We start from the raw sequence: 227,533 nt of genomic DNA on the forward strand, positions 1-227,533 counted from the left end.
GGCTCGAGGAACTTCGTGAGCAGGTTGAAGCAGGTCGTCTTGCCTGCGCCGTTGGGTCCGATGAGCGCGTGGATCGAACCGCGCACGACCGAGAGGTTGACCTTGCTGACCGCGGTGAAACCCTTGAATTCCTTGGTGAGCTGGCGTGTTTCGAGAATGACGTCGCTCATCTCGCGAAGCCGCCCGGGTAGTGACCGAAAAAGTCTGTCATGCGTTTGTTCTCACAGCGCCACCATCGAGCGCGGACCGATTGTTGGGGGGCGCCTCTCGCTTGCATACTGGGGCAAATGCCTATGCTGCAGTGCAACCTTCTCGAACGGTGACGCATGTCCGGCATGCATGCCATCGGCACACTGTCGCCGCAACGACAAAGCATGTGCACCGCAGCATGGCGCGCGCACGCGATCGCTGCTTTTTCGCGCGCACTTCCGAACTACATCGCGGCTGCATCGCCCGCGGTCCATCGGCGACAGGCAGGTGGCTTCGGCCCGCGCGCGCCGACCTTCGCGATTCGCACAAGTCTTGTGCGGCGGCACATCTACACCGGCACGCCCGCGCTTCGTACGCTTCGGTCTTCTTCAGTCACACAGAGAAGTCCATGCAGCATCCCAGCATCCGCGCGCTCACCGGCGCGCAACCGACCACCCGCCTCGATCCCGCCACCACGGCGCTGATCGCGATCGATTTCCAGAACGAGTACTTCGACGGCCGCATGCCGATCCCCGATGGCCTGCCGGCATTGCGCCAGGCCCGGCGGCTGATCGAGGCGGCGGACCGGCATGCGATGCCGGTGTTCCATGTACAGCACCTCGCGCCCGCGGACAGCCCGATCTTCGCGCAGGGCAGCGCGGCCTTCGACATCCACTCCGAGCTGCGCCCCACCGCGCGGCACGCGGTGCTGACGAAGGCGACGCCGAGCGCCTTCGCGGGCACCTCGCTCGATGCCGAGCTGCAGGCACGCGGCATCCGCACCTTGATCCTCACCGGCCTCATGACCCACATGTGCGTGTCGGCCACCGCCTTCGATGCCGCGCCGCGCGGCTACCAGAACCTGATCGCGGGCGATGCCTGCGCGACGCGCGACCTCGACCTGGAGGACGGCGGCGTGCTCGGCCATCGCGAACTGCATCGCGCGGCGCTGCGCGGCGTGTCGGACGTGGTGGCCGAGGTGCGCTCGACCGATGAGCTGCTGCGGCTGCTCGATCAGCCGGCGCTGTAACGCGCCGCCGCGAAATCGACGAAGGCGCGCACCTTGGGCGACAGGTGCCGGTTCTGCGGATAGAGCGCGTAGAGGTTCAACGCCGGCTGGCTGAAGTCCGGCAGCACGCGCACCAGCTCGCCGCGCGCGAGGTGGTCGCGCAGCAGGAAGGCCGGCGAGAGCGCGAGCCCGGTGCCGGCCAGCGCGGCCGTGCGCAGCACGATGCCGCTGTTGGCCTGCAGCCGGCCGCCGACCTCGACCGTGTGCACGCTGCCGTCGCGCGCGGTGAAGCTCGGCTGCCCGGCCTTGCCCGCGAGCGAGTAGTTGAGGCACTCGTGCGCCGCGAGGTCGGCGGGCACGACCGGCGTGCCGCGCCGCCGCAGGTAGTCGGGCGAGGCCACCCACCACTCCTCGAAGCTGGCGAGCCGCTTGACGATCAGCGTCGAGTCCGACAACGCATAGGCCAGCCGCAGGCCCACGTCGAAGCCCTCCTCGATCAGGTCGACGAAGCGGTCGTTGCACACCAGGTCGACCTTGAGCTGCGGATGCGCTTCGAGGAAAGCCGGCAGCCATTGCGCGAGCGCCTCGAGCCCGAAGGACATCGGCGCATTGATGCGCAGCAGGCCCGTGGGCTCGACCTGGTGCCGTGCAACGGCCAGCGCCGCGGCCTCGAGCTGGTCGAGGATCTGGCGGCTGTGCTGGTAGTAGGTCTGGCCGGCCTCGGTGAGCGCGAAGCGGCGCGTGGTGCGGTTGAGCAGCTGCACGCCGAGCGCGGCCTCGAGCTGCTTGACCTGGCGCGAGACGACGGTGTGCGAGACGTCCATGGCCTCGGCCGCGGCCGTGAAGCCGCCGGCCTCGACCACGGCGCGAAATGCCTTCAAGGCGGCGAACTGATCCATGCGCGCGACTGTATGCGAACGAAACCCCCAGGCCTCTTGCGAAACCTGGGGGTCCTTGGGTGATGCGGTGAAAGCGGGCTCAGTGCGCGCCGGCCGCCGCGTCGCTGCCCGCGCCGCCCGATTGCGGCCGTGCGAACCACACCAGCGGAATCAGCAGCAGGAACAGCACGGCCGACGCATAGAAGATGTCGTTCGAAGCCAGCATGAAGGACTGCTGGTCGACCAGGCGGTTGATCTGGCCCATTACCTGCTCGGTGCTGAAGCCGTTGCTCGCGAGGCCGGACATCGCGCTGGTGGCCGCGATGTTGCCCTGGTTGATCGACTCGGCGAGCTGCGCGTGGTGCAGCGTCGCGCGGTTCTCCCACAGCGTGGTGGCGATCGAGGTGCCCATGGCGCCGGCCGTGATGCGCAGGAAGTTCGACAGGCCCGAGGCGGCCGGGATGCGGTCGGGCGTGAGGCCCGAGAGCGTGACCGTCACCAGCGGGATGAAGAAGAACGCCATCGCGATGCCCTGGATGAAGGTCGGGATCATGATGGTCCCGAAATCGGCCTGGGTGTTGAAGTTCGACCGCATCCACAGCACCAGCGCGAACACCAGGAACGAGAAGGTGGCGTAGCGGCGCGGGTCGACCTTGGCGATGGTCAGGCCCACCACCGGCGACAGGAAGATCGCCAGCAGCCCCACCGGCGCCATCACCATGCCGGCCTGGGTCGCGGTGTAGCCCATCCATTGCTGCAGCCACAGCGGCAGCAGCACCACGTTGCCGAAGAACAGGCCGTAGGCCACCGCGGTGGCGACCGCGCCCGACCAGAAGTTGCGGCGCTTGAACAGCGACAGGTCGACCACCGGATGCTTCTCGGTCAGTTCCCAGATCAGGAAGAAGGCGAAGCCGACGACGGCCACCACCGCGAGCGTGACGATCTGCGCCGAGTGGAACCAGTCGAGCTCCTTGCCCTTGTCGAGCATGAGCTGCAGCGCGCCGACCCAGATCACCAGCAGCGCGAGGCCGATGGCGTCGATCGGCACCTTGTGGGTCAGGCTCTCGCGCTTGCGGTACAGCACCCAGGTGATGGCCGCGGCGACGATGCCCACCGGAATGTTGATGTAGAAGATCCAGGGCCAGGAGATGTTGTCGGTGATCCAGCCGCCGAGCAGCGGCCCCATCACGGGCGCGACCAGCGTGGTCATCGACCACATGGCCATCGCGAGGCCGGCCTTGGCGCGCGGATAGCTCGACAGCAGCAGCGTCTGCGACAGCGGGATCATCGGCCCCGCGACGAAGCCCTGCAGCGCGCGGAACGCGATCAGCGTGGTCATGTTCGGCGCCAGGCCGCACAGCAGCGAGCTGATCATGAACAGGATCACGCTCGCCACGAACAGGCGGACCTGGCCGAAGCGCTGCGTCATGAAGCCGGTGAGCGGCACCGCGATGGCATTGGCCACCGCGAAGCTGGTGATGACCCAGGTGCCTTGCGTGGTGCTCACGCCAAGGTCGCCCGAGATGGCCGGCAGCGACACGTTCGCGATCGACGAGTCGAGCACGTTCATGAAGGTGGCGGCCGAAAGCGCGATCGTCCCCCACACGCGGGCGGAGCCCTCGAGCGGAGGCGGTGCGACGTAGGCGGGTGCGGCGGCGGTGGCCATGGTTCAGCGCGACAGCGGTCGGAACGAAAGCGCCGTGGCGATCAACCGGGCTGGCCTTGTGCGGGGATCTGCGCGGCCGAGGCCGGCGAGATCGCGGGCGCGGCGCGGTTGGCGGGCACCGAGGGCACGTGCACCGCCTTGGCGGTCGCGCTGTTGCCGAGGTTGGCGGCCACGATGCGGTCGACCTCGGCGTCGGCGCCGCGGTCGAGCTGGCTGTAGACCTGCGTCTGCGTGAGCGCGGCGGCGCGCGGCGCGTCGGCCAGCATCTTGCCGGCCTTCTGCGTGATGTCGACCTCGACGTCCATCGACAGGCCGATGCGCAGCGGGTTGGCCTTGAGCTGCTCGGCGTCGAGCGCGATGCGCACCGGCACGCGCTGCACCACCTTGATCCAGTTGCCGGTGGCGTTCTGCGCGGGCAGCAGCGCGAAGGCGCTGCCGGTGCCCACGCCGAGGCCGGCGACCTTGCCCGTGTACTCGACCTTCTTGCCGTAGACGTCGGCGGTGAGCTTCACCGGCTGGTCGATGCGGATGTTGCGCAGCTGCACTTCCTTGAAGTTGGCGTCGACCCACAGCTGGTTGAGCGGCACGATCGACATCATCGGCGTGCCGGCCGCGACGCGCTGGCCGAGCTGCACGGTGCGCTTGGCGACGTAGCCGTCGACCGGCGCGGGCATGGCGACGCGCTGCGTGGCGAGGTAGGCCTCGCGCACCTTGGCGGCGGCGGCCAGCACGCTCGGGTGCTCGGCCACGCTGGTGCCTTCGGTCAGCGACTGGTTGCTGGCGAGCTGCTCGCGCGCGGCGATCACGCCGGCCTGCGCCGCGGCCAGCGCGCTCTTCGCGTTGGCGAGCGTGGTCTCGGCGTGGTTGAGTTCTTCCTTCGACACCGCGCCGTTGCCCGACAGCGCGCGGCGGCGCTGCAGGTCGTCCTGGGCCTTGGCGATGTCGCTCTGCGCCTTGACGATGTCGCTCTGGCGCAGCGTGACCTGCGCGGCCAGCGAGCCGTTGTTGGCGTACAGCGTGCGGGTCTGGCGCACGGTCTGCGCGAGCGCGGCCTCGGCCTGTTCGAGCGCGACCTTGGCATCGGCCGGGTCGAGCTGCACCAGCGGCTGGCCGGCCTTCACGTAGTCGGTGTCGTCGGCGTTGATCGCCATCACGGTGCCGCCGATCTGCGGCGTGATCTGGATCACGTTGCCCTGCACGTAGGCGTTGTCGGTGTCCTCGTAGTGGCTGGCCACCAGCCATTCGTAGAGGCCCCAGCCGCCGCCGACCACGACCACCGCGGCGGTGAGCGCGGTGAGTGCGCGGCGGCGCTTGCCGTTGCCTGCTTCGGGGACCGCGGCGGAGGAAGGAGCAGCGGTGGTCTGTGTGTTGTTGTCGCTCATGATGGTCTTTCCGGATTCGAAAGAGAGATTCAGTGGGTCGCGGCCGACGGGGTCGCGGATGCCGTGGTGGTGGCGCCGGAAGCGGCGCTCGCGGTGTTCGACGGGGGCTGCCAGCCGCCGCCGAGCGCACGCGCCAGCGCGACCTGGGTGTCGAGCGCGCGCGCGGCGAGGTCGACGGCGAGCCGGCGCTGCGCCAGCACCGAGGTCTCGGCGGTCAGCACGTTGAGGTAGTTGCCGAGGCCCGCGCGGTAGCGCTGCACGGCGATGTCGTAGGCACCCTCGGCGGCCGTCTGCGCGGCGCGCTGTTCGGCCTGCTGGCGCGCGATCGACTGGATGCTGGTGACCTGGTCGGCCGCGTCGCGCACGGCATCGATCACGGTGGCGTTGTAGCTCTCGACCGCGGCATCGAGGTCGGCCGACTTGCCGCGCAGGTTGGCGCGCAGCTGGCCGCCCTCGAAGATCGGCAGGTGGATCGCCGGACCCACGCCCCACTGCTCGCTGCCCGACTTCAGCAGCTTGCCGAAGCCCAGGCTCTGGAAGCCGACGAAGGCCGTGAGGTTGACGTTGGGATAGAACAGCGTCTTGGCATTGGCCACGTCGCTGGTGGCCGCCTCGACGCGCCAGCGCGCGGCCGCGATGTCGGCGCGACGGCCCAGCAGGTCGGCCGGGATGGAGGCCTGCAGGCCGATCGGCTTGACGCCGTCGATCAGCGGCGGCTTGAGCGCATCGCTCGCGCCGGGCTGGCCCACGAGCGCGTCGAGCGCATGCTTCGCGATCGCGACCTGCTCGTTGAGCGCCTCGATCTGCTGGCGTGCCTCGGGCAGGCCGCCTTCGCTCTGGCGCAGTTCGAGCCGGGTGTCGAGGCCGGCCGACACGCGGTCGCGCACCAGCTTCAGGGTTTCGTCGCGCTGCGCCAGGGTGCGCTGCGCCACCGCGAGCTGGTCGTTGAGGCGCGCCCACTGGAAGTAGCTGCGCGCCACGTTGCTCGCGAGCAGCACGCGGGCCGCGTCGGCATCGGCCGCGGCCGCATTGGCGGCGCCGATCGCGGCGTCGAGCGCGGTGCGGTTCTTGCCGAAGAAGTCGAGTTCCCAGCTCGCGCCGAGCTGCAGCAGGCCGACGTTCTGGATCGAGCCGCCCAGCGGCTCGGGATAGATGTAGTTGGTGTTGAACTTCTGGCGCGTGGCGTCGAAATCGAGCCCGACCTGGGGCTTGAGCGCCGCGCCCGCGACGCCGGCGTTGGCCTGCGCGCGCGCGAGGCGGGCCTGCGCGACCTGCAGGTTGGGGTTGCCGGCCACGGCCTGGTCGACCAGGCCATTGAGCTGCGCGTCGCCGAAGGCCAGCCACCATTGGCTGTCGAGGGCAGGAGCGGCCGCCTTGTCGGCCGAGGCGATGCCCAGCGAGCCGGCATCGCGCAGCTTGGCATGGCCGCCGATGCCGGCCATGTCGGCACAGCCGGCCAGCGCGACCACGAGCAGCGCGGCGGCGACGACGGGGGTGCGGCGCAGGGCACGCACGGCGAATGAATCAGTCATTTTTTCCTCCACGGGCCGCGAGGGCCTGTGCGTTGTCGAGGATGCGGCGCAAGTAGGACTTGAGCTGCCCCCATTCATCGGCGGTGAAGTCCGCCAGCAATTCGTTCTGCACGCGGCTCAGGACGTGGGGCACTTCCTTGGCGGCCGCGCGGCCTTCGTCGGTGAGCTCGATGTTGACCACGCGCCGGTCTTCGAGCGAACGCACGCGCCGGCACAGGCCCTTGGCCTCGAGCCGGTCGAGCAGGCGCGTCATGGCGCCGGTGTCGAGCTCGCAGGCGCGCGCCAGTTCGGCCACCGTGGTGGCCGCGCCGATGTGCAGCTTGTAGAGCGGCACCCACTGCGGATAGGTCGGGCTGCCGGGCTCGCACATGCGGGTTTCGACCGACTGCGCCACCGTCGTGACGATCCGGCGCATCAGGTAGCCGATGCTTTCCTCGGTCGAATACGACTCCGCCCGGTAGAAATCGGGCGCACGACGCACCTCGTCCGGTGCAACCGGAGCGTCATCGGGAGCAGTGGCATCGTTCATGGCCCGAATATTAGCTGCCATGGCAATTATTGTCAAGGCGACCTTTGTGAAGGCAAAGGTTCTCTCGCTAGAATCGCGGCCCATGGCATCCTCCCCCTCGCCGGCCTCCACGGCCAAGGGCTCGCCCCGATCGCTGTCGGGACTGGGCCCTTTTCTTCGTCCCTACCGTGTGCAGATCACGCTGGCCGCCGTCTTCCTGGTCATGGCGGCGGTCACGACGCTGGTGTTCCCCCTGGCCCTGCGCAGCCTGATCGACGGCGGCCTGGTCAACCCCGACAAGGGTGCCCAGACGATGGCGCTGCGCGAGCATTTCGGCGCCCTGTTCGCGGTCGCGGTCGCGCTCGGGCTGTTCTCGGCGGCGCGCTTCTACACGGTGAGCTGGCTCGGCGAGCGCGTCACGGCCGACCTGCGCAACGCGGTCTACAGCCGGGTGCTGCGCCAGAGCCCGGTGTTCTTCGAGACCACCCAGACCGGCGAGGTGCTGTCGCGCCTGACGGCCGACACGACGCTGGTGCAGACGGTGGTCGGTTCCTCGCTGAGCATGGGCCTGCGCAACGCGGTGATGGGCGTGGGCGCGCTCGCGATGCTGATCTGGACCAATCCCTACGTCATGGTGCAGGTGCTCGGCCTGCTGGTGGTGGTGGTGCTGCCGAGCATGTGGTTCGGCCGCCGCGTGCGCCGGCTGTCGCGCGCCAGCCAGGACCGCGTGGCCGACTCGAGCGCGATCGCGGCCGAGGTGCTGAACGCGATCCCCGTGGTGCAGAGCTACACGGCCGAGGACCGCGAGGCCGGCCGCTTCGAGGGCTCGACCGAGAGCGCGTTCCGCACCGCCGTGCGCCGCACCAAGGCGCGCTCGGTGCTGGTCGCCTTCATCATCATCGCGACCTCGGCGGCGCTGCTGTGGGGCCTGTACCAGGGCACGCAGGCGGTGCTGCGCGGCGACATCACGGCCGGACACCTGGGCCAGACCGTGGTCTACGTGGCGATCCTCGCGAGCGCCACCGCGGTGCTCGGCGAGGTCTACGGCGACCTGCTGCGCGCCGCCGGCGCCACCGAGCGGCTGATGGAGCTGCTGCATGCGCCCGCGGCCATCGTCTCGCCCGCCGCGCCGGTGCGCTCGCCCGTGCCCGCCGCGGGCAGCGCGATCGTGTTCGACAGGATCACCTTCCACTACCCCTCGCGGCCCGGCACGCCGGCGCTGCGCGACTTCTCGCTGGCCGTGACGCCCGGCGAGACGGTGGCGCTGGTCGGCTCGAGCGGCGCGGGCAAGAGCACCGTGTTCCAGCTGCTGCTGCGCTATTACGACCCGCAGTCGGGCCAGCTGCTGCTCGACGACGCGCCGCTGGCCTCGCTGGCGCTGCACGACCTGCGCACGCGCATCGGCCTGGTGCCGCAGGACGCGGTGATCTTCTCGGCCAGCGCGCTCGAGAACATCCGCTACGGCCGGCCCGAGGCCAGCGTCGAGGAGGTGCACGCGGCCGCCCGCGCCGCCTTCGCGCACGACTTCCTGCAGGCGCTGCCGCAGGGCTACGACACCTTCCTCGGCGAACGCGGCGTGCGGCTGTCGGGCGGCCAGCGCCAGCGCATCGCGATCGCGCGCGCGATGCTCAAGAACCCGCCGCTGCTGCTGCTCGACGAGGCCACGAGCGCGCTCGACGCCGAGAGCGAACGCATGGTGCAGGCCGCGCTCGAATCGGCGATGGAAGGCCGCACGACGGTGGTGATCGCGCACCGGCTGGCCACCGTGCAGAAGGCCGACCGCATCGTGGTGCTCGACCATGGCGGCATCGTCGAACAGGGCACGCATGCGGCGCTGGTGGCGCAGGGCGGGGTCTATGCGCGGCTGGCGGCGCTGCAGTTCACGAGCTGATGGGCACTGACGGGACCCGGGTCCCGGAAAGCAAAAAGGAGAGCCGGGGCTCTCCTTTTTTATTGCAGGGTTTCCTTGAGCCCCGCCGGGATCGGCAGCGGCATCACCGCGATCCCCTCGTCGAGCAACGCCTCGGTCTGCTCGGGCGTGGCCTGGCCGCGGATGCCGCGTTCCTTGGTCTCGCCATAGTGCATGCGGCGGGCCTCGTCGGCGAAGCGGTCGCCGACGTCCTCGGTCTTGGCCAGCACCTCGCGCACGGCACGCATCCAGCGCGCCTCGGGCGACATCTCGGCCGGCAGGTGGGCGGGCGCCGATGCGGCCGCCGGGTTCGAGCGCTCGGCCTCGGGCGCCTTCGCGTTGCCGAGGTTCAGGCGCGGCGCGCTCAGCAGCTTGACGATCGCGGTGTCGGCACAGACCGGGCACTCGACCAGTCCGCGCGCGAGCTGGCTCTCGAAGTCCTCATTGGACCCGAACCAGCCTTCGAAACCGTGGCCGTGCGCGCATTGGAGATCGAGGACCTTCATGCGCGCGATTATCCCCGGGCCGAGTCGCCCTGCCAGTCGAGGGCCCATGCACCCGAGCCCGTGTTCTGCAGCCACAGCGCGCAGGCCAGGGTCTTGGCGTCGGTGACCGAGCCGTCGCGGCACCAGCCCAGAAGCTCTTCGGGCGTGGCGGTGAACACGTCGAGGAACTCGCCGTGGTCGAGCTGGCGCTCGCCGAGCGAGAGGCCGCGCGCGAAGTAGATGTGGATGATCTCGGTCGAATAGCCCACCGCCAGATGCATCACGCCGGCACGCGCCCATTCGCGCGCACGGTAGCCGGTTTCCTCGAGCAGCTCGCGCTGGCCGCAGACCAGCGGATCCTCGCCCGCATCGAGCTTGCCCGCGGGAAACTCGATCATCACCTGGCCCACCGGGTAGCGGAACTGGCGCTCGAGCACCACGCGGCCATCGTCGAGCAGCGGAATCACCACCACCGCGCCCGGATGCACGACGTACTCGCGCGTGGCGCTGTGGCCGTCGGGCAGCTTCACAGTGTCGCGGCGGACTTCGAGGAAGTTGCCCTTGGCGAGCGACTCGCGCGAGGTGAGCTCTTCGCGCAGGTGCGCGTCTGCGGGGATGCTGGATGTCATGGTCCGCTCCGTGGTCGGGTGGGTGGCGCGCTCAGTGCCGGTGCTTCATCAGGTAGCGCCAGGTGAAGCCCGGGAAGGCCAGCACGATGAACAGCGCGCCGGTCACCGCATAGAACTCCCAGCCCTGCGTGGCGATCTGCCCTGCCCTGCGTTCGAACAGCAGGCCGATGCCGCCGGCCAGGAAGTACAGCACCACCAGCTCGCCGAAGCGCATGGCCAGCGTCTTGCGCACGCCGATCGCCACGGCGCCGAACAGCCGGTCGTTGAGGAACGGCAGGTTGGCCGCCAGCAGGGCCAGCAGCAACACCACCCAGACCGAAGCCGTCTGCGACACCTTGTGCGGGCCCTGGCGCGCGGCGCGTCAGTTCGCCAGCGTGGCGACGATGGCCTTGGCGCACAGCGTCATCAGGCCGCCCGGCACGATGCCGAGGATCAGGATCAGCGCGCCGTTGATCGTCAGCACGGTGCGCACGTCGCGCGGCGCCGACACGGTACTGGCCGTGACCGGTGCGTCGAAGTACATGACCTTGACCACGCGCAGGTAGTAGAAGGCGCCCACCAGCGACATCAGCACCGCGAACACGGCCAGGCCGATGTAGAGGGCCTGGCCCGAGGCGATCAGCGCCTGCAGCACCGCCAGCTTGGCGTAGAAGCCGACCAGCGGCGGAATGCCCGCGAGCGAGAACATGGTGATCGCCATCACGCCGGCATACAGCGGGCTGCGCTGGTTGAGGCCGGCCAGGTCGGTGATCTCCTCGCTCTCGAAGCCTTCGCGCGCCAGCAGCAGGATGGTGCCGAAGCTCGCCAGCGTCGTGAGCACGTAGGTCACGATGTAGAACATCGAGGCGCTGTAGGCGAACTGGGCGTTGTAGGTGTTGCCGTTGACCACGCCTGCCACCAGGCCGAGCAGCACGAAGCCCATCTGCGAGATGGTCGAGTAGGCCAGCATGCGCTTGAGGTTGGTCTGCGCGATGGCGGCCAGGTTGCCGACCAGCAGCGAGGCGATGGCCAGCAGCGCGAGCATCTGCTGCCAGTCGATCGCCAGCGGCAGCAGGCCTTCGACCAGCAGGCGGATGATGATCGCGAAGGCCGCGAGTTCGGGCGCGGCACCGATCATCAGCGTGATCGCCGTGGGCGCGCCCTGGTAGACGTCGGGCACCCACATGTGGAAGGGAGCGGCACCGACCTTGAACGCCAGGCCGGCCACGATGAACACCAGGCCGAACACCAGCACCTGGTGGTTGACCTTGCCGCTCGCGATGGCCTTGAACACCTCGTTCACATCGAGCGAACCGGTGGCGCCGTACATCATCGACAGGCCGTAGAGCAGGAAGCCGCTGGCCATGGCGCCGAGCACGAAGTACTTCATGGCGGCTTCGCTGGCGACCGCGTTGTCGCGGCGCAGCGCCACCAGCGCGTAGCTCGAGAGCGTCAGCAGTTCGAGGCCCAGGTAGATCAGCAGGAAGTTGCTGCCCGACATCATCACGAACATGCCCAGCAGCGCGAACATGCCCAGTGTGAACATCTCGCCGCCGCGCAGCATGTCGCGGTCGGCCGCGTAGGGACGGCCGTAGACCAGCGTGACCATCAGCGCCAGCGAGGCGAAGCACTTGAGCCAGTTGCCCATCGGGTCGCTCACGACCATGTTGCCGAAGCCGTAGATGGTCTTGCCGCCGCTCGCGGCCATGCCGGTCATCGCGGCCACCACGGCCAGCGTGATCAGGGTCAGGACGTAGGTGCGGGTGCGGCGCGCGCTGGTGTCCGACAGGTCGACCAGCGCGATGATGCAGGCCATGACCAGCAACACGATTTCAGGGTAGATCGTGACCCAGCTGAGTTTGTCAATCATCTCGTTCTCTTCTTCAGCCAGCCATCAGGAGGGGATCTTCGACACCGCGACATGACGCAGCAGCTGGGTCACGGAGGCGTCCATCACGTCGGTGAAGGGCTTGGGGAACAGGCCCATCCACAGCACCGCGATCGCCAGCAGCGCCAGCATCACGAACTCGCGCGCATTGATGTCGCTGAGTTCCTTCACGTGGTCGTTGCCGACCGGGCCGAGGTAGACGCGCTTGTACATCCACAGCGTGTAGGCGGCGCCGAAGATCAGCGCGGTGGCCGAGGCCAGGCCGATCCAGAAGTTGGCCTTGACCGCGCCCAGGATCACCATCCACTCGCCGACGAAACCGGCGGTGCCCGGCAGGCCGCAGTTGGCCATCGCGAACAGCAGCATGAAGGCGGCGAACTTGGGCATGGTGTTGACCACGCCGCCGTAGTCGGCGATCTGGCGCGAATGCACGCGGTCGTAGAGCACGCCGATGCCGAGGAACATGGCGCCCGACACGAAACCGTGGGCGATCATCTGCACGATGCCGCCGGACACGCCGAGCTCGTTGAAGATGAAGAAGCCGAGCGTCACGAAGCCCATGTGGGCGACCGACGAATAGGCCACGAGCTTCTTCATGTCCTGCTGCACCATCGCGACCAGGCCGACGTAGATCACGGCGATCAGCGACAGCGCGATCATGAGCCAGGCCCATTCGTGCGCGGCATCGGGCGCGATCGGCATCGAGAAGCGCAGGAAGCCGTAGGCGCCGAGCTTCAGCATGATCGCGGCCAGCACGGCGGAACCGCCGGTCGGGGCCTCGACGTGCACGTCGGGCAGCCAAGTGTGGACCGGCCACATCGGCACCTTCACCGCGAAGGCCGCGAAGAAGGCGAAGAACAGCAGCGTCTGGGCATGGCCGCTCAGCGGCAGCTTGTGCCAGGTGAGGATGTCGAAGCTGCCGCCCGAGGTGTTGTACAGGTAGATCAGCGCCACCAGCATCAAGAGCGAGCCGAGCAGCGTGTAGAGGAAGAACTTGAAGGCCGCGTAGATCTTGTTCGGGCCGCCCCAGATGCCGATGATCAGGTACATCGGGATCAGCGTGGCTTCGAAGAAGACGTAGAACAGCAGGCCGTCGATGGCCGAGAACACGCCGATCATCAGGCCCGACAGGATCAGGAACGCGCCCATGTACTGGTTGACGCGCTCGGTGATCACTTCCCAGGCCGAGATCACCACGATGATGGTGATGAAGGCGGTCAGCAGCACGAACCACACCGACAGGCCGTCGACGCCCAGGTTGTAGTTGATGTTGAAGCGCTCGATCCAGGGCGCCTTCTCCACGAACTGCATCGCGGCGCTGCCGTTCTGGAACCGCGAGATCAGCGGCAGCGTGACCAGGAAGCTCACGATCGACCCGACGAGCGCCACCCAGCGCACGCCCTTGGCGTGCTCGTCGCGACCGAACGCCAGCAGCACGGCACCGAATGCGATCGGCACCCAGATGGCAAGGCTCAACAAACCCATTTTTCTTTTACTCCAGCGCTTTGCGGCTTAGCGTTTGAACCAGACGAAGTACGTCATCAGGACGAAGATCCCGAGCAGCATCGCGAAGGCGTAGTGGTAGATGTAGCCCGACTGCAGCCAGCGGACCACGCCAGAGATGCGGCCCACCAGCTTCCACGAGCCATTGACGACCGCGCCGTCGATCAGTGCCTGATCGCCGCCCTTCCACAGGCCCATGCCCAGGGCGCGAGCGCCGCGCGCGATGATGTTCTCGTTGATCCAGTCGAGGTAGTACTTGTTCTCGAGCAGGCGGTACACGGGGCCGAAGGCGCGCTTGATCGCGGCCGGCAGCGCCGGGTTGACCATGTACATGTAGTAGGACAGCGCCACGCCCGCAAGCGCGAGCCAGAACGGCATGGTCTGCAGGCCGTGGATGGCCATCGCGCCGGCACCGTGGAAGGCCTCTTCGAGCTCCTTCATGGCGTGGTGCTTCGTGGCGTCGACGAAGATCGCGTCCTTGAAGAATTCGCCGTAGAGCATCGGATGGATCGTCAGGTAGCCGATGACCACCGAGGGAATCGCGAGCAGCACCAGCGGCAGCCACACCACCCAGGGCGATTCGTGCGGCTTGTGGTCGTCGTGACCGTGGCCATGGCCGTGGTCGTCGTGCGCGTGATGGTCGTCGTGGTGCGCATCGGGGTTCTGGTCGTAGCGTTCCTTGCCGTGGAAGACCAGGAAGTACATGCGGAACGAATAGAAGGCCGTGACGAACACGCCGATCAGCACCGCGTAGTAGGCGAAGTTCGCGCCCCACAGGTGGCTTTCCTTCACCGCCTCGATGATGCTGTCCTTCGAGTAGAAGCCCGAGAACAGCGGCGTGCCGATCAGCGCCAGCGAGCCCAGCAGCGAGGTGATCCAGGTGATCGGCATGTACTTGCGCACGCCGCCCATCCAGCGGATGTCCTGGTTGTGGTGCATGCCGATGATCACCGAGCCGGCACCGAGGAACAGCAGCGCCTTGAAGAAGGCGTGGGTCATCAGGTGGAACACCGCGACCGAGTAGGCCGAGGCACCGAGCGCCACGGTCATGTAGCCCAGCTGCGACAGCGTGGAGTATGCCACCACGCGCTTGATGTCGTTCTGGATGATGCCGAGGAAGCCCATGAACAGCGCGGTGATGGCGCCGATCACGAGGATGAAGCTCAGGGCCGTGTCGCTCAGTTCGAACAGCGGCGACATGCGCGCCACCATGAAGATGCCGGCCGTCACCATGGTCGCCGCGTGGATCAGCGCCGAGATCGGGGTCGGGCCTTCCATCGAGTCGGGCAGCCACACGTGCAGCGGGAACTGCGCGCTCTTGCCCATCGCGCCGATGAACAGGCAGATGCAGATCACGGTGATCAGCATCCAGTCGGTGCCCGGGAAGGTGATGCCGCCGAGCGTGCCGGCCTTGGCGAAGGCTTCGGTGTAGTTGAGCGTGCCAGCGTAGGCCGCGATCAGGCCGATGCCGAGGATGAAGCCGAAGTCGCCCACGCGGTTGACCAGGAAGGCCTTCATGTTGGCGAAGATCGCGGTCGGCTTGTTGAACCAGAAGCCGATCAGCAGGTACGACACCAGGCCCACCGCTTCCCAGCCGAAGAACAGCTGCAGCATGTTGTTGCTCATGACGAGCATCAGCATGGAGAAGGTGAACAGCGAGATGTACGAGAAGAAGCGGTTGTAGCCCTCGTCCTCTTCCATGTAGCCGATGGTGTAGATGTGGACCATCAGCGACACGAAGGTCACGACGCACATCATCATCGCGGTGAGGCCGTCGACCATGAAGCCGACTTCCATCTTGAGGCCGCCGACGACCATCCATTCGTAGAGGGTCTGGTTGAAGCGGGCGCCGTCGACGATGACCGACTTGAGCGTCAGCGCCGAGATGACGAAGGCCACGAACACGCCGAGGATGGTCAGCGAGTGCGTGATCTTGCGGCCGATGTGGTTGCCGCCGAACTTGGTGCCGAAGATGCCGGCCAGGACCGCCCCGACCAGGGGGGCCATCGGAACGGCCAGCAGCGTGGATGCAGAAAGGGTTGCGCTCATTCTGGTGTCAGCCTTGGATCAGCCCTTGAGCGAGTTGAGTTCGTCGACGTTGATGCTCGACTTGTTGCGGAACAGCAGCACCAGCAGCGCGAGGCCGATGGCCGACTCGGCCGCGGCCACCGTCAGGATGAAGAACACGAAGATCTGTCCGTGCATGTCGCCCAGGAAGTGCGAGAAGGCGACGAAGTTCATGTTGACCGCGAGCAGCATCAGCTCGATGGCCATCAGCAGCACGATCAGGTTCTTGCGGTTCAGGAAGATGCCGATCACCGACAGCGCGAACAGCATCGCGCCCAGCGAGAGGAAGTGTCCGAGGGTGAGCGTCATGCCTTGTTCTCCTTTGCTGCCGTCGCGGCCGCTTCGGCCGGTGCTTCCACCACGGGCTCCGCCGCGCGGGTGACCGGCATCTGCACCACGCGCACGCGGTCGCGCGCCTTCACGCGCACCTGGTCGGCCGGGTCGACGTACTTGCTGTCCTTGCGGGTGCGCAGGGTCAGGGCGATGGCGGCGATGATGGCCACCAGCAGGATGACGGCCGCGATTTCCAGCGGATAGAGGTATTCGGAATACAGCAGCTTGCCCAGCTCGAGCGTGTTGGAGCTGTTGGCCGCGGCCACGGCGCGCGGTGCCTCGCCGAGGCGGAAGCCGCCCATCAGCACGGCCGCCATCTCGAGCGCGATCAGCGCGCCGACGGCCGCCGCCAGCGGGAAGTGCTTCCAGAAGCCCTGGCGCAGGCTGTCGACGTTGATGTCCAGCATCATCACGACGAACAGGAACAGCACCATCACCGCGCCCACGTAGACCAGCACGAGCGAGATCGCGAGGAATTCGGCGCGCAGCAGCAGCCAGATGGCCGAAGCCTGGAAGAAGGCCAGCACGAGGTACAGCGCCGCGTACACGGGGTTGCGGGCGGTGATGACGCGGAACGATGCGAACAGCAGCACCGCGGCAAACAGATAGAACAGACCGGTCTTGACGTCCATGAGTTCGAATTCGTAGGGGTTCAGGCCAGGCCGGATCAGCGGTACTTGGCGTCAGCCGCCTTGTTCGCCGCAATTTCTGTTTCGTAGCGGTCGCCAACGGCCAGCAGCATGTCCTTGGTGAAGTACAGGTCGCCGCGCTTTTCGCCGTGGTATTCGAAGATGTGGGTTTCCACGATCGAGTCGACCGGGCAGCTCTCTTCGCAGAAGCCGCAGAAGATGCACTTCGTCAGGTCGATGTCGTAGCGCGTGGTACGGCGCGAGCCGTCGTCGCGCACATCGGATTCGATGGTGATCGCGAGCGCGGGGCACACGGCCTCGCAGAGCTTGCAGGCGATGCAGCGTTCCTCGCCGTTCTCGTAGCGGCGCAGCGCGTGCAGGCCGCGGAAGCGCGGCGACAGCGGCGTCTTCTCTTCGGGGAACTGCACCGTGATCTTGCGGCTGAAGGCGTACTTGCCCGTGATGGCCAGGCCCTTGAACAGCTCGAACAGCATGAAGCTGCCGAGGAAGTCCTTGAGCGAGAACGGCGCGGACGGGGTTGCGGTGTGCGCAGACATGGTGTTGGCGCTTCCAGTTATTTCCAGATGTTGAACGGCGTCTGCATCCAGCCACCGACCACGACCAGCCACACGAGGGTGACGGGAATGAAGATCTTCCAGCCCAGACGCATGATCTGGTCATAGCGGAAGCGCGGGAACGTCGAGCGCACCCACAGGAACATGGTGACCACGCAGAAGGTCTTGGCGCCGAGCCAGATCCAGCCCGGGATGAAGCTCAGGAACTCGAACGGGGGCAGCCAGCCGCCGAGGAACAGGATGACGGTCAGGATCGAGACCAGCCACATGTTCGCGTACTCGGCCAGGAAGAACATCGCGAAGCTCATGCCCGAGTACTCGATCATGTGACCCGCGACGATTTCCGATTCGCCTTCCACCACGTCGAAGGGGTGGCGGTTGGTCTCGGCCAGGCCCGAGATGAAGTAGACGACGAAGATCGGCAGCAGCGGCAGCCAGTTCCACGACAGGAAGCCGACGCCGAGGTTGGCGAACATGCCCTTGCCCTGGACGTTGACGATCTCGCTCATGTTCAGGCTGCCGGTGACCATCAGCACCACGACGAAGCAGAAGCCCATCGCGATTTCGTAGCTCACCATCTGGGCCGAGGCGCGCAGCGCGCCCAGGAAGGCGTACTTCGAGTTCGAGGCCCAGCCCGCGATGATCACGCCATAGACCTCGAGCGAGGTGATGGCCATCACGAACAGCAGGCCGGCGTTGATGTTGGCGAGCGCGACGTCGGGACCGAAGGGAATCACGGCCCAGGCGGCGAGCGCCGGCATGATGGTCATGATCGGGCCGAGCAGGAACAGGCCCTTGTTGGCGACCGTCGGAACGATGATTTCCTTGGTCATCAGCTTGAGCGCGTCGGCGATCGGCTGCAGCAGGCCCAGCGGCCCGATGCGGTTCGGGCCCACGCGGATCTGCGTGAAGCCGATGGCCTTGCGTTCCCACAGCGTGAGGTAGGCCACCGCCAGCATCAGCGGGATGACCACGACGATGATCTTGATCAGCGTCCAGATGACGGGCCAGACCACGCCGGTCCACCAGCCGGCGGCGACGAGACCCTGGCCGAAGCCGTGAATGGCGTCGATCATGCCGACACCTCCTCGGCCTGCACGCTGGCGGGCGCGGCACCGATGCCGTGGCCCGCGTTGCGTGCGTCGGCGGTCAGTTGCAGCGACGGCGCGCGGCGCACGATCGAATCGAGCTGGTAGATGCTCGCGACCACGGGCGCGGGCGCACCGTTGGCGGCCACGGCGGCAGCGCTCGTGGCGTTGCGCAGCGCATCGGCCGGCAGCGCGCCGCTGTCGCCCACCGTGCGCAGCACGTCGGCGGTGGACTCGAACGAGAAGCCTTGCAGGCCCAGCAGGTTGGCGAGCACGCGCAACACCTTCCAGGCCGGACGGGCTTCGCCCTGCGGCTTCACCACGGCGTGGAAGCTCTGCAGGCGGCCTTCGGCATTGACGAAGCTGCCGGGCGTTTCGGTGAACGGCGCGATCGGCAGCAGCACGTCGCTGAATTCGAGGTTGGCCTTGAACGGGCTCAGCGTGACCACCATCTGCGCATTGCCGATGGTGTCGGCCGCGGCGGCGCCGGCGGCCGAGTCGAACACCGGCTCGGTGTTCAGCAGCAGCACGGCCTTGAGGCCGGAGCCGGCGGCGAGCATCTGGCCGGCGTGGAGGCCGCCGTTCCTGGGGAACGCGCCCACGAGCTGCGCGCCCACGGTGTTGGCGGCTTCGGTCAGGTAGCCGACGCTGGCGCCGGTCTGCGCGCCGATCCAGTTGGCCAGCGCGAGCAGGCTGCCGGCCTGCGCATGGTGCGCGGCGGCATTGCCCAGCAGGATGGCCTTGCGCTCGCCGCTCAGCAGCGACGCGGCGATGGCCTGCGCGGTGGCGTCGGGCTCGTTGACGGGTGCCAGCGGCGCGGCGGCACCGGTGGACTGGCCCACCACGGTCGCGATGGCGGCCAGCACTTCGATCCATTGGCCGGCATCGACGATGGCGGCCTGCGCGGGCTGGATGGCCCAGGCTTCGGCGTCGGCCATCAGCTTCTTCGAGGTCAGCACGCTGAGCGCGGCGCCCTTGCGCACGGCCTGGCGGATGCGCTGCGCGAACAGCGGATGGTCCTTGCGCAGGTTCGAACCGACGACGAAGGCGCGCTGCAGCTGCGTCAGCGAGGCGATCGAGGTGCCGAGCCAGCGGATGCCTTCGAAGGCCGTGAATTCGGCGTTGCGCAGGCGGTAGTCGATGTTGTCGCTGCCGAGCTCACGCGTGAGCAGTGCGGCGAGCTGCAGCTCCTCGAGCGTGCTGTGCGGGCTGACCAGCGTGCCGATGCTCTGCGCGCCATGGTCGGCCTTGATCTGCTTGAGGCCGTTGGCCACGTACTCGAGCGCGGTCTGCCAGTCGACCTGCTGCCATTGGCCGCCCTGCTTGAGCATGGGCTGCGTCAGGCGCTCGGTCCCGTTGAGCGCTTCGTACGAGAAGCGGTCGCGGTCGGCGATCCAGCATTCGTTGACGTCTTCGTTCTCGAGCGGCACCACGCGCATCACGCGGTTGTTCTTGACCTGGACGATCAGGTTGGCGCCGGTGGAGTCGTGCGGGCTCACCGACTTGCGGCGCGACAGTTCCCAGGTGCGGGCGCTGTAGCGGAACGGCTTGCTCGTGAGCGCGCCGACCGGGCAGATGTCGATCATGTTGCCCGAGAGTTCGGAGTCGACCGAGTCGCCGAGGAAGGTCTCGATCTCGGAGTGCTCGCCGCGGTGCGACATGCCGAGCTCCATCACGCCGGCCACTTCCTGGCCGAAGCGGACGCAGCGCGTGCAGTGGATGCAGCGGCTCATCTCTTCCATGCTGATCAGCGGGCCCACGTCCTTGTGGAACACGACGCGCTTTTCTTCCTCGTAGCGCGAGGAGGAGCCGCCGTAGCCCACGGCCAGGTCCTGCAGCTGGCACTCGCCGCCCTGGTCGCAGATCGGGCAGTCCAGCGGGTGGTTGATCAGCAGGAACTCCATGACCGACTGCTGGGCCTTGATCGCCTTCTCGCTCTTGGTGCGGACGATCATGCCCTGCGTGACGGGCGTGGCGCAGGCCGGCATCGGCTTGGGCGCCTTTTCGACGTCGACCAGGCACATGCGGCAGTTGGCCGCGATGCTGAGCTTCTTGTGATAGCAGAAGTGCGGGATGTAGGTGCCGGCCTTGTCGGCAGCATGCATGACCATGCTGCCTTCGGCCACTTCGACCTTCTTGCCGTCGAGTTCGATTTCAACCATATGTCTTTCTCGCGCTCAGGCCTGGACCGTTGCCTTCGGGACGTAGCCCGGGATCAAGGCTTCGAACTCGTGGCGGAAGTGCTTGATCATGGCGCGCACCGGCATGGCCGCCGCGTCGCCGAGGGCGCAGATGGTGCGGCCCATGATGTCGCCGGCGACGGAGTCCAGCAACTGCAGGTCGCTGGGCTTGCCCTGGCCGTTGTGGATGCGGTCGACCACGCGGTAGAGCCAGCCCGTGCCTTCGCGACACGGCGTGCACTGGCCGCAGGATTCGTGCATGTAGAAGTACGAGAGGCGCTTGAGCGACTCGACCATCGAGCGGCTGTCGTCCATCACGATCACCGCGCCCGAACCCAGCATGGAGCCGGCCTTCGAGATGGAGTCGTAGTCCATCGTGCACTGCATCATGATGTCGGCCGGCAGCACCGGTGCCGACGAGCCGCCGGGGATCACGGCCTTGAGCGTGCGACCCTTGCGCACGCCGCCGGCCAGTTCGAGCAGCTTGGAGAACGGCGTGCCCATCGGCACCTCGTAGTTGCCCGGCAGTTCGACGTCGCCGCTGACCGAGTAGATCTTGGTGCCGCCGTTGTTCGGCTTGCCGCACTCGAGGTAGGCCTGGCCGCCGTTGCGGATGATCCAGGGCACCGCCGCGAAGGTCTCGGTGTTGTTGATGGTGGTCGGCTTCCCGTACAGGCCGAAGCTGGCCGGGAACGGCGGCTTGAAGCGCGGCTGGCCCTTCTTGCCTTCGAGCGATTCGAGCAGCGCGGTTTCCTCGCCGCAGATGTAGGCGCCGAAGCCGTGGGCGGCGTGCAACTGGAAGTTGTACGTGCTGCCCATGATCTTGTCGCCGAGATAACCGGCGGCGCGCGCCTCCTCGAGGGCTTCCTCGAAGCGGTCGTAGCTCTGGAAGATCTCGCCGTGGATGTAGTTGTAGCCCACGCTGATGCCCATCGCGTAAGCGGCGATGGCCATGCCTTCGATCACGATGTGCGGGTTGAACTGCAGGATGTCGCGGTCCTTGCAGGTGCCCGGCTCGCCTTCGTCCGAGTTGCAGACCAGGTACTTCTGGCCCGGGAACTGGCGTGGCATGAAGCTCCACTTCAGGCCGGTCGGGAAACCGGCGCCGCCGCGGCCGCGCAGGCCCGAGGCCTTCACTTCGGCGATCACCTGGTCGGGCGTCAGGCCCTCGGTGAGGATCTTGCGCAGCGCCTGGTAGCCGCCGCGCGCCTCGTAGTCGGCCAGATGCCAGTTGGTGCCGTCGAGGCCGGCATAGATCTGGGCGCCGATGTGGCGGTCATGGAAGCAGGTCTGCACGCCGGTGGCGCGGAACTGCGAAAGAACCTGATCGGGCGTCATCACGCAGCCTCCCCGGGGGTTGCACCGCGCAGGCCATCGACGAGCTGGTCGAGCTTGTCGTTGCTCATGAAGCTGCACATCGTGCGGTCGTTGACCAGCATCACCGGCGAATCGGCGCAGGCGCCCAGGCATTCGCTCTGCTGCAGCGTGAACAGGCCGTCGGCCGTGGTCTCGCCCATCTTGATGCCGAGCTTCTTCTCGAGATGCACGAGGGCGGTGACGCCATCGCGCAGCTGGCACGGCAGGTTGGTGCAGACGTTGAGCTTGTACTTGCCCACCGGATGCTGGTTGTACATGTTGTAGAAGGTCGTGACCTCGTGCACCGCGATCGGCGCCATGCCGAGGTACTCGGCAATCTCGCGCTCGCGCTGGGTGCTCACGAAGCCCTCGTCCTGCTGCACGATCGCCAGGCAGGCCATCACGGCCGACTGCTTGCCGGCCTCGGGGTACTTGGCCACCTCGCGCGCGAAGCGTTCGAGGGTCGCAGGCTTCAGCGGCGCCGAAGGCGCCGCGTGAGTGTCATGGGTAGAGGAAGTCATTCGCTCTTTCTCACCTGTCGATTTCGCCGAACACGATGTCCATCGTGCCGATCACCGCGACAGCGTCGGCGATCATGTGACCGCGCGACATTTCGTCGAGGGCGGCGAGGTGCGGGAAGCCAGGGGCGCGGATCTTCAGGCGGTACGGCTTGTTGGCGCCGTCGCTCACGAGATAGATGCCGAACTCGCCCTTCGGATGCTCGACGGCGGCATAGGCCTCGCCTTCGGGCACGTGGAAGCCTTCGGTGAAGAGCTTGAAATGGTGGATCAGCTCCTCCATGTTCGCCTTCATCGATTCGCGCGCGGGCGCGGCGACCTTGTGGTTGTCGGTGATCACCGGGCCGGGGTTGGCGCGCAGCCAGGCCGAGCACTGCTGGATGATCTTGTTGGCCTGGCGCATCTCCTCGACGCGAACCAGGTAGCGGTCGTAGCAGTCGCCCGTCTTGCCGAGCGGAATGTCGAACTGCATCCGGTCGTAGACGTCGTAGGGCTGCTTCTTGCGCAGGTCCCATTCGACGCCCGAGCCACGCAGCATCGGGCCGGTGAAGCCGAGGTTCAGCGCGCGCTCCGGCGTGACCACGCCGATGCCCACGGTGCGCTGCTTCCAGATGCGGTTGTCGGTGAGCAGCGTCTCGTACTCGTCGACCATCTTCGGGAAGCGCTTGCAGAAGTCGTCGACGAAGTCGAGCAGCGAGCCCTGGCGGTTCTCGTTGAGCTTCTCGATCGCCTTCGCGTTCTTGATCTTGCTGACCTTGTACTGCGGCATCACGTCCGGCAGGTCGCGGTACACGCCGCCCGGACGGAAGTAGGCCGCGTGCATGCGCGCGCCCGACACCGCTTCGTACATGTCGAACAGGTCCTCGCGTTCGCGGAAGCAGTAGATGAGCATGTTCATCGCACCGCAATCGAGGCCGTGCGCGCCGAGCCACAGCAGGTGGTTCAGCAGCCGGGTGATCTCGGCGAACATGACGCGGATGTACTGCGCGCGGATCGGCACCTCGAGGCCCATCATCTTCTCGATGGCGAGGCAGTAGGCGTGCTCATTGGACATCATCGACACGTAGTCGAGGCGGTCCATGTAGGGCAGCGACTGGATGAAGGTGCGCGATTCGGCGAGCTTCTCGGTCGCGCGGTGCAGCAGGCCGATGTGCGGATCGGCGCGCTGGATCACTTCGCCGTCGAGCTCGAGCACCAGGCGCAGCACGCCGTGCGCGGCCGGATGCTGGGGACCGAAGTTGAGGGTGTAGTTCTTGATTTCGGCCATGTCAGTGGAGTCCGCCGCCGTAGTTGTCTTCGCGGATCACGCGCGGCGTGATCTCGCGCGGCTCGATCGATACCGGCTGGTAGACCACGCGCTTCTGCTCTTCGTCGTAGCGCATCTCGACGTGACCCGACACCGGGAAGTCCTTGCGGAACGGATGGCCGATGAAGCCGTAGTCGGTCAGGATGCGGCGCAGGTCGTCGTGACCCTCGAACACGATGCCGTAGAGGTCGAAGGCTTCGCGCTCGAACCAGGTCGCCGCGTTCCACACGGGCTGCAGCGAATCGACCACGGGCAGGTCCTCGCTGGGCGCGAACACCCGCAGGCGCACGCGCTGGTTGAGGCTCACCGACAACAGGTGCGAGACGACGCCGTAGCGTTCGCCTTCCCACTCGCCTTCGCGGTAGTCGGAATAGTCCATGCCGCAGAGGTCGATCAGCTGTTCGAAGCGGCAACCCGGCGCATCGCGCAGCAGCAGCGCCGCATCGATGTAGTTCGCGGCACTCACCACCACGGTCACTTCGCCGAGCGCGACGGTCACGCTCCTGGCCTTGTCGCCCAGGGTCTGCACCAGAGTCGCCTGCAGCGCCTCCGGAGAAATTGCAAAGTCGGTCATCTCGGCAATTCCTCAGGCACGCGCGATGGTGTTGGTGCGGCGGATCTTCTGCTGCAGCTGGATGATCCCGTAGAGCAGCGCTTCGGCGGTGGGCGGGCAGCCGGGCACGTAGACGTCGACCGGAACGATCCGGTCGCAGCCGCGCACCACCGAGTAGCTGTAGTGGTAGTAGCCGCCGCCGTTGGCGCACGAACCCATCGAGAGCACCCAGCGCGGCTCGGGCATCTGGTCGTAGACCTTGCGCAGCGCCGGCGCCATCTTGTTGCACAGCGTGCCGGCCACGATCATCAGATCGGACTGACGCGGGCTCGGGCGGAACAGCATGCCGAAACGGTCGATGTCGTAGCGGGCTGCGCCGGCGTGCATCATTTCGACCGCACAGCAGGCCAGACCGAACGTCATCGGCCACAGAGATCCGGTCTTCGCCCAGTTCACCACCGAGTCGTAGGTGGTCGTGACGAAGCCTTCCTTGAGAACGCCTTCAATGGCCATCGTGTAGCTTCCTTATTCCCAGTCGAGCGCGCCTTTTTTCCACTCGTAGGCGAAGCCCACGACGAGGATGGCGAGAAAGATCATCATGGCCCAGAAGCCGACAGCACCGATCTCCTTGAGCGCAATGGCCCACGGGAAGAGAAAGGCAATCTCCAGATCGAACAGGATGAAGAGAATGGCAACCAGGTAATAGCGCACGTCGAACTTCATGCGCGCATCCTCGAAGGCCTCGAAGCCGCACTCGTAAGGTGCGTTCTTGGCTGCGTCAGGCCGATTGGGGCCGAGGATGTATCCGATGACCTGTGGAGCGACGCCTACGCCGACCCCGACCAGAATGAACAAAAGGACGGGAAGGTAGGAATCGAGGTTCATCGGGAGCTTTCACCGCTTGCCACCGACAGAAGCACCTTCATGAGGCGTCCTGTCGGTGAGATTTGGTGCGGTCGGCGAGACTCGAACTCGCACAGCTTTCGCCACTACCCCCTCAAGATAGCGTGTCTACCAATTTCACCACGACCGCGGTTTTTTCTGTTCGGATGGCATGAGGTTCCTACGAAGAGGTTTGGCTTTCCGAACAGCTTTAGAGTTTACCCTGAAATGAAGCCATTTCTTACGGGTCACTCTGAAAACATCAGAGTTACTTGCTGGGAATCTGTCCCGCACCAGCCGCAGGCGCGCTCGCGGGTGCCGCAGCAGGTGCCGCGCCCGACTGACCCGAGGGAATCTGGCCTGCCGCGCCCGAAGCCGGCGTGGCCGGCACGCCGATGGCGGCGCGCTCCAGCAGGCTGCCGCCGCCCGTGGGACGTGCATGGCTGAAGTAGGCCAGCAGCAGCGTGCAGGCGAAGAACACCGCGGCCAGCACGGCCGTGGTGCGCGAGAGGAAGTTCGCGCTGCCGCTGGCGCCGAACAGGCTGCCGGCGCTGCCGCTGCCGAAGGCCGCGCCCATGTCGGCGCCCTTGCCGTGCTGGATCAGGATCAGCCCGATCATCACCAGCGCCGACAGCATCTGCACGCCGACCAGAAGGTTGAGGACCACGTTCATTCGTTCTTACTCCTAATTGATGCCTGCCCTGCCCGCTTCAGCGGACGGCGGCGGAAATGATCTGCAAAAAGTCGGGGGCCTTCAGGGAAGCGCCGCCGATCAGGCCGCCGTCGATGTCGGCTTGCGCCAACAGTTCGGCCGCATTGACGGCATTCATGCTGCCGCCGTAGAGGATCTTGATGCCGGCCGCGTGCTCGCTCGCGGCATGGTGCAGTTGCGCACGCAGCACCGCGTGCACCGCCTGCGCCTGCTCGGGCGTGGCGGTCTTGCCGGTGCCGATGGCCCACACGGGCTCGTAGGCGACCACGATCTCGCTGATGCAGTGGCCGTTCACGTGGATGACCGCTGCCAGCTGGCGCTTCACCACTTCCTCGGTCTGGCCCGCTTCGCGCTGCGCCAGCGTCTCGCCGACGCAGACGATCGGCGTGATGCCGTTGGCCAGCGCGGCCGCGGTCTTCGCGGCCACGGCGTCGTCGGTCTCGCCGTGGTACTGGCGGCGCTCCGAATGGCCGACGATGGCATAGCGCACACCGAAGTCCTTCAGCATCGCCGCCGACTGCTCGCCCGTGAAGGCGCCCTGCGCCTGCGCGGAAATGTCCTGCGCGCCCAGCGCCATCGGCGAACCCGCCAGCAGCGACTGCAGTTGCGCGAAATACGGTGCGGGGGCGCACAGCGCGATGTCGCACGCGGGCGCATTCGCCGCGAGCCCCTGCCCCAGCGCCGTCACCAGCGCCTCGTTGGCAGCCAGGCTGCCGTTCATCTTCCAGTTCCCTGCGATCAGCTTCTTGTGGGTCGTCATCGTGCTCGTCTCGTCACCAGGTCAGCACGATCTTGCCGATGTGCTGGTTCGATTCCATCAACGCATGCGCCTGCGCCGCGCCGCTGGGCTCGCCGACCGCCGCGAAGGTGCTGTGGATCACTGGCTTGACCGCGCCGCTCTCGAGCAGCGGCCAGACCTTCTCGCGCAGCGCCCGGGCGATCGCACCCTTGAAGGCCACCGGCCGCGGACGCAGCGTCGAACCCGTGATCGTGAGCCGCTTGCGCAGCACCAGACCCGCGTTGATCTGGCTCTTGACGCCGCCTTGCACCGCGATGATCACCAGCCGGCCGTCCTCGGCCAGGCACTCGACCTCGCGCGCCACGTAGTCGCCCGCGACCATGTCGAGGATGACGTCCACGCCCTTGCCGCCGGTCAGCGATTTCGCCACTTCGACGAAATCGGCCGTGCGGTAGTTGATCGCGTGATCGGCGCCGAGTTTCAGGCAGGCCTCGCACTTGTCGTCGCTGCCGGCCGTGACGATCACGGTCGCGCCCAGCGCCTTGGCGATCTGGATCGCCGTGACGCCGATGCCGCTCGAACCGCCCTGGATCAGCAGGGTTTCGCCCTGCTGCAGGCGGCCGCGCTCGAACACGTTGCTCCAGACGGTGAAGAAGGTCTCGGGCAGCGAAGCCGCCTCGATGTCGCTCCAGCCCTTGGGCACCGGCAGGCACTGCGCCACGGGCGCCACGCACAGCTGCGCATAGCCGCCGCCGGCGATCAGCGCGCAGACGCGGTCGCCGATCGCGAAGCCCGCCTCGGCCAATGCCGCGGCATCGCCCGACACGATCTCGCCGGCCACTTCGAGGCCCGGCAGGTCGGAAGCGCCGGGCGGCACCGGATAGTGGCCCATGCGCTGCAGCACGTCGGGGCGGTTGACACCGCTGGCCGACACGCGGATCAGCAACTCGCCCGCGCCGGCGACGGGATCGGGACGATCCGTGACGCGCAGCACCTCGGGGGCGCCGTACGAAGCGATTTCAATGGCTTTCATGGTCTCCTGGCCTCCAGCCGCCCGTGCGACGGGCGCATTCAGCAATCGGAAAGGCAAAGGCGGCGCGCGACGCATGCCGCGGCCGCCATGGCCTTCTTACTCCTGCGACTCGCGCGGAGCCTGCGGCTGCTGCGATTCGCCGGCCGGAGCCTGGTCGTTGCGCGGCTGCTGCTGCTGGTCGTTGTTGAAGCGCGGAGCGCGCTCGCCACGGTCGCCGCCGCGGTCACCGCGATCGCCGCGATCACCACCACGGTCACCGCGGTCGCCACGGTCACGGCGCTCGCCACCACGGTCACCGCGGTCGCCACGGTCTTCGCGCGGCGGGCGCTCGCTGTATTCCATGCCGGCCGGACGCTCGGTCAGCGCCTTCATCGACAGCTTGACGCGACCCTTGTCGTCGGTCTCGAGGACCTTGACCTTCACGATCTGGCCTTCGCTCAGGTAGTCGGTCACCTTCTCGACGCGTTCGTGCGCGATCTGGCTGATGTGCAGCAGGCCGTCCTTGCCGGGCAGCAGGTTGATGAGCGCGCCGAAGTCCAGGATTTTGGTGACCGGGCCTTCGTAGATCTTGCCGATCTCGACCTCGGCCGTGATCTGCTCGATGCGCTTCTTGGCCTCTTCGGCCTTGGCCGGATCGGTCGACGCGATGGTGATGGTGCCGTCTTCGTCGATGTTGATCTGCGTGCCGGTTTCTTCCTGCAGGCCGCGGATGACCGCGCCGCCCTTGCCGATCACGTCGCGGATCTTCTCGGGGTTGATCTTCAGCGTGGTCAGGCGCGGCGCGAACTGCGACACGTCGGCCTTGGCCTCGCCCATCGCTTCCTGCATCTTGCCCAGGATGTGCATGCGCGCTTCCTTGGCCTGTGCCAGCGCGACCTGCATGATTTCCTTGGTGATGCCCTGGATCTTGATGTCCATCTGCAGGGCGGTGATGCCGTTGGTCGTGCCGGCCACCTTGAAGTCCATGTCGCCGAGGTGGTCCTCGTCGCCCAGGATGTCGGTCAGCACCGCGAAGCGGTTGTCTTCCTTGATCAGGCCCATGGCGATGCCGGCCACGTGGGCCTTCATCGGCACGCCGGCGTCCATCATCGAGAGGCAGCCGCCGCAGACCGAAGCCATCGACGAGGAGCCGTTCGACTCGGTGATTTCCGACACCACGCGCACGGTGTAGGGGAACTCTTCCTTGTTCGGCAGCACGGCGACGAGCGCGCGCTTGGCGAGGCGGCCATGGCCGACTTCGCGACGCTTGGTCGAGCCCATGCGGCCGACTTCACCGGTGGCGAAGGGAGGCATGTTGTAGTGGAACAGGAAGCGGTCCTCGAACTCACCGGCCAGCGCGTCGATGCGCTGCGCGTCGCGTTCGGTGCCCAGCGTGGTCACGACCAGCGCCTGGGTCTCGCCGCGCGTGAACAGCGCCGAGCCGTGGGTGCGCGGCAGCACCGAGTTGCGGATCTCGATCGGGCGCACGGTGCGCGTGTCGCGGCCGTCGATGCGCGGCTCGCCTTGCAGGATCTGGCTGCGCACGATGCGCGCCTCGATCGCGAACAGCAGGTCGCTGACCTTGCCCGCGTCGAATACGGCGCCTTCGGCCTTCAGGGCCTCGTAGACGCTGGCATTGGCTTCGCGCAGGGCCTGGGTGCGGGCCTGCTTGCTGCGGATCTGGTAGACGGCGCGCAGCTTCTCTTCGGCCAGGCCGTTGACCTTGGCGATGAAGTCCTCGTCCTTGGCTTCGGGCGCCCAGGTGCCTTCCTTGAGCCACAGCGGCTTGCCGGCTTCGCGCACCAGTTCGTGGATGGCGTTGATCGCCAGCTTGCCCTGCTCGTGGCCGAAGACCACGGCGCCGAGCATGATGTCTTCGGCCAGTTGCTGGGCTTCGGACTCGACCATCAGCACGGCGGCTTCGGTGCCGGCGACGACGAGGTCCATCTGCGAATCCTTGCGCGCGGTCTGGCCCGGGTTCAGCACGTACTGGCCGTTGATGTAGCCCACGCGCGCGGCGCCGATCGGGCCGTCGAACGGAATGCCCGAGACCGACAGGGCGGCGCTCACGGCGATCATCGCGGCGATGTCGGCGTCGACTTCGGGGTTCAACGACACGGTGTGGATCACCACGTGCACTTCGTTGAGGAAGCCCTCAGGGAACAGCGGACGGATCGGGCGGTCGATCAGGCGGCTGGTCAGGGTTTCGTGTTCGCTGGGCTTGGCTTCGCGCTTGAAGAAGCTGCCGGGGATCTTGCCGGCGGCATAGGTCTTCTCGATGTAGTCGACGGTCAGCGGGAAGAAGTCCTGGCCCGGCTTGGCGGTCTTGGAAGCGACCACGGTGGCCAGCACGACGGTGCCGTCGATGTCGACCAGCACGGCGCCCGTGGCCTGGCGGGCGATTTCGCCCGTTTCCATGACGACGGTCTTGTCGCCCCATTGGAAGGACTTGGTGACTTTGTTGAAGAGGCTCATGTTTGCTCCTGTTTTGGTAGCAGATCATCGAAGATCCGCACGGCTCGGAGGGCTTTTTCAGAACACGATGCCATTCCAGCGAAGCTCGATTCGAACTTCCCTGGAATGACACAGCTTCGCTCTGTAGGGCACCCCGAAAGTGGTTCGCGAAGTAAAAAACGCCTGAGCTAGCGGACTAACCCAGGCGTTTTTTCATGCGATTCGGCTTACTTGCGCAGGCCCAGCTTGGCGATCAGCGCGGTGTAACGGTCGGCGTCCTTGGACTTCAGGTAGTCGAGCAGCTTGCGACGGCGGCTCACCATGCGCAGCAGGCCGCGACGGCCGTGGTGGTCCTTGGCGTGCGTCTTGAAGTGGGGGGTGAGCTCGTTGATGCGGGCGGTCAGCAGTGCAACTTGCACTTCGGGGCTGCCGGTGTCGTTGGCGGCGCGGGCGTTGTCCTTGACGACTTCGGCCTTGATGGAGGCTGCGATCATTGGTTTTTCCTTTGTTCCGGTGGTGTTTGACTTGCGGTGGGTGCTGGAACTGCGCTCACCGTGCGCCTTGCGGCATGCAAAGCCTTGGGATTATACATCGGCCGTCCTGGACGCCCCTTCCCGGTGCCGCCCGTCGAGCGAGACCAGCGCCACCGCCCCCAGCACGCAGGCCGCGCCGGCGATCTGGGGCCAGCCCACCGGTTCGCCGAGCCACCAGGCCGCGAGGGCCAGTGCCGACACCGGCATCAGCGCCGTGAACAGCGCCGCCTCGGCACCGCTGAGCCGGGCCGCGCCCGCGTACCAGAGCAGGAAGCCCGCCACCGTCGGCACCAGCGCGTAGTAGGCCACACCGGCCAGCGCCGCGGCCGGCACGGGCTGCAGCCAGGCACGCTCCAGCAGCGCAGGCAACAGCGACAGCAGCAGCCCCAGCGCGGTCATCGCGCTCGACTGCGCGAGTGGCGGCAGCGGCACGCGCAGCCGCTTGTTGAGCAGGATGAACAGCGATTCGAAGGCCACCGCGCCCAGCACCAGCAGGTTGCCGAGCAGCGCGGCCGGCGTGCGGGCGCCGCCCTCCCCGCCCGGTCGCAGCGTGATCGCCAGCACGCCCAGGCTCGCGAGCACGATCCCGCCCAGCAGGTAGCGCCCGGGCCGCTCGCGCAGCGCGAGCACCGCCACCAGCGCGGCGATGGCCGGCAGGGTGCCGGCCACCACGCCCGCGTCGGCCGCCGGCGCCCAGCGCAGGCCCAGGATCAGCAGCACCGTGTAGCCCACGCTGCCCGCGGCCGCCTGACACAGCAGCAGCCAGGCATCGTGCCGGTCCGGGCGCGGCCAGCGCACGCGCATCCACCGCATCAGCACCAGGAACACCGGCAGCGCCAGCGCGAAGCGCAGCGCGGTCGCCGTGAACGGCGGCAGGCCGCTCGCGATCAGCTTGCTCGCGACCACCGTGCTGCCGACCGTGACCATCGCGAGCGCGCACAGCCACATCCCCTTGCTGCGTTCCGACATACCTATCGCCTTTCATTTGCAGAAAGCGCGAGCGTCTCCCGCCGGAGGCGCGGCGGTCTTGAACGAAATTGCAGGACCGGGTCAGGCGCCGTGCGCGGCCGCGTATGCGCCAGGCGTGAAGCCCAGGAAACGGACGAAAGCCCGCGTCATGTGGCTCTGGTCGGCGAAACCCGCACCGGCCGCGGCATCGGCCAGCGCCCGGCCCTGCGCGATCAGCCGGCGCGCGCGCGACAGCCGGCACTGCTGCAGCCAGGCATGCGGCGGCAGCCCGAAGGCGGCCGCGAAGCCGCGCAGCAGCTGCCAGCGGCTCAGGCCGGCCTCGTGCGCCAGCTCGGCCAGCGTGGGCGCGGTCACGCAGTCGTCGGCGATGCGTGCCCGCGCGCGCTCCAGCGCCACGGAAGCGATGCGAGGCACGGGCTCCGGCGCCAGCGCGCCCGGTGCATCGCGCAGCAGCTCGAGCACGCCCTGCTCGAGCGCCAGCGCATCGGCGCCCTCGGCCACGCCCGCGAACAGCCGTTCGACCCCGCGCCGCAGCGCCGGATCGTTGAGCACCGGCCGCGTCAGCTCGAGCCCGGGCGCGGCATCGGCCAGCAACGCGGGCGCCAGGTGCAGCATGCGCCAGGCGCGCGCCTCGCCGCGCAGCGCGACGCCGTCGTGCACCTCGCCGGGGTTGACCGTGATGACGTCCCCGCGCACCGCCTCGACCGCGCCGCGGCCGCTGGCCGAGCGCTGGCCGCCGCGGTCGATCACGCCGATGCCGTAGACGTCGTGCATATGGCGCGGAAAGCTGCGCGCCGATTCGGCCGCGATCGTCTGCAGGCCCGGCAGCGCCGAGCCGCGGATGCGCACGGCGTCGATGGGCGCGGGCCTCGGCGTCATTCAGCCCCGCTGCTTCGCGAGCCAGCCGCGCAGCCGCTCCACGCCCTGCACCAGCCGCTGCGGATCCTTCGAGGCGAAGCACCAGCGCAGCCAGCCCTGCCCCTCGGGCGCGAAGGCATTGCCGGGCGCGAGCCCGAGCCCGGCCTCGACCACCAGCCGCTTGGCCACCTCGAAGGAATCGTCGAAGCCATCGAGCCGGAAGAAGGCATACATGCCGCCCCTGGCCGGCGCCACCTGCACGCCCGGCACGGCCGCCAGCAGCGGCACCAGCGTGTCGCGGCAATGCTTGAGGTGCGCCACCACGCGCGGCGTGATCTCGGCCGTGTGCTCGATCGCCACCACCCCGGCGCGCTGGGTGAACACGCTCGCGCACGAGGTGTTGAACTCGATCAGCTTGCCGATGCCATCGACCAGCGCGGGCGGCAGCACCAGCCAGCCCAGGCGCCAGCCGGTCATCAGGAAGCTCTTCGAGAAGCTGTGCGTGACCACCAGCCGGTCGTCGGGCCGCGCGATGTCGAGGAAGCTCGGCGCGCAACCGTTGGCCGTGGGTTCGAAGTACAGGCGCTCGTAGACCTCGTCCGCGAGGATCCAGGTGCCGGTCTCGCGGCAATGGTCGAGCACGGCCTGCTGCTCCTCGCGCGTCATGGTCCAGCCGGTCGGGTTGTTCGGCGCGTTGACGATCAGCAGCTTGGTGGTCGACGTGACCGCCGCGCGCAGCGCCTGCAGGTCCAGCGTCCATTCGCCCTGCACCGGCACCAGCGGCACCGTGCGCACCGTCGCGCCGAGGATCGCGGGCTGTGCCGTGAGGTTGGGCCACACGGGCGTCACCGCGACCACCTCGTCGCCGGCATCGACCAGCGCCTGCACCGCGAGCATCAGCGCGCTCACGCCGCCCGAGGTGACGGCGATGCGCGAGGCATCGACCGCGGGATGCAGGCTGCTGGTGTAGCGCGCGATCGCCGCGCGCAGCTCGGGCAGGCCGAGGTTGTGGGCGTAGAAGGTCTCGCCGCGCTGCAGCGAATCGATCGCCGCCTGGCGGATGACTTCGGGCGTGACCTCGTCGCTCTCGCCGAACCAGAAGGCGAGCACGTCGCTGCGGCCGAGGCCGGCATTGGCGACTTCGCGGATCTTGGAGGCTTCGAGGTTGTGGATGGCTTGGCGCATGTCGTGTTCTTCTTTCGTTGTCGTCGTGTCTTCGCTTCGTGCCTTCAGGGCCGCTTCATCTTGCACGAAGTCGGCAGCTCCGCGCGCTCGGGGGCGATGGTCTTGATCACGCGAAAGCCGTAGCCCGATCCCTCGACGTCGAACTGCACGCCCGGTCGGCCCTGCTTGTCCATCACGCCGACCACGAGCTGCTGCTGGAACTGGTGGTCGGCCGCGCGCATGCGCCCGCGCTGGCCGTACAGCGTGACGTCGGCCTGCTCGAGCGCGCGCGCCACGGCCACCGTGTCGGTGCCGCCCGCGCGCTCGAGCGCCTGCGCCAGCGACTCGATCAGGAGCTGCATGCGCATATGCACGTAGTCATCGGCGGGCTTCGGAAAGCGCGTGCGGAAGGCGCGGTAGAAGGCCTCCGACTGCGACGTCTGCACGTTCGGCAGCCAGTCGGCCACCGCGATCACGCGGCCGATGCCGGCATCGCCGATGGCCGCGGGCGCGCCCAGCGCATTGCCGTAGAAGGTGTAGAAGGTGCCGTTGAAGCCGGCCTCGCGCGCGGCCTTCACGAGCAGCGTGAGGTCGTTGCCCCAGTTGCCAGTGACCACCGCCTGCGCGCTGCTCGCGATGATCTTGCTGGCGTAGGGCGCGAAGTCCTTCACCTTGCCCAGCGGATGCAGCTCGTCGCCGACGATCTCCACGTCGGGCCGCAGCACACCGAGCTGGCGCCGCGATTCGCGCAGCACCGCCTGGCCGAAGCTGTAGTCCTGCCCCAGCAGGTAGATGCGCTTGAGCGCCGCGTCGTCCTTCACCACGTCCATCAGCGCGGCCACGCGCATGTCGGCATGGGCGTCGAAGCGGAAGTGCCAGAAGCTGCAGCGCTCGTTGGTCAGCGAAGGCTCGACCGCCGCGTAGTTGAGGAACAGCATGCGCCGCTGCGGGTCGCGCTCGTTGTTCTTGTCGATCGCATCGATCAGCGCCGCCGCGGTGGCCGAGGAGTTGCCCTGCAGCACGATGCGCGCGCCGTCGTCGATCGCGGCGCGCAGCGCCGACAGCGCTTCCTCGTTCTGTCCCTTGCTGTCGTAGCGGTCGAGCTGCAGCGGCCGCGCGCCGCCCGGCAGCTTGATGCCGCCGCGCGCATTCACGCGCTCCACGGCCCACAGCAGGTTGCGGAACACCGCCTCGCCGGTGTTGGCGAACGGGCCGCTCATGCTCTCGATCAGCGCGAGGCGGATGGGTGCGGGCGGGGTCTGCGCGAGCGCCGCGAAGGGCCTCGCGCATAGCGACAGTGCCGCGAATTTCAAGGCCTGGCGGCGCTCGAAAAAGCTGGAATTCATTGACTTGAAACGCGCGCCGCTGGGCCTAGATGAGGTTTCAAGCGGCACTCAGGATTGAACGGCCGCGCAGTGTAAGGGACACACATTCCATGTCCCCATTGTGTTCATTCAGGAGTACTTCCATGTTTTTCGCACCCGCCCTCCGCGCCACCCGCTTCACCCCCCGCGCCCATGACCGCGCCTTCGAACGCTTCGTGAACGATGCCTTCGCCGGCACCGCGCGCCGCTCGCCGCTGGTCGAGCAGGACGACAAGAGCTGGACCCTGTCGCTCGACGTGCCCGGCTTCGCCCGCGAGGACCTGAGCATCGGCATCGAAGGCGCCGTGGTCCGCATCGAGAGCAAGGCCGACGCCAAGCGCCAGTTCAAGGCCGCCTACGAGCTGCCGCTGGACATCGACGCCGCTGCGAGCGAAGCCAAGCTCGAGAACGGCGTGCTGACCCTGAAGCTCGCCAAGGTGGTGCCGGTCAGCCAGGTCTCGCAACTGCAGATCAACTGATCCAGGCAACCGGGCCAAACGCAACCGGCCTGCGAAAAAGCCCGCGCGGCGACGAGCCGCGCGGGCTTTTTCATGGGCGCTCTCAGGCGGTGGCGGGCAGGTCCGCCGACAGCGAGGCCATCGGCCAGCGCGGCTTCACGTCGAAGGCATAGCGCTCGGTGGGCTGCGACAGCCCCGACTGCAGCCGCATCGCCGCGGCCATCGCGATCATCGCGCCGTTGTCGGTGCACAGGTGCAGCTCGGGGTAGTGCACGCGCACGCCGCGCTTGGCGCAGGCCGCATTCAACTGCTCGCGCAGCATGCGGTTCGCGCCCACGCCGCCGGCCACCACCAGCCGCTTGAGACCGGCCTGGTCGAGCGCGGCCAGCGATTTCTTCAGCAGCACCTCGACGATCGCTGCCTGCGTGGAGGCCGCGAGGTCGGGCTTGCGCGCCTCGAGCGCGTCGCCGAGCTTCCTGGCCTGTGTGAGCACGGCCGTCTTGAGGCCGGCGAAGGAGAAGTCGAGGTCGCCGCTGTGCAGCAGCGGGCGCGGCAGCTTGAAGGCCGCCGGGTCGCCGCCCTCGGCCAATTTGGCGAGCCAGGGGCCGCCGGGGTACGGCAGGCCCATGAGCTTGGCGCTCTTGTCGAAGGCCTCGCCGGCCGCGTCGTCGATGGTTTCGCCGAGCAGCTCGTAGCGGCCCACGCCGTCCACGCGCATGAGCTGGGTGTGGCCGCCCGAGACCAGCAGCGCCACGAAAGGGAACTCGGGCGGGTCGGCGCTCAGGAACGGCGACAGCAGGTGGCCCTCGAGGTGGTGCACGCCCAGCACCGGCTTGCCGAGTGCCGCGCCCAGCGCGCAGGCCACGCCCGCGCCCACGAGCAGCGCGCCCGCGAGGCCGGGGCCGCGCGTGTAGGCGACCACGTCGACCTCGGCCAGCGTGCGCCCGGCCTCGGCCATCACGGCATCGGTCAGCGGCAGCACGCGGCGGATGTGGTCGCGGCTCGCGAGCTCGGGCACCACGCCGCCATAGGCCTGGTGCATCGCGATCTGGCTGTGCAGCGCATGCGAGCGCAGCACCGGCAGCGCGTCGCCATGCGACTCGACCAGCGCCACGCCGGTCTCGTCGCAGGAGGATTCGATTCCTAGAAGCAGCATGGCCGCGAGTGTAGGCGGCGGGCGATAGGGGCTGCTGGCGCGGGGGTACGGCACGGATGTTGCTGCTCGTCCGGCACCCCATGAAATCCGGACTGCACTTCCTGATCGCCGCGCGGCGCAGCGAGATCGACGCGCTCGAGCAGCTCGCGCGCACCAGCGAGCTGGTCGGCGCCGTGGGCCGGCTCGTGCATGCGCTGCAGCGCGAGCGCGGCCTGTCGAACGTCTTCCTGGCCTCGCGCGGCACGCGCTTCGGCGACCAGCGCGATCCGCAGATCGCCGAGTGCGTGGCGCTCGAGCAGGCGGTGCGGCTGGGCTTCGACCGGCTCGAGGCCGAGGCGCAAGGCCGCGCGGGCGACGGCAACCACACGCGGCTGTTCAGCCGCATCGCCTGGGTGCTGCCGGGCCTCGATGGCCTGCCGGCCCTGCGCCGGCGCATCGCCGCGCTCGAACTGCAGCCCGCGCAGGCCACCGCGGCCTTCGCCAAGCTGGTCGCGGGGCTGCTGTCGGTGGTGTTCGAGGCCGCCGACGGCGCCACCGACCCCGAGATCTCGCGCCTGCTGGTGGCGCTGTTCAACTTCATGCAGGGCAAGGAGTTCGCGGGCCAGGAGCGCGCCCTCGGCGCCGCCGCCCTCGCCACGGGCCGCGTCGACGACGCCCAGCGGGCCCAGTGGCTGCACCTGGTCGAGTCGCAGGAGCGCTGCTTCCAGGTCTTCACCGAGTTCTCCAATCCCGCGCTGCTCGCGCTGTGGCGCCAGAGCCAGAGCGACAGCACGCTGGCCGGGCTCGAGCGCATGCGCCGCATCGGCACCGTGCATCCGGGCGCGGCGCCCGCGGGCGGCCTGCCCGACCCGCGGCTGAGCCAGGCCTGGTTCGACTGCTGCAGCGCGCGCATCGACGCCATGCGCACCGTCGAAGACCAGTTGGCCGATGACCTGCGGCTGCAGTGCGGCCACAAGACCGAACAGGCGCGGCGCGAGCTCGAGGACTACCGGCGCCTGCTCGACACCCTGGCGCCGCGCGACGACGGCGAGCGCTTCTTCGACGACGTGCTGGCGCCGGTGCCGGCCGCCGCGCGTACGGCCGCGCCCGAGGCCGCCACGCTCTATGGCCGCACGCTCGAGCGCTCGGTGCTCGACATGGTGCAGGCCCAGTCGCGCCGGCTGCAGGCCATGGGCGACGAACTCGAGACCGTGCGCGCTTCGCTCAACGAGCGCAAGCTGGTCGAGCGCGCCAAGGGCCTGTTGATGGCGCACCGCCGGATGAGCGAGGAAGAGGCGCACAAGATGCTGCGCCAGACCGCGATGAACCAGAACCGCCGGCTGGTCGACGTGGCCGAGTCGGTGCTCGCGATGGCCGACTACCTGCCACGCTGATCGGTCCGCTCTGGTGCAGCGCACAACAACCGTGCCTGCCGACGCGCTGGCCGCCCTTCCCCACCGAATCGAAGGCCCGGGCGCACCCATACGGCGCATCGAGCTAGCAAAGCCATAGCAAAACCAGGCGCGGCGAGGCTGGCACGCGCTTTGCTCAAGACAGTGCATGAGGCCTTCGGGCCTCCAGGCAGAGGGCCCCCAATGGCGGGGGCCGTCCACCGACCCGGACAAAGGCGTCCTTATCCCGCGGGGCTGGCTCGTTTGCGAGCAGCCCCCTGCGGTGGTGAGGACGCCTTTTCGTTTTTGTCTTCCGCCTTTCTCTTCGCAGGAGTCCGCCCCATGTCCGATCCGCTGCAAACCAAACTGAGCCGGCGCCGCGTGCTGCAGGCCGCCGCCATCGGCGCCGTCGGGATCGATCCCGCGCTGCGCGCCGCCGTCTGGGCCCAGGGCTCCGACAAGCCCGAGAAGGAGGAGGTCAAGATCGGCTTCATCCCGCTGACCGACTGCGCCAGCGTGGTGATGGCCTCGGTGCTGGGCATCGACAAGAAGTACGGCGTGAAGATCGTGCCGAGCAAGGAGGCGAGCTGGGCCGGCGTGCGCGACAAGCTGGCCAACGGCGACCTCGACATGGCCCACGTGCTCTACGGCCTGGTCTACGGCATGCACCTGGGCCTGAGCGGCCCGAAGAAGGACATGGCCGTGCTCATGACCCTCAACAACAACGGCCAGGCGATCACGCTGTCGAAGAAGCTGGCCGACAAGGGCGCGGTCGACGCGGCCTCGCTCGCCAAGCTGATCGCCAGCGAGAAGCGCGAATACACCTTCGCCCAGACCTTCCCGACCGGCACCCACGCGATGTGGCTCTACTACTGGCTCGCCTCGGCCGGCATCGACCCGTTCAAGGACGTCAAAAACATCACCGTGCCGCCGCCGCAGATGGTGGCCAACATGCGCGTGGGCAACATGGACGGCTACTGCGTGGGCGAGCCCTGGGGCCAGCGCGCGATCATGGACGGCATCGGCATCACGGCCATCACCACGCAGGACATCTGGAAGGACCATCCCGAGAAGGTGCTCGGCACCACGGCCGAGTTCGCGAAGAAGTATCCGAACACCGCGCGCGCCGTGACCGCCGCCGTGCTCGAGGCCGGCAAGTGGATCGACACCGGCCTGCAGAACAAGAACAAGATGGCCGAGACCATCGCCGACAAGAGCTACGTCAACACCAGCGTGGACGCGATCAACCAGCGCATCCTGGGCCGCTACGTCAACGGCCTGGGCAAGAGCTGGGACGACCCCAACCACATGAAGTTCTACAACGGCGGCGCGGTCAGCTTCCCCTACCTGTCGGACGGCATGTGGTTCCTCACGCAGCACAAGCGCTGGGGCCTGCTCAAGGAGCATCCCGACTACCTCAAGGTGGCGACCGAGATCAACCGCATCGACATCTACAAGCAGGCCGCCGCCGCCACGCAGACGCCGGTGCCCAAGGACCCGATGCGCAGCAGCAAGCTGTTCGACGGTTCGGTCTGGGACGGCAAGGACCCGAAGAAGTACGCCGAGTCCTTCAAGCTTCATGCATAGGGAGAACACCATGGTCAGCGCAGTCTTCCATTCGCCGCTCGAGGCGGTCGCCGCGCCGTCGGCCCCGGCCAGTGCGGCCAAGCCGGTCGCCGCCGCCGCGGCACCCGTTCGCCCCGTGCGCGAGACGCGGGCGCGCACCCCGCTCGACCTGCGCGCCTTCTGGATGCGCGTGCTGCCGCCGCTCGCGGGCTTCGGCCTGCTGCTGCTGGTGTGGGAGATCGTGGCCATGCGCAGCACCACCGGCTTTCCCTCGCCGCTGGCGGTCTGGCAGCAGGCGCTCACGGTGTTCAGCGATCCCTTCTACAGCAAGGGCCCCAACGACCAGGGCGTGGGCTGGAACGTGCTGTCCTCGCTGCAGCGCGTGGCGCTGGGCTTCGGCCTCGCGGCGCTGGTCGGCATTCCGGCCGGCTTCGCGATCGGGCGCTTCGAGTTCCTTGCGCGCATGTTCAATCCGCTGATCAGCCTGCTGCGCCCGGTCTCGCCGCTGGCCTGGCTGCCGATCGGCCTCTTGGTGTTCAAGGGCGCCAACCCGGCCGCGATCTGGACCATCTTCATCTGCTCGATCTGGCCGATGGTGATCAACACCGCCGTGGGCGTGCAGCGCGTGCCGAGCGACTACATGAACGTGGCCAAGGTGCTGAACCTCAGCGAATGGAAGATCCTCACCAAGATCCTGTTCCCGGCCGTGCTGCCCTACATGCTGACCGGCGTGCGGCTGGCCGTGGGCACCGCCTGGCTGGTGATCGTGGCGGCCGAGATGCTGACCGGCGGCGTGGGCATCGGCTTCTGGGTCTGGGACGAGTGGAACAACCTCAACGTCGCCAACATCATCATCGCGATCTTCGTGATCGGCATCGTCGGCCTGGTGCTCGAGTTCGCGCTGATCAAGCTCGCGACGGCCTTCACGTTCGAAGAGGTGAAATCATGATCGATGAATCGAAGTACATCGAGATCCACGGCGTCGAGCAAGCCTTCAAGACGCCCAAGGGCCGCTTCGTCGCACTGCGCGACGTCCACCTCGGTGTCGCCAAGGGCGAGTTCATCACGCTGATCGGCCACTCGGGCTGCGGCAAGTCCACGCTGCTGAACCTGATCGCCGGCCTCACCACGCCCACCGCGGGCGCGCTGCTGTGCGCCAACAAGGAGATCAAGGGCCCGGGACCCGAGCGCGCCGTGGTGTTCCAGAACCATTCGCTGCTGCCCTGGCTCACCTGCTTCGAGAACGTCTACCTCGCAGTCGAGCGCGTGTTCGCCGCCACCGAGAACAAGGCGCAGCTGCGCGCGCGCACCGACGCGGCGCTGGCGCTGGTCGGCCTCACGCCCGCGGCGCAGAAGCGTCCCGGCGAGATCTCGGGCGGCATGAAGCAGCGCGTGGGCATCGCGCGCGCGCTGTCGATGGAACCCAAGGTGCTGCTGATGGACGAGCCCTTCGGCGCGCTCGACGCCCTCACGCGCGCCAAGCTGCAGGACGAGCTGCTGGCGATCGTGCAGAAGACCCGCAGCACGGTCGTGATGGTCACGCACGACGTGGACGAGGCCGTGCTGCTGAGCGACCGCATCGTGATGCTGACCAACGGCCCGGCCGCCACCATCGGCGAGGTGCTCACGGTCGACATCCCGCGCCCGCGCAACCGCGTCGAGCTCGCGGAGGACCCGGCCTACGTGCATGCGCGCAAGGCCGTGATCGACTTTCTCTACACGCGACAAGGGCACGTGGAGAAGGCCGCGGCATGACTCGGGCGCGCGCCGGGCCGCCCGGCGCATGGGTGCGCACCAGCGCCTCGCCCGCTCGATATCCGCTCGGTCGCAGAAAGGCAGGGCCCCATGAAGAAGATGAAACTCGTGCTGATCGGCAACGGCATGGCCGGCGTGCGCACGCTCGAGGAGCTGCTGAAGATCGCGCCCGGCCTCTACGACATCACGGTGTTCGGCGCCGAGCCGCATCCCAACTACAACCGCATCATGCTGTCGCCGGTGCTCGCGGGCGAGCAGACGCTCGACGAGATCGTGCTCAACGGCTGGGACTGGTACCGCGACCACGGCATCGCGGTGCATGCCGGGAAGAAGGTGGTCGAGGTCGACCGCGTGAAGCGCATCGTGCGCGCCGACGACGGCACCGAGGCCGCCTACGACCGCCTGCTGGTCTGCACCGGCTCCACCCCCTTCATGCTGCCGGTGCCCGGCAAGGAGCTCGAGGGCGTGATCGCCTACCGCGACATCGCCGACACCGACTGCATGATCGAGACCGCGCGCACGCACCGCCATGCGGTGGTGATCGGCGGCGGCCTGCTGGGCCTCGAGGCCGCCAACGGCCTGATGCGGCGCGGCATGGAGGTGACCGTGGTGCACGTCATGCCCTGGCTCATGGAACGCCAGCTCGACGAGGCCGCGGCCCGGCTGCTGCAGCAGTCGCTCGAGGAACGCGGCCTCAAGTTCAGGATGGGCGCGCAGACGCAGGAACTGGTCGGCGGCGAGCAGGGCCGCGTCACCGCGATCCGCTTCAAGGACGGCAGCGAGGTCCGGGCCGACCTGGTCGTGATGGCCGTGGGCATCCGCCCCAACGTCGAGCTGGCCGAGCGCATGCGGCTGCACTGCCACCGCGGCATCGTGGTCACCGACACCCTGCAGACCGTGACCGACGCGCGCATCTACGCGGTCGGCGAATGCGCGGCGCACCGCGGCATCGCCTACGGCCTGGTGGCGCCGCTGTTCGAGCAGGCCAAGGTGGCGGCCAACCACCTCGCGCAGTTCGGCATCGGCCGCTACCAGGGCTCGCTGACCTCGACCAAGCTCAAGGTCACGGGCATCGACCTGTTCAGCGCGGGCGAGTTCATGGGCGGCGAAGGCACCGAGGAGATCGTGCTGAGCGATCCCTTCGGCGGCGTCTACAAGAAGCTGGTGCTCAAGGACGACAAGCTGGTGGGCGCCTGCCTCTACGGCGACACGGTGGACGGCAGCTGGTACTACGCGCTGGTGCGCGAGGGGCGCAGCGTGCAGGAGATCCGCGATCGGCTGATGTTCGGTGAAGCCCTGGCCGGCGATGCCGGTGGCGAGGGCGAACCCAAGGCGGCCGCATGACCGACACCCGCTCCACCTGCCCCTACTGCGGCGTCGGCTGCGGCGTGATCATCGAGTCCGAAGGCGCGCAGATCACGGGCGTGCGCGGCGACCCGGACCATCCGGCCAACTTCGGCCGCCTCTGCACCAAGGGCTCGACCCTGCACCTGACGGCCAGCGCGCCGATCACGCGCCAGACGCGGCTGCTGCGCCCGATGCAGCGCGCGCGCCGCGGCGAGGCACCGCAGCCGCTGGACTGGGACGCGGCGCTCGACCAGGCGGCCGGCCGCTTCGCCGGCATCGTGCAGGCGCACGGCCCCGATGCGGTCGGCTTCTACGTCTCGGGCCAGTTGCTCACCGAGGACTACTACGTCTTCAACAAGCTCGCCAAGGGCCTGGTCGGCACCAACAACATCGACACCAACTCGCGCCTGTGCATGAGCAGCGCGGTGGCCGGCTACAAGCAGACGCTGGGCGCCGACGCGCCGCCGGCCTGCTACGACGACCTGCGGCATGCGCAGTGCCTGTTCATCGTCGGCAGCAACACGGCCTGGGCCCATCCGATCCTGTTCAGGCGCATCGAGGACGCGAAGGCCGCCAACCCGGCGCTGAAGATCGTGGTGGCCGACCCGCGCCGCACCGACACGGTGGAGATCTCCGACCTGTTCCTGCCGCTGCAGCCGGGCACCGACGTGATGCTGTTCAACGGCATGCTGCACCTGATGCTGCGCGAAGGCTGGATCGACGCCGACTACATCGCGGCCCACACCAGCGGCTTCGAGGCGCTGAAGGCCACGGTGGGCGACTGCACGCCCGAGACGGTGGCACGGGTCTGCGGCCTCTCCACCGAGCAGTTGTTCGAGACGGCCCGGCTGTTCGCCACCTCGCCGGCCACGCTGAGCCTGTACTGCCAGGGCCTCAACCAGTCCTCGAGCGGCACCGCGAAGAACGCCGCGCTGATCAACCTGCACCTGGCCACGGGCCAGATCGGGCGCGCGGGCGCGGGGCCGTTCTCGCTCACCGGCCAGCCCAATGCGATGGGCGGGCGCGAGGTCGGCGGCCTCGCGAACCTGCTGAGCGCGCACCGCGACCTCGCGAACCCCGCGCACCGCGCCGAAGTGGCGGCGCTCTGGGGCGTGCCCTCGGTGCCCGCGCGGCCCGGCAAGACCGCGGTCGAGATGTTCCAGGCCGCGGCCGACGGCGAGATCCGCGCGCTGTGGATCGCCTGCACCAACCCGGCCCAGTCGATGCCCGACCAGGCCACGGTGCGCCGCGCGCTCGAGCGCGCCGAGTTCGTGGTGGTGCAGGAAGCCTTCGCCACCACCGCCACCTGCGCCTACGCCGACCTGCTGCTGCCGGCCACCACCTGGGGCGAGAAGGAAGGCACGGTCACCAACAGCGAACGCCGCATCTCGCGCGTGCGCCCCGCCGTGCCGCCGGCCGGCGAGGCGCGGCACGACTGGACGATCGCGGCCGAATTCGCGCGCCGGCTCGAGGCCCGGCTGGGCCGCGCGGCCACGCTGTTCCCCTACGGGAACGCCGAATCGGTCTGGAACGAGCACCGCGAATCGACGCGCGGGCGCGACCTCGACATCACCGGCCTGAGCTGGGCGCTGCTCGAGCACGCCGGTCCGCAGCAATGGCCGCTGCGCGAGGGCGAGACGGCCGGCCGCGCGCGGCTCTACGAGGACGGCGTGTTCCCCACGCCCGACGGCCGCGCGCGCTTCGCCGACACCGTCTACCGCCCGCTGGCCGAGCCGCGCGAGCCGCGCTGGCCGTTCTCGCTCAACACCGGCCGGCTGCGCGACCAGTGGCACGGCATGAGCCGCACCGGCAACGTCGGCCGGCTGTTCGGCCACGTGGCCGAGCCCGCGGTGCAGATGAACCCGCAGGACATGGCGCGGCGCGCGCTGCGCGAGGGCGACCTGGTGCAGCTGAGCGCCAGGCGTGGCTCGATCCTGCTGCCCGCGCGCGCCAGCGAGGAGATCCCGCCCGACCAGGCCTTCGTCGCGATGCACTGGGGCGGCGAGTATCTGGGCGGCTCGTCCTCCACCGGCACGCCGCTCGCGGGCATCAATGCCGTCACCACGCCGGCGTACTGCCCCGTCTCGAAGCAGCCCGAGCTCAAGCACGTGCCGGTCCAGATCCTCAAGGCCGAGCTGCCCTGGTCGCTGCTGGCCATGGCCTGGCTGCCCGACGACGACGCGCTGGCCGCGCGCCGCGCGCTGCAGGCGCTGATGGCGGCCTTCCCGTTCGCGGCCTGCGTGCCCTTCTCGGGCGCCGACGGCAGCCGCGGCGGCCTGCTGTTCCGCGCCGCCGCCCACGAGGCGCCCGACGACGCCCTGCTCTCGCGCATCGAGGGCCTGCTGGGCCTGCAGGCGCCCGACACCCTGCGCTATGCCGACCGCCGCCGCGGCCAGCGCCGCGCGGCGCGGCTGGCGCGCCGGGCCGACGGCGCGCGGCTCGAGGCCTTCCTGCTGGGCGGCGACACCAGCGCCGAGGCCTGGATCGCCACCGTGCTGCGCGAGGAGCTGCCGGCACAGGACTACGGCCGGCTGCTGCTGTCGCCCGGCGCGCGCGCGCCGGTGGCGGTGCAGTCGCGCGGCAAGCCGGTCTGCACCTGCTTCAACGTGACCGACCTCGCGATCGAGCGCCAGCTGCGGCGCTGCGACGGCTCGCCCGCGGAACGGCTGGCAGCCCTGCAGGGGGCGCTGAAATGCGGCACCAACTGCGGTTCGTGCATTCCCGAACTCAAGCGGCGGGTGCGCTCGACGCCGGTGGAGGCGCTGGCGTGAGCCGTTGCGGCCCATTTCCCTCCAGCCAGACCAGGCATAAGCGAACTCTCATTCCGGCATAAGCCTTGCGGGACAATCCGCCTACCCATGGGAATCAGCCACTACATCAAGGAAATCGGCCGGGGCGCGCGCGGCGCCCGGCCGCTGTCGCGCGAACAGGCCTGCGACCTGTTCGGTCAGGTGCTCGACGGCACCGTCACCGACCTCGAGATCGGCGGCTTCTGCCTCGCGATGCGCATCAAGGGCGAAACGCCCGAGGAGATGGCCGGCTTCCTCGATGCCACGCATGCGCGGCTGGCGCGCTTTCCCGCCACTGAACGCCCGCTGGTCGTGCTGCCCAGCTACAACGGCGCGCGCAAGCTGCCGGTGCTCACGCCGCTGCTGGCGCTGCTGCTGGCGCGCGAGGGCCTGCCGGTGCTGGTGCACGGCAGCGCCACCGAGACCGCGCGCGTGCTGGCCTCCAACGTGCTCGAGGCGCTGGGCATCGCGCCGCTGACCGCGGTGCGCGAAATCGCCGCCGGCGAGGCCGTCTTCGCCGCCACCGAGCTGATGAGCCCGGGCCTCAAGCGGCTGCTCGACGTGCGCCGCGTGGTTGGCCTGCGCAACCCGGGCCACAGCGTGGTCAAGCTGATGCAGCCGGGCGCCGGCGCCTGCGTGGTGGTCGGCAGCTATACCCATCCCGAGTACGCGCGCGTCATGGCCGACACCTTCGAGCTCACCGGCATGACGGCGCTGCTGTCGCGCGGCCTCGAGGGCGAGGTGGTGTCGGACCCGCGCCGCACCGCCCAGATCGACGGCTTCGTGCGCGGCGTGCGCACCGAGCTGCAGGCCCAGCAGCCCGGCACCGACCCCGAGGTGCCCGGCCTGCCGAAGGACATCGACGTCGCGACCACGGCCGACTACACGCGCCGCGTGCTGGCGGGCGAGCTCCCCGTGCCCGCAGCGATCACTACGCAGGTCCGGTACATCACGCAACTGGCATCCCACGCATGACAACCAACGCCCCCACCCCCTCCCTCATCGCCGGCCGCTGCACGCTGGTGGGCGCCGGCCCGGGCGACCCCGAGCTGCTGACCATCAAGGCCGTGAAGGCGATCCAGGCCGCCACGGTGCTGCTGGTCGACGACCTCGTGAACGACGCCATCGTGCAGGCCCATGCCCGGCCCGACGCGCGCATCGTGCACGTGGGCAAGCGCGGCGGCTGCAAGAGCACGCCGCAGGCCTTCATCGAGCGACTGATGATCACCGCGGTGCGCGAGGGCGAGACGGTGGTGCGGCTCAAGGGCGGCGATCCCTTCATCTTCGGCCGCGGCGGCGAGGAGGTCGAGCACCTGCGCGAGGCCGGCATCGACTGCGCGGTGGTCAACGGCATCACGGCCGGCCTCGCGGCCGTCACCGCGCTGGGCGTGCCGCTCACGCACCGCGACCATGCGCAGGGCGTGGTGTTCGTCACCGGCCATGCAAAGACGGGCGCCGGCGCCGCCGACGACCCGACCGACTGGCGCACGCTGGCCGCGACCGCGCATGCAGCGCGGCTCACGCTGGTGATCTACATGGGCGTGTCGGGCGCGGCCCGTATCGAGCGCGAGCTGCTGCACGGCCTGCCGGCCGGCACGCCGGTGGCCGTGATCCAGCATGCGAGCCTGCCGCAGCAGCGCCACATCGCGACCACGCTGGGCCGGCTGCAGCGCGGCATCGCCGAGGCCGGCCTCGCGAGCCCGGCCGTGATCGTGGTGGGCGACGTGCTGCGCGGCCTGGCCGCCGCCGGCCTGCCCGCGGACGCGGACCGCTTCGGCACCTGATCGCGGCACGCGCCGTACGCCCTAAGGCGTAGCGGCGAACCAGGCGGCACGCGCGCCCGAGCGCGTGGCATGGATCGTGCTCGGCCACGGGCAATGAATGCCGTCGCCACGCCCGTCCCCGCCGCCATCGAGATCGTCGCGCTGAGCAAGCGCTACGCCCCTGGCACCCCGGCCGCCGTCGACCGGATCGACCTGCGCATCGCCAGCGGCAGCTACTGCTGCCTGCTCGGCCCCTCGGGCTGCGGCAAGAGCACCACGCTGCGCATGATCGCGGGCCACGAGTCGGTGACCAGCGGCGACATCCTGCTCGACAACCGCAACATCACCGACCTGCCGGCCGCCGCGCGCGGCACGGCGATGATGTTCCAGAGCTTCGCGCTGTTCCCGCACCTGTCGGCCACCGACAATGTGGCCTTCAGCCTCAAGATGAAGGGCGTAGGCAAGGCCGAGCGCCAGCAGCGCGCCAATGCGCTGCTCGAGCGCGTCGCGATGGGCCACCTGGCCGCGCGCAAGCCCGGCGAGCTCTCGGGCGGCCAGCAGCAGCGCGTGGCGCTGGCGCGCGCGCTGATCACCGAGCCGCGCGTGCTGCTGCTCGACGAGCCGCTGTCGGCGCTCGACCCCTTCCTGCGCATCCAGATGCGCGCCGAGCTGCGGCGCTGGCAGAAGGAGCTGGGCCTGACCTTCGTGCACGTCACGCACTCGCAGGAAGAGGCGATGGCGCTGGCCGACACCATGGTGGTGATGAACCACGGCGTGATCGAGCAGGTCGGTTCGCCGCACGCGGTCTACAACCATCCGGCCAGCGAATTCGTGGCGCGCTTCATGGGCGGCCACAACGTGCTCGACACGCCCGCCGGCCCGATCGCGGTGCGCAACGACCGCATGCGGATCGCGCCGGCCGCCGAGACGGCGGAGGGCCTCGCCGCCACCGTCACCGACGTCGAATACCAGGGCACCTACGTGCTGCTGGGCCTCGCGCTCGACGCGGCCGCGCCCGGGCGCGCAAACGTCTCGGTGCAGCTCGGCGAGGCCGCGTTCCTCGCGCAGCCCCATGCGCTCGGCGAGGCCGTGCGGCTGTCGTGGGCCGAAGCCGATGCGCGCGCGCTCGGGCCGGGCGCCAAGCCGCCGGGCGAGCGCGCGCCACAGCCCGCCGCCGCGCTGCGCGACGACACGGCCGCGCTCGCGATGACGCTCTGAGCCCTCTTTCCTTTCCTCCCTTCCGCGTTCCTCCCCTTTCTTTCAGGAGACTCAGCATGACCGACATCATCGACCCGACCCTCGGACTCAAGCGCCGCACGCTGCTGCAAGGCACGGCCGGCATCCTGGCCACGGGCATCGCGCCCTTCGTGCATGCGCAGGACAAGGTGGTGCTGCGCTACCTCGGCACGGCCGTGAACCAGGACAAGGCGATCGCCGAGAAGTTCAAGGCCGACACCGGCATCGAGATCCAGTACGTGGCCGTGACCACCGACGACGTGACCAAGCGCGCGGTGACGGCGCCCAACAGCTTCGACCTGATCGACACCGAGTTCTTCTCGCTCAAGAAGATCGTGCCGACCGGCAACCTCAAGGGCATCGACAGCAAGCGCGTGAAGAACGCCGACAAGATCACCTCGCTGTTCACCAAGGGCGAGGTCGCGGGCAAGAAGGTCGGCGACCAGGGCACGGCACCCGTGAAGGTGATCTATCTCGAGGGCGAGAAGAGCAAGGCCTTCGCCAAGTCGGCCACGCAGTTCATGTCGCTGATCCCGACCACCTACAACGCCGACACGCTGGGCATCCGCCCCGACCTCATCAAGCGCCCGATCGGCTCCTGGGCCGAGCTGCTGAACCCCGAGTTCAAGGGCAAGACCGCGATCCTCAACATCCCCTCGATCGGCATCATGGACGCGGCGATGGTGGTGGAGGCCAAGGGCATCCACAAGTACGCCGACAAGGGCAACATGACCAAGGCCGAGATCGACCTCACGATCAAGACCTTGATCGAGGCCAAGAAGGCCGGCCAGTTCCGCGCGCTGTGGAAGGACTTCAACGAGTCGGTGAACCTGATGGCCTCGGGCGAGGTCGTGATCCAGTCGATGTGGTCGCCGGCCGTGACGGCCGTGCGCAGCAAGGGCATCGACTGCACCTTCCAGCCGCTCAAGGAAGGCTATCGCGCCTGGGCCTCGGGCTTCGGCCTGCCGGCCACTCTGTCGGGCAAGAAGCTCGACGCGGCCTACGAGTTCATCAACTGGTTCCTCGACGGCTGGGCCGGCGCCTACCTCAACCGCCAGGGCTACTACAGCGCGGTGCTCGACACGGCCAAGGCCAAGATGGAGGCCTACGAGTGGGCCTACTGGATGGAGGGCAAGCCCGCGGCGCAGGACATCAAGAGCCCGCAGGGCGACGTGATCGCCAAGGCCGGCGCGGTGCGCGACGGCGGCAGCTACGAGCAGCGCATGGGCGGCATCGCCTGCTGGAACGCGGTGATGGACGAGAACGAGTACATGGTCCGCAAGTGGAACGAGTTCGTCGCGGCCTGATCCCGTGAGTGCGCCCACCGCCCGCGCGAACGCCGCCACCGAGCCCCTGCATGCCGTGAAGGCGTGGTGGCAGGCGGCGCCGTTTGCGCTGGTGTTCCTGCTGTTCTTCCTGGTTCCGCTGGCGCTGGTGGCGATGGTGAGCCTGTGGAACTTCAACGAGTACGAGCTGATCCCGGCGTTCACGCTGCGCAACTACCTGAGCCTGTTCGAGGGCTGTTCGCGGCTGACCGACAACGGTGACCTCTGCGTGACGCTCAATACCTACCTGAGCACCTTCAAGTTCTGCCTGCTGGTCTGGGGCATCACGCTGCTGATCGGCTTCTCGGTGGCCTACTTCCTGGCCTTCCACGTGCGCTCGTCGACGATGCAGACAGTGCTGTTCGTGCTGTGCACGGTCCCGTTCTGGACCTCGAACGTGATCCGCATGATCTCGTGGGTGCCGCTGCTGGGCCGTAACGGGCTGGTGAACCAGGCGCTGATGGGCCTGGGGCTGGTGCAGCAGCCGGTGGAGTGGCTGCTGTTCTCCGACTTCTCGGTGGTGCTGGCCTTCGTGCACCTCTACACGATGTTCATGATCGTGCCGATCTTCAACAGCATGATGCGCATCGACCGCTCGCTGCTCGAGGCCGCGAACGACGCGGGCGCCTCGGGCTGGCAGACGCTGTGGAACGTGGTGGTGCCGCTGTCGCGCACGGGCATCCTGATCGGCTCGATCTTCGTCATCACGATCGTGATGGGCGACTTCGTGACCATCGGGGTGATGGGCGGCCAGCAGATCGCCTCGATCGGCAAGATCATCCAGGTGCAGACCTCGTACCTGCAGTTCCCGCTGGCGGCGGCCAACGCGATGATCCTGCTGGCCGTGGTGCTGATGATCATCTGGGGGCTGACGCGGCTGGTGGACATACGCAAGGAGCTCTAGTGCTTTTGCGTTGCCTGCCTCGATTCGAAGTTCGACCTGCGGGGCGCGCTCGCGCCGACGGGGTGCTCTGCTCCGCGAATGTCCCCCGGCCTTCGGCCTCCTCCTTGATTTCGCTGCGCAGAGCACCCCATCGACGCGAGCGAGGCGCAGCGGTGATGACGGGCCGGGCACCACCGGCCTGCCCAGATGCACGGGGTACCGGGTACTCCCCGCAGCGAAATCAAGGAGGAGCCCGAAGGGCGGGGGACATTCGCGGAGGGGAGTACCCGGTGCCCCGTGCATCCGCCCCGAAAAAGGACATGCCATGACCGACCACATCCGAGAGAAACGCAACAAGGGCTTCTGGCCCCTGGCCACCGTCTTCGCCCTCTTCGTGCTGTTCCTCTACGGCCCGATGATCACGATCTTCGTGCTGAGCTTCCAGGGCCCCGAAGGCGGCCTGACCTTCCCGCTGCGGGGCGTCTCGCTGCACTGGTTCCACAAGCTCGCCGAGGGCCTGGGCACGGTCGACATCGGCGCCGCGTTCCGGCGTTCGCTCGCGCTGGGCGCCGTGGTCATGGGCTTCACCGTCGTGCTCTCGGTGCTCGCGGGCCTCGCGTTCCGCAAGAAGCTCGCGGGCGGCAACACCCTGTTCTTCGTCACGGTCGCGAGCCTGATCATGCCGTCGATCATCATCTCGCTGGGCATCGGCCTGCAGTTCCGGCTGCTCGACACCGGCATCAAGGCCCTCCTGACCGCCATCGACGCCACCACCCTGCTCGAGGGCTACGGCACCGCGCTCGGCCTGTTCAGTTCCGCCCTCGGCGCCCACCTGACCTGGACCCTGCCCTTCGGGCTGCTCATCATGTTCGCGGTCTTCAACCGCTTCAACCCGGCCTACGAGGAGGCCGCGCGCGACCTCGGCGCCACGCCCTGGCAGACCTTCCGCTTCGTCGTGCTGCCGCTGATCGGCCCCTCGATCGTGGGCATCGGCATGTTCGGCTTCACCCTCTCGTGGGACGAGATCGCGCGCACCTCGCAGGCCATCGGCGACGTCAACACCCTGCCGCTCGAGCTGCAGGGCCTGACCTCGACCGTGACCACCCCTTCGATCTATGCCCTCGGCACGGTGACGACCGTGGTGTCGCTGCTGGTCATGGCGGCGGCGCTGGGGGCGGCCGCATTGCTGCGGCGGCGCTCCACCCGAAGGGGGTGACCGCTTTGGCGCCGCCCGACCTAAAATCGCGCCCCTACAAAAAAGCAAGACAGAGGCGGGCATGCTGGAAATCGACAAACTCAACGAACTCGCCGAGAGCCACGGTGAGCTGCGCCGCGGCAAGGGCATGGTCACGGGCACCATCGCCATCAGCCTCGCGGTGCTGTGCTTCCTCGGCGTGCTGGTGTTCCACTTCCCGCAGTACCTGAGCACGCCCGAGCTGCGCAAGAGCTACAACGTCGACCTCATGCGCTGGGTGCTGCTCGTCGCCATGGTGGTCTCGGGCGGCCTCTCGCTGGTCAACATCATCTTCAACCGCACGCGCTGGCTCTCGTCCTTCGCCTTCCTGCTGATCGTGCTGTCGGCCCTGCTCGGCGGCCACAAGGTCCCGGTCAACGACTTCGCCGACAACACCCCCTACATCGGCCTCGACTGGTTCATCCTCGACCTGCTCGGCTCCTCGCTGATCTTCATCTTCATCGAGAAGCTGTTCGCGCTGCGCAAGGACCAGCCCGTGTTCCGCGCCGAATGGCAGACCGACTTCCACCACTTCGTGGTCAACCACATGATCGTGGGCTTCGTGCTGCTGGCCACCAACCTCATGGTGCACAAGCTGTTCGGCTGGGCCGCCAACGACGGCATCCGCGGCTGGGTCGGCAACCTGCCGTTCTGGGCCGGGCTGCTGCTGATCATCCTGGTGGCCGACCTGGTGCAGTACTGGACCCATCGCGCCTACCACGAGGTGCCCGTGCTGTGGCGGCTGCACGCGGTGCACCACAGCGTGAAGAGCATGGACTGGATGGCCGGCTCGCGCCAGCACATCCTCGAGCTGCTGATCACGCGCACGCTGGTGCTGGCGCCGATCTACGTGCTGGGCTTCAGCAAGGAAGTGATCGACGCCTACATCGTGGTGGTGGGCTTCCAGGCGGTGTTCAACCACTGCAACGTGAGCGTGCGGCTCGGCCCGCTGCGCTACGTGATCGTGACGCCCAACTTCCACCACTGGCACCACAGCCAGGACCAGGAAGCGCTCGACAAGAACTACGCGGCGCACTACGCCTTCCTCGACTACCTGTTCGGCACGGCCGTGAAGACCACCAAGCTCTGGCCCGAGAAGTACGGCGTGCTGGGCGACTACGTGCCCAACGGCTTCTTCAAGCAGTTGAAGTTCCCGTTCCTCTGGAAGGGCTGATGCGCTCGCTCCGCCAGACCTTCGCGGCCCTCGCTGCCGCGGGCGCCGCCCTGCTGCTCGGGGCCTGCGCCACCCGGCTCGACCTGCCCTCGCAAGACAGCGGCCTGCGCCTGCGGGTGCAGAGCTCGGTGATCGCGCCGGGCAACGGCGGCGAGCTGATCGCGGCCGATGCGCTGGAGCCCGGCGACATCCTGCTGACCTCGATCGCCACGGTGAACTCCTTCGGCATCCGGCTGGGCACCTTCTCGCCCGTGAGCCATGCGGTGCTCTACCTCGGCGACGGCCGGATCGCCGAAGCCGTGGGCACCGGCGTGCGCGCTCGGGCGCTGGCCGAGGTGGTCGACGAGGAACAGATGGTGGTGGCCTTCCGCGTGCCCGGCGTGGACGCGGCCGGCGCCGAGCGCATGCGTGCCTGGGCGCTGTCGCAGGTCGGCGTGCGCTACAACACCGTGGGCGTGCTGCTCAATGCGCCCTTCGTGCTGAACCGCCGGCTGTGCGAGCTGCCGCTGATGCCGGGCGCGGTCAGCCACTACTGCATGAGCGGCATGGCCATGGTACAGCTCGGCGCGAGCCGCGACGACCAGTTCTTCTGCTCGCAGTTCGTGCTCGAGGCCTACAACCAGGCCGGCCTGCCGATCACCAGTGCCGACCCGCGCTGGGTCAGCCCCGCCGACCTGCTGCACATGCGCGAGGGCGACGTGCCCTCGATCGCCGCCACCCAGCCGCTGCGCTACGTGGGCCACCTCAAGTACAACCCGCCGCCGGTACTGGCGGCCGACGGGCCATGAGCGCCGCGCCGGGCCGCCCCAAGCAAGCTCGCACCGCAGTGCGAAGCACGGAGGTACTTCAGTGAGCGAAGTCTCGCGTTTCGACGCCGTGGTGATCGGCGCCGGCGCCGCCGGCCTGTTCTGCGCGGGCGTGGCGGGCCAGCGCGGGCTCAAGGTGCTGCTGCTCGACCACAGCGAGAAGGTGGGCGAGAAGATCCGCATCTCGGGCGGCGGCCGCGCCAACTTCACCAACCGCGACCTCGACGTGCGCGCGCCGCAGCGCCACTTCATCGGCGAGAACCCGAATTTCTGCCGCTCGGCGCTGTCGCGCTATGCGCCCCAACAGTTCATCGAGCTGGTGCAGAAGCACGGCATCGCCTTCCACGAGAAGCACAAGGGGCAGCTGTTCTGCGACGGCTCCTCGCAACAGATCGTCGACATGCTGCTGGCCGAATGCACGGCCGGCGGGGTCGAGCGCTGGCAGCCCTGCCGCATCGGGCAGATCACGTTCTCGGCCGGAAACACCGACGGGACGAGCGTCGGCAGCTATCGAATCGAGAGCAGCCGCGGGCCCATCGAAACGCCGAAGATCGTGGTCGCCACCGGCGGCCTGTCGATCCCGCAGATCGGCGCCAGCGACTTCGGCTACCGCATCGCCGAGCAGTTCGGCCTGCGCCTGGTCGCGCCGCGCCCGGCGCTGGTGCCGCTGACCTTCGGCGGCGAGGCTTGGGCACCCTATGCCGAACTGGCCGGGCTGGCGCTGCCGGTGCGCATCGAGACCGGGGCCAAGAAGGAGAAGATGGCCTTCCTCGAAGACCTGCTGTTCACCCACCGCGGCCTCTCGGGCCCGGCCGTGTTGCAGATCTCGAGCTACTGGAAGCCCGGCGCGCCGCTCACGCTGGATTTCGCGCCCGGCGTGGACGTGGCCGCGGCCTTCGCCGAGGCCAAGCTGCGCTCGAAGAAACGCATCGCCAACGAGCTCGCCGCTCTGGTGCCCTCGCGGCTGGCCGATGCCTGGGTCGGCCAGGACGGCGCGCTGCAGCGGCCGATCAACGAGGCGGCCGACCGCGCGCTGGCCGCGCTGGCCGAGCGCATCGCGCGCTGGCAGATCGTGCCCTCGGGCACCGAGGGCTACAAGAAGGCCGAGGTCACGGCCGGCGGCGTCGACACGCGCGACCTGTCGTCCCAGACGATGGAATCGAAGCAGCCGGGCCTGTATTTCATCGGCGAAGTGGTCGACGTGACCGGCTGGCTGGGCGGCTACAACTTCCAATGGGCCTGGGCGAGTGCCCACGCCTGCGCAAACGCGCTATAATCGCCGGCTAACTTTGGCCTTCCCTCAACGGCCACACACTTTTTCTTGTTGAGGAACCCCGGCCTGGGGCTCTCGATCCTCCCCCGGCCAAATTTCAAATCAACGATTCCTGATGACCACCATCCGCGTTAAAGAAAACGAGCCCTTCGACGTCGCCCTGCGCCGCTTCAAGCGCACCATCGAAAAGCTCGGCCTGCTGACCGACCTGCGCGCCCGCGAGTTCTACGAAAAGCCGACCGCCGAGCGCAAGCGCAAGAAGGCAGCCGCCGTGAAGCGCCACTACAAGCGCGTTCGCAGCATGCAGCTGCCCAAGAAGCTGTACTGACGCACCCTGGCACCGGAGACAGCGGCCGATTCGACAACCCGAACCCGCCGCCCTCCGCCCCGCCAACTGCCTTCCAGCCGCGCCAGGGAAACCTGCCGCGGCTTTGTTTTTTCCCGCAGGAGACCCCATGAGCCTCAAAGAACAGATCACCGAAGACATGAAGACCGCGATGCGCGCCAAGGACTCCGAGCGCCTGGGCACGATCCGGCTGCTGCTGGCCGCGCTCAAGCAGAAGGAAGTCGACGAGCGCGTCGAGCTCGACGACGCCATGGTCGTGGCCATCGTCGACAAGCTGGTGAAGCAGCGCAAGGACTCGGTCACCGCCTTCACCCAGGGCGGCCGCACCGACCTGGCCGACAAGGAAGCGGCCGAGATCAAGGTGCTCGAGGTCTACCTGCCGCAGCGCCTGGGCGCCGACGAGATCGCCGCCGAGGTCAAGGCCATCGTGGCCGAGCTCGGCGCCGCGGGCCCGGGCGACATGGGCAAGGTGATGGGCGCGGTCAAGACGCGCCTGGCCGGCAAGGCCGACATGGGCCTGGTGAGCGCCGCGGTCAAGGCCGCGCTGACCGGCGCCTGATCGCCATGACCGCCGGCACCGAGACCGCCGCGATCCCGAAGGCCTGCGCCTGCCTGGTCGACGCGCGCGGCCGGCTGCTGGTGTTCCGCCATCCCGAGGACGGCAACATGCAGCTGCCCAAGGGCACCATCGAACCGGGCGAGTCACCCGAGTTCGCGGTGCGGCGCGAGCTGCTCGAGGAATCGGGCATCGACCATGCCGGCGCGCTGGTGTCGCTGGGCACCCTGCAGCGCGACTGCGAGGCCGGCGTCGAGGGCAACACCCACCGCCATCCGCAGCTGTGGCACCTGTTCCTGATCCACGCCGAAGGGCCGCTGCCCGAGCACTTCGACCACGTGGCCATGGGCAGCCCCGAGGAGGACGGCCTGGTGTTCTCGTTCAGCTGGCTGGCGCCCGAGGATCCGATCGACGGCTACGCCCTGCCCTACCGCCAGGCCATCGAGCGCGTGCGCGCCGCGCAGGCCCTGGCGGCGGCCCAGCCCGTGGCCGCGGGCTGAACGAACCCCAGCGCGCTCATCCTATGGCCCGCACGGCCATGTAGGCGCCCAGCAGCCCCAGCCCGATCAGGAAGCAGCGCCTGAACACCGGCACCGGCAGCCGTTGGCGCAGCCAGGTGCCCAGCACCATCCCCACGATCGCCGGCACCAGCATCAGCGCCGAGCCGCCGAGCACCGCCAGCGGGTAGCCGCCGTTGCCCGCGAGCCCGATCGCCAGCACCACGGTCGAGGTGGTGAACGAGATGCCCATCGCCTGGATCAGCGCATCGCGCTGGAAGCCCAGCGCCTGCAGGTAGGGCACGGCCGGCACCACGAACACCCCGGTCACGGCCGTCACCAGCCCGGTCGCGATGCCGACCAGCGGCCCGAGCCAGCGCTCGTGCGCGGGCGCCACCTTCAGTTGCCGCCCGGTCAGCCCCCACAGCGCATAGGCCACCAGCGCCACGCCGAGCGCCACCGAGGCCCAGGCACCGGCCGGCACGCCCAGCCACCAGGCGCCGCCCAGCGTGCCCGCCACGATGCCGGCCTGCATGCCGCCGATGCGCCGCAGCACCGGCAGGAAGCTCGCGCGCGGCCCGGTCTGCCAGACGTTGGTGACCAGCGAGGGCACGATCAGCAGCGCCGCCGCCTGCACCGGCCGCATCCACAGCGCGAGCAGGCCCATCGACACCGTGGGCAGCCCGAGGCCGATCACGCCCTTGATCACGCCGGCCAGCAGGAAGACCGCCGCGGCGGCGAAGCCGTGCCCCGCGAGGCCGGCCAGTTCGTTCGAGAAGGAGGAAGACGTCATCGGCGCGCAGTCTGCCGACCGCGGCACCGGCCGGGAATCCGGCATTCGCGCAGCGAGCCTCAGGCACAGACTGAGGCCGGCGTGCTACCTTGCGGGCTCACCATGCGATTCGATCTCACCGACCTGCGGCTCTTCCTCCACGTCGTCGAGGCCGGCAGCCTGACCGCCGGCGCGCAGCGCTCGCACATGACGCTGGCCTCGGCCAGCCAGCGCGTGCGCGGCATGGAGGACGCGCTCGGCACCCCGCTGCTCACGCGCCATGCCCAGGGCGTGCGCCCCACCGAGGCCGGCCGCACCCTGCTGCACCATGCGCGCGTGGTGTTGCAGCAGATGGAGCGGCTGCGGGGCGAGCTCGGCGAATACGGCCAGGGCCTCAAGGGCCATGTGCGCTTCCTCTGCGGCACCTCGGCGCTGACCGAGCACCTGCCCGAGGTGCTGGCGCGCTTCCTGGCGCAGCATCCGCGGGTGTCGATCGACCTCGAGGAACGGCCCAGCCCCGACACCGTGGAGGCGCTGCGCGCCGGCCTGTGCGACATCGGCATCGTCTCCGACGCCATCGACACCGAGGGCCTCGAATGCCATCCGTTCCGGCGCGACGACCTGGTGCTGGTGATGCCGCGCGGCCATGCGCTGGCCGGGCGCCGGCGCGTGAAGCTGGCCGAGGTGGTCGACAGCGAGTTCGTCGGCCTGCCCGCCGACAGCGCGCTGCAGCAGCTCGTGACCATGCATGCGCGCGCGCTCGGGCGCCACCTGTCCTACCGGGTGCGGGTGCGCAACTTCGAGGCCGTGTGCCGCATGGTCGAGCAGGGCATCGGCGTGGGCATCCTGCCGCAGACCGCGGCCGCGCGCTGCGCGCGTTCGATGAAGATCGCGCGCGCCTCGCTGGCCGATGCCTGGGCCGAGCGCACGCTGATGGCCTGCGTGCGCAATTCGCAGGAGCTGCCGCTGAACGCGCGGCGCATGCTCGCCTACCTGCTGGAGCCAGTGGAGAAGCCTTAAGCCCCGCGCGTGACCGGCCGCCCCTGCGCCGCGCGCGCCGCCACGAAGGCCTCGAAAGCCTCGGCGCTGGTCTTGCGCGGGCGGTAGCCGAAGCGCTCCTTCAGCGCGGTGTTCGAGAGCACCGGCCGGTAGCGCAGGAAATCGAGCTGCTCGGGCCCGTAGCGGCTCACGCCGAGCGCCGAGCCCACCGCCAGCGCCGTCTTCAGCACGCCCGCGGGAAAGTCGATGGTGCGCTTGCCCAGGCGCGCCGCGATCTCGTGGATCGGCAGCGCGCCATCGCCCGCGAGGTTGTAGCAGCCGGCCGGCGCGCCGCCTTCGAGCGCATGGGCGATGGCGCCGGTCACGTCCTCGTCCCAGACGAAGACGAAGGGACTCGCGCTGCCGCGGATCGCGATCAGCCGCCGCTTCTCGAACAGCGCCGTGATCTGGTTGTCGACGCGCTCGCCGAGGATGGTGCCGATGCGCAGCACCGTCTGCGCCAGCGAGGGATGGCGCGCGCGCCAGTCGGCCAGCAGTTCCTCGACCTGGCGCTTGTGGTCGGCATAGGCGAACACCGCGTTGCCGCGCAGCGGCTGGTGCTCGTCGATCCAGGCCGGGTTGTCGGCGTGGTAGCCGTAGGCCGCGCCGCTCGACGACACCACGATGTGCGCGACCCGGTACATGGTGCAGGCCTTGAGCACGTTGCGCGTGCCGCCCACGTCGACCGAATGCTCGAAGTCGCGGTTCGAGTCCCTGCCCGGCGTGACGATCGAGGCCAGGTGCACCACGGTGTCGATGGCATGGTCGGCGAAGGCCTTGCCGATGCCGGCTTCGCGCACGTCCTGCGCCAGGTAGGCCACGCCCGGCAGCCGGCGCGCGGGCGGCACCTCGCGCACGTCGAGCGCCACCAGGCCCTCGAGCTGCCCATGGCCGAGCCGCGGCGCGAGCGCGGCCAGCACGCCGCGGCCCAGGAAGCCGTCGGCCCCGGTCACCAGCACGCGGCGCGCGGCGGCGGTCATGGCACGGCGGGCCGGCGGCCCCACCAGCTCGCGAGCGCGAGGCCCGCGATGATGTCCCAGAAGCCCCAGACCCCGGCCACCACCGCCATGCCGCCGAGCCCGCCGAAGAAGCTGAAGATCAGCACCAGCCCGAGCCCCGCGTTGCGGATGCCGACCTCGATCGCCACCGCGCGCCGGTCGTAGTCGGCCAGCCCCGACAGCCGCGCGCAGAGGTAGCCGGTGCCGAAGGCCAGCGCGTCGTGCAGCACCACGGCCAGCAGCACCAGCCCCACGTAGTCGAGGAAGTAGCGCCAGTTGCCCGCGATCGCGCCGACGATGAAGGCGATCAGCGCGAGGAAGCTCAGGATCCGCGCCGGCTTCTTGATGCGCGCCGTGAGCCCCGGCAGCCGGTGCGCGCAGGCCACGCCGAGCACGAAGGGAATGCCGATGATCATCACGATGTGGCCCAGCATGTCGAGCGGATCGAGCGCGATGGTCTGGAGCAGCGGCGCGGCGGTCGGATGCAGCCCGCCCCAGAAGGCGAAGTTCAGCGGCATCAGCACGATCGACAGCGCGTTCGAGATCGCGGTCATCGACACCGACAGCGCCACGTTGCCGCCCGCGCGGTGCGTGAGGATCTGCGAGATGTTGCCCGGCGGGCAGCAGGCCACCAGGATCATGCCGAGCGCGATGCTCGGGGCCGGCTTCAGGACCAGCGTGAGCGCGAAGGTCACGGCCGGCAGCACGACGAACTGCGCGCCGATGCCCACCGCCATCGCGCCGGGCATGCGCGCCACGCGCTTGAAGTCCTCGATGCGCGTATCGAGCGCGATGCCGAACATGAGGAAGCCCAGCACCACGTTGAGCAGCACCAGCGAGGCCGGATTGAAGTGCAGGCGGATCTCGTCGACGGGCAGCATGGGCGCGTGTCCTTTTCTTCGTCAGCTCAACCCGGATCGGCCAGCGCCGCCGAGGCGGCGCGCACCGCGGCGCGGTAGGTGTCCTTGTGCACGTAGTAGGCCATGCGCTCGAGCTGCAGGTACTTGTAGCCGCCCGACAGGTCGGGCGGCGGCCCCTTGGCGGCCGCGCGCAGCGCCGCGGCCTTGGGCGAGCCCGCCGCCTGCGCGCGCAGGTAGCGCGCCACCAGCTCGGCCTGCTCGTAGCGTCCCTGCCAGCCGATGCCGCTGGCCTCGATCATGCCGAGCACCGCGAGGTTCTCGAAGCGCGGCGAGAAGATGTTGAGGTGCAGCCGCGGCGCCATGCCCTGCCAGTCGAGCAGCGCGCGGTCGATGAACGGATAGTGCAGCGCATAGCCGGTGGCGGTGAGGATCAGGTCGTAGTCGTGCGTGCCGCCGTCCTTGAAGTACACGGTGTGGCCGGCCAGCCGCTCGACGTCGGCGCGCACCGCGATGTCGCCATGGCCGATGTGGTGCAGGATCAGCGAATTGACGATCGGATGCGACTCGTACATGCGGTAGTCGGGCTTCGGAAAGCCGAAGCGCGTGGGGTCGCCGGTGAACCACTGCAGCACCATGGCGTCCAGCCGCTGCTTGAGCCATGGCGGCAGCGGCTTGCTGCCGCCGAGCGTGTCGGCCGGCTTGCCGAACACGTACTTGGGCACGAAGTAGTAGCCGCGCCGCACCGAGATGTCCACGCACTTCGCGTAGTGCACCGCGTCGACCGCGATGTCGCAGCCCGAGTTGCCCGCGCCCACGATCAGCACCCGCTTGCCCTTGAAGATCTCGGCATGCTTGTAGTCGCTGGTGTGCAGCAGCTCGCCCTCGAAGTGGCCGTCGAAGCGCGGATGCTTGGGCTCCGACAGCGTGCCGTTGGCGATCACCACGCCCTTGAATTCGAAGGTCTCCACGCCCTCCTCGCCATCGCCGTCGGCCGGGCCCACGCTGACCTGCCAGGTGGTGTCGGGCGCGTCCGAGGTCGGCTCCACGCGCAGCACGCGCGTGCCGAAGCGGTAGTGCTCGCGCAGCCCGAAACGCGTGGCGAAGTCGCTGAAGTAGCGGCGCAGCTCGCGGTGGCTCGGGTAGTCGGCCACCGTGTCGGGCATCGGGAATTCGCTGAACTCGGTGGTCCTCTTGCTCGAGATCAGGTGCGCCGAGTGGTAGACCGTGGAGCGCGGGTTCGCGATGTCCCACAGCCCGCCCACGTCGCTGTGCGCCTCGAAGCCCTGGAAGGGAATGCCGTGCTTCTGCAGGTTGCGGGCACCGGCGAGGCCCGAGGGGCCGGCGCCGATCAGCGCGATCTGTTCGTGGGTGGGCACTGTCACTGTCACGTTGGCGGCGAGCCTTCCTTCGGCGAGGGCGGTGATGAAAAGGGGGGCAGCCCGGGGATCGGCGTGGCGCCGGCCTCGCCCGCGCGCGGCTTGCGCGGCTGGCCGCGCAAGAGCCGGTCGTGCAGCGCCTCGGGCAGGCAAGCCAGCGCCTTCGAGAGCCAGCCGATGCGCCGCGGCAGCACGATGCGCTCGCGGCCCGCGGCCACCGCCGCGAGCGTGCGGCGCGCGGCCTCCTCGGGCTCGAGCAGCCCCGGCATCGCGAAGCGGTTGCCGGCGGTCAGCGCGGTGCGGATGTAGCCCGGGCTCACCGTGTGCACCCCGACGCCGCTGCCGCGCAGCTCCGCGCGCAGGCTCTCGAGGTAGCGGATCAGCCCGGCCTTGCTCGCGCAGTAGGCGCCGTTGCCCGGCATGCCGCGCCAGCCCGCGATGCTGGCCATGCCGACCAGCGCGCCGCGCGCCTCGCCGCGCATCGCGGCCACGAAGGGCTGGAAGGTGGTCGCGGCGCCCAGCAGGTTGATCTCGAGCATGCGGCGCAGCACCGCGAGGTCCTCGGCCTGCGCGGTGTCGAAGCCGCCGGCCACGCCCGCGTTGGCGATCACCAGGTCGGGCGTGCCGGCCCGGGCCATCCAGTCGGCGGCCATGGCCTGCATCGCCACCGTGTCGGCCACGTCGGGCGTGTAGACCGCGCAGCGCCCGGGCGCCAGCGCCTCGAGCGCACGCAGGCGTTCGCGGTCGAGCCCCACCAGCGCCACCTGCGTGCCGTCGGCGATCAGCCCGCGCGCCAAGGCCTGGCCCAGGCCGCCACAGGCGCCCGTCAGCACGGCATTGCGAAAGCGAGGGGGCATCGGGGAAGCGCGGCTCGAAAAAAGATGCGCCCCAATGTAGCGGCGCGTTTTGCCGCGCCGCCCCGGCGTTTTCCCTTGCACGCCGGGCCGCGGGCCCGGCGCCGCTCAAGCCTCGGCGGGAAACTCGATCTGGATCTTCACGTCCGTCGCCCGCCCCGCCGCGGCCTCCTCGAAGGCGCGGATGCCGTCCTCGAACGCGAAGGTGCGCGAGATGAAGGGCTTGACGTCGACCTGGCCCGAGGCGATCAACGCGAGCGCGCGCGGGAAGATGTTGGCGTAGCGGAACACCGACTCGATGCGCAGCTCCTTGGCCTGGATCGCGACGATGTCGAAGGCCACCGGCGCCGGTGGAATCCCGACCAGCACCACGCAGCCGCCGGGGCAGGCGAGCTCGAAGATGCCCTCGAAGGCGCGCACGCTGCCGCTGGCCTCGAACACCGCGTTGGCGCCCCAGCCGTCGGTCAGCTCGCGCACCGCGTCGGCCAGCTTGCGCTCGCGGATGTTCACCGTGCTCACGGCCGGGTTGTCGGCGAACAGCGCGAGCTTCTCGGGCACCAGGTCGGCCAGGATCACGCGCGCCGCGCCGCCCGCGAGCGCGGCCAGCACGGTCATCGCGCCGATGGTGCCGGCGCCCACCACCACCGCCACGTCGCCGGGCTTGAGCGCGGCCTTCTTCGCGGCCTGCAGGCCGATCGCCAGCGGCTCGACGATCGCGCCCTCGGCGAAGCTCACGTTGTCGGGCAGGCGGAAGGTGAAGGCCGCCGGATGCACCACGTAGGGCGTGAGGCAGCCGTGGATCGGCGGCGTGGCCCAGAAGCGCACGGCCGGGTCGAGGTTGTAGATGCCCTCGCGCACGGCACGCGAGTCGAGCTGCGGAATGCCGGGCTCCATGCAGACCCGGTCGCCGGGCCGCAGGTGCGTGACCTCGCAGCCGACCTCGGCCACCGTGCCCGAGGCCTCGTGGCCGAGGATCATCGGCGCGTCGACCACGTAGGGCCCGATGCCGCCGTGCTGGTAATAGTGGACGTCGCTGCCGCAGACGCCGACCGTGTGCATGCGGATCTTCACGTCGCGCGGACCGAAGGGCTGCGGCGGCAGCTCGATCTCTCGCAGCGCGAGTTCGTGGGCTTTCTCGAGGACAAGGGCTTTCATGGAGGACGGGTGTTTCTGAGAGGAAGTCGATGAAGGGGTTCAGTGCAGCGGCGCCACCGCGTCGCGCCGCAGCGAGGCGCCGGTCTGCGCGTCGAACAGGTGGAGCTGGGCCGCGTCGATGCCGAAGCGCACGCGCTCGCCGAGCCGCGGCGCGCGCGCCGAATGCACCAGCGCGGCGATCTCGCTGCCGGGGGCGTCGCCGATGCTCACGAGCACCTCGTTGCCGAGGTACTCCACCAGCTGCACCTCGCCCACGAAGGCGCCCGCGTCGTCGGGCAGCGCCAGCAGGTGGGCCGGCCGGATGCCGAGCGTGACGCGCTCGCGCCCCTCGAGCGCGAAGCGGCGCGCATCCACGCGCACCGTGCCGCCGTGCCCGCGCAGCACAGCACCGCCGTCGCCGTGCGCCACCGTCATCTCGAGCAGGTTCATCGGCGGCGTGCCGATGAAGCCGGCCACGAAGGCCGAGCGCGGGTTCTCGTAGATCTCGCGTGGCGAGCCCACCTGCTCGATGCGGCCGTCGCGCAGCAGCACGATGCGGTCGGCCAGGGTCATGGCCTCGTGCTGGTCGTGCGTGACGTAGACCGTGGTGGTGCGCAGCGTCTGGTGCAGCCGCGCGATCTCCACGCGCATGTGGTTGCGCAGCTTGGCGTCGAGGTTCGACAGCGGCTCGTCGAACAGGAACACCCTGGGCGTCTTGATCATGGCGCGCGCGATCGCCACGCGCTGCTGCTGGCCGCCCGAGAGCTCGGTCGGCCGGCGCTCGAGGTAGCGCTCCAGGCCCAGCGTGTCCGACACCTCCTTCACGCGGCGCGCGATCTCGCTCTTCGGCACCTTGAGGCGCTTGAGCCCGAAGGCGATGTTGTCGCGCACGCTCATGTGCGGATAGAGCGCGTAGTTCTGGAACACCATCGCGATGCCGCGCTCCTGCGGCGGCAGGTCGTTGACGCGCGTGCCGCCGATCAGCAGTTCGCCGCCGCTGATGTCCTCCAGGCCCGCGAGCATGCGCAGGATGGTCGACTTGCCGCAGCCCGAGGGGCCGAGGAAGACGACGAACTCGTTGTCGCAGACGTCGAGGTCGAACTGGTGCACCACTTGCGTGTCGCCGTAGCGCTTGATGATCTTGTGACAGCTGATTGCGGACATGTTGTTGCTTCTCTCGGAAAGGGGGCGCGCGGTCTTCATGCGGCGTCGCGCTTGCGCTTGAAGGCCGCGTTGAGGAAGCCGCTGAGCACGCCGATCATCAGCAGCGGCGGCAGCGACAGCAGGATCACGGACGCATTCAGGATGCCCCAGGGCACGTCGCGCCCGAGCTGGCTCAGCTCCGAGGCCACGATGGGCAGCGTCTTGGCGTCCGAGGTGGTCAGCATCAGCGCGATCAGGAACTCGTTCCACACCAGCACGAAGCCGAAGGCGATGGCGCCGACCAGCGAGCGCGCGGCGATCGGCAGCGCCACCTTGAAGAAGATGGCGTAAGGGCCGTAGCCGTCGACGCGGCCGGCCTCCTCCACCTCCCGGGGCACCGCCTTGAAGGCCGGGATCGCGAGCCAGATCACGGTCGACAGCGTGAGCAGCGTGTAGGTCACGATCAGCGCGATGCGCGTGTCGTAGAGCTCGAGCTGCAGCCAGATCACCATCAGCGGGATCGCCACCGCCACCGGCGGCAGGAAACGCATCGACAGCACGAAGAACTGGATGTCGTCGGCGCGCCGCACCGGGTAGCGCGCCAGCGCATAGGCCGCGGGCAGGCCCAGCAGCGCGCCGATGAGCACCGCCGAGCCCACCACCACGAGCGAGTTGACGAGCCCCTGCGCGACCGCCTCGCGGCCCAGCACGTAGGCGTAGTTCTCGAGCGTGGGCGTGAAGAGGAACTTCGGCGTCGCCGAGACGATGTCGACCCGGTTCTTGAACGAGTTGAGGAAGGTCCAGAGCACCGGCACCAGCGCCGAGAGCGCCGCGGCGGCGAGCACCAGCCGCGCCACCAGGGTGCCGAGGCCCGGGCGCCGGCGCGCGGCCGGACGGATGGCGGGCGCATCGCCGGCGCGCAGCACGGGCGCGGCGGAAGTCGTGGCGGGGGTCATGCGGGCCGGGTCCATTTCCAGAGGTAGGTGAAGGCCACGGTCGAGGCCACCATCATCAGCACGGCCATGCTCGAGGCGTAGGAGATGCGGCCCGACTCGATGAAGCCCTGCGAGAAGGCGTACATGTCGAGGGTCTCGGTCGAGATGCCGGGGCCGCCGCGCGTCATCACGTAGATCAGGTCGAAGGCGCGCAGCGACTCGATCATCTTCACGAAGCTCAGGCTGATCAGCGGCGCGCGCAGCATCGGCAGCGCGACGAAGGCGTAGACCTCCCAGGGCTTCGCATGGTCCATGCGCGCCGCCTCGAAGGGCTGCGGCGGCAGGGTCTCGAGCAGCTTGAGCACGATCACCGCGAAGAACAGGCCCCACTGCCAGACATCGACGAAGGCCACCGTGAGCAGCGCCGTGAGCGGCTGCGCGAGCAGGTCCAGCGGCTCGCCGGTGATCGCCTTGTAGGGCCAGGTCAGCAGGCCGAACAGCGGATGGAAGGCGAACTTCCAGACGAAGGCGGCCGACACGCGCGGCAGCAGCACCGGCACGATGAACAGCATGCACAGCAGGTTGCGCCAACGCGGCGTGGCGCTCTGGAACAGCAGCACGCCGAGCAGCACCGCGAGCCCCATGGTGGCGCTCACGGTCAGCAGCTCCCAGGTCAGCGAGACGCCGACCGAGTTGAGGAAGCGCCGGTCCGAGAACAGCTGCAGGTAGTTGGAGAACCACACCCAGCCGATGTCGGACTGGCCGAGCTCGCGGTCCTGCAGCGACACGGCGATGGCGAACACGGTGGGCACCAGCGCCAGCACCGCGAGCACGAGCAGGCCGGGGCCGATGAAGACGAGCGGCAGTCGGGTCTTGTGAAGGGTCATCGCGGGACTCGCAAGGAACGCGGGGCCGGGCGGCTCACTTGCGGCGCCGCGCGATCAGCTGCTTCGCATAGCCGTCGAGTTCGTCGAGGCCGGCCTGGATGTCGGTGCGCGAGCCGGTGATCAGCTCCTCGAGGATGATCCCCCAGCGGTCGCCGAGGTCGGGCCAGGCCGGGTCCTGCCAGAAGTTGACCGCGGTGAGCTTGCCGGTGTCGGCCAGCGCCTTGCCGAGGTCGGCGCCATAGCGCTTGGAGAACTCGGGACTGCCCAGCACGCTGGTGCGGTTCAGTTCGCCGAACTGGCCCTCGGCGAGACGGCGCTGCTCGTTCTTCTTCGAGGTGGCCCAGGCGACGAAGAGGCCGGCGCACTTCTTCGCCTCCTCGCTCTTGTTGGCCTTGGCGCCGATCGCCAGGCCGTGGCCGTAGCCGCCGCCGGTCAGCGGCGCGGGCGGCGTGGCATAGGCGATCTTGCCGATCACGGTCGACATCTTGGGATCGAGCGCGTTGCCCGCGAGTGGGGTCGACTCGACCAGCATCGCGACCTTGCCCGCGAGGAAGGCGCCGGTGGCCTCGTCCCAGCCGCCGGTCTTGGTGCCGGGCGCCGAGTACTTGAAGAGCTCGAGGTAGGTCTGCGTGGCCTTGAGCGCGGCGGGCGAGTCGAACACCGGCTTGTCGCCGTCGAACCACTGGCCGCCATAGCCGCGGAAGTAGGGCATCCAGCGCCACACGTTGGCGCCCGAGCCGCGCTGGCCGCGCAGCGCCACGCCGTAGACGCCGTTGGCCGGGTCGTTGAGCTTCTTCGCGGCGGCCACGAATTCCTCGAGCGTGGCCGGCGGCTTGATGCCGGCCTTCTCGAGCAGGTCCTTGCGGTAGACCATCAGGTCGCCGCCGCCGGTCAGCGGCGCGAACCAGGCCTCGCCCGCGTAGGTGGCGACCTTCTGGCGGCCGGGATCGAAGTCGGCGTAGTCGTAGTCGGCCGGGTAGTACTTCGCGAGCGGCACGATCCACTTCGACTGCGCGAACAGCGGCACGTTGGCCTCGTCGACGTAGTAGACGTGGTACTTGCCCACGGTCGAGGCATCGGCGCGCGTCTTGGTGCGGCGGTCGTTCTCGTTGAGGTTGTCGATGCTGAACGAGGCGCCGGCCAGGGTCTTGAACTCGTCCTTGTACTTTTCGAGCAGGGTCAGGCCGTCACGCGGCTGCGCCAGCACCCGCACGTCCTCCTTGCACGACGCGGCCTGCGCGAGCGCTCCACCGGCGGCACCGGCCGCCAGCAGCGCCACGAGCAGCGTGCGGACCCGGACGCGCCTCCCTGCGGATTCTTTGAACATCGCTTGTCTCCGTTGAACTTGTTGCGGATCGCCGGCCGAAGCCGGGGAACAAGCCCGCCGTGCCGGGCGCCCTTTTCGGGGGGCGGCGCGACAGCGACGGGACGGAGTGAAGCGTATGCAGCGGCTCAGCGGTGCCGCGTACCCCCCAACCGGGGTACTGGTACTTTCATGACCAGGCCGACTGGGGTTTTACCGGGGTCGTGGGCGGATAGTGGACGGTGCGCAGCCCGAAGCGCTCCTGTGCCTGCTGGCGGTAGGCGCTGGGCGTCATGCCCTTGTGCTGCAGGAAGCGGCGGTTGAAGTTGGCGATGTTGAAGAAGCCGACCTCGTAGCAGATGTCGCTGACCAGGCGGTCCGAAGTCTGCAGCATCTGGCAGGCCTTGGCGATGCGCAGCCGGGTCACGAACTCGGTGAAGGTGCTGCCCATCTGGCGGTGGAAGTAGCGCGAGAAGCTGCTCTCGGCCATGTTCGCGATGGCGCTGACCGAGGCCAGCGAGATCTCCTCGGCCAGGTGCTCGTCGAGGTGGTCGAGCACGCGGCGCATGCGCGTGCTGGTGGCCGGATCGCCGTCGGAGGGCTCGTCCTCGCTCGAGATCAGGCGCCAGTCCTCCCAGCGCGCGAGCTCGTGCAGCAGGCCGATGAACTCCGCCAGCCGCGCCATGCCCTCGTGCGCCTGCACGCGCTGGAAGCGCTCGCGCGCCAGTTCGCCGATGCCGAAGAACTCGATGCCGCGGCGCGCGCGGTCGAGCATCGGCAGCACCGCGTCGATCTCGGGGAACAGCGCCGAGCCCTTGCGCAGCGGCTCCTCGCGGAAGTGGATCACCATGCTGCGGTCGGCGATGCCGTCGGCCGGCACGTCGTCGGAGATCCAGGTGTGCGGCAGCCGCGCCCCCACCAGCGCCACGTAGCCGGGCTCGAAGCGGCCGATGTGGTTGCCCACGAAGGCCTGGCCGGTGGTGCGGTTGATGATCTGCAGCTCGTACTCGTCGTGGTAGTGCCAGCAGTCGAAGGGCCAGGGCACGCCGTGCTGCAGGCAGCGCACGGTGCCGCCGCCCGCGGGCTCGAAGCCCAGGCGCGGGTCGCGCAGCAGTTCGTGTTCGAGTTCGGGTTTGCGGGCGGCGCGCTGTGTTCTGGTCATTGTTGTCTCCCCGGGGATCGGCAAGGCTCGAACCCCGGTGCCGCCGCCGCGGCGCCTGTGCGGCGTGGGCTCAGGCGCCAGCGACCTTCATGCGGTTGACCAGCAGCGAGCCCGTCGTCTTGGCGCCGAAAGTGTAAGCATCGGCCCCGATGGCTTCAATCCCCATCAGCATGTCCTTGAGGTTGCCGGCGATGGTGATCTCCTCCACCGGGAACGCGATGCGGCCCTTCTCGACCCAGAAGCCGCTGGCGCCGCGCGAGTAGTCGCCGGTCACGTAGTTCACGCCCTGCCCCATCAGCTCGATGACGAACAGGCCGGTGCCCAGCTTCTGCAGCATGGCGTCGAGGTCGTCGCCGGCCTGCGTGAGGCGCGAGCTCAGCACCAGGTTGTGCGAGCCGCCGGCGTTGCCGGTGGTCTTCATGCCGAGCTTGCGCGCCGAGTAGGTCGAGAGGAAGTAGCCCTCGAGCCGGCCCGCGTCGACCACCTTGCGCGCCCGCGTGACCACGCCCTCGTCGTCGAAGGGCGAGCTGCCCTTGCCGCGCAGCACGTGCGGGTCTTCGCTGACGTCGACGTGCGAAGGCAGCACCGGCTTGCCGAGCGAGTCGAGCAGGAAGGTGCTCTTGCGGTAGAGCGCGCCGCCGCTGGTGGCCTGCACCAGCCCGCCGAGCAGGCCCGCGGCCAGCGGCGACTCGAACAGCACCGGGCATTCCACCGTCTTGATCTTGCGCGACTTCAGGCGGCTCAGCGCGCGCTCGGCGGCATAGCGGCCCACGGCCTGCGGGCTCGCGAGCTCGTCGGCCGAGCGCATCGAGCTGTACCAGGCGTCGCGCTGCATGTTGTCGCCCTTGCCGGCGATCGGCGCCACCGAGATCGAGTGGCGCGAACTCGCGTAGCCGCCGCGGAAACCGTGGGTGTGGGCGCTGAAGAAGTGGCTCTGCTGGGCCGAGACGCCCGCGCCTTCGCTGTTGGTGATGCGCTTGTCGGTCGACAGCGCGGCCGCCTCGCACTCGAGCGCCAGCTTGGCGGCCTGCTCGCTCGTGACCTCCCAGGGGTGGAACAGGTCGAGGTCGGGATGCTCCTTGGCGATGTCGGCCTCGTCGGGCAGGCCGCTGACCGGGTCCTCGGCCGTGAAGCGCGCGATGTCGTAGGCCGCCTGCACGGTCTGCGCGATGGCCGCCTCGGAGAAGTCGGAGGTGCTGGCATTGCCGCGCCGGTGGCCGACGTAGACGGTGACGCCCAGCGACTTGTCGCGGTTGCGCTCGACGTTCTCGAGTTCGCCCTTGCGCACCGAGACGCTGAGGCCGCAGCCCTCGGAAGCTTCGGCCCCCGCGTTGGTGGCCCCCAGCTTCTTGGCATGCGCCAGGGCCGAATCGACCAGGTTTTCGAAGAAGGAGCGGCTGTAGGCGAAGCCGGAGTCGGCGCGCGAGGAAGAGGTCGTCATGTGGGTGGCTATGATACTTGCGCCCCCCGTTTCCCGTTTGGCACCGTTTTCCCCTCGGTCCCGCCGCGTTGCACCGCCGCGCGGCGCGGCACAGAATCCATCCCCATGTCCCGCAAACCCAAAAAAGGCTACTTCGTCCGCGGCCAGTTCGTCGCCGAAGGCAGCGAACTCGACCTGGAGCTCAAGCGCGAGCTCAAGGGCACCGACGACGCCAGCCGCACCGACCTCAAGCGCGAGAGCGCCGAACTGCAGAAGCTCGGCGAAGAGCTCATGACCCTGCGCGCCGCGCTGTTCGACGCGCTGCCGCTCGGCGAGAAGCTGGTCGAGGCGATCCACGAGGCCAGGCGCATCACCAATTTCGAGGGCAAGCGCCGCCAGATGCAGTTCATCGGCAAGCTGATGCGCAAGCTCGACGAGCCCACCATCGAGGCGATCCGCGCCGCGCTGGCCGAGCAGTCCAGCGGCCCGGCCGCCGAGACCGCGCTGCTGCACGAGGCCGAACGCTGGCGCGACCGCCTGATCGCCGACGACGATGCGCTCGGCGGCTGGATCGAGACCCACCCGGCCACCGATGCCCAGCAGCTGCGCGCCCTCGTGCGCCAGGCGCGCAAGGACATCAAGGCCGGCCCGGCCGGCGAGGCGCCGCGCCAGGGCAAGGCCTACCGCGAGGTGTTCCAGCTCGTGCGCGAGCAGCTCGCGGTGCATGGCGGCGACGACCATGCGGCGGCCGCGGCGGAACAGGGTCGGGAGGAGGATGCATGAGCGGTTTCGATCCGGTACGCATCGGCATCGTCTCGATCAGCGACCGCGCCTCGAGCGGCGCCTATGAAGACAAGGGCCTGCCCGCGCTGCAGGACTGGCTGCGCCGCGCGCTCAGGAATCCGATCACCTTCGAGCCCCGGCTCATCCCCGACGAAGCACCCGGCATCAGCGCCGCGCTGATCGAGCTGGTCGACGCCGGCTGCTCGCTGGTGCTGACCACCGGCGGCACCGGCCCCGCGCTGCGTGACGTGACGCCCGAGGCCACGCTGGCCGTGGCCCACAAGGAGATGCCGGGCTTCGGCGAGCAGATGCGCCAGATCAGCCTGCGCTTCGTGCCGACCGCGATCCTCTCGCGCCAGGTCGCGGTGATCCGCGACAAGAGCCTGATCATCAACCTGCCGGGCCAGCCCAAGTCGATCGCGGAAACGCTCGAAGGCCTGAAGGACGCCGAGGGCACGCAGCTCGTGCCCGGCATCTTCGCGGCCGTGCCCTACTGCATCGACCTGATCGGCGGGCCCTACCTCGAGACCGACGATTCGGTCTGCAAGGCCTTCCGGCCGAAATCGGCGATCCGGCCGGCGCGCTAGGGCTGGACCGCCACACCCCTGGCCTCGACCTCCTTGAGGCAGGCCTGCACCGCGGCATTCGAAACCTGCTCGTAGCAGCGCGAGGCGGCCGCACGCAGCTGCTTCTGCTGCTCGCGGCGCTGCTGCGCGTTGTCGATCTGCCAGGTCATGAGCCATTGCATGGCCAGCGCCAGCACGATGCCGAAGCCGATGGCGGCGCCGACCACCGTCGAGCGCCAGGTCCTCGTGGGGGGCGCGGAGGTCGCGGGCGCCGATGCCGCGTCGAAGGCCATCGGCGCATGCGAGGGTGCGTCGCCCTTGCGGCGCCGCGGCTCGCGGGCGGCGGCGGCCTCGATGGCGGGCGAATAAGACTGGCGGTGGCTGCGGCTCATCGGTCCTGTGTGCTGTGATTCGCGGCGGATTGTGCGCCATCCGCGAGTCACGAACCGCTCAGGCGCCGAAGCCGTGCGTCTCCCCCGCCTGCTCGCAAGGCACGCGCTCGGCCTGCACGGTCGAATGGTGGATGTCGAAGCGCTCGGCCAGCAGCGCGCGCAGCCGCTGCACCAGCGGCGCGAGGTCATCGACCCCGGACGCGCTCACCACGTGCACGCTGAGGCTCACCTTGCCGCTGGACAGCGCCCACACGTGCAGGTCGTGCAGGCTGGCCACGCCCTCGCTCGCGAGCAGCGCGCGCTCGACCTCGGGCAGGTCGACCTCGTCGGGCACGCCCTCGAGCAGCACGTTGAGGCTCTCGCGCAGCAGGCGCCAGGTGCGCGGCAGCACCCACAGGCCGATGGCCACCGCGATCAGCGAATCGACCCAGGCCCAGCCGGTGTAGCGGATCACCAGGGCGCCGACGATCACGCCCACCGAGCCCAGCATGTCGGCCCAGACCTCGAGGTAGGCGCCCTTGACGTTGAGGCTCTTGTCCTTGCCGCCGGCCAGCAGGCGCATGCCGATCAGGTTGACGACCAGCCCGCCCGCGGCCACCAGCAGCATCATGGTCGACTGGATCTCGGCCGGCGCCGCGATGCGCCGCCAGGCCTCGTAGAGCACGTAGATCGCCACCAGGAACAGCAGCACCGCGTTGAGCACCGCCGCGAGGATCTCGAAGCGGTGGTAGCCGAAGGTGCGGCGCCGGTCGGCCGGCCGCTGGCCGATGCGGATGGCGGCCAGCGAGATCGCCAGCGCCACCGTGTCGGTGAACATGTGGGCGGCATCGGACAGCAGCGCGAGGCTGCCCGAGACCAGCCCGCCGACCACCTCCGCCACGAGGTAGGCCGAGGTCAGCAGCAGCGCCCAGCGCAGTGCCTTCTCGTTCGCGCCGGCGCCGTGCGAATGCTCATGGGCCATGGGATGCGGCTCGCGGTTCGGGGTCGATCGGCGCGCCCTGCTGCCGTTCGCGGGCTTCCTCCTCGGTCTCTTCCTCGTCGCGCCGGTGCGCGATGCGGTAGAGCAGCGGAAGCACCAGCAGCGTGAGCGCGGTCGAGGACAGGATACCGCCGATCACCACCGTGGCCAACGGCCGCTGCACCTCGGCGCCGGTGCCGGTGGCGATGGCCATCGGCACGAAGCCCAGCGAGGCCACCAGCGCCGTCATCAGCACCGGCCGCAGCCGGGTCAGCGCGCCCTCGCGGATCGCGGCATCGAGCGGCAGGCCGCCCTCGCGCAGGTTGCGGATGAACGACAGCATCACCAGCCCGTTGAGCACCGCCACGCCCGACAGCGCGATGAAGCCCACCGCGGCCGAGATCGACAACGGGATGTCGCGCAGCCACAACGCCACGATGCCGCCGGTGAGCGCGAACGGGATGCCGGTGAAGACCAGCAGGCCGTCCTTGAGGTTGCCGAACATAGCGAACAGCAGCACGAACACCAGCAGCAGCGACACCGGCACCACGATCTGCAGCCGCTGGGTGGCCGACTCGAGGTTCTCGTACTGGCCGCCCCAGTCGGTCCAATAGCCCACGGGAATGCGCACCGACTGCATCGCCTGCTCGGCCTCGGCCACGAAGGAGCCGAGGTCGCGCCCGCGCACGTTGGCGCTGACCACGATGCGGCGCTTGCCGTCCTCGCGACTGATCTGGTTGGGACCGGGCGCGACCGACAGCGTGGCGACCTCGCCGAGCGGAATGAAGCTCAGGCGCTGGCCCTCGGGCGCGGCGCCGGTGGCGCCCTGCACCGTGCTGCCGGCGATGCCCGCGGGCGCCGCCGTGCCGCGCGGCAGCGCGATCGGCAGCCGCTGGATCGCCTCCAGGTCGGTGCGCAGGTTCTCGGGCAGGCGCACCACGATGCCGAAGCGCCGGTCGCCGTCGAACAGGATGCCCGCTTCGCGGCCGCCGACCGCGGTCGAGACCGCGTCCTGCACGTCGCCCACGTTGAGGCCGTAGCGCGCGGTCTTGCCGCGATCGATCTCCACCGTGAGCATCGGCAGGCCCGTGGTCTGCTCGACCTTGACCTCGGCCGCGCCGCCGATGCCGTTGAGCACGCCGGCCACCTGCGCGGCGGTCTTCTCGAGCACCGCCATGTCGTCGCCGAAGATCTTCACCGCCACGTCGCTGCGCACGCCCGAGATCAGCTCGTTGAAGCGCAGCTGGATCGGCTGCGAGAACTCGTAGTTGTTGCCCGGCAGCTTCTCGACCTCCTCCTGCACCGCCACCAGCAGCTCGGCGCGGCTGCGCCGCGGCGTGGGCCATTCGCTCTCGGGCTTGAGCATGATGTAGCCGTCGGAGATGTTCGGCGGCATCGGGTCGGAAGCGATCTCGGCCGTGCCGGTGCGCGCGAACACGCGCTCGATCTCGGGGAATTTCGCCTTCAGCGTGCGCTCGAGCTGCTGCTGCATCTCGACCGACTGCGTGAGGCTGGTGCCCGGGATGCGCAGCGCCTGAATCGCGAAGTCGCCCTCGCTGAGACTGGGCACGAACTCGGTGCCCAGGCGCGTGGCCAGCAGGCCCGAGAGCACCACCGCCACCGAGGCCAGCGTGATCACCAGCGGCTTGGCGTTCATCACGCGTGCCAGCAGCGGCGCATAGGCGCGGCGCGCCCACGACATCAGCCGGTTCTCCTTCTCGCCGACCTTGCTGCCGATGAACAGCGCCACGGCCGCGGGAATGAAGGTGATCGACAGGATCATCGCGCCCAGCAGCGCGATCACCACCGTGAAGGCCATCGGGTGGAACAGCTTTCCCTCGACGCCGGTGAGCGCGAAGATCGGCAGGTACACGATCATGATGATCAGCTGGCCGAACAGCAGCGGCCGGCGCGCCTCCTGCGAGGCCGCGAAGACCTCGTGGAAGCGCTCGCTGCGCGTGAGCGGCCGGCCCTTGTGGGCCTGCGCATGGGCCAGGCGCCGCACGCAGTTCTCCACGATCACCACCGCGCCGTCGATGATGATGCCGAAGTCGAGCGCGCCCAGGCTCATGAGGTTGGCGCTGATGCGCTGGTTCACCATGCCGGTGAAGGTGAACAGCATCGACAGCGGGATCACCAGCGCGGTGATGATGGCCGCGCGGATGTTGCCGAGGAACAGGAACAGGATCGCGATCACCAGCACCGCGCCCTCGAGCAGGTTCTTCTTCACCGTGGCGATGGCCTTGTCGACCAGCACCGTGCGGTCGTACACCGTCACCGCCTTCACGCCCTCGGGCAGGGTGCGGTTGATCTCCTGCATCTTGCGGTCGACCGCCTGCGAGACGCTGCGGCTGTTCTCGCCGATCAGCATGAACACCGTGCCGAGCACCACCTCGCGGCCGTTGTCGGTGGCCGCGCCCGTGCGCAGCTCCTGGCCGATGCCGACTTGCGCCACGTCGGACACGCGCAGCGGCACGCCCTGCGCGTTGCCGAGGATCACGTTGCCGATGTCCTCGGCCGACTTCACCTGGCCCGGCGCGCGGATCAGGTACTGCTCGCCGCGCTTCTCGATGTAGCCCGCGCCCACGTTGGCGTTGTTGCGCTCGAGCGCGGTCACGATGTCGGTCATCGTGAGGCCGTGCGCGAGCAGCTTGGCGGGATCGGGCGCGATCTGGAACTCCTTGGCATAGCCGCCGATGGAGTTGATCTCGGTCACGCCCGGCACGTTGCGCAGCTGCGGCTTGATGATCCAGTCCTGGATCTCGCGCAGGTCGGTGGAGGTGTAGGGCTGGCCGTCGGGCCGCTTCGCGCCCTCCTCCGTCTCCACGGTCCAGAGGTAGATCTCGCCCAGCCCGGTGGAGATCGGCCCCACCACCGGCGAGATCCCCTCGGGCATCTTCTCGCGCGCCGACTGGATGCGCTCGTTGACGAGCTGGCGCGCGAAGTAGATGTCGGTGCCGTCCTTGAAGATCACCGTCACCTGCGACAGGCCGTAGCGCGACAGCGAACGCGTCTGCTGCAGGCCCGGCAGGCCGGCCATCACGGTCTCGATCGGGTAGGTCACGCGCTGCTCGGTCTCGAGCGGCGAGTAGCCGGGCGCGGCGGTGTTGATCTGCACCTGCACGTTGGTGATGTCGGGCACCGCGTCGATGGGCAGCTTCTGGTAGCTGAACACGCCGAGCGCGGCCATGCCCAGCACCGCGAGCAGCACCAGCCAGCGCTGCTCGATGGCGAATCGGATCACACGTTCGAACATCGTGCGTCCTCAGTGGGTGTGGGTCGCAGAGGCCTTGCCCTGCTGCGACTTGACGACGAAGCTGCCCGCGGCGGCATAGGCCTGGCCCGGCTTCAGCCCGCCGGTGATCTCGATGCGCTGTCCGTCGCTGCGCCCGGTCTGCACCGCCTGGGGCAGGAAGCCGCCCGGCACGCGCAGGAACACGGTGGGCTTGTCCTCCACGCTCTGCACCGCCTCGGCCGACACCGTGACCGGCGCCTGCAGCTCGGAGGCCACCAGCTCGACATTGACGAACAGCCCCGGGCGCCACACGCGCTGCGGGTTGGTCAGCGTCACGCGCGCGGTCGCGGTGCGCGTCTGCGCGCCGAGCAGCGCGCCCACGTACGAGACCTTGCCCTGCGCCACCTGGTCGAAGGCGGTGGAACGGATGCGGACCGTCTCGCCGGTGCGCACCAGCGGCAGGTGCTGCGCCGGCACGCTGATCTCGGCCCAGACGGTGGACAGGTCGGACACGGTGAAGACGTTGGCGTCCTCCTTGACCGATTCGCCGAGCGAGATGTGCTTCTCGACCACCAGCCCGTCGAAGGGCGCGCGCAGCTCGTAGCGGCCCAGCGAGCCGCCGCCCGAACCCGGCACGGCGCCGAGCGCCAGCAGCTTCTGGTTCGCGTTGGCGACCGCGATCTGCGCCTCCTGCATCAGCTGCTGCGCCTGCAGGTAGTCCTGCTGCGGCGAGATCTTCTCCTCCCACAGCTTCTTCTCGCGCTCGTAGGTGCTGCGCGCCAGCTCGAGCCGGCGCTGCGCCGACTGCAGCTCGCTGCGCTGCTCCGACAGCGCCGGGCTCGAGATCACCGCCAGCACCTGGCCGCGCTTGACCTCCTGCCCGAGGTTCGCGGGCACGCTGTCGACCACGCCCGGCACGCGCGGCACCACGTGCGCCGTGCGGTCCTCGTTGAAGCGGATCTCGCCCGGCAGCTGCAGCGCGGTGCGGATGTTCGCGGGGCCGGTGGTCTCGATCGCCACGCCGGCGGCCTTGATCTGGGCCTCGGTGAAGGCGATCCTGCGGTCCTCTCCCTCGTGCCCGCCGGCGGCGGCCTTGGGCTCGGCCTTGGCGTCGCCCTTCGCTTCGCCCTTTGCCTGCTCCTTGGCCCCGTGCCCGTGGCCGTCGTCGCCGGCCTCGGCCTTCTTCTCGCCCTTGCCCTCCTCCTCGTGGTGCTCGCCATCGGCATGGCCCTTCGCCTCCTCGTGGTCATGGCCATGGCCGGCGGCCTCCTTGCCGCTCTCGTGGTGCTCCTCGTCGGCATGCGCGGCCGACTCGGCGTGGCCGCCGGCGGGCTTCGACGGTCCTCCGGTGCGCAGGATCAGCGCGCCGACGGCCAGCCCGACGGCCAGCACGATGGCGATCGCGATCCATTGCTTGCGGCCCACGGCGGGCGCGGCATTCTTGCGTTCTTGTTCGATGCTCATGGGAAACCTCAGCGGGTGACAGCGGAATGGGGGGTGGCGGCGGGAATGGCGACCATGGGGGCCGGGGTGGCGAGGTCGTCGGACAGGCCCTCGGTGCCGAGCAGCCGGTCGAGTTCTCCCGCGGCGCGGTGCGCCTCGGCCAGCGCCAGCAGGTACTGCGCGCGCACCTGGAACAGCGTGCGCTGCGCATCGAGCGCCTCGAGGAAGCTGAACTTGCCGAGCTCGAAGCCCTTGGTGGCCGCGCGCCAGGCCTCGGCCGCGCCGGGCAGCGCGTCGCGCTGCAGGGTCTCGGCGGTGGCACGCGCCGAGCGCAGCCGTTCGCTCGCCTGCGCCAGGTCGGCGCCCAGCTGCAGTTCGGCCGCGGCGAGCTCGTCGCGCGCCTTCTCCTCGCGGCTCAGGGCCTCGGCGAGGTTGCCGCGGTTGGTATCGAAGATCGGCAGCGGCACCGACAGCCCCAGCACCACCTGGTCACGGCGCGAACTGCCGGCACCGCCCTCACCCTCGGAGGCCGGCACGCGCTTGGCGCCCAGCGACACGGTCACGTCGGGAATGCGCTTGGCGCGCTCGAGCTCGGACAGCGCGCGCCGGCGCTCGACCTCGAGCCGCGCCTGGCGCAGCGCCGGTGCCTCGGCACGGCGCAGCGCCACCTCCTGCTCGCCCAGGGGCTGCGGCAGGCTGTCGACCGCGCCGTCGACCTGCGTGAAGCGCGGCACCGGATTGCCCCACAGCGCCGCGAGCTGCTGGCGCGCCGTGCGCAGGGTGCCCTCGGCCTGCATCAGCTCGACGCGGATGCCGGCTTCGGCCACGCGCGAGCGGGTTTCCTCGAGCGGCGAGACCTTGCCGGCCGCCACGCGGTTGGCCGCGGCGCGCGTGGCCGCCTGCGCGAGGCCGACCGAGTCCTGCGCCAGCCGCAGCCGCTCCTGCGCCGAGAGCACCTCGAAGAACAGCGTGATCGCGGTGGCGCGCAGCTCGGCGCGCTTGGCCGCGAGCGCGGATTCGGCCTGGTCGCGTGCGCGCTCGGCCGCGCTCACGCGTGCCGCGCGCTTGCCGCCGAGCTCGATCGGCTGGCTCAGCTGGACCGTGGTGGTGCGGTTGTCGCGCCGCGTGTCCTCGAGCGTCACGTCGAGCGTCGGATTGGGCCAGGCGCCGGCCTGCACCAGCGCGCCATCGGTGGCCTCGCGCTCGCGCCGGGCCGCGAACAGGCCCGGGTTGGCCTGGAACGCCAGCGCGAGCGCGCTGCGCAGGGTCAAGGGGCCCGCGGGCTCGAGGCTGGCGGAGGCCTGCGATGAGGCAGCAGAAGTGGAAGTGCCGGTCGCGGCCTGCTGCGTGGGCAGCGAAGGCTGGGCGAAGACCGGGGGTACCGCCAAGGCCAACACGGCCAGCGGCACGAAGAGCGTGCGCATCGGATTCTCCTGAGTTGCGAAACAACGAACGGGAAAATCCGGCGAGAGCTCAGTGCATGAACGGTGTCAGTGCGAAAAGGGAATGAAGGCGTGCTCTCGCCGGATCAGGCGGCGAGAATCCATGCGGGGCGCACGGGCACTTCGGGGATGTGGGAGTCGAAGGACTCGGCGAGCACGGCGCGCGGGCCCTGCGGAACGAAGGCAATGCCGGGCACCTCGGCGGGCGCCGCCACCGCATGCTGCGCATGACCGAAGTGGCACAGGGCACAGTCGCCGATCGCGGGATTCGGCACGTTGCCGGCGTCCTTCGACGTACCCGCGTCGGCGTGGCTGCGGTCTTCGGCCGCGTTGCCCGGATGCTCGTGGTGGCCCCAGTGCTGTGTCTGCGCGTCCTGCTCGTGCGCGCAATAGGCGGCCGACATCGCCCAGCTGTACTGGAGCGGAAGCAGGAACACCAGGAAGATCAACAGCCAGCGGCGCATGGGAGCGGGAGTATATCGACGGCACCTGCGGCACCGAGGCTTTCAAGACCCCACGGAACGCGGGTGCAGCGCACTGTACGACGCCTCGACACGGCTTTGTCCGTCAAGCGGATTACGAATTTGTAACCCCCTGCGAGGCCCCTGTTTCATTACCATCCGGCGATGCGAATTCTTGTCATCGAGGACGAGCCCAAACTGGGCGACTACCTCAAGAAAGGCCTGGAGGAGAACGGTTACGTCGTCGACATCGCGCGCGACGGCATCGAGGGCCGCTACCTGGCCACCGAGGGCGACTACGGCCTGATCCTGCTCGACGTGATGCTCCCGGGCATCGACGGATTCGCGGTGCTCAAGGCGATACGCCGCACCAAGAACGTCCCGGTGCTGGTGCTGACCGCGCGCGACAAGGTCGAGGACCGCGTCAACGGCCTGCAGCAGGGCGCCGACGATTACCTGGTCAAGCCCTTCTCGTTCTCGGAGCTGCTCGCGCGCATCCAGGCCCTGCTGCGCCGCGGCCAGGCCCAAGACGCCACCGTGTTGCGTCTGGCCGATCTGGAGCTCGACCTCGCGAGCCGCAAGTGCCAGCGCGCGCGCAAGCGCGTCGACCTGACCTCGAAAGAATTCATGCTGCTGACGGTGCTGCTGCGCCGGCGCGGCCAGATCCTCTCGCGCACCACGCTGGCCGAGCAGGTGTGGGACATGAACTTCGACAGCGACACCAACGTGGTCGAGGTGGCGATCCGCCGGCTGCGCGGCAAGATCGACGATCCCTTCGAGGTGAAGCTGCTGCACACGGTGCGCGGCATGGGCTACGTGCTCGAAGACCGCTCCTGGGCCTGAGGGCCCGGCCCCCCTTCCTTCCGGCGAGCATGCGCGCCCCTTCGATACGCCGCCGGCTGTCGCTCTGGTTCGCGGCCCAGACCTTCTTCGGCCTCAGCGTGGTGTGCCTCGCGGTCTACCTGGTCACGGCCTGGAACTTCGGCGCCAAGCAGGACACCGAGATCGCGCACAAGGCCGAGCTGGTGCAGCACCTGCTGGCCGAGGGCGAGAAGGCCGGCGATCTCTCGACCCTGCGGCACAAGCTCGAGGACTTCTTCTCGATGGAGGACGAGTTCAGCCTCTCCATCGTCACGGCCACGGGCGACACCATCTTCCGCTCCACGCCGCCCACGGGCGGGCGCTGGGTGCGCAGCGACCGGCAGATGCCGTGGCGCGCGCCGGGCGCGCAGACCGCGCCGCTCACGGTCTCCATCGGCATCAGCGTGACCAACGACGCGCGCCTGCTCGAGCGCCTGGCCTGGACCCTGCTGGGCGCGGTGCTGCTGGGCACGGCGCTGGTCTCGCTGACCGGCTTCTGGCTGGTGCGGCGCGGTCTGCGGCCGCTGAAGGCGCTGGCCGAGCGCACCGCGGCGATGGCGCCCGACCGGCCCAACGAGCCGATCGACGCGCTGGCCTTCGCCGAGGAGCTGCGGCCCTGGATCACGCAGTTCAACGCACTGCTGTTGCGTGTGCAGCGCGCCTACGTGCAGCTCGAATCCTTCAATGCCGACGTGGCGCACGAGCTGCGCACGCCGCTGGCCAATCTGATCGGCTCGACCGAACTCGCGCTGACCCGGCCGCGCGGCAACGAGGAGCTGCAGGCCGTGCTGGCCTCCAACCTCGAGGAGATCGGCCGCCTCTCGGGCATCGTGACCGACATGCTGTTCCTCTCGCAGGCCGAGCGCGGTGGCGCGACGCGCTCGCGCGCGACCGTAAGCCTGGCGGCGCAGGCGGTGGACGTGATCGACTTCCACGACGCCATGCTCGAGGAGGCCGGGCTGCAGGCGCGCGTCGAAGGCGATGCCAGGGTCGACGTCGATGCGGCGCTGGTGCGCCGCGCGCTGTCGAACCTGCTGGGCAATGCCATCCGCTTCGCGGCGCCGGGCTCGGCCATCGCGATCGAGATCGGGCCCGACGCCGGCCCGGGAAGCCAGCGCGACGCAATCGCACTGGTGCTCGTCAACCGCGGCGCCGCCATCGCGCCCGAGGTGCTGCCGCGGCTGTTCGAGCGCTTCTACCGCGCGGCTCCGGCGCGCGACGGCTCGGCCCGCCACCATGGGCTGGGCCTGGCTATCGTCGAGGCCATCGCGCGCATGCATGGCGGCCGCGTGTTCGCCTCCAGCCAGGACGGCACGACGCGCATCGGCTTCACGGTGCCAACGCAGCCGTGATGCACGGGCGTCCGGCCGCCGCGAGCCGCTGACGCCTTTCTTCTTCATCGCGCACGCAACGCCCGAGAACTTTGGGCTTCCTTCGCGGAACTGCGCGTACCTTTCTTCGGCCAAGCCGGGTTTATCCCGATACGGCGCAGGCGCCGCGCCCCCAAGAATCCGCCCTCAATAAAAAGCACGGACGTTCGTTTTATTAACCGGCACTCAAGGAGATGAGCATGAATGGATTTTTCGGTGGTCTGCTGCGCCGCTTGGCGCTTTCCACGGTCTTCGCCCTGCTGGGCCCCCTGAGCCTTCTCGGCCTCGCGGCCCCCGCGCAGGCGCAGGACAACGCCACGCAGACCAAGTACCCGATCGTGCTCGTGCACGGCCTGTTCGGTTTCGATTCGCTGTTCGGCGTCGACTACTGGTACGGCATTCCCTCGGCGCTGCAGCGCAGCGGCGCGCGCGTGTTCGTGGCGCAGGTGTCGGCCGCCAACAGCACCGAGGTGCGCGGCGAGCAGCTGCTCGCGCAGGTGAAGAACATCATGGCGATCACCGGGGCCGCCAAGGTCAACCTGGTGGGCCATTCGCATGGCGGCCCGACCATCCGCTACGTGGCCGGCGTGGCGCCGCAGCTCGTGGCCTCGGTCACCTCGGTGGCCGGCCCGCACAAGGGCTCGCGCGTGGCCGACATCCTGCGCGGCACCGTGCCGGCCGGCTCGCTCAGCGAGACCGTGCTCAACGGCGCGGTGAATGCCTTCGTGGCGCTCATCAACCTCGGCTCCGGCGGCACCGGCCTGCCGCAGATGCCGGTGGCCGCGCTGAACTCGCTGACCGCGGCCGGCTCGGCCGACTTCACGCGCCGCTTCCCGCAGGCCGTGCCCACGGGCTGCGGCGACGGCGCCGAGGTGGTCGGTGGCGTGCGCTACTACTCGTGGACCGGCAAGCAGCCCGTGACCAACCTGCTCGACCCCAGCGACGCTTCGCTCGGCCTGCTGAGCCTGAGCTTCGGCGAGACCAACGACGGCCTGGTGGCCGTGTGCTCCTCGCGCCTGGGCAAGCACCTGGGCGACTACCGCCAGAACCATCTCGACGAGGTGAACCAGCTGCTCGGCGTGCGCGACTGGCTCGCGCCCGATCCGGTCGCGCTGTACCGCCAGCACGCCACCCGCCTCAAGCAGATCGGCCTGTGACGCGCCGCTGGCCCCTGGTTCTGGCCGCGGCCGCGGTGGTGGCGCTCGGCGGCTGGTGGTTCGGCGCGTCGGGCCCGGCGGAAAGCGAGGCGCGCACGGGCGAGGCCGCGTCGGCCGGCCCCGCGCCCTTGCCGCAGGCACCCGCGGCCACCGCGCCTGCAGCCATCGCCGACAGCTTCCTCACGCCGAACCTTCGCGACCGCATCGAGGCACTGCTGCTCGAGGCCGGCGAGGCCGCGAGCCCCGAGGACCTCAAGCGCCGCGTCGAGGCGCTGGTGCCCGCGCACTTCGCGCCGCACGAGGCGGCGCGTGCCCGCGCGCTGCTGGGCCGCTACGTCGACTACCGCGTGGCGCTCGGCGCGCTGCAGCTGCCGGCCGACCTCGGCGACCCGCGCGCGCTGCGCGACACGGTCGAGGCGCGCCGCCGGGTGCGCGAACAGCACTTCATGCCCGACGAGTACCAGGCGCTGTTCGGTGCCGACGACGACTTCGACCGCTACAGCCTCGCGCGGCTCGAGATCGAGCGCAACACCGCCCTCACGCCCGCGCAGCGCCAGGCCGCGCTCGAGGACAACGAGCGCAGCCTCGGCGAGACGCAGCGCGCCCAGCGCGCCGGAACCGTGGCCCAGCTCCAGGTGGCCTCGCAGACCGCGGCGCTCGAGGCGCGCGGCGCCAGCGACCAGGAGCGCTTCGCCGAACGCAGCGCGCAGTACGGCGCGCCGGCCGCGCAGCAGCTCGCCCAGCTCGACCGCGAGGAGCGCGACTGGCAGGGGCGACTCGCGCAGTACGCGGCGCTGCAATCGGCCAAGGCCGATGCGCAGTCGCTCGAGCAGATGAAGCAGCAGCTCTTCACGCCCGAGGAACGGATGCGGCTGGAAGCGGCGCTGCAGTTGCGCGCGCAGGCGGCGGCCGCGGCACCGTCGATGACGCCGCGCTAGGACCCGCTAGGAGGCTTCGCGCGCGACCACGAACTCGGCCCCCGGCGCCGCGCTGCGCACCGTCAGCTGCCAGCCATGCGCGAGCGCGATCTCCTGGCAGATCGCGAGCCCCAGGCCCGAGCCTTCGTCGCGCCGTCCGGCGCCGCGCCAGAAGCGCTCGAAGACTTTGGGCAACTCGGTGGCGTTCAGCCCAGGCCCCTGGTCGCGCACCGAGATTCGCTGCTCATCGGCCACCAGCCGCACCGTCGCGTTCGGCGGCGAATGCTGGATCGCGTTCTCGAGCAGGTTCTTCAGCAGCGTGAACAGTGCCCCGCGGTCGGCGCGCCAGCCGAGCGACTCGGAGGCCACGCGCAGGTCGAGCCGCACCCGGCGCCGCTCGGCCAGCCGCGCCAGGTAGTCGCCCACCTCGTCGACCAGCGCGGCCAGGTGCACGAGGCCGATCTCGTAGTTGCGCAGCTCGGTGGCCTCGGCCAAATGCAGCAGCTGGTTCACGTGCCGGGCCATCTGGTCGACGTCGCGCAGCAGGGCCTCGCGATCGAAGCCGGCATCGCCCGCGCCATGCAGCTCGATCTGGGCGCGGATTAGCGCCAGCGGAGTCTTGAGCTCGTGCGCCACCGTGCCGAGGAAATCCTGCTGCGCGACATAGCCGCGCTCGAGCCGGTCGAGCGCGCGGTTGAAGGCCTCGATCAGCGGCAGCATCTCGGACGGCAGCCCGCGCACCTCGAGCCGCGCATCGAGCGTGCGCGGCGTGATGCAGGCGGCGCTGTCGGATGCCGCGCGCAGCGGCCGCAGCATGCGGCCCAGCGTGAAGTACATGGCGACGGCGAACACCAGCACCGAGGCCAGGCTCGCGAACAGCATGCCCTGCCCCAGCGCCGGCAGGCCGACGGCGCGCTCCATGACCTCGATGAAGCGCCGGCTGATCGCCACCTGCACGTACCAGCGCCGGCCGCCATGCTCGATGGCCTCGGTCGCGACCCGCATCGGCAGGCCGTCCGTCACCGCGTCGAAGGAGCGGCCTTCCGGCTCGAAGCTGCCGTTGTCCGCGCGCAGCGCCGCCAGGCCCTGCCCCGCGGGCAGCACGACCCGGCCCGCCGCGTCGAGCACGCGCACCGAGGTCTCGCGGCCCAGGCCCGCATAGAGCCACATCGTGAGGCGGGATTCGTCCAGGCCCGCCGGCTGTCCGGCCGCGTCGAAGCGCAGCGCGCGAGCGATCAGGCGCGCATGGTTGGCGATGCTCTCGTTGAACACCTGGCCGCGCAGCGCGAACGCCACGGCACCGCCCGCGGCGATCAGCACGATGCACACGAGCACACCCGCCACGTAGGTGACCAGCAGGCGCGTGCCGAGGCTACGCGGCATCGCGAAGCGCATAGCCGTGGCCTCTCACGTTGGCGATCTGCAAGCGCGAGTCCACGGCCTGCAGCTTCCTGCGCAGCCGGTGCAGGGCCACGTCGAGCGCATTGGGCGTGACCGCTTCCGACAGGCCCCAGGCGGCCGACTCGAGCGCGCCGCGCCGCACGGTCTGCCCGCCGGCGCGCACCAGGCACAGCATGATCTGCAGCTCGGCCGGCGCCAGCGTGACCGCCTCGGGGCCGCAGGCCAGCGTGCCGCTGTCGGGCTGGATCCGGATGTCGCCATGGGCCGGCGACAGGCTCTGCAGCTGCACCGGCCGGCGCAGCAGCGCGCGCACGCGCGCCACCAGTTCCTCCATCGAGAAGGGCTTGGCCAGGTAGTCGTCGGCGCCGGACTCGAGTCCATCAACGCGGTCGTGCAGCGCATCGCGCGAGGTCAGCATCAGGCACGGCGTGCGTGTGCCGGCCGCGCGCAGCCGGCGCACCAGCTCCAGCCCGTCGCCATCGGGCAGGCCGCGGTCGACCACCAGCGCCGCATAGGCGGTGTCGCGCAGCGCATGCGCGGCGCTGTCGATGCGGCCGAAGACATCGGCCTCGATGCCCGCGCCCGACAGCGCCTTGCAGACCAGCGCGGCCATGCGTTCGTGGTCTTCGATCAGCGCGATCCGGTTCATGCGCCCGAGGATGCCTCAGAAACGGTAGAGATAGCCGACCGAGGCCGAACCCAGGCTCGAGCGGTTCACCAGCGGGCTGTTCTTGATCTGCTTGCCCAGCTGGGTGGAGCCGACGTCGAGGAACACCGACTGGTGGCGGTCGATCGCATAGCCCACGCGCAGGCCGATCTCGGTGTTGACGCTCGAGCGGCCCAGGTAGAGCGGGCGCCCGATGCGGACCTCCTGCGCGCGCACGCCGTAGTAGTAGTCGACGTACTTGTCGTCGACCCACACGGCCTCGAGGCGCGGCGTGAAGGTGAAGCGGCCGGCGCGGAAATCGCGCTGCACGCCCAGGCGCAGGTGCTGGCCCTTGCTCTTGCCCGAGGCATCGCCTAGCCATTCGAGCGAGACGTCGGCCAGCTCGTTGCGCCAGACGAGGCCGGCGCCGAGCCAGATGCTGCCCTTGCGCTCCTCCATGCCCGAGAGCACGGGCGCATCGTCGGGCTTGTAGCCGCCCAGGCCGTAGCGGGCGCGCAGGCCGAAGGACAGCGAGGAACGGCCGCCCAGCTCGAGCGCCGGCAGCTTGAGTTCCGCGCCGGTGCCGAACACGCGCACATGGCGGTTCTCGAAATAGACCAGCGGCAGGCCCTGCGACTTGTTGCCGGCGTCGGTGTAGGGCTGCTGCCTGACGCCGGCGGCGAGGCCCAGGCCCCAGCGGGCGCGGTCGTCGGACGGGGCGGCGGAAGGCTCCGCGAGCGGCTGTTCGAGGGCCGTGTCCTGTGCCCAGGCGGGCACGGCCCACGGGGTCAGCGACAGGCCCGCGAGCACGGGCAGGCAACGGGAGAAGGAAGAGAGCGAGGAAGCACGCGGCATGGCGGAGCCAATCGGGTTGTCAGGGAAGCCCGGATGCTCGATGCGGCTGTCTTACCGCGGTCTTACCGGCCCGCCTGCGCGCGGTAAGCCCGCGGAAAGACGGCCGGGCCGAGGATGCGCGCCTCTTCGAACCGGAGCCGCCGATGCCCATGCCTTTCTCGACCCGACTTCCCGCTGCGCGATGCAGCACGCCGCGCTGATGCCCGCGCCCTGGGTGCCCTCGCCCTGGTCCGCGCGCAAGGCACCGGCGCGCGTGCCGCCGGCCGCACCGGCGCCCTCGCCCGCGCCTAGGACTCCACGCGCGCCGCCTCGGCCGCGCGCGCCTTGCGCCCCATCACGAGGTTGATCAGCGGCCCCGTCATCGCCGTGGTCGCCAGCGCCATCACCAGCAGCATGGTGAAGAGCTCGGGACCGATCAGGCCGACGTCGAGGCCGATCTTGATGACGATCAGCTCCATCAGCCCGCGCGCGTTCATCAGCGCGCCGGTCGCGAGGCTGTCGCGCCAGCCGTAGCCGGCCAGGCGCGCGCCGATCGCGCCGCCGGCCAGCTTGCCGATGCTGGCGACCGCGACGATCAGCAGCAGCGCGCCGATGCCCGCGCCCGAGAAGGCGCTGGCCGTGGTGCCCAGCCCCGCGAGCGCGAAGAACAGCGGCATCAGCAGCACGATCGACAGCGGCTCGATGCGCTCCTGCAGCGAACGCAGCAGGCGATCGTCGCGCGGCAGGCAGGCGCCGAACAGGAAGGCGCCGAACACCGCGTGCAGGTGCAGCCATTCGGTGAGCAGGGCCGAGACCAGCAGGCCGATCATCAGCGAGGCCAGCACCGTGGTCGACGGTTCGCCGTCGGGCGCGCGGGTGCGCAGCAGCCAGGCATAGGCCGGCTTCAGGCCGAGGAACAGGAAGGCGAACAGCGCCACCGCGCCGCCGCCGGTGCGCAGCAGCCCGAGGTAGCCCTCGCCCGCGCCGGCCAGCGCCACCACGAAGGCCAGCAGCACCCAGGCGAAGACGTCGACCACCGCGGCCGCGCCCAGCGAGAGCTGGCCGAAGGGGGTGCGCGTCAGGCCGCGGTCCTTGAGGATGCGCGCCATCACGGGGAACGCGGTGATCGACAGCGCCGCCGCGATGAACAGCGCGAAGGGCCAGAAGCCCACGCCGGCCGGTGCCAGCGAAGGATGCAGCGCGGGCGCGATCGCCAGCCCCAGGCCCAGTGGCGCGATCACGCTGGCGACGCCGACCCAGCCGACCGACTGGAGCTGCGCCTTCACGCCCTGCGAGGCGCGCAGCTCGAGGCCGACCACGAACATGAACAGCACCAGGCCCACGGTGGCGAGCGCCGACAGGCCGCCCAGCGACTCCTTCGCGAAGATCTGGCCATGCAGCGAGGGGCACAGCGCGCCCATGACGGCCGGCCCCAGCATCAGGCCGGCGGCCATCTCGCCGACCACGCCCGGTTGGCCGAGGTGGCGCAGCACCCATCCGCAGACGCGGGCCGTGCCGAGGATGACGATCAGTTGCAGCAGCAGCGTCGTGGCGGACATGGCCGGATGTTAAGTCCCGCCGCGCTCGGCCTCGGTCCACAGCGCGGCCATGGCGCGCAGCAGCGACTCCTCGACCACCGGCTTGAACAGCACCGGCACGCCCGACTCGCGCACGCGCTGCAGCCGCGGCGGCGCGGTCTCGCCGGTCACCAGCAGCAGCGGCAGCCGGCCGCCCTGGCTCCGGCGCAGGCGCAGCCCGGCATCGAGGCCGTCGGAGCCGTCGGCCAGCCGGTAGTCGCACAGCAGCAGGTCGTAGGGCCGGCCCTCGGCGCCGGCCCGCGCCAGCGCCTGCGCCGCGGCGGCCTCGTCGGCCACCGCGTGCAGGTCGATCGCGTGCTGGCGCAGCAGGCCGGTCATGGCATCGCGGATGTCGGCCTCGTCGTCGACCAGCAGCACGCGGCGCGGCATCGGTTCCATGCGCGGCATCGGCGCGCGCGGCCCGAACGAAGGCGCGGGCGTGAAGGACTGGCGCCATGGCGGCGCGGCCGCGGCGGCGGGCGCGCAGGCCTCGTCGCGCGCCGGCGCGGCAGGCACCACCACGCGCACGTGCGTGCCGCGGCCCAGGCGCGAATGCACCTGCACCGGATGGCCGAGCAGGCGCGACAGACGCTGCACGATCGCCAGCCCGATGCCGAGCCCGCGCGAGCGGTCGCGGCCCGGGTTGTCGATCTGGTAGAACTCCTCGAAGATCCGGCCCGACTGCTCGGGCGCGATGCCGATGCCGGTGTCGCGCACCTCGATCCAGACCACCTCGCCGCGGTCGCGCGCGATCACCGTCACCCCGCCGCGCCAGGTGTACTTGAGCGCGTTGTCCATCAGGTTCGACAGCATGCGGTGCAGCAGTTGCGGATCGCTGCGCACCCACAGCCCGCTGGCGCGCACGCGCAGCTGCAGCTGGCGCTGCTCGGCCTGGGCCGAGAAGGTGTGGTTGAGCGGCAGGAACAGCGCATCGAGCGGCACCGCGTCGAGCGCCGGCGCGACCACGCCGGCATCGAGCCGCGAGACGTCGAGCATGGTGTCGAGCGAATGGCCCAGCGCATGCACCGCGCGCATCAGCCGCTCGGCGTTGCGGCCCTCGGGGCGATTGCGCAGCTCGTTCTCGAGCGCGGCGCCGAACAGCGCGATGGCATGCAGCGGCTGGCGCAGGTCATGGCTGGCGGTGCCGAGGAAGCGGCTCTTCTCCTGGCTCGCGCGCTCGGTGGCCACCACCTGCTCGCCCAGGCGCGCGGCCAGCACCTCGTTGCGAAAGCGCAGCCGCAGCGCCTCGTCGAGCACGCGGTGCTGGCGCGTCGCGATGCGCAAGGTCAGCACCAGGTGCACCGCGCCGAAGACCGCGAGGAACAGGTGCACCCCGTCGCCCTGCCAGGCCAGCGCGAGCACCAGCCCCGCCATCATCGGGATGCCGTAGCCGAACAGCGCGGGCTTGAGCGAGCACAGCGACTGCATCGAGCGGGTCCAGCCGCTCATGATCACCACCACCAGCAGCGTGGTCGTCACCAGGTCGTCGCGCGCCATGAAGAAGGCCGGCACGGGCGCGGCAACGACGCTCAGCAGCGTGACCTGCGCGGCATAGCGGCGCGCCCAGGCCGCGCTCATGGCATCGGGGATGCCGGCATGCCAGCGCGGCGCCAGCAGCACCGCGAGATCGGTGGCGACCACCAGCCCCAGCCACAGCAGCGCGAGGATCGAGCTGCGCTCGAAGGTCGCGACGCCGAGCGTGATCGCGAAGCCGATGTGGGTGGCGACCGAGACGTTGCGCGAGGCATAGAACGACGCCAGGTGCTCGCGCAGCACACGCTGCGCGAGGGCACGGTCGAGGGGCTCGCCGTTCGGGTCGCGGGCTGCGGCGCTGGTCATCGGGACGATTCTGGGGACCACCCCCGGCGCTCGGAAGTGCCCTAAGTCATGGGACGAACCAGCGGTCGGCCCATTGGTTGAGCGGCTTCAGCCGCCGCACCAGCTCGGCGCCCGACTCGGTCAGCGCATAGCCCGCGTCGCCCAGCGCCACGATCCCGGTGGCGCGCAGCTCCTTGAGCCGGTCGTTGAGCACCGAGGGCGACATCTCGCCGCAGCTGGTGCGCAGCGCGCGAAAGCTCTGCGGCTGGCCGTCGCGCAGTTCCCACAGCACGCGCAGGGTGCCCTTGCGGCCGAGCTGCTCGAGCAGCCGCATGACGGGACGGCGGTGCACCGTGGGGGCTTCGGCGGGATCGTTCTCTTGCATGGTTCGGCGGGCGAGTCGCGTGCGTTACTGCGCTACGCATTTCGTAGCGATAGACTGGATCATCGCTACGGATTTCGTAGCGATTTCAAGCCATTCTATGCAAGGAGTCCCCATGACTGCAGAGACCGCGCCCCGCATCCCGCCGCTCGAGGCGCCCTACCCCGAAGGCATCGCCGAACTGCTCACGCGCATGACGCCACCGCAGGCCCCCGAGGTGCTGGGCCTGTTCCGGGTGATGGCGGTAAATCCCCGGCTCGCCGAGCGCACGCTCGAGCTGGGCCGCCACTTCCTGGGCCGCAAGGCCTCGATCTCGCTGCGCGAGCGCGAGCTCGTGATCCTGCGCGTGTGCGCGCGCTGCGGCGCCGAGTACGAATGGGGCGTGCACTGGAGCGGTTTCGCCGACGCGGCCGGCCTCGGCGAGGCCGAGCGGCGCGCGACCGCCGCGCGCGACGCGGACCTGGGCGCGCTGCAGCCGCGCGACGCCCTGCTGCTGCGCATGGTCGACCAGTTGCACGACACGGGCGACATCGACGATGCGCTGTGGCGCGCTCTCGGCGAGCACTGGAGTCATGCGCAGCTGCTCGAACTGATGATGCTCGCGGGCTGGTACCACGCGGTGAGCTACGTCTGCAACGCGGCGCGCGTGCCGCTCGAGCGCTGGGGCGCGCGCTGGTAGCTCAGGCGTTGTTCTTCTCGGCGCGCATCAGGCGCAGCCCGTTCGCCACCACCAGCAGGCTCGCGCCCATGTCGGCGAACACGGCCATCCACATGGTCGCGCTGCCGAACACCGCGAGCACGAAGAACACGCCCTTGATGCCGAGCGCCAGCGTGATGTTCTGCCACAGCACCGCATGCGCGCGGCGCGACAGCCGGATGGTCTCGGGGATGCGGCGCAGGTCGTCGTTCATGATGACCACGTCGGCCGCTTCCATCGCGGTGTCGGTGCCGGCGCCGCCCATCGCGAAGCCGATGTCGGCCTGCGCGAGCGCGGGCGCGTCGTTGATGCCGTCGCCGGTCATGGCGGCCATGCCGTAGCGCTGCTGCATCGCCTTCACGGCATCGAGCTTCTCCTCGGGCAGCAGGTTGCCGCGCACGTCCTCGATGCCGGCATGCGCGCCGATGGTCCGGGCGGTGGCGGCGTTGTCGCCGGTCAGCATCACCGGCACCACGCCGAGCGCGCGCAGCTCGGCCACGGCCGCCTGCGACGAGGGCTTGATGGTGTCGGCCACCGCGAACAGCGCAAGCACCGCCTGCTGCGAGGCCAGCAGGGTGACGGTACGGCCGGCTTCCTCGTGGCGCTTCAGCGCGGCCTCGATCGCGGGCGTGCACAGGCCGCGCTCCTCGATCAGGCGGTGGTTGGCCAGTGCGTAGCGTTGGCCGCCGTGCACGGCTTCCACGCCGCGGCCGGGCAGCGCCGCGAAGTCATGCACCTCCTCGAGCGCATGGTCGACCGACTTCAGCCCCTCGGCGATGGCCCTGGACACCGGGTGGTCGGAACGCCCGGCGATGCTGGCCGCGATGGCGAGCACGGCCGCGTCGTCGCCGGCCGTGGCGCCGAGCACCTCGGACTCGACCAGCCTGGGCTTGCCCTCGGTGATGGTGCCGGTCTTGTCGAGCGCCACCGCCTTGAGCTTGCGCGCCTCCTCGAGGTAGGTGCCGCCCTTGATCAGGATGCCGCGCCGCGCGGCCGAGGCCAGCGCGCTCACCACCGTCACCGGCGTGGAGATCACCAGCGCGCAGGGGCAGGCGATGACCAGCAGCACCAGTGCCTTGTAGATCGCCTCGAGCCAGGTCCAGCCCATGGCCCAGGGCGTGAACAGCGCGATGGCCAGCGCGAGCGCGAACACGGCCGGCGTGTAGATCGCGGCGAAGCGGTCGACGAAGCGCTGCGTGGGCGCGCGCGTGCCCTGCGCCTCCTCCACCGCGTGGATGATGCGCGCCAGCGTGGTGTTGGCGGCCACCGCGGTGACGCGGAACTCGAGCCCCGCGGTCTGGTTGATGGTGCCGGCGAAGACGGTGTCGCCCACGGTCTTGTCGACCGGGATGCTCTCGCCCGTGACCGGCGCCTGGTCGATCGCGCTGCTGCCGGCCGTGACCACGCCGTCGAGCGCCACGCGCTCGCCGGGGCGGATGCGCACCACCGCGCCCAGCGGCACCTCGCTCGCGGCCACGGTCCGCCAGCCGCCATCGGGCTGGCGCACCTCGGCCTGCTCGGGCGCCAGCGCCAGCAGGCTCTGGATTGCGTTGCGCGCGCGGTCCACGGCGCGCGCCTCGATCAGCTCGGCGATCGCATAGAGCGCCATCACCATCGCGGCCTCGGGCCACTGGCCGATGAAGAAGGCGCCGGTCACGGCCACGGCCATCAGCGCATTGATGTTGAGCCGGCCGCGCACCAGCGCCGCGAAGCCCTTCTTGTAGGTGTCGAGGCCCGCGAGCGCGATGGCCGCGAGCGCGAGCCCCATCTCGAAGACCATGAAGCCCCGGCCCTCGAGCGCGAGGAAGGAGACGGACTCGGCGCCGACGGCGAGCACCAGCGCCGCGACCAGGCGCGCGAGGCCGGCGCTTTTCCAGCCCGCGGGCTCGATGCTGCGCGCCGCGCCCGGCGCGGGCGCGGTCACCGGCTCGGGCTTGAAGCCGGCCTTGCGGATCGCCGCCAGGGCCTCGGCCAGCGCCGCTGCGTCGGCGGTGATCGCCATCGTGCGTTCGCCGAGCCGGAAGCGCAGCGCGCCGATGCCGGCCACGGGCTCGAGCGCGCGGCGGATCTCGGACTCCTCGACCGCGCAGTCCATGGTGGGAATGCGGAACAGCGTCGCGCCCCTGGGCAGGTCGGCCGGTTCCGGCGCCGACACGAAGGCCGACACCGAGGCCGAGCCGCAGCCCGAGTGGCTGCAGCAGGCGTCGTGCGCGGGCGGCGCGGCCGCCGGCGCATGGCCGTGATCGTGATCGTGCGCATGGCCATGGCCATGGCCATGGCCATGGTCGTGGCCGTGCGCGTCGGCGGGCGCCGTGCCCCCCCGAATATCCCTGTCGAGCGTGTTCTGGTTCGTCATGGGCTCGATTGAAAACCCTGAAGCAGGTGTAGAGTCAAACGCAGTTCCCCCACCCGCTGGCGGGGCTTCGCCGGCCACCACGGCCCGGCCCGCCCGCCAGCCTTCCATCTGCCGCATCATGAAAATCGGTGATCTGGCCAAGGCCGCGAACACGCCCGTCGAGACCATCCGCTACTACGAGCGCGAAGGCCTGCTGCCCGCGCCCGCGCGCACCGAGGGCAACTACCGCATCTACGGCGAGGACCACGCGCAGCGCCTGGGCTTCGTGCGCCGCTGCCGCTCGCTCGACATGACGCTCGACGAGATTCGCAGCCTGCTGAAATTCCGCGATGCGCCGCAGGAGGACTGTGGCGAGGTCAACCAGTTGCTCGACGACCACATCGGCCACGTGGCGGCGCGCATCGCCGAGCTGCGCACGCTCGAGAAGCAATTGAAGGCGCTGCGCCAGCAATGCGGCGGCGCCGATTCGGCCCAGCCCTGCGGGATCATCCAGGAGCTCGACGCGGTCGCGCTCGAGCCCGAGGGCTTCGGCCAGCACGCGGGCCACGTGCACGGCGCGCTGCACGCACCCGCGCGGCGCTAGCGCTCGCGCGCGAAGCCCCCGAAAAACGCGGCCGCGTTCCGTTCGAGGCTGTCGAGGTGGTAGCCGCCTTCCTGCACGATCAGGGTCGGCAGTTTCAACCCGCCGATCGCCTCGCCCAGGCGGGCGAAGCCCGGCGTGGTCACCGCGACGCGCGACTGCGGATCCTCGTGGTAGATGTCGAAGCCCAGCGCCAGCACCAGCGCATCGGGCTGGTAGCGCCGCAGCGCGCGGGCCGCCGCGTCGAGCCGGTCGAAGAACAGCGCCTCGCTGGCGCCATGGGGCATCGGCAGGTTGAGGTTGAAGCCCAGGCCGGCACCGGCGCCACACTCGTCCTCGTGGCCCGCGACCACCGGGTAGAAGTTGGTCGGGTCGCCATGGATCGAGACGTAGAGCACGTCGGCGCGCTCGTAGAAGATCTCCTGCACGCCCTGGCCGTGGTGCATGTCGGTGTCGAGCACCGCCACGCGCGCATGCTGCGCGCGCAGCGCCTGCGCCGCGATGGCCGCGTTGTTCAGGTAGCAGAAGCCGCCGGCGCCCTCGGCGCGCGCATGGTGGCCGGGCGGGCGGCACAGCGCATAGACCTCGCGTTCGCCCGCCAGCAGCGCCTGCGCGCCGGCCAGCGCCGACTGCGCGGACCCGTAGGCCGAGCGCCAGGTCTGCGCGCCCACCGGGCAGCTGCCGTCGGTCAGGTAGCGCGCGGCCTGTGCGAGCACGCCGCGCAGCGCGTTGCCTTCGCGCACGTAGATGTTCGACATCACCTCGTCGCCCCAGTCGGGGCCCGCGACCCGCCACTCGGCATGGGCCTCCTCGAGGAAGCGCAGGTAGTTCATGCCATGCACGGCCGCGAGCGGCGCGGCGCCGTGGTCGGCGGGCTCGCGCACCTCGAAGCCCAGCGCGCGCGCGGCGCGCAGCAGCCGCAGCGCGCGCTCGGGCACCTCCTGCGGCGTGCGCATGCGGCCGCGCGAGAGGTAGCTCTGCGGGTGGTGCTTCAGTTGCTCGGGATGGAAGTAGGTCAGCATCGGAATCGGATCGGTGTCGTTGCGGGTCAGTGCTCGGGGGCGCCGGCATCGGCGCGGCGGTGCTTGAGCGCATCGAGCGCCATCACGCAGAGCAGCGACACGCCGGCCAGGCCCGTGAAGAAGACGGCCAACGGCCACCACTGGCCGACGAAGCGATGCGCCAGGTAGGTGCCCACCAGCGGCGTCAGGCCGCCCGCGATCGCGCCGCAGACGTGGTAGCCGATCGAGATCGCCGAGTAGCGCACGCGCGTCGGGAACACGCCGCTCACGAAGCCCGCGATCACCGAATAGAAGCTCGACAGGCAGACCACCGCGAGCGCGATGCCCAGCACCATCGACGGCACGCTGGCGCCCTGCACCAGCAGGAACATCGGGTAGGGCGAGAGCATCGCGAGGAAGGCGCTGAGCTTGAGGAAGCGCGCGCCGCCGATCTTCTCGGCCAGCAGCGCGGCCAGCGGCTGCGCCACGAACTGGATGATCGCGACCAGGAACAGGCAGTCGAGGATCACCGACTTCGTCACGCCCAGGTAGGTGGTCGTGTAGGCGATCATGAAGGTGTTGGTGAAGTACACGCCGGCCACGCCGAGCGTGTTGGCACCGATGCACAGCGCCACCAGCAGTCCCGAGGAACGGAACACCTCGGCAATGGGCAGCTTCACCGTGAGCCGCGAGCGCTTCTCCTGCTCGAACTCGGGCGACTCGTGCACGCCGAGGCGGATGCAGGCGCCCACCAGCAGCAGCACGGCGCTGGCCAGGAACGGCAGGCGCCAGCCCCACGAGAGGAAGTCGGCCGGGTCCATGGTCGAGACCAGGCGGAACGCGACCAGCGACAGGATCAGCCCGGCCGGGCTGCCGAGTTGCGCGAACGAGGCGAAGAAGGTGCGGCGGCCCTTGGGCGCGTGTTCGCCGGCCATCAGCACCGCCCCGCCCCATTCGCCGCCGACCGCGATGCCCTGCACGACGCGCAGCACGATCAGCAGCACCGGCGCCAGCACGCCGATCTGGCCGTAGGTGGGCAGCAGGCCGATGCAGACGGTGGCGATGCCCATCATCACGATGGTGGCCATCAGCGCCTTCTTGCGGCCGATCCGGTCGCCGATGTGGCCGAACACCACCGCGCCCAGCGGCCGCGCGAAGAAGCCGACGGCGAAGGTGCCGAACGAGGCCATCGTGCTCAGGAACGGGTCCTGCGAGGGGAAGTACAGCGCGCCGAACACCAGCGCGGCGGCCGTGGCGTAGATGTAGAAGTCGTACCACTCGATCATGGTTCCGACGAAGGCCGCGGCCGCCGCGCGGGCGGGTTGGCGGACCGGGGCGGCGGACGGCATCGAGGCCGCCGGGTTGGCTGTGTTCAAGGTGTCTCCTCCGGGTGCCGCGGCGAAGGCCGCAGGCGAGCCCGGACTATCGTCAGCGCCCAAATATCAGTCAAATTTCTGTTTTTTATTTTTCACATAAGTTGAGCTAATCTTGAAGGCGGAGAACCACCGCCCATGACCTCGCCCACCCTCGACAAGGCCCGCTTCCTGAACGACCGGCTCGACTGGAACCTGCTGCGCACCTTCCTCGTGATCGTGCAGGAGCGCGGCGTGAGCCGGGCCGCCGCGCGCCTGCACGTCACGCAGCCCGCGGTGAGCCAGGCGCTCAAGCGGCTCGAGGAGTCGCTGGACTGCCGCCTGATCCAGCGCCACGGCGCGCGCTTCGAGCCCACGCGCGCGGGCGAGGAGGTGTTCCGCATCGCGAGCGACATCTACGGCCACGTGTCGCGGCTGGAGAGCGAGCTCGACGAGCGGCGCGACGAGGTCGCGGGCTCGGTGCGGCTGCTGTCGCTCAGCCGCATGCAGTCGGCCGTCTACGACCAGTTCCTGGCCGACTTCCATCAGACCTATCCGCGCATCGAGCTGCAGATCGAGGTCATGCGCTCCTCGGACATCATCTCCTCGCTGCTGCAGAAGACCGCGACCGTCGGCCTGGGGCTGTGCCGCGCGCCCGACGAGCGGCTGGACCTGCGCTGCTTCATGCGCCAGCGCTATGCGATCTTCTGCGGCCGCCACCATCGGCTGTTCGGCCGCCACGGGCTGAGCATGAACGACCTGCTGGCCGAGAACTTCGTCTCCTTCACCAGCGACCAGCTCGGCGACAGCCTCTCGCCGCTCACGGTGTTCCGCGACACGCGCGGCTTCACGGGCCGCATCGTGGCCGCCTCGTCGAGCCTGGACGAGGTGCGGCGCATGATCTTCGCGGGCTTCGGCATCGGCTGCCTGCCCGAGCACATCGTGCGCGAGGACCTCGCGCAGCAGCGCCTGTGGCGCCTGCCGCCCGACGAGGGCGTGACCGACGTCGACATCCAGCTGATGTGGCTGCGCGCACGCAAGATGAACGCCGCGGAGCAGGCCTTCCTCGAGGCCATGGAGCGCACGATGCAGCGCTACTCGCTGACCGAGCGGCTGAGCATGGTGCCGGGCTGAAGGCCCGGCCCGGCGCTCATTCGCAGAGCTCGATCCAGCGCTGGAGCCGGCCCGCCACGCGCGCGGTGTTGAGCCGGGCGACCGAGCCTTCCATGTCCTCGCCGCCCTCGACCTGGCACAGCAGCACCACCTCTTCGCGTGCGGCGCCGGTGCCGAAGAATCCCTCGCCATCGAGCTGTGCCATCGCGGCGATGCAGGCCTCGAAGAGGCCGTCGTGCAGCACGTCGAAATCGACGCCGCAGGGCAGGTCCTCGCGATGGCAGGCCAGGATCATGCGGTAGGCGATGTCGAGGAACTCGCCGCCCTCGTCGTGGGACCACTCGCCGGAGCTCCAGATCTCGCTCTCGTCCTCCATCTCGCCCGGTTCGCCCAGGGCGAGGTCGCTGGCGGCGTGGACGATGGTCATCGCGCTCTCGTCGCTGCCCAGCGCGAAAAGCCGGAAGGTCCGGTCGGGCTCGGCCGCGCGAATGGCCCCGAAGGCGCGGCGGGCGCCCTCGCGAATCTCGTCCGTGAGCAGCGCAAAGTCGACGCGGGCCGGGTCGTGGATGCCTTGGCGCACCCGCACGTAGCCCTGGGCCTCGATCTCGCGGCTGCGCTGCGCCAGTGCCTCCTCGGCGGCCTGGGGACTGGCGAACTCGGCGACGCTGGAACGCCCCCAGGTCTGCACCTTGCCGCTCGCGGCCCACAGCGAATTGCCGAATTGCCGCAGCTCGTGGAAGTCGGTGGGCCGCTCGTCCTCGAAACGATGGAACAGCGCCCAACTCACGTCACTTCCCCACCAGCTGCGTGAGCTTCTCGGCCTCGAAGCACTCGTCGCGCGCCGCGTCGCCGGGCACGCAGTCCTTGGTGCCGGGATGGGCCGAGAGCTTCTCGATCGCCTGCCACAGCAGCGCGATCTGGTGCTCCTGGCTCGAGGCGTTGTCGATCAGGCCGCGCATCGCCTGGCTCAGCGGGTCGTCGTCCTGCGTGATGCCGTAGGCGCTGAATTTCTGCGGCACGGTCACGTCGGCGCTCTCGCCGGCCTTCGACGGGATGATGCGCGCCGGGATGCCGACCGCGGTCGCGCCGGCCGGCACCGGCTTGATGACCACCGCATTGCTGCCGATCTTGGCGCCGTCGCCCACCACGAAGCCGCCCAGCACCTTGGCGCCGGCGCTCACCACCACGTTGCGGCCCAGGGTCGGATGGCGCTTGGTGCCCTTGTAGAGCGAGGTGCCGCCCAGGGTCACTCCCTGGTAGATGGTGCAGCCGTCGCCGACCTCGGCGGTCTCGCCGATCACCACGCCCATGGCGTGGTCGAAGAACACCTCGCGGCCGATCTTGGCGGCCGGATGGATCTCGATGCCGGTGAGCCAGCGCGCCATGTGCGCGATGAAGCGCGCGGGCCACTTGAAGCCATGGTTCCAACAGGCATGCGCCCAGCGATGCAGCACCACGGCATGCAGGCCCGGATAGACCGTGAGCACCTCCCAGGCGCTGCGCGCGGCCGGGTCGCGTTCGAGGATGCACCGGATGTCGGCGCGCAGGCGAGAGAACATCGCTGCCTTCGGATATTTTGGTTATGACGATGGGGGCCGCGCAGTCTATAGCCGGCCCTCATCGCGTACGGGCGATGGGGTTTTAGGCCCGCTCAGCGCCGGATCTTGCCGGCCGCGGCCTCGCTCATCGCCTTGGCGATGCCGCGCAGGATGTGGATCTCCTCGGCCGTGGGCTGGGCGCGGTTGAACAGCTGCTGCAACCGCGGCATCAGCTTCTTGGGCGCCTCGGGGTCGAGGAAGCCCACCTCCACCAGCGAGCGCTCCCAGTGCTCGAGCATGCCGGCCACGGCCTGGGCATCGGCCGCCGGCGGCGGCGCGACCGCGTCGCGCACCTCGAAGCCGCCGAGCGCGAGCCGCCATTCGTAGGCGATCACCTGGATCGCGGCGCCGAGGTTGAGCGAGCCGAAGTTCGGGTCGGTGGGAATGCTCAGGGCGACGTGGCAGCGGTAGACGTCCTCGTTGCGCATGCCGAAGCGCTCGGAGCCGAACAGGAAGGCCACGTGCGCCTCGCCCTGCGCGGCCAGCGGCCCGAGGTGCTCGCGCGGGGTGCGCGTGGGCGGGCCGAAGTCGCGCGGCACCATCGCGGTGGCGCACAGGTGGGTCACGCCGTCGAGGGCCTCGTCGAGGGTCTCGACGATGCGCGCATTGGCCAGCACGTCGAGCGCGCCGCTCGCGCGCTGGATGGTTTCCTCGCGCCGCAGCACGTTGGCCCAGCGCGGCGCCACCAGCACGAGTTCGCCGAAACCCATGGTCTTCATGGCGCGGGCGGCGGCGCCCACGTTGCCGGCGTGGCTGGTCTGGATCAGGATGAAACGGGTGCGCATGAAAAGGGGTGGGGAGACAGGGACCGGCCGAGCCGTTAAAATCCCCCGATTCTCGCCGCCCGCATCGCCGGGCCGGTTTCCGGGTCCTTCAGGGTCCCACCCCCAGTTCTTCCAGTCAGTCAGGAACGACAGCCGTGGCCACCCGGGCCTTTGCCGGGTCCGCGCAGGCGTTCCGCTCACGCTCACAATTCAGAATGTCGTCCCCCAACCTGCATCCCATGCTCAACGTGGCCGTGAAGGCCGCTCGCGCCGCCGGCGCCATCATCAACCGCGCCGCGCTCGACGTCGAGGCCGTGCGCATCTCCCAGAAGCATGTGAACGATTTCGTCACCGAGATCGACCACGCGAGCGAGCAGGCCATCATCGAAACGCTTCTCACGGCGTACCCGGGGCACGGCATCCTGGCCGAGGAATCGGGCTCCGAGCACGGCGCCAAGGATTCCGACTACGTCTGGATCATCGATCCGCTCGACGGCACCACCAACTTCATCCACGGCTTCCCGTTCTACTGCGTGTCGATCGCGCTGTCGGTGCGCGGCAAGATCGAGCAGGCCGTGGTCTACGACCCCACGCGCAACGACCTGTTCACCGCCACCAAGGGCCGCGGCGCCTACGTCAACGACCGCCGCATCCGCGTGTCCAAGCGCACCCGGCTGTCCGAATCGCTGGTGGCCACCGGCTTCCCGTTCCGCACCGGCGACAACTTCAAGCAGTACCTGGCCATCATGGCCGACCTGATGCCGCGCATGGCCGGCCTGCGCCGCCCCGGCGCCGCCGCGCTCGACCTCGCCTACGTGGCGGCCGGCTTCACCGATGCCTTCTTCGAGACCGGCCTCAACCCCTGGGACGTGGCGGCCGGCTCGCTGCTGGTGACCGAGGCCGGCGGCCTGATCGGCAACTTCACGGGCGAGCCCGACTTCATCGACCAGCGCGAATGCCTGGCCGGCGCGCCGCGCATCTACGGCCAGCTCGTGCCGCTCTTGGCCAAGTACTCGAAGTTCGCGAGCGTCGACGACAAGCTGCGCGCCAGCGACCGCGTGCGCGCGATCACCGCCGCGAGCAAGCCCCAGACCGAGGGCTCGGCCGACATCTACGCGCGCAGCACCGTGACCGAGATGGGCCCGGCCGAGGACGACCAGAACGCGGAGGCACCCGCCGCCACCGCCGCTCCGGCCAAGCGCAAGCTCACCCGCATCCGCCGCGACGCCCCCGCCGCCACCGGCCCGTTCGAGGGCGACGCTTCCGCCAAGTGATGGCAGGGGCCCGCGCCATCGGCGGCGAGACCCAGGCCTCGGTGCTGCAGCAGCGCCTGCGCGCCGCGCTGCGCATCGCGCTGAGCCACTACGTCGCCAGCGGCCTCACAGTCGCGCTCGGCCTGCTGTTCATCTCGGGCGGCGTGCATTTCTGGATCAACACCATCGCGGCCTCCTCGGCCGCGGTCGGCGTGATCGTCACCGCGCCGCCCGACCTGCCGGGCCCGCGCCGCGGCAAGTTCTGGCAGATGCTGCCGGCGCCGCTGATCGGGCTGCCGCTGTTTTTCGCCGTGCAGCTGCTGCACGCCGCGCCGATCCGGCTCGGCCTGCTGCTGGTGCCGGCCACCTTCTTCGCCTTCCTGGCCATGGCCTGGGGCAAGCGCGGCATCCCGATCGCGATCGCCGTGATGTTCTCGATGATCTTCTCGATGGCCACGCCCACGCCGCACGGCATGGCCGAAGCCATCGAGCGCACCTGGCACTTCGGCCTCGGCGCCGGGCTGTACGTGGTGTGGTCGGTGCTCGCCAACCTGATCCTCAACACGCGCTTTCGCGTGCAGTCGGTGGCCGACGTGCTGTATTCGCTGGCCGCGCTGATGCGCACCGAGGCCAGCCAGTTCACGCCCAAGGACGAGACCGGCGACGTGCGCGAGACCCCCGCGCCGATGCTGGGCCGCCTGCTGCGCGAGCAGGCCGCGCTGGCCGACCAGCTGCAGGCCACGCGCGACATCGTGCTCGAGTCGCCGCGCACGCCGCGCCGCCAGCGGCTGGCCGCGATGCTGGTGATCGTGCTCGAGATGCGCGACCAGCTGCTCGCGAGCGAGCTCGACCTCGATGCCCTCAAGACCCACCCCGCCCATGCCGATGCGCTGGTCGAGATGCGCTGCGTGCTCGAGGAACTGGCCGAGGACACCATCGCGCTGGCCGACGCGCTGCTCATGGGCCGCCACCCGCACCTCGTGGCCGACCGCCGGCCGCGCCTCGCGGCGATCCACGTCGACGGCGAGGATTCGGCCGGCCACCCGCATCCCATGCTGCCCGGCCCCAACGCCGCCATGCTCGCGCGTGGCCTCGCGAGCCGCATCGGCCACATCAACGACGAGGTGCTGCGCCTGTCGGCCATGGCGCGCGGCGACGCCGAGCCCAACCTCGCCGTGGTGCGCGCCAACTGGCAGATGTTCGTGAGCCCCACCGACTGGTCGTGGCGCCCCTTCTTCACCCTGTGGCGCTGGGACGCGCCGCCGCTGCGCCACGCGATCCGCGCCGCGCTCGCGATCGCGGCCGGCTACGCGGTCGCGGTCTCGATGCCCTGGGGCTCGCACGATTACTGGATCCTGCTGACCATCGTGGTGGTGCTGCGCGGCAGCCTCTCGCAGACGCTGGAGCGGCGCAACCACCGCGTGGCCGGCACCCTGCTGGGCTGCGTGCTCGCGGTCGGCCTGCTGTCGGCGCATCTCTCGGCGCTCGGGCTGCTGGCCGTGCTCACGGTGGCGCAGGCCATCGCCCACAGCTTCGCGGTGCGGCGCTACCTGATCACCGCGGTGGCCGCCACCGTGCTGGGCCTGCTGCAGGCCCACATGCTCAACACCGGCGCGGCGCCGCTGTTCGCGCTGTTCGAGCGCATTGCCGACACGCTGATCGGCGCCGCGCTCGCCTGGGCCTTCTGCTACGTGCTGCCCTCGTGGGAACGCGGCCAGATCCCGGCGCTGGTGGCGCGCGTGCTGACCGCGCAGGCACGCCATGCGCGGCTCGCGCTGGGCCTGGGCCAATTGCAGACCGTCGACAGCAGCCCCGAGCTCGAATGGCGGCTCGCGCGCCGAGAGGCCTTCGACAGCCTCTCGGCGCTGGTGCAGGCCACGCAGCGTTCGCTGTCCGAACCGCGCGCGGTGCAGCCGCCGGTCGAGCCGCTCGAGCACCTGCAGGCCCACAGCTACCAGCTGCTGGCGCAGCTCAGCGCGGTCAAGTCGATGCTGGTGCTGCGGCGCGACCGCCTCACGCCCGGCGAGGTCGAAGGGCCGCTCGCGCGCACCACGCAGCGCATCGAGGCCGCGATCGGCGCGGTGCCCACCTCGGGGCCCTCGCAGCCCGAGAGCACGGCCTCCACCGCCGTCGGCGGCCCGATCCCGCTGCCCGATCCCTTCGACAACGACATCAGTCCCTGGCTGCTGCGCCGGCTCGACCTGGCGACTGCGCTGTCGACCCAATTGCGCGACGATGCGGCCCGGATCCTCCAGGCATTGAACGAACAGGAAGCTTCGGGACTCGCATCGGCATGACCCTGTTGCAATCCATCCTCTCCCATCCCTGGTTCGGCACCTGGCTGGCCGCAGTCATCGCCGTTCCCGTCGCCCTCGCCGTGCACCGCATCGGCGGCATGGTGCTCAAGCGCATCACGCGCCCCGCGCCCGCCATCCATGCCATGGTGGTCGCCTGCCATGCGCCCGCGCGCGTGGTGCTGCCGCTGATCGCGCTGCAGATGGTGTGGCAGGCCACGCCCGAGGACCTGCGCTACATCGCGAGCGTGCGGCATCTCAACGGCCTGCTGCTGATCGCGGCCACCACCTGGCTCGCGCTCAAGGCCATCGGCGGCTTCGCCGACGGCGTGCTCGCGCAGCATCCGTCGGACGTGGCCGACAACCTGCAGGCGCGCCGCGTGCTCACGCAGACCCGCGTGCTCGCGCGCACCGCCATGACCGTGGTGGTGGTGGCCGGCGGCGCGATGATGCTCATGACCTTCCCGGGCGCGCGCCAGGTCGGCGCCAGCCTGCTGGCCTCGGCCGGCGTCATCGGCATCGTGGCCGGCCTCGCGGCCAAGCCGGTGTTCAGCAACCTCATCGCCGGCCTGCAGCTCGCGCTCGCGCAGCCGATCCGCATCGACGACGTGCTCGTGGTCGAGGGCGAATGGGGCCGCGTCGAGGAGATCACCGGCACCTTCGTCGTGCTCAAGATCTGGGACGAGCGCCGGCTGATCCTGCCGCTGACCTACTTCATCGAGAAGCCGTTCCAGAACTGGACCCGCCATTCGTCGCAGATCCTCGGCTCGGTGTTCGTCTATGCCGACTACGGCATGCCGCTGGCGCCGCTGCGCGCCGAGGTCGAGCGCATCGTGAAGGCCTCGCCCGAATGGGACGGCCGCTTCTTCAACCTGCGCGTGACCGACGCCACCGAACGCACCATGCAGATCCGCGTGCTGTGCACCGCCGCCACCTCGGGCCTGGCCTTCGACCTGCGCTGCAACGTGCGCGAGGGGCTGATCGACTTCATGCAGCGCGAGTACCCGCAGCACCTGCCGAAGGTGCGCGTGGGCAACGACCACCCGGTCGAGCGCGAGCCCGGGCCGCTGCAGCCGCAGGCCGTGGCCTGAGCGGCCTCCTTCGTCCCGAGCGTGCCGCGTTGAAGCCCGATCCCGAACCCAGAGGTCCGCTGGTACGCGCCCTGCTCTATGCCTTCGCCGTGCTGTGCCTGGTGCTCGGCCTCATCGGCGTGGTGGTGCCGGGCATGCCGACCACCGTCTTCATCCTGCTGGCCGCCTGGGCCGCGGCGCGCAGCTCGCCGCGGCTGCATGCCTGGCTGCTCGGGCACCGCATCTTCGGGCCGCTGCTGCACAACTGGGCCCACGGCCGTACCGTGAGCCGGCGCGCCAAGTGGAGCGCCACCGTCACCATGGCGCTGTGCGCCGTGATCATCTCGTACACCGCGCACCGGGCCTGGACCGCGGTGCTCGCGATCGGCTGCATGGCGGTGGTGCTGGCCTGGCTGTGGTCGCGGCCGCTGCCGCCGCCCTGATCGGCGTACGCGGCGTACGCCGCGGGCTCAGGGCCGCAGCGGTGGCCATGCGAGGTTCGTGAACGCCCGCAGCAGCCACTCGACGGGCCCGTAGGCGAAGCGCCCCATCCACCAGCGACTCAGCGGCAGCTGGCAACCGAAGATCGCGAAGGCGATCCCCATCGCCGCGAGCGGCGGCGTCGCGCCGATCCAGCGCAGCCCGTAGGCCAGGAACAGCCAGGCGCACACGGCCGACTGCAGCAGGTAGTTCGACAGCGCCATGCGCCCCGCGGGCGCGAGCCAGCCTTCGAGCACGCGGCCGCGCGGCGTGCGGAACAGCAGCACCAGCGCGCAGGCATAGGCGGCGCTCAGAAACGGTGCCGTGAGCAGCGTGGCCGAGAGCCCGAGGAAGTCGCGCACCGAGCCATCGACGCGCAGCGCCGACTGGGCATAGAAGGCCGCGCCCGGCAGCCCCACCACCAGCCCCCAGGCCAGCAGGCGCCGGAACAGCGGCAGGTGCGTGCCGGTATCGGCCAGCAGCGCATGCCGCCCCGCGACGAAGCCCGCGAAGAACATCGCGAGCGCCGTCGGTGCCTGCACCAGCGCCGTGAGCCACCAGATCTGCGACAGCTCGCGCAGGTGCTGCACGATGACCGTCATCGGCGTGCCGCGGTAGGCCGCCAACGCGGAGACGGCTTCCGCATAGGCGCTGCGCAGGTCCATCGGTTCGCCGCCCAGCGCGCGCGACAGCAGCAGGCTGAAGGCGGCCCACAGCAGCGCGGTGCCCAGCACCAGTGCGATGCCCGCGCCCAGCAGGAAGCGGTCGCCGCGCCGGTGCAACATCAGCAGCACCACGCCGATCACGCCATAGGTCGTGAGGATGTCGCCCTGGTAGAGCAGCACCCCATGCGCCACGCCCAGCAGCCACAGCCCCAGCAGCCGGCGCGCCATGCGCGGCGCGAACGCGCGGCCCGCGCGCTGCGCGGCCTCCTTCTGCAGCAGGAAGCTGTAGCCGAACAGGAAGGAGAACAGCAGGTAGAACTTGGTCTCGAAGACGAAGGTGCGCACGAACACCGCGAGCCGCTCGGGCAGCGAGTTCGCGAGCGGATCGGGCAGCCCCATGCCGTAGTAGGTCGAGGCGAAGGTCGCGATGTTGACCACCAGGATGCCCAGCAGCGCGAAGCCGCGCAGCGCATCGACCGTGGTCTGGCGCTGCGGCGCATGAGGCGCGGCTGGCGCGGGCGGTGAGGAAGGCGCTTCGGCCTCGTCCATTCCCTGCATGCGGCGCTCAGGCCACCGGCGCGCGCTTCGGGTCGGTCACCGGGCAGTGGCCATGCACCTCGAGCAGCCGCACCAGGTCCTCGGAACTGCGCGCCTTGGCCCAGTCGCGCTCGGTGTCCGAGATGCCCACCACGTGCAGGAAATCGAACTTGCCCGAGTCGAGCTGCGCCGTTGCCGGATAGTGCTTCGGCTGTGCCAGCAGCACGTGGCGCAGCGCCGACGCGGCCTTCTGCCTGATCGGCCCGCCCAGCGGGATGCGGTCGCCGTAGTCCAGCGGCGGCTTGTCCTCGCCGAAGCGGCCATGCGCGAGCAGCACGTTGTAGGCCAGCAGCTTCTGCAGCAGCTTGATCGGCCAGGTCTCGCCGGCCTGCGACGGCACCTCGAGCACCAGCTCGGAGCCGATCCACGAGTAGTCCTCGGGGTCGTAGTCGGCGGGCTCGCCCTCCCAGGGCGTCGATCCGCCCGAGGTCACGTAGAGCCAGGAGTTGCGCACGGGCGTCGGCTCGAACTCGAACACGCCCAGGTGCAGCCAGCGCGGATCGATGTCCTGCGCGCCCAGCGCCGAGAAGTCATCGGGGCCCAGCACGAAGATGCCCTTGCGCTTCTCGCCGAAGAGCTGGGGGTAGAGGACTTCCTCGCGGTACTTCCAGACTTCTTCCATCGAGCTCATTGCGTCTTCTCCTGGTTCGGTACGGGCCGGCCCTGCGTGGACACGGGCCGTCAGAGAATGGCCAGCAGCATCGCGTCGCCGCGCCCGGCAGCCGCGGCATAGAAAAGCTGAAGCTGCGCATACCAGTGGGCCAGGTACTCGAAGGCTTCGTCTCCCTCGTCTTCCCAGATGCCCGTGGGATAGATGTAGGCCTCCTCGAGCTCGGCCGGCTTGAAGCGCTGGCGCAGTTCGTCGACAGGCAGGGCCGCCAAGGCCTCCGCGGCCTCCTTGACCTGCGGCGCGCCGAGATAGCGCGGCGCGCCATAGCCCATGTCGTCGCCGATCGCGGTGCCGCCCAGGATCGGCAGCGAGAGCGGTCCGCCGCCCCCATAGGCTTCGTGGGTCATCAGGAAGTGCAGGCCATGCCAGGCCTTGTCGATGTCGAGCACGCGGTCCTCGGCATCGCCACCGATCTGCGCCATGAAATGGTCGGCAGCGGTTTCCGGGGCGGCCTTCAATGCCTCGAGCGTTTCCTGCGTCAGTGCGACGAACGATGCGGTCATTCCCATGGCGACTCTCTTTCTTTTTGCGATGCGCCGATTAGATACCGAACGGGCGGCCCGAATCGGGGGCATGGCACGGCTCGGGCGGCAACGCGACGCCGATCCGTCCTCAAGGCGCGGCCTCATGGCGCCGGCCCACGATCCGCCGGATCGCCTCCACCAGCAGCCGCGCGCCCTCCCCGAGTTCGGCGCCGCGCCGCACCGTCATGCCCACCGGTCCCTCAGTGCTCGCGGTGTCGATCGCCACGCGCCGCAGTTCGCCGCGCGCGATGAAGCCTTCCACCGCCCCCTGCGGCGCGAACCACACGGCATCGGAGCGCTGCAGCAGCCCGACGATGAAACTGGTGTCGGTCGCTTCCACGAGCCGGTGCGGCAGCTCCAGGCCGCGCGCGATCAGGAAGGCATCGGCCGTGTGGCGGATCAGCGTGCCCGACACCGGCAGCACCAGCGGATGGGCGGCCAAGGCATCGAGCGGCGGCCGGCGCCGCGCGGCCAGCGGATGGTCGGGGCGCACCACCAGCAGCAGCGGCTCGCTGTAGAACTGCTCGAAGGCGAGATCGGCCATCGCCGAGGCCTGGGCGAGCCGTCCCAGCACGAGGTCGATCTCGCCCTGGCGCAGCTGCGTCATCAATTGCGCGTTGGTGCCGCTCATGACCCGCACGCGCAGCGCGGGATGCGCGGCATTGAGCAACGCGACCGCCTCGGGCAGCAGGTTGGGCACCATGTTCGGCAGCGCGCCGACGGCCACCAGCAACTGGTCGGCATCGGGCTGGTCCATGGCCAGGCCCATGCCCTCCCGCAGTCCGCGCAGGGCCGACACCGCGTGCCGCACCAACACCTCGGCCGCGGGCGTGAGCTCGACGCCGCGGCGGCGGCGCAGCAGCAACTGGCGCCCCACGATCTCCTCGAGCTCGGCGATGGTCTTGGACACCGCGGGTTGCGTCAGCGACAGGGCCTCGGCCGAGCGCACCAGGTTGCGCTCCTGCGCCACGGTCACCAGGCACTGCAGGTGGCGCAGCTTCAAGCGAGAAAAGTTCATGGCTGACATGGCGGCTGGCTATGAAGCGGCGGGCACCAAATATAACGAGACGGAATACCTGGCGGAACAGCTTTCAGTTGTGCGCGCGGCACCGCGCTCCTAGAGTGCGCCGACACGGAGACAAGGAAACACCCGCATGACCCCCCGCATCCCGAAGGGCCGGCGCCTGGCGCTCGCCAGCGCCTGCATGGCCGCATCGCTCGTCCTGGGCCTCGGCGCCCCGGCCGCCGCCCTGGCGCAAACCGAAGCCGCGTACCCGGCCAAGCCCGTGCGCTTCCTCACCAACTTCCCGGCCGGCGGGCCGCTCGACATCCTCGGGCGCGCGCTCGGCGAGGTGCTGCAGAAGGAACTGAAGCAGCCCTTCATCGTCGACAACCGGCCCGGCGCGGGCGGCAACATCGGCGCCGACCTCGTGGCCAAGAGCCCGGCCGACGGCTACACAGTGCTGCTGAGCATCGACAGCACCTTCACCATCAACCCGCAGCTCTACGCCACGATGCCGTTCGCGGCGAAGGACCTGAAGCCGCTGATGATCTTCAGCTCCTCGGGCCTGGCCTTCGGCACCGGCGCCGCGGTCAAGGCGAAGACGCTGCCCGAGTTCGTCGCGCAGGCCAAGGGCGAGTCGGTCACCTTCGGCTCGGCCGGCAACGGCAGTCCCGGCCACATCGCCGCGGAGATCTTCGCCAACGCCACCGGCGCGAAGATCACGCACGTGCCCTACAAGGGCAACGCGCCCGCCGTGCTGGCGCTGCTCTCGGGCGAGGTGCAGGCCGGCATCCTGGCCACGCCGGGCCTGCTGCCGCACCTGCAGGCCGGCAAGCTGCATGCGCTCGCGGTCACCGGCCGTCAGCGTTCGCCGCTGCTGCCGCAGGTGCCCACGGTGGGCGAGCTCGGATTGAAGGACCTCGAGTTCGAGGTTCTCTATCTCGCGATGGTGCCGGCCGCCACGCCCGAGCCCGTGATGCAGACCTTGCGCACGGCGCTGCAGTCGGCACTGGGCCGGCCCGAGGTGAAGGCGCGGCTCGCTTCGCTCGACATGGTGGCGCTCGGCGAGACCGGTGCCGCGGCCGCGTCGCACCTCGACGGCAACCGCGAACGCTACGGCCGCATCGTCAAGGCCACGGGCATGAAGGTGGATTGAGATGCACCGCTCAGCGCGCGGCCGCCGACTGGCGCCTGCCCCGGTCCGCCTTCGGCAGCACCGCCTGCGCCACCATGCGCTCGGCCCGCTCCTGCAAGCGATGCAGCGCCGCATCGAAGCGCTCGGCCTCGCCGGCATCGAGCGCGCCCATCAGCTCGCCGTTGATCGCCGTCACGAGCGGAAAGAGCGCGTCGTACAGCGCCTGCCCGCTGTCGGTGAGGCGCAGCTGCACATGGCGCCGGTCGCCTGCGCGCGCCACGCGCGAGAGCAGTTTCTTTTCCACCAGCGAGCCCACGGCCTTCGAGGTGCGCGCGCGGTCGAGCTGCGCATGCTCGGCCAGTTGCGAGGAGCCGAGCTCGCCGCGGCTCGCGAGCGTGGCGATCAGCCGCCACTCGCGGCGCGTGATGCCGAAGCGGCCCTCGCACAGGCGGATCACCATGCTGCCGGCCACCGCGAGCAGGCGCGAGAGGCGGTAGAGCAGCAGGTCGTCGAGCGGGCGGCGCGGCGGCGCGAGACTGGCGTCCTCGGCCGCCTTGATGGTGGCCTTGGCCGTCTTGCGAGCGGTCGCTTTCACGGGCACATCGATGGGCTGGGGCATCGCGCTCGGGTTAATCCGGGGAATGGTTGATTTGATCAATCGACTGTAGCGTCTCCAGAATCGTCCGCAGCCGCGGGACCACGCCCCGCCGACCCGGCGCCTTTCGGAGACTTCGCCCCATGCCTTCCCGCCCCTCGCACGCTTCCCACCTGCCCGCCCCCGACCGCCGCCGGCTGGTCGCCGCGCTCGGCGGCCTCGCGCTCGCGCCCGCGCTGTCGCGCGCCCAGGGCTTCGCGCCGGGCCAGCCGATCAAGGTGCTGATCGGCGTGCCCGCAGGCGGCACGCAGGACGTGCTCACGCGCGCCATCGCGCAGGAGGTGCGCGACAGCCTCGGCCCGCTGATCATCGACAACCGCTCGGGCGCGGCCGGCCGCATCGCGGTCGAGACGGTCAAGACCGCGGCGCCCGACGGCCACACGCTGCTGCTGGGCACGGCCGGCATGATGACCATGTTCCCGAGCGCCTACCGCAACCTCTCGTACGACCCGATCAAGGACTTCGCGCCGATCCTCAACGCGGCGCGCTTCGAGCTCGCGCTGGTGCTCAACAAGGACGTGCCCGCGAACACGCTGCCCGAGTTCATCGCCTGGGCCAGGGCGCAGGGCGACAAGGTCAGCTTCGCCTCGTACGGCGCCGGCACGCCCTCGCACTTCCTCGGCGAGATGCTCAACCGCGCGGCCGGGCTGAAGATGGTGCACGTGCCCTACCGCGGCTCCACGCCCGCGCGCCAGGACGTGATGGGCGGCACCGTGCCGGTCTACTTCGACACCGTGGGCGGCGCGCAGCAGATGCTGCCCTCGGGCCGCGTCAAGGTGCTGGCCACCAGCGGCGAGAAGCGCTCGCCGCTGATGCCCAACCTGCCGAGCTTCGTCGAGGCCGGCTACAAGGACGTGGTCGCCACGGCCTGGTTCGCCTACTACGCGCCGCTCAAGACGCCGCAACCCGTGGTCGAGAAGCTGCGCGCCGAGTTCGCGCGCGCCGTCAACAAGCGCGAGGTGCGCCAGATGCTGCTGCAGAACGGCATGTACCCGGTGGCCGACACGGGCGACGCCCTCGTGAAGACCATGCGCGAGGACACGGCACGCTGGGCCGGCATCATGAAGGCCGTGAATTTCCAGGCCAACGACTGAACCCCATTACATGAAACGCAAGGAGGAACCCATGCAACCCACGCACCCGATCACCCGCCGCCTCGCCGGCCTGATGGCCATCGCCGGTCTCGCGACGGCTCTGACGGCCACCGGCGCCGCCGCGCAGGCGCTCGACGGCCCGCTGCACATCGTCGTCGGCTATGCGCCCGGCGGCGCCACCGACCGCGTCGCGCGCATCGTCGGCGACAAGCTCTCGCCCAAGCTCGGCGTGCCGGTCATCGTCGACAACAAGCCCGGCGCGGGCGGCCGCCTCGCGGCGCAGCAGGCCAGGGCCACGCCCGCGAACCAGAACGTGCTGATGCTCGCCAACCCCGCCGTGATGGTGGTGGCGCCGCTGGTGTTCAAGGACAACGGCTACGACCCCGAGCGCGACTTCGTGCCGGTCTCGCACGTCAACGACTACGACTTCGCGCTCGCCGTGTCGCCCACGCTGCCGGTGCGCGAACTCAACCACCTGCTGGCCTGGATGCGCGCCAATCCCAAGCAGGCCAACGTCGGCGTGCCGGCCACCGGCAGCCTGCCGCACTTCTTCGGCCTCATGGTCGGCGAGAAGGCCAAGGTCCAGACCCAGGTCATCGGCTACCGCGGCTCGGCGCCGCTGCTCAACGACCTGATCGGCGGCCAGGTGCCGATCGCGGTCGACACCGAGGACGTGGTGATCCCGCAGCACGAGGGCGGCAAGCTGCGCATCCTCGCGATCTCGGGCGCCAAGCGCTCGCCCTTCGCGCCCTCGGTGCCCACCTTCAAGGAAGCCGGCCTCGACCTTTCGGCCAGCGGCTGGAACACCTTCTTCGCGCCCGCCACCATGCCGCGCGAGAAGGTCGAGCGCCTCGCCACCGCGATCCGCGAGGTGATGCAGGACCCCGACACGGTGCGCAAGTTCACCGACTCGAAGATGACGCCGGTGGTCAGCACCCCGGCGCAGACCGCCGCGATGCTCAAGGCCTACCGGCTGCAATGGGGTCCGGTGGTGCAGAAATCGGGCTACCAGCCCTGACCTTTTTCCCGGCCCTGCAGGCCCTCGACACCATGACAAGACCCAACATCATCTTCATCGTCGCCGACGACCTCGGCTATGCCGACCTCGGCTGCTACGGCGGCCGCGACGCCGCCTTCGGCCCGGTCTCGCCGGTGCTCGACGGCCTGGCCGCCAAGGGCCTCAAGCTCACGCAGGGCTACGCGAACTCGCCCGTGTGCTCGCCCACGCGCTTCGCGATGATCACTGCGCGCTACCAGTACCGGCTGCGCGGCGCGGCCGAGGAGCCGATCAACAGCAAGAGCCGCGGCAGCAGCACGCTGGGCCTGCCGGTCGACCATCCCACCCTGCCCTCGCTGCTCAAGGCCAGCGGCTACCGCACCGCGCTGATCGGCAAGTGGCACCTCGGCTATCCGCCGAGCTTCGGCCCGCTGCGCTCGGGCTACGAGGAGTTCTTCGGCCCGATGTCGGGCGGCGTCGACTACTTCACCCACTGCGACTCGAGCGGCCGCCACGACCTCTGGTACGGCGAGGAGGACAAGCAGGAAGAGGGCTACCTCACCGACATCCTCTCGAAGCGCGCCGTCGACTTCGTCGAGCGCATGGCGCAGCAGCCTGCGGAGGAGGCCAAGCCCTTCTTCCTGAGCCTGCACTACACCGCGCCGCACTGGCCGTGGGAAACGCGCGACGATGCCGACAAGGCGCCGCTGGTGAAGGACAACCTGTTCGACCTCGCGGGCGGCAACATCCACGTCTACCGCCGCATGATCCATCACATGGACGAGGGCATCGGCTGGATCATGGCCGCGCTCGAGAAGCACGGCATGGCCGAGAACACGCTGGTGGTCTTCACCAGCGACAACGGCGGCGAACGCTTCTCCGACAACTGGCCGCTGGTCGGCGGCAAGATGGACCTGACCGAAGGCGGCATCCGCGTGCCATGGATCGCCCACTGGCCCGCCGTCATCGCGCCCGGCGGCGAGAGCGCCCAGCACTGCCTGACCATGGACTGGTCGGCCACCATGCTCGACGCGGCCGGCGTGCAGGCCGACCCGGCCTACCCGCTCGACGGCGTCTCGCTGATGCCCGTGCTCAAGGACGCGAAGCACGGCTTCCGCCGCCCGCTGCACTGGCGCATGAACCACCGCGGCCAGCAGGCGCTGCGCGACGGTGACTGGAAGTACCTGAAGGTCGACGGCAACGAGTACCTGTTCAACATCCCGTCCGACGAGCGCGAGCGCGCCAACCGCGCGAAGCAGGAGCCCGAACGGCTCGCGGCGATGCGCGAGGACTGGCTCGCCTGGAACGCGACCATGCCGCCGATTCCGGAGGATGCGACGGTGAGCCTGGGGTATTCGGTGAAGGACATGCCGCAGCGCTGAGCGCTGCGCGCTTCGATTTGTCCCGGTTGTCGTAGTCCCGCTACGGCAACTCGGACAAATTCAAATGCGGGCCCGAGGACACGCCCGCTACTCGCTCCCGGCGTCGCCCCGCGCGCTGGACATCCCCAGGCTCCACAACCGCAGCGCCACATGGATCTCCAGCGCCCGGCTCGCGCTGCCCCAGTGCCCCAGCAGTTCCTCGACGCTCGCGAGCCGCTGGCGCACGGTGTTCACATGGATGCCCATGCGCGCCGCGGTGGTCTTCGCGTTCTGGTTGCAGTCGAAGTAGGCCAGCAGGGTCGACGTGAGTTCCGCGCCGCGCTTGCGATCATGGCTCGTGAGCGCGCCGATGGTGGCGTCGAGGAAGGTGTTGAGGCTGCCCTGGTCGTGGGTCTCGAACAGCACCGAATAGAGCGCCATCTCGTTCTGCCCGACGATGGCACCGCGCATGCCCAACCGACCCAGCACGGGCAGCGCGCGGCGCAGCGCGGCATACAGCGCGGGCATCTCGGCCGGCGACTGCACCGGCCGCGACAGCACGCCGCGGTAGGCATCGCCGAGCTCGCGCCGCGCGAAGGCGGTGACGGCCTCGAGCACGTCCTGCGCGCGGGTCGCGGCGCAGACGATGGCAAGGGCGCCGTCGACCTCGTCGAACACCTGCTCGGACATCGGCGTGCCGGCACGCAAACGCCGGGCCCAGAAGCCGGGCCGGGGCTCGGCCATCTCGACCACCATCAGCGAGATCGGCTGCGAGAGGTCGAGCCCGAAGCGCTCGGCGCGGTCGCGCGTGAGCGCGGGCTCGTCCTGGCGCGGCGAGATCAGGGTGCGCAGCAGCGCCGCCACCTCGCGGCTCTTGCCGGCCTCCACGCGCTCCTGTGACAGCAGCACGATGCCGATGATGCTGGAGCTGCGCTCGAAGGTGCGCAGCGAGGTCTCGCGCAGGTCCTGGTGCCGGAACAGCAGCACTGCACCGAGCACCTCGTTGCCCCCGAGCACCGCGATGGCGCGGCACAGCTCGCCGTCGCGCTCGTAGGCCACCACCGAGCGGCCGGCCTGCCGGCTCTCGCGCAGCGCCTTCGCGAGCGCGGCGCTGTGCTCGTCGTTCGGCGCATAAGCGTCAGCGGCCGTGCCCTCATAGCCCGGCGCCAGCGCGCGGCCGATGACCTGGTGGGCCTCGTCGAGCACCAGCACGCCGCCGTTGAGCAGCTGCGCGATCGACTCGCACAGCGCGCCCAGCGACGCGCCCTTGGCCAGCAGCGAGGTCAGCTGCTCGTGCGCCTCGGCCGCGCCCTGCACGTCGCGCACGTGTCGCTCGAGTTCGCCACGCGCCTCGTCGGCATGCGCGAGCGCGTCCTTCGCTTCCGCGAAGGCCTTGGCGTTCTCGATCGCCACCGCCGCATGCGCGGCCAGCGTGCAGAGGATCGACACGTTGAGCGCGGTGTGCGTGCGGTGGTAGCGGTCGGCCACGAACAGCAGGCCGATCACCTCGTCGTCGCGCATCAGCGGCGCGCCCACCAGCGCGGCCACGCCCTCGTCGCGGAAGATGTCGTCGAGCGTGGGGTCGTGCACGAAGCGGTTGTCGTGCAGGTAGTCGGGCGTGAAGAAGGGCAGCCGCGTGCTCATCACGATGCCCGCGATGCCGAGGTTGCGGCCCACGGTCATGCGGCCGGTGCGGTCGGAGATCGCGCCGTCGGCCACCACCACCTGGAACGCGCCGGTCGCGGTGTCGTAGACCGTGAGCCAGCACAGGTGCGAGCCCATCAGGTGGCGCGCGCGCTTCACGATGGTCTTGAGCAGGCCCGTGAGGTCGAGCCGGCCCGAGAGGTCCTGCGCCGATTCGATCACCGCGAGCATGCCGCGCTCGCGCTGCTCGTGCAGCTCGAGCCGGTTGCGCAGCGCCATCGCCATGCGCACCAGCTCGACCAGGCTGGACTTGCGCCGCAATGCATCGGGCAGTGCTTCCACGGCCGCGAGCCGGCCGGCGAATTCTTCCGCGGGCGCATTCCGGTGCAGCAGGCCGATCAGTTCGGCGGCGATCTCGTCGGCCGCCTGCTCGCTCGCATCGCGCGAGGAGCCCGCCGCGCGCGGTCGTTCGGTGGACAGGGATGACATAGGGCCGCGAAGGCTAGCAGAACGATGCGGCCATGCCCATGGGTCCGATCCCTCTCCCCTGGTGCCGCGATGGCGATCGCGAACACCGCATCACATCGGCAGGGGGTTGCCAGTGTGCGCGACGCACATAGTTTTGACGCGGTGCTTTCAAGACACTGCCGATGAAGCGAGAGCGCCATGGCGCCCGCATGGACACAACGAGACACCACAGGAACCCATGAGCATCATCGATTCACTGCGGCCCGCGCCGGGCCTGCGGGTGCTGATCAGCGCGGGCGCGTCCGGCATCGGCGCGGCCATCGCGCTGGCCTTTCGCGAGACCGGCGCGCGCGTGCATGTCTGCGACATCGACCGCCTCGCGCTCGACCGCATGGCGCGCGAGGCGCCCGAGATCACCTCGAGCATGGCCGACGCCTCGGTGCCCGAGGACGTGGCGCGCGTGTTCGACGACGTGGAAGGTGCGCTCGGCGGGCTCGACGTGCTGATCAACAACGTCGGCATCGCGGGCCCCACCGGCGCGCTGCAGGACCTGCAGCGCGGCGACTGGGAGCGCACGGTGGCGGTCAACCTGCACAGCCAGTTCTATTTCGCGCAGCGCGCGATCCCGCTGCTCAAGCGCTCGCAGGCCAACCCTAGCCTGATCGCGATGAGCTCGGTCGCGGGCCGGCTCGGCTATCCGTTCCGCACGCCTTATGCATCGACCAAGTGGGCCATCGTCGGCCTGATGAAGTCGCTGGCCATCGAGCTCGGCCCGCATGGCGTGCGCGTCAACGCGATCCTGCCGGGCACGGTCGAGGGCGAGCGCATGAACAGCGTGATCGGCGCGCGCGCCGCCACCGCAGGCGTGTCGGTCGAGGCCATGCGCGCCGAGTACCTGCAGAAGATCTCGCTGCGCCGCATGGTCACGCTCGACGACGTGGCGGCGATGGCGCTGTTCCTCTGTTCGAGCGCGGCCCGCAACCTCACGGGCCAGGCGATCAGCGTCGACGGGAACATGGAATACCTCTGAACGCCGACGAGCGGCCCACCCCTTTTTTTCAAGAAGCATGGAGACATCAATGCGCAGATCCGCCCCCTTCCCCCTCTCGTTCAACGCCGCCGCGTCGGCCCTGGCCTGTTCGCTGGCCCTGCTGTCGGCCGGTGCTTCGGCCGCGCCCGTGAAGATCGGCGTGCTCGAGACGCTGTCGGGCCCGCAGGCCTCGTCCGGCCAGGCCTACCGCACGGCCGTGCGCTTCGCGATCGACCAGATCAACGCGGCCGGCGGCTGGAACGGCGAGCCGGTGCAGCTGCTCGAGTACGACAACCAGGGCGGTCCCGCGGGCGCGGCCGACAAGCTCAAGGCGGCCGCGGCCGACGGCGTGCACCTGATCGTGCAGGGTGCCTCCTCGGCCATCGGCGGCCAGATCACCGAGGACGTGCGCAAGTACAACCTGCGCAATCCCGGCAAGGAGATGATCTACATCAACGTGGGCGCCGAGGCGCTGGAGCTCACGGGCGAGAAGTGCAACTTCCACCACTTCCGCTTCAGCGGCGACGCGCAGATCCGCACCAAGGCCCTGGTCAGCGCGATGAAGCAGGCCAACGCGCTCGGCACCCGCGTCTATTCGATCAACCAGAACTACTCCTGGGGCCAGGACATGGAGCGCGCCATCGTCGACAACGCATCGGCCGGCGGCTACCAGGTGGTGGAGAAGACCCTGCACGACGTCAACAAGGTGCAGGACTTCGCGCCCTACGTAGCGAAGATCAGCGCCGCCAAGGCCGACTCGGTGCTCACCGGCAACTGGTCGAACGACCTGCTGCTGCTGATGAAGGCCTCGAAGTCGGCCGGCCTCAAGGTGCGCTTCGGCACGGTCTTCCTCGATCAGCCCGGCAACATCGCGAACGCGGGCGATCTCGCGGTCGGCCATTTCGTGGCCCACACCTTCAACGCCGAGGCCGCCGGTGCCGAGGGCGAGCGCTTCGTGGCCGACTACAAGGCCAAGACCGGCCACGCGCCGGCCTTCATCGAGCCGCAGACCGTGTTCGGCATGGCGATGGTGGCCGATGCGCTCAAGCGCACCAAGCCAGAGAACGGCGCGCTCAACGTCAATGCGCTGGCACGCGCGATCGAGACCGCGAAGATCAAGACTCCGATGGGCGAGATGAGCATGCGCGCGGCCGACCACCAGGCGCTGCTGCCGATGGTGGTGTCGACCGTGACCAAGGACGCGCGCTACAAGGCCGACGACACCGACATGGGCTTTAAGCCGGTGAAGCGCTTCACGGCCGAGGAAGCCTCGACGCCCGCGCAGTCGAGCTGCGCGATGAAGCGCCCAGGCTGAGCGCCCGCGCGCTCCTCTCTCCGGGGCCGCGCCACGCGGCCCCGTTCCCCGAATCCCCTCACCGGCGGGACGCGCGCGTCCCGCCGGCGCAGCCTCGGCTGCTCGCAAGGACAACCATGGACCAGCTCATCGTCTCGCTCATGAACGGCATCGTCTACGGACTGCTGCTGTTCATGGTGTCGGCCGGCCTCACGCTCATCTTCGGAATGATGGGCGTGCTCAATTTCGCGCATGCCTCGTTCTACATGCTGGGCGCCTACCTCGCCTACACGCTGCAGGGCACCATCGGCTTCTGGGCCGCGGTCATCGCCGCGCCGATCCTGGTCGGCCTGATCGGCGTGGTGGTCGAGCGCTTCTTCCTGCGCCGCGTGCACCACCACGGCCATGCGCACGAGCTGCTGCTGACCTTCGGCCTGTCGTTCATCATCGCCGAGACCATCAAACTGTTCTTCGGCAACTTCCCGGTCGACTACCGCATCCCGCCCACGCTCGACGTGCCGGCCTTCGCCATCGGCGGCGCCCAGTACCCGGCCTACCGCCTGCTGATGGGCGGCATCGCGATCGCGATGTTCGTGGCCATCTACCTGCTGCTCACGCGCACCCGCGTCGGCATCGTGGTGCGCTCGGCGATCTACAAGCCGCGCATGGCCGAGGCGCTGGGCCACAACGTGCCGCTGGTGTTCATGGGCGTGTTCGGCGTCGGCGCCGGCCTCGCGGGCCTGGCGGGCGCGGTGGCCGGTGCCTTCTACACCACCAACCCCAACATGGCGCTCGAGCTCGGCGTGATGGTGTTCGTGGTGGTGGTGGTCGGCGGCCTCGGCTCGCTGGGCGGCGCGATGCTGGCCTCGCTGCTGATCGGCGTCATCACCTCGTTGGCCGTGGGGATCGACCGCAGCCTGGCCGACCTGTTCGCGCTGGTCGGCGCGGGCGACTGGGCGCGCGGCGTCGGCGGGCTGATGACGCTCAAGCTCTCGAGCCTGTCGGCCACCATTCCGTTCGCGCTGATGCTGCTGATCCTGCTGGTGCGGCCGAGCGGGCTGATGGGCGAGAAGAACTGAGCGGGAGGGCCGAAACGATGAAGACCTCCCTCTCCCTGCTCGCCGCCGGCGTCGCGCTGCTGCTGGCCCTGCCCTTCCTGCTGTCGCAGGGGCTGCTCAACGCGGCCATCCAGATGCTGATCGCCGCGCTGTTCGCGAGCGCCTACAACCTGCTGTGCGGCCAGGCCGGCATGCTGTCCTTCGGCCATGCGGCCTACTTCGGCGTCGGCGCCTTCGGCACCGTGCATGCGATGAACGCGCTCGGCGGCGCCGGCCTGCTGCCCACGCCGCTGATGCCGCTGGCGGGCGCGGTCTGCGGCCTGGCCATCGGCGGCATCGCGGGCTGGTTCGCCACCCAGCGCAGCGGCACCTACTTCGCGATGATCACGCTGGCCATCGCCGAGCTGATCCATTCGCTGGCGCCGCACCTCAAGGGCCTGTTCGGCGGCGAGGCCGGCGTGTCGACCATGCGCATGCCGGCCTGGGGCTTCGGCTTCGGCACGACCACCGAGGTCTACTACCTCACGCTGGGCTGGGTGCTGCTGTCGCTCGCGCTGCTCTACCTCTACACCCGCACGCCGCTGGGCCGGCTGACCTGCGGCCTGCGCGAGAACAGCCACCGGCTGCGCTTCCTGGGCTACAACGTGCACGGCCTCGGCGTGCTGGTGTTCGCGGTCTCGGCCATGTTCTCGGGCATCGCGGGCGGGCTGCAGGTGGTGTCGAACGAATCGGCGAACTACGTGGTGTTCGATCCCGCGCTGTCGGCCGCGGTGGTGCTCAACACCTACATCGGCGGCGTGCAGGTGTTCCTGGGCCCGGCGCTGGGCGCCGCGCTCATGACCTTCTTCGGCTACGCCGTGTCGGACCTCACGCGCTCGTGGCTGCTCTACCAGGGCATCCTCTTCGTGCTGGTGATGATGTTCATGCCCGCCGGCCTCGCGGGCCTGGTGGGCACCACCGCGCGGCTGCGCCAGCGCTTCGGCCTGGCCCGGCTGCTGCCGGTGGTGGCGCTGTCGGTGGGCGCGGCGCTGCTGCTGAGCTTCGGCGGCGCCTTCGCGATCGAGATGCTGCAGCGCGCCTTCTCGCAGGACTACCGCTCGCTCGCCAACCTGCAACCGGGTGGCGGCTGGCCGCCGATCCAGTTCCTGGGCCGCGCCTGGCTGCCGCTGTCGTTCGCGACCTGGGCCGTGCCGATCGCGCTGCTCGCCGTCGGCGGGCTGCTCGCGCGCTTCGCGCGGCAACGGCTGCGAACCCTGGCCCAGCGCGAAGCCGACGCTCCCCTCGCGGCGCAGGCCGCGTCCCTCACCGAGCGCACCGGAGGCGCCTCATGAACGACCCGATTTTGAGCATCCGCGGCCTGCGCAAGTCCTTCGGCCCCACCGAGATCATGCGCGGCGTCGACCTCGACCTGCTGGACGCCGAGCGCCATGCGCTGATCGGCCCCAACGGCGCGGGCAAGTCCACGCTGTTCCACCTGATCTCGGGCCAGCTCGCGCCCACGGCCGGCAGCATCCACTTCGACGGCCAGTCGATCGCCGGGCGCACGCCGCAGGCCATCAACCGGCTCGGGCTCGCGCGCTCGTTCCAGATCACCAACATCTTTCCCAAGCTCACCGTGTTCGAGAACATCCGCCTCGCGGTCATGCGCCGCCATGGGCTGCAGTACGTCTTCTGGCGCTTCATCGACCGCGACCGCGCCATCCGCGAGGAGACCGAGCGGCTGCTCGAGCTGGTGCGATTGAACGCGCGTGCCGCGACGATCGCAGGCGAGATGGCCTATTCGGAACAGCGCTCGCTCGAGATCGCGATGACGCTGGCCTCGGACCCCAAGGTGATCCTGCTCGACGAGCCGATGGCCGGCATGTCGACCGAGGAGACGCACTACACGGCCGAGCTGATCCGCGAGGTCACGAAGGGCCGCGCGCTGATGATCGTGGAGCACGACATGGACGTGGTGTTCTCGCTGAGCGACCGCATCAGCGTGCTGGTCTACGGCCAGGTGATCGCCACCGGCACGCCGCAGGAGATCCGCGCCAATGCCAGCGTGAAAGAGGCCTATCTCGGCGAGGAGGTGGCGGCATGAGCACGACCGACACGCTGCTGAGCGTCGAGGACCTCCACGTCCACTACGGCAAGAGCCACGTGCTGCACGGCGTCGACCTGCGCGTCGGGCGCAACGAGGTCATCAGCCTGCTCGGGCGCAACGGCTCGGGCCGCTCCACCACCATGAAGGCCATCATGGGCCTGGTGCCGCCATCCGCGGGCAGCATCCGGCTGCGCGAACGCGAGCTGGCCGGCGCGCGGCCCTATGCCGTGTGCCGCGCCGGCATCGGCTACGTGCCCGAGGAGCGCGAGGTGTTCGCCAACCTCACGGTCGACGAGAACCTGCGCATGGGCGAGCAGCGCGCCGTGCCCGGCGCGCACCGCTGGACCGTCGAGCAGATGTTCGACTACTTCCCGCGCCTCAAGGAGCGCCGCAACACCAAGGCCGGCAGCATGTCGGGCGGCGAGCAGCAGATGCTGACCATGTGCCGCTCGCTGCTGGGCAATCCGCTCCTGATGCTGATCGACGAGCCCACCGAGGGCCTGGCGCCCAAGATCGTGGCCCAGGTCGGCGAATGCATCGTCGACATGCACCGCAAGGGGCTGTCGGTGGTGCTGGTCGAGCAGAAGCTCGCGATCGCGCTCAAGGTCTCGACCCGGGTCTGCGTGATGGGCCACGGCCGCATCGTGTTCGAGGGCACGCCGCAGGCGCTCAAGGCCGACCAGCAACTCGTCTCGGAGTGGCTCGCGGTCTGACGCGGCCCCCCCCATCCTTCATCCCTTCCACACATCCCATGGCAAGCACCCAAGACAAGGTCATCATTTCCTGCGCGGTCACCGGCTCGGTCCATACGCCGAGCATGTCCGAGCACCTGCCGCTCACGCCCGACCAGATCGCCGAGCAGGCGATAGCAGCGGCCGAGGCCGGCGCGGCGATCCTCCACCTGCACGCGCGCGATCCCGTCGACGGCCGCCCTTCGGCCGATCCCAAGGTCTTCGACCAGTTCGTGCCGCGCATCAAGGCCGCGACCGACGCGGTGATCAACATCACCACCGGCGGCAGCACGCGCATGACGCTGGCCGAGCGGCTGGCCTACCCGCTGCAGGCCAAGCCCGAGATGTGCTCGCTCAACATGGGCTCGATGAACTTCTCGATCCACACGGCGGCGCGGCGCATCCCGGAGTGGAAGCACGACTGGGAGCAGCCCTATGTCGAGGGCATGGAGGACCTGATCTTCCGCAACACCTTCCGCGACATCAAGCACATCCTGCAGGTGCTCGGCGAGGACTGCGGCACGCGCTTCGAATTCGAGTGCTACGACGTCGGCCATCTCTACAACCTCGCGCACTTCGTCGACGAGGGCCTCGTCAAGGGCCCGCTGTTCATCCAGAGCATCTACGGCATCCTCGGCGGCCTCGGGCCCGATCCCGAGAACCTCGTGACCATGCGCGCCACCGCCGACCGGCTGTTCGGCCGCGACGGCTACCGCTTCTCGATCCTCGGCGCGGGCCGCCACCAGATGCCGCTCTTGACCATGGGCGCGGTGATGGGCGGCAACGTGCGCGTGGGCCTCGAGGACAGCCTCTACCTCGCCCGCGGCCAGCTCGCGAAGTCCTGCGCCGAGCAGGTGCGCAAGATCCGCCGGATCCTCGAGGAGCTCTCGCTCGAGATCGCGAGCCCCGACGAGGCGCGCGCGATGCTGGGCCTCAAGGGCAGGGACGCGGTCGCGTTCTGAGCCCCGCTCCTCTTTTTTTCTTCATTCATCGGGAACAGCAATGAACAAGACACTGGACGGCCGCGTGGCCATCGTCACCGGCGCGGGCAGCGGCCTCGGCCGCGCCCATGCGCTGGCGCTCGCACGCCACGGTGCGCGCGTGGTGGTCAACGACGTGGCCGGCGCGCATGAAGGATCGCCGGGCCGCGCCGTGGCCGACGAGATCGTGCGCGCGGGCGGCAGCGCCATCGCGGACGGCGGCGACGTCACCGACTTCGCGGCCATGGAGACGATGGCCGCGCGCGCCGTGGCCGAATGGGGCCGCGTCGACATCCTCGTCAACAACGCCGGCGTGCTGCGCGACAGGAGCTTCTCGAAGATGACGCTCGAGGACTTCCGCCGCGTGATGGACGTGCATCTGATGGGCAGCGTACATGCCGTGAAGGCCGTGTGGGAGACGATGCGCGCGCAGCGCTATGGCCGCATCGTGATGACCACCTCTTCCTCGGGCCTGTACGGCAACTTCGGCCAGTCGAACTACAGCGCGGCCAAGATGGCGCTGGTCGGGCTGATGCAAACGCTCGCGCTCGAGGGCGTGCGGCAGGACATCCGCGTGAACTGCCTCGCGCCCACCGCCGCCACCGCCATGACCGAGGGCGTGCTGCCGCCCGAGGCGCTGGCGCGGCTGCAGCCCGACTACGTGAGCCCCGGCCTGGTCGCGCTGGTGGGCGAGGACGCGCCCACGCGCACCATCCTGCTCGCGGGCGCGGGCAGCTTCGAGAGCGCCCACCTCACGATGACGCGCGGCATCTTCATCGACGGCAGCGCCGATACCGCGGCCGAGGTCGCCGCGCGCATGGACGAGATCCGCGACCGCCGCGACGAGCGCGTGCCGGGCACGGGCTTCGAGCAGTACCAGTGGGAGCTTTCGAAGGCCGGCTTCGAGGTGCCGCTGCCGCACTGAGGGCGCCTGCTCAGGGTTTACGCGGCATGGGCCGCACACACAGGAACGCGGCCTGCTGTGTCCGGCCCGCACATTGGATTCGGGACCCGTGCGCGAGAGACTGTGCCGCGTCCCAAAACCAACGACATCGGAGACCCATGACATCCAGCCATCGCGACATCGTCCTGGCCGTCGCCGCCTGCATCGCCGTCAGCGCCACGCTCGTGGGCTGCGGCGGAGGCGGTGGCGGCAACGGCTTCCTGCTGCCCATCTCGGGCAACCCGCCGCCCGCGCCCCCACCACCGCCGCCCCCGCCACCCGCTCCACCGCCATCGAGCGCCGCGCTGAGCTGCGAGCAGCTGCCGGGCCTCAGCGTACCGGCCGCGGCCATCGGCCTGCCGACCTCGGGCGCCACCGTCACGGCCACCAAGACCGTGCCGGCCGCCGGCACCGGCGTGGCCGCGCTGCCCGAGTACTGCGAGGTGTCGGGCAAGATCTCGCCGGTCGACGCCAGCGCGCCCGACATCCGCTTCACCGTGGCCCTGCCCACGAGCTGGAACCGCAAGGTCGTGATGTTCGGCGGCGGCGGCTTCAACGGCAGCATTCCCAGCGTCAAGGGCAACGTGCCCAACGGCCCGGTCGACCAGCCCGTGCCGCTGGCCCGCGGCTATGCCACCTTCGCGAGCGACTCGGGCCACCAGGCCAATGCGCTCGGCTCGCAGGACGGCCGCTTCGGCCTCAACGACGAGGCCGTGCGCAACTTCGGCGGCGATGCGCTCAAGAAAACGCACGACGCGGCGCTCGCGATCGTCCAGGCACGCTACGCGGCCAGCCCCTCGAAGTCGTACTTCGCGGGTGGCTCCACCGGCGGGCGCGAGGCCGTCACCGCCATCCAGCGCTGGCCCGCCGACTGGGACGGCGCCATCGCTTGGTACCCGGCCTGGAACGACGCCGCCGCGCTGCTCGGCGGCCACCGCATGAGCCGCGCGCTGGCGCAGCCCGGTGCCTATCCCAATGCCGCCAAGCGCGAGCTGCTCTACAACGCCGCCATGGAGGCCTGCGACGCGCTCGACGGCGTGGCCGACGGCCTGATCAGCAACCAGACCCTGTGCAACGCGCGCTTCGATCCGGCCACCGCCATGCTCAAGGGCGCGCCCGTGCGCTGCGCGGGCGGCGCCGACACCGGCAACAGCTGCCTGTCGGATGCGCAGATCGCGGCCATGAAGAGCATCAACACCGCGACCAACTTCCGCTTCGCGCTCGCCAGCGGCGAGACCCAGTACCCGGGCTACAACATCTGGGGCGCCGATCCCGGCATCAGCACCTGGACCTCGCCGCTCGAGCCCACCGTGACCTTCCTGGCCTTCGGCAGCGCGCAGCCCACGCGCCCGATGCCGGCCAACGCGCCCTACATCAGCGTGCTGACCGACCAGTGGATCAAGTACTCGGTGACGCGCGACGCGAGTTTCGATTCGCTCTCGCTCGACCCCGAGGACCCAGGCCCCTGGGCCAGCCGCATCAGCGCGCTGAGCACCCAGCTCGACGCCAGCACCGACATCTCGGCCTTCAAGGCACGCGGCGGCAAGCTGCTGCTCGCCCACGGCCTGGCCGACGTGCTCGTGAGCACGCGCGCCACCGAGCAGTACTACCAGCGCCTGCAGTCGCGCTGGGGCCCGTCGGAGGTCGACGGCTTCGTGCGCTACTACGAGGTCGCGGGCCTGGGCCATGCGGTCAGCAGCGTGTTCAACGCCACCTGGGACTCGCTGACCGCGCTCGAGGGCTGGGTCGAGAAGGGCACCGCGCCGAGCAACCAGGTCACGACCGACACCGCCGGCGTGCCGGGGCGCACGCGGCCGCTGTGCGACTACCCGAAGTGGCCGCAGTACAAGGGGTCGGGGGACGTCAATCTGGCGGGGTCGTTCCAGTGCGTGAACTGAGGCGCTGACAGGCGGCGGCTCAGCGCGGGCGCACGAAGCGCTCGCGCGCCGCCTCCACCGCCGCGCGGCAGGCGCAACCCTCGATATGGTCGTTGACCAGCCCCATCGCCTGCATGAGCGCATAGAGCGTAGTCGGGCCGACATAGCTCCAGCCGCGCTGCTTCAATTCCTTCGACATGCGTTGCGACGCCGGCGTGGTCGGGTTGGCGCGGTAGTAAGCGATGTCGACCACGGCCGGCCGATCCTTCGGGGCGGGCTCGAAGCGCCAGAACCAGGCGCCCAGCGAGCCGGCCTCGGCGATCAGTTCCTGCGCGCGCTTCGCGTTGTTGATCGCCGAGACGATCTTCGCGCGGTTGCGCACGATGCCGGCATCGGCCATCAACCGCTCGATGTCCTTCTCGCCGAAGGCCGCCACCTCGTCGATCTCGAAGTTGGCGAAGGCCGCGCGGAAGGCCTCGCGCTTGCGCAGGATGGTGATCCAGGCCATGCCCGACTGGAAGCCCTCGAGGCAGATCTTCTCGAACAGCGCGCGGTCGTCGCCGACCGGGCGGCCCCATTCGTGGGCGTGGTAGTCGGGCATCTGCGGGTGCCAGGCGCAATGGCGCTGGCCGTCGGCGGACTGGATCAGGCCGTCGTCGGCGGCGGGAGAGGCATCGGGTGCGAGGTCCATGGGGGTGGCATTCTCGCGAAGTGCGCTCGCGCGTGCCTCGCCGGTTCCGGTCTTTCTATTCACGCCGGCTCGCGTGCAACCGCCCGGCCACGTCGCGCATCGCCCACGCCCCCACCGAGGCCATGAAGCCATCGGCCGCGCGCAACTGGTCCGCCGCGATCCATTCGTCGGGCTGATGCGCCTGCGCGATGAAGCCCGGCCCGCACACCACCGTCGGAATGCCGGCCTGCTGGAAGAAGCCCGCCTCGGTGGCGAAGGGCAATTCGGCTTCGGGCCACAGCGCGCCGAGCGTGCGCGCGATCGAGACCGCTGGCTCGTTGCCCCGCGCCGACAACGCGGGCACGCCCGCGACCTGCTCGGCCTCGACCTTCACGCCCGCGGGCAGGGCCGCGAGGATGCGGTGCACCGCAGTGCGCACGCGCTCGGCCGCGGCTTCGTCCTCGGGGCGGAATTCCCACAGCACCTCGCAGCAACCGGGCACGATGTTGATCGCGCTGCCGCCATCGATGCGCCCGACATTGAGCGTGGCCCGCTGCCCTTGCCGATCGAGGCTGCGGCGCAGCCGCGCCAGACGCGTGACCAGATGCGCCGCGGGTTCGATCGCGCTGGCGCCGAGCGAGGGATCGCTCGAATGCGCGGCCAGCCCGCTGAACAGCGCGCGATGGCCGAAGAAGCCGCGGTGCCGCACGCCGATGCGCATGCCGGTGGGCTCGCCGACGATCGCGAGCGCGGGCGCCTGCACGCGCGCCTTGAGGCTGTCGACGAGGCGCGGCACGCCGAGGCAGCCGATCTCCTCGTCGTACGAGAACGCGAGATGGATCGGGCGCTTCAACCTGTCGCGCTGCCATGCGGGCACGGCCGACAGGCAGGCCGCGATGAAGCCCTTCATGTCCGCCGCACCACGGCCATGGAAGCGGCCCTCGCGCTCGACCAGCGCGAAGGGCTCGGAGCGCCACGACTGTCCCGCCACCGGCACCACGTCGCTGTGCCCCGACAACACCATGCCGCCCGCCGCATCGGGACCGATGCGCGCGAGCAGGTTGGCCTTGCGGCCATCGTCGCTGCGCACGAGGTGCACATCCGCGCCGTGGGCCGCGAGGTAGTCGGCCACCCAGTCGATCAGGTCGAGGTTGGAGCGCTGCGAGGTGGTGTCGAAGGCGACCAGCGCGCGCAGGATCTCGACCGTGGTCATGCCGGCCCTATCCGGCCAGGCCGATGCGGATGCGCCGGTTGTGCTGCCCCTTGTTCTCGATCTTCAGGATGCGCAGCGGCGCCGACTGCGAGGTCTTCGTCAGGTGGGTGCCGCCGCAGGCCTGCCGGTCGAGGCCCGCGATCTCGATGATACGCGTCATGCCGTCGTCCTGGCGCGGCGGCGCGACCGAGCGGCTGCGCAGCAGGCCGGGCTCGCGCGCGAGTGCGGCCGCATCGAGGTACAGCACGTTGACCGGCAGGCCGTCGCCGATCAGCGTGTTGAGTTCGGGTTCGAGCGCGCGCAGCGCGTTGTTGTCGGCCGCGGGCAGGTCGAAGTCGATGCGCGCCGTGCCGTCGGCCGCCATCTGCACGCCGGTCACCAGCGAGCCCTCGAAGCGCTGGTAGACCAGCGCATTGAGGATGTGCAGGCCCGTGTGCAGCTGGCTCATCAGGAAGCGGAACGCGGAGTCGACGTTCGCAACGACACGCTCGCCGGACTCGGGCGCGGCCTCGCCTTCGGCCAGGTAGTGCCAGGCGTTGGCGCCTTCCGTCTCGATGCGCTCCACGCGCAATTCGCGGCCCTTCCATTGCAGCGTGCCGCGGTCGCTCAGTTGGCCGCCACCGCCCGGGTAGAAATACGAGCGGTCGAGCAACACGGCGTTGGGGCGGCGCGCGATCACGCCCGCTTCGAAGCGCAGGCAATCGGGGTCTAGATGGCAGAGATAGGGTGACATCGGATCTTCGGTCTGACGGAGGGACTAGGAAAACCGCCGCGCGGTCACGATGCCGATCAGGATGATCGCGCCGCCGGCGAACTCGGTGAGGCTCAGGTACTCGTGGAACAGCCAGCCACCGAGCACCGTCGCGATCACGGGCTGCACCAGCAGCGTGATCGAGGACAGCGCCGCGGGCAGCTTGGCCAGCGCATAGGCGATCAGGCCTTGCCCGCCCACGTGCGACACCAGCGCCAGCGCGAGCAGCATCAGCACGCCATGCAGCGTGTGCGGCAGCAGCGATTCGCCGCGCAGCAACGCGACCGGCAGCAGCACGACCAGCGTGCCGAGACTGCTCCAGGCCATCACGCTCATGGTGCGGTGGTTGGAGCGCACGAGGCTGACCGCGAGCAGGTAGCTGCCATAGAACACCGCCGACAACAGGCCCAGCAGGTTGCCGGCCATGCGGCCCGAGCCGAAGTCGAGCCGGTGGCCGATCAGGAGGAAGGCGCCGGCCAGCGCGCACAGCATGCCGGCGAGAAAGCCGCGCCTGAATTTCTTGCCGAGGAAGAGCCGCGCCCCGAGCACCACGAAGATCGGCGCAAGGTTCGCGAGCAGGTTCGCATTGGCCAGCGTGGTCAGGGTCATCGACCAGTGGTAGAGCGCGAGGTTGCCCGAGAAGATGAAGCCGACCAGCACCAGCTTGACCGGAAACGCCGCCACGGCCCGGGGCGCGGGTTCGGCGCGCGCCGCCAGTGCATCGAGCAGGAAGAAGACCGGGATCGCGAGCGCCACGCGGTAGACCGCGCTGGCCGTGGGCTGCAGCTCGCTGTGGCGTAGGAACACGCCGCCCAGCGCCAGCGCGGCCGCGCCGAACAGCAGCGCGGCAAAGGAGAGGAACTGGCCGCGCGTGGCGGCGGGAAGCGCGAGGGTCGTGGTCATGGAGCGTGCCGTGGCGGAAAGGCCGAAGCCGTGGCACGCATCCTGGCCGGCGTTCGCGCCGGCGTATTGGCGAAAATTGCGAGGAGCGCTCAGCCCTTGCGCGCGCGCACGTACTGCAACGGCGTCATGCCGAAGGTGCGCTTGAAGTGCCGCGTCAGCGCGCTCTGGTCGTAGAAGCCGCTCGCGATCGCCGCATCGGTCAGCGGCCGGCCCGCCGCGAGATGGCCGATGGCGGCCCGGATCCGCAACTGCGTGAGGTACGCATGGGGCGTGAGGCCGATCGTGCGGTTGAAGGCACCGATCAGCTGGAACGGCGTGAGGTCGGCAACGGCCGCCATCCGCTCGAGGTTCAGGTTCTCGGCGTAGGCGTCGTGCAGCAGTTCGAGCACCGGCGCGAGAACGCCTGCGCCTCCGGGCATCGGCAGCGCGCGCTGCCCGGCAAGGGCATGGCGCTCGAACAGCGTGCCGAAGCCCTGCACGAACAACTCCTGCCGGCGCAGCGAATCACCGGGCAGGCCGTCGCCGTCGAAGGCCTGGTGCAGCGCGAGGAAGCTGTCGGCGAGCTGCCGATCGTCGATGGTGTTCGATGCGAAGTAGCGAGTCTGGTCCAGACCCAGCGAGTTCATCAGGTGCCTGATGCCCGCATCGGCCAGATAGAAGGAGCGATAGCGCCAGCGCTCGCTGCCCGCCATGCGCCCCGAATGCGGCTCGGCCGGATTGAAGACCAGCAGCGAGCGCGGCTGCGCGACGCCGGTGCGGCCCCGGCTCGTGAACTCCGAACCGCCGGCCTCGGTGACCGCGATCACGAAGGAGTAGTGCACATGCGGTGCGTACTCGTGGGTCCTGAAGTCCGCGTGCAGCAGGTCCATGCCCGGCAGGTCGGGGGCATGCCAGTAGCGCGAGGTGTTCAGCGGATCGAGCTTGGCCATCTGCGCGAGATTCGATCACCTCCGGCGAAGAAAGTCGAGACGCGAGCCCACGGCCCGGCATCAGAAGCTGGCGTTGAGATTGAACCCCAGCGCCACCTTGGCGGTGCGATAGCCCTGCGGCTTGCGGATGGGCGCGCCGGCGAAGAAGTCGTAGCTCAGCCGGGCCCACTGGCCGCGCACGCCGACGACCGCGCCCGCCAGGCTGCGGCCCAGGAGATCGACGGTCGAGCGTCCGCCCACATGACCGTAGTCCATGCCCGCGTAGAGTTCAACGCCGCTCGGGCCGCCGCCCCAGGGGATGGCCCAGCCGATGTCATTGCGGATGAGCCAGCCGCGCTCGCCCATCAGGCTGGTCTCTCCGTCGAAACCGCGCACCGTGTAGCGCCCGCCGATCGCGAAGCGATCCTGCGGCGTCAGCGGCGTGCGATTCCATTGGGCGCGCACCAGGCCCGAATAGCGCAGCCTCTGTTCGCCGAGCTTGAACGGAGCGCCGAGGCCGATCTCGGCCGTGTAGAGCTTCAGCCGCGAGGTGCCTTCGCCGAACTCCTCCTCCGGCGCGGTGCGCGAGCCGAAGCCGCCGGTGCCGCGCTTGTAGGCCAGCGTACCGTCGAGTGTCGCCTCGCCGATGAACTCCTTGTGGTTCAGGCTGGCCTCCCAGCCGCCCACCACGCGGTGCTGCACCTCGACCTCGGTGTCGTCGACGAAGTTGCGCGACTCGCGGCGCCAGCCCTTGATCGCCAGCGTGGTCTTGCGCTGCTGGTCGCGGTAGATCAGGCGCGAGAGCTTGATCTCGGCGTTGTTGGTCTTGCCGGCGTAGATGTAGTCCTGGCTCAGGCCGGCCACGGTCTGGTGGTACTGGCTGTTGGAGGCCGTGAAGGCCAGCATCCAATAGCCATGGGGCAGCGAGTAGTGCACCGTCTGGCCTTCGGTGCCGTAGCGCGGCTCCGAAAGGAAGTGGCCGTTGATGCTGTGGTTGGCGTTGAGGTAGAAGAGATCGTTGAGTCCCAGGGGGTTGTCCAGCGACAAGGTGACACCGGCCTGGTTGCGGCCCGTGGCCTCGGTGCCGCTGTCGTCGAGGTTGAAGCTCAGGCGCCATATCCTCGACTGGACGTACTTGACGACGAGGTCGCTGTCGCCGGGCCTGGCATCGGAAGCGGCGGAAGGCTCAATCTGGATGTCGGCCTCGGCGGTGGGCGCGCGCTTGAGGTTCTCGAGCCCCTGCTCGATGTCGCGCAGGTTCAGCAGCTCGCCAACGCGCACAGGGATCGCGGTGGCCAGCAGGGCGCCCCCGCCGAGCAGAGTCGGCGAGGAATCCGGTGCGAGGCGGATGGCGGCGATGCGGCCGGGCACGAGCGACAGCGTCAGGGTGCCGGTGGAGAGGTCTTGCGGCGCGGCCAGCACACGGCTGGTGACGAAGCCGCGCGCGATGACGGCCCGCTGCGCGCGCGCGAGCACGACGTTGACGCCGGCCGTGCCGAGGCAGCGGCCCAGCGGCGAGTCGTTGTCCTCGGGGCCGGACAGGTCGGCGATGGCCCACTGGAAGCGTTCGGACTGCTCGCCCGCCAGCAGCACACGATCGATGCGAAAACACGGAGCCTCGGCCTCGGGGATGCGTTGCGTGGGCGCTGGAGGAGCCGCCTGCGAACGCTGGTCAACGCTGCGTTCGTTCTGCTCGCGCAGGGCGCGTTCACGCTCCTGCTGACGCTGCTGCTCGACGAAGGGTTGCGGCGTGGCAGCGAGCTGCGCGGAAGCGAGCAAGGGCAAGGTGGCGGCCACCGCCGCCGACAGATGCTTCTTCATGGCGACGGCGCTCAGCGCGCGGGTGCCGGGCAACCGGGGACGGGCCTGGACGCCACCGGTTGAGGCGCATCGGGGTCCGTCGCGTCCATCACCGCGAGGCGGCAGGACATGCCCTTGCCCCAGATGAACTCCACCGCGTAGGCGCGGTCCGCCTGAGGCGTGAAGCGCACGACCTCCGGTCCGCAACTGCCGTGCTGAAAGGCGATGTTCGCGCCGCCCGTGCTCCATTTACCGATGCCGCGAACCTGGATCGGCTGCCCTGGCGTCGCCTCGTGAACCAGGAAGGGCTCGGCTCCCGAGCCCACGCGCGTGGCCCGCGCGATCCACGGATAGACGACGCCGTGGCCCGCACTCGCCGCGGCGCCCAAGTGCTGGAAGCCCTCGCAAGGCGCCTCGGCGGTGCTGACTGCGTACTGGGCCGCGGCCGATGCGGCAGCGACACCGGGTGTGCGCAAGACAAGCTTCGTGCTGCCGGGCTCGACGCTTTTCAGTTCGTAGTAACCGTCGTTGGCGCGGATATCTTCCAGCGCGGCTTGCGGGTTGATCTGCGAATAGGTGCAGGAAGCCAGCAGGAAGGCTGCGGGCATCGTGACGAAGAGAAAGCTCCCTGAATAGCTCATTGTTTTACTCCCGAATTTCCAAGATTTCCGGTGTCACGTAGCCTTAGGCCGTCATGACGCCGGGATGGGCCGTGGTGCCTTTGACTGCCTTTCGTGGCATCGGGCACCGTCGCAGAATCGCTCAGACAGTGGGCAAGTCGGCGTCGTACGCGCGCATGAAGGCGTACGGTTCCTCGTACTTCGCCAACGGCTGGATCGGCAACCACTCCTTCGGGATGTAAGGCGTGTCGACTTCGACCTCGTACCCGGCTCTCCAGGCGATCTTGGCGTACATCGTTGCGTGCGTACCGATGAAAAAATGGGTATAGCCAAATTCCAATTGCTTGTTGCGCACCTTTGCCATTTTGGGCGAAGTCAGGTCGGCCAAGGCTTCTTCAATGCCAGCTTTATCACCCCGAGCCAGTGCTAGATAAAACCGCTGATCGACCATGAATCGTTTGAGTCCGGCTGGCTGTGCATCGAGCTGTTCCTGCGCACGACGACCCAACTCCTCCCACTCACCTCGCAATGCCAATGTCATCTGGTAGTGGCGAAAGAAGTGCTTTCGGAGATCGCTTACCTCTTTGATTGCTTGCTGGCTCCTTACCTTAAAGCTCGCCCAGAAATTTATCAGAGGAGCATGATCGCTCATCAAAACAGTAAAAAAATCTTGCTCCCACAATACTCCGAACTCATTGGCCTCTTTTTTTCGAATGTATTGAAGTCTGCTGGCGACGTAGCAGTCTTGCTTGAATGAAAAAATATCGTGCCCACCAAACCAATCAACCATCGCCCGAGCCGTATGAATGCTTTCCAAATGTCTCATACAGCCATCACGATTTCCCCGTCCTTCTTCAATAAGAAAAAGAGGATGAAATTTTTTGTCAAAATTAAAAAAATCTGCAGCATGCCCACGCGCATGCTCCAATCCATCACTCACGGCCTGTTGGTAATTTTCACTCATTGAATAGAATCCTCAATTCCACGGCTGCTTGTTTGGCACAGTAACGGGGGCGACAATCAATTGTCCGGTCGTCCGGTTAACCCCACCAACAGCTACCGTCAAGGCATTGTTATTAATTGCTTGTTGAATTGCATGTCGGGTTGGCGAGTTTTGAGGAAGTGCGTTCAACACACTTCGTATCCAATCTGGTGACAGCTGGTTTGTACCCTTGGCTCCATCTGTCGAGAGCTTGATCGACCCTGCCTGGGTAATCTGCTTAGCGTCCATGATGACCGTCACGTTGCCCGCCGCATCCTGCAACACCAGATCAAAGCCGTTGTTACTGCCATATTTTCCGCCGGCCAGGACAGTCATCCCCGTGCGCTGAGAAACCGATGTCAGCAACTGCTCCGTCAAGTTCCCGCCAGCGGAGTCTTCTCCATTGCGGATGCGCGTAACCAGTTGCTGCTCCGGCTGGGTCAGCCCTCCAATGGCGCAGCCACTGACACAGATATCGGCCCCCTTGACGGTACCGGCCTGCGTGGCGGCAATGGGGTTGCCAGACACGGCCTCACCCATGGTCGATACCGTGCGCCCGGCGGCGCTCGGTGCCGTGATGGTCCGCTGTGCGCCGATGGCATTCGCGACCGTCTCGACATTTCCGGCGGTGGCCCTTGCGGCGTTGGCGGCGGCAGCGGCTTCGGACTCCGCCACGCGCGTCAATGTTCGCGCGATGCTCCCGGCATTGGGAAGAGGCGCCCCCGTTACGGGAACGCCAGAGACCGTGGCGGCCACGATGTCGGCGCCGACAATGCAGGCCGCCGGGTTGAGCGTGCAGTACGCCACCGGGTTCTGCGCGAATGCATATCCCTCGGCGGCAACGCCACTCAAGCCAGGCGCCAGGGCGAGCCCACCCGCTAGCGCCGCGGCCTGGATCGTCAGCTGTGCGATTTGGCTCCGAGCGCCTTGGTCCTTGCTCGCGGCCGCTGCGATCTGGGCAATGGTGGGCTGCTGGATGTTGTTGTCGCGATAGAACTGCAGCGCTTGAGGACTCCGAATTACCTCATTCAGATAGATCGCGGCATTGGCCTTCTGCGCAGGGGTGGCCTGGAAGTAGTACCCCGGGCCGGCCTGCGGGAATGCCGGGTCTAGCGGGAGGTTCTGCCCCTGGCCGTATCTTGCGAGTTCCTGCAGGAATGCATTGGCGTCCTTGTCCCAGGCGCCGGGCGCACCGAACTGAACCTGTCTGAACGCCTGGGCAGCCAGTTCCTTCTCGGCGTCGGCCACGCTGATGCCCTTCCTGGCCGCGTACTCCTTTGCATGGTCTTTGATCAGCTTGGTTTCCGCAGGATGCAACTGACGATTGTTGATATCCACGCCATAGGCGCTGGCCGCACCTGTCGTTCCTCCGACGATCCCCCCGATCGCCGCCGCGCTGATGGCACCCAGAGCCTGCGCGACGGGTCCAGGCAAGTTCATGTCCTCGATCGCCTGCGCAATACGGGGCATCAGGGTCACACTGACACCCGCGCCCAGCGCGCCGCCGATCCCGCCTCCCAATGCCCCTGCGGCGGTATGCAACGCCACTCGATAAGCGCCCCCCTCGTCCCACTGCCTCGCTTCGCTCAGAAGCAACTGTCGCCGTCCAGGATCAGTCTCGGCTTGCGCGCGATCTCGAAGCTGGATAGCCCGGTTGCCCGCATAGGTTCCGATTTCCCGCGCGGCGTTCTGATTGAACTGCTGCGTGAGCTGCGCCTGCGCCTGAACGTTCTTGACGATGTCCTGGGTATTCCAGTCCTTGACCAAGGTGCCGACGCCGCTGCTGTCGCCGGTGCGCACGCCCTGGTCACCCGCGATGCCGGAGATGCCCGACTTCGTGACGCTGCTCTGGCTGCTTCCGTAGCTTCCCCCGCCCGCGCTGCCAGAAGGCATGGAGTTGCTGGCCGCGGCGACCTGGCTCTCGCTCATGTTGCGGTCCATGCGCATGGCCGCCTGCTGCTCGCTCGCACCGCCAGCCATGAAGCCCACGCCGCCGCTCACGCTGTAGCTGCTGCCGCTGGACTGGCTCAGGTTTTGCAGGTCGCGCGTGGTGAGCGCGCCGCCGGTGTCGAAGCGATTCTTCTTGTCGTCGACGGCAGCCTGTGTGCTCTCGATCACGGCACCCACGAGGTTCGTGTCGCCCTTGACCTTCACATCGAAGCCACCATCGCCGGCCTTGATGCCCGCCTGCGCATTCGGACTGACAAAGACACCGTCGGCCTTGGCTCCGGCCGCGCTGCCGCCCACCGTGGAAACTCCGCCGCAGATCGGAGGAATGCACAGGCTGACGTTCAAGCCCGAACTGCTTTGACGGGACTGGCCGATGCTCACATCCTGCAGCGATTCGATGTTCAGATTCCGCCCCACATCGGCCGCGATGCGATTGGCTTCGATGATGCCGCCGCGCATGTTCAAATCGCCGCCGCTGCTGACGTTCACGGCCCTGCCGCCGCTGACGCTGGTGGCGCTGTAGCCGACGTCGCTCTGGTTGTTCTTGCCCTTGCCGCTATTCACGCCCAACTGGAAGCTGACGCCGTTTTGCGCGCCGACACCCACGGTCACGCCGACGTTGGCGCCGCGGCTGGAGTTCTGACCCGCCGCCACGCTCTCGCTCTTGCTGGCCTCCAGGGTGATGTCGTTGTCTGCCGTCAGGTTGACTGTCTTGCCGGCGGCGATGGTGGAGCCCGCGACACGGATGTTGGAGTCCTTGCCCCTACCGGTCGAAACGATGTTGACGTTGTTCGCTCCCACGATGCCCGAGCCCACCGCCTGAGCGTTGTTGGTAAAGCTCGTGCTCTGGGTACTGTTGCGGCTGACGTTCACGCTCACGCCGTAACTCAGTTGGCCGCCGTTGGCCAGCGCGCTGACGTTGTCGTAGGCCTGCTTGCCGCTCATGGCCAGGTTGATGGTCCCCAGCGCCTGCAGGCGGCCATCCCCGCCACCGATGTCGCCCATCGCCCTGATGGTGCTGGAGCCGCCCTTGAGCGTGTCGGTGCCAACTCCCATAACACTGGCGCTCCCGCCCACGACGGTGCTCGAGCGCCGATCCAGCGTGACGGACTGCGTGGTGTCGTACGCCTCGTTGATGACGACGTTCTTCGCGAGGATGTTGACGTCGCCGCCCGACAGCGCACCGGCTTGCCCGGCGGCCAACACGCTGCTCGCGGTTTGCCGGTATTCGTTGCCGGCCACCAGCGTCACGTTGCCTTGCAGGCTGGCCACCTGGCTGGCTTGCTGCGTCGTGCCCGTGGTCGCGTTGGCCTGCGAGCCCTTGACGTTGCCGATGGCCGGGTTGTACCACTGGCCGATCATCCCGGAACTGCTGCTGGCGTCGTAGCGGTTCTCCACACGGGTGCCTTGCGCACTCTCGATGCGCAGGTCGCGCCCGGCCATCAGGGTGACGTCCTTGTCCGCGACGATCGTGGCGCCCTTCAGGCCGATGTCGCGTCCGCTCACGGCCTGCAGGCTGCCGGCCGAGATTTGGGTGCCGACGGTCTGAGTATCGATGCTGGCGCCGGCGCTGTTGCTGGACTTCTTGTTGCCGGCAATGGCCACGGCTGTCGGATCGCCGGCGAAGGTCGCGGCAGCGAGTGCCTGCCCGAAGACGGTGCCACTGCTGCGGCTTTGCGCCGCATGCAGTTCCACGGTGCTGCGGCTTGCCGTGCTCAGGTTGATGTCCCGCCCCGCCGACAGGCTGGTGGCATCTTCGGAGCGAAGCTGCGCGGCCTGCAGGTTGACGTCGTTACCAGCCACCAACACCACGCTCTTTCCGCTCAGGCTGCTGGAAAGCACTTCGGTGGTGGTGGTGCTGTCGAAGGTGCTAGAGCTGCTCTTCCTGAACAGGCTCTTCGAAGACCTCTGCGTGGCGGTCGACACGCTGCTCGTGGCCTGGCCCGCCGAGACGTCGATGTCGTTGGTGGCGGTGGCCACCAGAGCACCGTCGGTGCTGGCCACCGCGCCCGCGCGAATACGAAGGTCGTTGCCGGCGGCGAGCCGCACATTGCCCTGCCCCTGCACGACCGAACCCACCTCCCGGCTCTCGGACGCGATGCCCCCGCCGTTGCGGCCCAAGATCGCGATGCCATGGCTTTCGGTCACGGTGCCCAGGTCGATGTTGCGCCGGGCGTCCACGGACACATCGCCGGCGCTGACCAGGGCCGCCGCGACGAGGTTCGCGTCGCGGCCTGCGGAGGCGACGAGCGTACCGCCTGGGTTGGTCACATAGACGCCGGCCACGCGGTCGATGGCCGTGTTGCCAGCGGATGTCGACGTCGTCGTCCGGATGTCGATGTCGCGCCCGGCCGTGAGCACCGCGGCGTCCCGTGCGGTGATGCTGCCGCCGATGTTGTTCAGGTCGTTGCGGGCGTTGATGCCGATGGCGCCGCCGTCGATCCGGCCACCCAGGTTGCCGACGTTCCCGGCGTCGATCCTGACCAGGCTGCGACCGGCGATGGTGCCGGTGTTCACCAGGTCGCCCTGGCCCTCGATGACGGTGGTGTCGGCGCTCAGCAGCGCCCCCGAGCCATCGATGTCCCCGGGCCGCACCCGCACATAGACCTGCGGCACCAGTACGCGCTGGGTGCTGCCGTCGGGCAGCGTCACGGTCTGTTCGACCAGCCAGACGATGTCGCTGGTCAGTTGCGCCATCTGCGCCGCGCTCAGCGCGACACCAGGCCGCAACCCGTACTGCCTGGCGAAGGTCGCACCGGCATTCATCAGCGCGGTGTACTGGTCGTCGTCGTTGCTGAAGCCCTCCAGGTAGCGATAGCCCGTGAGCTTGGCCACCTGTTCGCGAATGAGCTTCTGCTCGTAGAAACCGTCGCCCAGGCGCTTGAGCGTGTTGTTCGGATCGAGGCCCAGGTTGTTCAGAAGGTAATCGCTGCCGAGCCAGTTGCGGTAGTTCGCGAAGCGCGGGTCGGTCTCGATCAGGTAGCCGCCGCTCGTGCGCAGGCTGAACAAGCTGGCGTTGGGAATGCCCGTGCTCGGCGCGCTGGTGCGCACGACCATCGGAACGGTCCGGCTTGCGCCGGCCTGGGCGGAGGACGCTGTGCCCTGTGCCGATCCATTCGCGGCAACGGTCGTGGTGCCCACGCCGGCCTCCATCGGCGCGGTGCCTCCAGGTCCACTCGAGCCCGCCGAACTGCCCACGCTCCGACCATCGGTCTTCATCACCTCGCCCACGCTGGCCGCCACCTCGACGATGGCGCCAGGGCCGTTGCCACCGCTCACACCGCCCGTGCCGGCCGCGCCGCCCGTGGCGCCACCGACCGGTGCTGTCCCAGCGTCGTAGCCCGTGGTCGCGTTGAGGTTCGACTGGTACTTGTAGCCACCCAGCGAGATCGTCTGCGGTGGTATGACGATCGGTATGGGGACCGGCGTCTGCAACTGCCCTGTGTTGTCGATCACAGTGGCCGAGCCGACGACAGAGCGCGTGCCCGACAACTGGGAAGACTGGTAGCTGGTGGCGGTGATCGTTCCGCCGGCCAGCACCTGGCTGTTCTCGTTGTAGAGACGGCCGTCGACGTTCATGTTGCCGCCCGCGACGAGCCGCGCGGGATCGGCGTCGACCGCCGTGTCTTCCGTGATGGTGATGACGTTCTGCCAGATGCCATAGCCGCCGATGCCCACGAGTTCACCGGTGTCCTTGCGGAAGACAAGGCCGTTGACGGCGTCGATGTTGACCTCGTCCAGGGGATAGACCGCGGTCCTGCCGATGCCGCTGCCCACGGGCGTCGTCGGCGCAATGCCTATGGCGCCGCCGGGCGTCACTGTGGGCGAGCCCTTGCGGATGTGCACATCGCGGTTGTTGACCTGCGCCATCGCGATGCGCATGTTGCCGATGGACTCGATGTCGGCACTGAGGTTGTCGAGCACGGCACCTTGCCCGGTGGCCTTGCGCTCGGCATCGAGCGCTCCACCGATGGACATGTTGCCCTGGCTGAAGATCAGTGCATGCTCGCGGTTGCGGATGTTCGCCGCGCCGATGTTCAGGTCGCCACGCGCCGCGATGGTCCCCGCCTTGGTCACGCCTGCGACCGTTTCAGCCGCGTTGTCGAGCGTGCCGGCGCCGATGGAGACAGCATCGCCGTAGATGCGTCCGGTGCCGGTGTTGGTCAGCACGCCCGCATCGATCCGGGTCGTTCCCCGGCTATCGATCAAGCCTCGGTTGGTGAGCGTTCCACTGGCCTGGACGACGGTATGCTGCCCCGACATCTCCGCATTGGCGGTGTTGTCGATGGTGTTGCCGCCCACCGTGAGGGTCTGGCCCGCCAGCAGCTTGCCGTTGTTCGTGAGATGGCCGGTGGTGGTATAGCTGAGGTCTCCGTTGGCAGCCACCTCGCCGTTGTTGACGATGTCCTGTGTGAGCGCGAGGCGCAGGTCCTTGCCCGAGACGACCTTGCCGTCTCCGCTGAACGCGGCGGCATCGATCTTCAGGCCCTTGTCGGCCACCAGCGTGCCGTCGGTGTTGATGAGATTGAGTGTCTTCGCGCCGGGATTCGCTGCATGAGGGTCGACGATGGCGAGCGTGTCGCCAGCCGAGATCAGGCCATTCCTGTTGCTGACCGTGCCGCTGCTGCCAATGGTGACGTCGACGTCGGCACGGATCGCTCCCCCGTCGTTGTCCAGGTTGATGGCATCGACGACGACGTTCCTGCCCTCGATGCCCTGATCCTGGCCCTGCGTGGTGGTGTTGATGACGGTGCCGGCTCTCAGCGTCGTCGTTGCGGCGGAGCGCACGAGGCCGCCCGAGTTCCGGACATCCGCGGCCTCGATTCTGAGATCGCCCACCGCCTGCGTCTTGCCGCCGCTGTTGTCGTAGGTGGCGCCATGGGTGACGACCGCGACGCTGGACTGGCCGAGAACGATGCCGCCCTGCGTGTTGTAAAAGTCCCGCGTGCTGGCCGCCAGCGCGTTCTTCGCGCCGATGAACCCGGCCGCATTGTCGAGCGCGCCGGTGTCGAGCGTGAGCGTGCCGGCGCTGACGATGCCACCCTGCTTGCTGCCATGGCCCGCGGCGTTGGTATTGCTCAGACTTCGGCCATTTGTGTCGAGGGTCATCGCGCCGCCGCTTTGCACCAGGCCGGCATCGTTCAGAAGCAGGCCAGAGCGGATGGCCACCGTGGCGGTCGCGGCCATGGTGCCGTTCGCGCTGTTGTCGAGCGTGTTGTCGTGCGTATCGACGGACAAGGTCTTTCCGAAGACCTTGCCGCCCCGGTTGACGAGGCCGCCAGTGCTCAGCGTGGTGCCGCCGCCCGCCTGCAACATGCCGCCGACGTTGAGCGTCGGCCCGGTGGTCATCACGCTCAGGTTGCCGTTGACGGCCGCAGCCGTCCCCGCGCTGTTGTCCAGGCTGTCGGCCGTGAGCGTTGTGTTGCCATTGGCCGCGAGCGTGCCGCCGACGTTGGTGGCCACGCCCGACACCGTGGCATCGAGGTTGCCGACGGCCATCAGGCTGCCCGCGTCGTTCCTGAGACTGCCGGCCCGGATGGCAACGTCGCCGCCAGCGCCGATCGAGCCCTTGTCGCTGTTGTCGACCAGACCGCTCACATTCACGGCGAGGCCGGCAGCCTGTGCCGCACGAATCGAGCCGCCCCGGTTGGACAGGCTGCCGGCCAAGATGGTCGTGTCGCCATTGCTGGCGATGACGCCCGCATTGCCGTTGTCGAGCGTACCGGCCACGGCGATGCGCGTGGCATCGGTGCCGGTCTGGAGAATCTGGCCGCCGCGATTGTCCAGCGAGCCGGCGTCGATCGTGATCCGCTTGGCGCTGGTCGTGCCGCCGCCTTGGTCGAAGGCTCCCGACATTTCGACCGTCAGCGCGTTGTTCGTCGTGATCCGCCCGTTCGTTCCATCGAAGCTGCCGCCAGCGATGTCCAACGCGCCGCTGCCTGCGTGCTCGATGGTGCCCGCCTTGTTCGTGATCGCGCCGGCGCGCAGGCTGAGGTCGCGTCCGCTGCTGGCAAGGCGCCCGCCATCGTTGTTCAGCGTGCCACCCATGGCGATGGTGGTCGCCTCTAAGCCGGTCTGCACGATCTCGCCACCGTTGGTGTTGGCGAGGTTCGAAACATCGATCAGCAATCGGCTGGCGCTGAGCAGGCCCGCATCGTTCACGAGCGCTTGCCCGGCGTTGCCGTTGGCGCGGATCGCCAGCGTGCCCGCGGTGAGTACCTTGGCCCTGCTGGTGGTGACGTCGCCTTGCGTTGCAACGAGCGCGATGCTCGCGGCACTGGCCTGGCTGTTCGAGAGGTCGACGCTCGCCCCTTGCAAGGTGGCGTTGCCGGCCGCGAGATGGGTTCCCGTTGCCACGAGCGCCCCGCTAACGCTCACCACGAGGCCTCCCGCCGCGCCGAGCTTGCCGTCGCTCTGGATGCCGGCGCCGACCACCCCCGAGCTGCCGCCTTGCACGCTGCCAGCCGCGATGGTGGTGTTGTGTCCCGCGGTGATGTTGCCATCGTTGGCCAACAGCCCCGCCACCGCGACGGCGAGATTGTTGCCAGCGCGCAGGCTGCCTGCATTGGACAGGCTGCCCGCCTCGATGCGCAGGTCGGTCGCGCCCCCCGCGAAGCCCGAGCCATTGGCCAGCGCACCGCTCACGTTCAAGCGGGTCGAGGCCTGCGTCGACTGGATGGCACCCTTGTCGTTGGCCAGCGAGCCCGCATCGAGCACGAGTGCCCGATCGGCGACCAACGTGCCTAAGGCGTTGTTCACCGCGCCCTGGACACTGGCCGTCAAGGAGTCCAGCGCGGACACCTTGCCACCCGTGTTGTCCAGGCTCGCGGCGTTCAGCGTGACACGCCCGTTCGCGGCCATCGTGCCGCTGCGGTTGGTGGTCTCTTCGCTCGTGGTACTCGATACATCGCCAGCGGCCGCGATGCGTCCGTTCTCGTTGTCGAGACCGCCCGCTCGAAGCGCGGCGTTGCCGCCCGCGCTCATCTCGCCCTGGCGGTTGTCCACGAGGCCCGCCACCGTGACCACCAGGTCCGACGCCTGAGCCGCCCGCAGGATGCCGCTCCTGTTGCTCAGGCTCGCCGCGACGAGATCGAAGCCACCGTTGCTCGCCAACGTCCCACCGCTGTTGTCGATGGCGCCGGAGGCCACGATCCGGGTGACTCCGTTGCCGGTCTGCACGATCTCGCCCTTGCTCGTGTTGGCGATGTTCGAGACCTCGATCCTCAATCGGGCTGCACCGAGCTTGCCGGCGTCGTTGACGAGGGTTTGCGTGGCATTGCCGTTGGCGCCGATCGCCAGCGTGCCGGGAGTGGTCACCGCGGCGTTGGTAGTGACGACATTGCCCCGCGTGGCCGTGATCGTGATGTCGGCTGCATGGGTCTGGCTGCCGGAGAGATCGACGCTCGCCCCCTGGAGCACTGCATCGCCAGCCGCCAGGCTGGTGCCATTGGCGACCAGCGCGCCGGCGGCGGTCACGTGCAGATCGCCGGCTCCGCCGAACTTGCCGTCATCGCGGATGCCGGCGCCGAGCACAGCGGTGCTACTGCTCCGTACGCTGCCAGCCGCGATGGTGGCGTGCCGTCCCGCGGTCACGCTGCCGTCGTTGGTCATCGCGCCGACGACCACGATATCGGCATCGTTGCCGCCGCGCAGGCTCCCTCCGTTGGCCAGCAAGCCCGAGCGGATGCCGAGGTCGCTGGCTGCCTGAATGCTGCCACCACCGCCGTTGTCCAGCGCGTGAATCACGCCGAGCCGCACGCCGGCCTGGGCAGACTGGATGCGGCCCTGCGTGTTGTCCAGCGAACCAGCATCGAGCGTCAGCGCCTCGTTGGAGGTCAGGGTGCCACTGCTGTTGTTCATGGCGCCCGCCACGGTCGCACCCAAGGCCCCTGCCGCGGAGATGCTTCCGCGCAGGTTGTCTGCCTTGCCACCGACCGTGAGGCTGGCATGCGTGGCGCTCGCCAATACGCCGTCGTTGTTGAGCAGGTCGTTGCTGGTCGCAATGTTCAACGCGCCTGCGTTCAGCTTGCCGCCCGTGTTGTCGAACCGACCGACGTTGGCGCTGAAGCTGTCGCTGACATGGAGTGTGCCGCCCGCGTTGCTGAAGTCCGGGCCGATAACCGCCATGCTGGCCACCGAAAGCGCGCCACCCGCATTGCTGATCCGCGGGGTCTGCAACGCGATCGGTCCACCTGCGTAGATCTTCCCGCCGTCGTTCAGGATGGCGCCCGTGGCCGTGAGGGCACCGGGCGAGGTGGGTATGAAGGGCGCTGGTGCTGGTGCTGACACGGGTGCAGCCGCAGCGCCACCAGAGCCGGAGCCATTGGCCGGCGCACCCGGTCCGGAGGTGCCGCCTGTGGTGGCGCCCGCGCCGCCATCCGCGCCACCGGTCGTCGAGGCCGGCAACCGTTCGACACCGATCACGCCCCCGTTCGTGTTGGACAGCGTCGGCGAAGCGATCACAAGCCCTGTGCCGCTGGTTTGCCGGATCGTCCCGCCGCGGTTGTCGATATCACCAGCCCCCGCGATCTCCACGCGCGTGCCTTCGAGTGTGCCGGTGTTCTCGAGTCGGCCCGTCGCGGTGACGATCAACTGGCCGGCGCTCGCGCCGATGTTGCCGGCATTGCGCACGCCCAAGCCGGCCTCCGTGCCCTTCAGGAAGATGTGATGGGCGAACATCCCGCCTAGCCGGGAGACGTCCAGAGCAAAAGCGGGTGTCGCGCCTGCTCCAGTCGTGGGCGCGATCTGCGCATGATCGGCACCGATCTGATTGGCGCCCGTCACAACCTTGAGCTCGCTGGCCCAGATGCCGGCATTGACCTGCACGGCGCGCGCGAGAATGGCCGCATAGTCGGTTCTTCTTGCATCGAGGCCCGCGCCATCGATGCTCACGGTGCCACCACGTACGACGAAGCTGTCGAGCCCACCGATCGCGTTGAACTGTGGCGTCCCTGTCGTCAACGTCGCCTTCGATGCGTTGATGAAGCCGCCGCCATCGACACTGATGCCCGCCGGGTTGGCGATGATGATCTCGGCGCGCTGGCCCGCGACTTCCAGATAGCCGCGAAGCAGGCTCGGATTGCCGCCGTTCACTTCGTTGACGATGATGCGCGCGGGCCCCGTGGCCAGGTTGGGATTTCCCTGCACGAAGCCGCCGAGCTGGGTCTGCACGTTCCCCCGGCTGTTGTTGAGGATGGCGCCGTTGGCACCGACGTTGAAGGCGTTGTAGACGTTGCGCGAGACGCCGGCGGCGCTCGGGGTCCGTATATTGACGAGCGGAACGCCATTGGGTGCAACCAGCACGGTGGGGCGCAGGCTCCCGGGAACGTTGGGCGCTCCGACGATCTGGGCCTGCGCCGATAGCGTCGCCAACATGCCGGCCAGCGCGATGGCAGCCAGCCTGGCGCCCCAGGTGCTCGCGCCCTCCGGTGCGCCGCAGGCCATGGTCGATGTGGCCCTGCTGGAGCCCTTGCCGGTGCTCCTGGCCGTCTCCTGCGTCGCCATCCGCATGCCCCTGGCGGCATTGAAGACGACGCGATGCAACTGGCGATTCATCCCTTGTGTCCTCCCCTGAATCAAACCCCCAGCGCTCTTTTGTCGGCGCATTCGTCGGGGATGTCGATTATCAGGATCGGAGAACTATGGTAAAGCCACCAAGTTGCAAAAATGGCACTGATTGCTCAGAGAGATCGACTGCTTTTCTAATGAATGTGAATGAACTTTTATCGACTGACAGCAAAGATGTCGCGAACGCACGCGATCGCAAGCACGCAGCCCGGGCAGAGGTAGCTTTCAGTCGTTCCCGAACACCGGCTTGCGCTTCTCGATGAACGCCCGCACCGCCTCCCGGTGATCGCTCGTCATGTGCGCAATGGCCTGGTAGCCCGCCGACATCTCCAGCAGCGATTCGAGCGTGCTGCGCTCGCCCTCGCGCAGCAGCCGCTTGGTCATGCGCAGCACGCCGCCGGGGTTGGCGGCCACGCGCGCGGCGAGCTTGAGGCTCTCCTCCATCAACCGCTCGTGCGGCACCACGCGCGAGACCAGGCCGCAGGCCAGCGCTTCCTGCGCGTCGAGGGCATCGCCGGTGAAGGCCATCTCCGAGGCCTTCGACATGCCGACCACGCGCGGCAGCAGCCAGGCGCCGCCGTCGCCCGGCACGATGCCGACCTTGACGAAGCTCTCGGCGAAGGTGGCCTTCTCGGAGGCGATGCGCATGTCGCACATGCACGCGAGGTCGAGGCCGGCGCCGACCGCGGGGCCGTTGACGGCGGCGATCACGGGCACGTCGAGGTTGTAGAGCGCCTTGGGCAGGCGCTGGATGCCGTTGCGGTACTCCTCGCGGATGACCTCGGGCGAGAGGCCCTCCTTCTCGTAGCGCTGCATGTCCTTGACATTGCCGCCCGAGCTGAAGACGGGGTCGGCGCCGGTCAGCACGACGACGCGGATGCCGCGGTCACGCGTGACCTGCGCGCAAGCCTGCACGATCTCCTCGACCGCGCTGTTGCCGGTGAGCGCGTTGCGCGTCTGCGGCTGGCTCATGGTGAGCACGAGGATGGCGCCATCGCGCCGGGATTGGAGGAAGCTGTCCATGGGGTGATGTCTCCGGATAAGGGCGGTCAGGCCGCGACGGGATCGGTGGCGGCGCGCAGCAGGTCGAGCGAGCGCTCGAAGTGGCCGTCGACGAGCAAGGTGCCGATGAGATCGTGCCAGTGCGATTCGGCACCGGCCGCCTGGCGCCAGGCATGCAGGCGGCGCGTGTAGACCTGCAGGTCGAACTCGGCCGTGAAGCCGATGGCGCCGTGGATGGAATGGCTCAGCGCGGCGACCTCGAGCGCGGCCTCGCTGGTGCGCGCCTTGGCGACGGCCACGCGCAACGCATCGGGCGCGAGCGGCTGCGCGCCGCCGGCGGTGCAGCCCATCTGCGCGGCCATGCGCGCGGCGAACACATGCTCGGCCATCACGCTGAGCTGGTGCTGGATCGCCTGGAACTTGCCGATGGCGCGGCCGAACTGCTGGCGCTCGTTGGCGTACTGCAGGGTGCGTTCGAACACGGCCGACAGCGCGCCCGCGAGCTGGGCCGCAATCAGCCGTGCCTGGTGCAGGCGCAGGGCCTCGCCGCTCTCGAAGGAGGGCGCGGCCGCCAGCGCCTCGGCCGACCAGCGCAGGCTGGCATCGAGCGGCGCGACGGCCGGCGTGGCCTCGGCCGCATCGACGGGCAGCAGCAGGCAGCGCGACGGCGAACCCTCTACCTGCACCAGCACCCAGTCGGCGACGCGGCCGAAGACCACGCGCTCGCAGTGCAGCGCCCCATCGGCGCCGAGCCGACCCGTGGCCAGCGCGATGCTGCCGCCGGGGCGCCGCACGCCGGCCTGCGCGAGCAGGGCGCGCGCGGTCATGGTCTCGGCCAGCGGCACGGGCACGGCGAAGCGGCCGCAGAGTTCGAGCAGCGCGAAGGCGTCGGCCGGCGTGAGGCCCGCGCCGTCGTCCACCGATTCGGGCAGCAGCGCATTGGCGAAGCCCGAGCCTTCGATCGCTTCCCACAGCGCGCCCGCCGGGCCGCCAGCCTCGATCTCGCGCACATGGCGCAGGGTGCAGCAGTCCTCGAGCAACCCGCGCAGGGCGTCGGCGTAGATGTCTTCCATGTTCTGGTTCCTTGTGGGCGCCGCGGGCTCAGCGCAGGCCGAGGCCGCGCGCGATCATTCCGCGCAGGATGTCGCGCGTGCCGCCACGCAGCGAGAACGAGGGCGCGACCTGGGTCACGTATTCGAGGGTGAGCAGCAGCTCGAGCGGCACGGGCGTGCCGTCGGCGCGGCCGTAGAGGTCGTCGGCGATGGCGGCCGGAATCAGTTGCTCGACGCCGGTGCCCAGGTCCTTGACCAGCGCGGCCTCGACCACCGGGCTGCCGCCCTCGGCCACCTTCTGGGTGACGGCGAGCGACATGGCGCGCAGCGGCGCGAGCTGGCCCATGATGCGGCCCGCGAGCCGCACCGCCGCGGGCGTGCGGCCGGCCTTGGTGCGCACGAAGGCCAGCCACTCGTCGAACAGCACGATGCTCGAGAACAGCCGCTCGGGGCCGCTGCGCTCGAAGGCCAGCTCGGCCGTGACCTGCTCCCAGCCGTGGCCCTCCGCGCCGATGAGCGCATCGGCGGGCAGTTGCACGTTGTCGAAGAAGACCTCGCAGAAATGCGAGTCGCCCGAGAGGTCCTCGATCGGCCGCACGGTGACGCCGGGCAGCGAGAGGTCGACGATGAGCTGCGACAGCCCCTTGTGCCGGTCCTCGGGCTCGCCCGAGGTGCGCACCAGCGCGATCATGTACTGGCAGTGGTGGGCGTTGGTGGTCCAGATCTTCTGGCCGTTGAGCGTCCAGCCGTCGGCGCCCTTCACGGCGCGCGTGCGAACGCTCGCGAGGTCGGAGCCGGCGTTGGGCTCGCTCATGCCGATGCAGAAGAAGGATTCGCCGCGGCAGATGCGCGGCAGGTGGAAGCGCTTCTGCGCCTCGGTGCCGTACTTGAGGATCAGCGGGCCGCTCTGGCGGTCGGCGATCCAGTGCGAGCCGACGGGCGCGCCGGCGTCGAGGAACTCCTCCACCAGCACGTAGCGCGCGAAGGCGCTGCGGCCACCGCCGCCGTATTCGGTCGGCAAGGTGATGCCGAGCCAGCCCCTGGCGCCGAGCGCGCGGCTGAAGGCGCCGTCGTAGCCCGACCAGGAGCGCGCGCGCACGGGCGCCGGCACGTCCTTCAACGCCTCGGCCAGGAAGGCCCGCACGGGCGCGCGCAGCGCCTCGTCCTCGGGCGGAATCGCCGTCATCGACAGCGAGCTCAGGGCTCCACTCATGCAATCACTCCTTGGTTCGTCAGGTCGCCGATCTGCTGCGCCGACAGGCCCATCAGATCGCCCAGCACCTCGCGCGTGTCCTGCCCGAGCGTGGGCGGCGCGCGCCGGTACTGCACGGGGGTCTGCGACAGCCGCAGCGGACTGGCCACCAGCGGGATCTCGCCCGCCACCGGATGCGCCATGCGGATCTGCGTGCCGCGCGCCTTCACCTGCGGGTCCTCGAACACGTCGGCGATGGTGTTGATGGGACCGCAGGGTACGCCCACGCGCTCGAACAGCGCCACCCATTCGGCGGTGCCGCGCGTGGCCGTGACCTCGCGCATCAGCGCGATCAGCGCGATGCGGTTCGCGATGCGGTCGGCATTGGTGGCGAAGCGCGCATCGCTCGCCCACTCGGCATGGCCGACGGCGCGGCAGAAGCTCGCAAACTGGCCGTCGTTGCCGATGGCCAGGATCATGTGGCCGTCGGCCGTGGGAAAGTCCTGGTAGGGCACGGTGTTGGGATGCGCGTTGCCCATGCGCTTCGGCTGGCCGCCGTACAGGTGGTTCATGCCCTGGTTGGCGAGGCAGGCCACCTGCACGTCGAGCAGCGCGAGGTCGATGTGCTGGCCCACGCCGCTGAGGTCGCGCGACTGCAGCGCGGCCAGGATGGCGGTGCTCGCGTACAGGCCGGTGAGGATGTCGGTCAGCGCCACGCCCACCTTGACCGGACCGGCGCCCTCCTCGCCGTCGGCGCGGCCGGTGATGCTCATGAGGCCGCCCATGCCCTGCATCAGGAAGTCGTAGCCGGCGCGCTCGGCATAGGGGCCGGTCTGGCCGAAGCCGGTGATCGAGCAATACACCAGCCGCGGATTGAGCGCGAGCAGCGAGGCATGGTCGAGGCCGTACTGCGCGAGGCTGCCGACCTTGAAGTTCTCGATCAGCACGTCGCAGCGCTTGGCGAGATCGCGCACCAGCGCCTGGCCGGCGGCGGTGGTGAAGTCGATCGCCACCGACTTCTTGTTGCGGTTGGCGCACAGGTAGTAGGCCGAGTCGCGCGTGTCCGCGCCCTCGCGGTCCTTGAGGAAGGGCGGGCCCCACAGGCGGGTGTCGTCGCCACGGCCGGGGCGCTCGACCTTGATGACTTCCGCGCCCAGGTCGCCCAGCGTCTGGCTGGCCCAGGGGCCGGCCAGCACGCGCGAGAGATCGAGCACGCGGATGTGCGAGAGCGCGCCGGGCACGGGCGCATCGGCAGCGGGCTTCTTCATCTCACTGCTGCTCGACACGGGCCGTCACCGCGATGCGCTTCCAGAGCTGGATCTCGGCGCTCTGGAAGTTGCGCATCTCCTCGGGGCCGCCCTGCATCACCTCGGCGCCGATGCGCTCGTAGAACTCGCGCGTCTCGGGCATCTTCTCGATCTTCGTGAGCAGCGCTGCGAGCTTCTCGGTCTCGGCCTTGGGTGTCTTGGCCGACACCATGCCGGCGACCCAGGTGTAGGCCGTGAAGCCCGGCAGGCCGGCCTCGGCCGCCGTGGGCACCTCGGGCAGCGCGGGCACGCGCCGGTCGGAGGCCACGGCCAGCGCATGCACCTTGCCCGAGCGCGCGAGCTCCTGCACGCTGGTGATCTCGGCGAAGGCGAAGTTCACCGTGCCCGAGACCACCGCGATCACGGCCTCCGCCGCGCCCTTGAAGGGCACGTGCGCGGTCTGCACCCTGGCGGCGTCGTTGAACAGTTCCGACATCAGCTGGTAGCCGGCCGAGCCCGCGCCGTAGTTGAGCACGCCGGGCCTGGCCTTGGCGCCCGCGACCAGCGCCGGCAATGTCTTGTATTCGGAGTTGCCGGGCACCACGACCAGCGCGGGCGAACGCATCATCATCGTGAGCGGTGCGAGGTCGGCCACGGGGTCGTAGGGCAGTTGCTTGAACAGCGCGACGTTGACCGCGAGCGTGGAGTTGCTGCCCACGAACACGGTATAGCCGTCGGCCGGCGCCGCGAGCACGGCCTTCACGGCGATGAAGCCGTTGGCGCCGGGCTTGTTCTCGACCACCACGGGCTGGCCCGTGAGTTCGTTGAGCTTGCGCGCGAAGTAACGCGCCGAGGTGTCGGTGCCGCTGCCCGGCGGGAAGGGCACGACGAACTTGATCGGCTTCGACGGAAAGTCCTGCGCGGCGGCCGGGGCGGCGCTGCCCAGCAGGCCCCATCCGAGCAGCAGCGCGGGCGCGATGCCGAAGGCGCGGCGGCGCGTGCCGCGGGTCTTTCGTGGTGTGGTGGTCATGGGGTGTCTCCGGTCAATCGAGCGTCACGCCCGTGGCCTTGACCACGCCGGCCCAGCGCGCGAGTTCCTTGCGCACGTAGGCGCCGTACTCGGCGGGGGTCGAGCCCAGCGGCTCGGCGCCCTGCAGCGCGAGCCGTTCGCGCACGTCGGGTGCCTTCAACGCCTTGACGATCTCGGCATTGAGCCGCTCGACCACCGGCGCCGGCGTGCCCGCGGGCACCATCACGCCCTGCCAGGCGCCGACCTCGAAGCCCGGCATGCCCGACTCGGCCAGCGTGGGCACATCGGGGAACAGCGACATGCGCCTGGCCGTGGTCACGGCGAGCATCTTCATGCGCTTGTCGCGCACGAAGGCCATCACCGAGTTGACGGTGTCGGTCATGAACTGGATCTGGCCGCCGACCAGGTCGACGTCGGCCGGCGCACTGCCCTTGTAGGGCACGTGCGCGGCATCGATGCCGTTGGCCTGCACGAACTGGAAGGCGCCCAGGTGGGTGACGTTGCCGTTGCCCGCCGAGCCGTACGAGAGCTTGCCGGGATGGGCTTTCGCATAGGCCACGAATTCCTTGACGTTGCTGGCCGGCACCGAGGGATGGGTGACCAGCGCGAGCGGCACCACGGCCACCAGCGCGACCGGTGCGAAGTCCTTCTGCACGTCGTACGACACGCTCTTGTAGAGCGCCGGGCTCAGCGCGATCGAGGAGGTGTTGTAGAGCAGCGTGTAGCCGTCGGCCGGTGCCTTCGCCACCAGCTGCGCGCCGATGTTGCCGTTGGCGCCGCCGCGGTTGTCGACCAGCACGTTCTGGCCCAGTTGCTCGGAAAGCTTCTGCGCCAGCACGCGCGCCACCAGGTCGGTGGGGCCGCCCGGCGGAAAGGGCACGACCATGGTGATCGGCTTGCTCGGGTAGCTGCCGCCCTGCGCGAAGGCGGGAGCCGCCGACGCGGCGAGGATGGCGGCCGCGGTGGCGAGCAACAGCGATCGCCGCTGGGGCGGGCGCGCGGCGCCAGGGGTTCTGGAATGCATGGGCTTGTCTCCGATTTGTCGTTGGAACTGGGAACGGGTGGTGCCGCGGGATCGCGCTCTGCGGGCGCTCGCCCCGCCAGGGCTCAGGACGGGTCGCGCCCCGCGAGCAGCCGGCGCGCGTCGTAGTGCATGACGCACTGGCCGTGCTGGTTGAAGACGGTGATGCGCGAGTCGACGATGGCGCGGCCGCCCTTCGAGGTCGGCCGGATGCCGGTGACCTCGACCACCGCCTCGATGCGGTCGCCCACGCGCACCGGCGCATGGATCTTCTGCACCAGCTCGAGCATCGCGAGGCCGGTGCCCTGGATCATGGTCTGCAGGATGAAGCCCTCGATCAGCGTGTAGGTCAGCGCGGCCGGCACCGGACGGCCGGCGATCGCGCCGGCCTCGTAGTCGGCATCGATGAAGATCGCCTCGACCATGCCGGTCACGCCGATGAAGGCAACGAGGTCGGCCTCGGTGATGGTCCGGCGGAAGGTGCGCAGGCGCTGGCCCAGCGCCAGGTCCTGCCAGACGAAGCCCTGGCCGAGGCGCGGCAGCGCGGCGTCCTCGGCGGTGAGGCGGGGCAAGGTGTCGGTCTTGTCGTTCATGCGGTTCTCGCTGCGTTGTTCAGGCGGAAGGGACGATCGCGGCGCCGTCGGCGATCAGCGCATCGACATGCGCGCCCGGCACGCCGGCCGCCACCAGGCTTTCGCGCGTGTGCTCGCCCAGGCGCGGCGGCATGCGCACGGGCGCGCGCTCGCCGTCGAAGCGCACCGGCACGCCCGGAAAGCGCAGCCGGCCCATGCGCGGGTCGTCGAGCTCGGCGAAGAAACCGGTGGCCGCCAGGTGCGGGTCTCGCGGCAGGTCCTCGAGCCGGTTGACCGGCGCGGCCGGGATCTCGAGCCGCTCGCAGGTGGCGAGCCAGTGCGCGGTGCTGCCGCGCGCGACGAAGCCGCCGGCCAGCGCGAGCAGTTCGCCGATGTGCTGCGTGCGCGCGGCGATGTCGACGAAGCGCGGGTCCTCGGCCAGCGCGGGCTCGCCCACCTCGGCGAAAAAGCGGCGCCAGTGCAGCGAGGTGTACGGCATCATGCAGATGTGGCCGTCGGCGGTGCGCCACGGGCGGCGCCAGGGCGTGAGCACGCGCGGATAGCCGGCCTCGGTCAGCGGCGGCTCGAAGTGGTTGCCGTAGAGGTGCTCCACGAGATTGAAGGACACCATGGTCTCGAACATCGGGATCTCGACGAAGCCGCCCTGCCCCGTGCGCTCGCGCCGGAACAGCGCGGCCAGGATGGCCTGGGCCGCGACCAGCGCGCAGGTCTTGTCGGCCGCGATGGTGGGCAGGTAGCGCGCCTCGCCCGACTGCATCTGCATCAGCGAGGCCAGGCCCGACATGCCCTGGATCACGTCGTCGTAGGCCGGCCGGCCCGCGTAGGGACCGTGCTGCGAGAAGCCGTGCAGGCCCGCGTAGACCAGGCGCGGAAAGCGCTCGAGCAGCGTGTGCGGATCGATGCCCAGGCCGCCGAGCTTCTGCGGCCGCATGCTGTGCATGAACACGTCGGCCTGCGCCACCAGCGCCATCAGCGCCTCGCGCGCGGCGCTCTGCTTGAGGTCGAGCGCCACGCTCTTCTTGCTGCGGTTGCTGCCGAGAAACACGGCCGCCATGCCGGGCTCGGCCGCGGGACCGGTGTGGCGCGTGGAATCGCCCTCGGGCGGCTCGACCTTGATCACCTCGGCGCCGTAGTCGGCCAGCGTCTGGCTGGCCAAGGGTCCGAACACCACGCTCGAGAGGTCGAGCACCTTCACGCCCTGCAGGGGAAGCATCGTCTGTTTGTCTCCTGCGCCGATTCTGCGAAGGGGACTGGATGCCGTCCAATATCAAATACCTGCTCTGTGATACCGTTTGCAGATCATGGACATCCGCCAGCTGCGCCACTTCGTGGCCCTTGCCGAGACCCTCAACTTCCACCGCGCGGCCGAGCGGCTGCACATGGCGCAGCCGCCGCTGTCGGCCTCGATCCGCCGGCTCGAGGAGCAGGTGGGCGTGCCGCTGTTCGTGCGCAACCGGCGCGGCACCGAGCTCACGCCCGCGGGCGCGGCGGCGCTCGAGGAGGCGCGGCGCGCGGTCTTCCATGCCGAGCAGTTCGCGCGCGCGGCGCAGGCCGCGTCGCGCGGCGAGGCCGGCATCCTGCGCGTGGGCTTCGTGGGCTCGGCCACCTATGCGCTGATGCCGCGCGTGCTGCCGCGCTTTCGCGCGCGCTATCCGGGCGTGCAGCTGCAGCTCGGCGAATCGACCACCGCGCGCATCGTCGAGATGGTCGAGGCCGGCGACGTCGACGTGGGCCTGGTGCGCTTTCCGATCGGACGCGCCTGCCATGCGCGCATCTTCCCGGCCGAGCGCGACGTGTTCGTGGCCGCGGTCGCGGCCGACCATCCGCTGGCGCGGCGGCGTCGCCTGGCGCTGGCCGACCTGGCCGACGAGCCCTTCGTGATGTACGGCGCGATGGAGGTGCCGGGCCTGCATGCCGCGGCGCTGCTGGCCTGCCAGCAGGCGGGCTTCATCCCCAATGTGCAGCAGGAAGCGGTGCAGGTGCAGACGCTGATCAGCCTGGTCGAGAGCGGCCTGGGCGTGGCGCTGGTGCCCTCGGTCGCCACGCGCCATGTGGCGCGCAACGTCGTGTTCAAGCCGCTCTCGGGCGCGGGCGCGCAGGTCGCGATCGGCATCGCGCTCGCGCTGCCGCCGGGCGCGCAGACCTCGGCGGCGCAGCGCTTCCTCGAGAGCGTGCTGGAGCAGCCCGGCGCGTAGGGGCGCCGGGCCGCTCAGGCGTTCATCAGGACTTCTTCGAGAAGTCCAGCGCGCTCGTCAGGTCGCCCATTGCCGGCAGACCATTCTTCACCAGCGCCTTGTCGCGCTCCACCAGCCCCGGCAGCACCGGCAGCGACCAGCGGTGCGTGATGAAGCGCAGGGTCGAGGCGGTGTCGTACTGCGTCTTGTCGACGAAGCCCTTCTTCGCGAAGTCCGACACGATGAGCGCGGGGATGCGGGTGCCCGGGCCCCAGCGGTCGGCCTTGGGCACGCGCGCATGGTCGTAGAAGCCGCCGTTCTCGTCGTAGGTCACGACCACCAGCATGTGCTTCCACTGCGGGCTGGCCTTGAGCTTCGCGATCACGTCGGCGATGTGGGCGTCGCCGTCGGCCACGCTGGCGTAACCGGCGTGCTGGTTCAGGTTGCCCTGCGGCTTGTAGAAGCTCACGGCCGGCAGCGTGCCGTTGGCGGCGTCCTTCAGGAAGTCGGCGTCGAAGTCCTTGAGGTGGGCGGCGCGTGCCTCGGGGTGCTGCACCGGATCGAAGGCGGCGTAGTAGTTGAAGGGCTGGTGGTGGAACTGGAAGTTCGGCGTCTGCGCGGCCGGCGGCACGGCGGCCGGGAACTTGCGGTCGCCCTCGGCGATGGCGGTGGTGCTGTTCCATGCGCCGCCGTACCAGGCCCAGCTCAGGCCCTTGGCCGTGAGCAGGTCGCCGATGGTGGCCTGGGTCTGCGGCGGGAGGGTGTTGGACTTGGTGGTGTCGGCGTAGTGATGGGTCGCGTCGTTCGCCGCCGGTGCGTTGTTGCTCGGCTGGTACGGCGGCTGCATGGTGTTGACCGCGTAGAAGTTGCCGGCGGCATCCTTCGGCGTCAGCGTGTTGTCGTTCTTGTAGGTGGGTGCACCGACGAGCACCGAACTCGGCGCGTTGTCGGCCGGGGTGAGGCGCACGAAATTGCCGTTGGCATCGGTATCGATGGCCGAGATGGTGGCCTTGGCCGGCGAGCTGTCGGCATCGGCATTCGGATACAGCGGAGCGCAGGCGCACACCAGGTACTGGTGGTTCAGGAACGAGCCGCCGAAAGCGCCCATGAAGAAGTTGTCGGCCAGCGTGTACTGCTTCGCCACCTGCCAGAGCTGCATCTTGCTGCCGTCGTAGTAACCCATGCTGAGGCCACCGGCGTCCGAATAGGCGGTGAACTTGTCGTTCTTGCCGCCATTGATCTGCATCTGGTTGTTGTAGAAGCGATGCACCAGGTCGCGCGTGATGATGCTCTGCGACACCACCGTGCCGGTGTTGTAGAAGCCCTTCGGGTCGTCGATCTGGAACATGCGGTTCGGCATGCCCACGGTCTTCCCCTGCTCGATCACCGTGGTCTGCCCGCTCGCTGTCACGCCAGTCCACACCGGCGGCAGGTTCGGCAGCGTCGCGCCATCGAAGTCCTTCTGCGGCTCGGCCGTGCTGGTCGACGAGCTCGGGTTCACGCCCGGAATGCCGTTGGCGCCCGGGTAAAGACCATAGAGGTTGTCGAAGCCGCGGTTCTCGGCATAGATCACGACCACGTTGGTGATGTCGTCGAGCGCGAAGCGGTTGCGCAGTGCCGCGACGATGTCGCCGCCGCTGCCGGCCTCGGCCACGGCTTCGGCGATGCGTTCGATCGACTGGTCGATCTCGGTCTGCAGCGCGGTCTTGACCTTGGCGTCGCCGACCTTGTTGTGGTCGGCCAGCAGCTGGCTTTCGCTCACGCCAAGGCGGGCAGCGAGCGCGGTGCGCGCGGCGGCGAGGTTGCCGCCGTTGGCATCCATCAGCGCGGCGAGCTCGGTGCTGATCGCATTGACCACGCCGTTCGCGCCGGCCGGTGCGCGGAACACCAGCGCCCGGGTCACGGCGCTCTCGACGCCGGTGTCGGGATCGAAGCGCTTGCTGCCGGTGCCGATCTCGGCCACCACGGCGCCCTGGCCCGCGAGCGTGAAGGCACCGTTGGCATCGGTGGTGGTGCTGGCTTCGCCGGCATCGCAACGGCCGTTGTTGTTGGCGTCGATGCAGACCTTGGCATTGCGGTAGTAGCTGCCCGTGACCACGCCCGCGGTGGTGGTGCCACCGAGGAAGGGGAAGAAGCCGCCGCCGTCCGAACCGCCGCCGCAAGCGACGACCAGCGCCGCCGCCGCGATGGCCGTGGGCCAGGGTTTGAAGTGGCTGACGAAGGTGCGCGCCGAGGCGAGCGCACCGCTGCTGCGAGTGGAGGCGGTCATCATGTGTGCTGTTATGAGGTGTGGATGAACCAGGGCGGAAGCCCGGCCGGGCGATGCTCCCGGGGGCAGATGACAGCGACGTTGCAGCGAAAGCTTTCAATTGCCTTCCTAATTCAGGGCTAAGAAATCTCCGGCCTGCATGTCACGGTTCTGACATGCGTCACTTCTAGCCTCGCCTGCGGCCCTGCCCTGCAGCGCCTCCTGCCCCGTTGCACGTGTTCCCGATGCCCCGTCTTCCTCGCCGTGCGGCCCTGCTGGCCGCGGCCGCCCTGCTCGTCGCGCTGCTCGGCGGCTGCGAGCGCGCGCCCACGGCGAGCGCACCGGCGCCAGCGCCCGCCGAAGCCGCGCCGGTGCCCACGGCCTCCACCGAGCCCGCGCACCCGGCCTACCTCGACGCGCCCTATGCCGTGCTGCCGGGCCGCAAGCAGCCCACGCCGGCGCAGCTCGGCGAACTGGGCCGGCGCATCTTCTTCGACGGCAGCCTCTCCGCCTCGGGCCAGGCCTCGTGCGCGAGCTGCCACGACCCGAAGCACGCCTGGGGACCACCGAATGCCCTGTCGGTGCAGCTGGCCGGCCCCGATGGCCGCACCGAGGGCCCGCGTGCCGTGCCTTCGCTGCGCTACCTGCAGACCTTGACCGCCTTCACCGAGCACCACCACGACAACGACGGCGACGACAGCGTCGATGCCGGTCCCACGGGCGGGCGCATGTGGGATGGCCGCGCAGGCTCGGCCCACGAGCAGGCCGCGCTGCCGCTGCTGTCGCCGGCCGAGATGGCCAATGCCTCGGTCGAGGAGGTGGTGGGCAAGCTCGAACACGCGGCCTATGCGGGCGACATGCGCGCGGCTTTCGGCGACGAGGTGTTCGCAGATCCGAAGATGGCATTTCGCGCGGCCGGCCTCGCGCTCGAAGCGTTCCAGCAGTCGCCGACGGACTTCTACCCGTTCAGCAGCAAGTACGACGCCGCGCTGCGCGGCAAGGCGGCGCTCAGCCCCGCCGAGATGCGTGGCCTCGCCCTCTTCAACGCCGAGGACAAGGGCAACTGCGCCTCCTGCCACATCAGCGAGCGCACGCCCGATGGCGCCTTCCCGCTGTTCAGCGACTTCGGCCAGATCGCGCTCGGCGTGCCGCGCAACCGCAAGCTCGCGGCCAATGCCGACCCCGAGTACCACGACATGGGCGTGTGCGGCCCGATCCGCACCGACATGAAGGACCACCCCGAGTACTGCGGCCTGTTCCGCACGCCCTCGCTGCGCAACGTGGCGGTGCGCCAGAGCTTCTTCCACAACGGCGTGTTCCATTCGCTCGAGGAAGTGATCCGCTTCTATGCGCAGCGCGACACGGCGCCGCAGCGCTGGTATGCGCGCGGCAAGGACGGCAAGGTGCACCCGTACGACGACCTGCCCGCGCAGTACCACGCCAACGTCAACACCGACCCGCCCTTCGGCCAGAAGCCCGGCGGCAAGCCGGCGCTCAGCGAGGCCGAGATCCGCGATGTGGCGGCCTTCCTGCGCACGCTGACCGATGCCGACCAGCATGACGCGCCCGATCCCGGCGCGCTGCGCACGGCCGCGCGCAGGCCCTGAACGTCGGCATCCGCCTACACGCGCTGCCGCTTCGCCCGACAGCGGGCCGTCATGCGGCAGCGCATCATTCCTGGGTCGGATCGCCCGCCGCATGCGCGCCGACATCGCGAGCGCGCCAAGTCGGCCGCCCGGATTCCTCCCGACGGCGCCCTTGCGTGACGACATGCCCGACCTTCTTCCGAACGGCGATGCGCAGCCGCCATCGCCCCGTGCCCGGCCCGCTTCCCCGCCTGCTGTCCCCGCAGCCTCCACCGGCAGCCGGCGCCCCTTTGCCGTGAACTGGGCGCTGTCCACCTGGAGCGCCACCACCCTGGGCCCCAGCGGCCGACCGTCGGCCCCATCGATGGACAGCCTCATGGACGCCGCAATGCACGGCGTGCGCAACTCGCTGTCCGCGATCCGCCTCGGCGTGGACCTGCTCGCGCGGCGCGGCGACCTGAGCGAGGCCGACGCGGTGCTCGAGCACATCGACAGCGCGGCCGTGCGCGCCCACGAGCAGGCCGAGGAGCTCGCGGACTTCTGCCGGCTCGCGGCCGGGCGGCCCATCGCCATGGTCGCGAAGCGCTTCCCGCTGCATCAGGTGGTCGGTGAGGCGATCGAGGCACGGCGTTCCTCGCACGAGGCGATCGCGATCGAGCACGACCGGCTCGGCCAGGGCGAGGGCCTCGGCGATCCGGCACGCATCGCGCAGTTCGTGCGGCTCGCGCTCGAGGAGCTCGCGCCGCGGACCGCGTCGCGCTGCATCGTGGTCAGCGAGATCGACGGCGCGCGCTTCCGCATCGCCGTGCATGCGGGCGATGCGCCAGCGCGGGACGCCATCGAAACGCCGGGCCAGCATCTGGCCCGCGCGCACCGCCAGGCGCTGTTGCGTGCCATCGCGAACGCGCACCGCGGCGAGCTGCGCCTCGTGGCCGGCGCGTCGATCGAGGGACGCTTCGGCGGGGACCGCTGACTATCATCGGTCTCCTTTCCGCCAAGGAGCACGCCGCGTGCCCCCTGCCAGCATCTGGATCGTCACGCCGCCCGGCTATGCCCACAGCGGCGCCTTCGAGGAATTCGCGCTCGCGCTGAGCGAAGGCCTGCGCGAACTCGGCGTGGCCGCGCCGATCGTGCACCGCCGCCCCGAGGGCGAGACGATCGTGCTCGGCGCCAACCTGCTGCCCTCGATCGCCGACCGGCCACCGCGCCGCGCGATCCTGTTCAACCTCGAGCAGCTGTCGCCCGGCTCGCCCTGGTGGTCCGAGCGCTACCTCGACCTGCTGCGCCGCCGACCGGTGTGGGACTACAGCGCGCGCAACGTGGCGCTGCTGCGTTCGATGGGCATCGCGGCCACGCTGTGCGAGGTGGGCCATGCCGACGCGCTGCGGCGCATCGTGCCGCGCGAGACGCGGGACATCGACGTGCTGTTCTACGGCTCGGTCAACGACCGCCGGCGCGAGGCACTGAGGGCCCTCGAGGACGCGGGCCTGCGCGTGGTCGCGCTGTTCGGCGTCTACGGCGCCGCACGCGACGACTACATCGCGCGCAGCCGGATCGTGCTGAACCTGCACCACTACGAGGGCCGGCTGTTCGAGGTGGTGCGCGTGTCCTACCTGCTGGCCAACGGTTGCTGCGTGGTGTCCGAGAGCGGCGACGACCCCGAGGCCGAGCGCGCATACGAGGCCGCCGTGGCCTTCACCTCGTACGAGGGCATCGTGCCGACCTGCCTCGCACTGCTGCGCGACGATGCGCGGCGGCGCGCACTCGGCGCCAACGGGCTGGCGCTGATGCAGTCGCGGCGCCAGGCCGATGCCCTGCGGGCCGCGATCGGCCAGATGCCGGGCGGCTTCGCGGGCCTGGGCTAGAAGTCGAAGCGCGCCGACACCTCGAAACTGCGCCCCGGCGCCAGCAGCACCTGGCTCACCGCGCGTCCGCCCCAGGTGGCGTAGAGCCGATCGGTGAGGTTGCGCACGCGGAAGGTCAGCAGCGCGGGCTTCAGGCGATAGCTGACGGCCGCGTCGACGGTGGTGTAGCCCTCGATGCGGATCTGGTTCGCGGTGTCGGTGAAGACGTGGCCGGCGCGGTTGAGCGAGAGGAACCACTCGAAGTTCGAGTCGTCGGGCCGCCAGGTGGCGAACAGGTTGGCCACGTGGCGCGGCACGTTGGGCGGGGTGTTGCCCACGCGCGAGACGCCGCCGGCCTCCACCAGCGTGTCGAAGCGCGCATCGAGCGCCGCGAGGTTGCCCGCCAGCGTGAGCTGGTGCGTGGGCCGCCACACGGCCGAGAGCTCGACGCCGCGCGAGGACTGGCGACCGTTGTTGACGGTGTCGCCGGGCTTGTTGGGATCGCGCGAGAGCACGTTGTCGAGCTCGATCTTGTAGAGCGCGGCGGTCCACTCGAGCCGCGCCTCGGGCAGGCTCTGCTTGAAGCCGACCTCGGCCTGCTTGCCGCGCGACATCGGGAAGTTGGCATTCGACTGCGACAGCAGGAAGAACGAGCCCACGGGCACGGTGGCGTTGGTGTACTGCGCGTAGATGCTGGATTGCGGCGACAGGTCGTAAACCGCGCCGAGCCGGCCCGAGTCGGTGCGGTAGCTGGTGTCGAAGCGGCTGTAGCCGCCGGTGTTGAGGTCGGCGATGCCGCGCTGCACCTTGGTGCGGTCGTGGCGCCAGCCGCCCACCAGCGTGAGGCCGGGCAGCGGCTTGAGCGCATCCTCGACGAACACCGAACTCACGTCGACGCGCGAGGTGGTGTCGGTGCGGTTGCCGGCGCCGGTGGCGCTCAGGCGCGGATCGTCGCTGTAGAAGCCGGTGAACGGCGCGAGCGCCGGCACGCGCAATGCGGCAGCGGTCGAGGCCTGGCCGTCGGAGAAGCGGCGCTGGCTGTCGAAGCGGGTGCCGCTGAGTTCGCCGCCGATCACGAAGCGGTTGTCCATGCCGCCGAGGGTGCCGCGATGGGTGGCGTCGAAGCGCTCGAGCCAGAAGTCCTGGTCGTGCGTGATCCGGGTCTGGTCGCGCGCGATGCTCGCGGGCGCGACGAACACGGCGCTCTCGGAATTGCGGAACAGGCGCTGCGACTTGTTGGCCGCCACCGTGTTGCGCCACGACCAGTTGTCGCCGAGGCGGCCGCTCAGGCGCGCGCTGAGCCAGTAGGTCTCGGACGTGTTCTCGTTGTCGAGCACGTTGTAGTTGATGCGCGCGATGCGCCGGTCGATCACGCGGCCGTCGGGCGTGCGCACCACGCCCGTGGGCTCGCTCGCGAACCAGGCCGGCACCAGCGGCGTGCCCCAGTAGGCCTTGTTGTCGTCCTTCAGGTAGTCGAAGCTCAGGTCGAGCTTGACCGAGCCGCCGAGGTCGAAGGCCAGGCCGCTGGTGAAGTGGTCCATGCGCTCGCCGCTGCCCGGCACGTTGCCGGCGCGGCTGTCGTTGTGGCTGTAGTCGAGGCGGTAGGCGCCCGACTCGCCGACCGGCCCGCCGAAGCCCACGCCCAGCCGCGTGGCGCCGAAGCTGCCGTAGCCGACCGAGAGCTCGCGGTTCGGGTTGTTGCGGTCGGGCCGCTTGGTCACGAAGTTGACGACGCCGCCGATCGCGCCCTCGCCGTCGAGCACCGAGGCCGGGCCCTTGAGCACCTCGATGCGGTCGTAGTTCCAGGTGTCCTGCACGCGGTTGGTGACGCCCGCGCCCGAGGTGCGCACGCCGTCGTAGAGATAGAGCAGGCTGGTGAAGCCGCGCGTCGACAGCGTGGTGGGCGAGGACGGCGGCCCGCCGCCCGCGAGGCCGGTGACGCCGCGCAGCGCCTCGCTGAAGGTGCGCGCCCCGCGCTGCTGGATCAGGTCCTGCGACAGCACCTCGACCGAGGCCGGCGTCTCGCGCACCGTGAGGCCCAGGCGCGAGGCGCTGCCGCTGCTGCCCTCGAGGTGCAGGCCCTCGGCGTCGCGGTTGCCCTCGACCGTGATCGCGCCCAATGCCTGTTGCACCTGCTGCGCCTGCGGCGCCGGTTGTTCCTGTGCCTGCGCGCCCGCCATGGACAGCGCGGCGATGGCCGCGGCCAAGCCCGACATCGTGTGTTTCATCTGAAATTCCCTCCGGAGATTGATCGTTCTTCTGTGCGCGTGCTCAGGCCACCGAGAAGCGGCGCAGCCGCCAGCCCGCGAGGCCGAACAGCAGCAGGCTCGGCAGCAGCAGTTGCAGCACGGCCGCCAGCGCACGGTCGCGCAGCTCGCGCGGCGATTCCTCGCGCCATGCAAAGCGGGGGATGCGGTCGAAGTCGGCCGGCATCAGCGCGCTGCGTTCCTCGATGCGCGGAAAGAAGAAGTGCTTCCACGCCATATGAAAGCCCACCGTCTGCGCCACGAACTGCGCATGGCGCCGCGCGCCGGTGCCGGCCAGCCCGGTCATGCCCTCGTAGGCCACGGCCGCGGGCGACAGCGCGCCGAAGCGCTCGAGCAGCCGCTGCTGGCCCGCGTGCTGGCGCTCGAAGCGCTCGAGCTCGGGCGCGATCGCCTCGTCGATCTCGCGCTCGATGCGGTAGTTGGCGAGGCCGCGCGCGCTGATCTCGATCTTGCCGTCGCGCGGCAGCAGCAGCGCGCCCTGGCCGACGTGCTTGTAGTCGGTGCTCAGCAGCTCGGCATGGCGCTTCATGGCCGCAGCCGTGAGCGTGCGCGTCTGGGTCGCGAGCTCGGTGCGCGAGGGCGCGGGGCTGGCCTGCGTGACCGCGAGGTTGAGCAGCACCGGCGCCACCAGCACCAGCAGCACCCACGCGATCATCAGCACCATGGCATTGGTGGCCGAGGGCGCGCCGAAGGCATTGACCGCCACCACCAGCGCGAACCAGAACAGCGCATAGGCGCCCACCAGCAGCGCCCACCAGAAGGTGACCGTGCCCGCGCCCGGCGCGGAAGGCGCGAAGCCCGCCTGCCGCGCCAGCAGCAGCACGCCCACGGGCAGCAGCACCGCCGGCACCAGCAACGCGGCGGCGCGCACCGCGAGCTTGCCGGCCAGCAGCGTGCGCAGGCGCAGCGGTTGCGAGAGCAGCAGGCGCAGGGTGCCGTTCTCGCGCTCGGCCGACAGCAGGTTGTAGCCGAGCACGAAGATCAAGAGCGGCAGCAGGTAGACCAGCACGAAGGCCAGGTCGAACTGGCCGCTCAGCAGGTACCAGGGGTTCTCGATGTCGCTCGGGTTCATGAAGGCCACGCGGCTCTGGTGCGTGACGCGGAACTGGCTCGGGAACAGGTCGCTGCGCCCGAGCGCGACCGGCCCGAGCGGCGCGCTCGGCAGGATCGCGTGCTGCGCGCCGTAGCTGCTGGCCATGCGCGAGGGATCGGCCGGGTTCTCGAACGGCGTGGGCTGGGCCCGGCCCGCGAGGATGGCCTCGAGCTGCGCGCGCTGCGCCGCGCGAGTGTCGCGGTCGGCCTGGGCCACGGCCGCCTGCGCGCGGTCGCGCTGCGCGGTCTGCGCGAGGCCGTTGCCGAGCGCGTAGCCGACCAGCAGCAGGAACAGCAGGGCCACGGCCCAGACGCTGCGGTCGGCCAGCAGCAGGCGCAGCTCCTGGCGCATGACGGCGCGCAGCCTGAAGCCCTGGGGCGGGTTGACGATGGAGACGGACATGGCTTCCTCTTGCTTGGCTCTTTCTGAAAGGCGCGCTCAGGCCAGCGCGCGTTGGCGGCGCACGGCGACGGCCGCGAAGGCCGCGGCCAGCAGCAGGCCGGCGCACAGCACGGCCAGGCTGCGCAGCTGGTGGCGCAGGGCCCAGCCCACGCGCGGGGTCCGGTGCACGAACGGCGGCACCTTGGCCCACAGCTCGGGGCCCGACTGGTAGGCGAAGTGGCGGTCGCCGAGCGGATCGGCATGCGCGACCAGGTCCTCGCTCATCAGGTCCTGCAACCGCCGCCGATGCAGCTCGGCCGCGGTGGTGAAGCTGCGGTGGTGCGCGAAGTCGGTGCCGGCCATGCCCATCGAGTAGCTGCGCATCGCGAGCAGGGGCAGCAGCAGGCCGCTCCATTCCTGCAGCCGCTGCTGGCGCTCCCAGGTGTCCCAGAGGCGGCCGTAGTGGCGGTCGTAGACCGGGTAGGAGGCCTGGTCGTCGAGCCGCAGCGCGATGCCCCACTGACTGAGTGGCACGTCGCGGCCCCAGCGCTCGGTGGTGCCGAAGGCCTGCAGCCAGGTGCGGTCGGAGACCTGCTTGAGCTCGGCCTGCAGCGCTTGGTTGAACTCGAGCCGGGTCGGGCTCGGATAGGCCGCGCGCGCGGCCTCGGACAGCACGCGCGGCGCCATCACGGCCTGCGCCACCCATAGCGCGAGCAGCACGGTGATGGCCGCGCGCGAGGTGGCGCACAGCGCCGACACGCCGAGCACCACGAACACGAAGGCGCCGAGGTAGACCGCATAGCCCAGGCTCCAGGCCGCCAGCCGCAGCAGCGCATCGGCGCGCTCGCCGGGCGCGGCGCCCAGCCCCACCGCGAGCGCGGCGACCAATGCGGCCGGCACCAGCAGCACCGCGAGCGAGGCCGCGAGCGCGAGCGCCTTGCCCGCCAGCAGGCGCAGCGGCGAGACGCCCAGGCTCAGGGTCTGGCGCAGGATGCCCTGCTCGCGCTCGCCCGCGAAGGCGTTGAAGCCCAGCACGATCACCAGGAGCGGCCCGAGCACCTGCAGGATCCAGCCGACCGAGAGATTGCCGAAGCGCTGCAGGCCGGTGGCGTCCTGCGCGGGATTGAACTTGACCTCGCTCTGGCGGTGCGCCTGCAGCCACACGGTGCTGCCGATGTAGGGATTGATGCCCGCGTCGACCATGGCCAGCGGCGCCTCGGGCTTGAAGGCATGCATGCCCTGGTGCGCAGCGTCGTGCGGATGGCGCCGGTCCTGCGCCAGCCAGTCGCGGTAGTCGAGCGCCTGCGCGGCCTGCTGCTCGGCGCGCGCCTCGCGCTGGTGCGCCCAGCCCACGCCGAGCGCGGTGAACAGCAGCACCAGCACCAGGCCGCCGGCCCACGGCAGGCGGCCGTCGCGCAGCCGTTCGGTGAATTCGCGGTTCGCGATCCAGCGCCACATGCTCAAGCCCTCATGTGCTGCAGGTACAGCGACTGCAGGTCGATGCGCGCGATCTGCTGCGCGCCCTCGAGGCTGTCGACGAGGCGGCCGCTCTTCATGATGCCGACGCGCGTGGCGGTCTGCTGCGCATGGAACAGGTCGTGCGTGGTGGTCAGCACCGCCACGCCCTGGTCGGCGGCGCGCCGCAGCAGCTCGGAGAACTCGCTGGCCGCATGCGGATCGAGGCCCGAGGTGGGCTCGTCGAGCAGCAGCGCCTTGGCCTCCTTGGCCAGCGCCACCGCGATCCAGACCTTCTGCCGCATGCCCTTGGAATAGGCCGACACGCGCTTGTCGGCCGCCGCGTGGTCGAGGCCCACCGCCGTCATGAGCTCGAGCAGCCGTTCGCGCGGCAGCGCGCGGCCCAGCGCGAGGCCGGCGAAGAAGCGCAGGTTCTCCAGGCCCGAGAGCGTGCCGTAGAGCGTGACGTGCTCGGGGATGTACGCCACGTCCTGCTTGGTCGCGAGCGGATGGCGCGTGACGTCGACGCCGTTGATCTCCACCGTGCCCGCGCTGGGCGCGATGAAGTGGAGGAACAGGTTGATGGTGGTGGTCTTGCCCGCGCCGTTGGCGCCGAGCAGGCAGTAGATGTCGCCCGCGCGGATGTCGAGGTCGAGGCGGTCGAGCGCGACATGGCTGCCGTACTGCTTGGTGAGGCCCTGTGCTCTGAGCATGGGAGGGTTCCGGTCGAAGAGAAGAAGCGGGGAAACGGCGCGCGCACGCCCGCATGCATCCGCGGTGGACGCGCGCAGGCTCACGCGCATGCAGGTGCATGCCGTGGCGTTCGAATAAGGGGATTGGCTGGGCGCCGGGGGCCGGTGCCGTGGCGGATCGGGGAGGCGGCCGGATCGTCCGGGCCGCGGTTTCAGGGGGTCAGCGGGCGCGCTTGTTCTTCGCGCCACCCTGCCGCGCCTTGAAGCGCGGGTTCGACTTGCAGATCACGTAGGTGCGTCCGCGCCGGGTGACCACCTGGCAATCACGGTGCCGCTTCTTGGCTTCTTTGAGGGAGGACAGGACTTGCATGGCGTCGCGCTGTTGGATGGAAACCAGCAGTCTAAGTTATTGCGAATCCATTCGCAATAACTTTGTAAAGAAGAATGAGCACCCGTGCGGGTGCCTTGTTCAGTGCGATCGGCCGGCCGGTGCCGCCTTCGCCACGCAGGCCGCGCAGCTGCCGTGCAGGGTCACTTCGTGGCTCGCGACCTGGAAGCCCGGCGGCGCCAGGTCGTCCATCGGGCCCGGGCAGGCGTGCAGCAGGAACACCTGGCCGCACGACAGGCAATGGAAGTAGTGATGGTGGTGGTCGCCCGCGCGGCCCTGCCCCTTCTCGTGTTCGTGGGCGTGGTCGCCGTGCGCGTGCGCATGCGGCTCTTCCCGGCACGAGACCTCGTAGCGCGCGGGCTCGCCGGGCAGCTCGACCTTGGCGATCTCGCCGTCCGCGAGCAGCGCCGACACCTGGCGGTAGACGGTCGACAGGCTGATCTCGGGCACGAGTTCGCGCGCATGCGCATGGATTTCGGGGGCGGTGAGCACGCGGCTGGCATCGCTGAAGGCCGAGAACACGGCGGCGCGCTGGCGGGTAAGACGTTCCATGGCCTCGATGGTAAGGCGGCGCGAACAACGCCTCGCGGTGCCCGGGGACTGCGGCGCAGGCTATCTAAATTGCCCCTGCCGGCGCTCCGGTCTTGCCTTTCTCCCCTCTTGACTCGTCGATTTAGATATATCTAAAATAATTTAGACACAAACAGATATCGATTCAGAAAGAGAGGCTCCCATGCGCCATTTCCACTTCGACCATTGCCACCGCACCCCGCGCGGCGAGCACGAGGACGGCCTCTCGGGTGGCCGGGGCCGCGGCGGACGCCACGGCTTCGGCGCCGGCCGGGTGTTCGGCCATGGCGGCCTGCGCTTCGTGCTGCTGCAGCTCATCGCCGACAAGCCCTCGCACGGCTACGAGCTCATCAAGCTGATCGAGGAACGCCTGGGCGGCAGCTATGCGCCGAGCCCCGGCGTGGTCTATCCCACGCTGACGCTGCTCGAGGAGCTGGGCCACCTCAGCGTCGAGAGCAGTGCCGAGGGCGGCGGCCGCAAGCGCTACACCCTCACCGACAGCGGGCGCGAGTACCTGGCGGCCAACCGCGAGACCGCCGAATCGATGATGGAACGCCTCAACGGCGGCGTCGACGGCGCCGGCGCGCGCGGCGGCCGGCCGCCGCAGGTCACGCGCGCCATCGAGAACCTCAAGCTCGCGATGCGCTTGCGCCTCTCGGGCACGCCCCTCACCGAACAACAAGCCCACGAATTCGCCGCGGTGCTCGACAGCGCCGCACAACAGATCGAACGTCTTTGAAAGTCAACCGCACATGACCGACTTCTCCACCGCCTCCCAACCCGACCGCCTGCCGCGCCGCGTGCGCCACGACCTGCGCTTTCGCCAGCTCACGGTGAAGAGCGTGCAGCGCGTCACGCCGCACCTGCTGCGCGTGGTGCTCACCGGCGACGAACTCGAGGGCTTCCACAGCCCGGGCTTCGACGACCACGCCAAGCTGTTCTTCCCCGACCCGGCCACCGGCCGCCTGACCCTGCCGACCATGGGACCCGAAGGCCCGGTCTGGCCCGAGGGCCGGCCCACCATGCGCGACTACACGCCGCGCCGCCACGACGCGGCCGCGAGGACGCTCGAGATCGACTTCGCGCTGCACGAGGCCGGCCCCGCCACGCAATGGGCCGAGAACGCCAGGCCCGGCGACCGCATCGGCGTGGGCGGCCCGCGCGGCTCGTTCATCGTGCCGACCGAGTTCGACTGGCACCTGCTGATCGGCGACGACACCGCGCTGCCCGCGATCTCGCGCCGGCTGGCCGAGCTGCCCGCGGGCGCGCGCGTGGTGGTGCTGGCCGAGGTCGACGGCCCCGAGGACGAGATCCCGTTCGAGACCCGGGCCGCGCTCACGCTGGTGTGGGTGCATCGCCGCGGCGTGTCGGCGGGCCTGAGCCCGATGCTGCTCGAGACGCTCAAGAAGCAGGCGCTGCCCGAGGGCGACTACCACGCCTGGGTCGGCTGCGAGACCGGCGTGGCGAAGGCGGTGCGCGCGCACCTGGTGAGCGAGCGCGGCGCCAACCCGAAGTGGATCCGGGCCTCGGGCTACTGGCGCCGCGGCACGGCCGCGACGCACGACGCGATCGAGGACTGAGCGGCCTCGCGCGCGGTGCCGCTCAGTGCGGCACTTCCGCCGGCCCCGAGGCCGCCGCGCGCTTCGGGCTGCGGATCAGCAGCAGCAGCGGGATCGCCACCAGCGTGATCACCATCATGATCGCGAAGTCGTCGAGGTAGCCGACCAGCGCGCCCTGCCGCGTGACCTCGGCGTTGAGCAGGGCCAGGCCCAACGGGTTGTCGGGCGACATCATCGAAGGCAGCGTGGCCAGCGCCGGATTGCCGGGCGCCACGGTGGTCGCGATCTGCGCATGGGCGGCGCTCGAGCCCTCGGTGAGCAGCGCCTGCACGATCGAGATGCCCACGCTGCTGCCGATGTTGCGCAGCAGGCTGAAGATCGGCGTGCCCTGGTTGCGCAGCCGCGGCGCCAGCGTGGCGAAGGTGGCGGTCGACAGCGGCACGAAGGTGAAGCCGATGCCCAGGCCCTGCACGAAGCCCGAGACGATGATCAGCGTGCTGTCCATCTGCAGCGTGATGCGCGTCATCTGGTAGAGCGAGAAGGCCGTGAGCCCGAAGCCCAGCGCCATGATGGCGCGCACGTCCACGCGCTGCACCAGCCGCCCCACCACCAGCATCGCGATCATGGTGCCGATGCCGCGCGGCGCCGTGACCTGCCCCGTGTAGACCACCGGATAGCCCATCAGCCCCTGCAGGAAGTTCGGCAGCAGCGCCATGGTCGCGTACAGGATCATGCCGACGATGAAGGCGAACAGCAGGCCGGTGACGAAGTTGCGGTCCTTGAGCAGGTCGCGGTCGAAGAAGGAGACGCCGCGCACGGTCCAGGTGTGGACCACGAAGAAGCAGAAGGCCACCAGCGAGGCCGCGGCCTCGAGCCGGATCTCCCACGAGTCGAACCAGTCGAGCTGCTCGCCGCGGTCGAGGAACAGCTGCAGCATGCCGATGGCGAGGCTCAGGGTGACGAAGCCGAAGATGTCGAGCTTCTCGCCCTGCGGCCGGCTCTCGGGCAGGTAGCGCGCGATGCCCCAGAAGGCGAAGACGCCCACCGGCAGGTTGATGAAGAAGACCCAGCGCCAGTCGAAGTTGTCGGTGAGCCAGCCGCCCAGCAGCGGCCCGAGGATCGGCCCGACCATGATGCCCGCGCCCCAGATCGCCATCGCCTGGCCGACCTTCTCGCGCGGGTTGATGTCCAGCAGCACCGCCTGCGACAGCGGCACCAGTGCCGCGCCGAAGATGCCCTGCAGCAGCCGCGCGCCGACGATGCCCACCAGCGAGGTCGCCAGGCCGCACAGCGCCGAGGCGATGGTGAAGCCGATCACCGAGATGATGAACACGCGCCGCCGACCCCAGTGGCCGCAGAGCCAGCCGGTGAGCGGCAGCGCGATCGCCGAGGCCACGATGTAGGAGGTCAGCACCCAGGTGATCTGGTCCTGCGAGGCCTGCAGGCTGCCCTGCATGTGCGGCAGCGCGACGTTGGCGATCGTGGTGTCGAGCGCCTGCATGATGGTCGCGAGCATGATCGAGACGGTGATCATCCCGCGGTGCGGCACCGCGGTTCCGGGCGCGGCGGTCATTTGCCCTCGCCTTCGGGGCCGTTGCCGCCCGTGATCTCGAGCAGGCTGCCGCGCACCTTGCCGAGCAGCGCCAGCAGCTGGGCGCGCTCGCCGGGCGCCAGCACCGCCATCACGCGCGCATTGAGCCCGTCGCTGAGATTGAGCGCGGCATCGAGCGCCTTCTCGGCGCTGGGCTGCAGGTGGATCAGCTTCACGCGCCGGTCGGTGGCGCTGGCCTCGCGGCGGATCCAGCCGGCCGCCTCCATGCGGTCGCACAGGCCGCCCACGGCCATCGGCGTGAGCTCCAGCCGCTGCGCGAGCTCGGCCTGCGACAGCGGCGCCTCCTCGCCTTCCATGGCCAGCACGCCGAGCAGCCGGCACTGGGCGCTGCTCAGGCCGATGCGCTCGCGTGCGAGGCGGTCGAAGGCCTCGCCGTAGCGCTTGGCCACGTCCTTCACGATGAAGCCGAAACGCTGGCTGAAGTCCCTTTTCATAAGGGACTTGATTATCTACATGTTTATTAGTTGGGCCTTAGCGGCCCGCTCTCAGAGCCAGCCCGCACGCCGGAACCGGTAGTAGAGATAGCCGCAGGTGCCCGCGATCAGCGCCAGCGCCGTGGGGTAGCCCCAGCGGAATTTCAGCTCGGGCATGAATTCGAAGTTCATGCCCCAGACGCCCGCGAAGGCGGTGCACACGGCGAAGATGCTGGCCCAGGCCGCGAGGCGCTTGGTGACCTCGCTCTCCTCGATCGTGACCATCGAGAGGTTGACCTGGATCGCGGTGGCCACCGTGTCGCGCATGGCGTCGATCGAGCCGTTGATGCGCCCCAGGTGGTCGCCGACGTCGCGGAAGTACTCCTGCGAGCCCATGCAGATCTGCGGCACCCGCCCGCCGTGCAGCTTGCCGGCCGCCTCGGTCAGCGGCGCCACGGCGCGCTTGAGCACCATGCTGCGGCGCTTGAGTTCGTAGAGCTGCTTGATCTTGTCGCGCGCCGCGCCGCTTTGCGCAAAGATCTGCTGCTCGATCGATTCGAGCTCGTCCTCGAGCGCGTCGATCACCGGGAAGTAGCGGTCGACCACCGCGTCCATCAGCGCATAGAGCACGAAGCCGGCGCCGTTCTTCAGCAGCTCGGGCTCGCGTTCGCAGCGCTCGCGCACGCCGAGGAAACCCTGCCGGCTGCGGTTGCGCACCGACAGCACGTAGTTGCTGCCCACGAACACGTCGACCTCGCCCACATGGATGCACTGCTCGCCCGCGTCCGAGGGCTCGACCAGGTGCATCACCACGAACAGCGAGTTGCCGTACTCCTCGACCTTGGGCCGCTGGTGGCCGTGCTGGGCGTCTTCCACGGCCAGCGGATGCAGGCCGAACTCGAGCTGCATCACGGCCAGTTCCTCGGGCGTGGCGTCGCTGAGCGCCACCCAGACGAAGCAGCCGGGCCGCGAGATGTATTCGCTGATGCTTTCGACGGGGATGTCGGCCAGCTTGGCGCCGTTCTCGTAAGCCACGCAGTTGATCAGCATCGGCGCTCCAGGATCGCGGTTGGATTGAGGGGTGCCGATGGTGCCACGGGGCCGCGTGCCGCTGCCTGACTGCCGCGAGAGGGAGCGCAAAAGTTAAAACATCGCTACTCGCAAGCGGCCGAAGGGTTTAGTTGCGTGACTTTTTGCTCATTTCTTTCACCCGCCTACAAGTCTTACCGCGCAAAGACTGACAGGCGTTGTGCGGGCGATACACGAACATCGCTTCGCTGTCACGCAAAAGGGGGCGCCCACCAAACAGAAGAGCAGCCGCCCACAGCCATCAGGGAAGAACTCCACCCGCCCACGTGCGGGTGTTTTTTTGCCCGCTCGCATCCTCTTGTCCCCGCATCCCGCCCCACGCCGCCCTCCGGCTTGCGGGTCGGCCACAATACCGGGCGCCCCGCGCCATGGCCTGGCCGGGATCCAGCGACGATGCGTCCATGCCCGAACTCTCAGACAGCACTTTCTCCAACGCCAGCAATGGCTTACGCGCCCATTCCGTGACAGATACCCCCGCCGCAGCCGCCCCCGATTACGCCGGTCATACGCCCATTGTGTAGGTAGGCATGATGCCCATCGCCCCGCAGGGACCACTTTTCCCTTTGACGACAGCGCTTTAGGCCATCTACGCCGCTCTACGATGGAGCGCGCGATGGGCGTTGATTGGCATGGTTTGGCGACGAAATTGCCCCAAATTTGCCCCACGAAAACGGCTCGCAAACTGGGGCACAGCCCAGCGTGTGTTAGCGTGCTTCGATAGCGCTTGCCACAGCCTTCCACGGCACTCCCGGCGCCCAGATCGCATGCCACAAACGTCCATGACAAGGCGCGCGCTCTGGTCAAGTGGATCGGACGTCTTCACGACAGCAAGAATCTGAATGGAATGCTTCCGTATCGACGAGAGTGGCTACACCGGGTTCGATTTGCTGAACCCGGAACAGCGCTTTCAAGGGGCCACGGCCATCGCGATCAGCGATGAGGAAGCCGCGCGCCTGATCCGTGAGCATTTCCCCAAGCTACAGGCACCTGAACTCAAGTACCATTCGCTCGCGCGCCGGCCCGCCTATCACCGACCGCTCCTGGAGTTACAGCGCGTCGTGCTGGCCCAGCACAAGTGCGTGACCTACGTCTGCGACAAGCGCTACCTGTTGTTGCTGATGTTCCTGGACTACGCCGTCGAGCCCTTCTACTACGAACGCGGGCTCGACTTCTACGAGGACGGCCAGAACTACTCGCTGGCATCGCTGCTCTACACCGTCGGACCGACCCTGCTCGGCAAAGAGGCATTCGATGCCTTGTTGGCAGCCTTCCAGCGCGCAGTCAAGGAGAAATCCCAGGACGCTCTGCACGAACTGGTGTTGGCGGCCAGACGTCTCAAGTGGCGCGAGCTGCCCGAAGCCTTGGGGCCGCTGGCACAGGCATCCCCGGAATGCCTGTCGGCCATCGCCACTCCCGGCGTTACAACAGATGTGGCGCTGGTGGTACTGCAGTCGCTGATCAGCCGAATGGAAGTCATGGCGGATGGGGCATACCGCGTCGAGCACGACCAGTCCAAGAACCTGCTGACCTACCACGCCTTGCTCCAGCGCTACATCGACCACGAGCAAGAGGTCGAGTTCAAGCAGACCCAGATCGCGAGCATCAAGTTCCCTCTGAAGCTGTCCTCGGTCACACAGGTCGACTCCAAGGCCAGTCCCGCAGTGCAGGTTGCCGACGTCATGATTGGGGCCGCCATCGAGGCAGCAAACGGCCTGACAAACCTCCGCACACCCTTGCTGGACCCTAAGGCGGTGATGTCGCTCTATGCCGAGGATCAATTCATCCACATGGTGCCGTCGATCGACTTCGCAGAACAGAAGCGGTTCCGGCAAGGTACGCAAGCTGGCCAGGTCATCGATTACTTCGCCTCCAACTTCCACAGGTAGCTCGCAGGCGACAGCATTCCGGTCAAGCTGACGTTGTGCAACTTACCCCATTGGTCCATCGCGTCAATCCGCCTGTGCAGCCTCACGGAGCTGTATTGATCTGCTCGCCGAAGCAACCAGCCTCCCGCCTAGTCGTAGCGGTACCAGGATTGGTATCGATTGGATGTGACCGCTGAGCCATCTCGCTTTTCGTGCTGGTTGCAACTCTCACACAGCAGCTGGAGATTGCTGACGTCGTTAAGACCGAATCGGCTCAGCGGGACTATATGGTCGTAGTTCTCCACATTGGCGAGATTTGTCAGCCCCGACAGATCTTGGTCACACAGCACACAACGCCCGCGGTCCCGAAAGAACACTGCACGTTGGGCCCAGACCGGCGGCCTGACGCGCCTGAGAATTCCGCCCGGAATGAACCTCGATAGATCCAAATCCTCGGTGTCGTCGAGGCGCGCGTTTGACAGGATGTCTGAAATGTATTCATTGAAGGTTAGCAGCAGACTCCTGTTCTGGAAGAGGACATGGAACACCTCCTTGACCGTCTGGTCGAGCAACTTCTCATACGCTTCCGACAGGCGGATCTCGTTCATGAACTCGTAGATGTCGTCCTCGTCGGCATCCTGAAAACGACGCCCGCTGTCCCCTAGAAACTCACCGAAGCTCTGATAGTCGATACCGTAGCGATCGAAGGCAGCCTCTATCGGCAACTTCTCTGGCTTGAGATCATCAAGTGCGGCGGGGATATCCGCGAAGGCGGCCTCCACCCCCTTTCGCTCGGCCATGTCAACGGCCTCGGCCTGTTCGTCATGAACGTTCCGAACGATGAATTCGATGAACTGGTGGAACACCGAATACTGGGTGTAGGGTTGGGCCCATGCCGCCCACTGATCGTCGCAGTGGAAACCCTCCAGCTTGATGAGATGATCAAACCGGTTGGTCAGCACCGCATCCACGACGGCGCAGAGTTCGTAGGTCTCATAGAACCTTGCTTCGATATACATGCATCCCTCCTCAGCATCTGCCTCGCAGGACAATTCAGTTGACTCGCTCCACTGTGATCAGGACCAGACAATCCTGCACGCCAAGTACTCGCTCAACACGATGTGCACGAAGTTACCGCTGGACTGTCCCACCAGATAGCGGTAGCGTCCTTCCTGCACGTCGATCCAGCCATCGGCGATCTGCTCTCCGGATGGCAGCGCACGCATGAAGGCCCTGGAGCCGAGCTCCGGCCAGACGGTCATGGGGCCCGGCTCGGGACATTCGAAAAACTCGCGGCTCTCCTGGCTCATGAGAGCAAGAGGAATCACCTCGATTTCATCCGGGTCACCCCTCTCCTGAATGCTCAACTCGTAGTCCAGATGGCCGCGCCCCAGCTTGGCGACGACATTCCGCACACGATCCATGTCCGGCTGCCAAGTCTTTTGGCCGTCTTCGCTCAAGGACAGCGCAGCCAGGATCCTGCTGGTCAGCTGTGGCACGGCGCGAAGAATCCTGCTCACATTCGCCCTCTTCACGCCGGACGGATCGGCGGTGCCGCAGATCACGCACTCGATGAAGCAGGCCACGTACTGTTCATCCAGCGAGAAGGACTGATTGCACTCGGCGCAGGCAAGTACGACGGGCAGATTCGATGGAAACGGCTCATCCAGCAAGACCTTCGACGGGCAGTGATCTCTCGTGCTTGGCACGGCACCGCAGTACACGCACGAGCCGGTGAGACGTTCGTCCACAAAGAGTTTTCGAGGATCGTTCATGCGATTCCATGTCGCGCGCAAACCAGGAAGTCGTCTTGCACCATTGCTTTTTGCCTCCACATGACAAATCCGGGATCTCGTGCAGCCTGCACCTCGCGCCAAGTACTTACCTCTCAACCACGATGCCTTCCGCGCGCGCTCTGCCAAGGACATCGAGAAGAATCGCACACTGCTTTTCGGTGGGAAGCTTCGCAGGGATCTGCATGGCTATCCTGAGAACTCCGGACTCCTTTGGCGTAAGAAGCTCCTTTTCGATCAGCGCCTGATGAAGACGAGCCCACTCACCCGCGGGAACAGCCAGCACATGCCGCTGAGCTTCGATGCCGTTGTCGACCTTCTGGGTCTGCTTGGCAGATCTGACCTCCGCCGCCTGATCGTCAATCGACAGAAGCTGATCGTAGAACTCGGGTGGGAGCAGCTTCTCGACATCTTCAATGCGCGTCTGAATCCGCGTCCAGCAGGCTTCCCTCTTGCACCATTCGGAGATATTCGAGATACCAGCCGGCGGCCTGATGATGTCCTCGTTCACGACTCCGGACACGACCGCAATGGAGCTTTCAAGCACGGCGTTGACGCCCTGTGCATTCCATATACCCGGAAAGTCCACGCACGCCTTCCTTCGCTTCGCAAGTTCGCTGAGCATGGACAGCGTGTAGGCCACTATGTTGGCCCGGTATCCGCCGTTGTACCAAGGCTGTGCAGACACGATCCGCTCGGTGGCGCGGAAGATGAGCCCGCGAGCGACTGCTCGCTTGAAATAGAACTCATTGAACCCGTCGGATGATTTTTCCCACTCGCTGCCGATCCGGGTTGCATATCGCGCAAAGTTCTTCTGGGAACCCAGGTTGACCCACCTGGGATGGTCATCCCAGACATTCTCGAACTTCGCCAGATCGGTCTTCGTGAACATCTGTGATTTTGGATGTTCCACCTTGAAGCGACGTTGCTCACCAAGCGTGAGCTTCGATTGAGCGTCCGCATACTGTCCACGCGCACGTTCGTAGAACCACTTCGTCTCACGCTGCGCCCCCTTCTGCGCTGGCGCCCATATGCGTCTTGAGAACCCTTCCATCCGAACATGGAATGGATGGTTCGAGAAAAAGTCTGCAGCATTGACCCGATTCTGTGTGTTCGCATATTCGGATATACGCGGAACGACCGTTTCGCTCTGTTGGCTGTCGATGACGGACAGCTTCATCTGAACGAATATCTGTGACAGATCGGCTCGGTCACGCTTTCTCGTATGAAAGAGTGATGCAGTGGTCTGGCCACCGTTCACGATCTGAAGGTCGAGCATTCTTGTGATCGCAAGACCAGCATCTGTCGTCCTCGTTTCGATGCTCTGCGCAGTCGCCGTGACCCCATTGTTGTAGGCAAAGAACATCCCCGGCTCATTCAGGATCGTTGCCCTTATGCCCTGATTGACGTTTCCTCGTGCCTGAAGAAACGTTCGCACATTCTGTTCGAGCAGTCGGGCGCCGAACTTCTCGTACAGGGCCGCCAGCACTTCGGCCGGCATGACCATCAGATATGACTTGTAGGCCTCTGCGCCGAGGTGAGCAGGAAGGCAGGAGATGCCCTTGCCGAACATCTGCTCGAAATCCAGGTCGAGCGGCTCCTTGTGACCGCGAGAGCTCCGCTGACGATGGAGGCGTGAAATGTCCCAGATGTGGTGGCTGGTAGGTACTCCCGCCACCTCCGTGTCGGGGACGGCCTGGATCTTTTCGCTCAGAGCGCGCTCCGAGAAGAGCACAAGATTGAGTTGGCGGATCGAGCCTCTCCGATCGGCAATCTGCCGAGCAAGCCCGTACCCTGGCGACGTGACCTCAAGTTCACCTGCCAATCCCTTGTTGGTGCTCGCCTCGAAGAAGTTGGTGACACGCTTGAACGTGGCCACCACATCCGTCCGAATCAGGGATGCGAGCTCGCCGCGGGAATCGAAGTCCGCAATGAAAAGATCCAGAACCCCGTCATCGTTGAACCAGTAGCCATCCACGCGCATTCCGCGCGGTGCTTTGAAGTCACAGAGTTCGAAGCCCTCGACGAATCCCGTCTCGATCAACTCATTCGCGACGGTTTCCATGAACTCGGACAGTTGAAAGCTGCCATTCGCCTCGGCACTGGCCAGCAGTTCCTGCCGGAAGTCATGGAAGAATTCCTCGCTGCTCTGCTCCATCATTCCCCTCCAAAGACGGCTGCACTGTCGCATTCGTACGGCGTGAGGGTCTCCAACCTGATGTCGTAGGCCACCCTGGCGATCCCCGTCGACAGTTGCGACCGCATCAGACGCGGGAACCCATCCTGGACACGATAAGTGGTCACGCTGCCGATAACGAACGTCGGCTCGTCATAGTCAGGCAGCGGCGCGTAGCCATGCGCCACCAGCTTGCGGTCGAATGCCTCGACGGCCTCCGCTTCGCCGAGCCGTGCCTGAACGTCAGCGACGGCTGCGTTGAGCGACCGCGCGCCTGCGGCATCCGGCAGATTGCTCAGCCGGTAGATGCGCAGGAACAATGCATCATTGAGCGATTCGAGCTGGTCCTCTGACGAGATGCGAACAGTACTGCGTTCGGCTCCCGAGAGCGACTTGATCTCCACGGCCGTGTTGCCGAAGATGAAGTCCTGATGGGACTTGTCTGGGCCGAGCCAGGCTTCGAGCGCCGCAACGGCTGGAACAGGCCGGTCCAACAGCTCCAGCAGGAAGGTGATCTCAGCAAAGAGGCCTCGGACCTCCTCGGCAGACAGGTGCTGACCTCGCCCGGACAGAAAGGTCTTCCACCGGCGGAGATGCGCCAGTGCAACGGCGAGCGAACTCACGGAATCGGTCGCGTGCTCCAGCGCGGAAGCGAGAGTACGGCAGAGCCCCTCGAAGAGGTCTCGGTCGACCTCCTTCTCCAGGGCGAGAACCAGGCGCTGCCGACCTGCATCGCCGCCGCGAAGATCCACGTCGATGCCGTTCACAGTCACGGCATTCTTCCGATACTGCCCCGTGTGATCGCCCTGCAACTCCACGATGAAAAGGCAGGCACCGTTTCTGTCCCTTCCCCAGAAGCATGGCACGACCGTGTTGCCCATGACCTGGCGGACATTGAAGTCCGCCCCCGGAACGCCGATGCCATCCCACGGTGACGACTCAGGCATCGTAGTCCTCCTCTTCGTCCGGGTCGTCCGGCACACCCTGCATCCGCTCCAGCCATACCCGGTTTGCGACGACCTCGATCTCGGTCTCATAGTGGCCGGGCGGGAAGCTGACGCCGAAGGCCGCGACAGGACCCTTGACCTTGTCATCGCCGTGCGGATCAAGGCTGTGAATCATGAGGAGCGGCTTCCTTCGAACCTCGCGATAGTGGGTATCCGAGGCCGCAACCGGGCTGTCTCCAGACGCGGCCGCGGCCTCGGCCGCCGCTTTCTGTTCCTCGGCAAGGCCCAGCTTCTCGTCCCCGCGCGAGGCCACGCGGTCCTTGTTCAGCCGCCAAGCGGAGCCTTGGCGATCGCCGACAACGCGGGACTGGCCGTTCAACGTATGCGGCTTGCCGTCTCCATTGCCCGGCGAGATCAGCAGCACATCGCCGACTGCATGCTGGTCGGCGAGAGTGCGCAGATAGGCGACGATATCCGCCTTGCGATCGGCGAACTGGCTGTGCGCCTGAAAGGCGATCAGGAAGTCCTCGATCCGCTCGGTGTCGACGTCGCGGAAGATCACTCCCTTACCAGTGTCCATCGGCTCACGGCCGCCGAAGCCTTCACGCCAGGATTGCTCGATCAGGGCGAAGTTCGCCTCATTCACATCGCTGTCGGTGGAAACGATGTAGCTCTCCAGCATGCGGCCACTGAAGTTCTGCCGGAATTTCACCTTCTCGCCGGCGCGCATCTTGTTGGCGGCAGTGATCAGCAGGCTGTCGGGGTGGGCCAGGACATAGAGCCCGAACTGGCGCGGACTGAGCCCATCGCGACGCATGCGCTTGACCTGCTGAGTCAGTTCTTCGGCCGCCAACGCGATGTGCGAATACCAATTGATGGAATCACGCGAAAGATGGACGCGGCAAAGATCCTCGAAGCCCGGCCGATAGCCAAACCAGCGGCCCATCTGCATGAGCGTGTCGTACATCTTCGTGTTGCGGTACATGTAGCTGACCGTCAACCCCTCGATGGTCAGGCCACGGGACAGACTCAGACCACCGACGGCGATGGCTGTGAGCCCGACTCCCTCCTTTTCATACTTTGTGAAGTCGAGCACCTCGTCGCTCTTGCTGTTGATGACGTAGAGGTGGAGATGTTCGAACACACCGTCGAGGGCGGTCTTGACCTGCTCCCAGGTGAACCCGGCATCGGCATACTCGTCGTCGAAGGCCTGTTTCAGGCCCCGCATGTAGACGTTCGCGGAGGATGCGGACTCGGGCATCCTGTAGTTGGCCCGCACGGCCTCTCTGATCTTCTTCTCTCGCAGGCTGAGGAACTCCCGCACCGCCCGCTGCACGGGCACGAAACGCGACACATTGACCATCATTGAGCAGTGCTTGCTCGCCTGCCCGCGCAGGTTCCGGATTGCGCGCGCCACGATAAATCCGTCCATGGCCCGATACAGGCTCGGAGGCAGTTCGGCGATCGGATGGTCCCTCTTGTGCGTATAGGGAATGAGATCTTCGCAATCGTCGATCGGTCGCACGATCGACTGGCTGGACTCCTCGTTCAGGAACACCTTCTCTGCGCCAAAATAGGTCGTCGGCGCGTCGAGGCAATAGATGAAGTCGCGCGGAAACAGTTCATCCCGAACGTCATCATCGTAGGAATCGGGGTTGATGAAGATGTTCGCGAAAGGAGTGGCGGTGTAGCCGACGTAGCAAGATTTCGCGAAGAGACCAAGAATGCGCCGGATCATGGCGTTCGTGCGCGTCGGGTCGAGATCTTCCTTGTTCGTGTTGATGGACGCGTTGTCGGCTTCGTCGTCGATCAGCAACATCGGCACATCGGAGATCCGTCCGTCTCCAGAGGCGTTGAGCTCCTTGAGCCACTTGTGAAGCGCGGTCAGCGTGGTGACGTTCTTCTTGATGACAAGAATGATCGGCTTGCTGAAATCGTTGATCTTCCAGCCGCTCTTGGCGGCCGTGTTCTTGTTGAAGTCCTCGTTGATGTTCGTGAGGGTTGCCGGATGCGGATAGCCGGGGTCCAATCCGACGCCAATCGTCTTGCGATCCTCCGGGTCGCTCGATCGGCCGATGAAGGCTTCGTCAACGCGCTCCTGCGTCTGCTTGCGCAGGTTGTTGTGAATGCCGGCGGTGACGATGATGAACTTGTAGCCGGCGTCGGCCGCCCTCGCAATCAGGCCGGTGTAGTTGGCGGTCTTGCCTGACTGCACATGGCCGATGACAAGGCCACGACGATTCCAGTTCGTCCCCTCGCTCTTAGGATCCTGCAGGTGCCCAAGAATCCGACCCGTCACGTCGCTCAGCGATTGCACCATCCGAGGTGGCCATCCTTCCTCGCGCAGGAATTTCTCGTAGGCGTTCGCATAGGTCCAGGTGATGTCCTCACGCTTGCGAACCCACTGGTCGTCATGCTTCGCGGCGGGATCGACCAGCGACACGCCGGCCCCCATGCGCGTGTCAACCGAGATCATCGCCTCGGTGATGATGTTCCGGAGATCGCCCGTATATCCGAAGAGTTCGGCGATCTGTTCCGCTTTTTTCTCGACCTGCTCGCGCGTCGGCGTCTCCTTCATGTTGGCGAGGCCCGAGATGAGCGCATTCGCGATATTCCGTTCTTCTGTGATGACTGGTCCGCTCATGTGAAGGCCTCGTTGATAAATGTCTTGGCTGCCTCGATCTGTCCCTCGAACAGATGGGTGGATCGCACAATCTGAAGAAATGCGTCCGGGTCGCCTGGTCCGTCGCCATAGAGCACCTGCTTGAGACTTCTCAGGCGGTCAATCGTGAGGTCGTTGTCGACTGCCGCTTGGCTCACCTCCCGGGGATGCGTCGAGTAGTCGGAGTAGATCATCTCGACGGGGAGGGATGCTGCGATTGAGTCGAGCAGAACCCGCAGTGAATTCGCGTCCTCGGGTTTCAGTTTTGTGCTCAACGAGAGAATGAGAGGGTGCTGCGCATTTATCGCAAACCGAATGCCCCCATGATCCGCGTAACGCTCCCACAGCGGCGCATCGCTCTCCTGGAAGAGCTTCTGGCCGCGGCCGCGATGAACGGTCACGCTGCGGGCAGTGATTCTGGCAATGATCTGGCGCAGCCTCTCCCGCACTGCGTGGGGCGGGCGGGCACGCGACTTTTTGATGTCGATGGTCCAGGCTTCGTCCAAACTGTTAGGAAAGTCGATCTGAACCCTGGCCAGCTTCGTAGCTTCCCCCTTCGGCACCAACCGGAACCAGTCACCCCACGCCATCAGACGGCCATTCCGGTAGATGTAGGCCCCCTGATTCGAAATGAAGTCGCTGCGGCTCTGATAGAAGTCATACTCGCGAGCGGTCAGCCTGGTGTGATGCGGCAGCACGTACGGCTGCAGACGAACTTCGGCTTCACCGATGCGGACAACCTCCTCCGGAAGCAGCTGAGTGGCCGGGTTCTTTCGGCAGAAGGGATCGAAAGCCTCGACCGCATGGCCATTGACCGCGATGGAAGTCCTTGGATAGCCCTTGACGTCACCTGCGAGAAATCGATGAAAGACAAGCGATAGATGCCTGCCCAGGGCATCCAGCTTCTCGCTGATGATCTCGCCCCGACGGTCGCCAGCTTCGTCTTCAGAGAATCGATCAAGCTCGCGCCAGACAACAGCGGTACCGTGACCGCCGATGCGATCGAGGTATGGCAGCGCATTGATATCCGCATCGTCCAGGATGGACAGGATCCATTCGTCGGCGGCATCGATGCGATCGAGGTTCCATTCTGCTCCGCAGAGCACTCCTTCCCTCGCGCTGACGACTGTCAACGACCGGCACTGCGAGAAGGATGCCGTCTTCAGCCCGAGACCAAAACGCCCCAGATCCCGTGGTGACCGCTGCTGCCTTGGGTTTGTCGTCCCGTGGCGCATGGCATCGAGGAGTTCGGGCTCCGTCATTCCCCTTCCGTTGTCCAGAATGACCACCAAAGGCTGCGCACCGGACAGATCGCAGATGATGTCGATGGCATCTGCGCCTGCAGAAATACTGTTGTCGATCAAATCGGCAATCGCTGTCTCAAGCGAGTACCCAAGATCGCGCATCGATGCCGATAGGCATGCAGCACTTGGCGGATGATAGTGATCGCGCGCCATCAGCCTCCCCCTTGCGACTTGTCGCGGATCGGGTTCACGGCAGGCTTCCGACTGCCGCACCCAGTGTTGGTTTTTCCAGCGGTGGAATTTGCGTTGTAAGCTTGTGATTGCCGCCGCAAACACCTAGGCAGAACGCACTGAAGCCCATGCGCCTCCCGACCACTCCTCAGCGCAGCCGCATGATGTCGAGCATTCGCGGGAAAAATACCTGGCCTGAACGGATGCTTCGCTCCATTTTGTTCGCCAGGGGATTTCGGTACAGGCTTCACGTCCGAAATCTGCCGGGCTCTCCCGATCTGGTGTTCTCGAAACACAGGGCGGTGATATTCGTTCACGGCTGTTTCTGGCACCGGCACGAAGGCTGTCGCTACACCACCACGCCAAAGGCGAACAGCGAATTCTGGAAGCAGAAATTCCAGGGAAATATCGACCGGGACGCGCGCCATGCAGCAATGCTTCACAACCTTGGATGGCGTGTGGCTGTCGTCTGGGAATGCTCCCTGAAGCAGTCGATCGATCACACCGCGCAGATCGTTGAGAAATGGCTGCATGGCAATGAGGCTTGCCTGATCGTCGGCTCTAGTTCGCTTCCGCAAGCAGCGGAATCTGAACCTGCCTCGCCGGCAGCTGGCTCGCAGTAGCCGTCCGACTCTTTCGCGGAGAGTCACCCGTTTCTCGCCGTTTCTTTCTGCTCATCTGATTCAGGAGGCCGCGCACGACCTTCGCCAACTTGTGAGCCAACAACGGGGGAACTGCATTTCCGACCTGGGTGTACTGCTCGGTGCGATTGCCCGAAAAAAAGTAATTGTCGGGAAACGTCTGGAGGCGTGCGGCCTCCCTGACCGTCAGGCTTCTGCACTGAGCAGGGTCGTAGTGGATGTAATAGTGGCCATCCTTGGCAATGTGCGCCACCACGGTGGCTGCCGGCTCATTCCTGCATTGAACCCGGAAGCGATCCTTGAATGGAATGGCTTCGGTTCCTCGTTCAACATGCACATTGATGTGATCGGGAAGCAGCTTGGGAGGAAAAACGTCCAGTCGTGGAGAGTAACCCCAGGAATGCGCGAAGCAGGCCGAGAAAAGATATCGGGCAAGGTCCGAGTCCATGTGGGATCGCGCCTCATGCTGACAGACCCCCCCGAGACTTCTGTCGTGTAGCCACTGCTGAAGTTCAGTGGGCTTCTTCGGTCGCCTGTAATCCCGGGCAATGAATGCGCCCCCAGTCGCCGTACTCGTCGCCGCGGTGGCAAACACTCGCATCGTTTCGATCATGCTGCTCTCGTTATCCGTTCGCCATCCCTTGACGTAGGCTGGCGCTGCCTGAACAGCCTTGCGCCATGCCTCAAGTGAGTCGCCACGGGACAGGCGGCTTCGAATGCGAGGAAGGTCATCGATGGTCTGCCTGACCGTGACGGGCCTTGGGACCGGCGTCAGCAACTGGTGCCGAGGCAGTCCGGCGTCCTTCCTGACACCGAGCAGAATCACTCGATGCCTGTTCTGTGGAATCCCGTAGCGCTCCGAGGGAATGACGTAGTCGACGGGCTCCAGGTTCTCGCCGTCGCCGGCCTTGATGAAGGAGCGAATCTCGTACTCAAGCCCTTCAGCAGGCATCGAAATATCCGCAATGATCCTGTCGAACATCGGATTGCCGGAGTGCTGCGAGGACAATAGTCCCTTCACGTTCTCCATCACGAATATGGTGGGACGGTGGACCCTGATGATCCTCAGGTATTCCTGGTAAAGAAAGTGCTTTTCGTCCTTGTGGAAGGTCTTGTCATTGGCACGTCTCGAACGGCCCGCAAGAGAGTACGCCTGACAGGGTGGCCCCCCGATCAGTACCCAGGTTTCCTGCCCCTGCAACGCTGCTCGGATTTCGCTGTCGATGCCATTTTCATCGGACTGCCCCAATTCCAGGCATCTGGCTTCTGTCTCCGCATGCGCAAAGGCAGCGGCGACGGCAGGAATTCTGCGAAAGGCTGTCTCATCGATTTCGCCGCGTATGTAGCTGTAGTAGTGCTTTACATCCTTGGTTCCACGGAGACGCCTGAACACCGCACGCAGAGTCAGCGTTCGATGGGCGACAGGATTCTTCTCGATGGAAAGGCCGATCTCGAAAAACGCCTTCCCGCCGTGTCCCTTGAGGGAGGCAAATCCTTCCCCAAGCCCTCCCGGTCCTGCAAAGAGATCAATTATGGGAATCGGCATGCTCTACCTTACTGATGTTCAATTCGTGCGAGGAGTCGTTCAACGACGTCACTGGCCTCGCGCTGTCGCAGCGCCCTCGCCTCTCGCTGCTCAGGCTCATCGCCTTCGCCCAACTCAAACTTGGCCACCGCAACCGGACCGTCCTTGCGATAACCCTCGGTCTCTCCAATCTGCGCAAATCGGGCACGCAATAGGTCCAGCGCGTTTTTCACAACATCGCTGTGTTTGCCTTCACGCGCTTGACGAAACGCCCGCACCACCGCATCAGCACCTTCAGAGGCATGCTCCAGGCAATAGATCAGGTCATGCGCATCCTTGCGCTCGAAACGCTGATCGAACGCGAACGCCTTCAGGCATGAGAAGCTGATCAGGTTGGCATGCTTGATCTTTTCGACAGCGATCCCGCCGCCGCCCAGCAGCTCTGCCTCGATCTCGGTGACCTCGTGCAGGTCGAACACGATCGATGAGTGCGGGATGTTGATGGCCGAGATCGTCCCGTCGGTCGGCAATGGTTGCACCCGGCCTCCAGCAATCTCCGGCGCGTCCGCCAGAAACTCGAGCACCATGAGAGCTCCATGCTCGGTGCGAGTCTGCCAACGCCAGGAGAGCTTTTGTTGCTTGTCGTTCTCGGCACGCTCGAAGCCCATCTTCTTCAGGTTCTCTTCAAGCGTGTGATAAGCGTCCGTGTTGGCCAGTATCTGCAGATCAATCACGATGTCGACATCCATCGTCCCTGCATGCGCCGGTACGAAAGGAGGCCGAGCCTTCACCAGATAACGTGGCGTGAGCCCGCCGACCAGATAGACCGAGTCCTTCCATGGCCCCAACCCGCGCAGCAGCGTCACGAGGACGCGTTCGCAGTCGAGCGTGTACTGGTCGCTGTAGCCGTCGAGCGTTGCGGGCTTGACCATCAAAATCCGATCCTTTCCCGGCGCAGGTGCTCGGCCATCTCCTTGGCGCGACCTTCACCCCGCAACAGGTCGAGGTAGACCTGCACTGGGCTCGCCAGCCACACGCCATCAACCCGCTCGCGGAACAGCAGCTCCCCCGCAGTTTTCGTCTCGACGACGACAAGGTTAGCCCCCTCGGTGACAACGCGCACATCCAGTTCTGTCAGCGCGGCATCGGCGCCCGCTCCCGGCAACAGCCGAGTACGCACCTGCGAGATGCCGGACAGGAATGGTGCATAGCGCTGCGCGGCGGCCTCGTAGCTCACCGCGTAGGCGGCCTGATGCACGTCGAAGACTTGACCCAGGCGCTGGAGCAAGGCATCGGACTTCAGACCGGGCACGTAATGGCGGCGCAGTACCGGCGCAGGCGAAGCGGCGAGCTGCCGGGCCCAAGCGTCAAGCAACTCGCCGGGTTCCCGCAGATGGCGCTCCTTGCCCGGACCCTGCCCACGGGATTCGAGCCAATCGAAGCGCTCGAGCTCACTCAGCACATCGGAGGCGGTGGATGGCGCTACCTGCGCCCTTTCTGCCACCTCGGTGACGCCGAACCAGTCCTGATGGTGAATCAGGAGCGCATGCAGCACCTGTGCGCGGCGCCCGGAAAAAAGCGACCGCACCGATTTCTCAAGGGACTTCGGTGGCGGCCTGTCGATGTACACATAGGCCCCCGGGGCCGGCAGGAACAGACTGCCACCGCTGTCGTAGTAACCCACGCGCTCCGACTTGAGCAAGTCCTTCGCGCCCGGCGAAAGGGACTCTGCAACCAGCAGATGTTGGACATCGGGCGGGTATGCCTGACGCAGCGCCTTGAATTGCCACAGCACTTGACGCACGTCCCGGGGATACGCGGTCTTTTTCGCCTCGACCAACAGGACGATCGGCTTGCCGGCAACGTTAAGATGGATCTCGGCATCGACTTTGTAGGGACCCGCTGGGGCCGCCTCCCGCACGTCCATGTCGGCGCGCACATCCGGCAGTTCCCGGAGTGCATCCAGGAACCGCTCGATCAGTGCGTGTTCGGCGGTGGTTGATTCAGTCATGGCACGGCTTATTCTCTGCTCAGCGAATAATACCATTTTCACGAATATTCGACAATGATGGCATTTTCGCTGCTCAGCGAATCTGCCAGATTTGATCGGAACACAGATCGCTCGTCGGCAGCGTCGCCGGGTGAACTCGGACAAGACACAGTTTCTCAAGCACTGCCTTCAGTTGTGGAGCTCTGCGGCATCCCGGTCCGATCAGGTCGCTGCGCAGTATTGCCCCTGCTCTGCTTGAACCCCCTGTCCCGCGTCATGAACGCTTCGAGCATGTGCGGCACCAGCGCCGCGACATCCACCCGCTCGCCGTAGGTCTGCGCATGCAGCGCCGCGTAGCGGTCCAGCGTCGCCTTCAACTCGGCCGACAAGGTGACAGTGAGCTTGACCGGCTCGACCTTGGGCAGCGGCCCGAGCCGCAGCTTGGCCGTGCTCATTGCGACGAGCCCCGGGTGAAAAACAAGGGCTGGTAGGGCCGCAGGATCAGGTCCTTGTTGACCATCACGCGCATCGGAAAGCCGGGCCGAATCGTGAGCGTCGGCTGGACGCTGAGGTTGCGCTTTGTGATTTCCTGCCCGACCTGGTTCACCGTGTCCTGCGCACTTTCACGGCCGGCGACGATCACGCGGTCGCCGGTACCGCCGCTGTTCGTGCGGGTCTCTGGAGCGGCCAGTTCGGCGCCGATACCCAGCAGCGTGGACAGCGCGGCGCCCGCGAGGATGCGGTCCCAATGCCAATCGACGCCATCTTCGAGCCCTGCGTAGCCAGCCGGATCGATACCCGGCAAACGGTCGAGCGCCACCGAAGACGTGTCCGGCAGGATCAGCCGCGTCCACACCAGCAGCACGCGCCGCTGTCCGAAGGCCACTTGGCTGTCGTAGCGGCCGATCAGGCGCGAGCCCTGCGGGATCAGCAGGTAGCGGCCCGTGGCGGTGTCGTAGACCGCCTCGGTCACATTGGCGATGACCTGCCCCGGCAGATCAGAGCTGATGCCCGTCACCAGCGCGGCCGGGATGACGGTGCCCGCCATGACCTGGTACGGCGATACCGGGAGCTGCAGGCTTCCAGTGTTGCGCGCGGCCACGTCGCCCGCCTTGGCGACGAAGGCCTTTTTCTGATCCTGGCGGTTCTGCACGGCAGTGGGGTCGGCCGGCTGCGCCGCCGCTGCGGGAGCCAGGGCGCCGGCCAGCGCATCGAAAGGCTGCACGGCGCGGGCCGCGCCGGCAGGCGCGGCCTGGGGAGGCTTGGCGCTGGCGCCGCCAGTCGCGCGGAAGAACACCCCCGAGCGTGCCGCCTCCTCGGCCGCCAGTTGCGCCGCATGCGCCGGATAAACGCCACCGCCCGGCACGCGCGTCTCCATCGGCTGCTGCGACTTCACGATGGCCGGCCCCAGGTCGCCCGGCAGCGGCTCGCCCAATTGGGGCACTCCGGGCCGCGCCGGCATTCCGGCGTAGTCCTTGGGCAACTGGTCCAGGCTCTCCGCCTTGGCGACGCGATCAACGTTGTACAACTCGGCAGCCGGGTTGCGTTCGCGCTTGTGCGGCTGCAGCGACCACAGGGTCGCGCCGAGCACCACGGCGGCCAGCCCACCGACAATGACTGCCAGCATGCGCCGATTGAGCCGGACCACCGGGCGCGGCGATGCGCGCAACGCCATCACCTCCGGGTCGGCCTTGGGCTGGACGGCGGCCCCGCTCATGATCCGCTGCCCCCCGAAGCGCGCGGCGCGCCGTCGGTGCGCTCGATGCGCACCACCTCGGCCTTGCCGCCTTCACCGCCTCCTCCATAGCCGCCCAGGCGCAGTTCGGCCGCGCCGAACAGCCGGTCCACCACGTAGTACGGCGCGCGGAAGCGGTAGTTCACGAGCTGGCCGTCACCCTGCGGGCCGATCACGAACAGCGGCGGCAGCTCGCCCTGTGCGATGCCGCCGGGAAACTGGATGTAGACCTTCTGGCCATCGTCGAAGGCACGCAGTGGCTTCCACGGCGGGCTGTCGCCGCTGATCGCGTAGCGGAAGCGGATGCTCTCCAGTGAGAGGCCGGCATCAACGGGCGCCGCGGCCTGCGCCTCGCGCGCCTGCTTTTGCAGCGCCAGCATGCGGTCCTTCGGGTAGTCCCAGGACACGGATGCCATCCAAGCCTGCGGCGTCGAGGACAGCTCGACCAGGTAGGTACGCCGGTTGGTGGTGATGACCATGTTGGTCTTCAGGCCCGTGCGGGTGGGTTTGACCATGACGTGGACGCGCTGGCTTGGCCCCGCGCCGCTGGTCGTGTCGCCGACGACCCAGCGCACGGTGTCGCCGGCCGAAACCGTCACCAGCTCCTCGCCCTCTTGGAGGGCGAGGACGGTGACGCGACCAGGGCTCGTGTAGACCTGGTACAGCGCGCCGTCGGTGAAGGGCCAGATCTGGATCGCGTTGACGTAGCCCTCGCGCGTAGGTGCGATACGGGCTTCGTCGTTGGCCTTGGACACGCGCAGCCTCTCGTCGGCCGGCTCGGGGGCGGGTGGCGGCGCTTCGGCCGAGGGCAGCGCCTTCATCTGCTCCGGCAGAGGCAAGGGCTTGGGCACCTCCACCACTTCGATTGGCGCGGGCGGCTCGGGCAGGCGTTGCGCTTGCACGGGTTCGTCCAGCGTGATGGTCGGCGGCGGCTTGCCCTGCATGGCGCAGCCGACAAGCCCTGCGATCAACAGAGCCGGAAACACGTAAAGGCGGAATTTCGGGTTCATGGTTTCTTCGCTCCTTCGTTCGCATCGAGTTCGCGGCTCCACGACAGACCGTTGACGTAGATGCCCAGGGGGTTCTTGCGCAGCCGCTCCTCGGTGCGCGGCGGCTGCAGCACGATGGAAAGCACCGCAGTCCAGCGTTCGGTGGTGGACGGCGAGCCGTTGACGTAAGCGCGCTCAATCCAGCGCACCTGGAACGAGGAATCGCTGGCACGCACGACGCTGGTCACTTCCACCGCCACCGAGTTCTGACCGATGCGCGAGAACGGATCGTTGGTGCGGGCGTAGTCGTTGAGCGTGGCCGCGCCCCGGTCGGTGGCGTAGTCGTAGGCTTCCAGCCAGTTGCGCCGCACGACGATGGGATCGATGGACAGCGAACGCACGTCGGTGATGAAGCGCGCAAGGTGGTGCGCGATCTGTGCATCGCCCGGCCGGTACGGCGTGGCCGCCTCGCCGACTGTGCGCACCTGGCCTGCCTGGTCCACCTCGATCACGTAGGGCGTGACGATGGACTGCGCCGAGCGCCACACGAGGCCACCGGCCATCAGCAGCGCGAGCGTGAGGCTGCCGAAGGCCATCAGGCGCCAGTTCTTCGCCTGCACGCGGGCCGAGCCGATGCGCTCGTCCCACACCTGCGCGGCGGCCTGGTAGGGGGTAACGGGCGCCGGCGTGTCGGAGTAGCGCACCTGGGGTCGTTTGAATCGCATGAAGAGTTCTCCTTAGCTGTCGTCGCGCAGGCTCGGATTGGCGCCGCTGCCGCCGCTATCGCCCGATCGCAGCGTGTGGGCAGCGACGGTCGCGCCGTGCGCGAGGCGCTGTTGACGCTGGAGGCGCTGCGTCCAGGCGGGCGGCGCGCTGGGCGCGGCGGGCGCTTCGGTCGATGCCCCCGCAGTGGCCGCAGCCGCCGGTGGCGCGGCCGCATCGGCAACGAAGTTCGACACACGGTCGCGCATGGCCTTGGCGCCCGCTGCCACTCGATCACCAACCGCGCCGGCACCGCTGCGCGCGACGTTGGCCAGGCCCGCGCCGGCAGCGCGCAGGCCGCTGCCACCCGAGGCCGCAGCCCCAGCCTGGTAGGCCGAGCGCGCGCCGCCGGCAAGCGTGCTGGCCGAACGGCCGGCGGCCGCCGCACCGCCGATCACGCTGCGCGCCGCGCCGGGCGCCATGCGCGCACCGGCCGCGACCGCCGCACCGGCGCCAGCAACAGCGGCGCCGCCCGCGACCGCGAGCCCTGCTCCGCCGACCAGCGTTCCAGCCGCCGCGCCGGCACTGAGCTGCGGCGCGCCGGACACCAGCCCGGTGGCGATGCCCGGCCCGAAGATGCCTAAGCCAAACAGCGCGAGCGAGGCCAGCATGATGGTCAGCGCGTGGTCGATGCTGGGCTCGGTGCCCGGCGGCGCCGTGAACTCGCTGAACAGGCCCGTGCCGATGCCGACGATCACGGCCAACACCAGCACCTTGATGCCCGACGACACCACGTTGCCCAGCACCCGCTCCGCGAGGAAGCTGGTCTTGTTCCACAGCGCGAAGGGCACGAGCACGAAGCCGGCGAGCGTCGTCAACTTGAACTCGATCAGCGTCACGAATAGCTGCACTGCGAGTACGAAGAAGCTCACGATGATCACAAGCCAGGCCAGGCCCAGAACCACGATCAGGTCGAGGTTGGCGAAGATCTCGGGGAAGCCGGTCAGGTCCCCGATCTGCGTCATGATCGGCCGGCCCGCGTCGATGCCGACCTGCGCGAGGCGGCCCGGCTGCAGGAGCTGCGCCTGCGTCAGCGCCGAACCCGAGGCGGTCAACCCCAGGCCCGCGAACGAGCGGAAGACGATGCCCGCGAGCGCGTTGAAGTTGCCGATGATGTAGGCGAAGGCACCGACGTAGAGCACCTTCTTGATCAGCTTGGCGATCACGTCGTCGCTGCCACCGCCGCTTGCGCTGCTCATGGCCCAGAACAGGCCGGCGAGCGTCATGTCGATCAGCACCAGCGTCGCCGTCAGGAACGCGACCTCGCCGCCGAGCAGGCCAAAGCCCGAGTCGATGTAGCGCGAGAAGACATCGAGGAAGCGATCGATGACGCCAACGTCGTTCATCGCATCAATCCTTCGGTGCCGACGCGGCGGCCGGCGGCTTCACCGGATCGCCGGTATACGGCGACTGGCCCTGCCCGAGGAAGCGCCGCCGCGTGGCCTCGGACACGGCGTTGCACTGCGCATCGCCGACCTTGGCGTGGTCGGCCTTGCAGGCCTCGCGCAGCGCCCGCAGTCGCTCGGGGTTGGCAACCAGCGACTCGACGCTCTCGATGGGTGGTGGCTTCTTGTCGCAGGCGGCCAGCGCCAGCGCGCACAGGGTCAGGAGAAAGATTCGTCGCATGGCGGCCTCTCCTTCAGTTGCTGTAGAAGTTGACGGCGGCGGGCGTGTACGGCGTGCCGTCCCCCAGGAAGCGACGGCGCACCTCCCGGGCGCGCTCCTGCACGGCGACCTGGCGCGCCTGTTCGAGCGCGGCAGCGCGGTCCTGCGTGATCTGGAGCTGCTGCGCCTGGATGGACTGGCGCGACTGCAGGGCCAGCAACTGGTTGGTCGCCTGCATCGCCTGCAGCGCGCCCACGGCCGACTGGCTGCGGTTCACGAGCTCGGTCAGCGTGCGTTCGTCGGCTGTGAAGTTCTGCACCGCCTGCGACTGCACCTTGGTGGTGGTGCGCAGCGCTTCGAGCGAATTGTGCCAGCGCGAGCGCGCGTCGAGCGCCATCTGCGTGCCCGAAGTCGCTGCGGAGTACGACTCGGGATAGAGGCGCCGGAACTCGGTCTCCATCTGCGAGACGTTGAAGGCCAGCCCCTGCGCCTGCTGGATGAGCTGGTTAGTCGCAGAGAGCGTTGCGCGCAATTCGGCCAGTGCGCTGAAGTCCAGGCCCGTCAGGTTCTTCGCCTGGTTCATCAGCGATTGCGCCTGGTTCTGCAACTGCTTGATCTGATTGTTGATCTGCTCTAGCGTGTTGGCCGCCGTCATGATGTTCTGCGCGAGGTTGGTCGGGTCGATCACCACCCACTGCGCATATGCACCGGGTGCCAGCGTGATGAGGATGGCCGCGGCGGCGGCCAGCAAGGTCTTCTTCATGGCTCAATCTCCTGAAGTGAGGGGAACGAAGGGATGAGGTCGGTGGCCCAGTCCAGGCCGCTGTGGCGCAGCCAGTGGGCTGCGAAGTCCTGTGCGCCGTGCGCGGCTACCACGGCGTCGATGTCGCGCTGGTGTTCGGGCGTCGAGGCGCCGGCAAAGGCGAGCGCCACCGGCCCCAGGTCCAGGTCGAAGACCCGGTTGCCGAGACGCGACTGGTAGTAGTAGTCGCGCTTGGGCTGCGCCTGCGCGACGATCCCGATCTGCCGGCTGTTGAGCCCGAAGCCCTCGTAGATCGTGCGGATCTGCGGCTCGGTGGCCTGCGGGTTGGGCAGGAAGATGCGGCTCGCGCAACTCTCGATGATCGCGGGCGCAATGGCCGAATCCTTCACGTCGGCGAGCGACTGCGTGGCGAAGACGATTGACGCATTCTTCTTGCGCAGCGTCTTGAGCCACTGGCGGATGCGCGCGGCGAACACCGGGTCGTCCAAGAACAGCCAGGCCTCGTCGAGGATCAGCAACGTCGGCGCGCCGTCCAGCCGTTCCTCGAAGCGGGCGAACAGGTAGCGCAGCACGGCCAGCACCGCGGCCTTGCTGTGCATCAGCTCTTCCATCTCGAAGCCTTGCACGTCGGCGCCGCCCAGCCGGTCGTGGTCGGCGTCCAGCAGCTTGCCGTGCGCTCCGCCCAGCACGTAGGGCGCGAGCGCCTGGCGCAGCATGTTGGACTGCAGCAGCACCGACAGGCCCGTCAGCGTGCGCTGCTCTAGGGGCGCGCTGGCCAGGCTGCCGAGCGCGGACCAGACCGCTTCGCGCTCCTCCGGACCTACGGCCACGCCCTCGTGGATCAGCCGGCCCTCGACCCATTCGGCCGCCCAAGTGCAGTAGCCCTCACGGTCGATGCGCGCAAGCGGCTGGAAGGCGATGTCGCCGTCGACGCCGAGGTCATAGTGCTCTCCACCCAGGCCCAGGATGGTGGCGCGGATCGAACGGCCCATGTCGAAGGCGAAGATGCGCGAGCCAGCGTAGCGGCGGAACTGCAGTGCCATCGTCGCCAGCAGCACCGACTTGCCCATGCCGACGGGGCCGACCACCAACGTGTTGCCCACATCGCCGATGTGCGTAACCAGCCGGAACGGCGTCGCGCCATCGGTGCGGGTGACAATCAGCGGCGGGCCGTCCAGATGCGCGTTGCGCTCCTGCCCGGCCCAGACCGCCGACACCGGCATCAGGTGCGCGAGGTTCAGCGTCGAGACGATGGGCTGACGCACGTTGGCATAGGCATGGCCGGGCAGCGAGGACAGCCAGGCCTCGACGGCATTCAGCGTTTCGGGAATCGTCACGAAGCCGCGCCCCTGGATGACGCGCTCAGCGGCACGCAGCTTCTCGTCGGCCGCTGCCGCATTCGTGTCCATGACGGTCACGGTGGACGTGACGTAGCCGTAGGCCACCTCGTCGCTGCCCAGTTCCTGCAGCGCCGCATCGGCATCGGCTGCCTTGTTTGCGGCGTCCGAATCGACCAGCGGCGACTCCTGCTGGAAGATCGTCTCGCGCAGCAGCGCGACGATGTTCTTGCGCTTGGCGAACCACTGGCGTCGCAGCCGGCCCAGTTCGCGCTCGGCCTCGGCCTTGTCGAGGAACAGGAAGCGCGTGCTCCAGCGGTAGGCGAAGCCCAGGCGGTTCAGCTCGTCGAGCAGGCCCGGCCAGGTCGAGGTCGGGAAGCCACGCACCGTGAGCACGCGCATGTGCCGCGCACCCAGCATCGGCGCCAGGCCGCCCGTCAGCGCTTCATCGGCGAGCAGCGCATCGAGGTGCATCGGCACCTCGGGCACTGCGACCGCCTGCCAGCGCGTGGACACGCTGGCGTGCAAGTGCGCGAGCGTCTGTGCATCGTCCAGCCAACCGATCTCGGGCATCACGCCTTCGAGCAGGCCGTGGAAGCGCTCAGTCTCGGCGACGAAGCCCTGCATGCGCTCGCGCCAATCGACGCGGCGCTGGCCGCGCGTCTCGCCGGCGTTCTCGTAGAGCAGGCCCGCGGCGCGCGAGCGCGATTCCTCGGGCGGCAGGTAGAGCTGGGTCACGTGGTAGCGGCTCTCGAAGTGGCTGCCGGCTTCCTCGAACCCGGCGCGGCGCTCCTCATCCACCAGCCAAGACAGCGGCTCCGGGAAGGCCGATCGCGGATAGTCCGCAGCCTCACGCCGTTCGGCTTCGACGAACAGCGCCCAGCCCGAACCCAGCCGACGCAGCGCATTGTTCAGACGCGCGGTGGTGGCCACTAGCTCACCAGCGGTCGCGCTGTCCAGGTCGGGGCCGCGGAAGCGCGCGGTACGCTGGAACGAGCCGTCCTTGTTCAGCACCACGCCGGGCGCGACGAGACCGGCCCACGGCAACCAGTCGGCAAGCAGCGCGGGACGCTGCCGGTACTCTGCGAGGTTGATCATGCCGTTGCCCTCAGGTATCCAGCAGCACACGGTGCTTGATGTGCCGCGCGAACACCTGCATGAATTGCGGGTCCGCGCGCGCACCCCACACCGCGAGCGAATGGCCAACGATCCAGAGCACGACGCCCGGAATCCAGAGCTGCAGGCCCAGGCCCACCGCCGCTGCGAGCGTGCCGTTGGCGATCGCCACGGTGCGCGGCGCGCCGCCCATTAGGATGGGTTCGGTCAGGGATCGATGCAGAGGAACTTCGAAGCCCGGCACATCATGCGAGTTCATGTGCGGGTTCATGCCAGCACCGCCCCGCCGGTGAACGAGAAGAACGACAGGAAGAAGCTCGACGCGGCGAATGCGATCGACAGCCCGAAGACGATCTGCACCAGCTTGCGGAAGCCCCCGCTGGTGTCGCCGAAGGCGAGCGTCAGGCCCGTGGCGATGATGATGATCACCGCGACGATGCGCGCCACCGGCCCCTGGATGGATTCGAGGATGGACTGCAGAGGCGCCTCCCAGGGCATGTTGGAGCCGGCCGCGTGCGCGGGCACCGCGAACGCCAGCAGCAGCGCAGCCAGCAACAAAATTTGCAGTGCGGGACGCGGGCGCCCGGTGTGCAGAAACGGATTTACGGAAATGCGCGAAGTCGTCATGACGGCTCTCCTGGAAGTGACGGCAGTGAGGGAAACGATGGCAATGGCGCGGGCGCCAGCTCGTAGCTGAGCTGGTAGCCGTTTGCGTCGAGACCGAGGACACGCGCGATGGCCTCGACGCGGCGCGTGCGGCCGCGCCCGGCGATGAAGACGATGACGTTGATGGTCTCGGCGATCAGCGCGCGCGGCACGTTCATCGACACCTCCTGCACGAGCTGTTCGAGACGCGTGAGCGCGCCCACCGCCGAGCCCGCGTGCACAGTGGCGATGCCGCCCGGGTGGCCCGTTCCCCAGGCCTTGAGCAGGTCCAGTGCCTCAGGGCCGCGCACCTCGCCGACGACGATGCGGTCCGGTCGCAGGCGCAGCGTGGAGCGCACGAGCTCGGTCATGCTGACCACGCCAGGGCGCGTGCGCAGCGGTACGTGATCGTGCGCCGTGCATTGCAGCTCCACCGTGTCTTCAAGCACGATCACGCGGTCGCCGGTGGCGGCCACCTCGTCGAGCAACGCGTTGGCGAGCGTAGTCTTGCCGGTGCTGGTGCCGCCAGCGATCAGGATGTTCTGACGGTCGCGCACGGCCGCGCGCAGGAACGCGGCTTGGCCGTCCGTGAGGATGCCGTCCGCTACATAGTCTTCCAGGCGGATCAGCGCGACGGCGCGCTTGCGCAGCGCGAACACGGGTCCCGGCGTGACCGGCGGCAGCGCGCCTTCGAAGCGCTCGCCGGTCTCGGGCAGCTCGGCGGTCAGCAGCGGCTTGTCCGCGTGGACCTCGGCGCGCACGTGCGCGGCGATCAGGCGGATGATGCGTTCGCCGTCGGCCGGCGACAGCGTGACACCCATCGGTGCGCGGCCGCTACCCAGCCGATCCAGCCACAGCGAGCCATCGGGGTTCAGCAGCACTTCGACCACATCGGGATCGGCCAGCGCCTGCGCGATTTCCGGTCCCATCGCCGTGCGCAGCATGCGGATGCGACGGTCCAGCGCCAGCGAGGCCGGCGCGACGGGCTTGATCGGCTCGCGCGGCGCTCCAGTCATGAAGCCGCCTCCGGTTTGCTGCCGGCCGGAGTCGCCGGCCGACCGTCTCCAGGGGGTGTCCCCACAGGATCACCCCACCCGAAGAACTGGCTGTCTTCGGGCTGGATCTCCTCGTACACGTCCTTGACCAGGCTGCGCCCACGCAGCAGGTGGCGGCCAAGCTGTTCGATGAACTGCTCGAAGCGGGCGCGGCCCTGGGCGCGCGCGGCTTCCTGATGTGCTTCGGGAATGGACGTGGTGACGGTCAGGAAGTAGCGCACGTACAGCGCCACGGTCTCGATGAGGATGTTCTGGTCGCGTTCGAGCTTGTCGTACTGGCGCGAGAGGCGGTCCAGCCGCTTGCCGATGGCGGCCTCGCGCTGGTCGCCGCTATCGGGCGAGAGGAACGAGGACAGCGCGGCGGCGATGATCGAGGACTTGGAGAGACCCTTCATCGTGGCCAGCTCGTCAAGCCGGCGGGCGTGGTCACGCTCCAGAAAGACGTTCAGGCGAGCGCGGCTCATAGTGCGATCCCATCATCGGGGTCGAGTGCAGCCAGCCGCGCAGCACGCTGCAGGCGCGGGTCGAGCTGCGTCGGCAGGGGAAGCGGCGAGTCGTCGTCGTCGAGCAGGCCAATGTCGTCGGCACCGGGCTCGGGCTGAGGCGTGTAGGCCACCTCGTCCAGCTCGGGCTGATGCGGGCGGCCGCCGTCATCGACGGTGCCGGCCTGGCCTGCCAGCGCCATGTCCAGGATGGGCGCGGCCAGCGGCGCAAGCCCGCTCCAGTCGTCGGCCCGCGGCGCCGGGGCGTCTGCATAGTGGCCGGCAGCGGTGAGCAGCGGCGCGGGCTTCAAGCGCACCGTGAAGTTGCGGTCGAGGTAGTAGCGGATCTTGCGCGCCTTGATTGGTGCATGGCCCGCGACCATCACCACAGCCTCGTCGGGCGGAAGCTGCATCACTTCGCCGGGCGTGAGCAGCGGCCGCGCCGTCTCCTGGCGCGACACCATCAGATGGCCGAGCCACGGCGCGAGCCGGTGGCCGGCGTAGTTGCGCTGCGCGCGCAGCTCGGTGGCGGTGCCCAGCGCGTCCGAGATGCGCTTGGCCGTGCGCTCGTCATTGGTGGCGAAGGCGATGCGTACGTGGCAGTTGTCGAGAATGGAATTGTTCTGGCCGTAGGCCTTGTCGATCTGGTTGAGCGACTGGGCGATCAGGAAGGCGCGTAGGCCGTAGCCGGCCATGAAGGCCAGCGCGGACTCGAAGAAATCCAGGCGCCCGAGCGCCGGAAACTCGTCGAGCATTAGCAGCAACTTGTGCTTGCGCGCGATGCCGTCGGAACCGTCGAGCGATTCGGTGAGGCGCCGGCCGATCTGGTTGAGGATGAGGCGGATCAGCGGTTTGGTGCGGCTGATGTCCGAGGGCGGCACTACAAGGAACAGCGACACCGGATGCTGCGCAGAGGTCAGGTCCGCGATGCGCCAGTTGCAGCGCGAGGTGACTTCTGCCACGGTGGGATCGCGGTACAGGCCGAGGAAGCTCATGGCCGTGGACAGCACGCCCGAACGCTCGTTGTCGCTCTTGTTGAGGACTTCCCGCGCCGCGGATGCAACGACTCCATGCGGGCTGTCGCCCAGGTGCTTCGTCGTCATCATCCGATGAAGCGTGACCTCGAAGGGGCACACCGGGTCGGACAGGAAGTTGGCGACGCCGCGCAGCGTCTTGTCCTCGCCGGCATAGAGCACGTGCAGGATGGCGCCGACCAGCAGCGCATGCGAGGTCTTCTCCCAGTGGTTGCGCCGCTCCAGCGCACCTTCGGGATCGACGAGGATGTCGGCGATGTTCTGCACATCGCGCACTTCGTGCATGCCTTTGCGCACTTCAAGTAGCGGGTTGTATGCGGCCGACTTCGCATCGGTGGGGTTGAACAGCAGGCAGTGCGAGAAGCGCGACCGCCAGCCGGCGGTGAGCGCCCAGTTCTCTCCCTTGATGTCGTGGATCACGGCCGAACCCGGCCAGGACAACAGGGTCGGCACCACCAAACCCACGCCCTTGCCCGAGCGCGTCGGCGCAAATGCCATCACGTGCTCGGGACCTGCATGGCGCAGGTAGCTGTCGTCCTTGCGGCCGAGGAAGACGCCGGCGGGGCCGATCAAGCCGGCCTTGAGAATCTCTTCGCGGTCTGCCCAGCGGGCGGAGCCATAGGTAGTGACGCGCCGGGCCACGCGCGAGCGCCACACTGCCATGCCGATGGCCACGCCCGTGGCGAGCAGGCCACTAGCCGCAGCGATGGCTCCGCCGCGCAGGAAGATATCCGGCGCGTAGGCGTCGTACCAGTACCACCACTCGAACAGCTTCCAGGGCTCGTAGACCGGCAAGCCCGCGACGTCAGCCCAGGCCGGCCCCAGCCGCGGCTGATACCCCAGCACATGGGCCGTCCATTGGGTGGCACCCCATACGCCGCCCAGCGTCACACCGAGCACGGCCGCGATCTGGCCGAGCAGGATGCCCGTCTGGACGCTCGACGTCCCGCCTTCGCCATTTCCGGATCGAACTTCCATGTCCATTCCCTTCGGCGCTTGATTGCGCCGTGCGTATGTGCGCCCGATGGCGCGCATCGCACGAGTCTGGAATCGATGGGCCGCGCGGTACACCCGCGAGGGCGTAGCTCAGCGAAGGCTGGCGGGTACGTCGCGAGAAAACGCAGTCGGCTGGCTGGATTCCAGGAAGCCGAGGCCGGAATTGCCCCAGCCTTTCAGACCGTAAGCATCCCCGGCAAGAAGCCCGGCGTCCAAGACCGATTCGGCGCTGGCATGCGCAAGATCGCCGCGGACGGTAACTTTCATGACAAAGTGCGGATGTGGGCGAGGAACCGCTGCAGCGGCTCGGCGATTCCAAAGCGCTGGTGCTTGTGAAGCACGAACGTGGTGATGTGTTCTTCCTCTGCCAGCGGCACCGCGAGCACGTCGTCACGCTGCAGCGCCCATGTGTGACCGGCATCGGCCAGACCCACACCCGCTCCCGCTGCAATGCGGATCACATACCCTGAAAGCGTGCTGGCAGCCCCCGCAAAGGTCACCTGCTCCTTGTGCTTGTCTACGATCGTTCGCATCTGCCTGAAGAGGCCGGGCACGCGCTCCTCGTTGCAAGACAGAAGCGGAAACGCAAGCAGTTCTGGCAGGAATATCTTCGAACGCTCTGCAAGTTCGTGGTGGCGTGGCAGTAGCGCCATGACGTTGTAGCGCCATGCAGGTGTCTGGGCAATGGCTTCGTCCTCCGGTACACCGAAGGAGAAACCCAAATCGACTTCCTCGTTCCTGAGCGCGTTGGCCAATTCGCGAGCCCGCATTTCCGCGATCTCAAGCGGCACCTCGGGTGCAACCAAGCGCCAGCGGTTAATGCATTCGGACAATCTTGGCTGTGAGATGCCATCGGCCACACCGATGCACAGTGGCGCACGATATAGGGCATGAGTGTGTCGAACTGTCCTCTTGACGCGCTCCAACCGGACCAGGAGCTTGCGACATTCCGTCAGCATCTGCAGCCCAGCCGGCGTAAGCTGGAGCCTGCGCGGCAGGCGAACGAGCAATGGAACACCGAGTTCCTCCTCAAGATCCCGGATAGCCCGGGACAGAGGACTCTGGTCGATGTGGATGCGCTCGGCGGCGCGCCGAAAGCTCAGATCTTCGGCGACGGCAACGAAGTAGCGAAGGTGCCGAAATTCAATCATTCACGCCTTGCCATAGCATGCCCACCGCGTTGAACGCGTCGGTTTATTCATAGTCGCTCGGACGTGCGAACGAAAGGTCGAACTGACGCATTGCATTCATTCAACTCTAGGGATTTCCTCCTTCCTCCCGCGAGCGGGGCCGGCCGCGCCGTTTGCTTTATAGATCCAAGACCAAGCGAGTCGTCTTTGCGCGGGAGCAGCAGGGCGTGAACTGGTCGTTCGCGGCATGTTGCTCGGCCGTAAAGTACAGATCCCGGTGATCAGGAATTCCCACAAGCACGCGCGTTGCGCATGTGCCGCACACGCCCTGCTCACACGAGCTGGCTACTTCGATCCCCGCTTCTGTCAGCGCCTCGAGCGCCGTCTGCCCCTTCCGGACGGCGACAATTCGTCCAGAGCTTGCCAATTGAAGTTCGAAGCCCTCGTCGCTATCCGCACTCACGGGTTCTGCGGAAAAAAACTCATAGTGAAGGCAATGCTCTGGCCAGCCTCCGGCCCGCGCAGATGAGAGCACGGCATCCATGAAACCCTTAGGGCCGCAGACGTACAGGTGAGTACCAGACTGCGACTGGGCGAGTTGACGTTGCATGTCAAACTTCTGCTCCGCCACGCCGTCGTCAAAGTGAAAGTGAACCTTTTCGGAAAAGTGAGAGCCTGCGATGCGCTCCCTAAATGCGGTCCGGTCAATCGACCGCGTGCATAAATGCAATTCGAATGACGCTTCACGGATCGCAAGACTTTCTGCCATGCACAGGATCGGCGTGATGCCGATACCGCCAGCCAGGAGCAGATGCCGCTCGGCATCGTGCGCCAATCGAAAATTGTTCTTCGGCGCACCGATGGTCAGCGTATCCCCCACCTTGACGGTCTCGTGCATTGCTTTCGACCCGCCGCGCGATGAAGGCTCTTTCTGGACGGCAATCACATAGCGATGCGTCTCGGCCGGACTATTGCAGAGCGAATACTGACGCGTCAATGATTCGCTCACTTTGACATCAATATGCGAACCTGCCGCGAAGACAGGCAAGCTGCCACCGTCGCAGGCGACCAACTCGAAGCTTGCGATATCTTGCGCCTCCTCGCATTTGGCCGAAACCCTGACGTTAATGTATTGTGAAATTTCGTTCTTCATTCGAGATCTCCTGGTGCCCAGCTCATCGCACTGTCATCTAGACCGGGAGCCATGTAAGCCAAAAACAGGTGCTGTTGTCTGCTATCGATTTATCAAGCTCGCTGCGACATTTTTTAATAAGCAGTCCGCGCGAGCTAGCTCAATCAGGCCAAAGCGCAACGAGTACTGCCAGCCTCTAGCAGGCCAAAAAAAACAGAAGGGCAAAATTAATTTGAACGCGCGCTCAAATCAAGCTTGACGTTCCAGACAATTCATTACCTCTCCCGCCAAGAAAACGACGCCCCGTCAACGTGCCGAAAATCTCCAAATATTCTTTAATAACATCACCTCTCCATGCGACGTACTGATCTGGACGAATGAGAACATATTTTTTCTCGTAAAGGGCGGCGATCTTTGCATCGTCAACAATAACAACCGACAGCGGAATCTTCTCCTTTGCTGCAAAATCTCTTAATTCAACTGTTTCCGCAGAAGCTCCGACAAAAGATAAAAGCGTGTAACCGTGACCAAAATGGTCGTACAGGGAACTGCCATAGTCCTGCCCGTGGTGAAGCCAGGCGTGCGGAGCCAAGCTGCCGGGACGTGAAGACGGGATATATGTTGAAGAATCCTCCTTACTCAGTAGGACCGGATCTTCAAAAGATATGATCGGGGATTTTTCATAGCGACTTCCCAAGACAATCCCGAGTGATTTAAATTCACGCGTCTTGTGCTCGTATATCTTCTTTGCACAAGCTTCTCGTGCGGCCCGCCCTTTCTCCGAAAGATCTTCGAGATTTGGCGTCACCAAATCCACTGTCCGAACCGAATGATTTAGTACGGCCTCTTCGACGACTCGCTCATGCACTGCACGGCGTTCGATCTCATACGAGCTCAGTATGTCGCTTCCAGCCCAACCGCTTATAACTGCGGCAATCTTCCACCCAATATCAACAGCATCTGCAACACCCAAGTTCATACCGTACCCACCATAAGGCGGATGCAAATGACACGCATCTCCTGCGAGAAAAATTCGTCCCTGGTTGTATTTATTGGCAATTAATTCGTGCGCTTTCCAGTCTTCTATAGCGAGAATTTCAGGCTCAATGTCGCTACAGCCTGTAGCTTCTCGTATAAGTTCAACAGGTGGCAGTCTAGACATGAATGATTCGGGTCCGTTTATGTACCATACATCATCGTCATCCATCGGACCAAGCACCGCAGGAATTGACTCATTAACAAGCCAATACATGATCGCGGGACCCAGTTTCGTGCGCTTTCTCAGTCCTTTTTGACGAAAAATCAGCATCCGGTTGACGGATAGCCCGCCTTTTCCAGTCATGTTGGCACCGATTAGGCCTCGCACCGTGCTGCGCGCTCCGTCGGCTCCAATCACATACTGAGAGCTAACGGCATTCAATACTCCTTGATGTTCGATGGTCGAAATTACTTCCGACTCATGGCTGCTTAACTCCGTCAACCGAGCCCCAAACTCAATACGGACCCCCGGGATGTTTTGCGCGTGCTCCAGAAGCACCGCTTCCAATTTGTATTGCGGTATCCATTGAGCATGCGCAGAATAAAGATTGTCGCGAGCGGGCGAGCAGTTGGCAGCATTTGGAATACGCGCAATTTCGATTCCTGTCAAACGCGTTGCAAATGAAATATCGCTGGGATATTCAAGTCCCAGAGGAGATGCAGCACGAAGATGGTCCAAGATGCCCCACCGCCGCAAGTGCTCGCAGGTCCGGACGTTGGTTGTTTTCGCCCTAGGAGCTCGGCCAATTCGGTCAGCAGCTTCAACAAGCGTAGTCTTTACCCCTCTGCTCCCCAATTCGATTGCTGCAGCAAGGCCGACTGGCCCGCCACCAACTATTAGAACTTGTGTATTGTCAATCATATTTTATTAGGCTCAACTCGTAGTCAGTTCAGAAATACACCCATGGTCAAGTGCGCCGTGATAGGACTCTGGGCGTCTGTAACGTCATCCTAGTTGGACTCCTGACGCTGGGTAGATGGCAAAATATTGAAATTGATCACCAATAGTTATCGACAGGCGCAACGAGGAGGTATAACTTTTAGGAATCACATGCCGGATACTGGCATCTTTCGGTTAACGATTTGCTGAACTATGATGATGACTGTGATAATAAATAGGAGACACAATTGCACCGAATCATTGCGATCATTCTGTTGACGCTCAGCACAAATGTCTTTGCCGAATACCCAAATAAACCAATTAGGCTGATAGTTGCTTCATCCCCAGGCAGCGCTCCGGATCTAATAGCGCGTTTGCTGGGTGACAAGTTGGCCCAGCGATTAGGTCAGCCCGTTATCGTTGAGAATAAGCCGGGTGCTGGCGGCGTGATTGCAATGCGCCAACTCAAACAGGCGCCGGCTGACGGCTACACCTTGAGCATCGTGCAAGCTGCCGCAGCAGTCGTGACGCCACTCACCTACAAGCAGGCCAACTACGATATTGATAAAGACTTCGACATTGTTGGCACGATCGCAGATGGCCCGATGATGATCGTTGCCGGGCCATCGTTCCAAGGGAAGGGCTTCGCGGATTTCCTCAAGCAAGCCCGTGAAAATCCCGGAAAGCTCACAATCGGAAGCTCAACTCGCGGTTCAATTCCAAACTTAACGAACGAATTGATGGCGGCAAAAGCTGGGGTAGATTTTCAAGTAGTAACTTTCTCTGGGTCAGGCCAAGGAATTCAGTCGACAGTCGGGGGCGACGTGATGTTGTTCACGGACGGGATTGCTCCCCTCCTATCGTTGGTGAAAGCGGGGCGGCTTCGCGCACTCGCGATAGCGGCGGAAAAACCGGTAGCGGGGCTCGAAGATATCCCATTAGCCAAAGAATTTATCCCCAACTTCGCGATGTCCGGTTGGGCAATTTTGGTGGGTCCGAAGGGACTTCCTCCCCAGATCACAGCGCGACTAAACGCTGACATGAATCAGGTAATTTCGCTAAATGAATTTACGCAAAAACTGGCGGAGCTCGGCCTCTTTCCAAAGGTCGGCAGTTCGCAGAATGCGAAGGACTACGTCAAGGCGGCTAAAAGTGAGCTCGAGAAAGCCATTAAGCAGGCAGGAATTGCTCCTGAGTAACTAGAAGGTGAATTATGTTCTTGAAAAATCAATGGTACGTAGCAGCGTTTTCAACCGAAATCACGGCGACCCCACTCAGCAGAACTCTGCTCGGGGAGCAGGTCGTCATGTTTCGTATTAATTCCTCGAATGTAGTCGCGTTGGAGGATCGGTGCTGCCACCGGGGACTACCATTGTCCAAAGGGGTAGTGGTGGGAAGCACGATTCAATGCTCTTATCATGGCTTGAAATACGATTGCAGCGGTGCGTGTGTCCATATTCCGAATCAGGAAAAAATACCAAGCTCCGCACGTGTTAAATCCTTCTCCGTAGTGGAACAGGACGGATTAGTATGGGTCTGGCTGGGTGCAGCTGAAGGTGCACAAGGGCAAAACCCAGATCGGTATAAGTGGCACACCGAGGAAAAATGGGCCCATAAAGGCAAGAAGAACTATACACGCGCGCCGGCGAGCATGCTGATAGATAACCTGCTCGATCTATCACATGTTGGTTATGTTCATGGCGGAACGATTGGAGTTGATCCCAAATCCCACTCCGCCGCAGAAATGAATTATGAACCGACTGCATGGGGCATAGTCATGAGCCGGAAAATGCGTGATGCCCAGCCCCCATCGACTTATGTAGCTGCGGCGGGATTTCAGGGGAAAATTGATAGATGGTCTGACACCGAATTTCGGCCCGCCTACATCACAATTTCCGCAGGGGCCAAAGACGTTAACCAAGGCGCGTTCGAGGGGAACCAAGAAGGAGCATTTTGGTTAAAATCTCTGCACGCAATTACGCCTGAAACCGAGTCCACAACCCACTATTTCTGGACCATCTCCCACCGAGTCCGCGATGACATGCCTGGGCTTACTGAGTTTTTATTTCAAGAGATTGATAAAACGTTTGCAGAAGACAAGGAAGTTATTGAAGCGCAGTCGAACAATTTGCTCCGAACTCCTGATCGGCCGCTGATCGATGTTAGAGCCGATGGCCCGTCTCTCCTTGCACGACGCCTGATAAAGAAATGGAAGGAACAAGAGCGCGAGCAATCCACCTCTGAGGGGACGTCATTAAGCGCATTATAGGTTTATGACGGCACAGATCTTAATGGTCTTCGCCGCTGCTTGGAGTAGATAAAGCGTTGCTGGACGACCTGATTTGCGGGTGCTATGATCTGAGGTCAGTTTTTCTGTTTGAGAAGCCCGGAAATGCAATAATCCAAATAAGGGTCGAAATTGAAGCTTCAGCAGTTGCGTGACTTTATTACCGTCGCCTCAACTGGCAGTTTGCGGGCTGCCGCTCGACAACTGAACGTGACGCAGCCCGCGGTTACGAAAAGTATACAGCTACTGGAAAAGGAAATTGGGTGCTCTTTGTTCGACCGCGCTGCAAGAGGAGTGTCTCTTAATGGTGCTGGCCGATCCTTTCTGCCAAGGGCACAAGCCGCGCTGAACGAGTTGCTACGTGGCGTTCAAGAAATCAAAACCCTAAATGGCGAAAAAGGCAGTGTGAACATCGGAATTTCCGCCGCAATTTCGCTAACGTCACTGGGCGATGCGCTTAAAGACTTCAGAAAATCGTTTTCCGATGTAAACGTGCGATTGATTTCTGGAGCGTTTTCAGTGATGTTCACTGAACTTCGTGCTGGCGCGCTGGATTTTTCAATTGGACCGCGTCCGCCAGAAGCACTAGGCGGTGAATTTTCTGTTGAGCACCTGTTCACCAACTCGCGCGCGGTGGTCTGCAGACGGGGCCATCCGCTAGGAGATTCCACTTCTTTGTTGGATTTGATAAATGCGGAATGGCTTGTCTCCGGCGTTATGGGGCTCCCAGCGGTCGAACACGATCAAATTTTCCTAAATTTAGGAATTCCAGTTCCACACACTGTAATTCAGTGCGAGTATCCGACTGCCTTGCTGGCATTGCTGGCAGAGACCGACATGATTTCTTTCCTGCCTAAACAATATGCTGCAGATAGCAGTTTCTTGAGGCATGTGCTTATGGAAGTTCCGGTTCGCGAAGAATTGCCAAGAACCGATATTCTTTTGATAAAGAAAAGTGGAATTCCGCTTACGCCAATGGCTGAATATTTACTTACCGTGATAAAGCGGCATATCCATTACGATGCGTTATGAAGTCGGCTTGCGGAGGACGGGCTACTTAAGGGGCTTTAGAAAGTGCCAGTGTCAAGTCTCTCGCGCAAGACGCAGGATCTAAAACTATTCGGGACAGTAGGTTGGCTGTTTCGGGATCACTAGCCACATAAGACCGTCGTGAGAGAAAGTTGGATGTATCGTTCTGGATTGCCGTTGAATGGCGAGCCTTTCGCATCCTCATAGCCCGAAGCTCGGTGGCAACAAGCATAAAGAACGCGTAGCCCTTCGGTTGCGCGTTCGGCGGGTGCCGGCGGATAGCGTGCGACGCATCATCTCGGCTTCGATGGCGCGCTTCGGGTCGCCGTACCCTTCCTGAATCCAGATCCTCGGATCGGAACCGAGGCCGGATGCGGTCGCATGCATCGAGGCCAGGATCTCCTCTAAGTCGGATGAGAGCGCAGACATCCCAAGCCAGCGCAGGGCCGTCCAAGTGCGGCACGTAGAGATACGATACGCGAGGGCGGGATACCAAGCATCGGGCCTTCGATCAGCCATGAGGCGGCCTTCTGTACTAACAGTAGCGTCGCCCACGGGCGTTGAACTGTTGAACTGGCCTACGAGGGCGATCGCACGCGCAACGCCGGCCAGCTTCCGGCGCAGGTGAGAGTTGGACTGTTTTGAAGGATTGCAAAGAGCCGTAGGCGCGTGTGCGATGTCCTGCGTGCTGCAGAGCCAATGGCATCGATGTTCGCTCAGCCGCCCAGCTGGAGGGCTTACGCAACTGAGCGTTTTGATCTGTTGGCTGAGCAAATCAGGCAGCAATCGGCAGGCCAGTCAGTTTCTCAAGTTCTTCGCGGCTCAAACCGTCGACTAGGTCGACGAGCTTCAAGCCCTGCGGTGTGCATTCGAGCGTCGCGAGGTCCGAATAGACGCGCTTGACGCAGCCGATGCCGGTGAGTGGATAGGTGCACTGTTTCACGAGTTTGCTAGTGCCCTGCTTGGTCAGTAGGTCCATCATGACCCAGGTCTGCTTGGCGCCGATCGCGAGGTCCATCGCGCCGCCGACGGCGGGAATCGCGTCCTTCTCGCCCGTGTGCCAGTTGGCGAGGTCGCCCGTGGCCGAGACCTGGAACGCGCCCAGCACGCAGATGTCGAGATGGCCGCCGCGCATCATCGCGAAGCTGTCGGCGTGGTGGAAGTACGAACCGCCCGGCAGCAGCGTGACAGGCTGCTTGCCCGCGTTGATGAGGTCGTAGTCTTCATCGCCCGCAGCGGGCGCCGGGCCCATGCCGAGGATGCCGTTCTCGCTCTGCAGGATGGCCTCGCGGCCGGCCGGCAAATGGTTGGCCACGAGCGTCGGCTGGCCGATGCCGAGGTTCACCACGGCGCCGTCGAAGATGTCTTGCGCGACGCGTGCGGCGAGCTCGTTCTTGCTGCGGCGCCGGTAGGTTGCTGTGGTGGTCATGGTCATGCCGCTTTCTTGAAACCGCCAGCCTGCGTGGCGACCCGTTCGATCTGGACGACCTGGTGCACGAAGATGCCGGGCGTCACGATGGTTTCGGGGTCGAGCGTGCCAAGTTCGGCGACCTCGTGCACTGTGGCGATGGTCTTCTTGGCGGCCATGGCCATGACCGGGCCGAAATTACGCGCGGCCTTACGATAGACTAGGTTGCCCCAGCGATCGCCGCGCTCCGCCTTGATTAACGCGATATCGCCGTGAATGGGGTATTCGAGCACATACTGCTTGCCGTCGATCTCGCGGGTTTCGCGGGTGCTTGCGAGGCACGTGCCATAGCCCGTCGGACTGAAGAACGCGCCAATGCCAGCGCCGGCAGCACGGATGCGCTCGGCAAGGTTGCCCTGGGGCACGAGCTCTAACTCGACCCCGCCTCTGCGATACAGCTCATCAAAGACATAACTGTCAGCGGACCGCGGAAAGCTGCAGATGACGCGTCGCACCATCCCCGCTTCCAGCAGCGCAGCGACACCCGTGTGTCCGTTGCCGGCATTGTTGTTAACCACCGTCAGTTCACGCGGCCGCAGCGCAATCAATGCTGCGATCAATTCCTCGGGAACACCGGCGGTGCCGAATCCACCTATGAGGACAGTTGAGCCATCTGCTGCATGGCCGATGGCGGCGGCCGTTGACTCGGCGATCTTGTTTATCACTGCTGCTATCAATCCGAATGATTTGGAGGGAGAACGATTTGATACGCTCCGGTTCTACACATACCGCGCGCAGCTCGGAGCCGAGCGCATCCAAGCCTCTTTAATGAGGATGCGCGCGTTCCTATAAGTCTCGCTGGGAGCAGCTAGCATTAAGCTGGACGTGGCCCATTTGTTCTCTGGCCCTGGGCACTAGAAGGCGTGCCTCACACCAACCATGACGCCGGTTTGAGATCCTCCTATGACGTTGGGAAGACCCGGAAAAGCGCTGACTGGAAGCGCAAGTGATCCGCTGTTTTGGATGTGCCCAACGGTCCCGTAGAGGACCGAGCGTTTAGAGAGGAAATAGCTAGCACGGAGCACGGCAAGGCGTGCTCCATTGGCAGAGTTTTTGTAGTCAAGCTTGAATAGCTGCGACTCAAGCAGCCATGGTCCGATGGTGTAACCACCTCCGAGCCACCACATGTCACTCCTCGGCGACGTTGAGCTCCCCTCGTTGTCCCTTCGAAGGAGGCCGGCCGTGAGCTTGACGTCCCCAAACTTCACGTATCCGTTAAGAGTAGCTCTTGTGTCACTGAGTTTGCTGTTGGTCAATCCACCGAATGCCCCCGGTCCGCCGTAGATTCGGTCGGCACCCAACGCTACGCCCCAAGAAGTGGCGTCATACTTGATCATCCCCGACAGAGTCCGGCAAGCGCGTGAATCTGACGGCAGTTCGCCGGGGCAGTTTGTTCCACCTGGGCTGTTGGTATTGATGACGTCTCGCCCAAGGCTATAGAGGGCACCGATCGTAAAGGCGCCGAACTTGCCTCGATACGCAATGGAGTTGTCGGCACGGCTATTAGGGAGGTACGGATCCAGCGAACCGGAACTATACGCACCTGGCCCCATAGTGTCAGTTTCAGTCATCGACAGATTGAGGTACGTCAGCTGACGACCTAGAGTAATCGCGCCCCAATCCCCTGAGAGTCCCAAAGTAGAGGTTCGACCGAAACCACGCCCCCCGTTGCCGATCGTCCCCGTGTCAGCATTTATTCCCATCTCCAAGGTGAAGTTCGCTTTGGTGCCGCCGCCGAGATCTTCGGTTCCGCGAAAGCCAAGTCGGGAAGGAAGTGTCCCGAACTGCATGCGAGTCCCGCTGATCGCGGGGCGACCCTCGCCGCTTACGTGCTCCACTCCAAGATCGATAAGGCCGTAGGTTTGCACGCTGCTCTGCGCATGCGCGCTCACGATTGAATTGCCCACGGCGATGATCATCAAGACGCTCGCAAGAGCGCTTCTTCTTTGCCTCATGATTTCTCCATTTTTTTGACTATCACGCTTCGCCACGGAGCTCGGAAACGACCTCCACGCACCGAAACGCGGTTCAGTTGAGAGCAGCCGTCAGGCACTCGTCTTCCTCTACCCATGCGCGGTGCGTACGGTATCCACGGACCTTCGCGGCCATAAGATGCCGATATCTCTCTTGTGATTGCTTGCGGTTATCTCCGGGGTCAACCCGAATAGAAGAACCGAGACTGCGCTGGGCATGCGTTTCGTGGCACTTGCCACGATGGAGCAGGGGCAGCCACCCTATTGGTCTGCGTCTGCGCGGATGGCTCGAGCGGCTGGGAGGGCAGAACGTCACATTCCGCGTTGGCCCAGGATGCGCACGAGGTCGTGTGCGAGGCTTTCATCGGTCGGGCCGCCGGCGAGGCGCTGGGCGACGATCTCCACGAGCGTGGCTCTCTGGTAGTCGACTACATCGATGGCCCCACGCGCCATTTAAAGTTGCCGACCGGTATCGACCTTAGAGACCTGCCCATAGACGCCGTCGTGCAGGCGGGACAGACCGGCCAAAAAAAGCATGTGGGATCGCCAGTGCGCAAGACACGGCGGAAGCTCACGGGCCGCACAACAACTACTGATCCGCGCTCGCAGCGCAACCGGGCGAATCGAAGGGCACCATCGCTGCATGGCAAAGATCCCTTCTGCGGCGAGCAAGCCGATTCAGTAGGCGCTGGCGGGTTGGGCAACTGCTGTTTAAGCCGCCCTGCAAGACATTGATCGAGTTGCAAAGGGTGGTCAGTCAAACCCTGCAGTTACGGGCGAATTGATCGCCGCGGTTGAAGCTGCTCGTCAGCGATGCGACGAGGCAAATCCTTGTGATGCGCCCCTGGACGTGCCGCCTCGAGTGGATACGCGCTCAGCAAGTCACCGAAAGGAGTTGGATCCATTCCCCTCATCAGGACAATCTCGGCCTCTGTGAGGCTCACACAAGATGAGTTGGCCGGACGCGTACCCCAAGGAGGCTTAGAGGCCGCTTCGAGCAACTGTCGGCCGGCCGCACGATCTTCTTCTCGAAGAACGTTGACCATCCGAATCAGTAGCGGCGATGAACGCCTAATCTTCTCAAACTGGACGCTCGGCCGGACTCGCGCGTGCGGCGGGTTGTTGGGATCGAATTCAAGGGCTCAGTTTGCGCGCGCGTCTAGCGGCCGGACCCCCACTTGCGCGCTGGACGCTAGTCCGGCTTCTGTCGACCTCCTCCATGGCTCGCGTGCTGCCGCGAATCACCAGTTGCGCAGCCGAGATCGAGCTGTACGGCGCGTAGACCGGATTCTTGGTCTTCAACTGGTGCAGGAACCACAAACCGCACGCAGTTGCCAGTTCCGAGACTGGCAGCGCCAGGGTGGTAAGGCCCGGCCCCCACCACCGAAAACTCAGTTCATCGCTGAATCCGACGATGGACAGGTCGCGTGGAACGGCGATGGCACTTTCGTGCGCCTCCTCTAGCACACCGTAGGTAATCTGTACCGAACCAAGAACGATCGCAGTCGGCGGCGCCGGCAACGCAAGAAGACGTCGCAGCGCACTGCGGCCGACCTCCGACGAAGAAGGCGGTCCAACCTCCTCGCACGCCAGTCTCGCCGCCTTGGTGCCCCGCAGCGCGTCGCGAAATCCCTGAAGCCGCGCCGCCCCTGTGGACAGATTCGGCGAACCGCCGATGTATCCAATGCGCTCATGACCTAGTCCAAGCAGGTGCTGGGTGGCCAGATGAATGGCGCGACTATCGTCGATTGCGAAGCTCTGTTCGCCCAGGGAAGCATTTTTGCGCAGTAGTTGGATGCTGCGCATGGACGCCAGCAGTCGGACCGACTCCGCCATGGGCTTGGCGCTGGGCACGACGATCACGCCCGAGGCGCTGGCGCTGGAAAGCTCGCGAAGATGCCGGCACTCGACCACTCGGTCGTCATCGGTCTCGCACAGCATAAGCTGATAGCCGCCCGCCTCTAGACACTTAGACAGCGCATGTGCAGCTGTGGAATAAAAGCCATTGCGGATGTCCGGGATCAGCAGCCCCACAAGTTGGCTCGACGCGCCACGCATCATTTGCGCTGCTCGATTGGCGACGTAGCCCAGTTCGGACGCGACATCGGCCACGCGCTTTCGGGTCGCCAGACTGATTCGGGGGTCGTTGCTCAGGGCGCGGCCCACTGTAGAGACAGAAATCTGCATCTTTGCCGCGACGTCTTTTGCTGTTGCCATAGATCCTCAGAGTTTTGCACACGATAGCATCCCACACCCCGTTCAAAGGGGTGGTCAGCTTCTTCACGCCATCGAGTGCTAACGATTGCGCAAATCTCATTCTTGTGCGATGCTCCGAGCGTTACTGAAACTTGGAATACCTCATGAGCGACTTCGATCAGGAACTTCAGCGCTTGATTGCCATGCAGCAGTGCGAGCAAACGATCCTGCACTTCACGGCATATTTCGACGCAGGCGAATACCTCGAGATGGAGCGCTACTTCTCAACCGATGGCGTATGGAAGTATCACGGGGGCGACATCTGCGGCGTGGAGCAACTTCGTGAGCGCATGGCTGCGCGCAAGCCCGATCGCCTGATGCGGCATGTGATTTCGAACATGCGCGTCACCTTGCACAGTCCTGAGCATGCGACTTCCGATTCCTATGTGACTCTCTACATGCACGTGCACGGCGACGCCCCGCCTCCCGTCCACGCGCCGCTCTCTGGCCCTATTGTTGTGGGTCGCTATCGTGACGAATTGCGTCGTATCGCGGGAGCCTGGAAGATCCAGGTGCGCCACCCTGTGCACGACTTCAAGTGCAGCCCCTGAAGGGCACGGCCTTGGAATCACGGCCAGACGTACTCAGGCTCGATCGCCTTGCTGGTGCCGTCGCACTTTCGTTGCGAGGCAAATCGCCGGAACCATCAGCCAAGGGCCCTGTAGGCGAGTCTCGTCGCACAATGGAAGAGGCGGGGATTCGGCGAGGCGATCAACGCATGCGAGCCAATCGAAGATCGCGCGAGGCGCAACGTGCTGCAGCAACTGTCACGAGCGCGATGCACGGCGAGTCGCATCTGTCGACACCTGGCGTTCTCGCCTACGTCGCCCTGTCGCGTCGCGTTCACCCCACTGGGGATCTCGAAGCGCCTAATCTCCTGAAAGACGCAACTTCGCCATGATGATCGTTGGCCTGTGCGGCAGCCTCCGTAGCAAGTCTTACAACATGTCCGCGTTGCGCGCGTGCGAAAAGCTCATGCCAGCCGGCATGACATTGGAGATCGTTGGGCTGGATGACATCCCAATGTACAACCAGGATCTGTTCGACGCTGGTCTGCCGCCCTCTGTCCGCGTGCTTCGCGACAGGATCAAGTCGGCGGATGGAGTACTCATCGTCACCCCTGAATACAACTTCTCCGTCCCTGCGGTCCTTAAGAACGCCATTGACTGGTGTTCGCGCGCTCCCGACCAGTCATTTCAGGACAAGCCTGTAGCAATCTTCTCGGCCGCGACGGGGCCACTAGGAGGTGCGCGCGTCCAGTACGACCTGCGTCGGATCCTGCTTCCGCTTTGGGGATTCGTGCTCCCTCGCCCCGAGGTGTTCATCGGATGCGCCGCCGAAAAGTTCGATGACGCCGGCAACCTGATCGACGCGACCACCGCCAAGTTCATCGCGCAGCTGCTAGCCAGCTTCGAGCTGTGGATCCGGCGCAATCAGTCCTCATAAACAATTTTTCACGGTGCCGCGACGGATCTTTCGCGCACTATGCTATCGTTAGCACATTCAATGTTAGACCCCGGATAAGGAAGACAAAGGCATGAAACTCGCAACAGTGAAGGCTGGACAACAATCACGATTTGGCGCCATCGTGGACGGCGGCTTCGTCGATCTGCAGGCCAGGTTTAAAGGCAAATGCGCTGACCTGCGCGACCTGTTGGCACAAGGTCTAACCGACGAAGCCGCACACCTATGTCAGGCCGCGCCGGTGGACTTTTCACTCGCGGAGATTGAGTTTCTGCCCGTCAATCCCCGTCTTGATGCACGAGTGTTCGCTCTCGGCTGGTCGTACCGATCGCATCAGCTCGAAACGGGCAAAGACGAACCCGAGTTCCCCGTTCTCTTCAGCAAGCACCCCCAAGCGATCGTCGGCCACGGGCAGCCACTTATCTACCCGGCGCCGAGCGAAAAGTACGACTACGAAGGCGAGATCGCCATCGTCATCGGCAAGGCCGGCCGCAACATTCCCAAAGACCGATGGAAGGACTATGTCGCCGGCTACAGCATCTTCATGGATGGCTCGGCGCGCGATTTTCAGAAGCACAGCATCACCGCTGGCAAGAATTTCGATTCAAGCAGCGCATTCGGTCCCTGGCTCGTCACAGCCGACGAGATAGGCGATCCCGCCAAGTTGCACTTGACCACTCGCGTGAACGGCCAGGTCCGCCAGCAAAGCGGCTTCGACTGCATGGCATGGGAGCTCGGCTTCTTGCTGAACTACATCTCCACCGTATGTCAGTTGGAACCTGGCGATGTCATTTCCACCGGCACGCCTTCGGGGGTCGGTGCACGCCATGATCCGCCACTGTTCATGCAAGTGGGGGACACAGTGGAGGTCGAAGTTACCGGCATCGGCACGCTACGCAACGTGATCGTGGCAGCTGCCAAGCAGGTCTGAACCACGCTTGACGAGAGCCTCACATATGACCAATCACGAACACAGACCCTCGATTTCGCCAGACCCGGTGAGCCCTTCAAGGTTAGCCCACATTGTCTTTCGCACGCGTCAGTTGAAAGTCCTAGTTGACTGGTACTGCACCGTGCTCGGCGCGCACGTCGTTTTCGCTAGCGAACGAATCGCCTTCCTCACCTACGACGAGGAGCACCACCGCATCGCGCTGATCGGCTCCGACGAACTCGCGGACCGACCACCCTCCCCCGCCGTCGGCTTCTTTCACGTCGCCTTCACCTACGAGGGTCTGCCGCAGCTTCTACAGAACTATGTGCGCCTGAAGGCGGCCGGCATCCTGCCGCACCGCACCATCGTGCATGGCCCCACCGTCTCGATGTACTACAGCGATCCGGACGGCAACGAGGTCGAACTACAGATTGACGTGTTCCCGACGGCCGACGAATCGACGGCCTGGATGCAGGGCGAAGCCTTCACCAACAATCCCATCGGGATTCTGTTCGACGCGGAAGAGATGCTAAGCCGCTACGAAGCTGGCGAACCGATCTCGAGCCTCACCCGGCGCGCCGACGCCTAGGAGCACGGCGGCAGAAGGATTCCAGAGTGGCTGCCCAAGGTTCAGCCTCTCAGAGTCGCGCAGGCGCGATTCTCTTAGAAGTGCCAGCGGGTCAAGGGCCCCGGAAGGCACAACTTTCCGCGACGGGGCGCTTCTGCTGTGCGCGCTCCTAGGTCCCTCACACAACGACTCCGGAGACAAGCATGTTTTCTCTCTCGCGGCCGCGCCGCAGCGTTCTGGCGTCCCTTGGGCTCGCTGCGAGCCTGCCCGGCTTGGCCTTGGCGCAGCCCGCTACCGCCTTCCCCGACAAGCCGATCAAGTTTTTGGTTGGCTTCAGCGCCGGCGGCGGGGCGGACGCCGTAGCACGCTTGATTGCGACGAAGATGGCGACAGTACTGGGTCAACCGATCGTGGTCGACAACCGCTCAGGGGCCGGGGGCGCGATTGCCGCCGAAGCAGTGGCCAAATCCACTCCGGACGGCTCCACATGGCTGCTCGTGCCTAGCGGCCACGCGACGCAAGCCGTTTTGCGCAAATCCCTGCCCTTCCACCCAGTCCGCGATTTCACCTGGGTGTCCACGATTACCACCTATCCGATGCTGATTGGCGTCCGGCCGGATTCGCCGTACAAGACCTTTGCGGACGTGCTCAAAGCGGCCAAGCAAGGCGCGGGGACGGTCAGCTACTCCTCCGCCGGGGTCGGTACGGGTCACCATCTCCTGGGTGAGTGGCTCAATGCGGAAGGCAACGTCGCCATGACGCATGTTCCCTTTAAAGGCGGCGCGCCCGCTCTCAACGAAATCGTGGCCGGCCGGGTGGATCTGTACATCGAGACGATGACGCTGGCGCTGTCGAAAGTGCAATCCGGCCAGATCCGCGCACTGGCGGTGAGTTCGGCGCAGCCCTTCCCCTTACTGCCTTCGGTGCCCACCCTCTCTGCCACCTTGCCGGCCGTGCAATATGAATCCTGGCTGGGTATCTCGGTGGCGCCGAACACGCCTTCAGTGATCGTGAACCGTATCAACGCCGAACTGCGCAAGGTGCTCGCGCAGTCTGAGGTCCAGCAGAAGCTTGCCGAACTTGGCGGCCAAGCCGCGGGGAGCACCCCCGAGCAGTTCCGTGAGCAGGTTGAGCGCGACATCACCAAGTTCGGCGCGATTGTTGAGACGCGCAAGATAGAGCGCGAGTAGGAGTAGCCGCTGTGAAGAAAGTACTCTTGACCGATTTCGCGTGGCCTGACACCCACATCGAGGCCCAAATCATCGGCGCAGCCGGCTTCGAGTTGGTCTGCGGCCCAGCCTCGCCCGTAGCCGCCGAGGAGATCGCGAGGCTGGCACGCGGCCACCAGCCCGCGGCTATCCTCACCTGCTGGGCCCAGGTCAACGCGCAAGCGATCGCGGCGGCCCAGGACCTTCGCATCGTGGCACGCCTGGGGGTAGGCCTGGACAACATCGATGTTGCTGAAGCCTCACGACGCGGCATCCTCGTGACGAACGTTCCAGACTACTGCGTCGAGGAGGTCTCCGATCACGCCCTGGCACTCGTTCTCGCCTGGTCGCGCGGCATCGCACGACACGGACTGGAGGTGCGGCAGGGGCACTGGGAGCCCGGCTCTGCACGGCTGAAGCGCCTGTCCGAGCTCACTGTCGGCATCGTGGGCTTCGGCCGCATCGGACGCCGCACGGCGGAGAAGCTGCGCCCGTGGGGCTGCCCGCTGCTGGTCAACGACCCCGGCAAGGTCAAGGACCCTCATGTCCGCCAAGTCGATCTCAACGAACTGCTGAGCAGCAGCGATGTGGTCATCATCCACGCTCCACTCACGCCAGAGACCCGCGCGCTGTTCAATGCCGCTCGGTTCGCGCTGATGCGCCCCGGCGCGCTCGTGGTGAACGTGAGCCGTGGTCCGATCGTCGATACCGGCGCCCTCGTCCATGCGCTCGCATCGGGGCATCTGGGCGGTGCCGCGTTGGACGTCCTGGACACCGAGCCGGTGGTTCCCCAGGCGCTTGCCGAATTGCCGACCGCTCTGCTCACACCCCACATTGCGTTTTCCTCCGACGCATCGCTCGTCGAGCTGCGCCGTCGCGCCTGCGAAGAAGTCGTTCGTGTCTTGAACGGGCAGCCGCCGCACCATCCCATGAACCAGCCACAGAACTCAGCAAAGCCATGAACACCAGTATCCGCACGATTCGCGCGAGGCAAATCCTCGATTCACGGGGCCGCCCTACCGTGGAAGTGGACGTCGAACTCGAAGACGGTTCGCTCGGACGCGCCTCCGTTCCCTCGGGCGCGTCCACAGGCGCCTCGGAAGCTCACGAGCTGCGCGACGGCGATCCTGCTGCGTACGCCGGTCTTGGCGTGAAGAAGGCGGTCGCGAACGTCAACGGCGAACTCGCCCGTGCGCTCATCGGCTTCGATGCCATGGACCAGGCGGAAGCGGACCGACGCCTGCGAGAAATCGACGGCACACCCAATCTCTCGCGGATCGGTGCGAATGCGATCCTTGGCGTCTCGCTTGCTCTATGCCGCGCAAGCGCGGCCTCTTCACGACAGGCCTTGCATGAGCGCATCGCCGTTCTTGCAGGCTGTCGCCGCCCGGTCATGCCCATGCCCATGGTTAATATCCTGAGTGGTGGCCTACACGCAGGTCGAGGCATGGACGTGCAGGACTTCCTTGCTGTGCCGGTGGCCGCCAAGTCCATCGAGGAAGCGATTGCGCAGGTCGCCAAGGTCCGATCCGCTGCGGGCGAGCTGATGGCCGAGCGGGGCTTGCCTACACTGCTAGCCGATGAGGGGGGCCTAAGCCCTGGCTTTCGCACGGGGCGCGATGCCCTGCTACTGATGGTGGAGGCTTTTAGTAGAGCGGGGTTTCGCCCCGGCGTCGACATGAGCATCGCGATCGATGTGGCTGCCAGTTCGCTGAAGGCACACGGGGGGCGCTACGCGCTGAGCCGCGAGGGCCGGGTGGCCACAGCGCACGAGATGGTTTCGATGCTCGGGGAATGGGTCGCAGAGTTTCCCGTGTGTTCGATAGAAGACGGATTGGACGAAGAGGCCTGGGGCGATTGGGAGCTGCTCACCTCTAAGCTCGGCTCCCGTGTCCAGCTTGTAGGCGACGATCTTTTCACCACGAATTTTGAGCGCCTGCAAAGAGGCGTCGAATCGAAGGTGGCCAATGGCATTCTCGTGAAGGTGAACCAGAATGGCACCCTCACCGGCACGCTGCAGGTGATCGCGCGCGCGAGAGAGGCGGGCTACGCTGCTGTGATTTCCGCGCGGTCCGGAGAGACCGAGGATTCGTTCATTGCGGACCTGTCAGTGGGCACGGGTGCGGGCCACATCAAGATCGGCTCCGTACGCTGCTCGGACCGCCTCGCCAAGTACAACCAACTGCTGCGCATTGAAGAGTCTACGCATGCGCCCTTTGCAGAGATGTCTGCCTATCAAGCATGGAACGGAGATCGCGAGTGATGGAGCCAGACGAAGGGGTGCGGCAGTTCTTCTTGCGGGCCGGCCTCGGCCAACCGGGCGAACCTGTGCAATGGACGCCTTTGGCTGGGGGCGTGTCGTCCGACATCTGGCGCGTGAAGACGCCGGCGCGTGAAATCTGCATCAAGAGAGCGTTGCCCAAACTCAAAGTTGCGGCCAACTGGGAGGCCCCGGTCTCGCGCAATGCGTTCGAGTGGGACTGGCTGCAATTTGCGGCGAAACATGTGCCACAGGCAGTGCCCGAACCCCTCGCCCATGATCCAGTGGAAGGCCTTTTCGCCATGGCATTCCTTCCCGCCGAGGACTATCCGCTGTGGAAGGCGCAATTGCTCGCAGGACGAGTGCAGGCGACCACTGCCGCTTCGGTCGGAAGCATCCTCGCCAAGCTGCACAGCGCCAGTGCAGCCGATCCGTCCACGCGGTCGCGTTTCGACACGACGGACAACTTTTACGCGCTGCGCCTGGAGCCCTATCTCATGGAGACCGGCAGGAAGCACCCGGAGCTTGCGCCTCATCTGTCTGCGCTGGTTGAAACAACGGCGGCGACGCGCCATGCGCTCGTGCACGGGGACGTCAGCCCCAAGAACATCCTGGTCGGCCCGGACTCTCCGGTGCTGTTGGATGCCGAGTGCGCTTGGTTCGGAGATCCGGCATTCGACCTGGCTTTCTGCCTAAATCACCTCTTGCTCAAGTGCCTTGTGAGGCCGGCGCAACGGGGCCCGCTGCTGAACGCGTTCCATGCGCTGCGCGCGAGCTACCTCGCCAGCGTGGACTGGGAGCTTGCCACGAATGTCGAAGCACGCGCGGCGGCCCTTCTGCCGGCTCTCTTGTTGGCCCGAGTCGATGGCAAATCGCCGGTGGAGTATCTAACAAGCGAACGCGCCAAGGACCTAGTCCGAGCTTGCGCGGTCCCGTTGGTACGCCAGCCCGCCGCGGCACTGGAGACAGTACGGGCTGCCTGGCAAGCGATTCTTGAATCGCAGCCACTGTAACTATCCCATCCTCAACCTAAGTTTTGCCCTCGCAGGTTAGTGTGCCGATTATCGGTGGCGGGCGAATGGACGTCGCGTTCCGAATGTTGATGTCCTTTCGGATTGACTCGGCTTTTTCGGGCAAGTGCGGTCTGTGCGACGGCTAGGCGCTTCGACTTCCCAGTTTCTGGAGTCGAGTAGCCTCGCCTGCTAGTGAGACAGCCCGTGGCGGTGGACGTGATGCCTGCGGATTGCCCTGCAGTCGTTCGGTGTGCACGCCTGGGCGACGACAGAGGCGTTGCCCTGTCCGTTGCTGTGCCGCGAGTTCGCGACTTTTCAAATGTTCGGGCCCCGCTGCCGACCCAGGTCCCAGGTTACGCCGCTGCCACGCACTATCGCAGTCATGCGCTGTCCCATGCGCTGCTCGATGACTGGTTTCCACGGTACGAGGCTAAAACCTATGCCGTCATCGAGCATTGCAAAACGCCCGCTAGGGAGTTGCACGCTGCGTCGGTAGATGCCTGAGACGCGTTCGCCATCGGCCACCGGCCGGTAGTACAGCCCCGTCTTGCCGGCAATCCCTCGGGCAGCCGCATCGAGATCTCGTTGTCGAAGCGTCGCGAGCAAGTTACGCGCGAGGACCAGGCGCGCACCGCGCCGCTCGGCAAGTCCCTGTTCGATGAGGAAGTCGGAACGCTGGCGCAGTGCCGCGCGGAGTTCGCCGCCAAAGCCCTTGTTCGCGATGTCGGCCGCTGCGCCGATCAACTGCCGGTCCAGCCAAGTCGCGCCAATCACGCGCGTCTGGCGTTCGATCGGGAGGTGCGAATGCAGCGTCACGCTACCGCCGACCAGGCGCTGCGCGTCGTGCTGTCGCGCCCGCTCGGGCAGGTCGGCCGGCACGCGCCAAGCGCCCCCGGGGACGCGCTCGACCAGGCCGGTGCGGCGCAGCGCTTCCAGGCGGCGCACGTGCGCGGCCACGGTCTCCTGAGGATCGCCGCCGCGCGCGGGCTGCGCGCGCAGCGCCGCAAGGTGATGTTCGGTGCGATACAGGCCGTCCTCGGCGAGCCCGACGATGGTTTTGTCCACGGCGCGTGCCTCAGCCGCGCTGCGCGCTTCGACCACGGCACCGGCTGGGAACTGTTCAAGCTCGGTGCCGGCCGGTAGCGCGATGTAGTGCGCGCGGCCGTCGATGCCGTCGAGCACAAGGTAGCTGCGCTCCTGCAACTCGTCCGCCAGGCCCTTGCCGGCTACTCGGCCCACCACCGGCGATGCGCCCTCGCCTGGCGTGAAGACCACCATCTCGCGCCGCTGCGACCCGAGCGCGCGCTGCATGGTCCGCACGATGTCGCCCCGCTCGCCCATAGCGCGTAGCGTGGGCTCGATGTCTGGCCGCAGCCGCCAGCGGTCAACCCCGTCCGGCTCCGCCAAGCCCATCGCCGTGAGCCGCTGCAGCCGGCCGATCAGCAGCGTGCGTGGCTGGCGGGCGGCGTCGCTCGCCGACAACTCCACCCCGTGGTCGCGGGCTTGCTGCTCCAGGATGCGGTCCAGGCTGGTCCAACGCTCCTGCTCCACCTCGCGCAGCAGGCCCTCGCGGATCTCGCGCTCCGTGCGTGGCCCGAGCCATTCGGTCGCCAGCTCGGACGCACGCTGGCGCATGCCGTGGGCGATGTAGTCGCGCGCGATGATCAGGTCCTGGCCGGTCTGGTCGCGGCCGCGCAGCACGATGTGCGTGTGCGGGTTGTCCGTGTTCCAGTGATCGACGGCCACCCAGTCAAGCGAGCTGCCCAAGTCGCTCTCCATGCGGGTCATCAGGTGGCGCGTGTAGCCGCGCAGGTCCTCGAGCTGCTTCGCGTCCTCGGGCGAGACGATGAAGCGGAACTGGTGCCGGTCGCCGCGCCCGCGCTCCTCGAAGTCGGCCAGGTCCGCGTGGTCGATGGTACGGCCGTAGGCGTGGCCCTTGCTGCCGTCGCGGTCCACCCGCTCGCGCTCGATGTAACGCAGGTGCGTCTCCACCGAGCGTGCGCCAGCCTGCTTGAGCACCACGTAGCGGGCCTTTATGACGACGCGGCGCGCGCCGGGCCCGAGTCGCCGGCCGGAAGTCTGCGCTGCGACGTGGCCGCGCCCGAGCTTGGCGGCGCTGCGCGCGCCGGATCGCATGGGCTGCGGCTTCGCGCCGGCCTTGCTCGCCTCGCGAAGCACGCGGTTGACGAAACGCTGGCCGCCGCCCGGTTGGCGCGCCTTCGGCGGGCCCGGCCGGACGCGGAAGCGGTCGTCGTCCCGCGATGTCATCGCGCCCGCTCCGGCGCAGCAAGGCGCATTGCGGCGCAGGCGACACGCGAAAACGCCAGCGCTGGCGCGCAATTCCCGCCGCTTGCGGCACGCGGCCGGCCGAAGGCCGTGCCGCGCCAACCCCCGTGCAGACAAGGCCCACGGCAGCCGCGCGTGCCGTGCCCTTCTATCTTGCCCTCCGTCTTTGCCGATCGCTGGCGCGACCGGCCCCGACGGTCGGTCCGCGATCGCCTGCACGGACGAAGCGCGTCAGCTGCAGGCTGCGCGGCAAGGCGCGTGCAACCCGCCTGCACGCAAATCGGCAACGCTGATGCACTGAGGGCGGCAGTCATCGCGTGCCCCAGGTCCACATCGGCTGCGCGCGGCCGAGCACGGCCGCCACGTCGATGGGACCGAAATACCGGCTGTCGAAGGACGCCGGATTCGTCGCGCTGAGCAGAAACAGCTCGCCAGCGCGCAGCGCGCGGCAGTGCGACCACAGCGGGAGGCCACGGCCCAGGCCATCGGCCTCGCGCGCGCGAGCCACTTGCACGTCGTCAACGTAGATGGTGCGCTGCGCGACGCACACGCGCTGCGGCGCCGTCGCGCCGATGCGCTTGAGCAGCGGAATGCGCTCGGGCAGATAGCCACGCTGCGCAGCGAGCGCGGCGGGCTCGGGCGGTAGGCGGGCCAGCACGATGTCGCCGACGTGCAGCGCATCGGCCACCGTCTCCGCCGATTCAATGCGATACCAGCCGCGCGGCACGCTGTCGCTGGGGTTGTAGACCCAGCGCGCGGCGGGCGCGTGCAGCGCCGGCGCGGCGAGCGCAGCGATGCCGAGGGCCGCGCACAGCGCGAGCATAAGGCGAGGCGCGCGCAGGCTCACCGCAAATCCTCCCCGCGCAGCCAGGCCGTATGCCGCTCGGTGCCGTAGGCCGGCAGCGGTTGGCGTGCCGCGAGGCGGTTGCCAAGCGTGCGCCAATACGCGGGCGCAGCCTGCGTTGGGTCGATGGCGAGCGCTTCGATGGCGTCGATCTGTTGCAGCACCGCCTGCACCCTCGCTTCGCCTTCGGCGCACAGCAGCAGCTGCGCGCCGGGACGAACGCCAGCGATGCGCTGCATGCGCTCGCCCGGTGTACAGGCCTGCAGCACGATGAGCTGCCAGCGCGTCGTGCCGTAGTCGTTGGATTCCCAGCGCACACGGCAGAAGACCGCGCCGGGTGCGAAGCTCGCACAGCGCCGCCAGCGGTCCAGGCGCAGCTCACGTAGCGGCCGACCGAAGCGCAGGTACAGGTTGATCCGGTGCTCGACGTAGGCGAGCGAGACGCGCGTGAGCGGCGGATCGCCCGGGGAGGCGGCCGATGCCACCGACAGGTGCGGCGGCAAGTCCATCGGCGTGTCCACAGACGCGTCCGATGGCACGCTCGCCGGCGAGGCAACGGCCGGTCGAATGGTCGATGGCGATGCGTTCATGGCCGTTCCTCTGGGAACTCGCGCTCCAGCAGCGCGCGCAGCATGTCGGCCACCGTGATGCCGCGCGTGAACGCCGCGACCTTGATGCGCCCGCGCAGCGCCGGCGTCACGTCCAGCGTGAGTCGCGCGGTGTAGACCTCGCCACGCGCGAGCGCGTCGAGATCGTTGGCTTCACCGACACGCACCCAGGCTTCAGCCTGTGGGTTGGCTGGCGGCCGTTCGCCAATAGGTACGCGCTGCACGCGCTTGCCGTTCTTCATGGCTGGCCGCTCCGCAGCACCTCGGCGACCAGCGCGGCGACCTCGCGCGCGGCCGGGGAGTCGTCGTCGACCTCGCGCACGAGCCGGCCGGCTGCCACGCTGTCGGCGAAGGCGATGCGCTGGCGCACCTCGGCCGACAGCGCGGGCAGCGGCTGGTCGGCGAGAGCGCCACGCGCTTCGCGGCCAATCACGGTGGTGCTAACGCGCCGGTTGATGACGAAGGCCGCGCGAAGCGCCGGCCGGAACACCTGCGCTTCGCGGATCAGCGAGACCATCTCCGCGCTGGCCCACACGTCGTATGGACTGGGCTGCACCGGGATCAGCACAAGGTCGGCGGCGAGCAGTGCGGAGCGCGCAAGTGCCGCGATGCGAGGCGGTCCGTCGATGACGACGTGATCGGCGCGGCGCGCGAGTTCTGGCGCTTCCTGGTGCAGCGTCTCGCGCGCCAGGCCGACGGCGCCGAACAGGCGCGGCAGGCCGCTCTGGCTGCGCCGCTGCGTCCAGTCCAGTGCCGAGCCCTGGGGGTCGGCATCGAGCAGCAGGACGTTCGTGCCAAGCAGGGCCAGTTCGCCGGCCAGATGCGTGGCGAGCGTCGTCTTGCCGACCCCGCCCTTCTGGTTGAGCAGCGCGATGATCACGGCGCGCTCCTCGCAAGCATATTGGCGGACCTGTCTTGCGCCTTCTTCCTCGTGGGCCTTGCGGCGTCCTTCGCGCGGTGCGTGCCGGCTGCGTGCCGTGCGTCGCCGTGGCTTTTCCACAGCGCGAGGCCCTCTCCTATCGTTAGGTTTTTATTGAATACGTTAGATACGTTAGGAGGCGCGCAAGTCCGCGCAACGCAAGGTTTTTTCGACCATCGGCACGCCTGATAGCACGAGCGCGCTGCGCCTGATAGCACGAGTGCGCGCACGCCTGATAGCACGAGCCCGTTCACCGGCTGTCCACAGGCCATGCGCCGTCGCCGAAGCTGCCGCCGGGGCGCAGCGGTGCCGTGGACGGCACGGGACGGAAGGCCAGCACTTCCGGGCCGCGGCGCGAGCGCAGGATGGCGAGTGCGTAGCCCGGTAGCGGCTGGCGCACGACGATGCGCCGCAGGTCGCAGGCGAAGTCCGCGAAGCGGGCCAGACTGCCGGACTTGCGGTGCAGATGCATGAAGTCGAAGCGCCAGCCCTCCGGCTGCCAGCCTGCATGCTTGCGCACCAGCCGGTACAGCCACCGCTCGATGCCGCCCGACAGACGAAAGTAGTTCGCGTCGATGGTGAGCACCAGGCTGTCGTCCATCACGCCCGCGTAGAACCAGTCGGGCAGGATCAGCTCGATGCCCAGCGGCCTGCCCTGCCCGTCCGCTCGCTCTTTCCACTCGTTGATCCACGAGAAGCGGTGCAGCCGCCGCGCGTTGGGCTGGCGGATCGAGGTCGCCACGCTGGTGGACTGCAAGCGGTCGAGCGCAGCCTTCAGGCGCTGGTAGTCGCGCAGCGACGTGCCGCGGCCCACGAAGCGCAGGATCTCGTGCGGCGTCGCGGCCATCAGTCGCGAGCTGCGCAGGCCTGCATCGCGGGCCTCGACGATCTGGCTGGCGGCCCAGATCAGGATGTCGGCATCCCAGATCGTCGCGATGCCGTGCTCGGCCGTGCCCTCCACACGTACCGTCACCGGCCCCGCGCGGAAGTCGATCGGCACCGTGCGCCGGCTCTTGGCGAGCGAGAAGAACGGGTAGGCCATCAGGTCCTGCACGTCGCGCGCGGGCATCTCGCCCGGCATGGCATGGAACAGTTCGAGCTGCTCGCGCTGCTGATCGCGCGGGGCGGCCATTGACTGCGGTGTCCATGACGATCAACGCCCGCTGTCGCGGCGCGCGCCGCGCAGCTCGACGTACTCGGGGTCGCAGGTCGCCTCGAAGCTGCGGGCGTCGGCCCAGGCTTCCAGATCGGACAGCGCGTACATCACGCGCCGGCCGAACTTGCGAAAGCGCGGCCCGCCACCGATCACGCGCTGCTTCTCCAGCGTGCGCGGCGACAGTCGCAGGAAGGCGGCCGCCTCGTCGTTGGTGAGGTAGCGCGACAGCGCCGAGGTCGGCGCCGTGGTTGCGTTGGTCGACGCCGGCTGGGGCGTCAATGAAGGTGCGGCCTGGGGCCGCAGCGCAGCGGGTCTCATGGGATGGGCCTCCGTCGGTGCGTGTCACCGACGGGCGAAGCGCCGCCGGATAGAGGCAGTCTCAGGAAAGCCCGGCGTTCCGAGGACGGACGTTCGAGCGTCAGCCTGAACGTCCGTCCCCGGCCGCTTCGATCTGGAGCAGACGCCGGTAGCCGCCGTCCACAAGCGCCAAGCCGCGGCGCGCGAGTCTGCGTACCTGGGCACGCATCTCGCCCAGGTCGTGCCAGCGTTCGGCTACCACCGCCGCGCCGAACATCGCCTGGGCGATTTCGCGCTGTGTGGCGCCCGCGGCCAAGCCGTCGAGCGCCTGCAGGCTGCGCATGTGCAGCAGCGCGATGCGGTCCGGTCGGTCGTGGGCGTGGGCGGCGGCATGGATGGGCCGCTGCGCGGCGTCGCGGCCGTAGTAGGCGTCGAAGCGCTCCATCGTGGCGGCCGCGGCGCGCCAGCGCTCGCGCAACCGCGCGCCGGCGGCCAAGCCATGGGCGTAGGCCATGCCGTGCTCAAGCGAAGGCGAGAACGCGACGCGCAGCGTGCCCTCGGGGCGATAGGCGGTCAGCTGCAAGCGCTGTCCGTCATGCACGAGCTGCCTGCGACCCGGGATGCCCCACAGCGCGAAGACCGGCGCATCGGGCGCCGCGGCCGCGTCAGGGTGGAGTTGCGGCAGGCCGTCAGGATCGGGCAGCCATGCCGGCTGCGCGTAGCGCGCATCGCGTGCGGGGTCTTCCAGCATGCGCAGGCCCCAGGGGGCCGCGTGCGCGGCTTCGTTGGCGCTGCCGCACGCATGCCGGCCGTAGTCGGCCCGGTACTGCGGATTGCGCCGCAGATATTCCCAGGCCAGCGCCGGCCCGTCCAGCGTCAGGGCGTAGAGGTACGCGGCCGCCGGATGCCAGTCGTTCGCACGTGCGCCCATATCGAGACCTCCTTGCTCGCAGGTGGCGCGACGGGCGGCAGTTCGGTCAGAGCGGTAGCGTGCTTGTCTCGGTGTTGGATGTCGGGATCGGAATGGCAGGCGATGCCGCTTGCGGCCGCCCTTGCGCCGCTGCATCCATGATAAAGGAGCGCGCCTACAGCCCGCGACACGTCCGACCGATGCCCGTTTCAGTCGTTGATCGAGCCGTCGGCCTCGGCGCGGCGCAGGTATTCGGACAGCGAGCGCTTTGGCACGAAGTGCGTATCGCGCAGCACCGGGAGGTCGCGTGGGCCGCGAATGCTTTGCAGGTCGGACAGCCGCACGTGGTCCAGGCGCGGCGCGCCCATGCCAAGGTCGCACAGGCCGAACGCCGTGTCTTCGTCGTGTGGATCGAGTTGCACGAGCAACCAAATGGCGTGCGCATCGGGCGTGAACAACTTGACCACCGGCCAGGGATCGGTTTGCGCACCGCTCGCCGCTGCGTTGCCGTTGTCGAGCAGTTGCCTGCGCTG

The 227,533-nt window shown here is 67.8% G+C and carries 202 protein-coding genes, 1 tRNA gene and 1 pseudogene (1 of these 204 cut by a window edge); 68 read left to right on the plus strand and 136 right to left on the minus strand.

Annotation, left to right across the window (positions count from 1 at the left end; all coding sequences use genetic code 11):
- Positions 1–170, minus strand: a 170-nt coding sequence (locus tag BM109_RS00005; protein ID WP_143129045.1) for an ATP-binding cassette domain-containing protein, incomplete at its 3' end; no start/stop codon positions are given.
- 428 nt (positions 171–598) lie between these two features.
- On the opposite strand from BM109_RS00005, the gene BM109_RS00010 reads away from it, so the two are divergent.
- On the plus strand, positions 599–1,219 hold the full coding sequence (locus tag BM109_RS00010) for a cysteine hydrolase family protein (RefSeq protein ID WP_093339325.1): 621 nt from the start codon (positions 599–601) through the stop codon (positions 1,217–1,219).
- Here the strand turns inward: BM109_RS00010 and BM109_RS00015 are convergent.
- The 5 genes from BM109_RS00015 to BM109_RS00035 all read right to left on the minus strand — a co-directional run bounded on the left by BM109_RS00015 (position 1,204) and on the right by BM109_RS00035 (position 7,185).
- Positions 1,204–2,097, minus strand: coding sequence for a LysR family transcriptional regulator (locus BM109_RS00015; protein ID WP_093339327.1), 894 nt, complete (start codon positions 2,095–2,097; stop codon positions 1,204–1,206). The genes BM109_RS00010 and BM109_RS00015 overlap by 16 nt on opposite strands.
- Before the next feature lie 79 nt (positions 2,098–2,176).
- On the minus strand, positions 2,177–3,742 hold the full coding sequence (locus BM109_RS00020; protein WP_093339330.1) for a DHA2 family efflux MFS transporter permease subunit: 1,566 nt from the start codon (positions 3,740–3,742) through the stop codon (positions 2,177–2,179).
- A gap of 41 nt (positions 3,743–3,783) precedes the next feature.
- The gene (locus BM109_RS00025) at positions 3,784–5,124 is read right to left on the minus strand and encodes an HlyD/EmrA/EmrK family protein (protein WP_093339332.1); all 1,341 of its coding nucleotides are present in this window, start codon (positions 5,122–5,124) and stop codon (positions 3,784–3,786) included.
- 29 nt (positions 5,125–5,153) lie between these two features.
- Positions 5,154–6,656 carry an efflux transporter outer membrane subunit gene (locus tag BM109_RS00030; protein ID WP_093339335.1) on the minus strand — a complete coding sequence of 501 codons (1,503 nt, stop codon included), beginning with the start codon at positions 6,654–6,656 and terminating at the stop codon, positions 5,154–5,156.
- Positions 6,649–7,185, minus strand: a complete 537-nt coding sequence (locus BM109_RS00035) for a MarR family winged helix-turn-helix transcriptional regulator (protein WP_093339337.1) — start codon at positions 7,183–7,185, stop codon at positions 6,649–6,651. Before BM109_RS00035 ends, BM109_RS00030 begins: the two co-directional genes overlap by 8 nt.
- A gap of 82 nt (positions 7,186–7,267) precedes the next feature.
- Here BM109_RS00035 and BM109_RS00040 point away from each other — a divergent pair, with 82 nt between their 5' ends.
- Positions 7,268–9,055, plus strand: coding sequence for an ABC transporter transmembrane domain-containing protein (locus BM109_RS00040; RefSeq protein WP_093339340.1), 1,788 nt, complete (start codon positions 7,268–7,270; stop codon positions 9,053–9,055).
- A gap of 59 nt (positions 9,056–9,114) precedes the next feature.
- On the opposite strand, the gene BM109_RS00045 is transcribed toward BM109_RS00040, so the two are convergent.
- The 27 genes from BM109_RS00045 to BM109_RS00175 all read right to left on the minus strand — a co-directional run bounded on the left by BM109_RS00045 (position 9,115) and on the right by BM109_RS00175 (position 34,831).
- Positions 9,115–9,579: a DUF1178 family protein gene (locus BM109_RS00045; RefSeq protein WP_093339342.1), complete on the minus strand. Its 465-nt coding sequence runs from the start codon at positions 9,577–9,579 to the stop codon at positions 9,115–9,117.
- An 8-nt stretch (positions 9,580–9,587) separates the two neighbouring features.
- Positions 9,588–10,187 (minus strand): NUDIX domain-containing protein, encoded by a 600-nt coding sequence (locus tag BM109_RS00050; RefSeq protein ID WP_093339345.1) that lies wholly within the window; start codon positions 10,185–10,187, stop codon positions 9,588–9,590.
- A 31-nt stretch (positions 10,188–10,218) separates the two neighbouring features.
- Positions 10,219–10,521, minus strand: a complete 303-nt coding sequence (locus tag BM109_RS00055; RefSeq protein WP_093339347.1) for a DUF2818 family protein — start codon at positions 10,519–10,521, stop codon at positions 10,219–10,221.
- A 27-nt stretch (positions 10,522–10,548) separates the two neighbouring features.
- Positions 10,549–12,036: an NADH-quinone oxidoreductase subunit NuoN gene (nuoN, locus tag BM109_RS00060; RefSeq protein WP_093339349.1), complete on the minus strand. Its 1,488-nt coding sequence runs from the start codon at positions 12,034–12,036 to the stop codon at positions 10,549–10,551.
- Between the two features lie 24 nt (positions 12,037–12,060).
- Positions 12,061–13,539, minus strand: a complete 1,479-nt coding sequence (locus BM109_RS00065) for an NADH-quinone oxidoreductase subunit M (RefSeq protein ID WP_093339352.1) — start codon at positions 13,537–13,539, stop codon at positions 12,061–12,063.
- 27 nt (positions 13,540–13,566) lie between these two features.
- A complete protein-coding gene (nuoL, locus tag BM109_RS00070; RefSeq protein WP_093339355.1) occupies positions 13,567–15,606 on the minus strand; it encodes an NADH-quinone oxidoreductase subunit L in 2,040 nt (679 codons plus the stop codon).
- 18 nt (positions 15,607–15,624) lie between these two features.
- Positions 15,625–15,933 carry an NADH-quinone oxidoreductase subunit NuoK gene (gene nuoK, locus BM109_RS00075; protein WP_093339357.1) on the minus strand — a complete coding sequence of 103 codons (309 nt, stop codon included), beginning with the start codon at positions 15,931–15,933 and terminating at the stop codon, positions 15,625–15,627.
- Positions 15,930–16,589 carry an NADH-quinone oxidoreductase subunit J gene (locus BM109_RS00080; RefSeq protein ID WP_093339360.1) on the minus strand — a complete coding sequence of 220 codons (660 nt, stop codon included), beginning with the start codon at positions 16,587–16,589 and terminating at the stop codon, positions 15,930–15,932. Before BM109_RS00080 ends, nuoK begins: the two co-directional genes overlap by 4 nt.
- Positions 16,590–16,624: 35 nt before the next feature.
- A complete protein-coding gene (gene nuoI / locus BM109_RS00085) occupies positions 16,625–17,143 on the minus strand; it encodes an NADH-quinone oxidoreductase subunit NuoI (protein ID WP_057592171.1) in 519 nt (172 codons plus the stop codon).
- Between the two features lie 17 nt (positions 17,144–17,160).
- Positions 17,161–18,237 (minus strand): NADH-quinone oxidoreductase subunit NuoH, encoded by a 1,077-nt coding sequence (gene nuoH, locus BM109_RS00090; protein WP_093339362.1) that lies wholly within the window; start codon positions 18,235–18,237, stop codon positions 17,161–17,163.
- Positions 18,234–20,411, minus strand: coding sequence for an NADH-quinone oxidoreductase subunit NuoG (gene nuoG, locus BM109_RS00095; RefSeq protein WP_093339365.1), 2,178 nt, complete (start codon positions 20,409–20,411; stop codon positions 18,234–18,236). Before nuoG ends, nuoH begins: the two co-directional genes overlap by 4 nt.
- Positions 20,412–20,426: 15 nt before the next feature.
- Positions 20,427–21,767, minus strand: coding sequence for an NADH-quinone oxidoreductase subunit NuoF (gene nuoF, locus BM109_RS00100; protein ID WP_093339368.1), 1,341 nt, complete (start codon positions 21,765–21,767; stop codon positions 20,427–20,429).
- Positions 21,767–22,306, minus strand: a complete 540-nt coding sequence (nuoE, locus tag BM109_RS00105) for an NADH-quinone oxidoreductase subunit NuoE family protein (protein ID WP_093339371.1) — start codon at positions 22,304–22,306, stop codon at positions 21,767–21,769. Before nuoE ends, nuoF begins: the two co-directional genes overlap by 1 nt.
- 10 nt (positions 22,307–22,316) lie before the next feature.
- Complete coding sequence (locus tag BM109_RS00110) at positions 22,317–23,570, minus strand: NADH-quinone oxidoreductase subunit D (protein ID WP_093339373.1); 1,254 nt, start codon at positions 23,568–23,570, stop codon at positions 22,317–22,319.
- A 1-nt stretch (position 23,571) separates the two neighbouring features.
- Positions 23,572–24,183, minus strand: a complete 612-nt coding sequence (locus tag BM109_RS00115; protein ID WP_093339376.1) for an NADH-quinone oxidoreductase subunit C — start codon at positions 24,181–24,183, stop codon at positions 23,572–23,574.
- 12 nt (positions 24,184–24,195) lie between these two features.
- Positions 24,196–24,675 carry a NuoB/complex I 20 kDa subunit family protein gene (locus BM109_RS00120; RefSeq protein WP_057592164.1) on the minus strand — a complete coding sequence of 160 codons (480 nt, stop codon included), beginning with the start codon at positions 24,673–24,675 and terminating at the stop codon, positions 24,196–24,198.
- A gap of 12 nt (positions 24,676–24,687) precedes the next feature.
- Positions 24,688–25,047 carry an NADH-quinone oxidoreductase subunit A gene (locus tag BM109_RS00125; protein WP_012748607.1) on the minus strand — a complete coding sequence of 120 codons (360 nt, stop codon included), beginning with the start codon at positions 25,045–25,047 and terminating at the stop codon, positions 24,688–24,690.
- A 63-nt stretch (positions 25,048–25,110) separates the two neighbouring features.
- Positions 25,111–25,195: transfer RNA gene (locus tag BM109_RS00130), tRNA-Leu, on the minus strand.
- Positions 25,196–25,312: 117 nt separating this feature from the next.
- A complete protein-coding gene (secG, locus tag BM109_RS00135; protein ID WP_057592163.1) occupies positions 25,313–25,717 on the minus strand; it encodes a preprotein translocase subunit SecG in 405 nt (134 codons plus the stop codon).
- 37 nt (positions 25,718–25,754) lie between these two features.
- Positions 25,755–26,516, minus strand: coding sequence for a triose-phosphate isomerase (tpiA, locus tag BM109_RS00140; RefSeq protein ID WP_093339379.1), 762 nt, complete (start codon positions 26,514–26,516; stop codon positions 25,755–25,757).
- 13 nt (positions 26,517–26,529) lie between these two features.
- Positions 26,530–27,528, minus strand: a complete 999-nt coding sequence (locus tag BM109_RS00145; protein WP_093339381.1) for an NAD(P)H-quinone oxidoreductase — start codon at positions 27,526–27,528, stop codon at positions 26,530–26,532.
- Positions 27,529–27,624: 96 nt separating this feature from the next.
- A complete protein-coding gene (pnp, locus tag BM109_RS00150; RefSeq protein WP_093339384.1) occupies positions 27,625–29,982 on the minus strand; it encodes a polyribonucleotide nucleotidyltransferase in 2,358 nt (785 codons plus the stop codon).
- 206 nt (positions 29,983–30,188) lie between these two features.
- Entirely contained in the window at positions 30,189–30,455 is a 267-nt protein-coding gene (gene rpsO / locus BM109_RS00155) for a 30S ribosomal protein S15 (RefSeq protein ID WP_007837783.1), read from the minus strand.
- 90 nt (positions 30,456–30,545) lie between these two features.
- A complete protein-coding gene (locus BM109_RS00160) occupies positions 30,546–31,463 on the minus strand; it encodes a DMT family transporter (protein ID WP_093339386.1) in 918 nt (305 codons plus the stop codon).
- Positions 31,464–31,544: 81 nt separating this feature from the next.
- A complete protein-coding gene (locus tag BM109_RS00165; RefSeq protein WP_093339389.1) occupies positions 31,545–32,342 on the minus strand; it encodes a helix-turn-helix transcriptional regulator in 798 nt (265 codons plus the stop codon).
- Complete coding sequence (locus BM109_RS00170; protein ID WP_256222366.1) at positions 32,343–33,554, minus strand: pyridoxal phosphate-dependent aminotransferase; 1,212 nt, start codon at positions 33,552–33,554, stop codon at positions 32,343–32,345.
- Positions 33,551–34,831 (minus strand): branched-chain amino acid ABC transporter substrate-binding protein, encoded by a 1,281-nt coding sequence (locus BM109_RS00175; RefSeq protein ID WP_093339394.1) that lies wholly within the window; start codon positions 34,829–34,831, stop codon positions 33,551–33,553. The genes BM109_RS00170 and BM109_RS00175 overlap by 4 nt, the downstream gene beginning before the upstream one ends.
- 122 nt (positions 34,832–34,953) lie before the next feature.
- Here BM109_RS00175 and BM109_RS00180 point away from each other — a divergent pair, with 122 nt between their 5' ends.
- A complete protein-coding gene (locus BM109_RS00180) occupies positions 34,954–35,328 on the plus strand; it encodes an Hsp20/alpha crystallin family protein (RefSeq protein ID WP_093339397.1) in 375 nt (124 codons plus the stop codon).
- A gap of 82 nt (positions 35,329–35,410) precedes the next feature.
- On the opposite strand, the gene tsaD is transcribed toward BM109_RS00180, so the two are convergent.
- Entirely contained in the window at positions 35,411–36,463 is a 1,053-nt protein-coding gene (gene tsaD, locus BM109_RS00185) for a tRNA (adenosine(37)-N6)-threonylcarbamoyltransferase complex transferase subunit TsaD (protein WP_093339399.1), read from the minus strand.
- Positions 36,464–36,543: 80 nt separating this feature from the next.
- On the opposite strand from tsaD, the gene BM109_RS00190 reads away from it, so the two are divergent.
- The 18 genes and pseudogenes from BM109_RS00190 to BM109_RS00275 all read left to right on the plus strand — a co-directional run bounded on the left by BM109_RS00190 (position 36,544) and on the right by BM109_RS00275 (position 56,386).
- Positions 36,544–37,836, plus strand: coding sequence for a nitrate regulatory protein (locus BM109_RS00190; RefSeq protein WP_093339401.1), 1,293 nt, complete (start codon positions 36,544–36,546; stop codon positions 37,834–37,836).
- A 339-nt stretch (positions 37,837–38,175) separates the two neighbouring features.
- Entirely contained in the window at positions 38,176–39,420 is a 1,245-nt protein-coding gene (locus BM109_RS00195) for a CmpA/NrtA family ABC transporter substrate-binding protein (RefSeq protein WP_057592152.1), read from the plus strand.
- 10 nt (positions 39,421–39,430) lie between these two features.
- Complete coding sequence (gene ntrB / locus BM109_RS00200) at positions 39,431–40,348, plus strand: nitrate ABC transporter permease (RefSeq protein ID WP_093339403.1); 918 nt, start codon at positions 39,431–39,433, stop codon at positions 40,346–40,348.
- Positions 40,345–41,154: an ABC transporter ATP-binding protein gene (locus tag BM109_RS00205; protein ID WP_093339406.1), complete on the plus strand. Its 810-nt coding sequence runs from the start codon at positions 40,345–40,347 to the stop codon at positions 41,152–41,154. Before ntrB ends, BM109_RS00205 begins: the two co-directional genes overlap by 4 nt.
- A gap of 90 nt (positions 41,155–41,244) precedes the next feature.
- Positions 41,245–42,557 (plus strand): annotated as a pseudogene (locus BM109_RS00210) (FAD-dependent oxidoreductase); the annotation flags it as partial.
- The gene (locus BM109_RS00215) at positions 42,543–45,272 is read left to right on the plus strand and encodes a nitrate reductase (RefSeq protein ID WP_371268776.1); all 2,730 of its coding nucleotides are present in this window, start codon (positions 42,543–42,545) and stop codon (positions 45,270–45,272) included. The pseudogene BM109_RS00210 and the gene BM109_RS00215, both read left to right, overlap by 15 nt.
- A gap of 87 nt (positions 45,273–45,359) precedes the next feature.
- On the plus strand, positions 45,360–46,265 hold the full coding sequence (gene ybiB / locus BM109_RS00220) for a DNA-binding protein YbiB (RefSeq protein WP_093339411.1): 906 nt from the start codon (positions 45,360–45,362) through the stop codon (positions 46,263–46,265).
- Positions 46,262–47,074, plus strand: a complete 813-nt coding sequence (cobA, locus tag BM109_RS00225) for a uroporphyrinogen-III C-methyltransferase (RefSeq protein ID WP_093339413.1) — start codon at positions 46,262–46,264, stop codon at positions 47,072–47,074. Before ybiB ends, cobA begins: the two co-directional genes overlap by 4 nt.
- A 93-nt stretch (positions 47,075–47,167) precedes the next feature.
- Entirely contained in the window at positions 47,168–48,271 is a 1,104-nt protein-coding gene (locus BM109_RS00230) for an ABC transporter ATP-binding protein (protein WP_093339415.1), read from the plus strand.
- Positions 48,272–48,327: 56 nt separating this feature from the next.
- A complete protein-coding gene (locus BM109_RS00235) occupies positions 48,328–49,596 on the plus strand; it encodes an ABC transporter substrate-binding protein (protein ID WP_093339417.1) in 1,269 nt (422 codons plus the stop codon).
- Positions 49,597–49,600: 4 nt separating this feature from the next.
- Complete coding sequence (locus tag BM109_RS00240; RefSeq protein WP_093339420.1) at positions 49,601–50,518, plus strand: ABC transporter permease; 918 nt, start codon at positions 49,601–49,603, stop codon at positions 50,516–50,518.
- 304 nt (positions 50,519–50,822) lie between these two features.
- On the plus strand, positions 50,823–51,713 hold the full coding sequence (locus tag BM109_RS00245; protein WP_093339423.1) for an ABC transporter permease: 891 nt from the start codon (positions 50,823–50,825) through the stop codon (positions 51,711–51,713).
- A 61-nt stretch (positions 51,714–51,774) separates the two neighbouring features.
- Complete coding sequence (locus BM109_RS00250; protein ID WP_093339425.1) at positions 51,775–52,905, plus strand: sterol desaturase family protein; 1,131 nt, start codon at positions 51,775–51,777, stop codon at positions 52,903–52,905.
- Positions 52,905–53,693, plus strand: a complete 789-nt coding sequence (locus BM109_RS00255) for a YaeF family permuted papain-like enzyme (RefSeq protein WP_093339427.1) — start codon at positions 52,905–52,907, stop codon at positions 53,691–53,693. Before BM109_RS00250 ends, BM109_RS00255 begins: the two co-directional genes overlap by 1 nt.
- 61 nt (positions 53,694–53,754) lie before the next feature.
- On the plus strand, positions 53,755–54,987 hold the full coding sequence (locus BM109_RS00260) for a BaiN/RdsA family NAD(P)/FAD-dependent oxidoreductase (RefSeq protein ID WP_093339429.1): 1,233 nt from the start codon (positions 53,755–53,757) through the stop codon (positions 54,985–54,987).
- Positions 54,988–55,099: 112 nt separating this feature from the next.
- On the plus strand, positions 55,100–55,312 hold the full coding sequence (gene rpsU, locus BM109_RS00265; RefSeq protein WP_007833691.1) for a 30S ribosomal protein S21: 213 nt from the start codon (positions 55,100–55,102) through the stop codon (positions 55,310–55,312).
- Positions 55,313–55,439: 127 nt separating this feature from the next.
- Entirely contained in the window at positions 55,440–55,889 is a 450-nt protein-coding gene (locus BM109_RS00270; RefSeq protein ID WP_093339432.1) for a GatB/YqeY domain-containing protein, read from the plus strand.
- Positions 55,890–55,894: 5 nt separating this feature from the next.
- Positions 55,895–56,386 carry an NUDIX domain-containing protein gene (locus BM109_RS00275; protein WP_093339434.1) on the plus strand — a complete coding sequence of 164 codons (492 nt, stop codon included), beginning with the start codon at positions 55,895–55,897 and terminating at the stop codon, positions 56,384–56,386.
- A 16-nt stretch (positions 56,387–56,402) separates the two neighbouring features.
- Here the strand turns inward: BM109_RS00275 and BM109_RS00280 are convergent, their stop codons facing one another.
- A complete protein-coding gene (locus BM109_RS00280; protein WP_218159340.1) occupies positions 56,403–57,176 on the minus strand; it encodes a sulfite exporter TauE/SafE family protein in 774 nt (257 codons plus the stop codon).
- A gap of 102 nt (positions 57,177–57,278) precedes the next feature.
- Here BM109_RS00280 and BM109_RS00285 point away from each other — a divergent pair, with 102 nt between their 5' ends.
- Positions 57,279–58,175 carry a LysR family transcriptional regulator gene (locus tag BM109_RS00285; protein WP_093339439.1) on the plus strand — a complete coding sequence of 299 codons (897 nt, stop codon included), beginning with the start codon at positions 57,279–57,281 and terminating at the stop codon, positions 58,173–58,175.
- Here the strand turns inward: BM109_RS00285 and BM109_RS00290 are convergent.
- The 11 genes from BM109_RS00290 to pmbA form a co-directional block, all read right to left on the minus strand.
- On the minus strand, positions 58,172–59,173 hold the full coding sequence (locus BM109_RS00290) for an NAD-dependent epimerase/dehydratase family protein (RefSeq protein ID WP_093341168.1): 1,002 nt from the start codon (positions 59,171–59,173) through the stop codon (positions 58,172–58,174). The genes BM109_RS00285 and BM109_RS00290 overlap by 4 nt on opposite strands.
- Positions 59,170–60,072, minus strand: a complete 903-nt coding sequence (locus tag BM109_RS00295; protein ID WP_093339441.1) for a bile acid:sodium symporter family protein — start codon at positions 60,070–60,072, stop codon at positions 59,170–59,172. Before BM109_RS00295 ends, BM109_RS00290 begins: the two co-directional genes overlap by 4 nt.
- Before the next feature lie 26 nt (positions 60,073–60,098).
- The gene (locus BM109_RS00300; protein WP_218159341.1) at positions 60,099–61,439 is read right to left on the minus strand and encodes a flavin-containing monooxygenase; all 1,341 of its coding nucleotides are present in this window, start codon (positions 61,437–61,439) and stop codon (positions 60,099–60,101) included.
- On the minus strand, positions 61,436–62,284 hold the full coding sequence (locus BM109_RS00305; protein WP_093339444.1) for an SDR family oxidoreductase: 849 nt from the start codon (positions 62,282–62,284) through the stop codon (positions 61,436–61,438). Before BM109_RS00305 ends, BM109_RS00300 begins: the two co-directional genes overlap by 4 nt.
- 105 nt (positions 62,285–62,389) lie before the next feature.
- Positions 62,390–63,436, minus strand: a complete 1,047-nt coding sequence (locus tag BM109_RS00310; RefSeq protein ID WP_093339447.1) for an NAD(P)-dependent alcohol dehydrogenase — start codon at positions 63,434–63,436, stop codon at positions 62,390–62,392.
- A 39-nt stretch (positions 63,437–63,475) separates the two neighbouring features.
- Complete coding sequence (locus BM109_RS00315) at positions 63,476–64,579, minus strand: ABC transporter ATP-binding protein (protein WP_093341171.1); 1,104 nt, start codon at positions 64,577–64,579, stop codon at positions 63,476–63,478.
- Positions 64,580–64,614: 35 nt separating this feature from the next.
- Positions 64,615–65,514, minus strand: a complete 900-nt coding sequence (locus BM109_RS00320; protein WP_256222232.1) for a carbohydrate ABC transporter permease — start codon at positions 65,512–65,514, stop codon at positions 64,615–64,617.
- A complete protein-coding gene (locus BM109_RS00325; RefSeq protein WP_093339449.1) occupies positions 65,511–66,380 on the minus strand; it encodes a carbohydrate ABC transporter permease in 870 nt (289 codons plus the stop codon). The genes BM109_RS00320 and BM109_RS00325 overlap by 4 nt, the downstream gene beginning before the upstream one ends.
- Positions 66,381–66,414: 34 nt before the next feature.
- The gene (locus tag BM109_RS00330) at positions 66,415–67,707 is read right to left on the minus strand and encodes an ABC transporter substrate-binding protein (RefSeq protein ID WP_093339452.1); all 1,293 of its coding nucleotides are present in this window, start codon (positions 67,705–67,707) and stop codon (positions 66,415–66,417) included.
- Positions 67,708–67,873: 166 nt separating this feature from the next.
- On the minus strand, positions 67,874–68,845 hold the full coding sequence (locus BM109_RS00335) for a helix-turn-helix domain-containing protein (RefSeq protein WP_093339454.1): 972 nt from the start codon (positions 68,843–68,845) through the stop codon (positions 67,874–67,876).
- A gap of 70 nt (positions 68,846–68,915) precedes the next feature.
- Positions 68,916–70,286 (minus strand): metalloprotease PmbA, encoded by a 1,371-nt coding sequence (gene pmbA / locus BM109_RS00340; RefSeq protein WP_093339457.1) that lies wholly within the window; start codon positions 70,284–70,286, stop codon positions 68,916–68,918.
- A 105-nt stretch (positions 70,287–70,391) separates the two neighbouring features.
- Here pmbA and yjgA point away from each other — a divergent pair, with 105 nt between their 5' ends.
- The gene (gene yjgA / locus BM109_RS00345) at positions 70,392–71,048 is read left to right on the plus strand and encodes a ribosome biogenesis factor YjgA (RefSeq protein ID WP_093339460.1); all 657 of its coding nucleotides are present in this window, start codon (positions 70,392–70,394) and stop codon (positions 71,046–71,048) included.
- Positions 71,045–71,635: a molybdopterin adenylyltransferase gene (mog, locus tag BM109_RS00350; protein ID WP_093339462.1), complete on the plus strand. Its 591-nt coding sequence runs from the start codon at positions 71,045–71,047 to the stop codon at positions 71,633–71,635. Before yjgA ends, mog begins: the two co-directional genes overlap by 4 nt.
- On the opposite strand, the gene BM109_RS00355 is transcribed toward mog, so the two are convergent.
- The 6 genes from BM109_RS00355 to czcI all read right to left on the minus strand — a co-directional run bounded on the left by BM109_RS00355 (position 71,632) and on the right by czcI (position 79,548).
- Complete coding sequence (locus BM109_RS00355; protein ID WP_093339465.1) at positions 71,632–72,006, minus strand: hypothetical protein; 375 nt, start codon at positions 72,004–72,006, stop codon at positions 71,632–71,634. The two genes, mog and BM109_RS00355, sit on opposite strands and share 4 nt — an antisense overlap.
- A 58-nt stretch (positions 72,007–72,064) precedes the next feature.
- Entirely contained in the window at positions 72,065–72,967 is a 903-nt protein-coding gene (locus tag BM109_RS00360) for a cation diffusion facilitator family transporter (protein ID WP_093339467.1), read from the minus strand.
- A complete protein-coding gene (locus BM109_RS00365) occupies positions 72,957–76,220 on the minus strand; it encodes a CusA/CzcA family heavy metal efflux RND transporter (protein WP_093339469.1) in 3,264 nt (1,087 codons plus the stop codon). Before BM109_RS00365 ends, BM109_RS00360 begins: the two co-directional genes overlap by 11 nt.
- 9 nt (positions 76,221–76,229) lie before the next feature.
- The gene (locus tag BM109_RS00370; RefSeq protein WP_093339471.1) at positions 76,230–77,663 is read right to left on the minus strand and encodes an efflux RND transporter periplasmic adaptor subunit; all 1,434 of its coding nucleotides are present in this window, start codon (positions 77,661–77,663) and stop codon (positions 76,230–76,232) included.
- Between the two features lie 8 nt (positions 77,664–77,671).
- The gene (locus BM109_RS00375) at positions 77,672–79,066 is read right to left on the minus strand and encodes a TolC family protein (protein ID WP_093339474.1); all 1,395 of its coding nucleotides are present in this window, start codon (positions 79,064–79,066) and stop codon (positions 77,672–77,674) included.
- Between the two features lie 104 nt (positions 79,067–79,170).
- On the minus strand, positions 79,171–79,548 hold the full coding sequence (gene czcI / locus BM109_RS00380; protein ID WP_093339475.1) for a cation efflux protein, CzcI family: 378 nt from the start codon (positions 79,546–79,548) through the stop codon (positions 79,171–79,173).
- Positions 79,549–79,710: 162 nt separating this feature from the next.
- Here czcI and BM109_RS00385 point away from each other — a divergent pair, with 162 nt between their 5' ends.
- The 4 genes from BM109_RS00385 (at position 79,711) to BM109_RS00400 (ending at position 83,871) form a co-directional block, all read left to right on the plus strand.
- Positions 79,711–80,388: a heavy metal response regulator transcription factor gene (locus BM109_RS00385; RefSeq protein WP_057594849.1), complete on the plus strand. Its 678-nt coding sequence runs from the start codon at positions 79,711–79,713 to the stop codon at positions 80,386–80,388.
- A 29-nt stretch (positions 80,389–80,417) separates the two neighbouring features.
- Positions 80,418–81,758, plus strand: a complete 1,341-nt coding sequence (locus BM109_RS00390) for a heavy metal sensor histidine kinase (RefSeq protein ID WP_093339478.1) — start codon at positions 80,418–80,420, stop codon at positions 81,756–81,758.
- Positions 81,759–81,976: 218 nt separating this feature from the next.
- Positions 81,977–82,933, plus strand: a complete 957-nt coding sequence (locus BM109_RS00395; protein ID WP_093341174.1) for an esterase/lipase family protein — start codon at positions 81,977–81,979, stop codon at positions 82,931–82,933.
- Positions 82,930–83,871 carry a lipase secretion chaperone gene (locus BM109_RS00400; protein WP_256222233.1) on the plus strand — a complete coding sequence of 314 codons (942 nt, stop codon included), beginning with the start codon at positions 82,930–82,932 and terminating at the stop codon, positions 83,869–83,871. Before BM109_RS00395 ends, BM109_RS00400 begins: the two co-directional genes overlap by 4 nt.
- A 6-nt stretch (positions 83,872–83,877) precedes the next feature.
- On the opposite strand, the gene BM109_RS00405 is transcribed toward BM109_RS00400, so the two are convergent.
- The 6 genes from BM109_RS00405 to BM109_RS00430 all read right to left on the minus strand — a co-directional run bounded on the left by BM109_RS00405 (position 83,878) and on the right by BM109_RS00430 (position 90,511).
- Entirely contained in the window at positions 83,878–85,233 is a 1,356-nt protein-coding gene (locus BM109_RS00405) for a sensor histidine kinase (protein ID WP_143129046.1), read from the minus strand.
- Entirely contained in the window at positions 85,223–85,900 is a 678-nt protein-coding gene (locus tag BM109_RS00410; RefSeq protein ID WP_093339483.1) for a response regulator transcription factor, read from the minus strand. The genes BM109_RS00405 and BM109_RS00410 overlap by 11 nt, the downstream gene beginning before the upstream one ends.
- Before the next feature lie 15 nt (positions 85,901–85,915).
- Positions 85,916–86,752 carry a MipA/OmpV family protein gene (locus tag BM109_RS00415; protein ID WP_093339485.1) on the minus strand — a complete coding sequence of 279 codons (837 nt, stop codon included), beginning with the start codon at positions 86,750–86,752 and terminating at the stop codon, positions 85,916–85,918.
- A gap of 287 nt (positions 86,753–87,039) precedes the next feature.
- Positions 87,040–88,290 (minus strand): cation:proton antiporter, encoded by a 1,251-nt coding sequence (locus BM109_RS00420; RefSeq protein ID WP_093339488.1) that lies wholly within the window; start codon positions 88,288–88,290, stop codon positions 87,040–87,042.
- A 9-nt stretch (positions 88,291–88,299) separates the two neighbouring features.
- A complete protein-coding gene (locus BM109_RS00425; RefSeq protein WP_093339490.1) occupies positions 88,300–90,147 on the minus strand; it encodes an ATP-binding response regulator in 1,848 nt (615 codons plus the stop codon).
- A gap of 46 nt (positions 90,148–90,193) precedes the next feature.
- Positions 90,194–90,511, minus strand: coding sequence for a winged helix-turn-helix transcriptional regulator (locus tag BM109_RS00430; protein WP_093339494.1), 318 nt, complete (start codon positions 90,509–90,511; stop codon positions 90,194–90,196).
- A gap of 112 nt (positions 90,512–90,623) precedes the next feature.
- Here BM109_RS00430 and BM109_RS00435 point away from each other — a divergent pair, with 112 nt between their 5' ends.
- Entirely contained in the window at positions 90,624–91,187 is a 564-nt protein-coding gene (locus BM109_RS00435) for a carboxymuconolactone decarboxylase family protein (protein WP_093339496.1), read from the plus strand.
- Position 91,188: 1 nt separating this feature from the next.
- On the opposite strand, the gene BM109_RS00440 is transcribed toward BM109_RS00435, so the two are convergent.
- Positions 91,189–93,561, minus strand: a complete 2,373-nt coding sequence (locus tag BM109_RS00440; protein ID WP_177239210.1) for a heavy metal translocating P-type ATPase — start codon at positions 93,559–93,561, stop codon at positions 91,189–91,191.
- Between the two features lie 118 nt (positions 93,562–93,679).
- Between BM109_RS00440 and cadR the strand changes: the two genes are divergently transcribed.
- On the plus strand, positions 93,680–94,144 hold the full coding sequence (gene cadR, locus BM109_RS00445) for a Cd(II)/Pb(II)-responsive transcriptional regulator (protein WP_093339498.1): 465 nt from the start codon (positions 93,680–93,682) through the stop codon (positions 94,142–94,144).
- Here cadR and BM109_RS00450 read toward each other — a convergent pair.
- Positions 94,141–95,163, minus strand: a complete 1,023-nt coding sequence (locus BM109_RS00450; protein ID WP_093339501.1) for a histone deacetylase family protein — start codon at positions 95,161–95,163, stop codon at positions 94,141–94,143. The two genes, cadR and BM109_RS00450, sit on opposite strands and share 4 nt — an antisense overlap.
- A 26-nt stretch (positions 95,164–95,189) precedes the next feature.
- Entirely contained in the window at positions 95,190–96,491 is a 1,302-nt protein-coding gene (locus tag BM109_RS00455; protein WP_093341179.1) for an MFS transporter, read from the minus strand.
- A 162-nt stretch (positions 96,492–96,653) separates the two neighbouring features.
- Between BM109_RS00455 and BM109_RS00460 the strand changes: the two genes are divergently transcribed.
- A complete protein-coding gene (locus tag BM109_RS00460) occupies positions 96,654–97,628 on the plus strand; it encodes a LysR family transcriptional regulator (protein WP_093339503.1) in 975 nt (324 codons plus the stop codon).
- A 16-nt stretch (positions 97,629–97,644) separates the two neighbouring features.
- Here the strand turns inward: BM109_RS00460 and BM109_RS00465 are convergent, their stop codons facing one another.
- The 3 genes from BM109_RS00465 to BM109_RS00475 all read right to left on the minus strand — a co-directional run bounded on the left by BM109_RS00465 (position 97,645) and on the right by BM109_RS00475 (position 99,990).
- Complete coding sequence (locus tag BM109_RS00465; protein WP_093339506.1) at positions 97,645–98,394, minus strand: DUF4303 domain-containing protein; 750 nt, start codon at positions 98,392–98,394, stop codon at positions 97,645–97,647.
- Position 98,395: 1 nt separating this feature from the next.
- Positions 98,396–99,166: a serine O-acetyltransferase gene (gene cysE / locus BM109_RS00470; RefSeq protein ID WP_093339507.1), complete on the minus strand. Its 771-nt coding sequence runs from the start codon at positions 99,164–99,166 to the stop codon at positions 98,396–98,398.
- A gap of 92 nt (positions 99,167–99,258) precedes the next feature.
- Entirely contained in the window at positions 99,259–99,990 is a 732-nt protein-coding gene (locus BM109_RS00475) for an RNA methyltransferase (RefSeq protein ID WP_093339510.1), read from the minus strand.
- A gap of 194 nt (positions 99,991–100,184) precedes the next feature.
- On the opposite strand from BM109_RS00475, the gene BM109_RS00480 reads away from it, so the two are divergent.
- From BM109_RS00480 to BM109_RS00495, 4 genes are read left to right on the plus strand one after another with little or no spacing between them, the layout of a single operon-like run.
- Entirely contained in the window at positions 100,185–101,243 is a 1,059-nt protein-coding gene (locus tag BM109_RS00480; RefSeq protein ID WP_093339512.1) for an inositol monophosphatase family protein, read from the plus strand.
- Complete coding sequence (locus BM109_RS00485; protein ID WP_093339515.1) at positions 101,243–103,519, plus strand: FUSC family protein; 2,277 nt, start codon at positions 101,243–101,245, stop codon at positions 103,517–103,519. The genes BM109_RS00480 and BM109_RS00485 overlap by 1 nt, the downstream gene beginning before the upstream one ends.
- A complete protein-coding gene (locus tag BM109_RS00490; protein WP_093339517.1) occupies positions 103,516–104,607 on the plus strand; it encodes a mechanosensitive ion channel family protein in 1,092 nt (363 codons plus the stop codon). Before BM109_RS00485 ends, BM109_RS00490 begins: the two co-directional genes overlap by 4 nt.
- 29 nt (positions 104,608–104,636) lie before the next feature.
- A complete protein-coding gene (locus BM109_RS00495) occupies positions 104,637–105,029 on the plus strand; it encodes a YbaN family protein (RefSeq protein ID WP_093339520.1) in 393 nt (130 codons plus the stop codon).
- A 27-nt stretch (positions 105,030–105,056) separates the two neighbouring features.
- Here BM109_RS00495 and BM109_RS00500 read toward each other — a convergent pair whose 3' ends face one another.
- From BM109_RS00500 to BM109_RS00515, 4 genes are all read right to left on the minus strand, one after another.
- On the minus strand, positions 105,057–106,280 hold the full coding sequence (locus BM109_RS00500) for a DUF418 domain-containing protein (RefSeq protein WP_093339522.1): 1,224 nt from the start codon (positions 106,278–106,280) through the stop codon (positions 105,057–105,059).
- Between the two features lie 16 nt (positions 106,281–106,296).
- Positions 106,297–106,959 (minus strand): suppressor of fused domain protein, encoded by a 663-nt coding sequence (locus tag BM109_RS00505; protein WP_093339525.1) that lies wholly within the window; start codon positions 106,957–106,959, stop codon positions 106,297–106,299.
- A 50-nt stretch (positions 106,960–107,009) separates the two neighbouring features.
- The gene (locus tag BM109_RS00510) at positions 107,010–107,507 is read right to left on the minus strand and encodes a YfbM family protein (protein ID WP_177239211.1); all 498 of its coding nucleotides are present in this window, start codon (positions 107,505–107,507) and stop codon (positions 107,010–107,012) included.
- A 103-nt stretch (positions 107,508–107,610) separates the two neighbouring features.
- Complete coding sequence (locus BM109_RS00515) at positions 107,611–108,540, minus strand: LysR substrate-binding domain-containing protein (RefSeq protein WP_256222235.1); 930 nt, start codon at positions 108,538–108,540, stop codon at positions 107,611–107,613.
- 136 nt (positions 108,541–108,676) lie between these two features.
- On the opposite strand from BM109_RS00515, the gene BM109_RS00520 reads away from it, so the two are divergent.
- Positions 108,677–109,681, plus strand: a complete 1,005-nt coding sequence (locus BM109_RS00520; protein ID WP_093339533.1) for a Bug family tripartite tricarboxylate transporter substrate binding protein — start codon at positions 108,677–108,679, stop codon at positions 109,679–109,681.
- 10 nt (positions 109,682–109,691) lie between these two features.
- Here the strand turns inward: BM109_RS00520 and BM109_RS00525 are convergent, their stop codons facing one another.
- Positions 109,692–110,255: a MarR family winged helix-turn-helix transcriptional regulator gene (locus tag BM109_RS00525; RefSeq protein ID WP_371268764.1), complete on the minus strand. Its 564-nt coding sequence runs from the start codon at positions 110,253–110,255 to the stop codon at positions 109,692–109,694.
- 143 nt (positions 110,256–110,398) lie between these two features.
- Between BM109_RS00525 and BM109_RS00530 the strand changes: the two genes are divergently transcribed.
- From BM109_RS00530 to BM109_RS00540, 3 genes are read left to right on the plus strand one after another with little or no spacing between them, the layout of a single operon-like run.
- Positions 110,399–111,409, plus strand: a complete 1,011-nt coding sequence (locus BM109_RS00530) for a Bug family tripartite tricarboxylate transporter substrate binding protein (protein ID WP_093339538.1) — start codon at positions 110,399–110,401, stop codon at positions 111,407–111,409.
- Between the two features lie 31 nt (positions 111,410–111,440).
- Positions 111,441–112,427 carry a Bug family tripartite tricarboxylate transporter substrate binding protein gene (locus tag BM109_RS00535; RefSeq protein ID WP_093341181.1) on the plus strand — a complete coding sequence of 329 codons (987 nt, stop codon included), beginning with the start codon at positions 111,441–111,443 and terminating at the stop codon, positions 112,425–112,427.
- Between the two features lie 32 nt (positions 112,428–112,459).
- Positions 112,460–113,788, plus strand: coding sequence for a sulfatase family protein (locus BM109_RS00540; protein ID WP_093339540.1), 1,329 nt, complete (start codon positions 112,460–112,462; stop codon positions 113,786–113,788).
- A gap of 87 nt (positions 113,789–113,875) precedes the next feature.
- Here the strand turns inward: BM109_RS00540 and BM109_RS00545 are convergent, their stop codons facing one another.
- The gene (locus tag BM109_RS00545; RefSeq protein WP_093339543.1) at positions 113,876–115,900 is read right to left on the minus strand and encodes a helix-turn-helix domain-containing protein; all 2,025 of its coding nucleotides are present in this window, start codon (positions 115,898–115,900) and stop codon (positions 113,876–113,878) included.
- Between the two features lie 217 nt (positions 115,901–116,117).
- Between BM109_RS00545 and BM109_RS00550 the strand changes: the two genes are divergently transcribed.
- The 9 genes from BM109_RS00550 to BM109_RS00590 all read left to right on the plus strand — a co-directional run bounded on the left by BM109_RS00550 (position 116,118) and on the right by BM109_RS00590 (position 125,899).
- Entirely contained in the window at positions 116,118–116,909 is a 792-nt protein-coding gene (locus BM109_RS00550) for an SDR family oxidoreductase (protein WP_093339545.1), read from the plus strand.
- A 49-nt stretch (positions 116,910–116,958) separates the two neighbouring features.
- The gene (locus tag BM109_RS00555; protein WP_093339548.1) at positions 116,959–118,224 is read left to right on the plus strand and encodes a branched-chain amino acid ABC transporter substrate-binding protein; all 1,266 of its coding nucleotides are present in this window, start codon (positions 116,959–116,961) and stop codon (positions 118,222–118,224) included.
- Between the two features lie 116 nt (positions 118,225–118,340).
- Positions 118,341–119,282 (plus strand): branched-chain amino acid ABC transporter permease, encoded by a 942-nt coding sequence (locus BM109_RS00560; RefSeq protein ID WP_093339552.1) that lies wholly within the window; start codon positions 118,341–118,343, stop codon positions 119,280–119,282.
- Between the two features lie 17 nt (positions 119,283–119,299).
- Positions 119,300–120,592: a branched-chain amino acid ABC transporter permease gene (locus BM109_RS00565; protein ID WP_093339555.1), complete on the plus strand. Its 1,293-nt coding sequence runs from the start codon at positions 119,300–119,302 to the stop codon at positions 120,590–120,592.
- Positions 120,589–121,344, plus strand: a complete 756-nt coding sequence (locus BM109_RS00570; RefSeq protein ID WP_093339557.1) for an ABC transporter ATP-binding protein — start codon at positions 120,589–120,591, stop codon at positions 121,342–121,344. Before BM109_RS00565 ends, BM109_RS00570 begins: the two co-directional genes overlap by 4 nt.
- A complete protein-coding gene (locus BM109_RS00575) occupies positions 121,341–122,060 on the plus strand; it encodes an ABC transporter ATP-binding protein (protein ID WP_093339559.1) in 720 nt (239 codons plus the stop codon). The genes BM109_RS00570 and BM109_RS00575 overlap by 4 nt, the downstream gene beginning before the upstream one ends.
- A gap of 38 nt (positions 122,061–122,098) precedes the next feature.
- A complete protein-coding gene (locus tag BM109_RS00580) occupies positions 122,099–123,040 on the plus strand; it encodes a 3,5-dioxohexanoate:acetyl-CoA acetone transferase (protein ID WP_093339561.1) in 942 nt (313 codons plus the stop codon).
- Positions 123,041–123,080: 40 nt separating this feature from the next.
- A complete protein-coding gene (locus BM109_RS00585) occupies positions 123,081–123,983 on the plus strand; it encodes an SDR family NAD(P)-dependent oxidoreductase (RefSeq protein WP_093339563.1) in 903 nt (300 codons plus the stop codon).
- 137 nt (positions 123,984–124,120) lie between these two features.
- Positions 124,121–125,899, plus strand: a complete 1,779-nt coding sequence (locus BM109_RS00590; protein WP_256222236.1) for a tannase/feruloyl esterase family alpha/beta hydrolase — start codon at positions 124,121–124,123, stop codon at positions 125,897–125,899.
- A 19-nt stretch (positions 125,900–125,918) separates the two neighbouring features.
- Here BM109_RS00590 and BM109_RS00595 read toward each other — a convergent pair whose 3' ends face one another.
- The 17 genes from BM109_RS00595 to BM109_RS00675 all read right to left on the minus strand — a co-directional run bounded on the left by BM109_RS00595 (position 125,919) and on the right by BM109_RS00675 (position 153,592).
- A complete protein-coding gene (locus BM109_RS00595) occupies positions 125,919–126,569 on the minus strand; it encodes a DNA-3-methyladenine glycosylase I (RefSeq protein WP_093339566.1) in 651 nt (216 codons plus the stop codon).
- Between the two features lie 55 nt (positions 126,570–126,624).
- On the minus strand, positions 126,625–127,761 hold the full coding sequence (argE, locus tag BM109_RS00600; RefSeq protein WP_093339568.1) for an acetylornithine deacetylase: 1,137 nt from the start codon (positions 127,759–127,761) through the stop codon (positions 126,625–126,627).
- 7 nt (positions 127,762–127,768) lie between these two features.
- Positions 127,769–128,494, minus strand: a complete 726-nt coding sequence (locus tag BM109_RS00605) for an alanyl-tRNA editing protein (RefSeq protein WP_093339571.1) — start codon at positions 128,492–128,494, stop codon at positions 127,769–127,771.
- A gap of 24 nt (positions 128,495–128,518) precedes the next feature.
- Entirely contained in the window at positions 128,519–129,415 is an 897-nt protein-coding gene (locus tag BM109_RS00610) for a DMT family transporter (RefSeq protein ID WP_093339574.1), read from the minus strand.
- A gap of 89 nt (positions 129,416–129,504) precedes the next feature.
- Entirely contained in the window at positions 129,505–130,344 is an 840-nt protein-coding gene (locus tag BM109_RS00615; protein ID WP_093339576.1) for an AraC family transcriptional regulator, read from the minus strand.
- A 60-nt stretch (positions 130,345–130,404) separates the two neighbouring features.
- Positions 130,405–132,144 (minus strand): ShlB/FhaC/HecB family hemolysin secretion/activation protein, encoded by a 1,740-nt coding sequence (locus BM109_RS00620; RefSeq protein ID WP_093341184.1) that lies wholly within the window; start codon positions 132,142–132,144, stop codon positions 130,405–130,407.
- A gap of 11 nt (positions 132,145–132,155) precedes the next feature.
- The gene (locus BM109_RS00625; RefSeq protein ID WP_093339579.1) at positions 132,156–132,764 is read right to left on the minus strand and encodes a hypothetical protein; all 609 of its coding nucleotides are present in this window, start codon (positions 132,762–132,764) and stop codon (positions 132,156–132,158) included.
- Positions 132,765–132,885: 121 nt separating this feature from the next.
- Positions 132,886–133,707, minus strand: coding sequence for an Imm49 family immunity protein (locus tag BM109_RS00630; protein ID WP_093339581.1), 822 nt, complete (start codon positions 133,705–133,707; stop codon positions 132,886–132,888).
- Positions 133,708–133,719: 12 nt separating this feature from the next.
- Positions 133,720–145,230: a two-partner secretion domain-containing protein gene (locus tag BM109_RS00635; protein WP_093339584.1), complete on the minus strand. Its 11,511-nt coding sequence runs from the start codon at positions 145,228–145,230 to the stop codon at positions 133,720–133,722.
- Between the two features lie 237 nt (positions 145,231–145,467).
- Positions 145,468–146,265 carry a crotonase/enoyl-CoA hydratase family protein gene (locus tag BM109_RS00640; RefSeq protein WP_093339586.1) on the minus strand — a complete coding sequence of 266 codons (798 nt, stop codon included), beginning with the start codon at positions 146,263–146,265 and terminating at the stop codon, positions 145,468–145,470.
- Positions 146,266–146,291: 26 nt separating this feature from the next.
- The gene (locus BM109_RS00645) at positions 146,292–147,317 is read right to left on the minus strand and encodes an acyl-CoA dehydrogenase family protein (RefSeq protein WP_093339589.1); all 1,026 of its coding nucleotides are present in this window, start codon (positions 147,315–147,317) and stop codon (positions 146,292–146,294) included.
- Between the two features lie 28 nt (positions 147,318–147,345).
- Entirely contained in the window at positions 147,346–148,509 is a 1,164-nt protein-coding gene (locus BM109_RS00650; RefSeq protein WP_093339592.1) for an acyl-CoA dehydrogenase family protein, read from the minus strand.
- Positions 148,506–149,756, minus strand: coding sequence for a CaiB/BaiF CoA transferase family protein (locus tag BM109_RS00655; protein WP_093339594.1), 1,251 nt, complete (start codon positions 149,754–149,756; stop codon positions 148,506–148,508). The genes BM109_RS00650 and BM109_RS00655 overlap by 4 nt, the downstream gene beginning before the upstream one ends.
- A 1-nt stretch (position 149,757) precedes the next feature.
- Complete coding sequence (locus tag BM109_RS00660; protein WP_093339597.1) at positions 149,758–150,765, minus strand: Bug family tripartite tricarboxylate transporter substrate binding protein; 1,008 nt, start codon at positions 150,763–150,765, stop codon at positions 149,758–149,760.
- A 13-nt stretch (positions 150,766–150,778) separates the two neighbouring features.
- Entirely contained in the window at positions 150,779–151,789 is a 1,011-nt protein-coding gene (locus tag BM109_RS00665) for a tripartite tricarboxylate transporter substrate binding protein (protein ID WP_093339600.1), read from the minus strand.
- Positions 151,790–151,872: 83 nt separating this feature from the next.
- A complete protein-coding gene (locus BM109_RS00670; protein WP_093339602.1) occupies positions 151,873–152,379 on the minus strand; it encodes a MaoC family dehydratase in 507 nt (168 codons plus the stop codon).
- Between the two features lie 19 nt (positions 152,380–152,398).
- Positions 152,399–153,592, minus strand: coding sequence for a CaiB/BaiF CoA transferase family protein (locus BM109_RS00675; RefSeq protein WP_093339605.1), 1,194 nt, complete (start codon positions 153,590–153,592; stop codon positions 152,399–152,401).
- A gap of 88 nt (positions 153,593–153,680) precedes the next feature.
- Between BM109_RS00675 and BM109_RS00680 the strand changes: the two genes are divergently transcribed.
- The gene (locus tag BM109_RS00680) at positions 153,681–154,574 is read left to right on the plus strand and encodes a LysR family transcriptional regulator (RefSeq protein ID WP_093341185.1); all 894 of its coding nucleotides are present in this window, start codon (positions 153,681–153,683) and stop codon (positions 154,572–154,574) included.
- Between the two features lie 25 nt (positions 154,575–154,599).
- Here BM109_RS00680 and acpA read toward each other — a convergent pair whose 3' ends face one another.
- The gene (gene acpA / locus BM109_RS00685) at positions 154,600–156,822 is read right to left on the minus strand and encodes an acid phosphatase (protein WP_093341187.1); all 2,223 of its coding nucleotides are present in this window, start codon (positions 156,820–156,822) and stop codon (positions 154,600–154,602) included.
- Between the two features lie 224 nt (positions 156,823–157,046).
- Here acpA and BM109_RS00690 point away from each other — a divergent pair, with 224 nt between their 5' ends.
- From BM109_RS00690 to BM109_RS00700, 3 genes are all read left to right on the plus strand, one after another.
- Positions 157,047–158,408, plus strand: a complete 1,362-nt coding sequence (locus BM109_RS00690; RefSeq protein WP_093339607.1) for a cytochrome-c peroxidase — start codon at positions 157,047–157,049, stop codon at positions 158,406–158,408.
- 274 nt (positions 158,409–158,682) lie between these two features.
- Complete coding sequence (locus BM109_RS00695) at positions 158,683–159,360, plus strand: ATP-binding protein (RefSeq protein WP_143129047.1); 678 nt, start codon at positions 158,683–158,685, stop codon at positions 159,358–159,360.
- 37 nt (positions 159,361–159,397) lie between these two features.
- Complete coding sequence (locus tag BM109_RS00700) at positions 159,398–160,252, plus strand: glycosyltransferase family protein (protein WP_093339612.1); 855 nt, start codon at positions 159,398–159,400, stop codon at positions 160,250–160,252.
- On the opposite strand, the gene BM109_RS00705 is transcribed toward BM109_RS00700, so the two are convergent.
- The 6 genes from BM109_RS00705 to BM109_RS00730 form a co-directional block, all read right to left on the minus strand.
- Positions 160,249–162,459 carry a TonB-dependent receptor gene (locus tag BM109_RS00705; protein WP_093339615.1) on the minus strand — a complete coding sequence of 737 codons (2,211 nt, stop codon included), beginning with the start codon at positions 162,457–162,459 and terminating at the stop codon, positions 160,249–160,251. The two genes, BM109_RS00700 and BM109_RS00705, sit on opposite strands and share 4 nt — an antisense overlap.
- A 43-nt stretch (positions 162,460–162,502) precedes the next feature.
- The gene (locus BM109_RS00710; protein ID WP_093339617.1) at positions 162,503–163,993 is read right to left on the minus strand and encodes an ABC transporter permease subunit; all 1,491 of its coding nucleotides are present in this window, start codon (positions 163,991–163,993) and stop codon (positions 162,503–162,505) included.
- A 36-nt stretch (positions 163,994–164,029) separates the two neighbouring features.
- On the minus strand, positions 164,030–165,430 hold the full coding sequence (locus tag BM109_RS00715; protein ID WP_093339620.1) for an ABC transporter permease subunit: 1,401 nt from the start codon (positions 165,428–165,430) through the stop codon (positions 164,030–164,032).
- 2 nt (positions 165,431–165,432) lie between these two features.
- Positions 165,433–166,140 carry an ABC transporter ATP-binding protein gene (locus BM109_RS00720; protein WP_093339622.1) on the minus strand — a complete coding sequence of 236 codons (708 nt, stop codon included), beginning with the start codon at positions 166,138–166,140 and terminating at the stop codon, positions 165,433–165,435.
- Positions 166,141–166,339: 199 nt separating this feature from the next.
- Positions 166,340–166,489, minus strand: a complete 150-nt coding sequence (ykgO, locus tag BM109_RS00725) for a type B 50S ribosomal protein L36 (protein ID WP_057592821.1) — start codon at positions 166,487–166,489, stop codon at positions 166,340–166,342.
- Positions 166,490–166,588: 99 nt separating this feature from the next.
- Positions 166,589–167,059 carry a Fur family transcriptional regulator gene (locus tag BM109_RS00730; protein ID WP_093339625.1) on the minus strand — a complete coding sequence of 157 codons (471 nt, stop codon included), beginning with the start codon at positions 167,057–167,059 and terminating at the stop codon, positions 166,589–166,591.
- 181 nt (positions 167,060–167,240) lie between these two features.
- Between BM109_RS00730 and BM109_RS00735 the strand changes: the two genes are divergently transcribed.
- Positions 167,241–167,816, plus strand: a complete 576-nt coding sequence (locus tag BM109_RS00735; RefSeq protein WP_093339627.1) for a PadR family transcriptional regulator — start codon at positions 167,241–167,243, stop codon at positions 167,814–167,816.
- Between the two features lie 13 nt (positions 167,817–167,829).
- Entirely contained in the window at positions 167,830–168,657 is an 828-nt protein-coding gene (locus BM109_RS00740) for a siderophore-interacting protein (protein WP_093339630.1), read from the plus strand.
- A 22-nt stretch (positions 168,658–168,679) separates the two neighbouring features.
- On the opposite strand, the gene BM109_RS00745 is transcribed toward BM109_RS00740, so the two are convergent.
- From BM109_RS00745 to corA, 3 genes are read right to left on the minus strand one after another with little or no spacing between them, the layout of a single operon-like run.
- The gene (locus BM109_RS00745; protein WP_093339633.1) at positions 168,680–170,209 is read right to left on the minus strand and encodes a DHA2 family efflux MFS transporter permease subunit; all 1,530 of its coding nucleotides are present in this window, start codon (positions 170,207–170,209) and stop codon (positions 168,680–168,682) included.
- Complete coding sequence (locus BM109_RS00750) at positions 170,206–170,682, minus strand: MarR family winged helix-turn-helix transcriptional regulator (protein ID WP_057592826.1); 477 nt, start codon at positions 170,680–170,682, stop codon at positions 170,206–170,208. The genes BM109_RS00745 and BM109_RS00750 overlap by 4 nt, the downstream gene beginning before the upstream one ends.
- Before the next feature lie 51 nt (positions 170,683–170,733).
- The gene (gene corA, locus BM109_RS00755; protein WP_093339635.1) at positions 170,734–171,711 is read right to left on the minus strand and encodes a magnesium/cobalt transporter CorA; all 978 of its coding nucleotides are present in this window, start codon (positions 171,709–171,711) and stop codon (positions 170,734–170,736) included.
- 878 nt (positions 171,712–172,589) lie between these two features.
- On the opposite strand from corA, the gene BM109_RS00760 reads away from it, so the two are divergent.
- A complete protein-coding gene (locus BM109_RS00760; protein WP_093339638.1) occupies positions 172,590–173,636 on the plus strand; it encodes a DUF3800 domain-containing protein in 1,047 nt (348 codons plus the stop codon).
- A 128-nt stretch (positions 173,637–173,764) separates the two neighbouring features.
- On the opposite strand, the gene BM109_RS00765 is transcribed toward BM109_RS00760, so the two are convergent.
- The 6 genes from BM109_RS00765 to BM109_RS00790 form a co-directional block, all read right to left on the minus strand.
- Complete coding sequence (locus BM109_RS00765) at positions 173,765–174,634, minus strand: HNH endonuclease (RefSeq protein ID WP_093339640.1); 870 nt, start codon at positions 174,632–174,634, stop codon at positions 173,765–173,767.
- Positions 174,635–174,691: 57 nt separating this feature from the next.
- A complete protein-coding gene (locus BM109_RS00770) occupies positions 174,692–175,390 on the minus strand; it encodes a hypothetical protein (protein ID WP_093339642.1) in 699 nt (232 codons plus the stop codon).
- Between the two features lie 106 nt (positions 175,391–175,496).
- Positions 175,497–177,566, minus strand: coding sequence for an AIPR family protein (locus tag BM109_RS00775; RefSeq protein WP_093341188.1), 2,070 nt, complete (start codon positions 177,564–177,566; stop codon positions 175,497–175,499).
- On the minus strand, positions 177,566–178,531 hold the full coding sequence (locus BM109_RS00780; protein WP_093339645.1) for a PD-(D/E)XK motif protein: 966 nt from the start codon (positions 178,529–178,531) through the stop codon (positions 177,566–177,568). The genes BM109_RS00775 and BM109_RS00780 overlap by 1 nt, the downstream gene beginning before the upstream one ends.
- Positions 178,524–181,175: a Z1 domain-containing protein gene (locus BM109_RS00785; protein ID WP_093339647.1), complete on the minus strand. Its 2,652-nt coding sequence runs from the start codon at positions 181,173–181,175 to the stop codon at positions 178,524–178,526. Before BM109_RS00785 ends, BM109_RS00780 begins: the two co-directional genes overlap by 8 nt.
- The gene (locus BM109_RS00790; protein ID WP_093339650.1) at positions 181,172–182,650 is read right to left on the minus strand and encodes an ATP-binding protein; all 1,479 of its coding nucleotides are present in this window, start codon (positions 182,648–182,650) and stop codon (positions 181,172–181,174) included. The genes BM109_RS00785 and BM109_RS00790 overlap by 4 nt, the downstream gene beginning before the upstream one ends.
- A 146-nt stretch (positions 182,651–182,796) precedes the next feature.
- Between BM109_RS00790 and BM109_RS00795 the strand changes: the two genes are divergently transcribed.
- On the plus strand, positions 182,797–183,291 hold the full coding sequence (locus BM109_RS00795) for a very short patch repair endonuclease (RefSeq protein WP_093339652.1): 495 nt from the start codon (positions 182,797–182,799) through the stop codon (positions 183,289–183,291).
- On the opposite strand, the gene BM109_RS00800 is transcribed toward BM109_RS00795, so the two are convergent.
- The 20 genes from BM109_RS00800 to BM109_RS00890 all read right to left on the minus strand — a co-directional run bounded on the left by BM109_RS00800 (position 183,230) and on the right by BM109_RS00890 (position 203,505).
- On the minus strand, positions 183,230–184,855 hold the full coding sequence (locus BM109_RS00800) for a DNA cytosine methyltransferase (RefSeq protein ID WP_093339655.1): 1,626 nt from the start codon (positions 184,853–184,855) through the stop codon (positions 183,230–183,232). The genes BM109_RS00795 and BM109_RS00800 overlap by 62 nt on opposite strands.
- A gap of 8 nt (positions 184,856–184,863) precedes the next feature.
- A complete protein-coding gene (locus tag BM109_RS00805; protein WP_093339656.1) occupies positions 184,864–185,766 on the minus strand; it encodes a hypothetical protein in 903 nt (300 codons plus the stop codon).
- The gene (locus tag BM109_RS00810; protein WP_218159342.1) at positions 185,766–186,845 is read right to left on the minus strand and encodes a helix-turn-helix domain-containing protein; all 1,080 of its coding nucleotides are present in this window, start codon (positions 186,843–186,845) and stop codon (positions 185,766–185,768) included. Before BM109_RS00810 ends, BM109_RS00805 begins: the two co-directional genes overlap by 1 nt.
- Before the next feature lie 155 nt (positions 186,846–187,000).
- Positions 187,001–187,279 carry a DUF2274 domain-containing protein gene (locus tag BM109_RS00815; protein ID WP_093339662.1) on the minus strand — a complete coding sequence of 93 codons (279 nt, stop codon included), beginning with the start codon at positions 187,277–187,279 and terminating at the stop codon, positions 187,001–187,003.
- Complete coding sequence (locus BM109_RS00820) at positions 187,276–188,541, minus strand: TraB/TrbI/VirB10 family type IV secretion system protein (RefSeq protein WP_177239212.1); 1,266 nt, start codon at positions 188,539–188,541, stop codon at positions 187,276–187,278. The genes BM109_RS00815 and BM109_RS00820 overlap by 4 nt, the downstream gene beginning before the upstream one ends.
- Positions 188,538–189,569 carry a P-type conjugative transfer protein TrbG gene (gene trbG, locus BM109_RS00825; RefSeq protein ID WP_093339665.1) on the minus strand — a complete coding sequence of 344 codons (1,032 nt, stop codon included), beginning with the start codon at positions 189,567–189,569 and terminating at the stop codon, positions 188,538–188,540. Before trbG ends, BM109_RS00820 begins: the two co-directional genes overlap by 4 nt.
- Positions 189,566–190,273, minus strand: a complete 708-nt coding sequence (gene trbF, locus BM109_RS00830; RefSeq protein WP_093339668.1) for a conjugal transfer protein TrbF — start codon at positions 190,271–190,273, stop codon at positions 189,566–189,568. Before trbF ends, trbG begins: the two co-directional genes overlap by 4 nt.
- A gap of 12 nt (positions 190,274–190,285) precedes the next feature.
- Entirely contained in the window at positions 190,286–191,656 is a 1,371-nt protein-coding gene (trbL, locus tag BM109_RS00835; RefSeq protein ID WP_093339671.1) for a P-type conjugative transfer protein TrbL, read from the minus strand.
- 4 nt (positions 191,657–191,660) lie between these two features.
- Complete coding sequence (locus BM109_RS00840) at positions 191,661–191,936, minus strand: EexN family lipoprotein (protein WP_093339674.1); 276 nt, start codon at positions 191,934–191,936, stop codon at positions 191,661–191,663.
- A 13-nt stretch (positions 191,937–191,949) separates the two neighbouring features.
- Complete coding sequence (gene trbJ, locus BM109_RS00845) at positions 191,950–192,678, minus strand: P-type conjugative transfer protein TrbJ (protein ID WP_093339676.1); 729 nt, start codon at positions 192,676–192,678, stop codon at positions 191,950–191,952.
- Complete coding sequence (trbE, locus tag BM109_RS00850; RefSeq protein WP_093339679.1) at positions 192,675–195,113, minus strand: conjugal transfer protein TrbE; 2,439 nt, start codon at positions 195,111–195,113, stop codon at positions 192,675–192,677. The genes trbJ and trbE overlap by 4 nt, the downstream gene beginning before the upstream one ends.
- 10 nt (positions 195,114–195,123) lie before the next feature.
- Positions 195,124–195,390: a VirB3 family type IV secretion system protein gene (locus tag BM109_RS00855; RefSeq protein ID WP_093341191.1), complete on the minus strand. Its 267-nt coding sequence runs from the start codon at positions 195,388–195,390 to the stop codon at positions 195,124–195,126.
- 8 nt (positions 195,391–195,398) lie between these two features.
- Positions 195,399–195,758: a TrbC/VirB2 family type IV secretion system protein gene (locus tag BM109_RS00860; RefSeq protein ID WP_093339683.1), complete on the minus strand. Its 360-nt coding sequence runs from the start codon at positions 195,756–195,758 to the stop codon at positions 195,399–195,401.
- A complete protein-coding gene (trbB, locus tag BM109_RS00865) occupies positions 195,755–196,792 on the minus strand; it encodes a P-type conjugative transfer ATPase TrbB (protein WP_093339685.1) in 1,038 nt (345 codons plus the stop codon). The genes BM109_RS00860 and trbB overlap by 4 nt, the downstream gene beginning before the upstream one ends.
- On the minus strand, positions 196,789–197,295 hold the full coding sequence (locus BM109_RS00870; protein WP_256222243.1) for a CopG family transcriptional regulator: 507 nt from the start codon (positions 197,293–197,295) through the stop codon (positions 196,789–196,791). The genes trbB and BM109_RS00870 overlap by 4 nt, the downstream gene beginning before the upstream one ends.
- Positions 197,292–199,325: a conjugal transfer protein TraG gene (locus BM109_RS00875; protein WP_093341193.1), complete on the minus strand. Its 2,034-nt coding sequence runs from the start codon at positions 199,323–199,325 to the stop codon at positions 197,292–197,294. The genes BM109_RS00870 and BM109_RS00875 overlap by 4 nt, the downstream gene beginning before the upstream one ends.
- Before the next feature lie 108 nt (positions 199,326–199,433).
- Entirely contained in the window at positions 199,434–199,610 is a 177-nt protein-coding gene (locus tag BM109_RS41095) for a hypothetical protein (RefSeq protein ID WP_177239213.1), read from the minus strand.
- On the minus strand, positions 199,607–200,494 hold the full coding sequence (locus BM109_RS00880) for a LysR family transcriptional regulator (RefSeq protein ID WP_093339688.1): 888 nt from the start codon (positions 200,492–200,494) through the stop codon (positions 199,607–199,609). Before BM109_RS00880 ends, BM109_RS41095 begins: the two co-directional genes overlap by 4 nt.
- Before the next feature lie 157 nt (positions 200,495–200,651).
- Positions 200,652–201,626, minus strand: a complete 975-nt coding sequence (locus tag BM109_RS00885) for a PDR/VanB family oxidoreductase (RefSeq protein WP_093339691.1) — start codon at positions 201,624–201,626, stop codon at positions 200,652–200,654.
- A gap of 223 nt (positions 201,627–201,849) precedes the next feature.
- Entirely contained in the window at positions 201,850–203,505 is a 1,656-nt protein-coding gene (locus BM109_RS00890; protein WP_093341194.1) for an FAD-dependent monooxygenase, read from the minus strand.
- A 266-nt stretch (positions 203,506–203,771) separates the two neighbouring features.
- On the opposite strand from BM109_RS00890, the gene BM109_RS00895 reads away from it, so the two are divergent.
- The 3 genes from BM109_RS00895 (at position 203,772) to BM109_RS00905 (ending at position 206,842) form a co-directional block, all read left to right on the plus strand.
- Positions 203,772–204,722, plus strand: coding sequence for a Bug family tripartite tricarboxylate transporter substrate binding protein (locus tag BM109_RS00895; RefSeq protein ID WP_093339693.1), 951 nt, complete (start codon positions 203,772–203,774; stop codon positions 204,720–204,722).
- A 14-nt stretch (positions 204,723–204,736) separates the two neighbouring features.
- Positions 204,737–205,792, plus strand: coding sequence for an aromatic ring-hydroxylating dioxygenase subunit alpha (locus BM109_RS00900; protein ID WP_093339696.1), 1,056 nt, complete (start codon positions 204,737–204,739; stop codon positions 205,790–205,792).
- 150 nt (positions 205,793–205,942) lie between these two features.
- Positions 205,943–206,842, plus strand: a complete 900-nt coding sequence (locus tag BM109_RS00905) for a LysR substrate-binding domain-containing protein (protein ID WP_093339699.1) — start codon at positions 205,943–205,945, stop codon at positions 206,840–206,842.
- A gap of 772 nt (positions 206,843–207,614) precedes the next feature.
- Here BM109_RS00905 and BM109_RS00910 read toward each other — a convergent pair.
- The 3 genes from BM109_RS00910 to BM109_RS00920 form a co-directional block, all read right to left on the minus strand.
- Positions 207,615–208,274 carry a 3-oxoacid CoA-transferase subunit B gene (locus BM109_RS00910; protein ID WP_371268766.1) on the minus strand — a complete coding sequence of 220 codons (660 nt, stop codon included), beginning with the start codon at positions 208,272–208,274 and terminating at the stop codon, positions 207,615–207,617.
- A complete protein-coding gene (locus tag BM109_RS00915) occupies positions 208,271–208,972 on the minus strand; it encodes a 3-oxoacid CoA-transferase subunit A (RefSeq protein ID WP_093339704.1) in 702 nt (233 codons plus the stop codon). Before BM109_RS00915 ends, BM109_RS00910 begins: the two co-directional genes overlap by 4 nt.
- Positions 208,973–209,161: 189 nt before the next feature.
- Positions 209,162–210,226 carry a porin gene (locus BM109_RS00920; RefSeq protein WP_256222368.1) on the minus strand — a complete coding sequence of 355 codons (1,065 nt, stop codon included), beginning with the start codon at positions 210,224–210,226 and terminating at the stop codon, positions 209,162–209,164.
- A 441-nt stretch (positions 210,227–210,667) separates the two neighbouring features.
- Between BM109_RS00920 and BM109_RS41775 the strand changes: the two genes are divergently transcribed.
- On the plus strand, positions 210,668–211,015 hold the full coding sequence (locus tag BM109_RS41775; RefSeq protein WP_371268777.1) for a hypothetical protein: 348 nt from the start codon (positions 210,668–210,670) through the stop codon (positions 211,013–211,015).
- 399 nt (positions 211,016–211,414) lie between these two features.
- Here the strand turns inward: BM109_RS41775 and BM109_RS00925 are convergent, their stop codons facing one another.
- Positions 211,415–212,497 carry a LacI family DNA-binding transcriptional regulator gene (locus BM109_RS00925; protein ID WP_093339708.1) on the minus strand — a complete coding sequence of 361 codons (1,083 nt, stop codon included), beginning with the start codon at positions 212,495–212,497 and terminating at the stop codon, positions 211,415–211,417.
- A 143-nt stretch (positions 212,498–212,640) separates the two neighbouring features.
- Here BM109_RS00925 and BM109_RS00930 point away from each other — a divergent pair, with 143 nt between their 5' ends.
- From BM109_RS00930 to BM109_RS00965, 8 genes are all read left to right on the plus strand, one after another.
- The gene (locus BM109_RS00930; RefSeq protein ID WP_143129048.1) at positions 212,641–213,087 is read left to right on the plus strand and encodes a nuclear transport factor 2 family protein; all 447 of its coding nucleotides are present in this window, start codon (positions 212,641–212,643) and stop codon (positions 213,085–213,087) included.
- Between the two features lie 346 nt (positions 213,088–213,433).
- On the plus strand, positions 213,434–213,982 hold the full coding sequence (locus BM109_RS00935; RefSeq protein ID WP_093339713.1) for an NADPH-dependent FMN reductase: 549 nt from the start codon (positions 213,434–213,436) through the stop codon (positions 213,980–213,982).
- A gap of 91 nt (positions 213,983–214,073) precedes the next feature.
- Complete coding sequence (locus BM109_RS00940; RefSeq protein WP_093339716.1) at positions 214,074–214,931, plus strand: fumarylacetoacetate hydrolase family protein; 858 nt, start codon at positions 214,074–214,076, stop codon at positions 214,929–214,931.
- 25 nt (positions 214,932–214,956) lie between these two features.
- Positions 214,957–215,520, plus strand: a complete 564-nt coding sequence (locus BM109_RS00945) for a VOC family protein (RefSeq protein ID WP_093339718.1) — start codon at positions 214,957–214,959, stop codon at positions 215,518–215,520.
- A gap of 182 nt (positions 215,521–215,702) precedes the next feature.
- Positions 215,703–216,689: a Bug family tripartite tricarboxylate transporter substrate binding protein gene (locus tag BM109_RS00950; protein WP_093339721.1), complete on the plus strand. Its 987-nt coding sequence runs from the start codon at positions 215,703–215,705 to the stop codon at positions 216,687–216,689.
- A gap of 26 nt (positions 216,690–216,715) precedes the next feature.
- Positions 216,716–217,669, plus strand: coding sequence for a C-terminal binding protein (locus tag BM109_RS00955; RefSeq protein WP_256222245.1), 954 nt, complete (start codon positions 216,716–216,718; stop codon positions 217,667–217,669).
- Complete coding sequence (gene eno / locus BM109_RS00960) at positions 217,666–218,970, plus strand: phosphopyruvate hydratase (protein WP_093339725.1); 1,305 nt, start codon at positions 217,666–217,668, stop codon at positions 218,968–218,970. Before BM109_RS00955 ends, eno begins: the two co-directional genes overlap by 4 nt.
- Entirely contained in the window at positions 218,970–219,980 is a 1,011-nt protein-coding gene (locus tag BM109_RS00965; protein WP_093339728.1) for a phosphotransferase family protein, read from the plus strand. The genes eno and BM109_RS00965 overlap by 1 nt, the downstream gene beginning before the upstream one ends.
- Positions 219,981–220,295: 315 nt before the next feature.
- Here BM109_RS00965 and BM109_RS00970 read toward each other — a convergent pair whose 3' ends face one another.
- The 9 genes from BM109_RS00970 to BM109_RS01010 form a co-directional block, all read right to left on the minus strand.
- On the minus strand, positions 220,296–222,248 hold the full coding sequence (locus BM109_RS00970) for a relaxase/mobilization nuclease and DUF3363 domain-containing protein (RefSeq protein ID WP_093339730.1): 1,953 nt from the start codon (positions 222,246–222,248) through the stop codon (positions 220,296–220,298).
- Positions 222,249–222,576: 328 nt separating this feature from the next.
- Positions 222,577–223,089 (minus strand): S26 family signal peptidase, encoded by a 513-nt coding sequence (locus BM109_RS00975; protein ID WP_093339733.1) that lies wholly within the window; start codon positions 223,087–223,089, stop codon positions 222,577–222,579.
- A gap of 20 nt (positions 223,090–223,109) precedes the next feature.
- Positions 223,110–223,619: a DUF2840 domain-containing protein gene (locus BM109_RS00980; RefSeq protein ID WP_093339735.1), complete on the minus strand. Its 510-nt coding sequence runs from the start codon at positions 223,617–223,619 to the stop codon at positions 223,110–223,112.
- A gap of 77 nt (positions 223,620–223,696) precedes the next feature.
- Complete coding sequence (locus BM109_RS00985; protein WP_093339738.1) at positions 223,697–223,960, minus strand: chromosome partitioning protein ParB; 264 nt, start codon at positions 223,958–223,960, stop codon at positions 223,697–223,699.
- Positions 223,957–224,598 carry a ParA family partition ATPase gene (gene parA / locus BM109_RS00990; protein WP_093339741.1) on the minus strand — a complete coding sequence of 214 codons (642 nt, stop codon included), beginning with the start codon at positions 224,596–224,598 and terminating at the stop codon, positions 223,957–223,959. The genes BM109_RS00985 and parA overlap by 4 nt, the downstream gene beginning before the upstream one ends.
- Positions 224,599–224,887: 289 nt before the next feature.
- Positions 224,888–225,769 (minus strand): replication initiator protein A, encoded by an 882-nt coding sequence (locus BM109_RS00995; RefSeq protein ID WP_093339744.1) that lies wholly within the window; start codon positions 225,767–225,769, stop codon positions 224,888–224,890.
- A 21-nt stretch (positions 225,770–225,790) separates the two neighbouring features.
- Positions 225,791–226,111, minus strand: a complete 321-nt coding sequence (locus BM109_RS01000; protein WP_093339747.1) for a helix-turn-helix transcriptional regulator — start codon at positions 226,109–226,111, stop codon at positions 225,791–225,793.
- Positions 226,112–226,211: 100 nt separating this feature from the next.
- Positions 226,212–227,021 carry a DUF2285 domain-containing protein gene (locus tag BM109_RS01005; protein WP_093339749.1) on the minus strand — a complete coding sequence of 270 codons (810 nt, stop codon included), beginning with the start codon at positions 227,019–227,021 and terminating at the stop codon, positions 226,212–226,214.
- A gap of 188 nt (positions 227,022–227,209) precedes the next feature.
- Positions 227,210–227,533, minus strand: the 3' portion of a protein-coding gene (locus BM109_RS01010; RefSeq protein ID WP_093341196.1) for a DUF2958 domain-containing protein. It continues 24 nt past the right edge of the window; the window shows 324 of its 348 coding nt (coding positions 25–348); its start codon lies off the right edge, out of view; its stop codon occupies positions 227,210–227,212.

It is taken from the genome of Variovorax sp. PDC80 (assembly GCF_900115375.1).
GTDB lineage: Bacteria > Pseudomonadota > Gammaproteobacteria > Burkholderiales > Burkholderiaceae_C > Variovorax.

Bases quoted from the DNA above. Each gene is read 5' to 3' on its own strand.
- BM109_RS00710 (WP_093339617.1), bottom strand. From the start codon at position 163,993: ATGTCCGTCTCCATCGTCAACCCGCCCCAGGGCTTCAGGCTGCGCGCC.
- BM109_RS00040 (WP_093339340.1), top strand. From the start codon at position 7,268: ATGGCATCCTCCCCCTCGCCGGCCTCCACGGCCAAGGGCTCGCCCCGA.
- acpA (WP_093341187.1), bottom strand. From the start codon at position 156,822: ATGACCGCCTCCACTCGCAGCAGCGGTGCGCTCGCCTCGGCGCGCACC.
- BM109_RS00490 (WP_093339517.1), top strand. From the start codon at position 103,516: ATGACCCTGTTGCAATCCATCCTCTCCCATCCCTGGTTCGGCACCTGG.
- BM109_RS00815 (WP_093339662.1), bottom strand. From the start codon at position 187,279: ATGAGCACGGCCAAGCTGCGGCTCGGGCCGCTGCCCAAGGTCGAGCCG.
- BM109_RS00330 (WP_093339452.1), bottom strand. From the start codon at position 67,707: ATGTTCAAAGAATCCGCAGGGAGGCGCGTCCGGGTCCGCACGCTGCTC.
- BM109_RS00715 (WP_093339620.1), bottom strand. From the start codon at position 165,430: ATGTGGCGCTGGATCGCGAACCGCGAATTCACCGAACGGCTGCGCGAC.
- BM109_RS00655 (WP_093339594.1), bottom strand. From the start codon at position 149,756: ATGAAGAAGCCCGCTGCCGATGCGCCCGTGCCCGGCGCGCTCTCGCAC.
- BM109_RS00980 (WP_093339735.1), bottom strand. From the start codon at position 223,619: ATGGACTTGCCGCCGCACCTGTCGGTGGCATCGGCCGCCTCCCCGGGC.
- BM109_RS00510 (WP_177239211.1), bottom strand. From the start codon at position 107,507: ATGGGAATGACCGCATCGTTCGTCGCACTGACGCAGGAAACGCTCGAG.
- BM109_RS00560 (WP_093339552.1), top strand. From the start codon at position 118,341: ATGGACCAGCTCATCGTCTCGCTCATGAACGGCATCGTCTACGGACTG.
- BM109_RS00310 (WP_093339447.1), bottom strand. From the start codon at position 63,436: ATGAAAGCCCTTGTCCTCGAGAAAGCCCACGAACTCGCGCTGCGAGAG.
- BM109_RS00505 (WP_093339525.1), bottom strand. From the start codon at position 106,959: ATGAGCTCGATGGAAGAAGTCTGGAAGTACCGCGAGGAAGTCCTCTAC.
- BM109_RS00360 (WP_093339467.1), bottom strand. From the start codon at position 72,967: ATGGCCCATGAGCATTCGCACGGCGCCGGCGCGAACGAGAAGGCACTG.
- BM109_RS00145 (WP_093339381.1), bottom strand. From the start codon at position 27,528: ATGAAAGCCATTGAAATCGCTTCGTACGGCGCCCCCGAGGTGCTGCGC.
- BM109_RS00645 (WP_093339589.1), bottom strand. From the start codon at position 147,317: ATGGAAGACATCTACGCCGACGCCCTGCGCGGGTTGCTCGAGGACTGC.
- BM109_RS00425 (WP_093339490.1), bottom strand. From the start codon at position 90,147: ATGACCAGCGCCGCAGCCCGCGACCCGAACGGCGAGCCCCTCGACCGT.
- BM109_RS00925 (WP_093339708.1), bottom strand. From the start codon at position 212,497: ATGGCAACAGCAAAAGACGTCGCGGCAAAGATGCAGATTTCTGTCTCT.
- BM109_RS00370 (WP_093339471.1), bottom strand. From the start codon at position 77,663: ATGAGCATCGAACAAGAACGCAAGAATGCCGCGCCCGCCGTGGGCCGC.
- BM109_RS00965 (WP_093339728.1), top strand. From the start codon at position 218,970: ATGGAGCCAGACGAAGGGGTGCGGCAGTTCTTCTTGCGGGCCGGCCTC.
- BM109_RS00745 (WP_093339633.1), bottom strand. From the start codon at position 170,209: ATGACCGCCGCGCCCGGAACCGCGGTGCCGCACCGCGGGATGATCACC.
- BM109_RS41095 (WP_177239213.1), bottom strand. From the start codon at position 199,610: ATGAAAGTTACCGTCCGCGGCGATCTTGCGCATGCCAGCGCCGAATCG.
- BM109_RS00455 (WP_093341179.1), bottom strand. From the start codon at position 96,491: ATGCCGTCCGCCGCCCCGGTCCGCCAACCCGCCCGCGCGGCGGCCGCG.
- tpiA (WP_093339379.1), bottom strand. From the start codon at position 26,516: ATGACGACCCACAAGAAGCTGATCGCAGGGAACTGGAAGATGAACGGC.
- BM109_RS00500 (WP_093339522.1), bottom strand. From the start codon at position 106,280: ATGGACGAGGCCGAAGCGCCTTCCTCACCGCCCGCGCCAGCCGCGCCT.
- BM109_RS00610 (WP_093339574.1), bottom strand. From the start codon at position 129,415: ATGACCACGACCCTCGCGCTTCCCGCCGCCACGCGCGGCCAGTTCCTC.
- BM109_RS00565 (WP_093339555.1), top strand. From the start codon at position 119,300: ATGAAGACCTCCCTCTCCCTGCTCGCCGCCGGCGTCGCGCTGCTGCTG.
- BM109_RS00230 (WP_093339415.1), top strand. From the start codon at position 47,168: ATGAATGCCGTCGCCACGCCCGTCCCCGCCGCCATCGAGATCGTCGCG.
- ykgO (WP_057592821.1), bottom strand. From the start codon at position 166,489: ATGCAAGTCCTGTCCTCCCTCAAAGAAGCCAAGAAGCGGCACCGTGAT.
- trbB (WP_093339685.1), bottom strand. From the start codon at position 196,792: ATGACTGGAGCGCCGCGCGAGCCGATCAAGCCCGTCGCGCCGGCCTCG.
- BM109_RS00635 (WP_093339584.1), bottom strand. From the start codon at position 145,230: ATGAATCGCCAGTTGCATCGCGTCGTCTTCAATGCCGCCAGGGGCATG.
- BM109_RS00460 (WP_093339503.1), top strand. From the start codon at position 96,654: ATGACCTCGCCCACCCTCGACAAGGCCCGCTTCCTGAACGACCGGCTC.
- BM109_RS00280 (WP_218159340.1), bottom strand. From the start codon at position 57,176: ATGACGTCTTCCTCCTTCTCGAACGAACTGGCCGGCCTCGCGGGGCAC.
- BM109_RS00160 (WP_093339386.1), bottom strand. From the start codon at position 31,463: ATGTCGGAACGCAGCAAGGGGATGTGGCTGTGCGCGCTCGCGATGGTC.
- BM109_RS00015 (WP_093339327.1), bottom strand. From the start codon at position 2,097: ATGGATCAGTTCGCCGCCTTGAAGGCATTTCGCGCCGTGGTCGAGGCC.
- BM109_RS00355 (WP_093339465.1), bottom strand. From the start codon at position 72,006: ATGAGCCGCAGCCACCGCCAGTCTTATTCGCCCGCCATCGAGGCCGCC.
- BM109_RS00010 (WP_093339325.1), top strand. From the start codon at position 599: ATGCAGCATCCCAGCATCCGCGCGCTCACCGGCGCGCAACCGACCACC.
- BM109_RS00450 (WP_093339501.1), bottom strand. From the start codon at position 95,163: ATGCTGACCTACTTCCATCCCGAGCAACTGAAGCACCACCCGCAGAGC.
- BM109_RS00665 (WP_093339600.1), bottom strand. From the start codon at position 151,789: ATGCATTCCAGAACCCCTGGCGCCGCGCGCCCGCCCCAGCGGCGATCG.
- rpsU (WP_007833691.1), top strand. From the start codon at position 55,100: ATGACCACCATCCGCGTTAAAGAAAACGAGCCCTTCGACGTCGCCCTG.
- BM109_RS00195 (WP_057592152.1), top strand. From the start codon at position 38,176: ATGTCCGATCCGCTGCAAACCAAACTGAGCCGGCGCCGCGTGCTGCAG.
- BM109_RS00785 (WP_093339647.1), bottom strand. From the start codon at position 181,175: ATGAGCGGACCAGTCATCACAGAAGAACGGAATATCGCGAATGCGCTC.
- BM109_RS00580 (WP_093339561.1), top strand. From the start codon at position 122,099: ATGGCAAGCACCCAAGACAAGGTCATCATTTCCTGCGCGGTCACCGGC.
- BM109_RS00910 (WP_371268766.1), bottom strand. From the start codon at position 208,274: ATGACCATGACCACCACAGCAACCTACCGGCGCCGCAGCAAGAACGAG.
- BM109_RS00385 (WP_057594849.1), top strand. From the start codon at position 79,711: ATGCGAATTCTTGTCATCGAGGACGAGCCCAAACTGGGCGACTACCTC.
- BM109_RS00795 (WP_093339652.1), top strand. From the start codon at position 182,797: ATGCGCCTCCCGACCACTCCTCAGCGCAGCCGCATGATGTCGAGCATT.
- BM109_RS00950 (WP_093339721.1), top strand. From the start codon at position 215,703: ATGTTTTCTCTCTCGCGGCCGCGCCGCAGCGTTCTGGCGTCCCTTGGG.
- BM109_RS00880 (WP_093339688.1), bottom strand. From the start codon at position 200,494: ATGATTGAATTTCGGCACCTTCGCTACTTCGTTGCCGTCGCCGAAGAT.
- BM109_RS00440 (WP_177239210.1), bottom strand. From the start codon at position 93,561: ATGACGAACCAGAACACGCTCGACAGGGATATTCGGGGGGGCACGGCG.
- BM109_RS00235 (WP_093339417.1), top strand. From the start codon at position 48,328: ATGACCGACATCATCGACCCGACCCTCGGACTCAAGCGCCGCACGCTG.
- BM109_RS00670 (WP_093339602.1), bottom strand. From the start codon at position 152,379: ATGAACGACAAGACCGACACCTTGCCCCGCCTCACCGCCGAGGACGCC.
- BM109_RS00405 (WP_143129046.1), bottom strand. From the start codon at position 85,233: ATGCCGCGTAGCCTCGGCACGCGCCTGCTGGTCACCTACGTGGCGGGT.
- nuoF (WP_093339368.1), bottom strand. From the start codon at position 21,767: ATGACGCCCGATCAGGTTCTTTCGCAGTTCCGCGCCACCGGCGTGCAG.
- BM109_RS00125 (WP_012748607.1), bottom strand. From the start codon at position 25,047: ATGAACCTCGATTCCTACCTTCCCGTCCTTTTGTTCATTCTGGTCGGG.
- BM109_RS00720 (WP_093339622.1), bottom strand. From the start codon at position 166,140: ATGCTCAGAGCACAGGGCCTCACCAAGCAGTACGGCAGCCATGTCGCG.
- BM109_RS00995 (WP_093339744.1), bottom strand. From the start codon at position 225,769: ATGGCCGCCCCGCGCGATCAGCAGCGCGAGCAGCTCGAACTGTTCCAT.
- BM109_RS00180 (WP_093339397.1), top strand. From the start codon at position 34,954: ATGTTTTTCGCACCCGCCCTCCGCGCCACCCGCTTCACCCCCCGCGCC.
- BM109_RS00480 (WP_093339512.1), top strand. From the start codon at position 100,185: ATGTCGTCCCCCAACCTGCATCCCATGCTCAACGTGGCCGTGAAGGCC.
- nuoK (WP_093339357.1), bottom strand. From the start codon at position 15,933: ATGACGCTCACCCTCGGACACTTCCTCTCGCTGGGCGCGATGCTGTTC.
- BM109_RS00520 (WP_093339533.1), top strand. From the start codon at position 108,677: ATGACCCCCCGCATCCCGAAGGGCCGGCGCCTGGCGCTCGCCAGCGCC.
- BM109_RS00985 (WP_093339738.1), bottom strand. From the start codon at position 223,960: ATGAAGAACGGCAAGCGCGTGCAGCGCGTACCTATTGGCGAACGGCCG.
- BM109_RS00245 (WP_093339423.1), top strand. From the start codon at position 50,823: ATGACCGACCACATCCGAGAGAAACGCAACAAGGGCTTCTGGCCCCTG.
- BM109_RS00045 (WP_093339342.1), bottom strand. From the start codon at position 9,579: ATGAAGGTCCTCGATCTCCAATGCGCGCACGGCCACGGTTTCGAAGGC.
- BM109_RS00760 (WP_093339638.1), top strand. From the start codon at position 172,590: ATGGAATGCTTCCGTATCGACGAGAGTGGCTACACCGGGTTCGATTTG.
- nuoH (WP_093339362.1), bottom strand. From the start codon at position 18,237: ATGATCGACGCCATTCACGGCTTCGGCCAGGGTCTCGTCGCCGCCGGC.
- BM109_RS00935 (WP_093339713.1), top strand. From the start codon at position 213,434: ATGATGATCGTTGGCCTGTGCGGCAGCCTCCGTAGCAAGTCTTACAAC.
- BM109_RS00515 (WP_256222235.1), bottom strand. From the start codon at position 108,540: ATGAACTTTTCTCGCTTGAAGCTGCGCCACCTGCAGTGCCTGGTGACC.
- BM109_RS00475 (WP_093339510.1), bottom strand. From the start codon at position 99,990: ATGCGCACCCGTTTCATCCTGATCCAGACCAGCCACGCCGGCAACGTG.
- BM109_RS00890 (WP_093341194.1), bottom strand. From the start codon at position 203,505: ATGATTGACAATACACAAGTTCTAATAGTTGGTGGCGGGCCAGTCGGC.
- BM109_RS00730 (WP_093339625.1), bottom strand. From the start codon at position 167,059: ATGGAACGTCTTACCCGCCAGCGCGCCGCCGTGTTCTCGGCCTTCAGC.
- BM109_RS00680 (WP_093341185.1), top strand. From the start codon at position 153,681: ATGGACATCCGCCAGCTGCGCCACTTCGTGGCCCTTGCCGAGACCCTC.
- BM109_RS00675 (WP_093339605.1), bottom strand. From the start codon at position 153,592: ATGCTTCCCCTGCAGGGCGTGAAGGTGCTCGACCTCTCGAGCGTGGTG.
- corA (WP_093339635.1), bottom strand. From the start codon at position 171,711: ATGCTGATCAACTGCGTGGCTTACGAGAACGGCGCCAAGCTGGCCGAC.
- BM109_RS00030 (WP_093339335.1), bottom strand. From the start codon at position 6,656: ATGACTGATTCATTCGCCGTGCGTGCCCTGCGCCGCACCCCCGTCGTC.
- BM109_RS00735 (WP_093339627.1), top strand. From the start codon at position 167,241: ATGCGCCATTTCCACTTCGACCATTGCCACCGCACCCCGCGCGGCGAG.
- BM109_RS00305 (WP_093339444.1), bottom strand. From the start codon at position 62,284: ATGCCCCCTCGCTTTCGCAATGCCGTGCTGACGGGCGCCTGTGGCGGC.
- BM109_RS00570 (WP_093339557.1), top strand. From the start codon at position 120,589: ATGAACGACCCGATTTTGAGCATCCGCGGCCTGCGCAAGTCCTTCGGC.
- BM109_RS00025 (WP_093339332.1), bottom strand. From the start codon at position 5,124: ATGAGCGACAACAACACACAGACCACCGCTGCTCCTTCCTCCGCCGCG.
- BM109_RS00575 (WP_093339559.1), top strand. From the start codon at position 121,341: ATGAGCACGACCGACACGCTGCTGAGCGTCGAGGACCTCCACGTCCAC.
- BM109_RS00920 (WP_256222368.1), bottom strand. From the start codon at position 210,226: ATGATCATCGCCGTGGGCAATTCAATCGTGAGCGCGCATGCGCAGAGC.
- BM109_RS00810 (WP_218159342.1), bottom strand. From the start codon at position 186,845: ATGACTGAATCAACCACCGCCGAACACGCACTGATCGAGCGGTTCCTG.
- BM109_RS00365 (WP_093339469.1), bottom strand. From the start codon at position 76,220: ATGTTCGAACGTGTGATCCGATTCGCCATCGAGCAGCGCTGGCTGGTG.
- BM109_RS00390 (WP_093339478.1), top strand. From the start codon at position 80,418: ATGCGCGCCCCTTCGATACGCCGCCGGCTGTCGCTCTGGTTCGCGGCC.
- BM109_RS00540 (WP_093339540.1), top strand. From the start codon at position 112,460: ATGACAAGACCCAACATCATCTTCATCGTCGCCGACGACCTCGGCTAT.
- BM109_RS00420 (WP_093339488.1), bottom strand. From the start codon at position 88,290: ATGTCCGCCACGACGCTGCTGCTGCAACTGATCGTCATCCTCGGCACG.
- BM109_RS00190 (WP_093339401.1), top strand. From the start codon at position 36,544: ATGAAATCCGGACTGCACTTCCTGATCGCCGCGCGGCGCAGCGAGATC.
- BM109_RS00410 (WP_093339483.1), bottom strand. From the start codon at position 85,900: ATGAACCGGATCGCGCTGATCGAAGACCACGAACGCATGGCCGCGCTG.
- BM109_RS00080 (WP_093339360.1), bottom strand. From the start codon at position 16,589: ATGGACGTCAAGACCGGTCTGTTCTATCTGTTTGCCGCGGTGCTGCTG.
- BM109_RS01005 (WP_093339749.1), bottom strand. From the start codon at position 227,021: ATGGGCGCACGTGCGAACGACTGGCATCCGGCGGCCGCGTACCTCTAC.
- cadR (WP_093339498.1), top strand. From the start codon at position 93,680: ATGAAAATCGGTGATCTGGCCAAGGCCGCGAACACGCCCGTCGAGACC.
- BM109_RS00175 (WP_093339394.1), bottom strand. From the start codon at position 34,831: ATGAATTCCAGCTTTTTCGAGCGCCGCCAGGCCTTGAAATTCGCGGCA.
- BM109_RS00805 (WP_093339656.1), bottom strand. From the start codon at position 185,766: ATGGTCAAGCCCGCAACGCTCGACGGCTACAGCGACCAGTACACGCTC.
- BM109_RS00435 (WP_093339496.1), top strand. From the start codon at position 90,624: ATGACTGCAGAGACCGCGCCCCGCATCCCGCCGCTCGAGGCGCCCTAC.
- BM109_RS00885 (WP_093339691.1), bottom strand. From the start codon at position 201,626: ATGAAGAACGAAATTTCACAATACATTAACGTCAGGGTTTCGGCCAAA.
- BM109_RS00605 (WP_093339571.1), bottom strand. From the start codon at position 128,494: ATGTCACCCTATCTCTGCCATCTAGACCCCGATTGCCTGCGCTTCGAA.
- BM109_RS00395 (WP_093341174.1), top strand. From the start codon at position 81,977: ATGAATGGATTTTTCGGTGGTCTGCTGCGCCGCTTGGCGCTTTCCACG.
- BM109_RS00035 (WP_093339337.1), bottom strand. From the start codon at position 7,185: ATGAACGATGCCACTGCTCCCGATGACGCTCCGGTTGCACCGGACGAG.
- BM109_RS00840 (WP_093339674.1), bottom strand. From the start codon at position 191,936: ATGCGACGAATCTTTCTCCTGACCCTGTGCGCGCTGGCGCTGGCCGCC.
- yjgA (WP_093339460.1), top strand. From the start codon at position 70,392: ATGTCCCGCAAACCCAAAAAAGGCTACTTCGTCCGCGGCCAGTTCGTC.
- BM109_RS00855 (WP_093341191.1), bottom strand. From the start codon at position 195,390: ATGAACTCGCATGATGTGCCGGGCTTCGAAGTTCCTCTGCATCGATCC.
- BM109_RS00900 (WP_093339696.1), top strand. From the start codon at position 204,737: ATGTTCTTGAAAAATCAATGGTACGTAGCAGCGTTTTCAACCGAAATC.
- BM109_RS00780 (WP_093339645.1), bottom strand. From the start codon at position 178,531: ATGCCTGAGTCGTCACCGTGGGATGGCATCGGCGTTCCGGGGGCGGAC.
- BM109_RS00545 (WP_093339543.1), bottom strand. From the start codon at position 115,900: ATGTCATCCCTGTCCACCGAACGACCGCGCGCGGCGGGCTCCTCGCGC.
- BM109_RS00315 (WP_093341171.1), bottom strand. From the start codon at position 64,579: ATGTCCGCAATCAGCTGTCACAAGATCATCAAGCGCTACGGCGACACG.
- nuoE (WP_093339371.1), bottom strand. From the start codon at position 22,306: ATGACTTCCTCTACCCATGACACTCACGCGGCGCCTTCGGCGCCGCTG.
- BM109_RS00775 (WP_093341188.1), bottom strand. From the start codon at position 177,566: ATGGAGCAGAGCAGCGAGGAATTCTTCCATGACTTCCGGCAGGAACTG.
- BM109_RS00335 (WP_093339454.1), bottom strand. From the start codon at position 68,845: ATGACCAGAACACAGCGCGCCGCCCGCAAACCCGAACTCGAACACGAA.
- BM109_RS00530 (WP_093339538.1), top strand. From the start codon at position 110,399: ATGCCTTCCCGCCCCTCGCACGCTTCCCACCTGCCCGCCCCCGACCGC.
- BM109_RS00535 (WP_093341181.1), top strand. From the start codon at position 111,441: ATGCAACCCACGCACCCGATCACCCGCCGCCTCGCCGGCCTGATGGCC.
- pnp (WP_093339384.1), bottom strand. From the start codon at position 29,982: ATGAGCCTCTTCAACAAAGTCACCAAGTCCTTCCAATGGGGCGACAAG.
- BM109_RS00285 (WP_093339439.1), top strand. From the start codon at position 57,279: ATGCGATTCGATCTCACCGACCTGCGGCTCTTCCTCCACGTCGTCGAG.
- BM109_RS00255 (WP_093339427.1), top strand. From the start codon at position 52,905: ATGCGCTCGCTCCGCCAGACCTTCGCGGCCCTCGCTGCCGCGGGCGCC.
- BM109_RS00875 (WP_093341193.1), bottom strand. From the start codon at position 199,325: ATGGAAGTTCGATCCGGAAATGGCGAAGGCGGGACGTCGAGCGTCCAG.
- nuoG (WP_093339365.1), bottom strand. From the start codon at position 20,411: ATGGTTGAAATCGAACTCGACGGCAAGAAGGTCGAAGTGGCCGAAGGC.
- BM109_RS00290 (WP_093341168.1), bottom strand. From the start codon at position 59,173: ATGACCGCCGCCGCGCGCCGCGTGCTGGTGACCGGGGCCGACGGCTTC.
- BM109_RS00595 (WP_093339566.1), bottom strand. From the start codon at position 126,569: ATGGACCTCGCACCCGATGCCTCTCCCGCCGCCGACGACGGCCTGATC.
- BM109_RS00800 (WP_093339655.1), bottom strand. From the start codon at position 184,855: ATGCCGATTCCCATAATTGATCTCTTTGCAGGACCGGGAGGGCTTGGG.
- trbF (WP_093339668.1), bottom strand. From the start codon at position 190,273: ATGCGATTCAAACGACCCCAGGTGCGCTACTCCGACACGCCGGCGCCC.
- BM109_RS00065 (WP_093339352.1), bottom strand. From the start codon at position 13,539: ATGGGTTTGTTGAGCCTTGCCATCTGGGTGCCGATCGCATTCGGTGCC.
- BM109_RS00705 (WP_093339615.1), bottom strand. From the start codon at position 162,459: ATGAAACACACGATGTCGGGCTTGGCCGCGGCCATCGCCGCGCTGTCC.
- argE (WP_093339568.1), bottom strand. From the start codon at position 127,761: ATGACCACGGTCGAGATCCTGCGCGCGCTGGTCGCCTTCGACACCACC.
- BM109_RS00860 (WP_093339683.1), bottom strand. From the start codon at position 195,758: ATGACGACTTCGCGCATTTCCGTAAATCCGTTTCTGCACACCGGGCGC.
- BM109_RS00555 (WP_093339548.1), top strand. From the start codon at position 116,959: ATGCGCAGATCCGCCCCCTTCCCCCTCTCGTTCAACGCCGCCGCGTCG.
- BM109_RS00585 (WP_093339563.1), top strand. From the start codon at position 123,081: ATGAACAAGACACTGGACGGCCGCGTGGCCATCGTCACCGGCGCGGGC.
- BM109_RS00275 (WP_093339434.1), top strand. From the start codon at position 55,895: ATGACCGCCGGCACCGAGACCGCCGCGATCCCGAAGGCCTGCGCCTGC.
- BM109_RS00790 (WP_093339650.1), bottom strand. From the start codon at position 182,650: ATGGCGCGCGATCACTATCATCCGCCAAGTGCTGCATGCCTATCGGCA.
- czcI (WP_093339475.1), bottom strand. From the start codon at position 79,548: ATGCGCCGCTGGCTGTTGATCTTCCTGGTGTTCCTGCTTCCGCTCCAG.
- BM109_RS00940 (WP_093339716.1), top strand. From the start codon at position 214,074: ATGAAACTCGCAACAGTGAAGGCTGGACAACAATCACGATTTGGCGCC.
- BM109_RS00110 (WP_093339373.1), bottom strand. From the start codon at position 23,570: ATGGCCGAAATCAAGAACTACACCCTCAACTTCGGTCCCCAGCATCCG.
- tsaD (WP_093339399.1), bottom strand. From the start codon at position 36,463: ATGCTGCTTCTAGGAATCGAATCCTCCTGCGACGAGACCGGCGTGGCG.
- BM109_RS00660 (WP_093339597.1), bottom strand. From the start codon at position 150,765: ATGACCACCACACCACGAAAGACCCGCGGCACGCGCCGCCGCGCCTTC.
- BM109_RS00820 (WP_177239212.1), bottom strand. From the start codon at position 188,541: ATGAGCGGGGCCGCCGTCCAGCCCAAGGCCGACCCGGAGGTGATGGCG.
- BM109_RS00485 (WP_093339515.1), top strand. From the start codon at position 101,243: ATGGCAGGGGCCCGCGCCATCGGCGGCGAGACCCAGGCCTCGGTGCTG.
- BM109_RS00770 (WP_093339642.1), bottom strand. From the start codon at position 175,390: ATGAACGATCCTCGAAAACTCTTTGTGGACGAACGTCTCACCGGCTCG.
- nuoN (WP_093339349.1), bottom strand. From the start codon at position 12,036: ATGATTGACAAACTCAGCTGGGTCACGATCTACCCTGAAATCGTGTTG.
- BM109_RS01000 (WP_093339747.1), bottom strand. From the start codon at position 226,111: ATGAGACCCGCTGCGCTGCGGCCCCAGGCCGCACCTTCATTGACGCCC.
- BM109_RS00740 (WP_093339630.1), top strand. From the start codon at position 167,830: ATGACCGACTTCTCCACCGCCTCCCAACCCGACCGCCTGCCGCGCCGC.
- BM109_RS00930 (WP_143129048.1), top strand. From the start codon at position 212,641: ATGAGCGACTTCGATCAGGAACTTCAGCGCTTGATTGCCATGCAGCAG.
- BM109_RS00020 (WP_093339330.1), bottom strand. From the start codon at position 3,742: ATGGCCACCGCCGCCGCACCCGCCTACGTCGCACCGCCTCCGCTCGAG.
- BM109_RS00320 (WP_256222232.1), bottom strand. From the start codon at position 65,514: ATGACCCCCGCCACGACTTCCGCCGCGCCCGTGCTGCGCGCCGGCGAT.
- BM109_RS00625 (WP_093339579.1), bottom strand. From the start codon at position 132,764: ATGAGCTATTCAGGGAGCTTTCTCTTCGTCACGATGCCCGCAGCCTTC.
- BM109_RS00620 (WP_093341184.1), bottom strand. From the start codon at position 132,144: ATGAAGAAGCATCTGTCGGCGGCGGTGGCCGCCACCTTGCCCTTGCTC.
- BM109_RS00415 (WP_093339485.1), bottom strand. From the start codon at position 86,752: ATGCCGCGTGCTTCCTCGCTCTCTTCCTTCTCCCGTTGCCTGCCCGTG.
- BM109_RS00870 (WP_256222243.1), bottom strand. From the start codon at position 197,295: ATGAGCCGCGCTCGCCTGAACGTCTTTCTGGAGCGTGACCACGCCCGC.
- BM109_RS00250 (WP_093339425.1), top strand. From the start codon at position 51,775: ATGCTGGAAATCGACAAACTCAACGAACTCGCCGAGAGCCACGGTGAG.
- BM109_RS00970 (WP_093339730.1), bottom strand. From the start codon at position 222,248: ATGACATCGCGGGACGACGACCGCTTCCGCGTCCGGCCGGGCCCGCCG.
- BM109_RS00650 (WP_093339592.1), bottom strand. From the start codon at position 148,509: ATGAGTGGAGCCCTGAGCTCGCTGTCGATGACGGCGATTCCGCCCGAG.
- nuoI (WP_057592171.1), bottom strand. From the start codon at position 17,143: ATGTCTGCGCACACCGCAACCCCGTCCGCGCCGTTCTCGCTCAAGGAC.
- BM109_RS00205 (WP_093339406.1), top strand. From the start codon at position 40,345: ATGATCGATGAATCGAAGTACATCGAGATCCACGGCGTCGAGCAAGCC.
- ntrB (WP_093339403.1), top strand. From the start codon at position 39,431: ATGGTCAGCGCAGTCTTCCATTCGCCGCTCGAGGCGGTCGCCGCGCCG.
- BM109_RS00550 (WP_093339545.1), top strand. From the start codon at position 116,118: ATGAGCATCATCGATTCACTGCGGCCCGCGCCGGGCCTGCGGGTGCTG.
- BM109_RS00430 (WP_093339494.1), bottom strand. From the start codon at position 90,511: ATGCAAGAGAACGATCCCGCCGAAGCCCCCACGGTGCACCGCCGTCCC.
- secG (WP_057592163.1), bottom strand. From the start codon at position 25,717: ATGAACGTGGTCCTCAACCTTCTGGTCGGCGTGCAGATGCTGTCGGCG.
- BM109_RS00945 (WP_093339718.1), top strand. From the start codon at position 214,957: ATGACCAATCACGAACACAGACCCTCGATTTCGCCAGACCCGGTGAGC.
- BM109_RS00690 (WP_093339607.1), top strand. From the start codon at position 157,047: ATGCCCCGTCTTCCTCGCCGTGCGGCCCTGCTGGCCGCGGCCGCCCTG.
- pmbA (WP_093339457.1), bottom strand. From the start codon at position 70,286: ATGACGACCTCTTCCTCGCGCGCCGACTCCGGCTTCGCCTACAGCCGC.
- BM109_RS00750 (WP_057592826.1), bottom strand. From the start codon at position 170,682: ATGAAAAGGGACTTCAGCCAGCGTTTCGGCTTCATCGTGAAGGACGTG.
- rpsO (WP_007837783.1), bottom strand. From the start codon at position 30,455: ATGATCGCAGCCTCCATCAAGGCCGAAGTCGTCAAGGACAACGCCCGC.
- BM109_RS00050 (WP_093339345.1), bottom strand. From the start codon at position 10,187: ATGACATCCAGCATCCCCGCAGACGCGCACCTGCGCGAAGAGCTCACC.
- mog (WP_093339462.1), top strand. From the start codon at position 71,045: ATGAGCGGTTTCGATCCGGTACGCATCGGCATCGTCTCGATCAGCGAC.
- trbL (WP_093339671.1), bottom strand. From the start codon at position 191,656: ATGAACGACGTTGGCGTCATCGATCGCTTCCTCGATGTCTTCTCGCGC.
- trbG (WP_093339665.1), bottom strand. From the start codon at position 189,569: ATGAACCCGAAATTCCGCCTTTACGTGTTTCCGGCTCTGTTGATCGCA.
- BM109_RS00270 (WP_093339432.1), top strand. From the start codon at position 55,440: ATGAGCCTCAAAGAACAGATCACCGAAGACATGAAGACCGCGATGCGC.
- trbJ (WP_093339676.1), bottom strand. From the start codon at position 192,678: ATGAAGAAGACCTTGCTGGCCGCCGCCGCGGCCATCCTCATCACGCTG.
- BM109_RS00115 (WP_093339376.1), bottom strand. From the start codon at position 24,183: ATGACCGACTTTGCAATTTCTCCGGAGGCGCTGCAGGCGACTCTGGTG.
- BM109_RS00615 (WP_093339576.1), bottom strand. From the start codon at position 130,344: ATGGCCAAGCTCGATCCGCTGAACACCTCGCGCTACTGGCATGCCCCC.
- nuoL (WP_093339355.1), bottom strand. From the start codon at position 15,606: ATGAGCGCAACCCTTTCTGCATCCACGCTGCTGGCCGTTCCGATGGCC.
- BM109_RS00165 (WP_093339389.1), bottom strand. From the start codon at position 32,342: ATGACGCCGAGGCCCGCGCCCATCGACGCCGTGCGCATCCGCGGCTCG.
- BM109_RS00120 (WP_057592164.1), bottom strand. From the start codon at position 24,675: ATGGCCATTGAAGGCGTTCTCAAGGAAGGCTTCGTCACGACCACCTAC.
- BM109_RS00375 (WP_093339474.1), bottom strand. From the start codon at position 79,066: ATGCGCACGCTCTTCGTGCCGCTGGCCGTGTTGGCCTTGGCGGTACCC.
- BM109_RS00765 (WP_093339640.1), bottom strand. From the start codon at position 174,634: ATGTATATCGAAGCAAGGTTCTATGAGACCTACGAACTCTGCGCCGTC.
- BM109_RS00975 (WP_093339733.1), bottom strand. From the start codon at position 223,089: ATGCTCGCGCTGTGCGCGGCCCTCGGCATCGCTGCGCTCGCCGCGCCG.
- BM109_RS00325 (WP_093339449.1), bottom strand. From the start codon at position 66,380: ATGACCCTTCACAAGACCCGACTGCCGCTCGTCTTCATCGGCCCCGGC.
- BM109_RS00630 (WP_093339581.1), bottom strand. From the start codon at position 133,707: ATGAGTGAAAATTACCAACAGGCCGTGAGTGATGGATTGGAGCATGCG.
- BM109_RS00640 (WP_093339586.1), bottom strand. From the start codon at position 146,265: ATGGACAGCTTCCTCCAATCCCGGCGCGATGGCGCCATCCTCGTGCTC.
- BM109_RS00590 (WP_256222236.1), top strand. From the start codon at position 124,121: ATGACATCCAGCCATCGCGACATCGTCCTGGCCGTCGCCGCCTGCATC.
- ybiB (WP_093339411.1), top strand. From the start codon at position 45,360: ATGGGAATCAGCCACTACATCAAGGAAATCGGCCGGGGCGCGCGCGGC.
- cobA (WP_093339413.1), top strand. From the start codon at position 46,262: ATGACAACCAACGCCCCCACCCCCTCCCTCATCGCCGGCCGCTGCACG.
- trbE (WP_093339679.1), bottom strand. From the start codon at position 195,113: ATGATCAACCTCGCAGAGTACCGGCAGCGTCCCGCGCTGCTTGCCGAC.
- cysE (WP_093339507.1), bottom strand. From the start codon at position 99,166: ATGTTCTCTCGCCTGCGCGCCGACATCCGGTGCATCCTCGAACGCGAC.
- eno (WP_093339725.1), top strand. From the start codon at position 217,666: ATGAACACCAGTATCCGCACGATTCGCGCGAGGCAAATCCTCGATTCA.
- BM109_RS00295 (WP_093339441.1), bottom strand. From the start codon at position 60,072: ATGCTGCCCGTCGACGAGATCCGCCTGCACTTCAATCCGGCCTCGCTG.